Here is a 230,686-nt window from a genome sequence, read left to right as displayed (position 1 = left end):
CCGACGTGCACGACACCGGGAGGGATCTATGACCGACGCTGCGGTCAGTGTGCGGGACTTGCACTACAAGTTTGGCGAGACCAAGGCGGTCGACGGCGTCGACCTGGTCGTCGAGCGTGGCGAGATCTTCGGTCTGCTCGGGCCCAATGGCGCCGGGAAGACCACGACCATCCGGGCGATCACCGCGCTGCTGCCCGTACCCGATGGCGTCATCTCGGTTTTCGGTCTTGACGTCGCGAAGCGGCGGATGGCGGTGCGCCGGCTGATCGGTTATGTGCCGCAGCAGCTCTCCGCCGACGGCTCGTTGTCGGGCGTCGAGAACGTGTCGCTGTTCGCGCGGCTGTTCGACGTGCCGCGCCGGGAGCGCAAGGCCAAGGTGAGCGAGGCACTGGAGATGATGGGCCTCACCGACGCCGCCGGGCGGCTGGCCAAGACCTATTCCGGCGGCATGATCCGCCGGCTGGAGCTGGCGCAGGCGCTGGTCAGCTCGCCGCAGTTGCTGATCCTCGACGAGCCGACGATCGGCCTCGACCCGATCGCCCGCGGCAGCGTCTGGGACCGGATCGCCGCCGTGCGCGCGGAGACCGGCATGACGGTGCTGCTGACCACGCACTACATGGAAGAGGCCGAGCAGTCCTGCGACCGGGTCGGCCTGATGCACCGCGGCCGGCTCGGCAAGCTCGGCACACCACGCGAGCTGATCGACGAGCTCGGCCACGACGACGCCACGCTCGAAGACGTCTTCCGCGAATACTCGGGCGGGCCGCTCGAGGAAGATCAGAAGGGACTCCGCGATGTCCGTGCCACTCGCCGCACCGCTGGCCGGCTCGGTTGATGTCGACCGGCGGATGAGCCCGCGGCTGGTCCTGTCGCGGGTCGTCGCGCTCTGCGTCGTCGAGCTCCAGAAGCTCTCGCACGACCGCAGCGAGCTGCTCACCCGCGCCGTGCAGCCGGCACTCTGGCTGGTCATCTTCGGCGTCACGTTCACCAAGCTGCACGCGATCCCGACCGGCGGGGTGCCCTATCTCGACTTCCTCGCGCCCGGCGTGCTCGCCCAGTCGGCGCTGTTCGTGTCGATCTTCTACGGAATCCAGATCATCTGGGAACGCGACGCGGGCGTGCTGGCCAAGCTGATGGTCACCCCGACACCGCGGGCGGCGCTGGTCACCGGGAAGGCCTTCGCGGCCGGCGTACGCGGCCTCGCTCAAGCGGTTGTCGTCTATGCGATAGCGGAACTGCTCGGCGTGCGCTTCACCGTCAACCCGCTCAAGCTGCTCGGCGTGGTCGTCGTGGTGTTGCTCGGCGCCGCGTTCTTCTGCTGCCTCTCGGTGACCATCGCCGGGCTGGTGCTGTCGCGCGACCGGATGATGGGCATCGGCCAGGCGATCATGATGCCGCTGTTCTTCGCGTCGAACGCGCTCTATCCGGTGTCACTGATGCCCGGCTGGCTCCAGGTGGTCAACCACGTCAACCCGTTGAGCTATCAGGTGGAAGCGCTGCGTGGGCTGCTGATCGGCACCCCGGCGCGGCTGCCGCTGGACTTCGGCGTGTTGATCGTGGCGACCGCGGTGGGCATCGCGGCAGCCTCCGGACTTCTGGCGCGGCTGGCACGATAGCCGGCTCACACTCTGGACTGCCGGCCGCATCACACCCTCGAATCCAGGTATTCTCGACGGTCGCTCCAGTGATCGGGAAACTACCCGGTGAGGGGCGGTCAGGCGACCGGAGGAGATACGGCCTTGATCGATGTGCGGAGCCGCGAAGTTGCCCTTCGAGAAGCCCTCGACAGCCGGATCATGGTGCTCGACGGTGCGTGGGGCACCATGCTGCAGGCTGAGCAGCTGACCCCGGCCGACTACCGCGGTGACCTGTTCACCGACCACCCGCTCGACGTCACCGGCGACCCTGACGTGCTCAACCTGACCCGGCCCGACGTCATCCTCGACATCCACCGCCGCTACCTGGCCGCGGGCGCCGACATCACCACCACCAACACGTTCACCGCGACCAGCATCGGCCAGGCCGACTACGGCCTGGAGAGTCACGTCCGCGAGATGAACCTGGCCGGCGCCCGGCTGGCCCGGCAGGCCGCCGACGAGGCCGGTGGCAAGTTCGTCGCCGGCTCGGTCGGCCCGCTCAACGTGACGCTCTCGTTGTCGCCCAAGGTCGACGAGCCGGCCTACCGGGCCGTGCTCTTCGACCAGGTCAAGGCCGCCTACGCCGAGCAGTTCGCGGCGCTGGCCGAGGGCGGCGTCGACCTGTTCCTGATCGAGACGATCTTCGACACGCTCAACGCCAAGGCGGCCATCACCGCGGCCCGCGAGGTGGCGCCCGACGTTCCCTTGTGGATTTCGCTGTTCGTCGACCAGAGCTCGCGGAACCTGTCCGGCCAGACGGTCGAGGCGTTCTGGAACTCGGTCGCACACGCGAAGCCGTTGGCCATCGGCGTCAACTGCTCGCTCGGCGCGCACCAGCTGCGCCCCTACGTGGCCGAGCTGGCCCGGGTCGCCGGCACCTACGTGAGCATCCACCCCAACGCCGGGCTGCCCAACGCGTTCGGCGGCTACGACGAGACGCCCGACGTGACCGGGTCCCTGCTCGGTGAGATCGCCGGCGCCGGCCTGGTCAACATCGTCGGTGGCTGCTGCGGCACCACGCCGGCCCACATCGAGCAGATCGCCGCCGCCGTCCAGGGCACCGCGCGGCGCGTGGTCGCCGAGCCGGAAACCAGGAGCCGGTTCAGCGGCCTGGAGCCGTTCGAGATCGGCCCCGACACCGGCTTCGTGATCATCGGCGAGCGCACCAACGTCACCGGCTCGGCGAAGTTCCGCCGGCTGATCGAGAGCGACGACCACCAGGGCGCCGTCGCGGTGGCGCTCGACCAGGTGCGCGGCGGCGCCAACCTGCTCGACGTCAACATGGATGCCGACCTGCTCGACGGCGCCAAGGCGATGACCACGTTCCTCAACCTGATCGCGACCGAGCCCGAGGTGGCCCGCCTGCCGATCATGGTCGACAGCTCGCGCTGGGAGGTGCTCGAAGCCGGCCTCAAGTGCGTGCAGGGCAAGGGCGTGGTCAACTCGATCAGCCTCAAGGAGGGCGAGGAGGAGTTCCTCCGGCACGCCCGGCGGATCCGTGACTACGGCGCCGGCGCGGTCGTGATGGCCTTCGACGAGCAGGGCCAGGCCGACACCGCCGACCGCAAGGTCGAGATCTGCGGCCGGGCCTACGACCTGCTGACCCAGCAGGTGGGGTTCCCGCCCGAAGACATCATCTTCGACCCCAACGTGCTGGCCGTGGCCACCGGCATCGACGAGCACAACGACTACGCCAAGGCGTTCATCGAGGCGCTGCCCCGGATCAAGGAGCGCTGCCCCGGTGCGCACACCAGCGGCGGCATCTCCAACCTGTCGTTCTCGTTCCGCGGCAACGACGTGGTCCGCGAGGCGATGCACTCGGCGTTCCTGTTCCACGCGGTGCGGGCCGGGCTCGACATGGGCATCGTCAACGCCGGCCAGCTCGCGGTCTACCAGGACATCCCGGCCGAGCTGCTGGAGCTGGTCGAAGACGTCATCTTCAACCGCCGGTCCGACGCCACCGACCGGCTGGTCACCTTCGCGGCGACGGTCACCGGGTCGGGCACCAAACGGGTCGTCGACCTGTCCTGGCGCGAGGCCTCGGTGGAAGAGCGGCTGGCGCACGCGCTGGTGCACGGCATCGTCGACTTCATCGAGGTCGACACCGAAGAGGCGCGGCGCGAGGCGGCCCGTTCCCTCGACGTGATCGAGGGCCCGCTGATGAGCGGCATGAAGGTGGTCGGCGACCTGTTCGGTGCCGGCAAGATGTTCCTGCCGCAGGTGGTCAAGAGCGCGCGGGCGATGAAGCGCGCGGTCGCCTACCTGGAGCCCTACCTCCAGGCCGAGAAGCTGGCGGGCCTCGAAGACGGAGCTGAAGACGACGGGGCCGGCAAGGGCCGGGGCACCGTCGTGATGGCCACCGTCAAGGGCGACGTGCACGACATCGGCAAGAACATCGTCGGCGTGGTGCTCGGCTGCAACAACTACGACGTCATCGACCTCGGCGTGATGGTGCCGGCGACGACGATCCTCGACACCGCCGAGGCGGTCGGCGCCGACGTCATCGGGCTGTCCGGCCTGATCACCCCGTCGCTCGACGAGATGGTCAGCGTGGCCAAGGAGATGGAGCGGCGCGGCATCAAGCTGCCGCTGTTGGTCGGCGGCGCGACCACCTCGCGCCAGCACACCGCGGTCCGGATCGCGCCCGCCTACACCGGTTCGACCGTGCACGTGCAAGACGCGTCGCGGGTGGCGGCGGTGCTGACCGGGCTGCTCGACCCCGAGAAGGTCGAAGAGTACGACGCGGCCAACCGGGTCGAGCAGAAGCGGATGCGCGACCAGCACGCCGACCGGGAGAAGCGGCCGCTGGTGCCAATCGGCACGGCCCGCACCCACCGCGAGGTGGTGTCCTTCGACGAGCTGCCGGTGCCGGCGTTCACCGGGCTCCGCGAGGTCACGCCCGACCTGCGCGCGCTCCGCGAGATGATCGACTGGCGGTTCTTCTTCATCGCCTGGGAGCTCAAGGGCAACTACCCGGCGATCCTCGAGGAGCCGGTGGCCCGCGAGCTCTACGACGAGGCGCAGCTGCTGCTCGACCGGATCGAGGCCGAGAAGCTGCTCCAGGCCCGCGGCGTCTACGGGTTCTGGCCGGCACACAGCGAGGGCGACGACATCGTCTTCGATGAGGGGCCGCGCTTCCCGATGCTCCGCCAGCAGCGGCAGGACTCGCGGCCGGCGCGCTGCCTGGCCGACTACGTGGCGCCCGACGGCGACCACCTGGGCGCGTTCGCCGTCTCGATCCAGGGCGCCGAAGAGCTGGCCGCCGAATACGAGGCACAGCAAGACGACTACAAGGCGATCATGGTCAAGTCGCTCGCTGACCGGCTGGCCGAAGCGTTCGCCGAGTGGGTGCACCTCAAGGCCCGCCGCGAGTGGTATGAGCCCGACGCCGACCCCGACCTCGACGACCTGCACCACGAGCGGTTCCGTGGCATCCGGCCGGCGTTCGGCTACCCGGCCAGCCCCGACCACAGCCAGAAGGGCCCGCTCTTCGACCTGCTCCAGGCGGAGTCGATCGGCATGAAGCTGACCGAAAACTTCGCGATGACCCCGGCGGCCAGCGTCAGCGCGCTGTTCTTCGCCCACCCCGACGCCCGCTATTTCGCGGTCGGGAGGATCGGCGAAGACCAGGTCCGGGAATACGCGCAGCGCGCGGGCGTCCCGGTCGCCGACGCCGAACGCATCCTGCGTCCCAACCTGGGCTACGAGCCGAAGGAGCGCTGACCGGTGCCGGAGCGGATGGTCCCGGTCGGCGACGCCACGCTCTGCGTCGACACGTTCGGCGACCCGGGTGACCCGGCGGTCCTGCTGCTGGGCGGGGCTGCCAGCTCGATGGACTTCTGGGAGCCGGAGTTCTGCGCCGCGCTGGCCGACGCCGGCCGCCACGTCGTGCGCTACGACAACCGCGACACCGGCCGGTCGACGAACTATCCGGCCGGCAAACCCGGCTACACCGGCGTTGACCTGGTGACCGACGCGCTGGGCCTGCTCGACGCGCTCGGCATCGAGCGGGCCCACCTGGTCGGCGTCTCGATGGGCGGCGGCATCGCACAGCAGATCGCGATCGAGCATCCCGACCGGGTGGCGTCGCTGACGCTGATCGAAACCAGCCCGGCGCCACCCCGACCCGACGACGCCGAGCCGCTGCCACCGCCCGCAGAGCGGATCCAGGCGATGTTCGGCGATCCCGAGCCCGCGCCCGACTGGGCCGACCGGTCCGCGGCGATCGACCGGCTCGTGCGCGACCTCGCGACGTTCGGCGGCTCGGCGACCCTCGGCAAGGAGCACGCCCGCGAGATGGCCGCCCGCGTCTACGACCGCACCAACGACTTCGCGGCCAGCCAGACCAACCACTGGATCCTCGACGGCGGCCCGCCGGTCGACGGCAGCCTCGCCGACATCACCGCGCCGACGCTGGTGCTGCACGGCACCGAAGACCCGTTCTTCCCGCTCGGGCACGGCGAGGCGCTGGCCCGCGAGATCCCGGGCGCCCGGCTCGTGCCGCTGCCCGGCGTCGGCCACGAATATCCGCCACCGGCGGTGTGGCCGATCGTGCTGCCGGCCATCATCGCAGTGACGGCCACCGACGGCGTAACGTGATCATCGCTCGCCAGCCGTGCCTCTGTCGGCGTGTCGCGCGGCTGGCGGGCCCGCCGCATCGCGAGGTCCGATAGCCGCCAGCTTCGCCGCTCCGGGAGCCGAAGACTGGATGGCATGAGCTTCCGGATCCACGCCATTTCGATCGACACCCTGACCGGCGTACGCGACAGCGGGCGCGACGTTTCCGACCACCCGGTGGAGCCCGTCGTCGCCGGTGGTGGCGAGCCGTTGCGTTGCTGCCTGCGCGACGCCGTCGAGGGCGAAGAACTGATCCTTTTCGGGTACGAGCCCGTGCTGCCCGCCAGTCCGTACCGCGAAATCGGTCCGGTGTTCGCCCATGCCGGCGCCTGCCCCTCGGCTCCAGCAGACGGGTATCCCGCCGACTGGCGTGGCCGCAAGCAGATCCTGCGGGCCTACGACAAGCGCGGCTGGATCCACCCGTCGACCCGGGTGCACGACGGCAGCGACCCGGAGGCGGAGATCGCCGCGATCCTGGCCGATCCCGATGTCCAGCAGATCCACAGCCGCAACGTGGCCTACGGCTGCTTCATGTTCGCGATCACCCGCGACTGAGGCCCGGGTCACTGCGCCACCCCTTGAAGCCACCCAGCCACCCGGCGTTAACTGGAGAGTCGACCGTAACTCCGGGTGACGTGGGGAGGACCGTAGGTGTCGGACTCCACGTCGCTGGGCTCCTTCCTCCGGCGCGACCGCGCGATGCGGTGGGCCACCGGGGTTGGCGTCGGCTGGCTGGTGGTCTTCGTCGTCCTGCTGGTGATCGCCCAGGTCGCACACCCATCGACGGCTCTGGTCGATCTGCCCTATCTGGTGCCCATCGTGGTGGCCGTCGGCCTGTCGATCACCGCCGCGGTGGTCACCCGCGGCCGCACCAGGATCGCCTGGACCCTGCTCGCGACGTCCAACGCCCTGTGGCTGGTCGGCGAGGTGGTCTGGGTCTACTACACCTACGTGCTGGGGCGTGGGCCGCCCGCCGTATCCAGCGCCGACTTCTTCTACCTCTCCTCTTATGTCGTCGCGATCCCGGCGATCCTGGTCGGCATCGGCAGCACCGGGCACCTGCGGCACATCCGCGGGCTGCTCGACGCCGGCCTGCTCGCCCTCGGGCTCGGCACGATCGGCTGGCAGGTGGCCATCTCACCGTCGCTGCCGGAAGCGCCACGGCTGGCCGACTTCGTGGCCTTCGCCTACCCGCTGTTCGGTGTGGCCATCGTCACGACGCTCGCGGCCGTCGGGCTCGCCGGCCGGCACCGGCTGCCGGCCTGGGCCGCGCTGGTCGGTGCCGGGTTCGCGGTGGCCGGCATCACCGACGCGATGTACGCGTACTCGATCGCCGCCCAGAACACCGACAGCAACTGGACCAACATCGGCTGGCAGATCGAGGCCGTGCTGTTCGGCCTCGCCGCCGTCGCCGCGATCCGCCGGCCCGAACCGGAGGCCCGGGAACGTCCCCGCTCCCGCGACCTGACCGCGGTGCCGCTGGTGATCGCCGGGCTCGCGGCCACCGGGCTGATCCTCGCCGACCGCCTCGACGAGGGCCCGCTGACCGGCAGCACGCTCGCCATCCTGCTGGCCCTCTTCGCCGGCCTGCTGGCCCGCCAGTTGCTGATCATCCGGGACCGCACCCGGCTGGCCACCCAGTTGCGCGCCGCGCTGCGCGAGCAGGAACGGCTGGCCATCACCGACGGCCTGACCGGCGTCTACAACCGCCGCTTCTTCCAGGAGATGCTGCGGATCGAAGCCGAGCGGGCCGAGCGCGCCGAGACACCGCTGAGCCTCATCCTGATCGACCTCGACGAGTTCAAGAAGGTCAACGACGGCTACGGCCACCCGGCCGGTGACGTGGTGCTCGCCCAGATCGCAGCCCGCATCCGGGGCGGCCTGCGCAGCACCGACGTGGTCGCCCGCTATGGCGGCGAGGAGTTCGTCTGCCTGCTGCCGGGCGCCGGCGAGGAGGTCGCGGTCGAGATCGGCGAGCAGATCCGCCAGGCCATCGGCCGCGACGCGGTCGCCATCGGCGGCGGCCGAAGCGTCTGCCTCACCTCGTCGCTCGGCGTGGCCACCGCTGGCACCCGCGCCGCCCGGCCGCTGTCGGAGCCGGAGGGTCTGGTCAACGACGCCGACGCCGCGCTCTACCGGGCCAAGGCCAACGGCCGCAACCAGGTCATCGCGGCCGGCATGCTGGTCGACCCGATCGACACCGACCCCGACCTGCCGCCCGGCCTGGTGTGGCTGGCCGACCAGATAGACGCGAAGATCAGCGTGCACGAACACAGCACGGCGGTGTCCCGCTGGTCGCTGCTGGTGGGGGAGCGGCTCGGCGTCGACGTCGCCACGCTGCGCCGGATCGGCGCGGCCGGCCGCCTGCACGACGTGGGCAAGCTCAGCGTCGCCGACGCGGTGCTGCGCAAGGCGCTTCCGCTGACGGCGGCCGAATGGGCCCAGCTACGCCGGCACCCGGCCGAGAGCGCCCGGCTGCTGACCGAACTCGGCCAGCGCCCGGATCTGGCAGCCGTGGTCGCGGCGCACCACGAACGTTTCGACGGCAGCGGCTATCCGCTCGGCCTGGCCGGCGCGGAGATACCGATCGAGGCGCGGATCGTCGCGGTCGCCGACGCCTGGGCGGCGATGCTGGCCGACCGCCCGTACGCGGTCGCCCGGACCGTGGCGGCTGCCCGCGAGCAGATCGAGCTGGGCCGCGGTTCCCAGTTCGACCCGGCTGTCGCCGACGCCTTCCTCGCCCTGGTCGACGAGGGGCTGGTCGGTGACCTGGCCGCGTTGGCGGTGCCGAGTCCTATGTAAACCGATTGTCGCGCTCCCGGGCGGCGGTGGACGATGGCCGGCATGCTTCGACCTGAGGTGCTCGACTATTACCGTCGCGGCGGCGAGCGCACCCGGCTCGCCGGGGGCCCAGGCAGGTTGGAATTCCTGCGCACCTGGGACGTGCTCACCCGGGTGCTGCCGGCCGCTCCGGCGTCGGTGCTCGACGTCGGCGGTGCGACCGGTGTCTACGCGGGGCCGCTGGCCGCGGCCGGCTACGACGTGCGGGTGATCGACCCGGTCCCGGCGCACGTGGCCGACGCCGCCGCCCTGCCCGGGGTGACCGCCACGGTCGGCGACGCCCGCTCGTTGCCGGCCGCCGACCGCGACGCCGACGCCGTGCTGCTCTTCGGCCCGCTCTACCACCTGCTGGAGCGGGCTGACCGGGTGGCGGCGTGGCGGGAGGCGGCCCGGGTCGTGCGCCCCGGTGGCGTGGTCGTCGGCGCGACCATCAACCGGTTCGCGTCGTTCTTCGACGGCTTCGTCAAGGACTACTACCGCGACCCGCGGTTCCAGCCCGTGGTCGAGGGCGCGCTGTCCGAGGGCGTGCACCGCAGCGAGACCTGGTTCACCAGCGCCTATTTCCACCATCCGGACGAGCCGGCGGTCGAGGCCGCCGAGGCCGGCCTCGTGGTGCGCCGCCAGGTGGCCGTCGAGAGTCCGTTGTGGATGATCGGCGGGCGGCTCGACGAGATCCTCGCCAGCGCGGAGCGCACCGGGTTCATGCTGGAGATGCTGCGCCGGGTGGAAGAGGAGCCGAGCCTGCTCGGCGCCAGCAGCCACGTGCTCACGATCGGGTCGCCGCGAGCAGGTGCAGCCGGCGACGCATGAGCGCGCGGCGGTCCGGGTCGGCGTGCTGGAGAAACACCGGCCAGTCGAGCAGCAGCAGCCGGATCTCGGCCGTCACGGTGGCGCGCACAAGGGTGTCGTCGTGCGGGATGCCGCGCGCGGCCGCGTAGCCGGCGAGCATCGCCTCGCGCGGCGGGTCAGCGCCGTCAAACTCGGCCCGCTGCCAGAGCAGGGCGAGGTCTTCGGGGCCCTGGCCGAGACCGACCTCCTGCCAGTCGGTCCAGACCAGCTCGCCGTCGGGCGCCCGCAGCAGGTTGCCGGCGTGCAGGTCGCCGTGCACGAGGCAGGTCGGCAGCTTCGCGTTCTCGCCGGCCCGGTCGTGCAGCTCTAGCTCCGTCGGGGTCCAGAACGCCCGGGCGGTCTGGTCGGGTCGCCTCGAGGTTGGACGCCGGAGCCACGGTTGGTCTTCAGGTGGCGTGGCATGCAGCGTGCCCAGTTGGCGGGCGATCTCGTGCCACTGGGCGGGAGGCCAGTCCGCCGCGCGGGGCAGCGGTTCGAGGGCTTCCAACAGCAGGCAGGTGTCGTCGGCCGCGACCAGCCGCGGGATGCGGACCGGAAGGCGGGCAGCGGATCTGTAGAGGGCGACCTCGCGCGGGGTCGTCGTCTTGAGCACGAGCCGCTCGCCGTCGTCGAACCGCAGCAGGGCGACGTGTGACCCGGACGCGGAACCGGCCAGCGGCACCGATTCGCGCAACGATCCCGGATCGCGGCCCAGCCGGCGCAGGCACTCCTGGTGTCGCGCCATCTCCCCAGCTTAGCTTTGACGCCCGGCAGAACGAGATCAGCGTTACACGGATAGCGGTCGGACAGCGAAGTACCGTGAGAATGTGCCGACGAAAGAGACAATCACGAGTGCCGACCTTGCTGAACTCCGCCGCTCAGCACTCACGACGGCTGATCCGCTCGGCGTCGCCGCTGACCTGGCCGACGCGGTCGACCATGACCGGCTCGCCTCGCCGGAAGACGCCGGCGACGCGCTGAGCCTGGCCGCGGAGATCGCCGAGTTCCGCAACCGGCTGGACGCCGCGCTCCAATACGCCGACCGGGCCGTGGCCGCCTTCCCGTCGCCTTCCGACCCGGGAGCCGGTTTCGCCACGGCGCTGCGCGCCCGCATCCTGTTCCGGATCGGCGGCCGCGACGACGAGGCGCTGGAGGCGGTCACCGCGCTGCGCCCGCTGCTGACCGAGCAGCCCGACGCGCCCGCCTACGTGAGTGCCGCGCTCGACGCCGGCGGCCGCTCGGCGCTCGCCGAAGAGTGGCTGAGCGAGGCGGTCGACAACCTGCTCGGCGCCCGCACCACGGCCGACGTCGGCCCGGCGGAGGCGCCCGGCGTCGCGTTCTTCCTTCTACAGCAACGGCACCGGGTCCGCCGTGACCTCAACCTGCCACACGACCGGCAGGACGACCTGGCCGACCGGCTGGAGGCGCAACTCACCCGCGGCGTCGAGTCCGGCGAGCCCGACCTGCTGTTCTTCCCCAAGGCGGAGTTCGACCGCCTCGACACGCTGACCGACACCTTCGGTCCCGACTGGGACGCGCACCGGGCCACGCTCGAGAAGGAGTTGGTCCGCCTGGCCGAGGCCGGTGGCAGCGGGCTGCACGTGCTGCGGGCATCGGTGGCCGGCCTGACCGGCTACGCCAACCGCAACGACGGCGACCCCAGCGCGCCCAACATCCGGCGCCGCTACGCCGAGGAACTCGAGGCCCAGCCGGGCGCACACGTCTCGTGGCCGCCGGAGCGTAACGGGCCGTGCTGGTGCGGTTCGGGCCTCAAATACAAGAAGGACTGCCTGCCGCGCTCCCGGAGCTGACCGGGCTGGCCCGCCACGGGGCACCGTAGCCGGCGGTTCTCTGGTCTGATCGCGGCGTGAAACGCGCTCGCCTCGCCACACTTGTCGCCATCCTGCTGGTCGGTGGGTGCGGATCGCCGGCCCGGTTCGTTCCGCCGGCGTCGCCATCGGCCGGCGCGTCGACTGCGGCGCCGACCGCGGCGCCCACGACCGCGCCCACCACCGCGCCTCCGACGGCGCCGGTGGTGGTGCCGGGTGCCACGCGGCGCGGGCGGCGGCCACCGGTGGTCGACCACGGCCCGCGCACGGGCAACCTGGTGGCGTTGACCTTCGACGCCGATCTCACTGTCTCGATGCGGGCGGCGCTCGACTCGGGCAAGGTGAAGTCCTATGCCAACCTGCGCATCCTCGACCAACTCGAGCGCGGCGGCGTGCCCGCGACGTTCTTCCTCACCGGAATGTGGGTCGAGCAATATCCCGAGGTGACGCGCCGGATCGCCGAAAACGACCGCTTCGAGCTGGCGAACCACACCTACGACCACGGCGCGTTCGTCGACAACTGCTATGGACTGCCCCGGTTGCCGCCGGCGCGGATGAGGTCTGATGTGGACAAGACCTTCAACATCATCATGGCGTACGGCGGTCGGCAGACCCGCTATTTCCGCTTTCCCGGCCTCTGCCACGACCCGCGGGCGCTGGATTCCCTGGCGCCACTGGGCGTGACCGTCGTCGACGGCGACGTGGTGAGCGGCGACCCGTTCGCGACCAGGTGGCAGCCGATCGTCAACGCCGTGCTGACGAAGGTGCGCCCGGGCTCGGTGATCATCCTGCACGTCACCGAGGCGAACGCCCGGATGACCGACGACGCCCTGCCACACATCCTCGCCGGCCTGCGCGCCCGCCACCTCCAGCCGGCCCTGCTCTCCGAGGTGCTCGCGGGCGGCTAGCAGGTTGCATGTGAACCGGTTCAAATATAGCGTCTTGTCTATCCCCTCCCGGAAGGACAAGGCCTTGAGAAGTCTCCTCAAGTTGCGCGACCGGGCCTCACTCGCCGCCGTCCTGGTCGTCGCGAGCGTCTGCGTCGTCGTGGCCCCGACACCGGCGGCCGCGGCCACCAACATCCTGATCAAAGGCGTCGGCTCGGCCCGCTGCCTGACCCCCGCCACCACCAGCGGCGCGGCCGCCGTGATCCAGGACTGCGCCGCGCAGCGCTGGACCACCAACGACAACGGCACCATCACGATCAACGGCCAGTGCCTCGACGTCTTCGGCGAAGGCACCGCCAACGGCACCGCGGTCACCGTCTGGACCTGCACCGGCGGCGCCAACCAGCGGTGGACCGTCAACGCCGACGGCAGCATCCGCAGCGTGCCGTCCGGCCGCTGCCTCGACGTGCGCGCGCACGCCACCGCGGCCGGGTCGCCCGTGCAGATCTGGGACTGCACCGGCGAGAGCCACCAGAAATGGCAACTGGTCACCGACGGCGGCACCCCACCGCCCGGCAACGAGACCGTCGGCGGCGGCACGATCGGCAGCCCCGCCCAGGGCCCGGGCCCGTCGTCCAGCGCCTACGGAGCCAACTTCACGCTCGTGAAGAACTGGAACTTCGGCGCCGACGGGACCATCCGCACGATCGGCCAGCTGAGCAGCGAGTTCGTCTACCACGACCACTGGGGCACGATCGGCAACGGCACCAACTACGGCGCGGTCACCGCGGCGCCAGACGCGGCGACGGCCATCTCCGGCCAGCCGATCAACGCGTCGGTCCGGCAGTTCACCGGCACGTCGCTGCGGACCACGCTGGCCGCCCGCAACGGCGAGACGACCGTGTCGCCCACCCAGCACAACGCGGTCAACGGGTCGTTCACGGCCAAGTTCACGCTCCCGGCCGGCGGCTCGCGGCTCAACCAGGACATCCTCTGGGAGACCAGGGTCCGCTATGTGACGCCGCGCTACCACTGGTTCGCGCTGTGGAACGCGGGCCAACTCTGGGACGGTGGCGCGGAGTTCGACGTCATCGAGAGCTTCGGCTACGACAACGGTGGCGGCAACACCAACTACGACGGCCGCTACTGGCACGCCGACCCGGTCGGCGGCACCGCCAGCACCAATTACTCCTGCTGGTCGTGCGGCATGGAGTCGCGCGGCATCACCAGCTATGACCCGACGCAATACCACACGTGGGCGTTGCTCTACCGCAAGAACAACACCTACAGCTTCTATGTGGACGGTCGCGAGGTGCAGTCCGGCACGATGAACTGGACGCAGGGCGGCGGCGCCACCGGCACGCCCACCGACCTGGCTTTCCTGTTCGACGCCGGCTGGGGCCACACCCAGGTCGCCAGCGTCAACCACTCGATGCCCGCCAGCGAGTTCCAGGGCAAGTTCTACGAGTTCGACTGGTCCCGGGTCTACTTGCGCAACTGATCCGGGCTGAGCCGGGGGCGTCCGGCCGGACGCCCCCGGTCAAAATGGGTGCGCGGTCGTCCCCGGTGCGCTGGCACCATGGTTCGCGTGTTGTTGACCATCGGGACCACCCACCGGCCCGCCACCGACCTCGGCTATCTGCTCGTCAAGCATCCCGACCGGGTGCACGAGTTCGACCTGCCGACCGGCCGGGCGTTCGTGTGCTTCCCGGAGGCCGACGAGGCGCGCTGCACCGCCGCGCTGGTGCTCGAGGTCGCAGCGCCCGACCGCTCGGCCACGCCAGACGGGTTCACCCTCGGCCGGTTCGTCAACGACCGGCCCTACGCCGCGTCGAGCCTGCTCGCGGCCGCGCTCAACAAGACGTTCCGCACCGCGATGCTCGGCACCTCGAAGGACCGCCCCGAGTTGGCGGCGACCGCGATCCCGTTGGAGATCCGGATCCCGGTGCTGCGCTGCCGTGGCGGGGCCGACCTGGCCGACCGGCTGTTCGCGCCGCTGGGCTGGGTGGTCACCGCCACCGCGATCCCGCTCGACGTCGAGCACCCGGAGTGGGGCCGCAGTTCCTATGTAGACCTCGCGCTGAGTGGGACGCTCCGGCTCGCCGACGCGTTGCACCAGCTTTACGTGCTGTTGCCCGTCCTTGATGACGCCAAGCATTACTGGGTTTCGACCGACGAGGTCGACAAGCTCGTGCGAGCCGGCGAGGGCTGGCTGGCGGGCCACCCTGAGCGCGAGCTGATCGTGTCGCGATATCTGGCACACCGGCGGTCGTTGTCGGAGCCGGCGCTCGAGCGGCTGGCCGAGTCCGACGACCGGGTCGTGACCGACAGCGTCGACGCAGCCTCGCCCGAAGACGCCGACGAAGACGCGCCTTCGCTGGCCGTCGTCCGCCGTGAAGCGGTCCTGCGGGCACTTCGCGAATCGGGAGCACAGCGGGTGCTCGACCTGGGCTGCGGTCCGGGGGCGCTGCTGGTTTCGCTCCTGGAGGACCGGCGATACACCGAGCTTGTCGGGGTCGACGTCGCGTCGCGTGCGTTGGCGGTGGCTGCCCGCCGCTTGCGACTCGACCGACCGGGTGCGATTTCGGAGCGCGACCGGCAGCGGGTGCGGCTGATCCAGTCGGCACTGACCTACCGCGACGCCCGGCTGGCCGGCTACGACGCGGCGGTGCTGATGGAGGTGATCGAGCATGTCGACGAGGCCCGGCTGCCCGACCTGGTCCGCGCTGTCTTCGGTGCCGCACGGCCGGCGACCGTGATCGTCACGACGCCCAACGCGGAATACAACGCGCGCTACCCTTCGCTCGCCGCTGGGGCGATGCGGCACGCCGACCACCGGTTCGAGTGGACGCGCTCGCAGTTCGGCGACTGGGCGGATTCGGTGGCTCTGGCGCACGGCTATTCCGTGACGGTCGCGGCGGTCGGTGTCGTCGACGCGGCGGTGGGCGCACCGACCCAGATGGCTGTCTTCAACACCACGGGGGTGGGCGAATGACCGAGTTGACCGTGCCTGCGCTGAGCCTGGTGGTGCTGGTGGGCATTTCCGGTTCCGGAAAGTCGACCTTCGCGCAGCGCAACTTCGCGCCGAGTCAGGTGCTCTCGTCCGACGCGTTCCGAGCCATGGTGGCCGACGACGAAAACGACCAGTCCGCGTCGGCGGCGGCCTTCGACGCGCTGCACTACGTGGCTGGCAGGCGGTTGGCGGGCGGGCGGCTCACGGTCATCGACGCCACCAACGTCCAGGACCACGCCCGCGCCGGGCTGGTCGCGTTGGCGCGCGCCCACGACGTACTCCCGGTGGCAATTGTCCTTGACCTGCCGGAGGAGGAATGTTGGGCGCGCACCGAGCGCCGACCCGATCGGTCATTTGGTCGTGGCGTTCTCGGCCGTCAGTCCCGTGACCTGCGGCGTTCCATCAAGCGGCTGAGCCGGGAAGGTTTCCGGACGGTCCACGTGCTGCACGGTCTCGAAGAGATCGAGGCCGCCACGATCCGGCCGCAGCGCCTCTACACCGACCGCCGCGATCTGGCCGGCCCCTTCGACGTGATCGGCGACGTGCACGGTTGCCGAGCAGAGCTCGAGACGCTGCTGATCGACCTCGGTTGGAAGATCAGCCGCGACGACCTGGGCCGGCCGACCGGCGCTCGCCACCCGGAAGGGCGCGTCGCGGTCTTCGTCGGCGACCTGGTCGACCGCGGCCCCGACTCGCCCGGCGTGCTGCGCCTGGTGATGGGCATGGTGCGGGCCGGCACGGCGCTGTGTGTGGCCGGCAACCACGAGGCCAAGCTGTTGCGCAAGCTGCGCGGCAAGGAGGTCACCGTCTCGCACGGCCTGGCCGAGACGCTCTCGCAGCTCTCGTCATCCGAGCCTGCGTTCGTCGCGTCGACCGCGTCGTTTATCGACGGGCTCATCAGTCACTACGTGCTCGACGGCGGGCGCCTGGTGGTGGCGCACGCGGGCATCAAGGAGGAATACCAGGGTCGCGCCTCTGGTCGGGTGCGCGCCTTCTGCCTCTACGGCGACACGACCGGCGAGACCGACGAGTACGGGCTGCCGGTCCGCTATCCCTGGGCATCCGACTACCGTGGTTCGGCGACCGTCGTGTATGGACACACCCCGACCGTCGACCCGGAGTGGGTCAACAACACCATCTGCATCGACACCGGCTGTGTGTTCGGCGGCCGGCTGACCGCGCTGCGTTATCCGGAGCGCACGCTCGTGTCGGTGCCGGCTGAGCGGGAGCATTACGCGCCGGCCAAGCCGCTCGCGCCTTCGCCTTCTGCGCGTCCGGGTGATCTCCTCGACGTGGCCGACGTGCTGCCCGCGACGGGCCGCCGGCAGCTCGACACGGGATACGGGCACATCCCGATCGAGGCGCCGCAGGCGGCCGCCGCACTCGAGGTGCTGGGCCGGTTCGCTGTCGACCCGCGCTGGCTGGTCTACCTGCCGCCGACGATGGCGCCCGCGCCGACCGCGACGGCCTCGGGTTATCTGGAGCATCCGCGTTCGGCGTTCGAGGGCTATCGCGCGGCCGGGGTGTCGCGACTGGTCTGCGAAGAGAAGCACATGGGATCGCGCGCCCTCGTGCTGGTGTGCCGCGACTCCGCGGCGGCCGCACGGCGGTTCGGGGTCACCGAGGGCGAGGCGGGTGCTGTCTACACCCGCACCGGGCGGCCGTTCTTCGATCCTTCGCTCACTGCTTCCCTTCTCGCCCGGGTCCGCTCGGCGGTCTCTGCGGCCGGGTTGTGGGCCTCGTTGGAGACCGACTGGCTCCTGCTGGACGCGGAACTGCTGCCGTGGTCGGCGAAGGCCGGCGACCTGATCCGCAGCCAATACGCGACGGTTGGCGCCGCCGCGGGCGCCGCGTTGCCGGCGACCCTCGATGTCCTCGCCGCGGCCCAGGCTCGTGGGCTCGACGTCGCAGCGTTGCGCGAACGCACGTCGGCCCGGGCGGAGAACGCCGCGTTGTTCACGGCGGCATACCGGCGCTACGTCCGGCCGACGACCGGCCTCGACGGGGTGACGCTCGCTCCGTTCGCGGTGCTGGCGGCCGAGGGTGCGAATCTCGCGGTGCGCGACAACGGCTGGCATCTCGACCTGGTCGATCGGCTGGTGGCGGCCGACTCGACCCTGTTCACCCGCACGGCGCGGATGCTGGTCGACCTGGGTGACCCGGCGACCGTCGACGCCGCCGAGTCCTGGTGGTTGGAGCTCACCGCCGCGGGTGGCGAGGGTATGGTCGTGAAGCCGCTCGACGGCATGGTGCGCACCGCCCGTGGAGGGGTGGTGCAGCCCGGCATGAAATGCCGGGGCCGCGAATACCTGCGGATCATCTATGGTCCTGACTACACGGCGCCTGACACGCTGGCTGCCCTGCGCGGCCGCAACCTCGGCCGCAAACGAAGCCTGGCGCTGCGTGAGCATGCCCTGGGGCTCGGTGCCCTCGACCGGCTCGCGGCTAACGAACCACTGTGGAGGGTGCACGAGCTGGTCTTCGGCGTGCTCGCGCTGGAGTCCGAGCCGGTCGACCCGCGGCTGTGAGGCGGTTTACGGCGCTTTCTTGGACGCTTCGCGTACGGCCGGGGCAATCTCGGTGGCCCAGCGGCGCAGAGACTTGACGTCGGGCGTGCCGCCCTTGGGTGAGAAGAGCATGAAGCCCGACGCGGCGTGCTCCAGCACGGCCCCGGTCAACTCCTCGACCCACTGGGCGACGGAGCCGCCGACCCAGCGGTTGTCGCCGTCCCGCGTCGCGGCCAGCGGCCGGTCGGTGATGCGGCCGGGGAGGTTGAAAATCGAGCGGATCTCGCGCGGTAGGCGACCCTCGGCCATCGCTGCTTCGTCGATGAGCGGCCGCGACGTCCGGTATCGCTCGCTGAGCCAATCCGCCGCGTGGCCAGGGATCCAACCGTCGGCCACCCGCCCGGTCGCGGCGAGGGATTTCGGGCCCACCGAACCGGTCCACACCGCCGGACCGGCCACCGGAGCGGGCTCGATCGCCTCCAGCTGGTGGTAGCGGCCGCGGAAGGTGACGGGTGGGCCGCCACCGGAGAGCCGTTTGATCAGCACGATCGCCTCCTCGAAGGCGTCGACGGCGGCCCCGGGTGACAGCCGGGGCACGCCCAGGTCGGCGATCCGGTCCCACAGCCCGCCAGCGCCCATGCCCAGCACGATCCGGCCGCCCGAGAGGGCCGAGAGCGTGGTGACCGTGCGCGCGAGCATCGGGGCGGGCCGGGTCGGCAGGTTGGTGACGTTGGCGAAACCCGCGATGTGCCGCGTGCGGCCGAGGATGAACCCGATCGAGGCGTAGGCGTCGAGGCGTCCGCCGAGATAAGGGTGGTCCGACAGCGAGAAAAGGTCGAGCCCGTCGCGGTCGGCCTGTTGGGCCATCCGCAACAGCTCGGGTCCGTCGTCGATGCCGCTGTGCGCACCGAACCCGAAGAGGATCATCGTGCTGCCTTTCGTTTCGAGGCCGCGCCGACCGCTCAGGCCGCGGTGGGCCCGAACTGTGCGGTGAAGCGACCGGTGAACAGGTCGGCGCCCTTGTATTCGGCAACCGTCGTGGCCGGGACCATGACCGGGCCGTCAGGTGTGGGCAGTTGGCCGACACCGCCGCGCGGTCCGAGCGGGAGCAGGATCATGGGATGCGGCAGGGGACGGTAGGTGGCGGTGGGCCGCTCACCACGCAGTCGGGCGATGATGTTCGACGCGACGACCTCGGCGTGCTGCATCGCCCACCCCGCACGCTTGTCCTCCGCCACATCGGTGAGGTCGCCGATCGCGTAGACGTGGTCGTAGCCGGAGACATTGAGGGCCTCCGTGACCGGCACCTGTCCTCGCGGAGTGCGGGCGGTGAGGCGGCCGTCCGCGAGATAGTCGCTGTTGACGCTCACGCCGTACGCCCGGAACCAGATGTCGGCGGTGATCTCGGTGCCGCCGGCGACGGTGAAGGCGCCGGCTCGACCGGGCGCGACCGGCGGCGGTGCGGCCAGGCTGGTGTCCAGCCGAAGCTGGATGCCGAGCTCGTCGAGTTGACGGTGCAGGTCGGCACGCAGCTCCGGCAGATAGCCGGGCAGCAGCTGACCAGCCGGGTCCACGATGGACACCTGTTTGTGGGGCCAGACCTCCTTGATCTCGCCGGCCAACTCCAGACCGACCGGCCCTGCGCCGAGGATCAGCACCCGCTCGGCGGCGGCCAGCTCCTTGTGGGTCATCCGCAGGTCGTCCAGCGCCTCGCCGGTCGACTCGGCGTTGGGCTTGGCGGGGTAGGCGTAGCTGGAACCGGTGGCCAGCACCAGATAATCCGCTTCGACCCGCCTCCCCGAGGCCAGGGTGACGCCATCAGGGTCCACCGAGACCGCCCGGTCGCGAATCACCGTGCCCCGCGTGAGCAGCGCGTCATAGGGGAAGAAGACGTGGCCCGCCCAGTCGGGCTGGACCAGGGCCCGCAGCAACCCCGCCGCGTTGACGAGGGCGTCCCGCGGGTCGATCAGAACGACATCGGCCTCGGCTTCCAGCGCCTTGGCGACCGCCGCACCTCCATAGCCCCCACCGATGACCGCGACTGTCCGACTCATGATTTCAGCTCCAGGATCGAACTCGACCGGATGTCGAGCGCCTGCCTTGAGGTTCGTCAGCCGGCGAGCGGTCAGGAAGGCCGGTCCGATGCTGGTAGTGGTGGGGACACCATCGCGCTCACCGCCGCTGTTACGTTCGGATGGTGAGCGACAACGAGCTCGGGCTCTTCCTGCGCGTACGCCGTGAAGCCCTCACCCCGGCCGAGGTGGGCCTGCCCACCGGGCCGCGCCGGCGCGCCGCCGGGTTGCGCCGCTCCGAGGTGGCGGCGCTCGCCGATGTCAGCGTGGAATACGTCACCCGGCTCGAACAGGGCCGCGACCGCCACCCGTCGCCGCAGGTGCTCGCCGCTCTCGCCGGCGCGTTGCGACTGACCGCGAGCGAACGCGCCCACCTTTACCGCCTCGTCAAGGCCGCCGACCCGGGGTTCAACTGCCGTGGCAGCGTCACCCCCGCGCGCGCCGTGCGCCCGACCGTGCAGGCCCTGCTCGACCGTCTCGAGCCCACTGCCGCCGTGCTGCTCAACCGGCTCGGCGACATCGTCGCCCACACCGCCGGCTACGACCGCCTGGTCAGGCCGATCGGCCTGCTGGACGCGGCAGCGCCCAACCTCGCCCGGTTCACCTTCACCGACAGCCGGGCCCGCGACGCCTACCCGGACTGGGCCCACGTCGCCGACGAACAGGTCGCCGAGCTCAAGACCGGCCCGTTCCGGGCAGACCCGCACATGGCCGCCCTGGCCGACGAGCTGACCCTCACCGCCGGCGACGAGTTCACGCGCCGGGTCGACGCCGTCGCGGCGCTGGCGAAGTCGACCGGCATCCTTCGCCTGGCCCACCCCGAGGCGGGTCTGCTCCGGCTCGCCTACGAGACGCTCGACCTGTCCGCCGACGACGACCAGCGGCTGGTCGTGCACCTGCCCGCCGACGCGGCAACCTCCGCCGCCCTGGACCGGCTCAACAGCCCGCGGCCGCAACCGCTCCGCCTCGTGGCCGGATGACCTGAACCGCGTCGACCGTCAGGACATTGTCCCGATCCCGCTGGGACGCCGCGCCGTTATCGTCGGCCGCACGGCGAACTGCGTTCGGCGGAGGAGGCGGGACGTGGGTAAACGGGTGGCGTGGGGGGCCTGCCTGGCCACCGTGGCGGTGGTCGTCGGTGCGGTGGTGCTCGGCGCCGTCAACGGCACTGATCCGCGTACCCGTGCATATCTTGTCTTCGTTTTGACCTGTGCTGTCGCGGGCGCCTTGGTCGCCGGCGGTCGACGCAGCCTGCTCGGCTGGCTTCTGCTCGGCTCCGCGTCCGCGTTCGCGCTGGTCGAGCTCGCCGGCGAATACGCCGTTTACGGCGCGGTGCCCTATCCGCTGCTCGCGGCGTGGGTCACCACGTGGTTGTGGGTGCCAGCCAACCTGTGCGCCGCTCTCGTCCCGCTGTTCTTTCCCGACGGCCGGCTCCCGGACCGCCGCTGGTGGTGGCTGCTCGGCCCGTTGCTGGCGGTCGCGGCGACCGCGGCGGTGCTGAGCGCGCTGCGGCCGGGCACACCGGATCAGCTCGCCGGCCACCCCGGGATAACCAACCCGTTCGGGGTGCCCGGGCTGTCGGTGACCGCCGTCGACCGGGCGTTCACGCTCCTCGCCGGGCTCACCTTCGCCGCCGGCGCCGTCGCGGTGGTGTTGCGTGCGCGCGCCGCGGGCGAGGTTCGCCGCCGCCAGCTCGTCTGGGTGGCCTGGGCGGTCGCCGTGGCCGCGACCGTCGTTGCGGCCCGGCTCGTCGCCGGACTCACCGACGCCGACGCGGGCTCACCGTGGCCACGAGGAAGCCTTTTCTGGGAGTACGCCGGTGCGGCCGCGCTGAGCCTCGTGCCGGCCGCGGTGACGGTGGCGGTGCTGCGGCATCGGCTCTACGACGTCGACCTGCTGGTCAACCGCACGCTGCTCTACGCGGCCCTGTCGACGTTTCTGGTCGGCGGCTACGTGCTGATCGCCGGCTACCTCGGCGCGGTCGTCGGGCGCTCGGGAAGCCTGTCGGTCTCGGTGGTCGCGGCGGCGGCGGTCGCGGTCGGCTTCGCGCCGCTGCGGGCCCGCGTCCAGAGCGGAATAGATCGCCTGTCGTACGGGCGCCGCAAGGACCCGTACGCCGTGCTGGCCGGGCTCGGTCGCCGGTTGGAGGAAGCCGTCAGCCCCGCCGCGGTGCTGCCCGCGATCGCCCAGACCGTCGCGGACACGCTGCGGCTGCGCTACGTCGCGGTGGAGGTGGCCGGCGGCGCGACCGTGGCCAGCGGCGTCGCCGAGGGCCCGCCGACCCGGTTGCCGCTGACCTTCCAGGGCGAGGACGTCGGCGCGCTCGCCGTGTGGCCCGCTCCGACGACCCGCCGACGTGGAGGCGACCAGCGGTTGCTCGCCGACCTGGCGCGGCACGTCGGCGTGGCGGTGCACGCGGCGCGCGAGACCGAGCGCGCGGTGCGCCTCTCCGCCGACCTTCAGCGTTCGCGCGAGCGGCTGGTGATGGCCCGCGAGGAGGAACGCCGGCGGCTACGGCGCGACCTGCACGACGGGCTGGGGCCAACGCTGGCTGCCCTCACGATGCGGGCCGAGGCGGCCCAGGACGTGGCTGGCGACGAGGCGAAGCCGCTGCTCACGTTGATCGCCGACGACGCGCGGGCGGCGATCGGTGACGTGCGGCGGCTGGTCGACGGGCTGCGGCCGGCGGCCCTCGACACCCTCGGTCTGGTCGGGGCGTTGCGCTCGCACCTGGCCGCGCTGCCGCCCGGCGACACACTGGTCACATTGGACGCTCGTGCGTCGTTGCCCGCGCTGCCGGCCGCGACGGAGGTGGCCGCGTACCGGATCGCGGTCGAAGCGGTGACCAATGCCCGCCGGCACGCAGGCGCTGCGCGCGCGACCGTCAGCCTCGCCCTGGCCGGCAGCCGCCTGGTGCTGGAGATCCGCGACGACGGTACGGGCGCGATCACCGAGCGGCCCGGCGGCGTTGGCCTGCCCTCGATGCGCGAACGTGCGGCGGAGGTGGGCGGCACGTTGCGCGTCGAAGGCGGCGCCGGCGGCAGCCTGGTGCGTGCGGACCTGCCGGCGACCACGGAGGACTGATGGAAACCATCCGCACGCTGGTCGTCGACGACCACGCCGCGTTCCGGGCGGGCCTGCGCGCGCTGCTGGACGCGGTGCCCGACATCGAGGTGGTCGACGAGGCGGCGACGGGCGAGCAGGCGCTGGCCCTGGCACCGGCGGCTCGGCCGGACGTCGTGCTGCTGGACCTCGCGATGCCCGGGATGGGCGGGATCGCGGCGACGGAACGGCTGACCGCGGCGATGCCGCACGTGCGGGTGCTGATCCTGAGCATGGCCGACGACGACGACTCGGTGTTCGCGGCGATGCGCGCGGGTGCCCGCGGCTACGTGCTCAAGGGCGCCCGCCGGGCGGAGTTGGTCCGCTCGGTGCGCGCGGTCGCGGCCGGCGAGGCCATCTTCGGCGCGGCGCTGGCCGTACGCCTGATGGGATATTTCGCTGGTCTGGACCGCCGGTCGAGCGCGTTCCCGGAACTCAGCGACCGGGAGCGGCAGATCCTCGGCCTGGTCGCGCGGCACCTGACCAACCCGCAGATCGCGGAACGGCTGGGCCTGCGCGATAAAACGGTGCGCAACCACGTGTCGAGCATCTTCGCCAAGCTGCGGGTCGCCGACCGGGCGCAGGCCATCATCCGGGCCCGGGAAGCGGGCCTGTAGAGCCCGCTCCCCGGTGCGCCGGGCTAGGCGCGCTTGAGCATCCGAAGGCCGAGCGGTGCCAGCGCGGCGAGGATCAGCACCGGGCCGACCGACTGCACGACCGGCGCCTGGGCGGTGGTCAGGAACGGCACGGCCAGGCCGGCGAGGAGCAGGACGAACTGCCACCAGCGCAGGACGCCGGTGCGCACCAGGGCGCCGGCGAGCACGAGGAGCGCCGGGTGGACGAGGAAAGCGGGCAGCAGGAACCCGTAGAGGACTCCTGGGTAGCCGTTTGCCAGGTCGGTGATCGCTACCGCCTGCGGGTCGGGGACCGACTTCGCGAGTGCGAGGTCGTAGAAGTCCGTGAGCAGCAGGGCGGAGCCACTGATTGCCGCGAAGGCACCGATCAGGCCGGTGATGGCGGCGAGCCTGGGCATTCGCTGTTTTAGGAAGTGCGCCAGCGCCAGCACGACGGGGACGATGAGGATCGCGCTGTAGTGCAGGATTACGGCGCTCACCTGCACGAGGGTGGCGTGTTCGCGGTAGAGGTGGGGTGCGTGGGTCTCGCCCGGTGGCGAGGTGAGGAAGCCGGCCAGGTGGAACACCGGCCAGGCGATGAGGGCGAGACCGCCGCCTACGCGCCAGAGACCGTTGGTGGCGTCGCTCGCCGCCTGGGGGCGACTTTCAATGATCGTCATGCAGCCCAGGAAAGCGTTGCGCCGTCCCGCCTCGCGCCGCCGCCGGTCCCGGCGACTCAGGAAGAATGTCCCTTCGACAGGGTGCTGGTCAGGTCGGTCAGGGTCAGCGGTGGGGCGAGGTGGTAACCCTGGGCGTAGGACACCCCTATCCGGGCGAGTGCTGCCAACTGCTCGGCGGTCTCGACGCCTTCGGCCGCGACTCGCAGCCGCAGGCGACGGGCGAGATCAGTGAGCAAGGTGACGATCGCGTGGTCGCGCGGGCTGATCAACATGCCGGCCACGAATAGCTTGTCGATCTTTATGTCCCGCGGTGCCAGGTGAGAGAGGTAGCGCAGGTCCGTTGCTCCGGCTCCCATGTCGTCGAGGGCCACCTCGATTCCGCTGTGGGTCAGGGTTTCGAGGTGCGGTCCGGCTCTGGTGAGAGTGTCGAGGTCGGCGCCTTCGTTGAGTTCCAGGCGCAGTCGCCGTGCCGGCAGACCCGTACGTTTCAGCGTGGTGGTGACGAGCTCGGTGAGGTCGGTCGTCAGGGTCGGTACTGAGATGTTGACGTTGACCCTTATCGGGGCCGCGCCCTTGAGGGAACCGCGCAGCTCGATCATGTCTTCGCAGGCGTGCTGCAGGACCCACTGGTCGAGCAACGGCATGTGGCCGCTCTGGTGTGCGGCGTGGAAGAACCGGTCCGGGGTGAGCAGGCCTAGTGTCGGGTGCTGCCACCGCACCAGGGCCTCCACCGCCACGACCGCCCGGTCCTTGATCCTGACGATGGGCTGATACCTCAGCCGCAACTCGTCATTAGCGACGGCAGCGGCGACGCTGTGGGCGCCGTCGCGTGTGTGGACCGCGTGCTCGGGCGGCGCTGGCACCCGGTCGACGCCGCTTGAAATGGGGAGAGCTGCGGGGTGACTGGTCATCGCGTGGAGGCTCCTGGGAGATCGGGTCAGCGGGCGTCGTCCGTCCGGGGCTGGCCTTGCAACCGTGATCGCTGGTGGTTGGCTCTGCCCCCGTGGTCAGCCCGGGGTGTGCAAACCCCGGTGCACCAGGACGAGTCAGCGCGCGGCTGTGGTCGCCGCTACCGCGTCGAGCGGGGCGTCGCGCAGCTCTCGGCGCGAGCTGATGGCCAGCTTCGCGAAGACGTTGCGTAGGTGCCACTCGACCGTCCGAGGGCTGATGAACAGGGCGGTGCCGATCTCCTGGTTGGTCTGACCATCCCGCGCCAGTGATGCGATCAACGCCTCCTGAGGCGTGAGATCCAGCGTGTCCGGGGTCCGGTGTGGGACTGTCTCGCCGGTTGCCTCGAGTTCGTTGCGGGCGCGCTCGCCGAACGCGTCCGCCCCGATGTTGGTGAGTAGTTTGTGGGCGCGCCGCAGTTGGTCGCGGGCGTGGCTGCGGCGGTTGTTGCGGCGGAGCCATTCCCCGTACGCAAGGTGCGCGCGGGCGAGGTGCGCATTCATGCGGCAGCCTCGGAGCCGGTCGATGGCGGTGCGGTAGAGATCGTCGACGTCGGGGCCGCGGCTCAGCATTGCCCGCGCGAGTGCTTCGGTGCCCAGCGCCCACGGTGTTCCGCTCGCCTGGGTCCGCTCGGTGAGCTCCCGCAGAGCCACGTCGCCGACCTCCCATTCCTCGAGCCGCGCGGCCGCCTCCACCAGTTCGGCCAGCCCCCACGACCTGGTCACCATGTGATCACCGCGGGTGGTGCGTTGCGCAGCGGCCAGGGCCGTCCCGTAATGGCCGAGCCCGTTGTTGAGCACGGCCGCGGCGTAATCGGCCACCACCAGCGCGCCGCCCTCGCCGCGGTTGGATGCGTCTTTGATCGCGATCTCGGTTAGTTTGGCGGCGCCTGCCTGGTCACCTCGCCATGCCGCGAGAATGACCGGGGTGTATGGCGGCAGCATCGCCTGGGCGGTCGCGTTGAGATCGGCCGCCTCTTCGATCAGTGCGGCCGCGGTGACGAAGTTTCCCGCCTGGAGATGGAAGCCGGCAAGAAAGTCCGTCGCCATCGGCAGCAAGCTCAATGTTCCGGTCTCCCGGGCCGCTCGCACGTAACACTCCAGCAAGTCGCGCCACGCCGTCCCCTCCCACAGCTCCATCGCCACCAACGACGCCGTCAAGCAGATCAACGTGGCGTCACCACGGACCCGGGTGGCCTCCAGCGCCTGCCGCAATGTCGGTGCTGCCGACCCGTACCCCTGCGTGAACTGTGCCGTGAGGCCGTCGAGGAGAAGATCCACCGGATCCTGCGAGCCCGGCTTGGCAGGCGCGAATCGAGCTGCCTCGGCCACGGTCCGCAGGCTCTGGCCCGGCGGCAGATGCTCGTCGCCGGCGAAAATCGCCGCCAACAGCGCCTCCAGATAGGTCTCCCGCGCAACTGGAACGGCCATCGGGGTAAACCGGCGCGCCGCGTCTAGCAGCATTCCCGGAGCGTCGGGGCCCCGACTGCGTGCGAACACCGCCCGCGCGCGTAGGCGTTCCGCCCGAGCCCGCTGCAGGTCGTCGAGCTCGGTCATCTCCGCGGTCGAAAGCAACTGCTCGGCCGTGTCGGGGGCACCGGCCGCCAGTTCCGCCTGGGCGGCGGCCACGGCCCGGGCTCCACGCCGAGCCGACTCCGGTGTGAGCTCGGCAGAGCGTCGCAGAAACGCGGCTTCGGCAGCGGCGCCGCCCCGGGCCCGCGCTCGGGCCGCGGACCGCTCCAGCTCTTCTGCCAGCCACTCAGCCGGAGCCGACGCGGCAGCGGCACGATGCCACGCGCGCCGATCCGGGTCGGTCTGCTGATCGGCCAGCGCGCGATGCACCCGCCGAAGTTCGACGGGCCCGGCGGCGCCGTAGACGGCCGAACGAGCCAGCGGATGACAGAAGCCGACCCGCATTCCGAGCCTGATCAGCCCGGCGGCCTCCGCCGGCGCAGCGGCCGTTTCGTCGAGCCCGAGTGCGGACGCCGCCCGCCACAACACCGTGGGGTCACCGAGCGGTTCGACCGCGGCCAGAAACATGAACTGTTGAGCCCGGGCAGGCAGGGCACGCAGGCGCCGCACATAGGCTCGCTCGATCCGGCCGGTGTGGCTCTCCAGCGCTCGGGTCCTGGGCAGGTGAAGCCACCCGCCCAACTCGGTGGCCGTGATCTCATCCGGCAGCTCGAGCAGCGCCAGCGGATTGCCTCGGGCCTCGGCGATGATCCGGTCCTGCACACGTTCATCGAGCAGAGCGGGCACCGCCGAGGTCAACAACGATCGGGCGTCGCGATCGTTGAGTCCCGTCACCAGCATCTCCGGGAGCCCGAGAAACTCCTGGCCATCACTGGGCTCGACCTGGGTGAAGACCAGGGCGATCGGGTCGGCTACGAGCCGCCGCGCCACGAACGCCAGAGCCTGCACCGATGCATGGTCGAGCCACTGAACGTCGTCGATCAGGCAGATGACCGGCCGGCTGCCGGCAGACGCCGAGAGCAGGTTCAGCGCCGCCAGCCCGACCAGGAACCGATCCGGTGGCGCGCCTGCGGCGAGCCCGAACGCGACAGCCAGCGCATCACGTTGCGGAGCCGGAAGATTGTCCAGCTGGTCGAGCATCGACAGGCAGAGTTGGTGCAGCCCCGCGTAGGCCAGCTCCATTTCAGACTGAACGCCGGTAACCCGAATAATCCGCGCGCCAATGGCTGTGGCGCCCAGATAGTCGAGTAGCGCCGTCTTGCCTTCGCCGGACTCTCCACGCAACACCAGCACCACGTGCTGACCGGCAACTAACTCTTGCAAGAGCTGATCGAGCACCTCGCGCTCGGCTCGCCGGCCGTAAAGCACCTGCCGTGGATGCATCCGGAAATCTCCCTCGGAGCCGTTCCCAGGGCACCGCCGAAGAACCCGCACCCACGCGGTTCCGCGCTTCAACCGTACGCTTCACCTGGGTTGCGCGCGCCAAGAGCTTTTGAAGCGGGCGTTGCGCGACGTGGTCGCCCCTGTCGCTCTTGCACACGGCTATAAGGGGCAGCAGTCCGACGTGGCGGAGGTCGAACGCGGCCGGCGACTGGGAGCGCGAGCATCTCGGCACCGGAATGCCGAAGGCTGTATCAGAGTCTCTCGGCCTCTACCGCGAGAGGTTGCAGCCCACTGATAGGCCCGACGGGGAGGCGGCTGGTGGGAGGTGACCGACCCCGAGTCCGCCATCGCCGCGGCCAAGGACATGGTCGTCCAGTTTGGAGGCGGCTGGCTGGCCCCGTCCTTGACCAGATGTTGACCGCTCGCGGCATGTTGGATCAGGTGCAGCGTGGCGATCTTGGTTTCATGAAGCGAACGAGGAACTCCGACGTGTTCTTCGCGCGTGCGGAGGCCTTGCTACTCATGGACCAGGGCCACAGCGAGGTGCTGGAGACGACTCTTCGATACGCGCTCGATCAGTGCCCGGCCTACTCGAGAGATTACGCCGGGCGGTTCGACGAGTGGGCGCGAGAGCAGTTGGGGATCCGCGGTCATTTAGGTCTCCGAAGCAATAGCGGCTTGGTGTGCGCGGCAGCCTACGGCGAAGCCGTCGCAGACTGTGGACGACCGCGCCAACCTTATGTTGCCGCGAAAGCGCGCACATAAGCGGCATTATGGTGTGCTACCGCAGGTGTGGCTGCGCCTGGACAATCGCCCGCCTGATCCGCAATGTCGATCTCGATGGGCGGCCTCGAACTCGGATGGCGGCCGTCGCCACCGCCGTTCTCGACACGAACCCGGGAGAACGACCCGGCGTCCCGCTACCCGTGCTCGGTGCTCTCGCTCAAGGTCTGATGCCTACAAGGATCCCGCCGCCATGCACGACATCGCTCGCGAGGAGATCGCGGCCTACTTCCGCGATGCGGACGCCGCGCGCTGCCCGTGGTGAAAATGATCGCAGCACTCTCTTGAGCGACGCGCAGCGTGCCGAGCTGGCTCCGTTGCTAGTCGCCGCGCGGGCAGGGCGACCAGCCCGGCCACTACCTGACCTACGTCGACGCGCGGACCCGCCGGCTGACGGCCTTGAGCGTCCACGGTTTCGCCGAGCGGCGCGACGTTCACGTCAATCCCGAGGGCGACCTGGTCGCGGAGCACGCGTTCAGCGTCTTCGGGCTGCCGTTCCTGGTCCTCCACTCCCGCATGCACCGCAAGTAGGCCGCGAGTAGCGCCTCGATAGGCAGCGAAGAGCCGCGCTTGTCAACGTTGGCTCGGTCTGGAAACACCCGCCAACAAAAGGACGTCGCATGCGCAGACTACTGAAACACGCCTTCCTCGTGGTCGCTCTCATCGGCGCGGGACTGTTCGCTCTCCCGGCATCGCCGGCCTCGGCCGGCTACTGGCAGCAGGAGGTCGGCATCCGAAATCAGGATGGCCGCGCCGAGTACTTCTCGATCGACAGCACGCGGCACCTCATCCACCAGTGGGAGCAGACGCCGTACCAGGGCGACTTCGTGCCGTGGCGGCGGCTCAGCGGCATCCTGAGCAGCGGCATCGGCGTCATCCTGAACGACAACGGCACGATCGGTGTCTTCGGGCGGGCCGAGGGCGGGGATCTGGACTACGTCCAACAGCTTTCGCCTGGTGGCGACTGGTCAGGTTGGACGTCCTTCGCGGGAAGAATCGAACTGCACAGCGAGGTGACCGCCGGGGTCTGGGCATCCGATACGTGCACCGTCGGCGGATTCCACATCCCATGTCACGAACGCAACTACGTCAAGGTCATAGGCACCGATGGGGCGCCGCACTACAAATACCAGTACTGCGTGAACGGTTGCTGGTCACCCAACTGGGAGTAGCTGCCGGCCGTCCGGCCCGAATTCCACTCGCCAACACCCAAGGACGTCGAATGCGCAGGTTTTTGAAACACGCCCTTCTCGTGGTTGCTCTCGTCGGCGCGGGACTCTTCGCGCTGCCGGCGGGTCCGGCCTCAGCCGGCTACTGGCAGCAGCAGGTCAGCATGAGAAACCAGGACGGTCGCTTGGAGCAGTTCAAGCTCGACAGCACGCGGCATCTCCTGCATCGCTGGGAGCAGAACGCGTACAAGAGCGACTACGTCGCTTGGCGGCCGCTCAGCGGCATCATCAGCAGCGGCATCGGTGTCATCCTCAACGACAACGGCACGCTCGGCGTCTTCGGCCGGGCCGACGGCGGCGACCTGGACTATGTCCACCAGCTCTCTCCGGGCGGCGACTGGTCGGGGTGGACATCCTTCGCAGGCCGCCTCGAACCTTACGGGCCCATATACACCGGGGTGTACTCATCGCAGATGTGCACCATCGGCACCTCCCAGGTCCCTTGTCATTACCGCAACTATGTCGAGGTCCTTGGCGTCGACAACCTGCAACATCGCAAATACCAGTACTGCGACAACGGCTGCTGGTCGGAAAACTGGGAATAGCCCTCGGCCGCCGGCGTGTGTACCTATCGGACGCGCGCCGGCTCGCTGATCTTCGCCTGAGCGGCCTCGGTGTCCAGGCCGATCGCGATGAACGCGCCGATCGCTTCCGCCTGGGCGGCGTCGGCCTGACGGGGGTCGGTGGCGCGCAGTGCGGCCGCGATCCCAGCCTGGGCGCGGGCCCGTTCGTAGGGCCAGCGCCGGCGCTCGGCCAGGCGCAGGGCCGCTCGGTGATAGTCCAGGGCGTCGGCGTGGCGGCCGAGGACGGTGAGGGTCTCGCCGAGGTGGTTGGACAAAATGGGCTCGTAGTAGCCGTCGTCGAGCGCGCGGGCCTGCTCGTACGCCTGCTGCTGTTGCCGAAGGCCGATCTCGGGGTGGCCGTTGACGACGAAGAGCCGTCCGAGGTCAGCGAGTGCCTCGGCGGCGCCGCCGAGGTTGCCGTGCTGGCGCTTCAGGCTCACCGCCCAGGTCAGCGCGATCGCCGCGGCGGCCGGCTGACCAAGGTCGATATGGACACAGCCGAGCCAGCCCAGCACGATGCTCAACACGTGCGTGTCGCGGTCACGGACCGTGTGCGCCGCCTCGACCAGCATGGCTCGGGCCGCCTCGTGCCGGCCCAGCTGATGGAGCGCCGCCCCGCCCTCGAGCAGGGCACCCATCTCCGGGAGCCGATCGCCCGCGGCCCGCACCAGCCGGAGCACGTCCTCCGCGATCCGCACCGCCTCGCGGTGGCGCCCCTCGTGCCGCAGGAGCGTGACCTGGTTGACGCGCAAGCGGTGCAGCCGGTGCTCGTTGCCGACGTTTTCGTAGTGGCGGATGGCCCACTCGATGCTGGCCCGGCATTGCTCGTTGTGGCCGAGTCTCAGGTACAGCGCGGCGACCATCCCGTGTGTCGTCGCGGTGAGGTCGTCGTCGCCGAGCGCGTCCGCAGCCGCGAGCGCCTGCGCGGCCAGCTGGAGGCCGTCGGCGCTGCGGCCCGACACGTCGGCGGAGCGATATGCCATCCGGGCCAAGAGCGCGGTGTGCCGATGAGCGTCGGCCCGCTCGGCGATGTTCACCAGCGTGACGATCGTCGACCAGTTGGCGTCCGCCCACGCGGCGCCCTCGGCCGCCGTCCCGAACTGCGGCAGCCAGCCTCCGGCCGGGACAGTGTCGCTCGGTGGTCGGTGACGCTCCAGATGGTGGCCGGCGGCTTCGAGTGTGCGCAGGTAACCGTCGAGCATCCGTACCGTTGCCGGTCGGTGCTCCTGCGTGGAAACCAACGTCGCCGCGAAGGCCCGCAGCAGGTCGTGCATCCGGTATCGACCCGGGATATCGGCCTGCACGAGGTTGGCCTCGACCAGGTCGTCGAGCAGTTCCGTCGTGTCCGGCACGGGCAGGTCGATCAGGGCGGCCGCCGCCCAGACCTCGAACGTGCCGGCGGGATGCAGGCCGAGGCGGCGGAACATCAGCTGTTGACGCTCGGAGAGGTGGCGGTAAGACAGCTGGAAGGCAGCTGAGGCGGTGTAGCCCTCGACACTGATCGTGATCGGCGCCCGCTGGGCGTCGACCAGCCGCTCCCGCATCATCGACATGGTCCAGCGTGGACGTTGTCGGAGCCGGTGACCGACGAGTCGAATCGCCAGCGGGAGTCGGCCGCACAAGGCGACGATGGCCGCGGCGGCAGCCGCGTCGTCGTCGACCCGGTCGTCCGCGGTGTGCCGCAGCAGCTCGACGGCGTCCGCCGGGTCGAGCACGTCGAGCGACAGCGACAGGGCGCCGTCCACCGGAGCGAGTCGGGTCCGGCTGGTGACCAGGATGAGGCAGGCGGCGTCGACATTCAGCATCGGTTCGATCTGCGCCGTCGCCTCCGCGTTGTCCAGGACAACGATCGAGCGCCGGCCACGCAGCGCCCGCTGCCACGCCGCGAGCCGTTCAAACTCGTACGCGGGCATGCGGTCCCGGGCCGGTTCCACCTGGCGCAGCAGGGTCCCGAGTGCTTCGTGCGGGCTCACCGGTTGCTGCTCACTGTGGCCCTGCAGGTCGACGAACAGCTGCGCGTCCGGATAGCGGTCAACCATGCTCCGCGCGACCGTGAGCGCGAGGGCGGACTTGCCCACCCCGGCCATGCCGTCGATCATCACGACGCGAGGCTCAGCCCCGCCGGCGATCGCCGCGCGGATCTCGCCAAGCTCACGCTCGCGGCCGACGAGGCGCGGTGCTCGCGGAAGATACCGTGGCGCCAACACCTCCGCCGGCGGGTTAGGCGCGGGCCGAGGGCGGTCGGCGATGGCCGTCAGGTAGGCCGCGTTGAGCAACTCACCGGGGTCGATGCCCAGCTCGTCGCGAAGTCGCTTGGCCAGCTCGTGGTAGACCGCGATCGCCTCGGGCCGGCGCCCGTCGCGCACCAACGCGGTCATCAGCAGACTGCCGAACCGCTCCCGCTCCGGATGCTCGGCCGAGAGTTGCCGCAGCCGCGGGACGAGCGGCCGGTGCAGCCCCATCCCCAGCTCGACCTCGCACCACTCCTCGACCGCCGCCAGCCGCTGCTCCTCCAACTCGGTCGCGTAGCGCGCGACGACGGCGCCGGGAAGACCTGCCAGCGCCGGGCCACGCCACAGGGCCAGCGCTGCCTGATAGGCCTTCGCAGCGTCGGGCAACGCGTCCGCCGTGCGGTGTGCGCGTGCGTCGGCCAAGCCACTTGTGAACCGCTGCAGGTCCAGTCGGCCGGCCGGCACGTCGAGCTGATAGCCGATGTCGACGGTCCGCAGCGCCGCGGCGGCCGGCCCACGCCCGTGACCTCCGAGCGCACGACGCAGCGCGCTCACGGCCGTATGCAACTGCTGACGCGCCGTCGCGGGCGGATCGTCCCAGACCAGGTCGATGAGGGGCGCGACGCCCACCGGCCGCCCGCTGCGCAGCAGAAGCCCAGCCAGAACCAGGCGGTTGCGAATCCCCCCGATCGACAACGGCTGCTCATCGACGATGATCTCGACCGGCCCCAATACCGTGAATTCCACTTCGTCCCCCCGCGGGCGATGGTACCGATATCGAGGCCGAGGAATAGGACCCCGAGGTGCGCTTCATCCAATGACGGCCATCCCGGGAAACTCCCCTCCCGCTCGTCGCGGAATATCGGCGTTCACCGATCGACGGTGATGGCTATGCGCAGTGCAGCCACGATGTAGCTGTCGGCGACGGCGGTGTCGCCGCCGGCGCTCAGCACGGTTCCGGACGTTCGGCGGCCGCCGCGGGTGCGGCGAAGGCCGGGTGAAGCGATAGCCGGACCGCACTGCAATGATCCCGGCTCGATCCGCGGCTTCTGGAGGCGTCGTGAAGCTCTTGCTCACCTCAGGCGGCATCACGAACCCGAGCAACCACTCGGCGCTGGCGCAGCTCCCAAGCGTCGCGGCGGCCAGGTCGACCAAGTTGGCGGCGGCGAGCGTCTGTCCATTGTTCCTGCGGTCGAGCTGAACGCTCCGCTGGGCCAGGGCCGCGATGGAATCGGCGGCGAATAGTTCGTGGGCGGCGGTCAGTGCGGGCTCGTCGCCGTACCTTCAGGACTCAGGATGGTAGGTGTCGAGTGAGAGGTCGGCGGCAATGCCTAGCTGTCGAAGCCGGGCCGCCCACCGGCCGAGCCTGGGTACGGCTGCGCCGTAGTTATATGTGTGGAGGCGAAGGCGCAGGTGTGGGACCGGGTGTTGCATGGGGACGAACCACCACAGCGGCGGTGCGCTCGCCAGGCCGACACGTACACCTGGTGCGGACTACGCCTCACTTGCCACTGAGGTACTTGATCTGCGGGAAAACTTGGCACGCAACCTCAAGCGATCTTCGACCTGATCCACATGCGGGGGTCATGGCCCGACCGCGACGTGCCATTGCGATTGGGCCGCTTCGCCGACCAGACCCCGATGCTCGCACAGGCTGCAGTCGCGGGCACTGCACTGGTACGCCGAGGCGCTGGGCGACCGTGCGCTCGAGCTACGGCGCGAGCGCGACCACTGTGTAGGCATCGACGCAGGCTCAGCCCAGCTCTAACGCTGTGTCAAAGATGCACTTGGGCGGCCACCGAGGCGACCAGTCGGTGGCACCGATCGACTCGACCAGCCCCTCAACCCGCTCCCTCGCCGGCTGGGGCACCAGACTAATTCGGCCAACTCACCTGCCGGGGTGCATGCAGTTGGGTGTCTCCGAAGGACGCTCTGTGTCGTTCGCTAGTTGGACCTCGTCGGGTAGCAGGCGGGCCAGTGCTCTGACGGCCCGGTATTGCAGTGCCTTGATGGCGCCTTCGTTCTTGCCCATCGCCTGCGCCGTCTCGGCCACCGAGAAGCCCTGCAGGAACCGCAGCACGATGCATTCCTGCTGCTCAGGGTTGAGTTGCTTGACGGCGGTGAGCAGGGCGACGTTGGTGATGTGGTCGACCACCGCCGCTTCCGGGCTGCCCTCGGGACCGCGGTCTTCGCGGTCGGCGTCGAGCACGTCGCCGGTGGTCACCTCGAGCCGGTAGCGGCCCGACTTGAAGTGGTCGGCGACCAGGTTGCGGGCGATGGTGACCAGCCAGGCGCCCAGGTCGCGGCCCTGCCAGGTGAAGCTGCCGATGCGCTTGAGGGCGCGCAGGAACGTGTCGGAGGTCAGGTCTTCGGCGAGTTGCCGGTTGCCGACCCGGAAGTAGACGAACCGGAAGACGGTGTCGACGTAGCGGTCGTAGATCAGCCCGAACGCCTCGGCCTCGCCGGCCTGGGCCCGCTCGACCAGCGCCCACACCTCGGTGGCCGGGTCGGACGGGTCGGGGCGGGACGGGAACGGCGTAGGTGCGCCGCGGGTGACCTGCTTGGCGTTGCCGCCCGGCCCGACGGGCCGCCCGGGAACTTCGAGGTGCGGTCTCCTGGTTCGTGATGCTGTTGACTTGACACGCGGGATGCCAGCTCGATGGCGGATGGCGGCGACGACCTCGTCGGTGGCCTTGTCTTGTGGGGCTACCTCAGCCATTGCAACGCCGAGAGACGACGACTGGAGGAGCGCTTCGAACTCCGTGTCGAATTCGGCAGCATCACCGATGCTGGATGCGACGTGTTGAGGCGGTTCCGGTGCCACGCCGGAGCCGGGGAGTTGGCCGCTGCCGGTCTTCACCATGAGATTCCCTCCTTCCGCAGTTGTTGACGCGCCCTATATATCAATCCCTCAACCGCCTTAGCTGACGTGTGCAACGCATGCGCTATCTCTTGATGGCTTAACCCGTACGCATATCCGAAGAGGGCCTGTCGTTGAGGGAAGGTCAAGGCGCTGGTCTCGCGGATGTTGTTCAATACCGATCTGGCCAGCGCAACTCGCGCAGGGTCGTGTCCGTGAGCAACCTGGTCGGTGTCATCCATGGGCAAGCACACTCGATCCTTGCGGTGCTGCGTCAACCATTGTCGGAAGATGTTTGCGAATTCGTATCGGCACAATCCCATGAAATAGTCACTTAATGTTGTGCCGCGGTCCGGGTCCCAACGCTCCCCTTCGGAGCAACGCTCTACGAATACCTGGAGCGCTTTTGCTATCGCGGTCTGTGCCATATCTTCCTGATCCGCTCGGGACCAGCCTTCGGGCGCGTAGAGGAATCTTCCTCGTTCTGCGCACCATCGAAAGATCTGCTCCGTACGGAGTTCTCGGCGGAGTCGTCCAACGGCTACTCCAACGACAAGATCAAGCAGCCGGTCCCATGCTGGCCCGGTGAAGCCGCTTTCGGTGACGATGCTCCATAGCTTGCGATCGATTGCCAGTTGTGCCTGGCCGTCATCGTCGGCCATCTAACCCCCTCTCCATCGCCCCCGCGCCACCGTCCTCTGTAAGCAGCCAAGCAAGTCCCCACGCGGACAGCGGGGCTGTCACCCATACAGGTGAAGGTCGCAAAGCAGACGTGGGCTCGTTTCGGGCAGTGCACAGATCACCACGGCCGCAGCACTTGCGGTCCGCGAGCGCTCCGACGTGGAGTCCTCGCCTCCGAGATCGTCAGTCACGTTGGGACACGTTTCTTGCGCCTTCTGGGCGCAGCACGAAGGAGCATCCTTGTGAGCATTCCGTTACAGGAACCGCCAACAACGTCGATCCAGATAGCCACCGCAGCACCGCGCCCGATCCGGCGCGGGGTGTTCATGGCGTTCTTCCTGGTCGTGGCGACGATGGCCGCTGTGATCGCTGGCCTCACCACGGCGCTACTGAAGGGCCAGGGGATGGAGGTGCTAACCGCTAGCGGTGCCACGTTTTGCTCTGCCTTCGGCCTCTCCGTGACCTCATACTTGTTTCTGGAGAAGAATTCCTAGAGATCGCCCCCACTTGTGGTTGACCTCTTCGAGCGACGGCAGCCGACCTTCGCGAGCAGGCTGAAGGGACAACGACGCACGACGTCCGAACGCGAGTGGTCTGCTTGAGGCCATCAAGAGCCCAGGCCGACCGTTCGACGCGGTGGTCATCGGCGAGCCACGCGTGTTCCACGGCGAACAGTTCGGCATGACCTTTCCAGTTCTGGTCGACTACGAGGTCGAGTTGTGGGTGCCCGAGATCGGCAAACCGGTCGATCCTGGCAGCGCAGACCGCTCGCCCACCGTCGACGTGCGCCAGGACGCCCTACCGCCCCCCGGTCACTGCGTTCCGGTGCTAGGACCTACCACTGCCAGTCACACCAGATGGAGATCTTGCCGGCGACCGCCGTGGAAGCTGCGGTCGATGATCGGCTCGGGGGATATGTTCTCCACCACCGAAGACCTGATCAGGTACGTGCGCGCGGCGCAGGACGGCACGCTGGTCTCGGCGGATTTGCTGGCGCTGATGCGCACCCCGCACGTGACGTTCGACCAACCCGACCGCAGACCCGATGGTCGGCGCTATGGCCGCTGCCAGCGGATTAATGAAGACGCTGGCTTGGCGCCTTCCTTCTGTCGAGAATCGAGGCTAACGAGGGAAGGTGAGCCGTCTATGGATGGACCGTTTCAGCTCGTGGGCCGATCCGCGCAACTCGCCACGATGCACCGGCGTTTGCTCATAGATCTTCCTGGTCACGTCCTGATCGCCGGACCTGCAGGCATCGGGAAAACGGCGTTACTGGCGCAGATCGCAGAAGCGGCAACCGCTGGCGGGTTTCAAGTGCGGAGATGTCACCCGACCGCATCCGAACATGATCTCCCCTTCGCAGGGCTACACGACCTATTCGGACCCGATCTCGATCAGCTGTCCGCCCAGCTGTCCGGGCCACTACGCCGTGCCCTGCGCGTCGCACTCCTGCGCGAGGACCCTCCGCGAGGCGGGCAAGACGTACTCGCGGTGAATCTGGCGGTTCTCGAGTTGCTTGAGACTCTTACACGCCGCCATCGACTACTGGTGGCTGTAGACGATCTTCAGTGGCTTGATCAACCATCGCGTGCATCAATGGCGTTTGCCCTGCGCCGTCTGTCAACCCAACCCTTGTCCACTGCCGTCGTCGTGCGAGGCGCAGCTGACCAACCCCTGGAGCCGCTATCCGCCGCAGACGTGGTGGTCGAGCTCGGTCCTCTCTCGCCGCCCGAGATCTTCGAGGTGGTCAGGTCGCGGCTTGGCTATGCACCGCCGCCATTGCGGGCCGCCGCTCTCCATCGAATGTCGGGCGGCAACCCCTATCTGGCTTTAGAGATCGCGCGGGCCGCCCAAGGATTGCAACCAAACGTCCTCGATCTACCTGTACCAACACGACTGAGAATGGTCTTGGAGGATCGTTTGGCGCCGTTCTCGCCGTCGTGCCAACGCGTGCTATTAGCGGCGGCGCTACTTTCGCGACCGCAACTATCTGTACTGCGTGGATTGTCAGGCCCGCGGCCCGTGGCCGAGGCAGTGGACGGAGGTGTGCTCAACAGCTATGGCGATCTCGTGCACTTTGACCACCCGCTGTTGGCCGCCACCGTCCGCGACCGAGCGACCCTCCCGCAACGTCGTCGGCTGCACCGTGACCTAGTGAAATTGTTACATGATCCAGTCGAGAGAGCTCGGCATCTCGCGATGTCCATGTCAGGCGTCGACCGTCGCGTCGCCAACAAAGTGGAAGCGGCGGCAGAACACGCGCGCGCCGGCGCGGCGATCGCCACCGCTGCTGAACTAATTCGCCACGCACTGGCGATCACTCCGCACGACGCCGTCAACGACAAGGTTCGACGAGCGGTGTTAGCGGCCGACTGGCTCTCGACCATTGGAGAGGTGCAACAAGCGCGTCAGTGTCTCGATCCACTGACCCGGAATCTCCCGCCAGGCAACGAACGGGCGCGCTGCCTCCTAGCCCTGTCGTGGACGCAGGGCCAAGAGGTGCACGAGAGCCTGGCAATCATTGACGAGGCGCTCGCGCAGCCATCCCTTCGGCCGGAGCTAGAGGCTGAACTACACCTAGAGCGAGCAGGCGCGTTGGAGATCAACGGAGACCTGGTCGGCGCCTATGGTGAGGCGTCGGCGGCTGCCTCCGTCGCCTCAGGTATCCCAGACGACAACCTCGTCGCTCGGGCGGCAACTGCGAGTGTGCAGACCGAACTCTTTCTCGGGCGTACACATCCGGGATCGTTCGGCTGGCCGGTCGACACGCTCATGCCAATCCGTAGCGAATCGGTCTACCACCATCCTGGCCGCCTGCGAGCCTGGGTCGCCAGCTGGGCAGACGACAACGCCACAGCAGCTGAGATCTTCGCATCGCTAGTCGACCAGGCCCATCAGGCCGGGGACGTCTATTCCGAAGGCGGTCTGTCATTGCACGGCGCCGAGGTCGCGGTGCGGCAAGGCCGGCTTGGGCAAGCGGCTGGCCTCGCGGCGCTTGGCTACCGGCTCCAATCAGACGGTATCAATGACCAATTCCCGCTGTACGTCCAAGCCCACATCGCGGCCTGCGCCGGAAATACCGAAGCCGCTGTACGGCTCGCGAGCGAAGGGCTGCGAATGGCAAGGCGCGCGGGCGACGTCATCTTCGCGGTCCAGAACCTCCTAGTGCTCGCCTTCGCGTCCTTGTCGACAGGGGATCATGCTGCGGCCAGCCGTTACTCGTCCGAACTGGAGACCCTCGTCGAGGGAATGCGGTGGGGCCATCCTGGTACATACCGCTGGCACGCCGACGCCGTCGAGGCACACCTCGGAATAGGCCTGCTCGACGCCGCGACCTCAGTCACGTCAACGTTGTGGGAACAGGCCGACAGGCTACACCTCCGAGGTTCACAAGCCATTGCGGCCCGCTGCCAGGGACTCATCCACGCACACAACGGCGACACCAAGACTGCGCTGGAGTGCCTGGAACAATCCTTATCGCTCCTAGACAGCCTTGACGTTCCCTTCGAGCAGGGCCGTACGCTTCTTACCCTCGGCATGGTCCGCCGCCGCTCTCGCCAAAAGGCCACGGCACGAGCGGCATTGGAACAGGCAAGGGAGACCTTCGCCAACATCGAGTTCCGCCTCTGGACCCAACGTGCAGATCGAGAACTCGCTCGAGCAGGGGGTGCCGCCGGGGGAACACTAACCTCCAGCGAGCGCGCGATCGCCACCCTCGCCGCAACGGGCGCGACCAACCAGGAGATCGCCGACCGGCTGTTCCTTAGCCCGCGCACCGTCGAAACCGTTCTAACCAGGGTCTACCGCAAGATCGGAGTCAGGTCTCGCACCCAACTCGCCCGACACTTCGACTAGAACGGCCGCGGAGAGAGGTCGCGACGAGTCATGTTGAGGGCAGTCGCGTCACCGCGGTGGGCTCGATCTAAAGCTGACGGGGTCCGACACGGGGTTTCCCTGATTCGTCGGCCATTCACCGTCATTACTGTCCGGGGGACGCGGCACGCTCTCTGCACTGGAAGCACGTGCGGCTGCTACAACCTGCACTGTCACCTCGGGAATTTGACTCACCGTGCCCGAGGACTGGCCCGCGAGGAGAGAATCATGCTGAAGCGAAGGTCGTTTCGCGCCGGCCTGTCCACTACGTTGGCGTTCGCGCTGCTGTGGCCGATCACCGGCTGCGATGCTGCGATGAATGCGCCGGCTGCCCAACCACCACAAATTAGAGAAACCGCAAAGCTTGTTAGCTGGCCAAGCGATCCCAATTACTACAGCGATGGGCACAGTTTTGAGCTAGTGGTTGATCACGCTCTCCTGAACGAGTTGACCGTCTATGAGGATGGGCTTCCCGTAGCGCGTTTTGACGGAGAGAATCCGGATAACGGCAATCGAACCACCTATGTCCCAACGGATCTGAGCCATGACGAGCAAGCCTCAATCACGCGCACCCGGTACATCATCGCTCCCAAAGTTGACCCAGCCATCCAGGCACACCTGAGAAAGGTAACGTACAGACTCCAGGAACGCAGTATAAATCCTGCACATAAGGGCACGGCCGACGAGCAGCGATCCACAGATCTTACCGTAGTGAACATCCGACGGAAGCCCGACATTAGGATATTTACCGTCCCCCGCAGTGTCCAAGTTGGAAGCTCTGCAGACGTTGCTTGGCGGGTGCTCGACTGCAAGAAGGTCGAGCTCTACGAGTCTGGCGGCATCGTCCACGAGGAAACTGCACCCGGGCAGGCCGAGACCATAGAGGGTTCTAAGTCAATTGTCGTGACGCAGCACACCAAGTTCAGCCTCCGAGCTTACAACGCACTGCGCGACGTTAGCCAGATCGAGTCAGAACTCTTGGTAACGAGTCCGCCGCCATGCCCCGAAAACGCAGATGGCCAACCGCGCCTGTTTACATTCTGCGTGAAATGCCCTGGCGGCTCGCTCGGCGACTACGCCAGCGAGTGGACTCAGATGAGTTGTAGCCTGTCGTCGGCTCAGGATCTCGTGCAGCGTCTTAATAACAACTGCACGGTAACGCTAGGCCCGTGTCGCCGCTGACCTGCCTGCCGCGAGCGCGGCGAACGGGAATTCCGTCTTACGCGAAGACCACCTATCGTTTCAGAGGTGCATTATGCGAAAGCGCCGACTAGTGCCCGCTCTACTGTTGTTAACAACCGCTGCGGCATGTTCAACCACAAGTGACGGAAACTCGACTGGCCCACCTAGCGGCACCAACTCCAATCCTCCATCATCGAGTGCAGTTCAAATTCGAAACTTGGAAGAATACAAGGTAATCCTTGCTGACGTACTGAACCTTCCTGGCGTGGTGTTTATAGACGCTGACGAGAATTGCCAATGCGCGGTAGTCGGGGTAACGAACCAGTCCATTAAAGCTGCGGTACTGTCGTTTGCTTCGCTTCATGGCGTACCGTCTAGTGCGTTGCAGATCGAGGAGACCTCAACGATTGACTACTACGATGACTTGAGTAGCAAAGTTCGGCCGGCCAAGGGTGGCCTCCGCGTCGAGAACGAGGACGGCGCCTACTGCACCATGACCGCTGTGGTGTTCAGCAGCGCACTCCAAAAAAAGGGGCTCCTGACGAACTCGCATTGCACTCGGTCTCGCAACTCTGTGGACGGCATTGAATTCTTCCAAGCCGGTGGAGCTTTGTTCAGCTCGGACTTCATCGCGCGAGAGGCGATCGATCCTGCTGGATTTACGAGGCCCGAGGTTGTTCCAACGCCCATGCCGGCCAGCGGAACCGCACCCGCCGGCTGTCCGACCGGAAGGATATGCAGGTTAAGCGATGCCGCGTTCGCCTCCTTTGACAGCAGCACGGTCGGCGTCGTCGGTCAAATCGCAAAGCCGATCGCGACATGTACTCTAACACCATGCTCTTCGGTCCTTGGATCACCAAATGATTTCCTGCAAATTTCCGATGTGATGGACGGTGCCGCACAGGGGATCGCGGTGGAAAAAGTCGGCTTTCGTACCGGGCAAACAAGAGGCGAAGTAACCCGAACTTGCGTCAACGCGAATGCACCTGACTCCATCACCCTGCTCTGCCAATACTTTGTCGCGGCGGCGGCGGACCATGGAGACAGCGGATCCCCGGTCTTCGTCACCGAGTCGGACGGTTCGGTAAGACTTATCGGTGTCTTGTGGGGCGGCCCAGTCACTGCCGACGGGTCAACGCCGACTAGCTACGTCTTCAGCAGCATCATGAACCTGGATACTGAGCTAGGAGGCTTCGAGTACCACGAGTAGCCAGTCAAATCCGACTACTCCGCCACCTACACAGGCGTGGCTATGGAGCTCGCGACTTTGTGTGCGGGCGGTGCGACTCGGTGGATCGATTCCTGACCTGCCATTGGTCGGCCGTTGTCGGCCTCCGGATCGTCGGATTCTGTCCACCGAGTTCGACACCCCGACTCGCTTGGCTGGTAGAACCGGCAGTGTCCAACTGGCAGAACGTCCTGGGCCTTTGGGCGCCACGGCTAGGGTCGGCCCCCCGCAACCGCCGGTAGCGGACGAGTGCCAGACTTCCCAACTCAACTGGGCGCGGGTCGATGGACATCGCTGCGGAACCGAGGCGCTTCGTAGCCTGCGGGGGCAACGCTCGCCGGTCCGTCCATCCGGTCCGTTCGGCGCCATTGGTCACCTAGTTCTCCGGGCCAAACTGTCGTACCGCGGTGTCACGCTCTAGCCGTGACCCAGATCGAGTACGCGGCGTCCGAACAGGACGCGGGGCTGTGCTGGCGCCGGATCGAGAACAAGACCCAGGGGCGGATTCGTTCGTACCTGGACTCTAAGGACAGCTGGAACCTGTCTCGTAGCCTCAAAAACTTGATCGAGCAGGCGGTTCGGGACTATGAGCACCGGGCGCTGGTCGAGCTTGTGCAAAACGCTCACGACGCTCACGACCCGGGCGATCGGGCAGGCCGCATCCTCGTCCGCCTCGACTACGACGAGGGTGATCACGGAGTCGTTTACGTCGCGAACACTGGCTGCGGGTTTACCGACAGCAACTTCGACGCGATCAGCGACATCGCACAGTCCGACAAACGACTGGAAGAAGGGATCGGCAACAAGGGAATCGGCTTCAAGTCCGTCCTACAACTGTCACGGACGCCAGAGGTGTACTCGACTGCGGAGGACCCGCGACAGGCGTATTGCTTCCGGTTCGCAACAGTGAACGACGTCCGCGGTCAACTTGAGAAGATGGGCTTCACCGACGGGGTTGCCGACATCTCGGCGGAGGTGGAACGCGACGTCTTCCACCTCTGCTTGCCGATACCACAACCACACCGACCAGCCCCGGTAGACGCCCTGCTCTCCGAGGGATACGTCACGGTCGTTCGTCTTCCGCTCCGGAACGACGAAGGACGCGTCGACGCGGCGGCGCAGCTGAGCCTCCTTAACCAGACCCCGCCGACGCTGCTTTTCCTCCGCCGCATCGCCGAGCTCACAATTGAGACCACCCGGGAGCAGCAGACAGCCAGGTCGGTCCTGCACCGTCATGAAACGCACGTCGCGGACCTCGTGGCTGGTGTCACCGTCTCCACCGTGGACCTTGGCCGCGCCGGTACGTACCTCGTGGCGGACAAGGCGGTCGCAGCCGACACATTCAATGATGCCATTCGGCGCAGCATCGCCGGAGATCACATCAGCGAGGGCTGGGAGGGCTGGCGTGGCGATGCCCACATCTCGATAGCCGCCCGCCTCGACACCGACCTCGCCGGCGGCCGCCTCTACACCTACCTGCCGATGGGCCAGGACGCACACGCACCGCTGCACGCACACGTCAACGCACCGTTCTTCGCGAAGCTAGCCAGAGTTAGCCTCGAGCAGTCCATTCCGCTTAACGACACACTGCTAAACGAAATCGCCGCTCTATGCGCAGAAATACTGCTCGCCGCTTCGTCCGCCGAGCTGACCGTCGGCAGCGACACGGTCGTGGACCTGCTCAGTTGGACGGCTGCGGGAGCGGACCGGCTGAAGTCCGCATTTACTCAGCTCGGTCACGACGTGGCCACCGCTCTCGTCGTTCCCGTGCACGGCCATGGCCCAAACGATCCCCGGTCGTCCCTCTCGCAGGTGTACACCTGGGATGACGGAAACCGGACCGTCCTGACGACCGGCCAGCTCGCGGCCAGCGCGCACGCGCCGCTGCTTCCGACGACCGTCTCGAAACAGCGTGTGAAACGGCTCGAGGTAGCAGCACAACTCCTCGCGAACCGGCGCCTCACCCCGACCGGAGGCGAGATCGCGGACTGGGCAGAACAGGTCGCGCACGCGCTGGCTTCGGAACCGTTCGACCCGGATATGTGGGGCAACTTCTACGACGACCTCGCAAGCGTCCGCCCCGTCGTGGCTCTGCAGGGGCGGAAGATTCTGATCGATGATGACCGCAAGCTCCGTCCGTGCAACGGCGGCAAAGACAACAACGCAGCCATCGCGTTCTTTTCCCCGAAGTCCGACATCGACGCCGCGAGCTCGGCCGATGACGATCTAAAGCCGCCGCCCAGTTTGCGCCGCAGGCTGTTCTTCGTTTCCTCGGACATCCCATGGAACCGACGGACAGGCGCCGTCACCAGCAAGCGCACCGGCCGCCGCATGCTGGAAGATGGCCTCGTCAGGGAGTACCGGGCGACCGATCTGCTGCCCGTCATAGGCGGCGAGCTCGCACGCCGGCAAACCCTGGCCTCGGACGTACTGCTGTGGACATTCCGCTTCGCAATCAGCCGCGACGACCCGCCCTGGCAGGACATCTCAAGAATGGGCCTCCTCGTCCCTTGCCGGGACGGCCGCTGGCTACCCGCGGCGCAGGCGTACATGTCGAAGCTGTGGGGCGGCGACGACGTGACGCTCCTGGACGACCTCCTCAATCGCACACGAGACGAGTCCGCCGACATGGCCGACGTCGACCGACGGCTCATTGTTGGCCCCAACGAGAGCCCGTTCCGTGAATACGATCGCAAGCGCATGCGTGATTTCCTGGTCGCTATCGGTGTGCGAACGGGTTTGCGTCCGGAACCCGTACCCGACTCGACGTTGCGGGCGGAAGGCCGCGTGTTCGAACATGCCTGGCTCGAGCCACCGGCCACACTCACAGAGGCCACCGCTGGAGCGTGGCTGCGCAAACTGCGTCGTGATCTACCGAATGGTCTACGTCCCTACACGTTCTACCTCAGTCGAACGCCCCTCTACCGACTAGCCGGCCAAGATGATCATGACAGGTTTCCTCCGCTGGCGAAGTTCGCGTACGCGCGGCTCATTGCGCATGGTCTGGCGTCATGGCCGGACGAGACCCTCACCGTCGTACTCCGTCGGCACAGCAATCCTGCTGACAGCTTCAGCCTTCCTACGCCCGTCGCTGCGTTCCTCGTCGAAGAGAAATGGCTCCCGATCTCCGCGCCGGGCGAACGAACAAAGTACACCTACGACTGCGCGCGGAACGCGTGGTCACACTCGGACGACGCCCCACCGTTCGCCTCCGTCATCGCGTCCCAAGTTCGCCGCCTGCTGAACGCGTCGCCGCGCGCCGAAGCTCGCATCCGTGGCTTCGGGGTGCGTAGCTGGGACGATCGCGCAACAGCCGCCGACCGCGTCCTTCTGCTCGCGCACCTACTGGAAGCTGGGCAGGTGCCGCCGACCGTGCTGCCACAATTCCGTGCCGCCTACGAAGACGCATGGGTCACAGCCGTATCGGAGACTCCCCGCGGCAGTCCCCTCGACGGCGCCAGCGGGGCCCCGGTGGTGGTTACACGCGGGGCAACCTTGCAGGTGATCGACATAGCCGACCCCAGCTTCGGCGGCCCCCTGTTTGTACAGGACGTCGACGAACGTCAGCGACTTCAGCTTCTTGAATACACCGATCATCCCGTATTGCGGTTGCGTCATAGTGCGGCAGGAGTCATCGCTGGCCGTCTTATCGACTCTTTCGGCGCCCGTGTCCGGCGAGTATCTGACCTGAAGCCAACCGTCCGCGTCGACTCGGCCCCCTTCACGCCGAGCGCCGACTCGCCGCTGCTCGTCCAGCCAGAGCACGTGTGGCTTGTTGACCTCGTCGCTGCCGTCATCGAACTCCGGCTACAGCGTGTTCGAAGCGCTGGGCCAGACGCTCTGCGTCGCCTGATCACCAGACTGCGCCGGATCCGCCTCGTCACCGCCGCCAGCATCGAGGCGAGCATTGACGCAGACGTCGTTGCGGCCGCCATGGGTGGCACCCGCTATCTTGCCGTAAACGACGACGAGTACCCCACGGTCCTCGTCGTGCCGCCACAAGGTGGCAATTATCTGGGGCTCTTAGCACGAGCGACCCCGGCCATCGGCGAGCTGCTCGCCTACCCGGGCCTCGGTGACGCCCTACGCGTCGCGCTCTCCGAGCTGGATGAAGCCGGGTACGGACTGACGCAAACACCTTCCTCGTTTGCGATCGCTGCGGCGCTCGGCGAGCCAGTCAAGCGCGTTGAGGAGGTCCGGGCCGCGATCCGCCGGCCAGACGAGATCAGCCTCGAGGTACTGGTACCACTTGTGGCCGTGTTCGATCACACCCTCGCCCGTCAGCTCAATGCTGGCGACGAAACCTCGCTCGCACCCGTCGACATCGCGCTCTGGCTATGCACGCGAACTGGCAACGCTTCACCGCAAATGCTCCTCCAGTCCGCAGGTGAAGGGCTCGACACTGCCCGACGACTACTTGGCATCGAGCTGCAGGACCTCAACACCGCCATCGAACGACTAGGCGCCCCGTATCAACCGCTTAAGGACCCCGCCGGGATCGCGCAACAGTTCCGCCATTTCACCTCTACACGCGCATCGCGCATCCTCGACGCACTTCGGGTTGCGTACCTTCCCAACTTTCACGCCGGCCAGACGTTGGATCATTACGTCGAGCATCGAGCAATGACCACCCTGGTGCCGGATCCAAATTGGCCGAACGATCACTATCCGACGGTCCCTGACGAACTGATGCTTGCCCAGGTCAACAAATGGCTTACCGCCGCTGGGGCTACAGACCTCGAGGAGAAATACATCCTTGAGCCCGTCGAGAAACTCCTCACGGACAACCGCGCGCGCGTGATGGAGTGGACGGGTAGGGCCGCGGAGATTATCCGCGCGTACGAAGACTTTAGGCACCAGGCAGCGTCCAATCTGCCCGGAGACAGGACCAAAATCGCCGACGCGGCGGCCGCGACGGGAATGCTGGACTTCGAGCCTGTCGGCCAGGACCGCTTCTTGACGTGGCTCGCCAGTAGCGGACGCTGGCCCACCGACATGCCGGTGAGCGTCGAGACCCACGCCTTGGGCCTACCGCCCGAGGCGTTGGCCCGCGCGCAGAGTGAGCAGGAGCAGTTGCGTCGCCACCACGAGCAGGAACGTCGGACCATCACGATCGACGGCACGCCGGTCCTTGCAGACGAGTCGAACTATGCACAGATCGCCGCCGCCGTCCGCGCCAGTGCCACGTCAGAGTTCCGAAACTCCGACGGCAACGCATTCCTCGTCGAACGCGACCTGCCCAGGAACAGATTTCCCAGCCCGGGCCGTACTGGCACGACCGCCGCAAGGCGACTCCGGCCCTCAGACGCGCAGATGGGCGCAATTGGTCTTGCCGGAGAGATCGCGGCAATCGAGTGGCTCAAAATGAACTTCCCCGGCGTTACCGAACTGCAGAGCTGGCGATCCGGCTACCGCAACCAAATCCTCGGCGACAACGAGGGCGACGACACCCTCGGCTATGACCTTGTTGTCGATGACAAGAAGCTGCGGATCATGTTCGAGGTCAAGTCGACCACCGGCGACCACGCAGAGTTCCAACTTACTGACCTTGAGATCGCACGCGCGCAACACCTCAAGCGCCGCGAGAGGTACGAGATCTTGTTCGTGACGCATGTCCTCGACGGCGAACGGCGCCGCATCCACCGACTTCCCAACCCACTAGACCCAAAAACGAGTCGGTTGTACCGCACGGTCGGTGACGGCGTGCGCTACCAGTTCACCTTTGCGGACCACTACCAAGAGACGCCATCGTGAGCTGACGCTCTCATCCGTCGACTTACCTTCTCGCTGCCAGAGGGGCAGACATTTGATCGATTCGGTAGGGCTGGACCGCCGGAAAGCGGCGCAGCGATGACGCCAGCGCGCAGCCGGGCGGGACCGGGCCGGGGGAAGACCACCGCCCAAGATCCTTCCGCCGCAGGGCAGCGCGGGGACAAGGGGAGCCGTGCGGAGCCTTCCCTTCCACAGGCCGTGACCTCATGATCGTGGTTTATGAGGTTCGAGACGCTCATCATCGTGAACGTCGTCGGCCGACCAGCCAGCTACTCAACCTCGGCCGAGGCTGCCTGGAAAGACGCGGTCCGCGAGGCGGTAGCTCAGACCGGCGTTGGACCGTGGACCGCACGCTTGTCGATCTTGCTTGCGTACAGTACACCTGAAGCGCGGAACACGAACGAGGTGTGGGACCTCGACAACTTGATCAAACCAACGATCGACGCTCTAGAAGGAATCTTGGGGCTTCGACCTCAGCGCGGCCGGACACAAGTTGCAGACGATCAAGTCGACCACCTCGAGGCCAGCAAGCGCACAGTCCGAAGCGATGAGGTCCCCGGAGCCCGGATCGAAATCCGCCGGTTGATCACGTGAGGGCAAAACACAGCTGCCGCAAACGCTGCGCAGGGGAGGTCCGGCCGGCAGACGATGATCGGCCGGTATGGAGGGCGGGGTCTGCTTGCACGAGCGCGCCGACTAGCCAGGAGAGCCGGAACAGCAAGCTCGCGACTTCGAATGCCTTCCTTTACGCGGCTATCGCCCAATAAGGCCGGCACGACGCCCTGCCTACGTTATGACCTGGCACCACCTGCCACAGGTGGCGGCCGTGGTCAGGTTGGCGCCAAGCGCCCAGCCAGCCCGGCGCGCTGTCCACGGCTCTTACCCGGCTGTCCGGCCACCGGAGCGCGGCGATCCTATCGCCAATCGATACACGGGTACGTCTCCACTCCTCGCACGAGATATGGGTCATCAGGGCGAGTGAGTTCCTTGCCCCGAGAGAGGAGACGTTGCCGCTCGGTACTGACACCTGAATCTCTCCAACTGATCGTTGAACCATGAAGCGACTGGGCAGTAGGGAACTGCGATTCGCGTTCTATGGTCGGGTCTCCACCGAGGACCATCAGGAACCCGCGGCCTCGCGGTCATGGCAACTTGGTCGTGCCGAGGCACTCATCACGCCGGCGGCGGGGACCATCGTCTCCGAGTTCTTCGACACCGGGGTGTCCCGGTCCCTCCCGTGGAAGCGACGCCCAGCGGCCAGCGACCTTCTTCAGGCGGTCAAGAGTCCAGGCAGGTCGTTCCAGGCCGTGGTCATCGGAGAGCCCCAGCGGGCCTTCTACGGCGAGCAGTTCGGCTTGACCTTTCCAGTGCTGGCCCACTACGGCGTCCAGTTGTGGGTGCCCGAGATCGGCGGGCCAGTCGATCCGGGCAGCGACGCCCATGACCTGGTCATGGCCCTCTACGGCGGCATGAGCAAGGGCGAACGCAACCGCGTCCGCCTGCGGGTCCGCTCCGCGATGGCTGCCCAGACGCTCACCGAGGGGCGCTTCCTGGGCGGCCGACCGCCATACGGCTACCAGCTCGCGGACGCGGGACCGCATCCGAACCCGGCCCGGGCCGCCGACGGCCGGCGGCTGCACCGCCTCGTGGCCGACCCGGTCACCGCCACGGTCGTCGTGCGGATCTTCGCCGAGTACCTGGCCGGCCGTGGCATGACCGCGATCGCCCGCGGCCTAACCCTCGACGGCATCGCCTGCCCATCGGCCCACGACCGTGCCCGCAACCCACATCGCCGCGCCACCGAGTGGCAAACGACAGCAGTGCGCGCTCTCTTACTCAACCCGCGATACACCGGCCAGCAGGTCTGGAACCGGCAACGCAGCGATGACGTCCTCCTTGACGTCGACGACGTCGCCGCCGGATACACCACCCGCCACCGCTGGAACCATCCCGACGACTGGGTCCGGTCCACCGACCAAGCCCACGAACCGTTGATCGACGCGGACACCTTCACCCGCGTCCAGGACGCCATCCATGTCCGTGGCACGGCCGGCCAGACCGGCAAGGCCCCGCGCCGCAGCGACGTCCCATACCTGTTCCGCGGCCTCATCACGTGCGGGATGTGCGGAAGGCGGATGGGCGCCGGCGTCCACCACGGACGTGTCTACTACCGCTGCGTCGCCAGCCAACTGACGGAACCACCCGAAGGTCACCCGCCCACCGTCTATCTGCGGCAGGACGCGCTCCTCGCCCCAGTCACCGCGTTCCTGCGGGAGGGCGAGCCACCCGGCCCACCAGGCGTCCAGACTGGCACCGCCGCATCGGCGGATGCCGGAGCCGGGGCCGCTGCGGCGCGTCGGGAAGACGGCTTCGCGCGGCGAGGACTGCGCCTGACCTACCACTGGGATCGCGACGCCGTCACCCTCGCCGTCGCGGCCCCGACAGCGTCCGCTGCGCCGACCCGGAGCGCGCCAGACGCAGATCCGATCATGCGCCAGGCCGAGTTCGTGATCGGCTGACCCACGAAACCGCCGCCACTCGGCAACATGAGCAACGCCCATAATTCGGCCTTATGTTGTAGAGCACCACCCGGGCGTTACCGTCTCTTTCCACCTCCACCAGCGCGGCGACCGGAGCCGCCGGGGTCGGGATCGCAAGGACACGTCTCGGATGCTGAGCGCGTTGACCTTCGTTCCAGTGGCGGATGTGACGCCTACACGATCGCTTCTGGCCTAGCTATGCGGTCTTGCGGGACTATGTCGTGATTGAAACAGCTGAACGCTACGACGGAGAGTCCAGTGCGGCGAGGTCCTAAGGCTCAAGCGGCGCTCGTTGTTCTGCTCGGTTTGGCCGGCGGCGTGGTGACGAATATGGCCACGAGCGGATTCGATGTGGGCGCTTGGCGGTGGTGGCTGACTGGTAGCGTCGTGGCCATCGGGGGCGTGTTGGCAATCCTCGAGTACCGACGGGAGCAACCCACCGCGGCCGGGGGCGGCGAAGCTACGGTTCCGTCTCCGTTGGTGGACGCCAGGCAGGCCAACGTCGTCCAACTCGCCCCCCATATAAACTGAGCCGCGAGGACGGACCCATACGCAAGGTTGCTGAACCAACGACGGCCTCCATCACAAGCGGATTGCGCCCCATCTGCGGACTTTTAATCCATTGGGTGTCCGGCCCAGGTGACAGTTGTGGGCCGATAGTTTCCGCGGGTATCAACTGATGTGCCGCAACGACGCGTTGGTGGATGCGGCAGATCCCGTGATCTACGATGCAGTCGCCGACCGTGGCTCGTCGGGGTGCATTTCCATCTGCGGCTCAGAAGGGCCCGCCTCTTCCGGACCGGCGACGACCTGTTCCTGCTCCGGCCGCCGCTCACCGTTTTGCTCCGGCCGGCCATTCCCGTCCAGATCAGGGCGAACCGCGACCATTTTGAACTCGCCGGTCTGCTCGCTGATCGCCGCAGCCGCCATCACAGCGGCGGCAGCCCGATCGGCCATCCGCTTCGCCTCGCGCTGCATGCGAACCCGCATCTCCACGGTTTGCTGCTCGGTCGCCTCGGCCGCCCGCCGCGCGGCGTCCAGCCGCGACAACTCAGCACTGAGCTCCTGCCGAGTGGCGCCAAGCCGATGCGTGACCTGAGCCAGATCCTGCTCGACAGCAGCCCCGTCGTGACGGAGCTGACCCAACTGCTGCTGCGCCTGCTCCTGGGCGTTCCGAAGCTGAGCCAACGCCTGCTGGCGAGCCTCGATCTCCTTCTGCAGGAGATTCAACTGCTGATGATGAGCGGCCATCGACTGCTCGACCTCGGCCTGCCGGGCCTCTTCGGCCTCGGCGGCGGCAGTCCGATGATCATTGACCTCGCGCTCGACGTCAGAACGCCACTGCGTCAGTTCCTGCTTGGTGTGTTCATGGGCTGCCTCGATGCGCGCGCGGGCTTCGCCTTCGGCGTGCTGGATCGCCGCCTCGCTGGCCTCGTGCCGGCGCTGGGCCTCCTGCTCGGCCGCCTCCAGGGCCGCCGCGCCCTCGCCGCGTAGGCGTTCGGCCTCCTGGCGAGCCGCCTCGACGATCTTCTCCGCGGACGCCTTGAGGTCGGCGCCGTGCTGGCCGGCCGCGTCGACGATCGCCTGGCCTTGCTTTTCCGACAGGGCGAGGATCTCGTCGACCATCGAGCCCAGGTGCCGGAACGATGCCCGGTCGAGGCGTGGCGGGCGGTCGCGCAGCTCGCTGAGCTCCCCGTGCACCTGCTCCAGGTTGGAGTTCAGGCCCCGGATGTGGTGGTGCGCCTGCTCGCGCTCGGCGCTGAGCGCCGCGATGCGTTCGGCGGCCTCGGCCACGTGGCGGTCCACCTGGCTCTTCTCATAGCCGCGAAGCGCCGAGTTGAACGTTGGCGTGTCGTGTTGTTGCTGACCCTCGGACATCCGCCATCCTCCAGAGCACCCGCTCGACCGGCGGGACTATACCTCTCGGACATCACGATCCGACAGCAGCAAGTTGACGTCGCCGAACTCGTGCCAGCGGTAGCCGGCGGCGAGAGCGGCGCGATAGGAGGCCGAGACCAGACCAACGCCAGCCACCGCCGACAAAAGGTCCAGATGTGAGGCGCGCGGTTCGTGGAACCCCGTCAGCAATCCGTCCACGACCCGCACCCCCCGCTCCGGCGTCACCACCAGGTCGGTCCACCCCGAGCCGGCCGAGCCCCCCGTCGTCTCCAAGGCCCGCACCACCGTCGTGCCCACGGCGATCACCCGCCGCGCCGAAGAAACAGCCCGGGCAGTGGCGGCAGGAACCGAGAACCATTCCGGGTACGGGCGTTCGTGCCCCTCCGCCGATGCCACCCCCGTGTGCAGCACGATCGGCACCACCAGCACGCCGGCGCTGACCAGGCGGGTGACGACCCGGTCGGTGAACGGGCGCGCCGCGCTCGGCATCTCCGCGCTGCCGGGCTCGGTCGCGAACACCGTCTGATAGGCCGACAACGGCCACGACCGCGGCACGTAGGAATAGCGGATCGGGGCACCGTGCCGGCTCAGGTAACCGCGCACATCCTCAAAAGACAACGAAGCTACCCAAAGGCGACCTTGGGAGTACGGCGCCAGCAGCGTCACCGAACCCCCGCCGCGCAGCACGAACCGCTGGCCGGCAACAGCCGAGGTCAACGGGCCGAGGGTGGGCGCTCCAGCAGGCCCCGCGACACGAGGCTCGACCAGCCAGGTGCCGTCCGACCGGCAAGTGGAGAAATGCACGACATGCCCGTCGACGGTCGGCACCGCCGCGGCCAGGGTCGCCGACGTGTTGACCACGAGAACGTCACCGGCGGTCAACACCGACGGCAGGTCGCGGAACAAGAGATGTTTCTGCGCCGAAGGAGTCGAGACGAGCATCCGGACCCCGTCGCGGGGCACGCCGCGGGCCTCCGGTGGCTCGTGCGCCAGCAGCTTGTCCGGCAGGACGAAGTCGAGTGGGTCCGCCGTCGCCGTCACCACTGCGACATCCGGACCCGGCCGGATTCCGGCCGCGCGGCGAGCAGGCGGAGGAACGCCGGCACGACCGACTCCGGCTCCGGGCGGTCGCTGATGTCCTCGCCGGGGAACGCTTCCTGATGCATTTGGGTACGCAGGTCGCCCGGGTCGACCCACCACACCCGCACGTCCGGTTCCTCGGCCGCGAGTATCCGGCTCGCCTGCTCCACGGCTGCCTTCGCCGAGCCGTAGCCGCCCCAACCGGCGTACGCCTCGATCGCCGCGTCCGAGGTCACGTTGAGTAGCGCGCCGCCCCGCTTACGCAGCGCCGGGAGGGCGAGTTGGGTGAGTGCGAGCGGCGCGTGCACGTTGACCTCGTACACCTCGCGAAATGCTTCGATGGGGTAGTCGGCCAGGCGCGGCTGCGGTGACGGCCCCAGGATGCCCGCGTTGTTGACCAGCAGGTCGGCGCCGCCGTAGCGGTCCGCCACCTCGATCAGCGCGGCCCGGTGCGCCGGGTCGGTGACCGAGCCGACGACCGGCGTGACGCCCGGCCCGAAGCCGACGGCGGCCAACGCGCTGGCGTCGCGGCCGTCGACGATGACGTTCCAGCCGGCGCGGGCGAGTCCGCCGGTGAGCGCCCGGCCCAGGCCCCGGGACGCGCCGGTGATGATCGCTGTTGTCATGCCTTCGACGCTATGAGCGGCAGCGATCGATGCCATCGGCCCTCGGACACGCTAGGCCCGAGACCTTCGACCTAGGACCATCGGACTGGATCACAGCAGGTCCGGCCCGCGCTACGGTGCGAGGGTGGACGCGCGCGAAGAACTGCGGGCGCTGAGCGCCGCCGTGCTCGCCGTGACCGCGCGGCAGTCGGTGCGCGAGGTGCTTCAGACGATCGTGTCCGCGGCCCGCCGGCTGCTGGACGCCCGCTACGCCGCGCTCGGGGTGCCCGACGAAGACAGCGGCGCGTTCGCCGAGTTCGTGGTCGACGGGATCAGCGACGCGCAGTGGCGCGCGATCGGCCCCCTGCCGCGCCAGCACGGGCTGCTGGCCGTGCTGCTCCGCGACCCGGAGCCGCTCCGGCTGGCCGACATCCGCCGGCACCCGCGTTTCGAATACTGGCCGAAGCATCACCCCGAGCTGCGTGACTTCCTCGGCATGCCGATCATGCACGGCAGCGAGATCCTCGGCGCGATCTACCTGGCCAACAAGCGCGGCGGCGAGTTCGACCGCGACGACGAGGACCTGCTCCGGATCCTCGCCGGCCATGCCGCGATCGCCCTGGTCAACGCCCGCCTCTACGAACGCAGCCGGGAGCTGTCAGTGCTCGAGGAACGCGACCGGATCGCCCGCGAGCTGCACGACTCGGTGGCGCAGAAGCTGTTCAGCCTGCGGCTGACCGCCGACGCCGCGGCCGCGCTGGTGGCCCGCGACCCGGAGCGGGCGGTGGCGCAGCTCGGCACCGTCCGGGCGCTGGCCGCCGACGCGTCCGACGAGCTGCGCGCGATCGTGGTCGGGATGCGGCCGGCCGACCTCGAACACGAGGGACTCGACGCGGCGCTTGGCAAGCAGGTGCGGTTGCTCGACCGGGTGCACGCCGCCCGGGTCAAGCTGGTGGCCGGGTCGGTGCCCCGGCTGGCGCCGGACCGCGAGGACACCGCCTACCGGGTCGCCCAGGAGGCCCTGCACAACGCGTTGCGGCACGCGGACGCGCGTACCGTCGGAGTCAGCTTGTTTGTTGACGGATCCGCACTGGTCGTCGAGGTTCGCGACGACGGCCACGGGCTGCGCCCCACCGACCAGGGGCGCGAGTCGCTGGGGCTGACCTCGATGCGGGAGCGTGCGGAGGCCGCCGGCGGTCGGCTGGTGGTCGACTCCAAACCCGGCCTGGGTACGACGGTGAGGCTGGAGGTGCCGCTTGACTGACCGGATCCGGGTGCTGGTGGTCGACGACCATGCGATCGTGCGACAGGGGCTGCGCTCCTTCCTGGACGTACAAGATGATCTAGAAGTGGTCGGTGAGGCCGCCGACGGTGCCGAAGCGGTGGCCCGGGCCGCCGAGTTGCTGCCCGACGTCGTGCTGCTCGACCTGCGGATGCCGGGCACCGACGGGGTGGCCGCGCTGCGCGAGCTGGCCGCCCGGGGCATCCCGTCGCGGGTCCTGGTGATCACCAGCTTCACCGAGCCGGCCGCGGTCCTGCCGGCGGTGCGCGCGGGTGCGGCGGGCTATGTCTACAAAGACGTCGACCCGCCGGCGCTGGCGGCCGCGATCCGCTCGGTCCATCTTGGCCACACGCTGCTGCATCCAGACGTGGCGCGGGTGCTCAGCGAGGGCGAGGGTGCGGCCGACCCGGCCCGGCTGACGCCGCGGGAGCGTCAGGTGCTCGCCGAGATCGGTCGCGGGCGCTCCAACCGGGAGATCGCGCGGACGCTCGGCCTCGCCGAGAAGACGGTGAAAGCGCACGTCAGCGCGATCCTGAGCAAGCTCGGGGTGCAGGACCGGACCCAAGCCGCGTTGTACGCCGTGCGCGCCGGCCTGGCGTAGCTCCCTAGGGTTGACCCTCGCTTCATCCCTCAACTGTCCGGATGCCGGCAACCAGCCGGGACTCCCAGCGGGTTCTCAGGGTGCACAGACCCAACAACCCGCCCGCATGGGAGGACGTCTATGCACAGGAAGCACATCGCGGCCGTCGCGGCTGGCCTGCTGGTCGCGGCGTTGGCCGCACCATCGCCCGCGGCGGCCGGGCCTCGGTTCACGCCCGGGGCGCCCGGCGTCGGTGATCCCTACTATCCGACGTACGGCAACGGTGGTTACGACGTCGCGCACTATGACCTCGACGTGCGCTACGACCCGGCGACCGACCAGCTCACCGGCCGGGCGACGATCCGGGCCCGCGCCACGCAGAACCTCTCGTCACTCAATCTCGACCTGGTCGGCCTCACCGTCGACGCGGTGAAAGTGGACGGTCGCGCCGCCACCTGGTCGCGGTCGGCCGATCATGAGCTCACGATCCGCCCCCGCGCGGGCCTGCGCGACGGCCGGCTGTTCGCTGTCGAGGTGCGCTACCACGGCGTACCGGAGACGTTCACGCTCCCCGGCACGCCCTTCGAGGCCGGTTTCATGCACACCGACGACGGTGCGGTGATCGCCGGGCAGCCCGAGGTCGCCGCGGCCTGGTTCCCGGTCAACGACCACCCGCGCGACCGGGCCAGCTACTCGTTCGCGATCACCGTGCCCGCGGGCCTCCAGGTGATCTGCAACGGGCTCCCGCTCGGCAACACCACCCGCGGCGGCTGGACCACGTCGCGGTGGGTGCAGCTCACCCCGATGATCAGCTATCTCGCCACCGCCACGATCGGCGAGTTCGACGTCAAGACGACCTGGCACGACGGCCGGCCCACGATCATCGCGATCGACTCCGACCTGCCGCCGGGCTTCGCCGACGACGCGGTGGGCCGCACCGACGAGATCACCGACTTCCTGGAGACGAAGTTCGGGCCTTATCCCTTCGAGTCCAACGGCGCGATCGTCGACGACCATCCGCCGCTGGCGTTCGCGCTGGAGAACCAGACCCGGTCGATCTACGCCTCGGGCTGGTTCGCGCCGGGCGTCGACTCGTTCGAGACCGTGGTGGTCGCGCACGAGTTGGCCCACCAGTGGTTCGGCGACCTGGTCGCCGTCGACCGGTGGCAGGACATCTGGCTGAATGAGGGCTTCGCGACGTACGCCGAGTGGTTGTGGCTCGAAAAGCTCGGCGCGGCAACGCCGCAGGAGATCTTCGACGACTTCTATTCGGCCCCACTGACGGCGCCCTACTGGGACCCGCCGCCCGGCGACCCGGGCATCGACGAGCTGTTCGACGACTCGGTCTACACGCGGGGCGGAATGACCCTCCACGCGCTGCGAGTCACCGTCGGCGACGCCGCGTTCTGGCGGATCGTGCGGGCGTGGGTGGCGAAGAACCGCTTCGCGACCGGCAGCACACCGGAGTTCATCGCACTCGCCGAGAAGATCTCGGGAAAGCAGTTGGATGGGCTCTTCGACGCATGGCTGTTCCAGCCGGGCAAGCCGGCGCACCCGGGCGGCTCTTCGGTGGCGGCACGTAAGGCGGGCGGTGGCGCGGCGGCGTACGTCGAACGGGTGATGTCCGGCAAACGCGCACCTCACTCACCTGTCGGCTGAGCGGTAACGTCCGGGGGGTCGAGATCCGGCCCCCCGGACTTCGCGTGCCGATCAAGTCGGAGTGGCGGCAATGGACTTCGGACGGTCCTATGAATACTCGCGGCCGGAGGCGGTGGAGTTGCCCGAGCCTTCCGAGATCCCCGAGGTCTCGATTGTCGCGTCGGACCCCGAGACCGATGATCGTCCGCGGTGGCATGACTACCTGTCCGATGTCCCCAACGAGATCGGCTCGGACGCCGTCACCGCTGACAACGATTATCGCGACGCCGAGGACGACCTTCCGCACGAGCCGTTTGCTTCGGAAGAAGCAGCGGAGCGGCAGGGGGCCGGTCCAGCGGGGGAGGTGGCCGCAGTTGGGGTCGCGGACGCGCCCGATGAGTCGGTTCCCCCGGGAGTCCGAGAGTCGGAGACTCTCCGCGGCCCAGGCGAGGAGACGCCGGCGCCGTCGGGGCGCCGCGAAGAAGAAGGCGCCGTGGTCGCCGCGCGGGAAGCGGCGCTCGATGCGGAGCGGGAGCCCGTTCCCGATGGGGCCGAGCGGATTGTCGAGTGGCGGGAAGCAGCGCCTGATGCGGAGCCCGTCCCCGATGGGATCGAGCGGATCCTCGCGCAGCGGGAACCAGCCCTTGCTGCGGAGTGGGAGCCCGTTCCCGATGAGACCGAGCGGATTGTCGAGCGGTGGGAACCAGCGCTTGCTGCGCAGGGGGAGCCGGTTCCCGATGGGGCCGAGCGGAGTGTCGAGCGGTGGGAACCAGCGCTTGCTGCGGAGTGGGAGCCGGTTCCCGATGGGGCCGAGCGGATTGTCGAGCAGCGGGAAGCTGCGCTCGACGCGGAACGGGAGCCCGTTCCTTATGGGACCGCGCCGACCTTCGAGCGGCGGGAAGTCGCGCTTGACGCGGAGCGGGAGCCCGTTCCCGATGGGGCCGAGCGGATCGTCGGGCAGCGGGAAGCACCCGCGCCCGCGCCACCGGAAAGCCGGGAGACGCGGGACCAGCCGGAGCAAGCCCCGCGATACCTGGCGGATCGGGCGCTGGCGCAGGCCCGCGACCGGGCTAGTGAGGCCTTCGAGCTGGCCGACTACCTGCGCATGGCGATCGAGGATCGCATCCGGGAGGTCTCTCGGCTGATCGACCGGGTCGCCGGGGCCGTGGGCGACCGCCCGGACCTGATCGAGGAGCTGGACCATCTCGATCTGAATGATCCGAGCGGCTGCCTGGACGCGCTCGCCATCGTGCTCGCCGAGGCGCTCGGCCAACCCGTCGCGGTTCGCGTGGACAACTTCGCCGATTGGGTTCGTGCACTCTCGGAGTTGGCTGACGAGGCCGGGTCGCCGCGGGAGGTGACGATGGCGCCGGGCGTCGACGGGAAGGTCGATGGGCGGGCTGGCGGCAGTCCGGCGGAAAGCGTCGAGGTGCGCGACTCCGCCGGCGTCACCGTCGGAGCGCACAACCAGATTGACGTGACGCATGTCTGTGAGGTCGAGAGGCCGGTCATCGAGATCGCCGACCTCATCGCGATCGGGCCCGACGGGCCGGTGTTCGACTGGTCGGCGTGGGGAGCTCACCCCGCCCGCCGGCAGCGCCACGGTCTCGGCTTCGCTCGCAGAAGATCACTGGACCAACATCTGGAACTGCCGCGGGATCATGATTGGCGACCACAACAGCATGCACCTGACGTACACGTACACGGTGGCGTCTTGTCGGGTCAATCTTGGTGTGCTCTTGCAGGACGCCCGGGTTCGCGCGGACCTGATCGCCTGCGGCGATGACTCCGAGGCGGCGCGGCGGCGGCTCGCGGGGTCGGTTGCCCGCGCGGTGGACGCCATCGACCTGAGCCGTCTGGTGTCCGAGGAGGAGATCGCGGCCCAGGCGGCGGCGGCGCGGCGGCCGCGGGTGGACAGGCGTGGCGGCAGCATCGTGGTGACCCACGGCGCCGGGGTCGCGATCGGCGCGGACGCGAAGGTTTCCAGCGGGAGAGTGATCCGGAGAAGGTAGGTCCGGGGTGCCGGATGATCGGCACCCCGGACCGCTGGTTTAGCGGGTCAGAACCGTGGCGAGCCGGCCCTGGGTGTCTTCGGTGCCCGAGAAGCCCTCGCTTGGGTTGAACTCGTCTTCACCGAAGTCGACGTCCGGGTCGTCGGCGGTGCCGCCGATGCCGTCGGGGCCCACGCCGTAGAGCAGCGGGAAGTTGCCGCCCTGGTCCATCAGGTTGAGGGTGTCGTTGAACTGGTCGACGTGCCAGTTGCCGAAGAAGTGACCGGCCTCGTGGGAGGTCACGTTGCCGACCGCCTGTGAGATGAAGCCGATCTTGTTGCTGGCCGGCTTTAGGTAGAAGTTGAGCGACGCGTCGTCGGTTGCCGGGCCGCTCAGCACGTCGAGCAGGATGAGTGCGGTTTCCTGGGTGTCGAAGTTGCCCGGGTCGATCGACTGCGAGATGCCGATCGTGTCGACGCCCGACTCGGCGATCGTGCCGCCGACGATCAGCCGGCTGACGTTGACCTCGCCGAACGGGTCGGCGTCGTCGCGGCTGTTGAGGATCTTGAGTCGGAACTTGTCGTTGAGCCCGCTCTGGGCGAGATCCTTCTTCACGTTCTCGGTCACCTCGGCGACGATGCCGTCGATCAGCTTGTTCTCGTCGGCCGTGGTCAGACCCCAGCGCCCGAGGAAGGCGCGCAGCGGGCTGAGCGTCACGACGCCCGGGCCACCGAAGATCGCGGTGTTGAGGCGCTGGCCGTTGAAGTCGATGAAGATCGTCTGGGTGATCTTGTCGCCTTCGAGCTTGGGCCGGTAGGCCTCGACGGTGATGTCGTAGTCGCCACTGCCGTTGCTGACGGCCACGTAGTGCAGACCGTCTTCATCCGCGACGTGCTCGCTGACCGCGTTGCCGCCACCGGGCAACGGGCTGTTCGGCGGGTAGATGAAGGTGGCGTCCTGGTCGGAGCCGTGCACCTCGCGGCCCGCGGTGTCGTAGATGGTGATGCGGGCCGGCGAACCGGTCACCGAGGTGCCCAGCACGTCGCCCTTGCGCAACTGCACCGCGTAGTAGTCGACGTCAGCCCGGGCCACGTCGAGCAGCAGGTTGTAAGCACCCTCGCTGCCGGCACCGTCGCCGCTGGCCGGGTCGAACGGGTCGGCCGGCAGCACGTTGTAGCCGGTGACGGCGAGGTAGTAGTCGCCGGTCTCCGTGAAGGTGAAGGTGAGCAGGCTGTCGAGCCCACCCGAGTCGTCGTTGAAGGCGACCTCGTTGCCATCGGAGTCGTAGAGGGCGAGCATCGAGTCGAGCAGCCCGACCGGAGTGTCGATGTCGGCGGTCACCGTCTCGCCGACCCCGGTGACGGTCAGCTTGTAGAAGTCGAAGTCGCCGGTGTCGCCGGCGGCCGAGCCGTGTGGCCCGTCACCGATCGTGCTGGTCACGGTGATCCCGTTGCGGAGGGCCTGGATGCCGGTGTCGGCGGCCAGGGGGATCGCGCCGTCGTCTTCGGCCTTCGGTGTCACCGCGGTCCGGGAGACGACCTCGTTGTCGAGCGAGCCGAGGATCCGGGCCCGCGGGTTCTGCTTGCCCTTGGTGCCGAAGCCGGGCACGGGCTGGGCGAGGGCTGGCGAGTCGTTGCCGCCCTGGGTGCCGTCGATCTCGTCTTCGTCGACCAGGATCGGCGACGCGACGACCGCTTTGCGCGCCGCCCGTTTCTGCTCGCGCGCGGCGCCCTGCTTGTCGGCGATTTCCCGCCACGCGGCATAGTCGATCTTCGTCGGATCGGGTACGAGTGCCAGATACGGATTGACGCCGGCCGGTGTCTTGCCGGCTGGTGCCTTCGCGGCGACCTGCCCGCCCGCGGCGAGTGTCGCGCGGTCCGCGTTGCTCAGCCCCGGGTCGTTCTTCGGGTCGGCTGTCGCGACCGCCGCTGGCAGCATTGCTGCTACGAGCGCCGTTCCGGCCAACAGCGCGATTGTTCGACGCATGAGCCCTCCCCCTTGCGGCCGGGCCCCTGCGCCCAGCCCATCGATGGCTATCGAGACGCTATCCAGCCGTCCAAGGTCGTGAACAGGTCTAGATCGTTGTCAATGACATTGACGCATCGCGATAGCGCTCGAAAGCGGGACATTTACCCTGATCAGAAAACGACATTGTCCGGGATCTGTCGTGGGGGTTGCCAAACCATACGTTCGGCCACCCCTGCTGGACCGTACGGAGGGTCTGCCCATAGTGGATCTTGCGGCGAGGTCCGACCACAGTCGATGATCGGGACGGGGCTGCCTCACAAGGGATCCGGCCCATTTCGCGTCACCGGCCAGACCTGTCGGCGTTTACGCAGGTGGAGACCTACCGCCCGGACGGCACTGCCCGGGGCTATCGGCGGCCTTGACCCGTGGTCCATCATTGAGTGAAGCGGACGAATGAGGTGCTGACGAGCCATCTCGTCGGCGTCCACAGTGATCCTCGAGTTGCTAGCTAGCGTCAGTGGAGTCAGGCGGCGGATGGTGGTGCGCGACAGATGAGGATGCAGCCTCGTCAACAGCTGCTGGAGATCTGGAACGCGACAGTGCGTTCGTCCTGGTCAGAGCGGGAAAAACGGTGGAAGTTCGGTGGGCGTGACGCGCCCAACTCCATCGGCGACGCGGAGCAACTGCTCTGCATCCTGATGCCGGCCACCAAGATCGAGTCGTTCAAGCTGGACCGTCCGGATGAGACGTCCGAAGACATGATCCGGGCCCTACGCCCGCTCGGCAACGCGACCGAGATCCCGAAGACCCTGATCGGGATCCTGCGCGACTACTACGAGCGCTACAGCGAGCCCGACGGCACGCCGATCTTCTCCGGCTCCTCCTACTTCAGCTCGGGCGGCCCGGCGCAGCCCTCCAAGGAGCAGCTCCGGCTCGACATCGTCGACTCGTTCGCCATGTCGGTCACGCTGTCCCTGTCGACTCTCGGTTTCCTCAAGGTGCTCCGGTCGGTGGCGAGCCGCGAGGAAAACCGCAAGGAGATCGAGTCGCTGGAGAGCCTGGCCAGCAACCGGCTCAGTGCCGCCATGACCGGCCTGCTGCGCAGCTTCACGGTCAACGTCTTCGATGTCGACTCGGCCTACGGCCAGGCGCTCGTCACCATGATCAACCAGGAAAACCTGCCGCAACGCCAGGTCGTCAGCGCGATAAGGCGCGACCTCCGCGAGACCATCGCCAGCTTCCGCGAGGTCTTGATCGGTTCCGGCCAGGTCGGCGACATCGACAGCCCCGACCGTCTCTTCGAGGTCGGCTGGTCCTGGGGGATCGTCAACGGCGCGCCGCCGATCGAGACCAACGAGCCGGTCGGGCAGCAGCCCAAGGGCTTCGCGCAGGACGCGCCCTATCTCTACTTCACGGTCATCGCGGTCGACGCCATTGAAGACCTCTTCTCCGAGCGGACCCGAGTTCTCGGTCTGCTCAACGAGGAGCAGCAGCGACTCTCCCGTGCGCTCCAGCTCCGGTGGGAGCTGACCCGGTCCTACTGGTCGACAATGGCGACGTTCGGCGCCGGCCAACGCTGGCCGGTCGAAGACATCCCCTGGCGCACCACTGACGAGGACGCGTCCGACTACTACACCCTCCTGGTCACCTCGCTCGCCGTAAAAGGCCTGATCCAGGAACGCGGCACCGACATCGAGCTGGGCCGGATCGGCATCGTGCTGACCGAGCTGGCCAACCGCGCCCGGATCACCCGCCGGCCGTTCGACACCGACCCGGCGCTCTCGCTGCACGCGCCGGGCGTCCTCGTGCCGCTCGTCGGCAGCGAAGACGCCGGCGAGCCCCGACTGCTGTGGACGGTCTCCGAGTTCTCCGCCCTGCTCTTCCAGCGCACCACGGTGATCGGCGGCCTGATCAGCGATGCCGAGGGCCGCTCGCGGATGCTCGAGCTCGCCGACCGCACCTGGGACCACCTCAACCAGCGCCGGCTCGACAAGGGCAACGGCCGCAACCTGTGGGACCAGCCCACCGCCGCGTTCGGCCAGTTGACCACGCGCTATGACAAGCCGTCGTGGTACTACACCCAGCGGGTCGTGCAGGGCCTGGTGACCACGGCCAACATGCTCAACCGCGCCCCGTTGCGCAGCCCGCGGCTAGGCAACTACGCGTTCGACCTACTTACCGAGGCCGAGCACCTCTACGACATGGAGCTGCTCTCGGGAGCCGGCGACGCCGGTCCGCGGATGCGCGAGACGCTCAAGGTCGCCCAGATCCACCTGTCTCGGGCCCGCGAGATCCTGCCGGAGCGTCCCGGCACCGCGGCCATCCTGGCCTCCCAGGTGCTCCTGTCGCTCGACGAGCTGGCTGCCGCACGGCGCGACGTGACTGAGGCGGGCTGACCGATGTTGATCTTTGCCACCTCCGACAAGGGCGGCACCGGCCGCTCCGTCACGAGCAGCAACATCCTTTACCGGAGTGCGCTGCAAGGCAGTGACGTGTGCTACCTCGACTTCGACTTCGGCTCACCGACGTCGGGCGCGATCTTCAACGTGCCCAACGCGCTGCACGGCACCACCCAGGGCGGCCTGCATTCCTACCTGCACGGCATGGTCGCCGACCCGCAACGGGTCGAGATCTGGCAGGAGTCCGACCGGTCCAGCCTGCGCAGCCGTCCGCCCGGCGCCGGCCGGTTGGTGCTGTTCCCCGGCGACAGCGGCGGCGGCGAGTTCCCGATCACCAAGGAAAACACCGAACGCTGCGCGCGGCTGTTCCTGCACCTCGAAGAGGAGTTCGACCTCTGCCTGGTCGACCTCAGCGCCGGGCGTTCCTACGCGACCGAGATGGTGCTCGCCGCGACCGCGACCGAGGCGCTGCGCAGCATCCGCACCCGCTGGCTGGTCTTCCACCGTTGGACCCGGCAGCACGTGCTCGCGGCCGCCGGCCTCGTCTACGGCGAGCGGGGCATCCTCGACACCGGCACCCAGAAGGGCCACGACCGGGAGGAGCTGGCCAACGCGCTGCGGTTCATCCGCACCGCGGTGGTCAATCCCGACTCGCCCGAGCTCGAGGGTCTGCGGCCCGCGCAGATCGCCTGGCTGCGCGATGTGGACCGAGATCTGTCCGAACTGGCCAGCAGCCACAAGGTGGGCCGGACCCTGCTGCTCGGCACCATCCCGCTCGACCCGGTCCTGCAATGGCGTGAACAGCTTATTTCGGATAACGATGTGTGGTCGCGGCGCATCGCGAACCGTGAGACGCTGGAACAGTTCGACTCGTTGGCCAAGAAAATCGTCGACGATGCGGCCTGGGAGACGCTGTGACCGGAGTGGCATTCGAAGAGGCGGTCGCTCAACGGAGCGTGGAGCGCGTTCCGCTCTCGCACCTGTCCATCGAACTCGGCCACCTCTACATGGAAGAGTTCGCCGGCGGCATCGAGTCGATGCGCCGGCATTTTCGGCGGGTCGCACCCTGGGCACAGTCGGCCGCGCGCTCGGTGGCCACCCGCCCGGGCGGCAACCGACCCCGGATCAGCACCTGCTTCCTGGTCGACGACTACTTCTCGCGGTTCAGCACACCGCGTGAAGTGATCCCGATGCTGGTCGCGGCCGCCGAAGAGAGCGGCCTGGTGATCGACTACCTCGCACGCGAGTCGGGCTGCGTCGTCGCCGACGAGGTGCCACTGGCCCGCGTCGTCGAGCAGGCCCTGGTCACCGACCCGGTGCCGGGCAGCAACGGCATCCGGCCGCCGACCACCGAGACGGGTTGGCTCTGCAACGGCCAACGCTCACCCAACACGGTGGCGATACCCGCGATGGCCGAAAAGGGCTGGCTCCCCCCGGTGCAAAACGCCGCCAACCGCCACTCGATCTTCGTAGACGTCGAGCTGTGGGACCTGGAAAACGGCGCCCGGCGCTGGTCCTGCCCGTTCCTCGCGGCGGTCTGGCAGCTCATCCGGTTGGGCCTGCTGCGCCACAACGGCGAGGTCGTCACCACACCGTGGCAGGTCGAGGAAATCCCGGACGACTGGGACAAACTCCCGGCCGTGGTCCAGCTCAACCCGCGCGCGGCGGCGTTCAGCGCCTACCGCACGTTCTCGGTGCTGGGCTCCCGCTTCCTCGAGGTCGAGCTGGCCGTGCGCACGATCCTGGGCCAGGTCTCGATCGACCCGATCGTGCTCGACCAGGTCTTCACCCGCATGCGCGGCGAGCAGATGGAGCTACCCAAAGAGCTGGTCGACCGCATCGACTACGTCTTCATCGGCGAATAACCCAAACACCTTTGACTCGGGTCCGCGGTCGGCACGACCGTCGCTCCCGCCAGACTCGGCCTTCGTCGTTGGTCGGACTTGGGGACACGCCGTCCAGGGTATTGGTCCACATTGATGCTTGGGCACGTCGTTTTTTAGTTTTGGTCCAGAGCTCGGTGCGGCACCTGGTTGGCTCCGCGCTAGCGGGTGGCCGGCATACTGCCTGCTAGAGGCCGACTTCGGGTCTGTTGGTGGTGCCGTCGGATAACTTCACGGCACTAACGAGCTTGGAAAGCACGCCGCAGTATTGACGGCGAGTGCTGGAAGGCCCTAACGTTTTTGAAGTCGACGTCATGGCCATCCCGGTTAAGCCGGGGTGGCCTTTTTTCTTTGTGGTCACCCGGTTGGCAGGATCGCGAAGGAGTGGGTGGGTGGACGTCGTCGCATTGGTGCAGGCGCTCGCAGCGCTGGTTGCGGCCGTCGGTGGGATCATCGTTCCGATCTACATGATTCGTCGTGGTGTGCTGCCACCAGGCGGTGCTCAGCAGTCTGCACCGCAGCCACCGCCTGAGCCCGCCAAGACCGATGAGGGTGGCTCGTAGGTCACGGATTGACTATCGCCGGTTCCAAGGTCCCCTCTCGGGGAGGGTCATGCGCTTTCCCGAGCCTGACCCAGTCAGCGGCTGACCTTCGCGGTCGGACGCCCCAAGTGGCAGAGCCCGTTGGGCTTGCCCATGACATCGGTCCGACCAGGGACGATAGTTCGGCCCGCGAGCGCGATGTAGACCGCCCGGTGTGGACACGCTCGGAGTCGTGGACGGGGTGACCGCGTCTGCTGCTGAGCGTGTCGTGCGATCGACGGGTCGCTGGCTGACCGCGGGCGCGCCCTCGACGGTCTCTAGGTTGCCAGGGCTGCCGAGCAAGCGGCCAACACCTCGCGGCCACGTCGGTGATGTGGGCCGTGCGGCTAAGACCAACCACGGCCAACGCCGTGCGGGGTCTGCCGTCAATCCGCGATGTCGGGGAGGTGTTCGGGGTCGGCGCCGGGCAGCCAGCTCAAGGCCTGGCCGGCCAGGCGGCGGAAGTTGCGGTCTTCGTCGTTGCTGGCCAGGGTGACCAGCAGCCGGCGGATGTCGAGGTCGGCGCCGAAGCGCTCGCACAACGCCCGCACCGACGCTTCGCGGATCGACCAGTCGCTGTCGTGGACCATGTCGACCAGCGTCTGCCGCACCTCTTCGTGTGCGTAGAGCCGCTCACCCACGACCCGCAGCGCCTCGCGGCGGACGCGTAGGTCGCTGTCGCCGCGGACCGCCGCGATCAGCAGTTCGCGGATCGCCGGGTCGCCGCCGAACGACTCGCCGAGCGCGCGCAACGCCGACGCCCGGACCGTGCCGTCGTCGCCGGTGGCGCGCATCGCCAGCAGGTCGCGGTGTTCGTCGTCGATGCCGGCGGCGACCAGGGCGACCGCCGCCTCGGTGACGACCAGCGCATCCGGGTCGTTGCGGACCCGGTCGAGCAGGATCTCGCGCACCTCCGGATCATCGGCATAGGGCTGGAGGGCGTGCGCCGCCGCCTCGCGGACCCGGGGGTTGGCGTCGGTTTGCACGCGCGCGGCGATCAGCGCGCGGGTGCCGTCGTCGGCGACCTTCGCCGCCGCCGCGAAGACCAGGCCGTCGGGGTCGTCTCGGGTGCGCTCCAGGAGCAGTTCGAGCACCTCGGGGTGGGTGGCGGCGTGGCTGGCGAGCGCCCGGACGGCAGCGCCGCGGACATCCGCGTGTGCGTCTTGCCGGGCGCGGTCGAGCAGGAGGCGGCGGATCGGGGTGTCGCCGCCGCAGCGTTCGGCGAGCGCCTCGACCGCGGTGCGCCGGACCGCGGCGTCGGGGTCTTCGCCGACCAGCCGGGCCAGCACGGCGCAGACTGCCGCGTCGAGGCCGATCTTCTTGACCAGGGCCTCGGTGGCCGCGAGCCGGACCGCCGCGTCGGTGTCGGTGTGTGCGATCCGGGCCAGCGCGGTCGCCGCCGGCGCGAAGTTGGGCAGCGCCGCGGTCAACGCCCGGATGGCGACCAGCCGCACCTCGGCGGAGCGGTCGCGGCGGGCGCAGTCGACCAGCGCGGCGTGCACCTCGGGGTCGGACCGGAAGTGCTCGCGGAGGATCTGCACCGCGGCCCGCCGGGCGATCTCGTCGGGGTCGCGGCCGGTGCGCTCGATCAGCAGGCCCTTGACCGTTTCGGCCGCCTCGAAGCGCTCGACCAGCGTCTTCGCCGCGGCGCTGAGCACCCCGGCGTCGCGGTCGTCGTGGAGCAGCGCGGTCAGCAGGCTCTTCACCGGCTGGCCGGAGCCGAGCCGGTCGGCGAGCACCCGCACCGCCGAGCGGCGGACCACGCCGTCGGGCTCGGCCCGGATGCGTTCGATGAGCAGCTCGCGCAGGTGCTCGTAGCCCAGGCCCCAGTCGTTGAGCGCGCGCGCCGAGACCGCCGCCACCTCGGCGTCGCGGTCGGTGCGGACCCGGTCGACCAGCGCGCCGCGCACGGAGTCGTCGTAGGGCAGGCGTTCCATCATCTGCACGGCGGTGCGGCGCACACCCGCGTTGCCGTCGCGGCGGGTGCGGTCAAGTAGTAGGCGGCGGACGGCCGACTCGTCGCGGAACCGCTCGCCGAGGGCGCGGACGGCAGCCAGCCGGACAGCGGCGTAGCCGTCGACGGTGGCCCGCTCCAGCAGCACGTCGCGGACCCGTGGGTCGGTGCCGAACCGCTCACCGAGCGCCTCGACCGCGGCCAGCCGCACGCCGGCGTAGGCGTCGTCGCGGGCCCGGCGGATCAGCTCCTCGCCGGCCCGGGCCACGGCGAGCTGGAACGCGCCGCGGTTGGCGGCGGTGCCCGCCACCTGTGCCAGCTCGGCCAGGCCGGCGACGGCCGCGTAGGACGCCCAGCGGTCGTCGATCGCGCTGAGCACGGTGCTGAACAGGTCTTCGACGTGCTCCGAGGGCGGCGCGAGGATCGCGGCGAGCTGGGCCGCGTAGGCCGAGACGGAGCTCCAGATCAGGCGGACGCCGCGGCGCCTGTACCAGTTGAGGTAGATCTGGCCGCCGGGCCAGGTGGCGCCGATCGTGCGGGCCGCCGGCAGGATCTCGGTTTCGATCAGCGCCATCGTGTCGCGGTCGTCGATCGAGACGCAGTGCTCGATCAGCAGGATGATCCGGCGGAGCAGGTCCTGGGCCGGGCCGGCGACGGCGGTGTGCGGGTTGCGCACCTCGGCCAGGCACTGCACGGCCAACGCCAGGTTCCACGGTGGCTGGGCGAACGCGCCCGCCGGCCAGGGGTGGTTGACGTCGGTGGCCAGCAACGAGATCAACTGTGCCGTGTGTCGCTCGTGGAGGGAGCCGGCGACCAGCCGGAGCACCTCGCGCCAGGACGGGTCGGCCCAGTGCTCGACGAAGAGCTGGCGCAGCCGGTCGAACGGCCACTGCTGGTCGTGTTTGAACTTGCCGACCACGGCCTCGGCGCAGAAGAACTCGAGGAACGTGCGGTGCACGAAGCCGTAGAGGTGGGGGCCGTAGCGGCTCAGGATGAAGTTGCGCTCGCGGAACTGGTTGATCATGGCGCGGGCGATCGCGCGGGCCTCGGACGGATCCTTCTGGTAGCGCTCGGCCAGATAGTCTTCGAAGACCTCGCTCAGGTCTTCGGCGCTGACGTAGTTGGCGGCCAGGCCCCGCTCGCCGCTCTGCACCTTGTAGGCCAGCCGGCGCAGCAGCTCCTTCTTGTCCTCTGCGTCGATGAAGCCGGGGCTCTCGTATTGGTCTTGCAGGTGCCGGTTGATGTCCCAGTGCTCGACCAGCACGCTGGCCGCGTGGTCGAACAGCTTCCACCGCTCGCGGGGCAGCGCCTGGTGCTTGCCGATGATCGCCAGGATGGTCAGCAGCATCGGGTTGCCGGCCAGCTCGCGGATCGACGGCGAGTGGCGCATCGCCTCCAGCAGCCGGGCGCGGCGGGCCGCCGAGTCGCCCGGGCGGTCGTTCATCGCGAGGTCATACCAGCTCGCCAGGAACTCGGTGATCTGGTTGTCGTCGAGGTCCTGGAGGGTGAAGTGGGCGAAGCCGAGCTCGCTGAGCGCCCGGCGGGCGTACCCGATGATGCGTGATGTGACGATGACCCGCACATGCGGGAACTCGCCGGCGAACGCCGCGATCTGGTTGGCGACGGCCTCGCGGCGGCGCTTGTCGAAGATCTCGTCGAGGCCGTCGAAGATGACCACGGCCGGCCCGCCGCCGGTCAGGTAGCGCAGCAGCGCGGCCCGCTCCAGGCCCAGCCCGTCGAGACCGGCGCGCTGGTCGAGATAGTCGATGAAGTTGCTGCTCCGCAGCTCGGCGTAGAGCGCGACATAGGACCGCAGCTCGATGAACAGCGGCAGGTGGCCGTCGAGCGGGCCGAGGCGGTCGTCGACCGGCGGGCCGGTGTGTGCCAGCGCGAGGGTGATGTAGCGGGCCGCTGTCGACTTGCCGGAGCCCGGGTCGCCGAGCAGCACGATGGCCTGGTTGTCGGGCGCGGCGACGACGTCGAAGAGCCGCCGCAGCGGCTTGGCCCGGTAGGCCTTGTGCAGCAGGGCCAGCTCGTCGGGGTCGACCTCGTCGGGCACGTCTTCGGTTTCGAGATGGCCCTCGTATTGCATCCGCTGCCACCACTCGCGGGGCAGCTCGACCGGCGGCGGGTCTTCGCGGACCGACTGCTCGATGAAGACCGAGCTCAGTCGCATCTGGAGGTATTCGTCGCGCTGGGGCGGGGTGAGCGCGTCGAGGTCGAGGCCGCCGTATTGCTGGTGGAGTCGGTCGTAGTAGCGCTTGAGGGTCTCGGTGCTCAGCGACTGGAGCAGCCCGGTCGGCCGGCCGATGTCGGCCAGGCAGTTGGCGACCGCGGCGGTGACCAGCGCGGCCAGGTCGCCGGGGCCGGTGAAGGTGCTGCACATGTGGCGGACGACCAGCTCGCTGCGCAGCGTCTCGATGCGCTCGGCCTCGCCGCCGCGGTCGATGTGCACCCGCGGCCAGGGCGCTTCCTCGTCGAGCAGGAAGATCAGACAGGGCTTGCCCATCGCCTCGGCCTGGCGATATTCGAGCTCGGTGATCGACCGGTCGTAGCCCGGCGGGACGAAGCCGTAGCGCCAGGCGAAGATCCCCACGTAGAGGTCACAGTCAGCGACGTCTTCGAGGCAGCGCTCGACCGGGCGCCGATCCTCGGCCACATAGGACTCCATGGCCACGTCTTCCACCCGCAACCGGCGGAGCGCCAACTTCACCGCGGAACGGCACTCTTCCAGATCACGGAACGTTGCTGAGACGTAGACCTTTGTCAACGCGGCTCCTCGATTACGTGAGCGACACGCGCCGTTACCGTACCAACATCTGGCAACCTTGGGGTTCCCCGGTTCATCGGGTTTGATCAAAGTATCGTCTGGGTGGCATTCCGCGCGGCGGCCTTGCCCCACGGGCGGACCATGGGATGCAATTCAGCCAGTATGGTTCGGCGGCGCGGAGGCGGGCATGCTCACGTTTGGCGAGGTCCACACCGGACTTCTGCAGAACTCGACGTCGCTGCCTTGGGACGCCACGGCGGAAGTGCTCAACCTGCTGGTCGGTGAGCAGGTCCGGCGGTCCGAGCGGCCGATGGCCTACGCGGTCTCACCCAACCTGCTGACCAGTGTGGACTGCCGCCTGCCGGCCGCTTCCGGCAAGGTCATCCGCGGGGTGGGCACGGTCATCTCGCGCGCCTCGATCACCGGCGGCCACGTGGCGCAGGGCTCGGGCCACGCGGTCGTGGTCAAGAGCACCGCCAACCGGCGGCTCTCCTGGTCGCACTATCTGACCCGGCCGGGCGCGATCGAGACGATCGGCAAGGCCGACGGCGCCGACATCGCCCGCGGCTTCGCCGGCACCTCGCAGGCGCTGGGCACGCTCAACCTCGGCGCGATCAGCGGGCGCACGCTCGACGCGGTGCAGCGCTCGACCCGGCTCGACCGGCACCCGCCATTTCGCACCCAGCGCACCCACATGCGCTGGGTGGTGACACCGACCGACGAGGCCGGCGCGGAAGCGACCGGCACGTTCCGGGTCGCGACGCCGACGCTGCGGGTGCTCGAGTTGGTCGTGCCGCGCGAGCACACAGAGTCGATCGTCGACCTCTGTGAAGATCTCGCGCTGCACGACTGGCTGCTCACCACGCTGCTCTCGTTGATGGAGTCGAGCCTGACCGGCCCCGGCACCCGGGCGCAGCGGATCGCCCGGCTGCGCCCTGCCATCGACACGCTGTTGCACCTCTGGATGCCGGCCGCCCGGGTCGACGAGGCGGTTCTGCCGGTCTGGCGGTCATTGGAGCGCCGGCCCGGCTTCACCCGCCAATGGGAGGCCTCGGTCAGCCGGATCCGCGACCAGATGACGCTCGGCACCCTCGCCCTGCTGGAGTCGGCGACCGCCTGAAGCGGCGGCTACTGGGGTGGGCGGGAAAGCTCCCGCCACTCGAACGGACCGACGAGAAGGGCGCGCACGCGGTCGTACGCGTCCTCCTCGGTCTCGTATTCGTAGAAGTGGGACACGCCCTCGGCGCCGCCCGCCCGCTGCTCGACGTGCCAGGTGTCACCGTCGATCCGCAGGTAGACATCGCGCCGCGCGGCGCGCCCCCACTTACCGTTCCACCAGTGCTTTCGTTGCTCCATGGCGGAACAGTATCGAACATGCGTTCGATTAGCGCGAGGTCGGGGGGTTCTCCCGGCCGAGGGTCTGGTCAAGGGCGGAGGAACGGTACTGACCGGGCACCTGGCGGCCGGCGACCAGGGCGTCGCGGATCTCGGTGAGCAGTTTGATCTCCTCGCTGGGTGCGGCGGGCGGGGGCTCCTCACCGCGCCGGCGCCGCTCGGCGAGCCGGTTCATGGGGTAGACCACGAGAAAGTAGAGGGCGGCTGCGGTCAGCAGGAACGTGATCACGATGTTGATGAAGGCGGCCCAGTCGAATGGAACGCCCCTGATCGTGGGCGCCCCTGCGTGGATCCCGCTGCCGCCGCTGAGCAGCCTGATCAGCGGCTCCAGGAACGACTTGGTGAACTGGGTGACCACGCCGGTGAACGCCGCACCGATCACGATGCCGACCGCCAGGTCGACCACGTTTCCGCGCATGATGAAGTCTTTGAAGCCCTTAAGCATGGCTCACCCTATGCCCCGGCGGGAGCCTCCAGGAACCTGCCCGCCTCGCTCGCGGCGCGGTCGGGGTCACCGGCTCTGATCGCCTCGACCAATCGACCATGATCGATGCCTGCCGCGCCCGCCGCCAGCGAGGGCCCGACCGCCGCGGCCACCGAGGCGCGAATGGCCGCGCCCACCGACGCATAGAGCTCGGCGAGCATCGGGTTGTGCGCCGCCGCCACGACGGCCACGTGCAGGTCGGCGTCGGCCTCGACGAACGCGTCGGCCTCCGCGCGCTGCCAGGCCGCGTCGCGCGCCACCAGCGCGGCATCGAGCCGATCCAGATCTTCGGGGGTACGCCGCAGCGCCGCCAACCGGGCCGCCTCGACCTCGAGGGCCCGCCGCACCTCGACGGTGTGCCCGACCTCGGCGGTGCCGAACTTGCGGGCCACCACTCCCGTCAGCTCGTCGGTCGAGCGCACATAGGTGCCGGAGCCCTGCACACCCTCGAGCACGCCGGCGTGGGTGAGCGCGCGAACGGCCTCGCGCACGGTGTTGCGCCCGACCCCCAGAACCTCCACGAGCTGCGGCTCAGTGGGGATCTTGGCGCCGATCGGCCACTCGCCGGCCCGGATCTGCTCGCTGAGCTGCGAGATCACCTGCTGGACGAGCGTCGACCGCGCATTGAGTGTCATGCGTAACATCACCCCACCATAAATCGTCCCATGATTCTAGTGTAGAGGTCGTGACTGTTCCGACCACCGCACCGCGCCCTGCCGTCCAACCTCGCCGCATGCTGCTCGTCCTGGCCGGCATCGTGCTCGTCGCGGTCAACCTGCGCGCGGTGGTCACCTCCCTCGGCGCGCTGCTCGACGAGGTACGCGACGGCCTGCACCTCTCCGGCGCCGTGGCCGGGGTGGTCACGACGGTGCCCACGATCGCCTTCGCGGTCTTCGGCGCGACCACGCCGTGGCTGGTCCGCCGGGTGCCGCCGGCGCGGCTGCTGGTCGCCGCGATGAGCGTGCTGGCGGTCGGCCAGTTGTTGCGGGTGGTCACCGACTCGCCGGCCGCGTTCATCGGCTTCAGCGCGCTCGCGCTGGCCGGCATCGCGGTCACCAACGTGCTGCTGCCCATGATGGTCAAGCAGAGCTTCCCGGACCGACCGGGCCTGGTCACCGGCGCCTACACGCTGTCGATGTCGGTCGGCGCCGCCGCCGCGTCGGCCGCCGCCGTGCCGGTCGCGCACGCCTTCGGCTCCTGGCGGGCCGGCCTAGGGGTGTGGGCGTTGCTCGCCGCGGTGGCGGTGCTCCCGTGGTTGCCGTCAGCGCTGCGCCGCGGCCAGCGGATCGAGCGCCGCGAGATCCACCCGTCGGCCCGGATCCGCCCGGCACGCACCCGGATCGGCTGGTCCATGGCGGTGTTCTTCGGCATGCAGTCGATCGGCGGCTACGCCGTGATGGGCTGGCTGGCCCAACTCTTCCGAGACTCCGGCTTCACCCCGTCGACGGCCGGCCTGCTGCTCGCCGGAGTGACCTTGTTCGCGCTGCCGTTCGCGCTGCTGATGCCGGCGCTGGCCGGCCGGGTGCGCCGGCTGCGCCCGCTGATCCTCGGCCTGACCGCCGTCTGCGGCGTCTCTTATGTCGGCCTGGCCATCGCACCACACGCCGGCGCCGTGCTCTGGGTGACCCTGCTCGGCATCGGGCAGACGGTCTTCCCGGTGAGCCTGGTCGTGATCGGCCTGCGCGCCCGCACGGCCGAGGGCACGGTGGCGCTGTCCGCGTTCGCGCAGAGCGTCGGCTACCTGTTCGCGTCGCTGGGCCCCCTGCTGGTCGGCATCCTCTACGAGGCCACCGGCGGCTGGCTCGCACCACTCGGCGTGCTGGCCGTCGCGCTCGCCATCCAGGCGGGTGCCGGCGTGCTGATCAGCCGTCCGGGCTACGTGGAGGACCAGGCACACGTGTCGGGCGCCAACGGCCCGATCGAGGCCGTCGAAGCGACACCGGCGGCCGTGCTCGCCGAAACCGGCCCATTGGCCGCACCGCTCCGCGAAGCGGCTTAGCCGGCGGTCACGCCGCGGCCCGGCCGGCGCCCGCCGGCAGAGATCGGCGTAGCCCGGCGGCCAAGCCGCAGCGGTGCCCGGGAGCGGAGCGACCTAGCGCCGCGGCCAGGCCGCGGCGGTGCCGGCCCGGGAGCGGCGAAGAGTGGCCTAGCGCCGCGGCCAGGCCGCGGCGGTGCCGGCCAGGGCGGCGAAGAGTGGCCTAGCGCCGCGGCCAGGCCGCGGCGGTGCCGGCCCGGGAGCGGCGAAGAGTGGCCTAGCGCCGCGGCCAAGCCGCGGCGGTGCCGGCCCGGGAGCGGCGAAGAGTGGCCTAGCGCCGAGGCGAAGGCGCGGCAGTGCTGGCCCGCCAGCGGAGAAGAGCGGCCCGACCCGCGGCCAAGCTGCGGCGGTGCCGGCCCGGGAGCGGCGAAGAGTGGCCTAGCGCCGAGGCGAAGGCGCGGCAGTGCTGGCCCGCCAGCGGAGAAGAGCGGCCCGACCCGCGGCCAAGCTGCGGCAGTGCCGGCCCGGGACCGGTGAAGAGTGGCCTAGCCCCGCCGCGGTGCCCGCCCGCGAGCGGACGAGAACGGCCTAGCCCGCGGTCAAGGCGCGCGGCCTGACCCGCAGCGGTGCCGGCTTGCCGGCCGTAGACCGCGCTAGCCCGCGGCGGGCTCGGATGCGTCGGCGGCGACGGCCTCGTCGACCGTCGGGTAGGTGTGTAGGACCTCGACCAGGCCGCTGACCTCGAGAATGCGGCGCACCCCGCGCTGTGGTGCGGCCAGCCGCACCACGCCGCCGGCCTCGTCGGTGCTGTTCTTCGCGCGCACGAAGACCGACAGCCCCGTCGAGTCGCAGAACGAGAGCTCGGTCAGGTCGAAGACCAGCCGGGATAGGCCGCGGTCGAGTAGGTCGGTGATCTGGTCCTGGAGCTGGGGCGCGGTGGCCATGTCCAACTCGCCACCGACCGACACCACGACGATCTCGCCGCGCTGTGCTGTGCCCACTGTCAGGGACATGCTCGACCTCCTGTGTCCGGGGGAACGGTACTCCACGGTGCGGTAGGAGGGCACGGAAAGGCCCGAGGACCTGCCGTGGATGTGCTGTCCGGTGGCAGGACCTCGGGCCGGTCTGTGCGTGCCGCCGGTCAGGCGGTCGCGCGCAGGGGCGCGAGCGCCCGGCTCCACTCGACGACCTGGTCGAGGGTCGTGTGGAGGGCATCTTCCTGGTGCGCGCCGGGCTTGAACACGCTGAAGTTCTCGAAGTCGTGGTGCAGCGTCAGCATGACCTGGGAGCGCACGTCGGCCATCTTGAGCTCGGCGGAGATGAGCCGGAGGTGCTCGACGGCGCGGGCGCCGCCGACCGAGCCGTAGCTGACGAAGCCCACGGCCTTGTTGTTCCACTCGGCGAACAGGAAGTCGATCGCGTTCTTCAGGGCACCCGAGGTCGAGTGGTTGTATTCCGGCGTCACCATCACGAAGCCGTCGAACGACGCGATCTTCTGCGCCCACTCCAGCGTGTGCGGCTGGGTGTACTGGCCCATCGAGGGCGGGACGATCTCGTCGAGGTGCGGCAGCTTGTAGTCGAGCAGGTCGACCAGCTCGAACTCGGCGTCGGTGCGCTGCTTGGCCAGCTCGTACACCCACTTCGCGACGGCCTCGCCGTTGCGGCCCGGGCGGGTGCTGCCGAGGATGATTCCGATCTTGGTCACGAGATTGTCCTTGAGTTTCAGGGGGAGGACTCGCGGATCAAGTCCTTGCTTCGTCAAGCAAATGTACGAGCAGTTCCTTGCGCAAGCAAGTAATCTAGTCGTATGCCTCCGGTCACAGCGCTCGAGCCTCTCGACACCGACGAGGATGCGCTGGTGCGCGCCCTGGGGCGGGTGATGACGGTGGTGCCGAAGCTGATCGACGCCGACCTCAAGCGCGACGCCGGGATATCACTGACCGAATACAGCACCCTGATGCACCTGTCGGAGAGCCGCGACCGGCGGATGCGGATGAGCGAGCTCGCCGCGGCCTGCGATCTCTCGCTCAGCGGCATGACCCGGGCGGTGGCCAGGCTGGAGATCGAGGGCTTCGTCCGGCGGTTCCAGTGCGACGAAGACGGCCGCGGTTGGTTCGCCGCCCTGACCGCCGCCGGCCTCGCCCGGCTCGAAGCCGCCTACCCGACCCACCTGGAAGCGACCCGGCGGCGGATTCTCGACCACTTCGCCGGCTTCGACCTCGCCGAGGTCGCCCGCGTCTTCGACGAACTCTCGACCGCCGACTAAAACCGCCGACTAAGAACGCCGACTAACCGAGCACTCGCACCGGCTCGCCGGCGGCAAAGGCGACGATCGCCTCGACCGCGTCGCCGTACGCCAGGTGATAGCCCGCCCTGGTCACGTACCCCAGATGTGGGGTCAGGATCGTGTTCGGAGCACGCCGCAGCGGGTCGTCGGCCGGCAGCGGCTCGGTGTCGAAGACGTCGAGGGCGGCGCCCGCGAGCCGTCCCGACTCGAGCGCCGCGACCAGCGCCCCGGAGTCGACGACCGGCCCGCGGGAGGTGTTGACCAGGAACGCGTCCGGCTTCATCAGCGCGAGCTCGGCGGCGCCGACGATGCCGACGCTGCGCGGGCTGAGTTTGTAGTGGACGGTGACGATGTCGGCCTGCCGGAACAGCTCCGCCTTCTCGACCCGGTCGGGATGGGTCGGGTCGAGGTTGGCGCTCCACGCGACCACCCGCATCCCGAACGCGCGGCCGACCGTGGCGACCTGGCTGCCGATGTTGCCCAGGCCGACCACGCCGAGGCAGCGGCCGGACAGCTCGGTGCCCACTGTGGTCTGCCAGCGACCGGCCCGCAGCGCGGCGTCTTCGGCCGGCACGTGCCGCACCAGCGACAGGATCAGCGCCCAGGTGAGCTCGCTCGTCGACGGCGCGAACATCCGGGTGCCGCAGACCGTGACCCCGGCTGCCGCGGCCGCGTCGAGGTCGATCGCGGCGTTGGCCATGCCGGTGGTGATCAGCAGCCGAAGCGCCGGCAACCGGCCGATCAGCGCGGCCGGGAAGGCGGTGCGCTCGCGCATCGCGACCACGACCTCGAACGGCGCCAGCCGCGCCGCCAGCGCGTCGAGGTCGTCGAGATGGTCGGCGAAGAACGTGACGTCGAGCGCGCCCCAGTCGGCGCTGTCGTGGGCGGCGGTCTGGTAGTCGTCGAGCACGGCGATCCGCATCAGACCAGCGTGACACGATGCTGGCATGTGTTATGGAGATGACGCCCGTCCGCCGCAGCCGCCCAACCCGGGCCCTGTCGGCGAGCACGGCGATCTGGTTCTGCGCTCCTCCGACGGCACCGAGTTCGGCGCCTACTTCGCGCATCCCGAGCAGCCGACCGGCCGCGGGATCGTGATCTTCCCGGACGTCCGTGGCCTGCACGTCTTCTACAAGGAGTTGGCGCACAGCTTCGCGTCGGCCGGGCTGTCGGCGGTGGCGTTCGACTTCTTCGGCCGGACCGCCGGCGTCGGCGAGCGTGGCGAAGACTTCGCCTACCGCGAGCATGTCGACAAGCTCGAGTTCGCCTCCGTCAAGGAAGACGCCAAGGTGGCGGCCGCCTGGCTGCGCGAACACGGCACGGAGTCGCTGTTCACCGTCGGGTTCTGCTTCGGTGGCGCGATGTCGTTCCGGCAGGCGGCAGCGGGCGACGACCTGAGCGGCTCGATCGGCTTCTATGCCATCCCGTCGCGGGTGCAAGACGTCGCCGACGAGATCGCGTCGCCGCTGCTGATTCTGGCCGCCGGGCAAGACTTCACGCCGGTCGCCGAGGTCGAGCAGTTCGCCGACCGGGTGCGCGGCCACGGCGTGGACGTCCGGATGGCGGTCTACCCCGACGCCGGGCACAGCTTCTTCGACCGCAACTTCGGCCAGCACCAGGGCGACGTCGAAGACACCTGGCGGCAGATGCTCAGCTTCATCGACGACAAGGCGGCCTGAGCCGCAGCCGGCAGCCCCTCGCCCGGTCCGCGGCGAGGGGCCGCCAAGAAAGCCATGATTACCCCATAAAACGCGACTAGGGTACGAAGACATGGCACTACAGACGCGGATGGTGACGTTCGACTGTGCCGATCCCGCGAACCTGGCGAGTTTCTGGGCAGCCGCGACCGGCCTGCGTGAGTCGTGGCGCCATGCGAACGACTTCCTGATCCTTGGTGAGTCGCCCGGTTTGTGCCTCGGCTTCCAGCACGTCCCCGAAGCCAAGACGGTGAAGAACCGGGTGCATCTCGACTGGAGCAGCGACGGCGACGTCGCTGCCGAGATCGAGCGCCTGCTCGAGTTGGGCGCCCGGGTGGTCGACCGGCAGAAGATGCCGCAGGGCTTCGGCTGGACGGTGCTCGCCGACCCGGAAGGCAACGAGTTCTGCGTGGCGACGCCGGCCGCCTAACCGCGGGCGAGCACGGCGCGGGCCGCGAGATCGCGGGCGGCCAGGCCCAGTCGGGTCTTGGGCACCAGCATGCCGGCGGCCCGCCCGACGCGGCGCTGCTTCGGCCCGACCAACTGGCGGTGCGCGGCCTCGTAGCGGGCGAACCCCTCCACCGGGTCGGCGGCCAGGGCGGCGGCCAGCGTCTCGGCTCCCGCCATCGCCATCGAGGACCCGTCGCCGAACAGCGACACGCACGACGCCGCGTCGCCGAGCAGCCCGATCCGCCCGCGTGACCACGAGTCGAGGCGCACCTCGCTGACCGAGTCGAAGTAGAGGTCGTCGGCGGCCGCCACCCGGTCCAGCAACTCGGGCACCCGCCAGCCGACACCCGCGTACGCCTGCCGCACGATCTGTTTGTGTTGGCTCAGGTCCCGGTGGTCGAAGCCGCTCACCGGCGCGGACCGGAAGATGAACGCGGCCAGTGCCGCGCCGCGCGCAGGGTGGATCGAGAGCAGCCGGCCGGGTGTGTTGTGCAGGATGACGTCGGTGCCCTCGTCGGAGCCGAGCGCCAGGGTCGCGACGTAGAGGCCGAGGTAGCGCACGAAGTCGGCCTCCGGCCCGAACGCCAGCCGCCGCACCGTCGAGTGCAGACCGTCGGCGCCGACCACGAAGTCGAACCGGCGTGGTGCCGTCCGCTCGAAGGTGACGTCGACGCCGCTCGCGTCCGGTGCGAGCGCGGTGATGGTGTCGTCCCAGACGAACTCGGCGTCGCCGCGGGCGGCGTCGAAGAGCAGGGCGGCCAGGTCGCCGCGGGGTAGCTCGACCTCGCTGCCGCGGGTGGCGGGCATCGGGATGCGGGCGCGGGTCCGGCCGCCGGCGTCGACCAGCCGCATCGCGGTGGCCTGGGTCGCGGCGGCGCGCAGTTGAGGCACGATGCCCATCCGGTTGGCGACGGCCCAGCCGGGGCCGCGCACGTCGACGGGGTTGCCGCTGGACCGCGGCGCCGCGCCGCGCTCCACGACGGTGGCTTCGAAGCCGTGGCGGGCCAGCCAGTAGGCGAGCGTGGGGCCGGCGACACCGGCGCCGGAGATCAGTACGGAAGTCATGCGCCCACCATAACTGCACCCAGTGCAGAATTGCAATGAGTGCGGATACGCACTTGATGCGATACGCTGCTCGCCATGACCCTCCGCGACCGCAAGCGCGCCCGCACCCGCCAGGCCCTGGTCGAGGCGGCCGCCACCCTGTTCGAGCGCGACGGCTACGACGAGACGACGGTCGCCGACATCGCCGCCGCGGCGGAGATCGGCACCCGCACGTTCTTCAGCTACTTCGCGAGCAAAGAGGAGTTGCTGTTCCCGGAGAGCGACGGCCGGGTGCGCGCGGCGGTGGCGGCGATCGCCGACCGCGGCCCCGACGAGGGCCCGGCCGAGGTGCTGCTCCGCGCGCTGCACCGGGTCGGCGACGACAGCGACGACCTGTCCGGCCGGCTGGCCGCACTGCGGCTGCGCTATATCCGGGAGGTCCCGGTCGTCCGCGGCCGCGCGCTGCAGATCCAGATGGAAGCGCAGTCGGAGATCGCCCGCCACCTCGCGGCCGCTTTCCCCGACGACCTCGACGAGGTGACCGCGGCGGCGTTGACCGGGGCCTTCGTCGGCGGGATCACGGCGGCGCTCCAGGTGTTGCTGGCCGACCTCGACAGTCTCGACGACCCGGTGGCGGTGCAGGCCGCGGTGGAAAAGGCGACCGACGTCGCCCTCGGCCCGTGGCTGCGGGCCGCGCGGTGACCCGTCAGCGCCTGCCGCGCGGCGGTGCCAGCGAGGTCAGGATCGGCAGGGCCACCAGGGCGGCGACGATCCCGAGCACGATGAAGAACGCCGTGCGGGCGCCGAGCAGATAGGCCATCGACCCGACCAGGAACCCGATGCCGACGGCGACCAGGACGCGGGTGCCGGCGACCTGGAGCGCCACGGGCGGCAACCACCGATCGACGATGAGTTCCACCCGCGCCGCGTCAACCTCGAACCGCGCGGCGATCTTCTCCACCGGCTGCCCGGCGACGTAGGCCGCGACGATGTCGTCCTCGTGCTCGTGCAGCGTCCACGTCATCCCGCCACGATAGGCGCGGGCGTCTATGTCTGGTTGCCCCTTAGCGGCGGCCGACGCGGGAACGGCTGGAGAAGGTCGCGGCGTTGCCCGAACCACCGGCCGTGGCCGTCGCGCCGCGGGCACCGCCGCCGCGTGAACGCTCCGACGGCTGGGTCGCGTGACGGTCGGCCGAGCGGGTCGCGCTCTGGCCCGACTGCTGGCCACCGCGGCCGCGGCCACCGCCGCCGTGCGGGCGGCGCTGGCGGGGCACCGACGCGGTCTCGGGCTCCGGCGGCGGGCTGACGAACGTGCGCTCGCCCGGCGCCAGTTCCGCGAGGAACGGGTCGCTGGGGCCGCTCAGCCGGGTGGTCTTGGGCTTGATGCCGGCCTCGCGGGTCAGGTTCCGTACGTCGGCGACCTGGCTGTCGGTCATCAGCGTGACCACCATGCCGGAGGCGCCGGCGCGCGCGGTGCGACCCGAGCGGTGCAGGTAGGCCTTGTGCTCCACCGGCGGGTCGGCGTGGATGACCAGCGCCACGTCGTCGACGTGGATGCCGCGCGCCGCGATGTCGGTCGCCACCAGGGTGCGCGCGCTTCCGTCGGAGAACGCGGCGAGGTTGCGGGTGCGGGCGCCCTGCGCCAGGTCGCCGTGCAGTTCGACGGCCGGGACGCCACCGGCGACGAGCCGGCGGGTCAGCTGCTTGGCACCGCGCTTGGTGCGGGTGAAGACCAGCGTGCGGCCGGGCGCCGAGGTGAGGTCGGCCAGCACCGCCAGCCGCTCCTCGGACCGGACGTGCAGCACGTGGTGGGTCATCTTGACGACCGGCGACAGCGCCGAGTCGATGCTGTGCGTCACCGGGTTGGTCAGGTAGCGCCGGACCAGGCCGTCGACGGCGGCGTCGAGCGTCGCCGAGAACAGCATCCGCTGGCCGGTGCGCGGGGTCTGGTCGAGCAGCCGCTTGACGACCGGCAGGAAGCCCAGGTCGGCCATGTGGTCGGCCTCGTCGAGCACGGTGATCTCGATCGCGTCGAGCCGCGCGTGGCCGCTGCGGACGTGGTCGTCGAGCCGGCCGGGGCAGGCCACGACGATGTCGACGCCGCGGCGGAGGGCGGCGATCTGCGGGCCGGCGCCGACGCCGCCGAAGATCGTCACGGTGCGCAGGTTGAGCGTCTTGGCCAGCGGTGTGATGGCCGCCTCGATCTGGGTCGCCAGCTCGCGGGTCGGCGCCAGGATCAGCGCACGCGGGCGGCCGGGACGCCGGGCCTTGGTGTCGTTGGCCAGCCGCTGGAGCAGCGGGAGGACGAACGCGTAGGTCTTGCCGGAACCGGTGCGACCCCGGCCGAGCACATCGCGACCGGCGAGTGCGTCGGGCAGCGTGGCGGCCTGGATCGGGAACGGTGCGGTGACGCCACCGGCAGCCAGCGGCGCGGTCAGCGCGGCGGAGAGGCCGAGTTCGGCGAAGGTGGGTGTTTCGGTGGTCGGGTTGAGCGGGCGGCGTGCCGCCATGTGGATCTCCGAACGTCAGGGGGGCGTGCGGTGCGGCGCGGACTTTGAGCCTGCGCGTCGCTTACCGACGCATATCGCGGCCCCCGCGGCGGAGCTGTCAGGGCCGTCCTGACCTAATCTACCCGATCTTTGCCCGATCCGGCTCGGCCAAGCCCTGAAGATCAGTTGGGCCGCAGGTCTGCGGCCAGGCGTCCGACGACCGAGTAGGACGGGCGCGGGTCGGCTGGAGCGCCCCGCACGTTGAGCCAGCGCGGCACGGCCCGGGTCGCCGTGCGCGATCCGGTGGCGGTCAGATCGCCCGCGCGGACCGCCTCGCGCCAACTGGTCTCGCCCCGCCAGAGCAGGGTCAGGCAGCGCAGCGAGGTCTGCACCGTGACGGCCACCGGGAGGCCCGGGTCGAAGTCGCAGACGTCGGCGTCGTCTTCGGCCAGCACCAGCCACCAGCGCCGGCTCTTGGGTGTCACGTCTTCGAACTGGACGTGCACGACCGTGCGGCCGGGTGGCAGGTCGGTGCGGGAGACCTGGCGGCGCATGTCCCACAACAGCAGGTGCGGGTCGAGGTCTTCGTCGCCGAGTTCGGGCAGCCAGCGCATCGACCAGTCGCCGAGCGAGTCGACGATCGGTTGCAGGTCTTTGCCGGCAGGGGTCAGCCGGTAGATCACCTTGTTGCCGTCGGGGTAGCGCTCGACGACGCCGACGCGCTCCAGTCGCTGGAGGCGTTTGACCAACAGGGCGGGCGACATCCGGGGAACGCCGCGGCGCAGGTCGTTGAAGTGGCGGCTGCCCATCAGCAACTCGCGAACGACCAGCAGGGTCCAGCGCTCGTCCAGCACCTCGAGCGCTTTGGACACCGGACAGAACTGGTAGTAGGTACCCACGAACTCACGGTAGGGCCGGCGCCGGTACAGAAACAGAACTGGTTGGCTTCATTTCGTGAACTGACGCGTCGGGTGACCGACACCGCAGCATCGGAGCCATGACTGACATCAAAGAATCTGTGGGCAACATGCTGGGGCTGTTGGCCGGATACGTGGGCCACCGCACGGTCGCGACCGGGATCCGCGCCGGGCTCGTCGCCGCGCTGGCGAACGACGGACCGGCCACACCGGACGAACTGGCCGCGCGCACCAAGCTCGACGCCTTCTACACGTTCGCGTGGTGCCGGGCCGCTTTCGGCGCCGGCGTCTGCGATCGCGACGGCGACGTCTACCGGCTCGCCGCCAACCTCGACACCGTGCTGCTCGACGAGACCTCACCGGCGTACGTCGGCGGCGTTTTCAAGGTCCTCGAGCAGCCGGAGTTCTTCGACCGCTTCGAAGCCAGCCTCACCGGCGGGGAGCGGCTGTGGTGGGACGGCTGCTCGCCCGACTTCATCGCCGCGGTCGGCGGCACCGGGCGACCGTTCTACCGCCGCCTCGTGCCCGACGGGCTGGCCCGCGTTCCGGGCCTGAAGGAGCGGCTCGACAACGGTTGCCGGGTGCTCGACACCGCCTGCGGCTCGGGGCACGGGCTGGTCCTGCTGGCCAACGCCTACCCGAACTGCGCGGTGTCGGGTGTGGACGGTGACGCGCACTCGGTCGACATCGCGTGCGAGACGCTGGCCGGCGCCGGGCTCGATGGCCGGGTCAAGGTCTGGGACAGTCCACTGGAGAAGCTCACGGTCAGCGAGCCCTACGACGTGGTGATCAACAACATCTCCATGCACGAGTGCCGCGACATCGACGCGGTCGCCCGCAACGTCAAGGCGGCGCTGAAGCCGGGTGGCGTGTTCGTCATCTCCGATTTCCCGTTCGCCGACGACGATGCCGGGCTGCGCACCGCGCCCGGCCGGGTGATGTCCGGCATCCAGATCTTCGAGGCGCAGATCGACGATCAACTACTACCCCGCCGGGTGTACGACGATCTGCTGCGCAAGCACGGCTTCACCGAGCTGGGTTCCGCCTCGATCACCCCGATGCACGCCCTGACCTGGGGATATGCCTGATCCAGCCGAGGGGTGGACCGGGAGGGCATCGGCCTGCGACGATATGCGCACTCTCAATGCAAGAACTTCGCTTGCCTGGAGGTGCTGTGCTCATCCATCGCCGAGGTCTGCTCTCCCTGGCCACCGCGGTCGTGCTCGCCGTTACGGCAACACCCGCAAGCGCCGGCGCGACCGCCAAGCCGGCGGCCTACCGGCCGGTCATCTTCGTACACGGAAGCGCCGGATCTGCTTCGCAGTTCGAGTCGCAGACCCGGCGGCTGACCAGCAACGGCTACCCGATCGACGTGATCGAGGCACACGAATACGACTCGCCCAACATCGCGACGATCCTGCCCGCCGTGTTCGCCGGGCTCGACGAGCGGGTCTCCCGGCTGCTCGCCCGCACCGGCGCCGACCAGGTCGACATCGTCGCGCACTCGCTCGGCACCTTCGTGTTGCAGAGCTATCTGGCCAGCTCGCCGGCGCGGGCCGCGCGGGTGGCGCACTACGTCAACCTCGACGGCCGGGTCGCCACCGCTCCGCCCGGTGGTGTGTCGACGCTGGCCATCTGGGGTGAGGGCGACCCGACCCGGGCGATCACCGGGGCGACCAACGTCTACTTCCCGGACCAGTCGCACACCCAGACGGTCTCGTCCGAGCAGTCGTTCCGGGAGATGTTCCGGTTCTTCCGGGGACGGGCGCCGCACACGAGCCGGATCGTGCCCGCCCGCGGCGAGGCCCGGATCTCGGGTCGTGCGGTGCTCTTCCCGAGCAACGCCGGCGTGACCGACGCGACGCTCGAGGTCTTCCGGGTCAGCCCGTTGACCGGCAAGCGGCTGTCGAGCCGGCCGGTGCACCGGGCGGCGCTCACCGGCGACGGCTCGTTCGGCCCGATCGCGCTCGACGGAAGTGCCCGCTACGAGTTCGCGGTCGTCCGCCCCGGCGCGGCCACCCACCACTTCTACTTCCAGCCCTTCCTGCGCGACAGCGCGTTCGTCCGGCTGCTGACCAGCCGGCCCGGCGAGGGCCTGGGCGCGCTGGTGGAGACCGGCGACCGGCACACCGCGCTGACCATCCAACGGCAGAAGGAGTGGTGGGGCGATCAAGGCGATGCCGGTGACCACCTGTGGGTCAACGGGCGCGACATCCTCAACGCGGCGAACGCGCCGCGGGTCAAGCGGGTCATCGGCATCTTCGCGTTCGACGCGGGCAGCGACCGCATCACCGACCTGACCGCACCGCTGCCGGCGTTCTTCGCACAGACCTTCATCACCGGCATGGACGTCTTCGTCCCGGCGACCCCGGCCCACCTGGGTTTCGTCTCGATCGCGGTCGCCCCGCGCGGCGGCGGGTTCGAGCTGGTCAACGTGCCGAACTGGAAATCGTCCGAGCACCGGATCACGGTGAACGTCGACGACTTCTAGCCTGTTCGACATGAACGGGTTTCACGGCGCGGCGCTGGTCACCGCTCCCACCGGCGAGCCGATCAAAGAGCTCACCGGCGGGGGCGTCGACCCCGGCACCCCGATGCAGGTCGCGTCGGTCAGCAAGGTCTTCGCCGCGGCGGTGACGCTGACGCTGGTCGACCGGGGCGTGCTGAGCCTGCACGACCCGGTGCCGCCGTGGCCCGGCGTGACCGTGCACCACCTGCTCAGCCAGACGTCGGGGCTCGGGCAGTTCGACGACATGCGGTCGATCGACCTCAAGGCCGGCGTGGTGAGCCGCGACCTGATCCGGAAGGAGCCGCTGCTCGATCCGCCTGGCACCCGCTGGCGCTACAGCAGCCCGGGCTACATCATGCTGGGCGAGCTGATCGAGCGGGTTGCCAACCGGCCCTACCCGGAATTGGTCAAGGAGTTGCTGCTCGACCCGCTCGAGCTAGGTGACACGGCGGTCGGCACGCGGCCGCCGGGTGCCGCGAGCGGCCACCACGACGGCGTGCCCGCGAAGGAATGGAACCTGGCCGCGCTCACCGGCACCGGCGACATCTGGTCGACGGTCGGCGACCTCAACCGGCTCGCGCACGGGCTCGACCGCACCGTGCTGCACCGGATGCGGCAACCCCAGGTCGAGCTGCCGGAGCCCGACGACGGCCTCACCCACTACGGCTACGGCCTCTACCTGGGCGACGGGATCGCGCTGCACAGCGGCGACGTTCCCGGCTTCCGCTCGGTGCTGGCGTTCCTGCCCGACGGCCGCACGGCGGCGGTGCTGAGCAACGACGAGACCGCGGCCGCGCCCCGCGACGTGCTGCGCGAGGTGATTCAGGACAGCGCCGCGTAACCGGCCAGCAGGATGTCGACCGCCTCGGTGAAGCGGTGGTCGAAGTCGAGCCCGGCCCGGGTCGTGAGGATCTCGGTCAGGTTCGGAAACTCGGCCGGGTCGAGCTCGTCGGCGCGGTCGTCGAGATTGGGCTCCGTGCCCTCGTGACCCGGTGTCTGGCCGGCCTCGGCGAGGGTGTGGCCGATGGTGAACGTCGCGATGACGTTGATGATGTCCATCGCCCGCCCGAGTGGCACGCCGGCATCCCGCATCCCGGCCAGCCAGCGCTCCGACATGCGCAGCGCGTCGGGTGAGTTGACCGGGCGGGTGGCGGCCAGCGGCAGCACGCCGGGGTGGGCCAACAGCGCCGCGCGCAGGCTGTGCGCGAACTGCCGCACCCACGGCACCCACGGGCCGGCGCCCGGCTCGTCGAGGCCGGTGAACGCGAGCTCCATGACCCGGTCGACCAGGCCGTCGAGCAGCGCGTCCTTGTTGGGCACGTAGTGGTAGAGCGTCATCGCCTCGACCCCGAGCGCCGCACCCAGCTTGCGCATCGACAGCGCGGGCAAGCCGTGTCTGTCCAAATAGTCCAGTGCGGCGTCGAGCACCTGCTCCCGGCTCAGCCCGGCCTTGGTGCCAGCGCGGCGCTCCGCCACAAGCTCACCCCTTGACGATTCTTACGGTGTAAGTCAGGCTAGCAGAAACTTACGCCGTAAGAATGGAGTCCGGATGCTCGCGCTGGCCCTGATCCTGATCCTGTCCGCGGTCGCCTACTTCCTGCTGGTCACGCTCGTCGACCTCTATCCGCTCAACAACGTGCGCGACGCCAAGGCCAGCGAACAGCGCACCGAGGTCCTGGCCAACGCCCCCGTCATGGCCCTGCCCGCGGTCCTGCTCGGCCTCGGCGCCGCGATCAACATCCCCGCTCTGGGGTACGCCGCGGGCGTGCTCGAACTCCTGATCGCCCTGGGCGGCCTGGTGTTGTGGTGGCTGCCCTACCTGGTCGGCATCACGGCGCCCTGGGCGACGGCCGGCACGGGCATCACCTGGGCCGAGCTACACAGCCGCACCTACGCACACACGCTCATCGTGGTGCCCAGAATCGGCGATCGCCCACGGCCCAACCTGGAGCACATGATCCTGCACACGCTGGTGCTGGCCGCCGCGATCGCCACGTTCGCGGCGGTCTAGGCCGACCGGGGCTGCGGGACCGTCGCCGGCACAGTGGACTCGCGGATCACCAGGCGGCAGGGCTGCCGGACGACGCCCGCCGACGGGGTGCCGTCGAGGGCCGCGAAGAGATGCTCGACCGCGGTCGCGCCGAGGCGTTCCAGGTTGAGGTCCACAGTGGTCAGTGGTGGGCGGCAGTCGGTAGCGAAGTCTTCCCAGTTGTCGTAGCCGACGATCGCCACGTCGTCGGGGATGCGGCGGCCCAGGTCGAGCAGGGTCTGTGATACGCCGGTCGCGATCTGGTCGTTGCCGCAGAAGATCGCGTCGATCGACCGGTCGGCGCTCAGCAGCATCCGCGCCGCGTGCCGGCCCCAGCGTTGCGACCACTCGCCGTAGAGCGGCTCGGCGCCGGCCAGCGTCAGGTCGTGCTCGGAGAGCACCTCGCACATGCCCTTGACCCGGTCGCGGGCTGCGCGATAGCCGTGTGGGCCGGTCACGTGGGCGATCCGCCGGCGGCCGAGCGCGACCAGGTGCTCGACCGCGAGCCGGGCGCCGCCCTCGTCGTCGGCGAGCAGCGAGAAGTCGGCCGGGTCGCCGGACTCGCCGTAGACGTAGACGACCGGGACCGGGATGTCGCGGGTCAGCGACGGCCGGATGTCGTTGCTGTCGCCGAGCACGATGAAGCCGTCGACGCGGCGGGCCAGCAGGGTGCGGATGTAGTGCTGGCGGCGGATCGCGTCGCCGCGGGCGTCGCAGAGCAGCACCGACATCTGCTCGTTGCCCAGCGCGTTTTCGGCGCCGAGCAGGATCGGGATGGAGAACCGGCCGCCCAACTCGTCGGTGAGCAGGCCGATGGTGCGGGTGCGGCCGACGATCAGGCCGCGGGCCAGCGCGTTGGGCTGGAAGGACAGCTCGCTGGCCGCCTGGAGGACGCGCTGCCGGGTCGCCGCGGCCACCTGGGCCCGGTCGTTGAGCGCCTTCGACGCCGTGGCGATCGAGACGCCGGCCCGACGGGCCACGTCGGACAGCGTCACGGCCTGCGTGCGGTGGCGCCCCATGAGAAAAGCCTTTCGCCAACGTTTCGGATTGCTGGTGGGAACGTATCAGCTAGCTGCGGCTTTTTAGCATTGCCAATTTGCTGCCAACAGAACATCTTGCCGAAAAGGTTTTCGGCGTTCAGAGTGAGCGCCATCACGAAACCTGGAGGTAACAGGGGATGGCAGCTTCCGACCCCACCGGCGGCCGGCCGGTGGACCCGTCCAGTGGCGCGTTGCGCCCACTCGGCCTGGCCGAGGCGCGGATCACCGCGGGGTTCTGGGCCGACCGGCAGCGCGTCATCAGCGAAGGCAGCCTCGACCACGCCCGGGCCTGGATGGACAAGGTCGGCTGGACGGGCAACTTCGCGATCGGCGCCGCGACCGGGCCGGCCGAGCACCGGGGCCGCGAGTTCGCCGACTCCGAGGTCTACAAGCTGATCGAGGCGATGTCGTGGGAGACCGGCCGCCGGGCCGACCCGGCCCGGGTCCGCGAGATCGACGAGCTGGTCGCGCTGATCGGCGGCGCGCAGGAGGCCGATGGCTACCTCAACACCGCCTTCGGCCGGCCGGGCCAGCAGCCCCGCTGGAGCGACCTGGCCTGGGGCCACGAGCTCTACTGCGCCGGGCACCTGATCCAGGCCGCGGTCGCCAACACCCGGGTGCACGGCCCGGGGCCGCTGCTGGAGATCGCGCAGCGGGTCGCCGACCACGTCTGCGCCACGTTCGGCAAGGACGGCTCCACCGGGATCTGTGGCCACCCCGAGATCGAGCCCGCGCTGGTCGAGCTCTACCGGGTCACCGGCGAGCGGCGCTATCTCGACCAGGCCGCGCTGTTCGTCGAGCGGCGCGGCCACCAGAGCCTGCCGCCGCACCAGTTCGGTGCCGCTTATTCGAGCGACGACCAGCCTGTGCGGGAAGCGACCGTCCTGCGTGGACACGCGGTCCGCGCGCTCTACCTGGCGGCCGGCGTGGTCGACCTGGCGGTCGAGACCGGCGACGCCGAGTTGCTGCGGGCGGTCGCGGCCCAGTTCGACCGCACCTGGGCCCGGCGCACCTACCTGACCGGCGGGATGGGCTCGCGCCACATGGACGAGGCGTTCAGCGACGACTTCGTGCTCCCGTCCGACCGGGCCTACTCGGAGAGTTGCGCGGCGGTCGCCGCCGTCATGCTCGCCTGGCGGCTGCTGCTCGCCACCGGGGAGGCCCGCTACGCCGACGTGATCGAGCGCATCCTCTACAACGTGGTCGCCACCGCCATCGAAGACGACGGGCGCGCGTTCTTCTACGCGCACTCCCTGCACCAGCGAACCCCCACCCGGGCGCTGCCCGACGACGAGGAGCAACTCGGCTTCGGCGGCGGGCCGCGGGCGCCCTGGTTCGAGGTGTCCTGCTGCCTGCCCAACGTCTCCCGGCTGCTGGCCAGCCTGAGCACCTACCTGGCCGCCGGTGACGACGAAGGTCTGCGGATCATGCAGTACGCGACCGCGGCGTTCGACACCCGGCTGGCCGACGGGCGCCGGGTGGCCCTGGAGATGGTCACCGCCTATCCCGACGACGGCGACGTGACGATCCGGGTCACCGCGACCGACGGCGGCGCCTGGCCGATCACCCTGCGCATCCCGGGCTGGGCCGTGGGCGCGACGGTGACCGTCGCCGGCATCACCGAACCGGCGCGGGCCGGCGACACGTTCACGGTGCGCAAGGAGTTCGCCGTGGGTGACGAGATCCGGTTGCACCTGCCGCTGGCGCCCCGGTTCTCGACTCCCGACCCGCGGATCGACGCGGTCCGCGGCTCCGTGGCGGTCGAGCGCGGCCCGATCGTCTACTGTGCCGAGTCGCCGGTCGCCGAGCCGGTCGGGGATCTCGACCTGCTCCGGGTCGACCCGCGCCGGGCACCCGTCGACGAGGCCGGCGGCGTCGCGGTCTGGGCCCACATCGCGGCGGCCGACGACCGACGCTGGCCCTACGGCGACCGAGACGACGAGGCCGACCACCCTCCGCTCGCTCCGCTCCGCCTGTTGCCCTACCACCGCTGGGCCCGCCGCGGACCCGCCACCATGCGGGTCTGGCTGCCCACCGTGTAGATCCCTCGCCCCTCGCCGAAGGAGATAGGAATGGCTAGATATCGAGCACGACGCGTCGTCGCCGTCACCGCGGCGGCGCTCCTGATGACCGTGGCGGCCGCCTGTGGCAATGACGACGACGGCGCTTCCGGCACCGGCGGCACCGCTGCCGCCTCGGTCGACGACGGCGCCACACTGACCCTGTGGACCCGGGCCGCGACCGAGTCGGTTTCCAAGGCGTACGCCGAGAAATACAACGCCACCCACAAGAACCAGGTGCAGGTCACCGCCTATCCCAACGAGGAATACCCGGCCAAGCTGGCGTCTGCGGCCGGAGCCAAGTCGCTGCCCGACATGTTCGCCTCCGACGTGGTCTTCGCAGCGCAATACGCGTCGCAGGGCCTCTGGCTCGACATCACCGACCGGTTCGACGCCCTCGACGTGAAGGACAAGGTGGCACCGGCACACGTCAAGGCCGCCACCTGGGAGGGCAAGAACTACGCGGTGCCGCACACCATCGACATGTCGGTGCTGCTCTACAACAAGGACCTCTACGCGAAGGCCGGCCTCGACCCCAACAAGCCGCCGACCACGCTCAAGGAGTTCGCCGAGCAGGCCCGCGCGGTCGACAAGCTGGGCGGTGACGTCAACGGCACCTACTTCGGCGGCAACTGCGGCGGCTGTGTCGAGTTCACGTTCTGGCCCTCGGTGTGGGCCGCGGGCGGCGACGTATTGGATGCCGAAGGAAACAACGCGAAGATCGACTCCAAGGAGATGGCCGACGTCTTCGCGCTCTACCGCTCGCTCTACGACGAGGGCGTGGCCGCGCCGGCCTCCAAGGACGAGGCCGGTCCGACCTGGCTCGGCGCGCTCCAGAACGGCAAGGTCGGCATCGCGCCCGGCCCGTCGGTCTGGCTCGGCCTGATCGAGGAGAAGGGCGTGAAGATGGGCGTGGCACCGATTCCCGGTCCAGACGGGGGCGAGTCCACCTTCGTGGGCGGCGACGCGATCGGCATCGGCGCCAGCAGCACAAAGGCGGCGCAGGCCTGGGACTTCCTGTCCTGGACGATGTCCGACGAGGCGCAGATCGAGGTCATCGCGAAGAACAAGGGCGTGCCCACCCGCACCGACCTCGCGTCCAACAAATACTCCTCGGCCGACCCCCGGGTCGTGCTGATCAACTCGCTGATGGCCAAGGGCAAGACGCCCTACGCCCGCAACTTCAACGCGTCGTTCAACGACCCGCAGAGCCCCTGGCTGAAGACCGTTCGAGGGGCCCTCTTCGGTGACGCCGCCAGCGCGCTCAGCAGCGGCAACTCCGACATCACCAAGTCACTGCAACAGAGCTGACCCAGTCCGCGGGTGGGTGCCCGGCCGGCCGTCCGGGCACCCACCCTCGCAAAAGAGAGGCCATGATGACGACCGTGATCACCCCGCTCCGGGAAGAGCGCGTCGAGCCACCGGCGGCCCGCCGCCGCGGCCTGCGGCGCCAGACCCGGCGCGCCTGGCTCGGCGTCGCGTACGCCAGCCCGACCGCGGTCATGGTCGTTCTGTTCTTTCTCGTCCCGCTGGCACTGGTCGGCTGGATGTCGCTGCACCGCTGGCCACTGCTCGCACCGCCCACGCTCAACGCGCCCGACAACTTCACCGGCATCGGCGACAACGACCTGGTCCGCTCGGCGACCTGGTTCACGATCAAATACACGGTCATCATCACCGTCCTGCTCTTCACGGTGTCGCTGGGCCTGGCCTTGCTGGTGCAGCACCGCCGGCGCGGCGTCGGCTTCTTCCGCACCGCTTTCTTCCTGCCGATGGCGGTCGGCTTCGCCAGCGCCTCGCTGCTCTTCCTCGGCCTGCTCAGCGACGAGATCGGCCCGGTCAGCGACCTGCTCCGCAAGGTCGGGCTGATCGACGGCTACGTCTCGTGGACCAGCGGCAGCGCCAACTCCGCGCTCGGCTCGGCGGTCGTGCTGGTGCTCTGGCGGTTCGCCGGGTTCAACATGCTGATCCTGTTGACCGGCCTACAGGCCATCCCCCCGGAGATCTACGAAGCGGCCCGGGTCGACGGCGCCAGCCGCTGGCAGACCTTCCGCCGGATCACCCTGCCGTTGCTGCGCCCCACGATCGCGCTGGTGCTCACGCTGATGGTGACCGGGTCGCTGCTGGCGTTCGACCAGTTCTGGATCCTCACCCGCGGTGGCCCCGACAACAGCACCACCTCGCTGGTCATGGTGATCTACCGGGAGGCGTTCATCCGCCTCGACCTCGGTTCGGCCGCCGCCATCTCGGTGGTGCTGCTCGTGGTCCTGGTCGCCTTCAACGTCATCCAACTCGGCGTGCTCCGCCGCCGGTCCAACTAGGGGCTGTCTGATGCTGAACCGTTCCCGGTTGGGCTACTCGGTCACCGGCGCCGCGCTGGCGATCCTCTTCCTCTTCCCGTTGCTGTGGAGCGGCTGGGCCTCGGTGCGCACCGGCTCCGGCTTCGGGTTGGAAAACTACGACCGGCTGTTCACCTCCGACAACGGCGTGAGCCTGCGCAACGTGGTCAACAGCGTGGTGGTCAGCGGCCTGACCGTCGCCGGCACGCTGCTGGTCGCGACGTTCGGCGGCTATGCCTTCGGCCGGTTCCGCTTCCCCGGCCGCGACGTGCTCTTCCTGGTCACCCTGGCGATCCTGATGGTGCCCTACGCGACCATCCTGATCGCGCTCTACGTGCTGCTCGGCTGGATCGGCCTGGAAGACTCGCTGATCGGGCTGAGCCTCGTGCTCATCATGTTCCAGCTCCCGTTCTCCATCTTCATGATGCGCAACTCGTTCGAGGCCGTGCCACGCGAGCTCGAAGAGTCGGCGCAGATGGACGGCTGTGCCAGTTTCGGCACGCTGGTGCGGATCATGCTGCCGGCGGTGCGGCCGGGCCTGATCACGGTCGGGCTCTTCGCGTTCCTGACCTCGTGGAGCGAGTTCTTCGCACCGCTGATCCTGCTCAACTCGACCGACAAGTTCACCACCACGCTCGCGGTGGTCAACATGCGCACGGCGAGCCACGGCTCGATCGACTACGCCGCCCTCGAGGCCGGCGTCGTCTTCATGGCCGTACCGTGCCTGATTCTCTTCGCGTTCATGCAGCGCAGCTACGTCCGGGGCTTCACCTCGGGCGCCATCAAGGGGTAATACGCCGGGCTCTGCCGGCACCATGGGCGGACTCCGGTCTAAGAAATTGATCTTCATCTATGTATGGAGAGGAGCCCCCGTGCGCAGACCGTCCCTGTCCCGCCGAACCGTGCTCAAGGCCGGCGCCGCCACTGCGGTGGCGACGACCGTCGCACTCCCCGAAGCGGCCGCCGCGGCCCGCCCCGACACCGGCGTGTCGGCCTACCCCTTCCCGCTCACCGCGGTTCGCCTGCTGTCCGGACCGTTCCTGGCCAACTCCGGTCGGACCCAGTCCTACCTGACGTTCCTCGACCCCGAGCGGCTGCTGCACATGTTTCGGGTCAACGCCGGCCTGGCGTCGTCGGCGACACCGTGCGGCGGCTGGGAGTCGCCGACCACCGAGCTGCGCGGGCACTCGATGGGCCACGTGCTGAGCGCCCTGGCCCAGGCCTACGCCAGCACCGGCGACACCGCGTTCAAGACCAAGGGCGACTATCTGGTCACCCAGCTCGGGCTCTGCCAGGACCGGGCCACCGCCCGCGGCTTCAACACCGGCTATCTGTCGGCCTACCCGGAGAGCTTCTTCGACCGGCTGGAGACCGGGCAGTCGGTCTGGGCGCCCTACTACACGCTGCACAAGATCATGGCCGGCCTGCTCGACATGCACCTGCTCGCCGGCAATGCCCAGGCGCTGACCATCCTCACCCGCAAGGCCGCCTGGGTGCAGTTGCGCAACAGCCGGCTGACTCAGACCCAGCGCCAGAACCAGTTGCGCACCGAGTTCGGCGGGGTCGGCGAGACCCTGTTCAACCTCTACCAGCTCAGCGAGAACCCGGCGCACCTGACCACGGCGCAGTATTTCGACCACGCCCAGGTGCTGGATCCGTTGGCCAGCAACGTCGACGCGCTCAACGGCTTCCACGCCAACACCCAGATCCCCAAGGCGCTGGCGGCGATCCGCGGATTCCACGCCACCGGCACCACCCGGTATCGCGACATCGCGGCCAACTTCTGGAACTTCGTCGTCAACCAGCATTCGTACGCCATCGGTGGCGACTCCAACGGCGAGTATTTCCAGCTACCCAACCGGATCGCCAGCGAGCTGTCGGACTCGACCTGCGAGTGCTGCAACTCCTACAACATGCTCAAGCTGACCCGGCAGCTCTTCTTCACCTTCCCGTCGCGGGCCGCCGAGCTGATGGACTTCTACGAGAAGGCGCTCTACAACCACCTGCTCGGCGCGCAGAACCCGGCCTCGTCGCACGGCTTCCACTGCTACTACGTGCCGCTGCGGGCCGGCGGCATCAAGACCTACAGCAACGACTACAGCAATTTCACCTGTTGCCACGGCACGGGCATGGAGACCAACACGAAGTACGGCGACAGCATCTACTTCTACAACGGCAACACGCTCTGGGTGAACCTGTTCATCGCGTCGACCCTGACCTGGCCGGGCCGCGGCATCACGATCCGGCAGGACACCACCTATCCCGAGGCGCCGACCACCCGGCTGACCGTCACCGGTTCCGGGGCGATCGACCTGCGGGTGCGCATCCCGGGCTGGACCTCCGGTGCGCAGGTGCGGGTCAACGGCGTGCTGCAGGGCTCGCCGACGCCGGGCAGCTATCTGGCCATCAACCGCACCTGGGCCAGCGGCGACACGGTCGACATCAGCCTGCCGATGTCGCTGGTCCTCGAGCCGACTCCCGACAACTCGACCGTGCGCGCGGTCAAGCACGGCCCGATCGTGCTGGCCGGGCAGTATGGCAGCTCGAATTTGAGCGGGTTGCCGACGTTGACCGCGAGCTCCCTGCAGCCGTCGAGCACGCCGCTGCAATACACCGCGACGGCCAGCACCGGTGCGGTGACCCTGCTGCCCTTCTACAAGACGCACGGCGTGCGCTACACCGTCTATTGGAACGTCACCTCGACACCGACGCTGCCGGCCTTCGTCGCGCACTACCCGTTCGACGAGGCGTCGGGCACCACGGCGGCCGACGCGACCGGCAACGGTCGAACCGCCACCCTGGCCGGCAGTGCCGGGCGCACCACCGGCCGCACCGGCAACGCGGTCAGCCTCAACGGCACCACGGCGTACGTCAGCCTGCCGTCCGGGATCCTGGCCGGCGCGACCGCGTTCAGCATCGCGACCTGGGTCCGGGTCAACACCCTGGCCAACTGGGCCCGGCTGTTCGACTTCGGCAGCGGGTCCGGCACCAACATGTTCTTCGTTCCGCGCAACGGTGGCGGCGTGGCCCGATATGCCATCACGGCCGGCGGGGCCGGCGCGGAGCAGCGCATCGACGCGCCGTCCGCGCTGCCTGCCGGCGTGTGGACCCACGTCGCCGTCACGCACACCGGAAACCTCGGCGTTCTCTACGTCAACGGGGTGGAGGTCGCCCGCAACGCCGCGCTCACCACCCGGCCGGCGAACCTCGGCACCACCACGCAGAACTGGATCGGGCGGTCGCAATACAGCGGCGACCCCTATCTCAACGCCGCCGTCGACAGCTTCCGCGTCTACAGCCGCGCGCTGACGGCAGCCGAGATCGCATCCCTCAACTCCTCCGGTTCGTAAGTTCGTAAGGGAGCCCTCGATGCGTAAACCCCTCGCCCTGGTCTGTGGGGTGGTGACGCTGGCGGCCGCGGCCGTGTTCGGCGCCGCCGCGCAGGCCGCCAACCCCGTGGTCACCGCCATCTACACCGCCGACCCGGCACCGCTGGTGGTCGGCAACACGATGTATATCTACACCGGTCGCGACGAGGCCTCGGCCAGTGGCCAGAACTTCGTCATGCGCGAGTGGCACGTGCTCTCGTCGACCGACGCCGCCTCGTGGACCGACCGCGGCGTGCGGGCCAACATCGCCACCTTCCCGTGGGCCGGCGCCGACGCCTGGGCCAGCGAGGTCGAGCCGCGCAACGGTCGTTACTACTGGTATACGTCGGTCAACGGCAACGGTCCAGGATGGATGAACATCGGTGTCGCCGTCGGTGACAGCCCACTCGGGCCGTTCACCGACGCCAAGGGTGGCCCGCTGATCAGCGACAGCACGGCCAACTCGTCGGGGCTCAACATCGACCCGACGGTGTTCGTCGACGACGACGGCCAGGCCTACATGTATTGGGGCGGCTACTGGGCGCCGCGCGCCGTTCGGCTCGCGGCCAACATGATCGACACGGTCGGCTCGGTCGTCACGCCCGTGGGGCTCACCAACTATTGGGAAGCCCCGTTCATGTTCAAGCGCAACGGTCTCTACTACATGATCTACGCCGCCAACGACACCAACGGCTGCGTGACCAGCTCGAGCTATGCCTGCCAACGCTATGCCACCGCGACCAACCCGATGGGGCCGTGGACCCACCGCGGCATCGTGCTGGGCCAGGTCTCGTCGACTACCAACCACGCGGGCGCGGCCGAGTTCAACGGCCAGTGGTATCTGGTCTACCACAACGCCAACGCGCCCGGCGGCGGCAACTTCCGCCGTTCGGTAGCCGTCGACCGGATGTTCTTCAACGCCGACGGCACGATCCAGCGGGTCGTGCAGACCACCACCGGCCCGCCGGCCAACCCGGGCGGCGGTGGTCCGACGAACCCGCCCGCGGGCACCAACATCGCATCCAGCGCGACGGCGTCGACGTCATTCGTCTCCGCCTGGGAATCGCTCGCCGCGATCAACAACGGCGGCACACCGGCCAATTCACAGGACCATTCCAACCTGGCGTACGGCAACTGGCCGCAGCAAGGCACCCAGTGGATCGAATACCAGTGGCCCTCGGCCCGCTCGATCAACCGGGTCGCCACCTACTGGTTCGACGACAACCAGGGCATCGACCTGCCCGCGTCGTGCCAGGTGCAGTTCTGGAACGGCAGCGCCTATGCCGCCGTACCCGGTCAATCCGCCTGTGGTGTCGCCGGCAACACGTTCAACTCGACGACGTTCAACACGGTCAGCACCACCCGGCTCCGGCTGTCGATCACCTCGCGCACCGGCTTCTCCACCGGTGTCCTCGAATGGCAGGCCTTCTCAGCCTCTTAGGGAGGAGTTCAGATGTCCCTACGCACCAGACGTCCCAGACTGGCGGCCGGCGTCGTCGCCGTGCTCGCCGCCGGCATCCTCAGCGTCCAGGCGGCGCCCGCCCTCGCCGCACAGACCATCGGCTTCCCGACCTTCAGTGGTGGCACGATCCCGGCTCCGCCGGTCGGCTACAACGTCAACAGCACCATGCAGGCGATCTACGACGCGGAGAGCGGCGGCACCGACTTCTGGATGGACCGGCTGCTCGGCCGCTCCGGCAACGATCCGGCCGGCACGCTGCTGATGACCCGCGGCCGGGGCGCGTTCATGTATACCCACACGCCCTCGGTGATCGGCTTCGGCGGCAACGCCGCCTACTGGGACAACATCAGCAGCCAGGGCGCCTACACCATCACGCCGTCGCCGGGCACGTTCACCGAGCAGCCGGCGCAACGCTTCCAGGCGCCCAGCTATTGGCGCAGCGTGCACACCAGCGGCTCGCTGCGGATCACCGTCACCAAGTTCATCACGCACAACAACGTGCTGGTGACCAATATGGACATCGCCAACACCGGCACCGCGTCGGCGACCCTGTCGCTGCGGGCCACCTCGCCCTACGCGGCGACCGGCAGCGGCACCGAGCTGACCGGCACCCGGGCGGTGAAGAACAACCTCACCACGCTGTTCCCACGGTTCTCCGGTGACGGGTTCACCGTCAGCAGCGGCGGCCTCACCCGGTCGGTGACCGTCGCCGCCGGCGCGACCGTGACCACCAAGGTGCAGCTCGGCTTCGTCGCCAACGAGATCCCCGAGTCGCTGACCGACTACAACAGCTATCGCGCGTTCACCCCGGCGAGCGCGTTCGCCACCCACGTTCGCGCCTACAACCGCTGGTGGGTCGACAACCTGCCCTACATCGACGTGCCGGACCCGGCCATCAAGAAGAACATCTACTACCGCTGGTGGCTGATGCGCTTCAACTATCTCGACGTCGACATCCCGGGGCAGGACTTCCAATTCCCGCAGTCGGTCGAGGGCGCCACCGGCTACAACAACGCGATCGTGCTGACCCAACCAATGCACATCGACGACCTGAAGTATCTGCGCAACCCGGAGTATTCCTACGGGCCCTGGCTGTCGATCGGCCAGTATTCGGCCAACGCCCGGTTCGTCGACAACCCGGGCGACCCCGAGAACTGGTCCAACTCCTACACGCAATACGTCGCCGAGGCGGCCTGGAAGGCCTACCAGATCCATGGTGGACAGCCGTCCCTGCTCCAGAACTTCGCGAAGTATGCGGAGGGCGACGCCAAGGGGCAACTCGCGTTCTACGACCACAACAACAACGGCGTCATCGAGTATGACTGGGGCGCGCTGACCGGCAACGACGCCGACGCGGTGTCGTTCCACTGGCGGGCCGGCAACATGGACCGGGCCGAGACCGCCTACGTGTGGGCCGCCGCGGTCGCATCGCAGCAGGCCTACGCCATGCTGGGCAACACCGCCAAGGCCGCCGAGCTACAGACGCTGGCCGACCGGATCCGCAACGGCGTCATCAACACGCTGTGGAACCCGTCGCGGCAGCTCATCGAGCACAAGCACGTGAGCACCAACGCGTTCGTGCCGTGGAAGGAAATCAACAACTACTACCCGTTCTCGGTCGGGCTGATGCCCAACACCGCGACCTATCGCGAGGCGCTGCGGCTGTTCGCCGACCCGGCCGAATACCCGATCTTCCCGTTCTACACCGCCAACCAGCGCGACAAAGCGGCCGCGGCGGCGGCGGGATCGCCGGGCAGCAACAACTTCTCGACCATCAACTCGACCGTGCAGTTCCGGCTCTACTCGTCGGTACTGCGCAACTACCCGAACTCCTACATGACCAACGACGACTACAAGAAGCTGCTCTACTGGAACGCCTGGGCGCAATACATCAACGGCGACACCCGCTATCCCGACGCCAACGAGTTCTGGGCCGACTGGAACGGCAGCAGCATCACCTACCGTTCCTGGATCCACCACAACATCCTGGGCAGCAGCAACTGGACCGTCATCGAAGACGTCGCCGGGCTGCGGCCGCGCACCGACGCGCAGATCGAGCTGTCGCCGATCAACATCGGCTGGGGTCAGTTCGCGGTCAACAACCTGCGCTACCGCAACGCCAACCTGTCGGTCGTCTGGGACGACCCGGCCGACGGCGTGACCCGCTACGCCGGCGTGCCGCAGGGCTATTCCATCTTCCTCAACGGCACCCGGGTGGTCACCGTCGACCGGCTCACCCGGCTGGTCTACAACCCCGCGACCGGGTCGGTCACCTTCCCGTCCGGCGCCGGCGTGGTCACCTTCAGCACCTCGTTCGCGGGCCTGCAAGCGCCGCAGAACGTGACCCAGAACAGTGCCCGGATGGTCGACGTCGCCGCCAAGGCCGGCGTCGACCTGACCTCGACGCTGCCCAACCTGGCGTCCGGGGCGACCACCTCGGCGTCGTTCACGGCGTCCGGCACCACGACCGCCGCGGCCGTCGACGGCTTCCCGACCAACGCCCCGATCTGGGGCGCCTACGGGAGCCCGAACGCCACCGACTGGTACGAGGTCAACTTCGGCACCAGCCGGGCGGTCGACGAGGCGCGGATCTACTTCCGCAACGACCGGGCCACCAACCGGTATCGGCCGCCCTCGTCGTACACCGTGCAGTATTGGAATGGCAGTGCCTTTGTCGCGGCCGGCAACCAGGTGAAGACGCCGGGTGCGCCGCAGTCCAACTACAACAAGGTGAGCTTCACGCCGGTCAGCACCACCCGGCTGCGGGTGCAGTTCACGCACGCCTCGGGGACGCCCAAGACGGGGCTGACCGAGCTCAAGCTCTACAACCGGGGCGGCAGCAACCCTGATCCGGATCCCGATCCGGAGCCCGGTGGGAACCTGGCAACGGCGGCCTCGCCGTCGGCTTCCTTCACCTCGGCGTGGGAGAGCGTGGCGGCGATCAACGACGGCATCGACCCGCCGTCGTCGAACGACACCGTCAACCCGCGCTGGGGCACCTGGCCCAACACAGGCGCCCAGTGGGCGGAGCTGACCTGGTCGTCGGCGCAGACGCTGCGGTCGGCACAGGTCTACTTCTTCGACGACAACGGCGGCGTACGCGTCCCGGCGTCGTGGACCCTCCAGTATTGGAACGGCAGCGCGTATGTGAACGTGCCGTCGCCGAGCGGCTATCCGGTCGGGCTCAACCAATACAACAGCGTCTCGTTCGGGCAGGTGAGCACCACCCGACTGCGGGTCGCGCTGCAAAGTGGCGCGGGCTCGGTCGGTCTCCTTGAAGTGAAGGCGTTCAGCTAGCTGGTTTCGGGCGGCGGGCCCCCGATCGGGGCCCGCCGTTCACTTGAGCCGCGACGCCAGCCCGTCGAGCACGACGGCGAGGCCGTAGTCGAACTTCTCCTGGCGGATCCGCTCCGGTTCGAGCCCTTCGGCCGGGATGCCGGAGAGCCGCGCCACGAGCTCTGCCTCGGTCTCGCCCGAGCGCGCGACCGTGGTCAGCCACGCCCCCTCGGTCGTGCTGGTGCCGATGACGTAGGACAGCAGGGTGTCCATGGCGCCCCGGGGCTCCGGATAGCCGGCGGCCTCGAACACCGCGTCGAGGCGGTTGGCGAACGACGCGAGGTTGGGCCCGAGGTGGGCCATCCCGGCCTGGCCGAGCACCGAACCCAGCCAGAGATGGCGCAGCGTCGTCTCGCGGAAAGACCGGGCGGCCGCGGTGATGTCGGCGCGCCAGTCTTTGCCTGCGGGCGGCACCGCGACCTCGCCGAACACCTCGTCGACGGCCAGTTCGATCAGGTCGTCTCTGGTCGCCACGTGCCGGTAGAGCGAGGTGGCGCCGGAGCCTAGTTGGGCGCCGAGCTTGCGCATGCTGAGCGCGTCGGCGCCTTCCGCGTCGAGCATCACGATCGCCTCGCGGACGATCGACTCGCGGCTCAGTGCCGGCTGCTCAGGCGCTGCTTCCTGCCGCGCCCAGACGGACGTGGCCTTCTTCTTTGGCGCCACTGTCGCTCCCTTCGTGCTCGTGTTCGTGCTCGTGTTCGTGCTCCTGCGAACGCTGTGCGCCACGAGCGTACAGGAAATGCATCTTGCGCACGACGTTCGCGTCTGCGTACAGTGTGCGCAGCACGGGAACGGCGTGCGCAGATCGAATGGAGCCCCTCATGGAAAACCGCAACCCACACCGCTGGTGGATCCTGGTGGTGCTGTGTTTGAGCAGCCTGGTGCTGGTGGTCGACAGCATGGCGTTGACCGTCGCCGTGCCGCACATGACCGCCGACCTCGGCGCCAGTGCGCAGGACACCCAGTGGATCCTCGACTCCTACATCCTGGTCTTCGCCGGGCTCCTGCTGATCTCGGGCAGCCTCGGTGACCGCTTCGGCCGCCGAAAGATAATGATCATCGGGCTGGTGCTCTTCGGGCTGGCCTCGCTGGCCGCGACGTTCAGCGTGAGCCCGGGCCAGTTGGTCGCCGTCCGCATCGCGATGGGCGTCGGCGGTGCGCTGATCATGCCGTCGACCCTGTCGATCCTGATCACCGTGTTCGACGCCACCGAACGGCCGAAGGCGATGGCCGCGTGGGGCTCGGTGTCGATGCTCGGCCTGGTCGGCAGCCCGGTGCTCGGCGGCCTGCTGGTCGACCGCTACTCGTGGCAGTCGATCTTCTGGGTCAATGTGCCGATCGTGGCCCTGGCCATCGTCGCCGGCCTCATCCTCATGCCGGAGTCGAAGGGGCCATGGCAGAAGCCCGACCCGATCGGCGCGATCCTCTCGGCGGCCGGCATGGTCGCCCTGGTCTGGTGGATCATCGAGCTGCCGCACCACGGCGCGTTCGGCGGCTTTTCCGCAATCCTGCTGGCCGTCGCGGTCATCGGCCTGATCGGCTTCGTGATCTGGGAAAACATCACCCCGGCCCCGATGGTGCCGCTCGCGCTGTTCAAGCACCGCAAGTTCAGCGGCGGCTCGCTGTCGCTGTCGCTGGTGCAGATCGGCAACGCCGGACTGCTGCTGGTGCTGACGCAATACCTCCAGTTCGTCCTCGGCTACTCGCCCCTCAAGGCCGGCCTGGCCTTCGTGCCGCTCGCGGTCGCCGCTCTGGCCGGCAACGGCGCCGGCGTCAAACTGGTCGCCCGCTTCGGTGAGCGCTACGTGATCCTGGTCGGGATGATCGTGATGGCCGGCTCGTTCGGTCTGCTGACCACCGTCTCGGTCGACAGTGGATTCACGATCCCGGCCGTCGCCCTGGGCCTGCTCGGCCTCGGGGCTGGCCTGGCGATGCCCGCCGCGGTCACCGCACTGATGGGCACGATCCCGCCCGAGCAGGCGGGTGTCGGCTCGGCGCTGAACGACACGATCCAGCAGGCCGGCTCGGCGTTGGGCATCGCGATCCTGGGCTCGCTGCTGGCCAACGGCTTCACCAACCGGATGCCGGCGGGCGCGCCGGGGCACTCGATCGCCGAGGCGCTGGCCACGGCCGGCGGTGACGCGGGACTGGCACACGCGGCCCGCGAGGCGTTCGTCGGAGCCATGTCGACGACCCTGACGATCAGCGCGATCGGCGTACTGGCGGCCGCCCTGCTGGCGACGCTGATCATGCGTGGCCCGAAGCCGGTCGCCGACTCGGCCCCGGTCGAGGAGCCGGCGCTAGTCGCCTGACGTCACTCAACGGCCGGTGCCCACTTCGGTGGGCGCCGGCCTTTGGTAGGGCGCACCCCACCGCATACCGGGTGGCGTGCGGGATGTCGATCGCCACCGATATTTCGCGATGCTCGACACCATGCGAACCGATACCAGGGCACCGGCCGCCGTAGGGGCGGCCTTCGTGATGTGGCTCGTGGCGGTAGGGGCGGGCGTCTTCGAAACAATTCTGGTCGTTGCCTCCGGAGAGGCCGGCGGCGGCGCGGCCGTCGGGGTGACAGTGCGAGTGGCAGTCTTCCTAGCCGCCATCCTGGTGGCGCTGCGGATGCGAGCCGGGCGGCGGTGGGCCCGGCTGACGCTGGCAGTGGGGTTGGGCGTCCTCGGCACGCTCTCGCTGGTCGTGGATCCATTGTTGTGGCTGCTGGATGGCAACTCGCTGAGCGCCGTGCTCGCCGAGAGCGGCCCGGCCGACCTGGCCTTCGGCACGAGCCGGGTGCTCCACGTCGCGGCGGTGCTGACCGCGTGCGTGCTCATGTTCCTGCCGTCGTCGAACCGCTATTTCCGACGCCCGGTAGCGGCTCTGGCAACTTGACCGTGATCCGGGCCCCCTTGGCGCCCGCGTTTGCTCTGCACCCCTGTAGGAAGCACCCAGACGGCTGGCCGCTTCCTACAGGGGTGCAGAGCAAAGCCTCCGGACACGAGGTCCGCGCGACGGCGTTTGCTCTGCTCACACATACGCACCACCCCAACCGCCGAGGGGTGCGTATGTGTGAGCAGAGCAAACGCCCCTCGCCGTGCGGGTCGCCCTGCGGTTTCAGCCTCCGCCGATGCTTCTTCAAGATGAGCGCGTAGAGCTGGCCTGCGCCGCCAACGTGGGCAGCGGGTCCGTCAAGCGGCAAGTGGTGACGGCCGCGGTTGTCGGCCTAGCCACGGCGGGCATGCTTACCGCAACAGTCAGGCCGAAGACCAGGTGCGTGGTGTTGACGAGCCACCGGCTGTTGTTCTTCGACATGGCGCTGTCCGGCCGACCCAGCCTCCCGCTCGTCGCGGTTCTGCCTCGTCAGGCACTGGCCAGTTCTCGATTCAAGTCGGCCTTGAAAGCGACGTTCCTCATCTCGATCGACGGCGACCCAAGGCCACTGAAGATGGAGTTCCCCTTTCCCGGCCGGCGAGACGCGCGGAAGCTCGCTGACGCGCTCCTGCGCTAGCGCTTGGCGGGGCCGGTGCTTGCTCTGGTCACCAGGGCGGGAGCCACGCGCGGCGCGGCCGTCTGCGGGCCGTTGGTGGGGCTGTCGAGCAGGTCGAGCAGCATCGCCAGGCAGCGGCGGCCTACCTCGTCGAAGTCTTGGCGGATCGTGGTTAGTGGGGGTGACATGAACTCGGCCTCGGGGATGTCGTCGAAGCCGACGATGCTGACGTCGCCGGGCACCCGCACATTCCGCTCGTGAAAAGCTCGCAGCACGCCGAGTGCCTGCTGGTCGTTGGCGCAGAACACCGCAGTGACGCGCGGGTCGCCGGCCAGGCGCAGGCCGGCCTCATACCCGGAGCGGGCGCTCCAGTCGCCGTCGATGACCGGCGGCACCGGGGCGCCGGACTTCTCCAATGTGGACCGCCACGCGGTTTCCCGGTCGCGGGCCTCTAACCAGTTCTGCGGGCCGCGCACGTGCCACACCGTCGAGTGGCCCAGATCGAGTAGGTGTTGCACCGCCAGCTCGGCGCCGGCGACCTGGTCGACCGAGATGGCTGGCAGGGCGCCGCTCATGCCGGCTTCCACGACTACGGCGGGGATCCCGTCGGGCAGGCTGCGCAGCGCGGCGGCGGCGTTCGTGAACGGGGCGATGATGACCACGCCGGCGACCGACTGCTCGGCCAGGGCGCTCAAGGCGTCGCCGACGCCGTCGTGGTCCAGCTGTTCGAGGGTCACGATGCTGATGCCGTAGCCGGCCGCCCTTGCCGCCCGCTCGACGCCGAGCAATGTTGCCGCCGGTCCGTAGAGGATCGTGTCGAAGCTGACCACGCCGAGCACCCTGGAGCGGCGGCCGGCCAGGCCCCGCGCCAGCGCGTTGGGGCGGTAGTTGAGCTGGCGGACAGCGGTCAGCACGCGTTCGCGGGTCTCGGTGCGGACGCTCGGGTGTCCGTTGAGCACGCGCGAGACGGTCTGGTGTGAGACGCCGGCCAGTCGCGCGACGTCGATCATCACCGCCGGTCGTGGCGGAGACGGCTGATCCATGGCAACTCCTCGCCGACACTTTACCCGCCCTGTCGATCATAACTTGCCTGTGAACGCTAACAATCCCTTCGCAGGAGCTATTGACGTCGATTATGAGAACGCTAACATTCTCGCAACACGCGAGCCATCGACGTACGTGAGGGAGGAAGCCGTGCTCAGGAAAGTGTCCGCGGTGGTGCTCGGTGGCGTGCTCATCGCTGCCACGCTCGCCGCCTGCGGTGGCGAAGGCTCCGGTGGCGCTGCCTCCGGCAAAGACGACGGCAAGATCGTTATGGGCTTCTCTCAGGTCGGCGCCGAAAGTGGGTGGCGGACCGCCAACACCAAGTCGATCCAGGAGTCGGCCGCGGCGGCCGGGATCGAGCTCAAGTTCTCCGACGCGCAGCAGAAGCAGGAAAACCAGATCAAGGCCATCCGTAGCTTCATCGCGCAGAAGGTCGACATCATCGCCTTCTCGCCGGTGGTCGAGTCCGGTTGGGACACCGTCCTGAAAGAGGCCAAGGACGCCGGCATCCCGGTGATCCTGACCGACCGGGCCGTCGACTCACCCGATACGACGCTCTACAAGACGTTCATCGGCTCCGACTTCGTGCTCGAGGGCAAGAAGGCCGGCGAGTGGGTCAAGCAGGAGTTCGCCAGCGCGGCCGGCCCGGTCAACATGGTCGAACTCCAGGGCAACACCGGTGCGGCGCCGGCCATCGACCGCAAGGAAGGCTTCGAGTCGGTGATCGGCTCCGACCCCAAGTTCAAGATGCTCGCGTCGCAGCCGGGTGACTTCACCCGTGCCAAGGGCAAAGAGGTCATGGACGCCTTCCTGAAGGCCAACCCCGACATCGACCTGTTGTACGCGCACAACGACGACATGGGTCTCGGCGCGATCGAGGCGATCGAGGCGGCCGGCAAGAAGCCGGGCACCGACATCAAGATTGTGACTGTCGACGCCGTCAAGGACGGCATGCAGGCGCTCTCCGACGGCAAGATCAACTTCATCGTCGAGTGCAGCCCGCTCCTCGGCCCACAGCTCATGGACCTGACCAAGAAGGTCCTGGCCGGCGAGACGATCCCGACCCGGGTGCTGACCGAGGAAACCACGTTCACGCAGGACCAGGCCAAGGCCGCCCTGCCCGAGCGCAAGTACTGAGTCCGATCGGCGCGGCTCCCGGTGAAAACCGGGGGCCGCGCCGCCCGCCACACAGGAGGGGCCATGTCCGACAGGGAGCCCGTGCTCGTCATGCGCGGCATCGGCAAGCGGTTCCCGGGCGTCGTCGCGCTCGACGGCGTCGACCTGCGGTTGTTCCCGGGCGAAGTGCACGCCGTGATGGGTGAGAACGGCGCGGGCAAGTCGACCCTGATCAAGGTGCTCACCGGCGCCTACCACCACGACCAGGGCGACATCACGCTCGGCGGCGCGCCGGTCGCCTTCTCCGGGCCGCACCAGGCCCAGCAGGCCGGCATCAGCACCGTCTACCAGGAGATCAACCTCTGCCCCAACCTGTCCGTCGCGGAGAACGTGCTGATCGGCCGCGCGCCCACCCGGTTCGGCCGGATTCGTTGGTCGGCGATGCGGCGCCGAGCCGAAGAGCTGCTCGCCCGGCTCCAGCTCACCATCGACGTCTCCTCCGACCTCGGCGACCACTCGATCGCCGTACAACAGATGGTCGCCATCGCTCGTGCTCTTGACGTCGACGCCAAGGTGCTCGTGCTCGACGAGCCCACCTCCAGCCTCGACGCGTCCGAGGTCGACCAGCTCTTCCGGGTGATGCGGGCGCTCAAGGAGGAGGGCATCGCGATCCTGTTCGTGACCCACTTCCTCGACCAGGTCTACGAGATCGCCGACCGGATGACGGTGCTGCGCAACGGCCGCCTGGTCGGCGAATACCGCACCGCCGAGCTGAGCCAGCTCGACCTGGTCGCGGCGATGATCGGCAAAGAGCTCGAGGTGCTCGAGAACATCGAGGAGGCGCCCCGACGGGAGGTCGCCGTGCTGGAGCGTGGCACGCCGGTGCTGAGCGCCGACGACCTGGGCCGCACCGGCGCGATCGCACCGTTCACGCTGGCCATCCACAAGGGCGAGGTGGTCGGCCTGGCCGGCCTGCTGGGCTCCGGCCGCACCGAGGTTGCCCGGCTGCTGTTCGGCGCCGACCGTGCCGACCATGGCCAGGTGCTGGTCGACGGCGCGCCCGTCACGTTTCGCGGGCCGCAGACCGCGATGAAGCACGGCATCGCCTACTGCCCGGAAAACCGGCGCACCGACGGGCTGGTCGAAGAGCTGACGGTGCGGGAGAACATCATCCTCGCGCTACAGGCCGAACGTGGCTGGGCCCGCCCGGTGCCGCGCGGCAAGCAGGACGAGTTGGTGGCCCGCTACATAAAGGCGCTCGACATCCGGCCGGCCGACCCGGAGATCCCGGTGCGCAACCTCAGCGGCGGCAACCAGCAGAAGGTGCTGCTGGCCCGGTGGCTGATCACCGAGCCCAAGCTGATGATCCTCGACGAGCCGACCCGGGGCATCGACGTCGGCGCCAAGGCCGAGATTCAGCGGCTCGTCGTCGAGCTTTCCGACGGCGGCATGGCGGTGCTGTTCATCTCCGCCGAGCTGGAAGAGGTGCTGCGGTTGAGCCACAAGGTCGCCGTGCTCCGCGACCGCCGGCTGGTCAGCGAGCTCGACAACACCGACGGTCTCGACATCGACCGGGTGATGGAAGCCATCGCGAGTGGAGGCGCGGCATGACCAACCTGATGAAGCAACGGCTCTTCTGGCCGGTCGCGATGCTGGCCCTCCTGCTGATCGGCAACCTGATCTTCGAGCCGGGCTTCTTCTCCGTCGAGCTTCGCGACGGGCACCTCTTCGGCAGCCTGATCGACATCCTCCGGCAGGGTTCGCCGCTGATGCTGGTCGCGCTCGGCATGACGTTGGTGATCGCGACCGGCGGCATCGACCTGTCCGTCGGCGCCGTCGTGGCCATCTCCGGCGCGCTGGCCTGCCAGCAGATAGCCGGCCTCGACGACCAGGGCGCTGTCGGCGGCGTCCTGGTCGCCGTGGCGCTGGCGCTGCTGCTCTGCGCCGGGCTCGGGTTGTGGAACGGCTTCCTGGTCGGCGTCGTCGGCATCCAGCCGATCATCGCGACGCTGATCCTGATGGTCGCCGGCCGCGGCGTCGCGCAGCTCATCACCGACGGCCAGATCATCAACGTCAACTCGCCGCCCTACAAGACGATCGCCGCCGGCTTCCTGGCGTCGATCCCGGTGCCGGTGATCATCGCCGCCGCCCTGGTCGCGGCCGTCGCGCTGGTCATCCGGCGCAGCGCGTTCGGCATGCTGCTCGAGTCGGTCGGCGGCAACGCCGGTGCCAGCCGGCTCGCCGGCATCAGGTCCCGACGGCTGATCATCATCGCGTACGTGGCCTGCGCCGTCTGTGCCGGCGTCGCCGGGCTGATGGTCAGCTCGACGGTGTCCAGCGCCGACGGCAACAACGCCGGCCTGCTGATCGAGCTCGACGCGATCCTCGCGGTCGTGATCGGCGGCACCTCGCTGCTCGGCGGCCGGTTCTCCATCGCCGGCACGGTCGTCGGTGCCCTGCTGATCAAGACGCTCGACACGACGGTCTACACGATCGGCATCCCGCCCGAGGTCACCCTGCTCTTCAAGGCGGTCGTCGTGGTGGTCCTCTGCCTCGTGCAGTCGCCGGCGTTCCGCGCCCGGCTGTCCCGTCGCCAGCCCGCGGAGGTGTCGGCATGATCGACCTGAAGACCCGGATGCCGAGCCCGCCGGCCAACCTGGCCCGGATGCGCTCGCTGGCGATGCGCAACAAATACCTGCCGGTCAGCGCGACGGCGGTGCTGCTCGCCCTGATGTATGGCATCGGCGTCATCAACTACACCGGCTTCTCCGACACCCAGGTCGTGCTCAACGTCTTCGTCGACAACGCGTTCCTGCTCGTCGTCGCGGTGGGAATGACGTTCGTGATCCTGACCGGCGGCATCGACCTGTCCGTCGGCGCGGTGGTCGCATTGACCACGATGATCGCGGCCGGACTGCTCGAAAAGGGCTGGCCGCCCGCCGTCGCGCTGCCGGTGGTGTTGCTGGTCGGCGCGACCATCGGGCTCGGCATGGGCTGCATGATTCATTTCTTCGAGGTGCAGCCGTTCATCGCGACGCTCGCCGGGATGTTTCTCGCCCGCGGCCTTTGCTATGTGATCAGCACCGACTCGATCCCGATCAGCGACCCGTTCTGGGTGAGCGTGGCCAACAAGCAGATCTGGTTCGGCGGCTTCTTCATCACCATCAGCGTGCTGATCGCGCTCGCCGTCGTGCTGATCGCCGCCTACGTGCTGTCCTACACGAAGTTCGGCCGTGACGTCTACGCGGTCGGCGGCAACCCGCAGTCGGCCATGCTGATGGGCCTGCGCGTGGGCCGCACCCGGATCGCCGTCTACACGATCAGTGGCCTGTGCTCGGCGCTCGGCGGCGTGCTGCTCAGCTTCTACATGCTCTCCGGCTATGGCCTGCACGCCAGCGGCATGGAACTCGACGCGATCGCGGCCGTCGTGATCGGCGGCACCCTGCTCACCGGCGGCTCCGGCTATGTCATCGGCACCGTTCTCGGGGTGCTCGTGCTCGGCCTGATCCAGACGATCATCACGTTCCAGGGAGATCTCAGCTCCTGGTGGACGAAGATTTTCATCGGGATCCTGCTCTTCGTCTTCATCGTCCTGCAGCGCGCCGTCACCCGCCGGCGCCGATAGGGAGGTCGCTGTGCCAGCGCATGTGGTCGGCGTCGACTTCGGCACGCTGTCCGGCCGGGCCGTGGTCGTCCGGGTCGCCGACGGGGCCGAGGTCGGCTCCGCGGTGCACGAATACGCGCACGGCGCGGTCGAGCGGGCCCTGCCCGGCAGCGACCGGCAGCTGCCGGCGGCCTGGGCGCTCCAGGTGCCGCAGGACTGGCGCGACGTGTTGCGCGAGGCGGTCCCCAAGGCACTCGCGGCCGCCGACGTCGCACCGGCCGACGTCGTCGGCATCGGCACCGACTTCACCGCCTGCACCGTGCTGCCCACCCTCGCCGACGGCACACCCCTGTGCGAGGTCGACGGGCTCGAAGACCGGCCGCACGCCTACCCGAAACTCTGGAAGCACCACGCGGCGCAGGGCCAGGCCGACCGGATCAACGCCGTCGCCGCGGCGCGCGGCGAGCAGTGGCTGCCCCGCTACGGGGGTCGGATCTCGGCGGAGTGGCAGTTCGCGAAGGGCCTTCAGCTCCTCGACGAGGACCCGGAACTCTACGACCGCGCCGACCGCTGGATCGAGGCGGCCGACTGGATCGTCTGGGAGCTGTGCGGCGTGGAGACCCGCAACGTCTGCACCGCCGGCTACAAGGCATCCACCAGGAGGGCGAATACCCGTCCCGGGAATACCTGGCCGCGCTCGACCCGCGCTTCGCCGGCTTCGTCGACAAGCTGCGCCACCCACTGTCGGCACTGGGCGGTCGGGCCGGCGGCCTGACCGCGCGGGCCGCGGCGTTGACCGGGCTGCCCGAGGGCATCGCGGTCGCGGTCGGCAACGTCGACGCACACGTCACCGCGCCGGCGGCAAGGGCCGTCGAGCCGGGCCAGCTCGTCGCCATCATGGGCACCTCGACCTGCCACGTGCTCTCCAGCGACCGGCTCGCCGTGGTGCCCGGCATGTGCGGTGTGGTCGCCGACGGCATCGTCGAGGGACTGTGGGGCTACGAGGCGGGCCAGAGCGGCGTCGGCGACATCTTCGCCTGGTTCGCGGAGACGTCCGTGCCTGCCTCCTATGTGGATGCGGCCGGCGGAGACCTGCACGATTACCTGAGCCGGCTGGCGGCCGCCCAGCCGGTCGGCGCGCACGGCCTGGTCGCCCTCGACTGGCACAGCGGCAACCGCTCGGTGCTGGTCGACCACGCGCTCTCCGGCGCGATCCTCGGGCAGACCCTGGCCACCCGGCCGGAGGAGCAATACCGCGCGCTCGTCGAGGCGACCGCGTTCGGCACCCGGATGATCGTCGAGACCTTCGAAGCGTCCGGCGTGCCGGTCACCGAGGTCGTCGCGGCGGGCGGCCTGCTCAAGAACGCCTTCCTGATGCAGGTCTACGCCGACGTGCTGCGCCGCCCGATCGCCGTGATCGGCTCGGCGCAGGGCCCGGCGCTCGGCTCGGCGATCCACGCGGCGGTGGCCGCCGGGCACTTCACCGACGTCCGCGCCGCCGCGGCCGTCATGGGCAGCCGGGGCCCGGAGGTCTACCGGCCCGACCCGGAGCGCGCCGACGCCTACGACCCGATCTACGCCGACTATCGCGAGCTGCACGACCACTTCGGGCGCGGCGCCTCGAACGTGTTGCATCGACTGGCCCGCCGGCGCGTGCTGGCAGCGGAAAATGGGAGAGGACGCAGATGACCGCACCGCGTTTGTGGTTCCTGACCGGCAGCCAGGAGCTTTACGGCGCTGACACGCTAAGGCAGGTCGCCGAGCAGTCCCAGCGGATCGCCGCGGCACTCGACGCCGCCGCCGACATACCGGCCGAGGTGCAGTGGCAGCCGGTGCTGACCTCGGCCGAGGCGATCCTGCGGTGCTGCCGGGCCGCGGCCACCACCGAGGGCGTCGTCGGCGTGATCGCCTGGATGCACACGTTCTCCCCGGCCAAGATGTGGATCGCCGGTCTCGACGCGCTCGACGTGCCCTTGCTGCACCTGCACACGCAGTCCAATGTGGTGCTTCCCTGGGCCGACATCGACATGGACTTCATGAACCTCAACCAGGCCGCACACGGTGACCGCGAGTTCGGCTACGTGCAGACCCGCCTGGGTGTGGCCCGCAAGACCGTCGCCGGGCACGTCAGCGACCCGCGGGTGACGGAGCGGATCGGTGGCTGGGCGCGGGCCGCGATCGGGCGGGCCGAGATGCGCTCGCTGCGGCTGGCCCGGTTCGGCGACAACATGCGCGACGTGGCGGTGACCGAAGGCGACAAGGTCGAGGCCCAACTGCACTTCGGCGTCTCCGTCAACACCTACGGCGTGACCGACCTGGCCGACGCCGTCGACGCCACCACCGATTCCGATGTGGACAAACTCGTCGCCGAATACGACGGTCTCTACCAGCTCGACCCGGCCCTGCGCTCCGGCGGCGAGCGGCACGAGTCGCTGCGCTACGCCGGCCGCATCGAGCTGGGCCTGCGCGCCTTCCTGACCGCCGGCGGCTTCCGGGCGTTCACCACCAACTTCGAAGACCTGGGCCGGCTGCGCCAGCTTCCTGGCCTCGCGGTGCAGCGCCTGATGGCCGACGGCTTCGGCTTCGGCGGCGAGGGCGACTGGAAGACGGCCGTCCTGGTCCGCACTCTCAAGGCGATGTCGGCGGGCCGACCCGGCGGCACGTCGTTCATGGAGGACTACACCTACGACCTGACCCCCGGCCACGAGCGCACCCTGGGCGCGCACATGCTGGAGGTCTGCCCGTCGATCGCCGGCGAGACGCCGCGCGCCGAAATCCACCCGCTGTCGATCGGCGGTCGCGAAGACCCGGTCCGGCTGGTCTTCGACGCCGCGCCCGGCCCGGCGGTCGTGCTCGGCCTGGCCGACCTCGGCGAGCGCTTCCGCCTGGTCGCCAACGAGGTCGACGTGGTGCCGGCCGATCACCCGTTGCCGAACCTGCCGGTTGCCCGCGCTGTCTGGACGCCGCGACCCGATCTGCTGACGGCGGCCGAGGCGTGGCTGACCGCCGGCGGTCCACACCACACGGCGCTGACCCAGGCCCTCGGCGTGGCGGAACTGCACGATCTGGCCGAGATGACCGGCACCGAACTCGCTCTGATCGACGGCGAGACCACCGTGCGCCGCTTCGCGCAGGAGCTTCGCTGGACCGCGGCATACCACCGCTTGGCACGCACCCTTTAGAGGAAAAACGAGTAGCAGGATGCTGCTACCAAGAGGTCGTGACCCACCCTCACCAGACCGCGCCGGGCTTGCGCCGGCGGGTGGCGACCGCCCTGGTCGCGGCCGCATTGCTGCTGGTCGGCGCGTGCACCAGCACCGAAGAGCAGAGCAGCGGGGAGCCCCGCTACGTCGACGACGCGAAGTCGCTGTCGTTCGTCGCGGGCTCCGAACAGGAAAAGATCATTGACGCGATCGTGAAGCCTTGGTGTACGGAGCATGAACTCCACTGCACCTTCACCCTCAAGGGGTCCGTCGACCAGGCCCGACTGCTCGCGACCGGCAATCGCGACTACGACGCCTACTGGTTTGCCAGCAGCGTGTTTCTCCAGGTCGGCGACGCCGGCAACGTGCTGCAAGACGTCGAGCCGATGTTCCTCACCCCGATCGTGTTCGCCGGCTGGAAGTCGGAGATGCAGCGGCTCGGCTTCGCCGGCAAGCCAAGCGTGCCGATCGAGAAGATTCTCGACACCGTCGAGTCCGGAAAGACGAAGGTGTGGGTCACCAATCCGACTCAGTCCAACTCCGGCGCGACCGTGCTCTTCGGATTCCTCAACCACTTCGCCGGCAACCAGCCGGGCCAGGCACTGACCCAGGCGCAACTCGACTCGAAGCCGGTCGACCAGGGGATCACCCGGTTCATCCGGGCGATGGACGCGACGCCGCCGTCCAGCGGCACGCTGATGAACGACTGCGTCGCCCGACCGGATGACTGCCGCACCCTGTTCACCTACGAGGACCTGGTCATCGAGAAGAACCAGGAGTTGGTCGCGCAGGGCAAGGAGCCGCTGGTCGCCACCTACCCGGAGGGCGCGCTGGCGATCAGCGACGCGCCGCTCGGGTTCTTCCCGCACAACGCGGCCACCGACGCCGGCAAGCGGCAGGCGCTCAGCGACCTGCGCAAATATCTGCTCAGCGACAAGGACGCGCAGGCGAAACTGCTCGGGCTCGGTCGCCGGCCGGTGACCGGCGTGGGCCTGGCGCTGCCCAACCCTGACAAGGCCGTGTTCAACCCCGACTGGGGCATCCAGGGCACGCTCAACGAGCAGCCGATCCAATACCCGGCCGCGCCGGTCATCAAGTCGGCGCTGGACCGCTACCAGACCCACTACCGCCGGCCGGTCGACGTCTATTTCTGCCTCGACGGCAGCGGGTCGATGGCCGAGAACAACGGCTGGACCGGGGTCCAGGAAGCCGGCCGGCAGATCTTCGACCAGGACCAGGCCGCGCTCAACTTCCTACAGACCCACCCCGAAGACCGCACCACTGTGACGATCTTCAACGACCAGATCGCCGACGGGCCGTGGACGGTCGACGGCAACGACCCGGCCGCGATGCGCAAGCTGAGCGACGACGTGGTCGCCTACGGGCCCGGCGGCGGCACCAACATGTATGGCTGCCTCGCCCGCGCCGGCGCCGAGCTGTCCACCCGGCCGGCCGAAGGCCGCAAGCGGCTGGTGGTGCTGATGACCGACGGGCTCTCCGAGCAGGTCGGCAACACGGCGGCCATCGACGCCGTCCGCGCCGCGGGCGCGCCGGTGGTCGCGATCGCGTTCGGCCGCGACGCCGACCCGGGCCAGCTCCAGGAGGTCGCACAGGCCACCGGAGGCGCGTTCTTCCAGCAGGACGACCTGGTCACCGCGCTGCGGCAGGCGGCGGGTTACAAATGAGGCACCGGTTCGCCGCACCAGGCGGCCTGCTGACCGCGGTCGTCGTGTTCGTCGTCGCGTTCGCGCTCACCCGCAGCCTGCTCTGGCCGCCGCTGCTCGCCCTGGTCGCGGCCCTGGGCGTCTACCTGATGCTCGACGACCGGTCGGCCCGGCAGGTCGCCAACGACGACTACGCCGGCGAGGCGCGGGCCAAGGTCGACGAGGCCCTGGCCCGGGTCAAACGGATCCGGGCGCAAGCCAAGTCGGTGGCGAGCCCGGCGGCCCGCGCGGCGCTCGACCAGGCCGGCAACCACGTCACCGAGTTGTTCGCGCGGGTGCGGGCCAAGGCACCCAACAGCCTCTACTCGACGGCCAGCCAGCTCAACGGTCATCTGTCGAGTTTGGAGGGTGTGCTGGGGCAGTATCTCGACATCCAGAGCAAGCCCCAGCTCTACCGCGACCCGCAGGTGCTGACCCGCAGCGGCGAGCAGGCGTTCTACCGCTTCGCCGAGTTCACCCTGGAGAGCGTCCGCCTGGTCAACCAGGGTGACATGGCGCAATACCAGGCCAACCTGGAAACCGTCGCACCGCCGGAGCTTCCGGAGCTGAGTGGGGGACAACCGTGAGACTGCCGAGCGCCCGCTTCCTCGTCGGGCTGGTCGCGGTGTTGGCCGTGCTGCTGGGCGGCGCGTTCGTGGTGCGGAAGCTGACCGGCTCGCCGGCCGAGCCGGGCAGCACCGACGCGCTGACCATCAGTTGCATCGGCGGCAGCGAGAAGTCGGAGCTGATGGCCGACCCCGACGTGAAGGCGCTGCTGCACGACAAATACGGCCTGACCGTGCGCTTCACCCCGCTGGGCTCCTACGACCAGGTGCGGCTCTCCGCCGACGAGTTGCGCAACCGCAAGGTCGACTGCCTCTGGCCGTCAAGTGCCAGTGCGCAGAGCGTTTTCGAGAGTACGCACAGCGGCGCGTTCCCGGACTATCGCGCCGAGAACGTGCTCCAGTCGCCCGAGGTCATCTACGCCGGCCCGCGCGGCTCCGACGCGCTGATCAAGGCGAAGCTGGTCGAGAAGCGCGACGACCGCTACTACCTGGTCGACGTCAAGGCGCTGCTGCTCGACAACGTGCTGGCCAAGAAGACGTGGCAGGCGCTGGGCGCGGTCGACCTGCGCGGCCCGGTGGCGATCGCCAGCACCGACCCGGCCAAGTCCAACAGCGGGCTGACGATGGCTCAGCTCCAATTGTCGATCCTGTCCACTTCGGACGCGTTCGCGGCGCCGAGCCTGGCGCAGGCCCGCAAGGCGCTGCCGACCATGCGGGCGCTCTACGACGCGCAGGGCCTACAGGCCCGCACGTCTGACAACGGGTTCCGGGAGTGGCTGACCCAGGGTGGCGAGTTCAAGGCGCCGCTCTACGCCGGCTACGAGAACCAGCTCATCCAGCAGGCCGCGCTGGCCGGCGACAACCGGTCGGCGCTGTTGAAGAACATCCGGATCCTCTACCCGGAGCCGACCATCTACAGCGACCACCCGATCCTCGCGCTCAATGCCGGCGCCGCCCGGTTCATCGACGCGATGAAGGACCCGGAGATCCAGACCCTGGCGTGGCAGACCTACGGGTTCCGCTCGGCCATCGAGGTCGGCCTGGCCAACCCGGCCGACTTCCCCGACCTGGCGCTGGCCGAGCAGGTCCGCACCACGCCACCACCCAACGCCGAGGTCACCCTCGCCCTGCTCGCCTGCGTTCAAGACGCCACCAAGTGCGCCTGATCCCCGTACACCCGAAAGGTTCTGATCATGTCTGACGGACTGCAGATCGACTTCGGCAGCATCGTCGGCGGTCCGGCGGCACTGCCGGCCGGCCCCGCCGACGCGGCCATGTCGAGCGTGTTGGTGGGCACCCAGCAACGGCAGCTCATCTGCGTCGAGTTGCTCACGCCGGCGCAGCGCGAGCAGGCCACCGCCGCCGCCCGGCAGCTCTTCCCGGCCATGCTGGCCAACACCGACCAGCTCGCGACGTTTGGCAACACCGCGATCGACCAGGTCAACACCCAGGTCAACCGGATCTTCCGGGAGGTCGGGCGGGTCAACATCCCCGAGCTGACGTCGATCATGCACGAGCTCAACGACCGGATGCGCACCTTCCGCCGCAAATACGACCCGAGCGACCCGCGGGTGCGGGAGACGTTCGACAAGTTCGCCGACGCGATCAAAGGCCTGTTCCGCAAGGGCCGCGACCTGCTGGAGATGCTGTTCGAAGAGGCGCGCACCGTCGAGCAGCAGCTCGACCGGGTGGCCGGGCAGCTCAGCGACAAGCAGCTCCAGCTCAAGCGCAACGTGGTGCTCTGCGACGAGCTCTACAAGGCCAACGAAGGCGCGATCGCCCAGCTGATCGGTGCGATCGCGGTGATGGAACTGGTTCGCGACGAGGCGGTCGCGGCGGCCAACGCGATCGTCGTGGTGCCCGGCGCGCCCGACGCCCGGGAGAAGGAGGAGCAGCTCTCCCGGATCACCGAGTTCATCCAGGCGATCGAGGTGCGGATCAACGAGTTCCAGCAGCGCCTGTTCGTCGCCTGGTCGACCTCGCCGCAGGTACGCAACATCCGCACCCTCAACTACGGGCTCGGCCAGCGGCTGGCGCTGCTGATGAACCTGACCATCCCGACGATGAAGCTGACCATCGCGCAGTGGGCGCTGCTGCTCCAGGCCAACCAGGCCGCCGACATGCAGCAGGCGGTCGCTGACGGCGCCAACGACGTGCTCAGCGCCTATGCCCGGGCGTCGAAGACGGCGATTCCGCAGATCGCCCGCACGATCCAGACGCCGACGATCCGCCCCGAGACGATCCTCGAGGTCGCCGAGTCGATCGACGCGCAGGCGCGCGGCATCGAAGAGGCGGTCCGCTACGGCCAGGCCAAGCGGGCCGAGGTGGTCACCGCGATCGTGACGGCCAACGAGTCGATGTCGCAGTCGGCGCAGCAGCTCAGCCGCACGGTCGTCGAGCTGGTCACCCGGGCCAAGGAGCAGGTGGCCCTGCCGGCCGGCCCCGAACTGCCGGCTTCCGTGCTCCAGCAGGCGCCGGTCTCGACGCAGGTGCGCGCCTAAGAGATCGGGCCGTGTGCCGCGATCCAGCGGTCGCGGTGCTCGTCGGCCGCCGTCCGGGCTCGGGCGGCGGCCGCCGGCGGCACCTCTTCGGGCCAGCCGGCGACCTTCGACAGCACGCTGTGGATCAGGCGTTGGCCCAGGTCGGTGAGGCGGGCGTCGGCGGCGAGGCGGGTCGCGGTGGTGTGCACGGCGGCGCGCCAGCGGGCGTATTCGAACTCGGCGAGCGACCGGTCGTCGTCGGTGGCGGCAAGTTCGCGGCGCCAGAAGTCGGCGATCGCCAGGTGGGCGTAGACGCCGTGGACCAGGCCGATCAGTGGCCGCGGGTCGGGCCGCCAGGGTGCGTAGTGCCGGCCGCCCGGGTCGCCCGACACCAGCGGGAACAGGTCCATCAGCGCCGACAGCTTGGCGTGCTGCAACTCGTGGGCGAACGTCACGGCGACCGAGCGGGGTGTCGCGGGCGTCGACATCGCGATGGCGCCGAACGCGTGGCGGCCGGTCGCGCTGACGGTGCCGGCCGGTGGGTCCGCGAGCGGCGCCAGCACCGAGATCGCCTCGGCGAACTCGACCGCGACCGGCCGGTGCCGGTCGACCAGCACCCGCCACGCGGGAGCGACCCGGTGCTCCCAGACCGCGGCCGTGCGCCGGTCGGCGTCGCCGGGTGCCGGCGCGCCGTCGAGGTGATCGAAGCGCAGCTCGACGGCGAGCCCGTGATGTGCGGCCCGCACCGTCGGCAGCGGCGACCACTGTGGACCGCCGACCTGGATCCGGCGGGTGCCGCTGACCAACTCGGCGCCGTCGCTGCCGGAGACCAACTCGACCGGGGCCGACGGGTCCGGCGACGCGCACCCGCCGAGCGAGGGCAGCGCGAGGTGGCCGCGGCCCTGCAGTGGCACGGGCAGGCGTGCGGGTGCCAGCGCGCGGACGGCCGCGGCGGCGGCGATCGCCGCGAGCCACTCGGGCTGTGCGGCGGCCAGGTCGCGGCGGTGCAGGGCGTGTGCGGTGCGCAGCGCCCAGGCGCCGACCGATGGATAGTCCAGGACCTGGCCGACCGCCTCGGGATTCAGCGCGCGCAGAAACGCGTACGCGTCGGTAGTCGATGCCCGTCGAGGATGTTTCGTTTCCTTCGCCAGCGCGACGACGGCACCGATCGACAAGATCGTTTTACTGCGTTGCGCGGCCCGCAACATGCGGATCGTGGCCGGCCCGCCACCACCGCCGCAGATCGCGGCGAAGGTCGCTGCGCTGACGCGATGGGTCGGTGGATTCGCCACGTCGGAATCGCCTCTCCGCGGTGCGTCCTGGGTGCCGTTGCCACGCGATCACTGGACTATGCTGGCGCCGTTCATCCTGATCGAGCGCGATGAAGGCGGTGGTCGGTGTATGGGTGGTGAGGACGCCGATCTTATCTCGGATCTTCTAGACCTCCAGGGCAGGGGACTCGAAGGTCTTGATGATTTGCCGGAAACGGCGATGCTGTCGTCGCTACGTCGGCTAATTCAGGAGAACGACGGAGGGTCACCCGCTTTTTACGGGTTCCAGAACATGATGGTCGCCGGGAGAATGGAAGACCCCGAATCTCCCTGACCGAGGTGGACAGTCGATGACGGACCGAGGCTCAGCGGCGCCCACGATCGTCACCTTCGCGGCGTCGAGTCCCGAGGTCGGCATTACCCGGATAGTCGCCAACACCGCTGTCGCGTTGTGCCACGTCGACAAGCGGGTGCTCGTGATTGACACAGGTGCCGACGGCGAGTTGGTCCGCGCCTTTCTTGATCCATTTCTGATGAGCGTGAGCGACCCCAGCGACCTGCTCGACACCGAGGCCGCGCGGCTGGTCACCGAATTCATCGAGAAGCCGCTGTCACTGTGCAGATACATCCTTCCGGTCGGCCGCGGCAACCTCGATCTGCTCGGTTCAAGCCGGCCGTTCTCGGTGCTCCGCGGCAATGACCTGGAAAGCGTGCCGAGTGGTGAGATCCGCGCCGCGCTGCGCCGCACCAGATACGACGTGATCCTGGTCGGCCTGCCGGCCGCGACCGAGGCGCAGACCAACCTGATCGCCGGGCTCACCGACGCGGTGGTGATCTGTTTCCAGCCGCAATACGCGCCGATCCGCGACGCGGTGAAAGCGGCGTTGAGCATCCGCGACGCGGCGAGCCGGCCCCGCCGCACCGCGGCGGCCGCCGTGCCGTTCGACGCGCGGGTGCTGCCCCGCGCCAGCCAGACCATCGGCGAGGTCCGGCAGGCGTTCAGCCGGCTCGGCGCCGCATTCGCCGAGCGCGTCGTCAAGGTGCCGGAGTTGTCGCCCGCCGCCTCGGCGCTGAGCATCCTGCTCGACGATCCGCCGACGTCGCCCCGCACGGCCGGCCCGTTCGAAGCGTTCGCCGACCTGGTCTGGTTCATCACCAACGGCGAGGTGCGCAGCCTGCCGCGGATCCCCGATCCGGTCCGCCGGCGCTACCGGCGCAGCCTGACCGGCGACGCGCGCGACGTCGACACCCGCGCCGTGCTGGCCTACGCGCCGTCCGACCGGCCGTGGGCCGACTGGGTGGGCGAGCAGCTACGCCAACTCGGGTTCACCGTCGGCACCTGGAACACCGAGCAGCACTGGCTCGACGGTCCCGAGCGGTCGTTGCTGGTGCTGATCGGCTCGTCGGCGTTCGCCGCCGCGCCGGTCGCGGCCGAGGTCACCGACGTCCTCCGGATGGCGCCCGGAGCCGAGACGGTCCTGCTCAACGTCGAGCCCAGCCGCCACGACGCCTTCCCGACGGTGCGGGCGGTCGACCTGACCGGCCCGCTGGAGGCCGACGCCCTCAAGCGGCTGCTGGCCGCGTTCGGCATGGGCGACCGGGTCGCCGAGGTCGCCGGCCGCGAGTCGCGCCAACGGTTCCCCGGGGCCGAGGCGACGGCCGGCGAGAAGCTCTTCTCCGTGCCCCGGGCCAGCACCCGGATGGTCGGCCGAGACGCCTACCTCGAAGACATCCGGTCGGCGCTGGTCGAGTCGGAGACCGTCGGCGTGGTGATCCTGGCCGGCGAGCCGGGCGTCGGCAAGAGCGCGATCGCGCAGGCCTACGCCTACCGCTTCGCCTACGACTACGACGTGGTCTGGTGGATCCCGGCCGGCGACGAGCAGACGGTCCGGGCCAGCCTCACCCGCCTCGGCTACGTGATGGGCGTCGAGCCGTCGGCCGACATGGTCGCGGCCACCTTCGACGCCCTCCGCGCCGCCCGGCCGGGCCGCACCCTGCTCGTCTACGACGCCGCCGACGATGTCGACACGCTGGTCGAGCTGTTGCCCCGGGAGGGCTTCGGGCACATCGTCATCACCGCGCAGCCGCAGGCCGCCGACACCCTGCCCGACCTCTGGGCGACCCGCAACCGGCGGGTCCACGTCAAGCCGCTGACCGCCGCCGAGGCGGTCGCCATCCTGCGCGGCTACGCCCCGGCGCTGCCCGGCGTCGAGGGCGAGAAGCTGATCGAGACGACCGGCCGGGCACCGCTGAGCCTGCACCTCGCCGGCGCACTCGTCCGCCAACTCGCCGGGGAGACCGAGTTGCGCGCCGGCAGTTCGGCGTCGGAGGCCGCGTCCTGGGCGGCCGACGAGATCCGCGACCGGCTCGCCGACGCCGGCGGTGCCTCGTTCGCGGCGATCGTCGGCATGACCCTCGACCAGCTCGACAAGCACCCGCTCGGCCGGCTCACCCACCGCCTCGCCGAGCTGTGCTGCTTCCTCGACCCGGCCAGGGTGAGCCTGTCGCTGCTGCGCTGGCCGGCCATGGTCGAGCAGTTGGCCGACGCCGCCGGCATCGAGCCGCGGGCCCTCCTCGACGAGCCGTTCGACCTCGACCAGGTGATCTGGCTCGGCCAACGGTTGGAGATCTTCTCGGTCTTCTGGGGAGCCGACTCCGACCTACAGATGCACGGGCTGGTCCGCACGATGGTGCGTAAGGCGATCCCGGCCGAAGAGCACGACCGCCGCCGCGACCAGGTGCGCCGCGGCCTGGCCGGGTTCGCCGCCGGCCGGTTGCAAGACGGTCAGGTGCTCGCCGAGTTGCGGCACCACCTCGTGCCCTCCGGCGCGCTCGTCTCGCCCGAGTGGGCGGTGCGCCGCTGGGTCCTGGCCCAACTGCGCTGGACCTCCGACGACGACGACGCCGTCGTCCGCGCCCAGCGGCTGGCCCAGGTGGAGACCGCCCTCGACGCCTGGACGGCCGGCGACGCGCCGCGCGAGTCGCTCACCATCCAGCTCGCCACCTACCGAGCCGACCTGCAACGGCAGATGGGCCGGCCGCGCGAGTCGCTGGCCGCCGACGAGTTGCTGCTCAGCGTCGCGCTCAAAGACCTGGGCGCCCGCTCGGTGCGGGTGCTCACCGCCCGCCGCGGCATGAGTGGCGACCTGCGCGGGCTGGGCCAGTTCGCCGAGGCGCTGGTCCAGGACCGGGGCACCTGGCACCAGTTCCGCGACCTGTTCGGCGAGGACCACCCGCAGACCCTCCAGGCCAGCCACAACCTGGCCAACTCCTACTTCCTGGCCGGCTACCCCGAACGCGCCTACTTCCACGAGCAGGACACGTTGACCCGCCGGGAGGCGCTGTTCGGCCCCGACGACCCGCTGACCTGGTGGTCGATGGCCGCGGCGGCCGGCTTCCAGCGCGAGCTGGGCCGCTACGGCGAGGCCAGCCGCCGGCTCTACGCGGCGCTCGACCGGATCCGCAAGTTCCAGTCGGCCAGCCACCCCGACGTGCTGCGGATCAAGGGTCACCTGGCGGTGGCCGAGCGCCGGCTGGGCCGTTACGCGGTCGCCCGCCAGCTCAACACCGACGCGGTCAACGGCTATCGGCACACGTTCGGCTTCGACCACCCGCGCACCCAGGCTGGGATGCTCAGCCTGGCGATGGACCTGTTCCGGCTCGCCGAGTGGGAAGACGCCCTCGAGCTCGCGCGGCAGTGCCTCGAGCTCTACACCGCCGCGCTGGTCGAGGGTCACCCCTTCGTGGAGGCCAGCCGGGCCAACCTGGCCCTGGTGCTGTGGAGCGCGGGCCGCGCCGACGCGGCGCTGGCCCAGGCCGGCCGGGCGGCCGAAAGCCTGGCCGGCCGGCTCGGCGAGGTGCATCCCTGGGTGCTCGCGGCCCGGCTCAACCTGGCCGGCATGTCGGATCAGGGTCCGCAGCACGACACCCTCGGGCTGTGCGAAGAGTTCCTCGGCGCCGGGCACCCCTACACCCGGGTGGCGGCCGAATATCTCAGCGGCGGGCGGCGTCCGGTGCCCCACTCGCTGCTGATCGACATCGACGTTCCGGAGGTGTGACGGTGACCCGGTCGGCCTTCGACAGTGTCCACATCGACCCACCGCCCAGCGACGAACAACACGACCTGCTGTTCTCGGCGGCCGACCTGGCCCGGCGGATCCCCAACCTGACGCATCTGAGCCTGATCGTCGACGGCGACCGGACCTTCTCGATCGACCAGACCGACACCGACCAGCAGCAGCGCAAGCAGGCCCGGCTCGCCGCGCAGGGCGTCGTGGGGGTCTGCCTCGACCTACACGACAAGCTCCAGGTGGCGCGCACCGGCGCGCTGGTGCGGCTCGTCCTGGAGACGCCGGCCGGTGCCGCGCTGGCCTACACGATCCCGCGCCGCGGCCACCTCGTCGGTTTCTGCCTGCGCGACCCGCACCTGCCCGCCGAACCCAGCCTCGCGGTGGCACCCGAGGTGCAGGAGGCCGACCGGGCGCTGGCTGGGCTGGCCGCCGAGGCGCGCGAGCTGTTCGAGCTCAGCGACCAGAACCCGGGTGGCTTCCAGCCGATCGCGCCCAGCGCGGTGCTGCCACCACCGACCGGCAGCCCGGTCATCACCGGCAACGCCCACGCCCGGCTGCTGTCGATCTGCCGGGAGGCGATCGACGAGCGGCTGCAATACGTGCTCTATCTGAGCAACGACGGCACCGCGTTCGCGGTCGACTGCTTCGGCGGCCTCGACCTCCCGGAGACCCACGGCGACACCTCGCCCGCCCGGCTGCGCCGGGTCTACTGGGGTTTCCACACCGATCTCGACGGCGACCTGCGCGACCTGCGCCGGCTGGTCTACCCGGTGCTCGGCCGGGCGGCCCGGGCGGTGGTGCTCGACGTCGAAGACGGCGCCGTGATCACCCGCTGGCTCGGCGGCGGCCGCCAGGTGGTCGGCGTGACCCTGGTGCAGGCCTACGTGGCCAGCGTCGAGGACCGCTTCGCCGAACTCTGCGGCCGCCTGGACGAGGCCGGCTAGGTGGCCCGGCGGCGCATCGCGGTCGGCCCGGTCAGCTCGGTCTGCACCCGGCCGGCGAGGTTGCCGAACAGCTCCGACGCCCTGATCTCGGTGGTGCGCTCGGTCGGGAGGTCGTCGACGTCGGCGAACCGCGCGGTGACGTGGCGCAACTCGTCGAGTTGGAAGAGCGGGAGATATTCGCAGGCCACCGAGTAGGTCTGGCAGAGCGCGTCGAGCGTGCGGGTGTCGCGCCCGGCCGCTCCGGCCGGCGACTCCTCGGCATACCAGAGCCGCAGTTCTTCGCGGAACGCCGCGATCAGCCGTTGCAGCAGCGCCACGACGCCGGCCGCGGCCGCGGTGTTGCGCTGCCGTAGTCGGGCCCGCAGCGCCATCCGGGTGTCGCGGGCCCGGTCGGGCCCGGCGTGCAGCGCGTCGGTGAACAGCGTGTCGACCCGGCCGAGCAACTCGGCGAGCACGTGCTGCGCGTCGTCGAGCATCGCCTCGACCGCCGGCGGCAGGTGCGCGGGCGTCCCCTGGGCACCCTGCGGCTCCGGTGGCTGGAGCCGTCCGATGATCTCGGCGAGGTGCTTCTCGTTGGCGGTGCGCAACTCGTTCATCGACAGTGCGAGCTGTGCGACGTACCCGTGCATGGTTGCCTGGTGTTGACCCAAGCGGTCGAGCCGGTTGCCGACCCGCTCGACCGGGTCGTGTGCCTCGAAGGAGGCGAGGATCGCGCGCACGGTGCGGCCGAGGTCGCGCCCGATCCGGCCCGGCTGCGCGACCAGCGGCCGCCGCCCGGTCAGGTCGGTCAGCTCGCGTTCGGCGCCCTGGGCCAGGAATCCCTTGACCACCAGCAGGATCTCGCCGGTGGGCAGGCCCTCCTTGACCGTGAAGATCCGGTCGCGCTGCCGGTTGACGTCGGCCGCGCCGATGACGTTTTCGGCGACCAGGATGGCGCAGCCCTCGCCACCATCGGTGTCGGCGACCCAGAAGTCCACATGGGAGTCCTGGCTCAGCCCGACATAGCGGTTGGGCTCGACCTTCCAACCCTGCTCGGTGAGCGCGCGGCGGACCTCTTCCGCGAAATAGGCGCCGTGCCGTTCCTCCACGTAGGCCTGTGCCGCGGTCTCGATCGCGGCCTCGTCGATGGTCGTGGTGGCCGGCCGGGTCGCCCGCACCAGGCGATGAGACAGATCCACGATCAACCGGGGTACGCCTGCCGTCAGGTCGGCAAGGTGCTCGACCACCTTCGGGCTGAACGGCGGCGGCGCGGTGGCCTGGTCGCGCACGGCTTCGCGGCTCGTGTTGACCAGTTGCTGGATGTCTTCGGGCTGGAACGGCGAGGTCTGGATGGTCGGGCCGATCCGGTAACGGACGTCTTCGGGCACGTTTTCCAGGAACGACGTGAACCCGGAGAGCACCACGAACGCGCCGGCGTTGACCGCGCTGGCCAGGAACCGGCGCAGCGCGGTCGTGGTCTCCTCGGTCAGCGGCCGGTCGGCCCGGAACGTGCGCTCCAGCTCGTCGAAGGTGAGCAGGATCTTGCGGCCGGGCGCACAGATCACCGAGATCAGCGCGCCCATCGCCCGGAGCGCGTCGGCGTCGCTCTCCAACGCGGCGGCGATCCGCCGGTCGCGCAGCACGCCGGCCGGCTCGCCGCCGGCCAGCCAGGTCCAGACCGCGTGGTCGAAACCCGGCCGCAGCAACAGCGTGAGCGCGGTCGCGATCCCCGGGTGGTCGGTGAGCTGCTCCAGGCGGGTGGTCAGGGTCTCCAGGTAGGCGCCCCGGTCGAGGCGCATCCGCTGCACCAGGGTGACCGGGTCGAGCTTGCCGCCGCGCAGCTCCGGGCCGAGATGCCGGCCGAGGTCGGAGTCGCCAAGGGCGTCGGCGACCACCTGGGCGAAGAGGTGCCGCACCCCGGCACGCACGGTCGACTCGTCGCGTTTGACGGCCCGGACGAACGAACCGAGCACGCCCTGGAACGAGGTCGCGGAGACCTGCGCGTAGAACGAGCGCACCGGTGGTTGGGCCTGATCGGCCATCCCGCGCAGCACGCCCGACAGGTAGGTCTTGCCGGTGCCGGCACCGCCGATGACCGCGAGCACCTCGCCTTGCTGGCCGCCCCGGAGGAAGGCGTCGAACAGCGCGGCCGCGGTGGTCACGGCCGGCGTGTGGACGGCCAGATCGGGGTCGACGGGCTGGCCGGAGGCGTTGGCGGTGGACGGGAACGGGTTGGCGAACCCAGCCTGAGGTGTCGTCATCGGTCACCAGTCCCGGATGCGTAGAGCCGGACGTACGCCCGCCAGAAGTGCTCGTCGGAGATCATTTCCGGCTGCTCGGGCTCGGCGCACAGCAGTTCCCAGACCGCGTGCAGCACGAGCTGGAGCTCGCCGATCGACATCGGACGCTGGCTGACCAGGCTCTTCAGCTTCTCCGGAGCGACCTGGGGCGGTGCGTCGCCGTGTGGCCAGCTCCCGTATTCCAGGAAGCGCTCGAGCCGGAAGTCCCAGAAGGTGTCTCCGTCGCTTTCGGCGAGCGGCCCCAGCTCCAGGAACAGCGGCGGCGAGCCACCGGCCGAGTGGAACTCCGCCCGGCGTTCGCGCAGGCTGCTCCAATAGGCGGTCTCGGCGAAGAACAGCAGCTTGGCGCGGGCGAAGCGGGCGTATTTGATCAGCTCGCTGACCAGGTCGCCGGAGGGCGGCAGCAGGACCACCAGGAACGTGCTCGGGCCGAGCACCTGGCTGAGGATCGGGAACATCCGGTCGGGCTCTTCGAGCCGCTGCGCCAGGTCGCCGGCGGTCTCCAGGAGCCGGCGGGTGCGTAGCTCGTCGACCAACCGGCCCGCGATGAACTTGATCCGGTCGGCGACCTCGCCGCGGTCCAACCTGTCGCGCCGGAGATCGACCACGACCGGATGGCGTTCGCCTGACGCGCTGCTGAGCCATTTCACACAGCGGTTGACGAGCGCCGTCTTGCCGCTGCCATAAGGCCCGCTGACGACCACCAGCCGGCCGTCTTGTAGGACTCCGTCGCCACCCTGGAAGTCGGCCTGGAAAGCGCTGAACTGGCGCTCAGTGTGATCGACGTCGGCGTAATCCTCGTGGGTTCCGTGCACGCCGGGGTTGAGCGGAGTCCGCGCGTCGACGCAACCGGGAACGAGAAACGGGTTCATCCGATCTCCGGGGTGGCCGGCCGTTGCTCCGGCTGTTTGTTGTGCCGTGGATGGTCATGCCGATAAGCAATATGGTCGGCATCGCGGGTGAGATTGGCAAGAGATCCGAAGATGCGGGTCCCCCGTTCCACTCGTCTTTTTGGATCAAGCGCCGCCCACGCTTCGGTGTCGATCAGATATCTGCCCAACGGCTCCTTGTCGAGGCGCGCCAGCACCTCGGTCGGCTCCGGCCAGTCTGGCCGGGCCAGGTGGACCCGGCGGAGCTTGGTCTGCAGGTCGACGGTGCGCTCGATGACCTGCGGCGCGGAGGGCGCGTCGGTGGCCTCCTTGAGCCAGCCGTGCGCGTAGCGGTGCACCACTGACTCGAAGGCCTGCACCGCGCTGTGCAGCTCGTTGGCCTCCTGGCGGCGCTGCGCCACCTGGTCGCGCGACCTGGTCACCAGAAACGTGAGCAGGGCGCCGACGACCGTCGCGGTCAACGTGGTGACCGGCGCGAACCAGGGGTTGGGGCGGGTCGAGTCGGCCGGGGTCTGCACCTTGTCGGCTGGGCCGGCGGCGCGGAGGGCGGCGCAACTGCGATCGAAATCGGCGGGATAGGACCGGCGCCATTCGGCGACCCGCAGGTCTTGCGAACCGACCCGGATCTGGTCGGGTCGTTCGGCCGGGGTGCCCCGGTCGAGCGCTATCGCGGCGCGGATGAGATCGGTTTGGTGATCTAGACAGAAAACCAGGGAACCGTCATCGACCGGGGTCGGCAGTGGTGCGATGGGCGCTAGGAAGAAACCGAAAACCGCGACCGCGCTAAGGGCCCGACACCGGGATGAACCTGGGCGGGCCATGACCGGACTCTATCTGACGAACAGATGCCGAACGCATCGCCGAATCGGGTCGTTCGTGATTGGACTGTCGCATCAATGGGACACGGAGAAAGGCGCGCCGGGCGATGCCCGGCGCGCTCTCCCGTCAGGCCTTGACCGGCATGATGATGGAGAAACCGCGGTCGTCGGCCGGCCGCCGGATCGCGAGCGGGTGGATCGGGCCGTCGAGCTCGAGCACGAGTTGGCCGTCGCCGCCCGCGTTGAGGGCCTCGAGCAGGAACCCGCGGTTGACGGCCACGTGCTCGTCGTTCCAGTCGTCCTCGCCGACCAGGTCGACACCGCCGCCGGAGCCGATGGCCAGCACCGCGAGCTCGTGGTCGACGCCGTCGTGCTGGCGGACCACCCGCGGCGTGGTCGGTGCCGCTAGCGCCGCCCGCAGCGCGGCCGGGTCGACCGGGGTGCGGCGCGGGGTGTCGCCGGTGCGCGCTTCGAGGAGCCGGCGGTAGTCGGGATAGTCGTACGCCAGCGGGGTGTCCTTGATCGTCCAATCGCCGCCCGAGGCCTCGATCAGGGTGCCGTCCAGCCGCAGGGTGATCGGCTCGTCCCCGCCGAGGCGGTCGCGGACCCGATCGACCCACCCGGTCGGCGCGATGATCTTGTTGGCCGGCCCGTCGACGTCGGCGGGCTCGCGATGGATGGCCATCCGGAAGCGGTCGGTCGCGACGAAGGTGACCGCGCCGGGCTCGGCGTCGACCAGGACGCCCGCCAGCATCGGCAGCTCAGGGTCGGTGCCGGCGGCGAACCGGACGGAGTCGAAGGCGGCGCCCAGGACGGTGGCGGACATGGTCACGGTGGTCATCGGGTTCTCCTGCGTGTCGAGAAGGGCGTGAACACGGGAGAGCTCGCGGCGGGCATCGGCCAGACCGGTCTCGAGGCGGCCCAGGTGCCGGTCGACCAGCCGGTGCGCGGTGGCCGGTTCGGCGCCGAGCACGGCGCTGATCTCGGCGACCGGCATGCCGACCCGGCGCAGGCCGGCGACCAGGCGGGCCTGATCGACCTGCTGGTCGCTATACCAGCGGTAGCCGTTCTCCGGATCGACCAGCGCCGGCACCAGCGCGCCCACGCGGTCGTAGAACCGCAGCGCGCTCACGCTGAGCCCGCTGGCCCGCGCGGTCTCGCCGATGCTCCGCATGTCGCTCTCCACATCCCGGAACCCTGGTGCCTCGACCTTGTCGAGGGTCAAGTTCTGTCGGACCCCGCTGCTATCAATGTCCGCATGAGGTACGGGGTGATTCTGCCCGGCGGGCCCGCCGGCGCCCAGGTTGAGCAGGCCGTTCTCGCGGAGCGCGCGGGCTGGGACGCGGTGTTCGTGTGGGAGGCGGCCTACGGCGTCGACGCGTGGTCGCTGCTGTCGGCGATGGCGATGGTGACCAGCCGGGTCCAGCTCGGCACCATGCTGACCCCGCTGCCCTGGCGCCGCCCGTGGAAGGTGGCCAGCCAGGTCGCGACCCTCGACCAGCTCTCCGGCGGGCGCGCGATCCTGAGCGTCGGGCTCGGGGCGATCGAGACCGATCTGCCGTCGACGGGGGAGGTGGTCGATCGGCGCGAGCGGGCTGGTCTGCTCGACGAGGGCATCGACCTGATCCGGGCGCTGTGGAGTGGCTCGACGAGCTTTCACGGTGCGCACTACGACTACGAGTGCGCGCGCGACGACCTGACCGAGGTGGTGCGGCCGGTGCGGTCGCGCATCCCGATCTGGGTGGTGGCGCGCTGGCCGCGGCCGCGGTCGATGCGGCGGGCGTTGCGCTGCGACGGGGTGATTCCGGAGTTCTCCGGCGAAGGGGGGCCCGAGGGGGCGCGGTCGGTGCGGGAGTGGTTGGGCACGCGGGGGGTTGGTGCCGAGTTCGACCTGATCGCCGAGGGTGAGACGCGGGCTGACGACCCGGGCTCGGCGGCGGTTGTCGCGGAATGGGCGGCGGCGGGGGCGACGTGGTGGCTCGAGTCGCGGTGGGAGATGCCGCACCACAGCCCGGAGCGGATGACCCAGATCCGCGACCGGATCGCCGCCGGGCCGCCAGGTTGATCGCCGGGCCGCCAGGTTGGCCGTCGGGCGGCCAGGTTGATCGGCGGGCGGCCAGGTTGATCGGCGGGCGGCCAGGTTGATCGGCGAGCGGCCAGGTTGATCGGCAGGCCGCCAGGTTGACCGGCGGGCCGCCAGGTTGATCCGCGGCCAGCCGCGATCCGCGCTGGCCGCCTTTGGGCGCTACGATCCGCGGCGATGGCGGAGTTCGTGCATATCACCAGGGCGGGGTCGGCCCGGCGAATGCCGCGTTCGGGGATCGCCGCGGTTAGCCACGGCTGGGCCGGCAGGCGCGGCGTTTATTGCATGCCGGTGTTGCCATCGTTCACGCTCACCTATCAGTGGGTGCGTGAGCTGCGGCGCTGGCACCCGGGTGTGCTCGTGGCGGTGCACCTGCGGTTGCCCGACGACGAGCCGGTGACGATCGGACACTATGGCGCGCAACCCGACGAGGCCACCGCCGCGCGGGCGGTCGCGCGGGTGCGTGCGCTCGATGATCCGCGGGGCTATGAGGTGTTCGTGCCGCGGGCGGTCACGGCGGCCGAGGTGCGCCGGATCCGGGATGTCCCACAAGGGGTGGGGTGGCGCTACCTACCGGCGGCCCACGGCCGGCGACCGTGCGCGTGTCCCTACTGTCTGCGGCGCGGCGGTTTCAAGGCGGCGAGGCTGCGCCGCCGGTTCGCGTATGAGGAGCCGCCCAAGCCGAAGAACGAGCTGATGGCGGAGCTGCGGGCGGCCGAAACGGCAGACGAGATCATCGATGTGCTCGCTGAGCTCGGCCGTGGCCGGCGGGGTGGTGCCGAGGAACTGGCCTACCTTGCCGATCATCCTGACCCGCACGTGCGCCAAACGCTCGAAAGCGTTCTGCGGGTCTACCGCGGCAGCGAAGCGCGCCGGCTCCGAGATCGGATACGGCGTGCCGATTCAGCGGAGTCCGAGCCGAGCTGATCGAGCCGGCGGCCCGAGGTTCGGCGTCCTCAAGGACGAGGGATGCGGGCCTCATGGGGGCGGCGGTCCGGGCGCAGGCCGCGCCAGGCCGGATGGCGCAGGCGGCCATCGGGCGTGACCGACCGGAAGACCACCTCGCCGACCACCTTCGGTCGCACCCAGCGCACCCCGCGCCGGTCGGCCGTCGGGATCGGCTCGGCCAACGGCGACCGGTCGGTCTCCAGCGGAGTGAGGAGCGCCAGCAACTCGGCGAGCATGTCGTCGGTGAAGCCGGTGCCCACCCCGCCGCAATAGATCAACCTGTCCTGGTCGTCGTAGGCGCCCAGGGTGAGCGAGCCGATCGTGCCCGCCCGCCGGCCACCGCCGGGCTTCCAGCCGACCACCACCACCTCGGTGGTCTGGATGAAGGGCGTCTTGCGCCAGACCGGCGACCGCCGACCGGGGTGGTAGGTGCCATCCACCCGCTTGGACACGACGCCCTCCAGGCCGCGCTCGCGGGCCGTCGTCATCACCGCGTCCGGGTCGGTCTCGAAGTAGGGCGCCACCAGCACCGGCTGCTCGTCGATGCCGAGGCCGTCGAGCACGGCGCGGCGTTCGCTCCAGGGACGACCGATGAGGGGCTCGTCGAGATACAGCACGTCGAAGACGCCGAACACGACCGGTGTCGACGACACCAGCGTCGGGCTCGGGTCGACCACGTGCATTCGGCGTTGCAGCGACGAAAAGGACGAGACGCCGTGCCGGTCGAAGGTGACGATCTCGCCGTCGAGCACTACCCGGCGGTGGCCGATCAGATCGGCGACCACGTTCAACTCCGGGTAGCTGGGCGTGACGTCGAGGTCGTTGCGGGACATCAGCCGGATGCCGCCGCGCCCGTCGGTGTAGGCGACCGTGCGGACGCCGTCCCATTTGAACTCGTACGCCCAGCCGGGTGTCGTGGGTATCTCGCCCGGCGTCGCCAGCATCGGCTCGATCACGCGTGGCCAGCTCATCGGTGTGCCCCTTCGAGTTCGGGAGCCTCCGGCTGCTCGCCCTCGATGTCGAGGCGCGGCAGGATGTGGTCCAGCCAGCGGGGGATCCACCAGGCCCGGTCGCCGAGGATCGCGAGGATCGCCGGCACCAGGATCATCCGGACGATGCTGGCGTCGAGCAGCACCGAGACCGCCATGCCGACGGCGAGCATCTTGATCGTCGGGTCCGGGTCGGCGACGAAGCTGATGAACACAACGATCATGATCAGGGCCGCGGTCGTGATCACCCGGGCGGTGGCGCCGATGCCCAGGGCGACGCTGCGCCGGGTGTCTCGGGTGCGCAGGTAGGCCTCGCGGACCCGGGACATCAGGAAGACCTCGTAGTCCATCGACAAGCCGAACACGACGGCAAACATGATCATGGGTACGTACGCCGGGATGGACAGTGGCATGTCGACGCCGATCCACGACGAGCCCCAGCCCCACTGGAACACCGCGACGATCACGCCGTAAGCCGCGCCGACCGACAGCAGGTTCATCACCGCCGCCTGGATGCCGATCACCAGTGACCGGAAGGCCGTCGTGAGCAGCAGCAGCGACAGGATCACCACGGCGAAGATCAGCCAGGGCAGCCGCTGCACGGTGCGGGCGGTGAAGTCGTCATAGCTGGCGGTCTGCCCGGTCAGGTAGGTGGTGGCCGGCACGGTCGGCAGCACGTCGTCGCGGATCCGGTGCACCAGGTCGGTGGTCGCCGTGTCGCGCGGGCCCGTTGTCGGGATGACGTTGATGATCGCGGTGTTGCCCTGCGGGTTGACCACCGGCGGCGCCACCGATGCCACCCCGGGCTGCTGCTCGAGCGCCAGTTGGGTGCTGGTCACCAGCGTCGTCGGGTCGGTGCCGGGCGGGATCGAGATGACGACCGTCAGCGGCCCGTTGGCGCCCGGACCGAAACCTTCGGCGATCAGGTCGTACGCCCGGCGGTCGCTGTCGCTCGTCGGGTCGGTGCCGGGGTCGAGTTGGCCGAAGTCGATCCAGATCAGCGGGATCGTGATCACCAGCAGCACGGCCACCGCGCCGATCGCCCAGGGCCACGGCTGCCGGCTGACGTAGCGGCCCCACCGGGCGAAAGCGCCGTGCTCGTGCGCCGGGTGGGTCACCGGGTCGACCCCGGGGGGCGGCGGCGGTTCGCGGAAGCGGCGGATCGCGAGGACCGTCCGTCCGGTGAGGCCCAGGAAGGCCGGGATCAGCGTGAGTGCGGCCAGCATGGTCAGCGCGACCGCGAGCGCCGCCGAGATGCCGAGCGCGCCGATGAACGGCAGGCCCGAGATGTAGAGGCTGAGCATCGCGATGATCACGGTGGTGCCGGCGACCAGGATGGCCATCCCGGAATGCCCGTTGGCACTGCCGGCGGCCCGGACGTAGTCGCCGTCGGCGAGATCCTCCCGGTGGCGGGCGACCTGGAAAAGCCCGTAGTCGATGGCGACACCCAGGCCGAGCAGGGTGGCCAGCGTGGGTCCGGTGGTCGGGAAGGTGAACGCCGCGGCCAGCAGGCCGATGATCGACAGCGCTGCGAGCACCGAGAACACCGCCGAGACGAGCGGGATCAGCGCGGCGACCACCGAGAAGAAGATGAGGAACAGCAGCACGAAGGCCACCACGATGCCGACGATCTCGGACGCGGCGTCGTTGGTGCCCTTGCCGATCTGGCCGGTGGCGGCGCCGTACTCGACGGTAAGGCCGGCCGCCCGGGCCGGCGCCACGGCGTTGTCGAGTTGGTTCAGATACTCGTCGCCGAGGGCGTCGGTGGAGATGTCGTAGTCGACGTTGCCGTACGCGATCGTGCCGTCCGGCGACACGGTCGGCGGGTTGGTGGCGAACGGGCTGGTCGCGCTGACCACGTGCGGCAGCGTGGCGGTGTTGGCCACCGACTGGTCGACCGCGGCCTGCTGCGCCTTGACCGTCGAGCCGGCCGGCGCCTGGAAGACGAGTTGCCCGACGAATGTGGTCTGGCCGGGAAACTCGCTGGCGATGACGTTGGTGCCCTTTTCGGACTGGCTGCCCGGCACCGTGTAGTCGTTGACGTAGTCGCCGCCCCACCGGTTGTTGCCGACCACCAGGCCGACCAGCAGCACCACCCAGGCGGCGATGACGACCCAGTGCCGGCGCGCGCACCACCGGCCGAGGCGGGCCAGAAACGCGTGCATGCCTGCCTCCGGTGGTCCGGGAGATCGGGCATTCAGCTTAAAACGGTCAACTCGGCCGAGTGTCCTCCTCGCGGAACTCGGTGGCCGGGCGCCCGCCGTTGGCGTAGCGGTCGTGGTCGCCGGTCCGCAACTCGACCCGGCGGATCTTCCCGGACAGCGTCTTCGGCAGCTCGGCGAACTCGATCCGGCGGACCCGCTTGAACGGCGCCAGGTGTTCCCGGCAGTGAGCGAAGATCGAGGCCGCGGTGTCGGCGTCCGGCGCCCAACCGGCGGCGAGCACGACGAACGCCTTGGGCACCGCGAGCCGCAGCGGGTCGGGCGACGGCACCACGGCGGCCTCGGCGACCGCCGGGTGTTCGATCAGCACGCTCTCCAACTCGAACGGCGAGATCCGGTAGTCCGACGCCTTGAACACGTCGTCCATCCGGCCGACGTAGGTGATGTAGCCGTCGGAGTCGCGGGAGCCGACGTCGCCGGTGTGGTAGAAACCGCCGGCCATCGCCTCCGCGTTGCGCTCGGGATCGCCGTGGTAGCCGACCATCAGCCCGAGCGGCCGGTGCGCGAGGTCGAGGCAGATCTCACCGTCGTCACCCGGCTGGCCGGTGATCGGGTCGACCAGGGCCACGACATACCCGGGCAGCGGCCGGCCCATCGAGCCCGGCTTCACCGGCTGACCGGGCGTGTTGGCGATCTGCACGGTCGTCTCGGTCTGCCCGAAGCCGTCGCGGATGGTCAGGCCCCACGCGCGGCGTACCTGCTCAATGATCTCGGGGTTGAGGGGTTCACCGGCAGCGACCGCCACCCGCGGCGGCGTGGCCAGCTTGCGCAGGTCGGCCTGGGCCAGCATGCGCCAGACGGTCGGCGGCGCGCAGAAGGTGGTGATGCCGCAGCGGTCCATCTGGGCCATCAGCGCGGTCGCGTCGAACCGGCTGTAGTTGAAGAGGAACACGCAGGCCTGGGCGTTCCACGGCGCGAAGACGTTGCTCCAGGCGTGCTTGGCCCAACCCGGCGAAGAGATATTGAGGTGTACGTCGCCGGGCCGCAGGCCGATCCAATACATCGTCGAAAGGTGACCGGCCGGGTAGGACGCGTGGGTGTGCTCGACCAGCTTCGGCAACGCCGTGGTCCCGGAGGTGAAGTAGAGCAGCAGCGGGTCGCTCGCGCGGGTCACCCCGTCAGCGGTGAACACCTGCGCCGCACCGTCGGCGCCGCCGTAGTCGAGCCAACCGGGCGGGGCGCCACCGACCGCGATCCGGGTGTAGTCGCCGGCGACGTCGGCCAGCTTGTCGGTCGAGGCGGTCGTGGTGATCACGTGCCGGGCGCCGCCCCGATCCAGCCGGTCGCGCAGGTCGGCCGGCCCGAGCAGCGGCGTCGCCGGGATGATCACCGCACCGAGCTTGGCGCAGGCCAGGATCGTCTCCCACAGCTCGACCTGGTTGCCGAGCATGACGATGACCCGGTCACCCCGGCCGACACCGGCGGCGTCGCGCAGCCAGTTGGCGACCTGATTGGACCGCTCGCTCAGCTCGCGGAACGACCGCTTCGCCTCCGAGCCGTCTTCCTCGACGATCCACAAGGCCGGGTCGTCGTTGCCCTCGGCCATCGGGTCGAACCAGTCCAGGGCCCAGTTGAACTCGTCGAGCTGCGGCCAGCGGAACTCGGCGTAGGCCCGGTCGTAGTCGTCGGCGACGTCGAGGAGATAGTCCCGCGCCGCCCGAAACGCTTCTCGGCTCACGGCCCCAGTCTGCTACCGCGACCGCTGGAGCGCGCCACACTGAAGACCATGAAATATCTGATCATGGTGTACGGCAATCCGCGCTCGCGGGCGATCTGGGAGAGCTTCACCGACGAGCAACGGGCCGCCGGGATGATCGAGCACCTGGCCCTGGGCGAGGCGCTGACGGCATCCGGCGAGCTGATCCTCAGCCACCGCCTGGCCGACCCGTCGACGGGCACCCGCCTGCCCGGCCAGCCGGAAGCGCTGGCGGCGCTGGGCCTGCCGACCGACGGCCCGTTCGCCGAGTCGAAGGAGCAACTGGCCGGCTTCTATCTGGTCGACTGCGATTCCGAGGAGCGCGCGCTGGAGTGGGCCGCGAAGGTGCCGGAGGCCGCGCTCGGCCTGGTCGAGGTCCGGCCTATCTGGTCGGCTGACATGACCGACCGATAGCGTGATCTTCGGCGTGACATGATCATCTAGGCTGCGCCCGTGCACCTCAATCGCAAGCTCGCCGCGGTCGTCGCCGCGCTGCTCGGAACCGTCGGCGTTGGCGTCGTCGCCTCGCCCGCGAACGCCGCCATCAAACCGGTCATCGCGGGCACCGCAATCTGTGACGAAGACTCCAGCAGCTGGGTCGTGACCTGGACGGTCACGAACCCCACCGAGACGCCGGTCGCGATCCGGCAGGTCTTCGCCGTCCCGGTCGCGCCGGTCACGACGTTCACCGGCATCGCGGTCGGCGACGTCCTGCCGCCGGCGTCGGAGGGCTCGCTCACCGGGACCACCGTGGTGCACAGCTATCTGCCAAAGGTCGCGTCGTTCCTCGCCATCGGCCTGGCGGATTCGACGTTGAGCACCCGGGCGCAGGTGAATCTGCCCACCGTTTGCGGCACGCCGGTCAAGCCCACCGTCACCTTCGAGTCGCGGTGTGACGACCTGCTGGTCAGCGTCGCGATGCCGGCGAACGGCTACACCGTCCCGATCGAAGTGTGGGGCACTGACGCCATGGAGAGCAGCTTCGTGGCCGAACCAGGCGCCGCTGTGCGGTCGGTGCCGGTGCCGTCCGACAAGGCGGCGTCCGTGAAAGTCAACATTGGCGGCGTTGGCACGGTGGCGCAGAGCAAGTGGGCGTATCCGGCGTCCTGCCTGCCACCGTCGGCTGGCACCTTCCAGCTCTTCGCACAGGCCAACTACCGCTACGTGGAGGCCGACCAGCTTGACGTCGCCGCGAGCGCGTTGGCCACCAGCAGCTTCGGCACCCGTTTCGAGTTTCGCGACGTGGGATCCGGCGATGTCGCTATCCGTTCGGTCGACGACAGCCGCTTCCTGACCGTCGCCGCGGGCGATGGCTCGGTGAACCTGGGTCCGGTTCGGGTCCTCGGCGTCGCGGAGAAGTTCCGCGTCGTGGGCAACGCCGACGGCACAACGAGCTTGCGGTCCGAGCTCAACGGCAAGTTTGTGACCGCCGAGCGTGCCGGCCAGGAGCCGCTTGTTGCCAATCGGACCGCGATCGGCCCCTGGGAGAAGTTCAGCCGCTACGCCCCGAACGCGGGCCCTCGCCCGATCGATGCGTTGATCAACGATAACTACGTGACCGCCGAGTCGGCCGGCAAGAAACCGCTGATCGCCAACCGGGCCACAGCAGGGCTGTGGGAGTTCTTCTTCGTGCAGGACCTCGGCAACGGCGAGGTGTCGCTGAAGTCGCTGGTCAACGGCAAATACGTGTGTGCCGACCACGCTGGCAAGGACCCGCTGATCGCCAACCGCACCGCGGTCGGTCCGTGGGAGACCTTCAAGGTCGTCAAGAACGCCGACGGGTCGGTGAGCTTCCAGTCGAAGGTCAATGGTCGCTACGTGACGGCGGAGTCGGCCGGCAAGAAGCCGTTGATCGCCAACCGCACCGCTATCGGCCCGTGGGAGAAGTTCTACACGTTCGGCTGAGGTCACTAGCTGTCGCGATTCGGTGACGATGAATCCTCGTCTGCCGATGGGGGAGCCATGGGTTCGCGTCTCGTCGTTGTGGTTCCGTCGATCGCCAACGACCTGACGCAGTGGGCCGAGTTGGTCGACCGGCTCAAGACGCTCGACGGCTATGGCGAGCCCGACTGCCGTTGGGAGCTGATGTCACACGACGCGGCCTGGTTCCGGCGGGGTTCGCTCCGGCAGCAGGCGTCCACCATCGCCGCGCGGATACACCAGAGCTGGGTGGCCAACGGCGGCTATGACGAGATCGTCCTGGTCGGCCACAGCGTCGGTGGGCTGATCGTGCGGCAGGCCTACCTGCTCGCGCTGGCCGGCGAGCCGGGCGAGCGCAACCCCTGGGCCGGCAAGGTCAACCGGGTCGTGCTCTTCGCCAGCCTCAACCGCGGGCTGCCCGCGCGGTTCGAGCGGCGGTGGTGGCTGCCGGCCGCGGCCTGGTTCGCCCGGGTGCTGCCGTTCACCCGGCACTGGCTGATCCACGACGTGCTCCGCGGTTCGGCCTTCATCACCAACCTGCGGATCACCTGGGTCCGCGAGATCAACGGGCTCGCTCACCCACCCAATCTGGTGCAGTTTCTCGGCAGCGAAGACGGGCTGGTCACCGGGGATGACAGCAGCGACGTCCGTCAGTTCCCGACCGGCCGTCAGCAGATCATCCCGGACGCCACCCACGGCAACCTGATCCGGTTGAGCGTGGCCCCCGCGCCCGACGAGCGGTTCCGGCTGATCGCCACCGCGTTCACCGAGCCCTTGCGGGAAGACCCGGTGCCGGAGATCGGTGACGCCGGCAAGACGGTCGTGATCGCGCTGCATGGGATCCGGGCGGGCAACACCACGTGGGTACGCGACGTCGAAGACGAGATCGGCTCGCGGAACAGCGACGTCGAGGTGGTGGGTGCGAGCTACGGACGGTTCTCAGCGGGCAAGTTCGCGCTGCCGGTGACCCGCCGCCGCTTCCTGGGCTGGCTCGAGGACACCTACGCTGAGCGGTTGGCGCTCAACCCCAAGGCGACGTTCCATTTCATCGGCCACAGCAACGGCACCTATTTGCTCGGCCACAGCCTCCAGAAGATTCCCGGAATGCGGTTCGAACGGGTGTTGCTGGCCGGGAGCGTGCTTCCGGTCGGTTACGACTGGCGCGGGCGCCGGGAGGCCGGCCAGGTGCGGCGGATCCGGAATGACCGGGCCGCCCGGGACATCCCGGTCGGCGTGCTCTGCGCCGGGCTGCGCGGCCTCGGCATGCGCGACGTCGGCACGGCTGGGGTCGACGGCTTCCACGAGTGGGACGACGACGCCAAGAGCGAGGTCTACTACTACCCCGGTGGGCACAGCGACGCGCTCAACGCCGGCAACCTGCCGCGGCTGGTCACGTTCGTGCTCGACGGGACGGTGCTCAAGCAGGACGCGCTCCCGCGTACCCCATCAGCGGGTTTCGCGTTCTTGTCCCGGGCGGCACCGACGCTCGCGCGCCTACTGGTCATTCTGGGCGCCGCGGCCATCGCCGCCTTCGTGGCGCTCGGGCCCTGGTCGTGGCCGATCCACCTCGCGCTGGTCGCCGCGATCCTGCTCGCGGGGTTTCTGGTGCTCGATCTGATCTGAGGCATCACCAAACACGCTGTGAATTCGCTGTCACTTGAAACCTCTGAGGTGCTAGCAAATGCGGTGAGTTAACAGCCGCAAATCCTCGCGTTCGCCATCGGCGAGGGCGAAACCTCCGATTTCTCCATCAGAATAGGGGCACATCGCCTCTGGATTTCCGAGGAATCTGGGTTACGTTGAGGCTCCCATCCCCGATCCCCCCGGGCCTATGACTGTCTGTGAAGAAGCACCTCCCGCTGAAGCCCCGTTCGTCATCGAGGTCGGCGCCCTTCGGCCGGCACTGATCCGCGCCGCGCGGTTGTTCGCGGAGACGGCGCTCGTGCCGACCGGCCTGCTCTACCTGCTGCTGCACACCGCCGGCCTGGTGCCGGCGCTCGCGGCGGTGCTCGGCTGGTGCGTGTTGACCGTGAGCATCCGCTGGATCTCCGGCCGCCACCTCCCCGGCACGCTGCTGGTCTGCGCCGGCGCCCTCTGCGCCCGGGCGATCGTCGCCCTGGTCCTCTCCAGCGCCTTGGTCTACCTGGTCCAGCCGGTGATCGCCTCGCTCTTCATGGCGGCGTTGTTCCTGCTGAGCGCGCTGTTCGGCAGACCGATAACGATGCGGTTGGCCCGCGACTTCGTCTCGTTGCCCGTGCACCTGCTGCACCACAAGGGCATGCGCCGGGTGTTCACCCAGACGGCGGCGCTGTGGGGCATCGGCCGGCTGATCGACGCCGGGATGAGCCTCGGGTTCCTGCACGTCGGCCTCGACGCCGCGCTGCTCTCCCGTGGTGTGTTCAGCGGGGTGCTGACCGCCGTGATGGTGGCCGTGTGCGCCGGCTGGGGCATCTGGAGCCTACGGCGCATGCCCGACGTGAAGTTCCGGTTCGGCGAACCGAAGCCCACCGCGACACCCGCCCCGGCCCTCGCTGCGGCGTAGGCCGTCAGCGGAGCAGGGTCCGGACCTCCTTGGCGAGCTGGATCGAGGCGTCGATCTCCGCCTTGCGGATCGACACGCTCTCGACGTTGAAGCCGAACGGCATCCCCAGCCGGCGGCAGAAGGCGGCCAGTTCGCGGGCGTTGGCGACGCACTGCTCGTAGGACTCGGTCAACGGGTCCGCCGAGCGGCTCAGCGAGTTTTCCAGCCAGCGCGGGATGTCGACGCCCAGCCAGCGCAGGAACGCCAGCGTCTTGACCGATCCGCAGACCGACAGCGTGAAGAGCACCGGACGCGGCCGCACGCCGCGTTCGGCGCAAGCGTAGAAGTAGTCGGACAGCAGGCTCTTGGTCGCATCGACGTGGTAGACGACCTGCGAGATGAAAAACGAACTCCCGCGGTCTTGCTTGGCCAGCATCCGCAGGTGCTCGTCGCCCCGCCGGGTGTAGCGCTCAGTGATAGTGACGCCACCAAGGGTTAGCGCGGGCTGGAGCTGGTCGCGCAGCGCGTGCGCCTCGCCGAGCCGGGTCTGCACCGGCTTGCTCGACGACGACGGCCCGACGAACACCGTCAGCACCTGGTCGGTGTCGACCGCACCGAGCCAGCGCGAGAAGTCGGCGGCGGGGTATTTGCCGACGCACCGGTAGATCACCACCGGCAACCGCCAGGCCGCGAGCTGGCCGGCGTGATAGGCGGCGGGATCCATCGTCGGCAGGTAGGGGAACGGTCGCTGGTCGGGGTTGCGGTCGCCCTCGTCGTCGATGTCGTAGAGCACCAGGCCGTCGAGCTCGACCCCGGCCAGGCGGCTCAGCGTCACTTCGGCGATCCGGGCCGCCTCGGCCGCGGAGACGCTCTCCCGCGGCGGCGTCAGGCCGAGCAGCAGCACCTCGTCGCCGGCCGCCAACGCCGCGGCCAGCGGGTTGTCGCTAACTTGATCCACCCGGACATCTTCTCAGCCGGCACCGCCGAGCGACCGTGGCGAGGCTATCGACGCCGAGTTGGCCCGCCAGCTGGCGGCGTTTCGCCGCGCGGCCGCCAACCTGTAGCCAGGCGGCTCCTGGTCAGCAGCGCGGTGATGCCCAGCAGCAGACCCATCACGGCGCCGAGGAAGAGCAGGCCGATGTAGGGGTCGACCAGCTCGATGCGGCTCTCCGAGATCTGCATCGCGGGTGACAGCGTCGTCGGGACGACGATGGGGATCAGCTCGGCCGGGCCGGCGCTGGCGATGATGTCGACCAGGATGACGATGCCGAGCGAGCCGACGGTTGCCGCGAACAGGCCGGCGAGCGACGCCGCTCGGTCGTCGTGCGGTCGCTGGGCCAGTGCGGCCGCGCCGAGCGCGGCGAGCGCGACGAGCAGCACGGTCGAGCCGATGCTGCGCGGCACCGGTGGGATGGCGAACATCAGCACCGCCGCGGCACCGACCGAGGCCAGCCCGGCGCCGCCGCCGATCAACAGCACCCGCGCGGTCGCGGCGCACCGGCGCGACGTGATCGCCAGGAAGCCGAACAGGTAGCTCCCGATCAGGAGAGCGAGGATCCAACCGCCCTCGCGCAGCTTCTGGCCCGGGTTGGATGATGTCGCGATCGCGGTCGCGATGCCCCCGACCGTGACGGCGAGGACGGCGCAGCAGGCGAAACGCACCAGGCGCGGGGTCGACCAGGTGCCGGGCCGCAACACGACCACCCGCAGGCAGCCGAGCAGGAACAGCCAGCGTTCCGAGCGCGAGTCGACGGCGGCCATTTCGGCCCGCATCGCCTGGCCCCACTCGGCGCGCTCGCGCGGCAGCCCGTGCAGTGCCGCCGCCAGCAGGCGGTCGGACACGCCCGAGCGGGTCACCACGCACCCCGCGGTCGCGGCGCCTGGCGGGGCTGCGCGGCGGCCTCGGCAGCGGACTCGGCCTCGGCCTCGGCGATGAGCGCCAGCCCGGTGTCGGTCAAGCGGTAGAGGTGGCGGGCCGGGCGGCCCTGCTCCGGCTCGGTCTCCCAGCTCGACTCGAGCAGACCGCGGTCGCTGAGGCGGATGAGGATCGGGTAGAGCGAGCCGGCCTTGAGGCCGATCTCCTGCCCGAGGTCGTAGCCGTGTCGCCATCGGGACGGGTCGGCCGCGAGGGCCGTAAGCACCGCCACGGTCTGCGGTGAGGGGCGCCGGGATCTGGTCACGGCGTTAAATCTATCTAGGTAGAGTTAGTGGCGGATCGGCCGATCGGTTGTTCCGTGCTCGGCCGGCACAGCGTCGCGCACCGCGAACGGGTCGCGAAGCTGCAACATCGCCTCGGCTCCGTCGTCGGCGGCCGGGCCCGGCGTGCTGGCCGCGGCGTCGACCTCCGGCGCGTCGGCCGGTGCGACGAACAGCGTGGCGTGGTCGTGGTTTGGCGTCATCCAAAGTCCTCATTGGTGTGGTTGTGGAGTGCGGCAGCCCGCTCGCGCCGCGAAAGACGTTTGCGGCGGTGAGTTCTTCCGTCGCCGCTCAGATCAGCCATGCCAGGAGGGATGGCGCAACGTCGAGGGAATCAAAAACTCCAACGGCGCCAATATAGCACGATTACGCCGTACGCCCGGCTGCGTATGGATCAACCGGCCTAGGCTTCGGGGGTGGCGGATTCCCAGGTCGGGCGCGCCGGTTGGCCGATTCTCCAGGTGGCGGACTGGCAACCGACGCGCGACACGGTCCAACTCTGGACGCAGATCGTCGGCAAGACCCGGCTCGCCCTCGCCCCGCCGCTCAACCACTGGTGGGGTGTCGCGCTCTATGTGACCGGCCGCGGCCTGACCACCTCGCTGATGCCCTATCGCGGCATCGGGGTCGAGGTCAGCTTCGACTTCGTCGCGCACGCGCTCGACATCCGACTCACCACCGGCGCCCATCGCCGGATGACGCTCGCCCCGCGCAGCGTCGCCGACTTCTACCGCGAATACCGCGCGCACCTGGCCGCCCTGGGCGTCGACGTCGACATCGTGCCGCGGCCGGTGGAGATCCCCGACGTGGTGGCGTTCGACCGCGACACGGTCCACGACTCCTACGACGCCCAGGCGATGCACGCGTTCTGGTCGTCGCTGGTGTCGGCCGACCGTGTGTTCAACAGCTTCCGGGCCGAGTTCCGCGGCAAGGCCAGCCCGGTGCACTTCTTCTGGGGCGGCTTCGACCTGGCGGTGACCCGCTTCTCGGGCCGCCCGGCACCGCGGCATCCGGGTGGCATCCCCAACTGCCCGGACCGGGTGATGTGGGAGGCCTACAGCGACGAGGTGTCCAGCGCCGGCTACTGGCCGGGAGGAGCCGACGAGGGCGTCTTCTACTCGTACGCCTACCCCGAACCGCCCGGCTATCGCGAGCAGCCCGCCGGCCCGGGGGCCTATTTCGACGCGGACCTCGGCGAGTACGTGTTGCCCTACGCCGAAGTCCGCGCGGCCGCCGACCCCGACGCGATGTTGCTGGACTTCCTGCGCCACACCTACACGGCCGCCGCCACGACGGGCGATTGGCCCCATGGACGGAAGGAGCCGGGATGACGTCGGCGGAGCACCTCAACAACCATCACCGCAACACGTTGCGGCAGATCCTCCAGCACCCGACGAGCCACAACATCGAATGGCGGTCGGTGCTCTCGCTGCTGGAGACGGTGGGCACCGTCGACCGCCGCCATGACGGCAAGCTCGCCGTCACGGTCGGGTCGCAGACCCAGGTCTTCGACCACTTCGAGACGAAGGACCTCGACGCGCGTACGGTCTCCGAACTCCGCGGCATGCTGAGCAAGGCAGGGTTCGGCACCGGCACGGCAACGGGCCACGAAGTCTGAGCAACCGACGGGACAGCGCGGCCGCTGATGATCATCTAATCTCTGCCGGTGCGTCTGAACCGGAAGTTCGCCGCCCTGCTTGCCGCCCTCGTCGCGACCGGCGGTGCCGTCGCCATTGCCTCACCCGCGGCAGCGGCCGCCAAGCCGACGATCACCGGCACCGCCGTGTGCGACGAAGCGAACGCCAGCTTCACCGTCAACTGGACGGTCACCAACGACACCGAAACCGCCGTGGCCATCAAGGACGTGGTCCTCGCGCCGGTGGCGCCGGCCAACACGTTGACCGGCATCGCGGCCGGCGACATCCTGCCGCCGGCGTCGGAAGGGCCACTGACGGCGACCGCGACCGTGCACAGCTACGGCGCGGGCCGCACGGTGCTCGCGATCAGGCTCGTGGGCACGGTAACCACCCTCTACAGCGGCGTCGTTTTGTTGCCCACCTGCGGCGACCCGGTCATGCCGACCGTCAACTTCCAGTCGCGCTGCGACGACCTGCTGGTCAGCGTCGCGATGCCGGCCGGCGGCTATGCCGCACCGATCGACGTCACCGGCGGCGGCCCGCTCCAGACCGTGGTGGTCGAGCCCGGTGCCCCCGCGCGGTCCTTGGCGCTCAAGCCGACGTCCGTGTCGCTCGGCATCCTCGGCTTCACCTGGACCGCATCGGGTCGGTGGGAGTATCCGGCGTCCTGCCTGCCGCCGTCGACGGGCGTCTTCCAGCTCTTCGCACGCTCCAACTACCGCTATGTCCACCCCGACAACCGAGGTTGGGCAATCACGGAAGGCACCGACCCGCGGTCGCCGGAGGCTCGCTTCGAGTTCTACGACGCCGGTGGTGGCGACGTGGCGATCCGCTCGGTCTGGAAGAACCAGTTCCTCACCTACGCCGGCGACGGCATCGCCCTGGAGTTCCGAACGGTCAGCACCGTGGGCGACGCGCAGCGGTTCCGGCTCATCGCCAACACCGACGGGACGGTCAGCCTGCGCGCCAAGAACGGCAGGTACGTCGTCGCAGAGCCCGGCCAGGCGCTGTATCCCATCGGGACGGCGATTGGGTCGCAGGAGAAGTTCAGCCGCTATGCGGACGGCACCGGCCCCGGTGCGTTCAGCGCACTCGGTCGCTTCGTGACGGCCGAGTCCGCCGGCGCCAAGCCGCTGATCGCCAACCGTCAGGCGATCGGCCATTGGGAGTATTTCCAGGTGCAGGACCTCGGCAACGGCGACGTGGCCCTCAAGTCATTGGTCAACGGCAAGTACGTGTGCGCCGAGTCGGCCGGGAAGAAGGAGCTGATCGCCAACCGGACGGCCGTTGGGCCCTGGGAGACGTTCAAGCTCGTCAAGAACCCCAACGGTTCGGTCAGCTTCCGGGCGAAAATCAACGGTCGTTACGTCACCGCGGAGTCCGCCGGCAAGAAGCCGCTGATCGCGAACCGCACTGCGATCGGGCCGTGGGAGATGTTCTACCTGTGAGTGCCTAGAAACCCGTCGCCGAGAGTTCGCCGCGGAGCTTGGTCAGGGCGCGGACGAGCAACCGGGAGACGTGCATCTGGGAGACGCCGATCTGGTCGGCGATCTGCGACTGGGTCAGGTTGCCGTAGAACCGGAGCGTCAGGATCTTCTGCTCGCGCTCGTCGAGCGTCGCCAGCGCCGGACCCAGCGCCACCCGCAGCTCGGCCAGCTCGAAGGACGTGTCTTCCGACCCGAGCAGGTCGCCGAGTTCGGTGCCGCGCTCGCCGTCGCCGGTCGGGGTCGACAACGACACCGCGTTGTAGGCCCGCGCGCCTTCCAGCCCCTCCAGAACCTCTTCCTCGGAGATCTTCAGGTGGGCCGCGATGTCGGCCACCGTCGGGGAGCGGCCCAGCGTCTGCAACAGCGTGCTGTTGGCCTCCGAAATGGACAGTCGCAGTTCCTGCAAGCGGCGCGGCACCCGGATGTCCCAGGTGCGGTCGCGGAAGTGTCGCTTGAGCTCGCCGATGATGGTCGGGATGGCGTAGCCGGCGAAGTCGACGCCGCGCGTCGGGTCGAACTTGTCGACCGCCTTGATCAGGCCGACCGCCGCCGTCTGGAGCAGGTCGTCGGTGGGCTCGCCGCGGCCGCTGTAGCGGTGGGCCAGGTGTTGGGCCAGGGGGAGCCAGGCCTCGATCGTGCGGTCCCGGAGACGGGCCCGGGACGGGTGGCCGGCGGGCAGCGCGGCCATCGCGGTGAGCAGTTCGGTCGCGCTCTCGGACGCCACCGTGGTGTCGTGAGTGGACTCGGTAACTGTCTGCGTCGTCATGGTCGCCTCCCAGCGGTCGTACCCGATAGCGATCTTTGCTATGGAGCACGCTTCGACCGATCGACGCTTACTTTAGGCCGACCGGCGCCGGGAAGCTAGCCGAAAGTACGAGTGATTTTCCTGTCCAAAAGGGATAAAAACCAACAACAACGGCTCAGAACTTTTGGTACATCACGTGCAGACCGACCAAACCGCGCGCGCGATGGTCGAACGCTTCCGGGATCGTCGTCATGATGGTGAAGCCGAGTTGCTGCCACAGTCGCACCGCGACGACGTTGGTCTCCACCACCGCGTTGAACTGCATCCCGACATAGCCCCGCGCCCGCGCCCACTCGACCGCGTAGGTGCCCAACGCCTTACCGACGCCGCGCCCCTGCTGCACCGGGTCGACCATGAAGCTCGCTGTCGCGATGTGGGCACCGCGGCCGGGCCGGTTGGGCCCCATCTTCGCCGAGCCCAGGATCACCCCGTCGTGCTGCGCCACCACCGTCTGCCCGGGCGGCTCCTCCATCCACCACGACCGCGCCGTCTCCAGCGAGTGATCAGGCGGGTAGGCGTAGGTGTTGCCGGCATCGACGATGGCCGCGAAGAACGGGTAGATCCGGGGCCAGTCGGCCGCCGACGCGTCGCGTATGTCCACGCGCCGAGGCTATCGCCCGGGTCAAAGTCAAAAGTTTCAATGAGTCGTAGACTTCTTGCAGACATCAGCGTTAATCTATGACCTCCCCGCGGCCTCGGCGAGTCGCAGGGCCATCCCGTGCCCGGCATCTGCCCCGCAGAGGAGCGCGCCCATGCCACGCCGTACCCCCATCGCCTTAGCCCTTGCCCTTGTGCTGGCCGCGGCGACCGTCCTCGCCGCCACTCCCGCACAGGCCGCGTCCTTCGCGGTCCTGGTGTTCTCCAAGACGGCCGGCTTCCGCCACGACTCGATCCCCGCCGGCATCACCGCGATCCAGCAACTCGGTGCCGCCAACGACTTCTCGGTGACCGCGACCGAAGACGCCGGCGCGTTCACCGATGCCAACCTCGCGCAATATGACGCCGTGGTCTGGCTCTCCACCACCGGCGACGTGCTCGACGGCAACCAGCAGGCGGCCTTCGAGCGCTTCATCCGGGCCGGCGGCGGTTACGCCGGTGTGCACGCCGCGGCCGACACCGAATACGACTGGGCCTGGTATGGCAACCTCGTCGGCGCTTACTTCAACGCCCACCCGGCCAACCAGACGGCCACGGTGAAGGTCGAAGACCCGGCGCATCCGTCGACCGCAGGCCTGCCGGCCCGCTGGAGCCGGCTCGACGAGCTCTACAACTACCGCACCAACCCGCGGGCGACCGCGCACGTGCTGGCCAGCCTCGATGAGACGACCTACACACCGGGCACCGGCGCGATGGGCGCCGACCACCCGATCACCTGGTGCAAGGCCTTCGACGGCGGCCGGTCCTGGTATACCGGCCTCGGCCACACCATCGAGTCCTACAGCGACCCGCAGTTCCGCGCCCACCTGCTCGGTGGCATCCAGACCGTGACCGGCGCGAAGAGTGCCGACTGCGGTGCCAGCCTGACCGCCAACTTCGAGAAGGTCGCGCTCGACACCAACACGCAGAACCCGATGGAACTCGCGGTCGCGCCCGACGGCCGGGTCTTCTACATCGAGCGTGACGGCCGGGTCCAGATCATCAAGCCCGACACCCGCACCACCGTGACCGCGGGCACCATCCCGGTGTTCACCGGCAACGAAGACGGCCTGCTCGGCATCACCCTCGACCCGGGCTTCGCGACCAACCGCTGGCTCTACGTCTACTACGCGCCGACCACCGGCGCGACCCGCAACCAGGTCTCCCGGTTCACCGTCAACGGCGACAGCCTCGACCTGGCCAGCGAGCGGGTCGTGCTCCAGGTGCCGACCCAACGCAACACCTGCTGCCACATGGGCGGGTCGATGACCTTCGACGCGGCCGGCAACCTCTACCTGGCCACGGGCGACAACACCAACCCCTTCGAATCCAGCGGGTACGCCCCGATCGACGAGCGGGCGGGCCGGCAGGACTTCGACTCCCAGCGCACCTCGGCCAACACCAACGACCTGCGCGGCAAGGTGCTGCGGATCAAGCCGACCACCGACGGCGGCTACACCGTGCCGAGCGGCAACCTGTTCGCGCCGGGCACCGCGCAGACCCGGCCGGAGATCTTCGCGATGGGCTTCCGCAACCCGTTCCGGATCGGGATCGACAGCAAGACCAACACGTTGTACGTGGCCGACTACGGCCCCGACGCGGGCCAGGCCAACAGCGAGCGCGGCCCCGGCAACACCGTGGAGTGGAACATCGTCGGGCAACCCGGCAACTACGGCTGGCCCTACTGCGTCGGCAACAACTACGCCTACCGGGAGTTCACCTTCCCGGACGGGCCCGCCCAGGCGGCCTACAACTGCGCCGCTCCGGTCAACAACTCGCCCAACAACACCGGCCTGACCAACCTGCCGGCGGCGATCCCGGCGACCGTCGACTTCGACTACGACGGCAACCCGCGGTTCCCGGAGATCGGCGGTGGTGGCGCGCCGATGGGCGGCCCGGTCTACCGCTTCAACGCCGCGAGCGCCTCGACCCGCAAGTGGCCCGCCTACTACGACGGCAAGGCGCTCCTCGGCGAGTGGAACCAGTCGAAGATGTATGCGATGCAGGTGACCCCGGACGGCCGGTCGCTGGTCGACATCAACCAGTTGCTCACCGGCATGCCGCTGGTCCGCCCGATGGACATGGAGTTCGGCGCCGACGGCGCGCTCTACCTGATCGAGTGGGGCAGCGGCTTCGGCGGCAACAACGACAACTCCGGCGTCTACCGGATCGACTACCGCTCGACTGACGTCGACCTCGCCCCGATCGCGGTCGCGGCCGGGCAACCGACCAGCGGCGCCGCGCCGTTGACCGTGCAGTTCAGCAGCGCCGGCTCGCGTGACCCGGCCGGCCAGCCGATCACCTACGCCTGGGCGTTCGGCGACGGCGGCACCTCGACCGCGGCCAACCCGAGCCACACCTACACGGCCAACGGGAGTTTCACCGCGCAGTTGACCGTGCGCGACCCGGGCGGCAAGACGGCCGTCGCCAACGTGCCGGTCGTGGTCGGCAACACCACGCCGACCGTGCGGCTCACCTCGCCGCCCGAGGGTGGCTTCTTCGACTGGGGCGACCAGGTGCCGTTCACGGTCAGCGTCACCGACCCCGAAGACGGCACCATCGCCTGCAACCGGGTGACCGTGCGCTACTTGCTCGGCCACGACGAGCACGCCCACGAGTTGCAACAGGTCAACGGCTGCTCCGGTAGCGTGCAGACCACGCTGGCCACCGGGCACGGCACCGACGCCAACATCTTCGCCGTGCTGGAAGCCACCTATGTGGACAATGGCGGGCTGACCGGCCGGGCCATCATCCAGTTGCAGCCCAAGCGCAAGCAGGCCGAGTTCTTCACCGCGACCGGTCGGGTGGCCGGGTCGACCGGCGGCGGCGACCCCGGCGTGGTGCGCGAGGCGACCGGCGACAGCGCCGGCGGCTTCCAGAACATCGGCTTCATCGAAGACGGCGACTGGTGGTCGTTCGCGCCCACCAACCTCACCAACATCACCTCGATCCGGCTGCGCGGCGCGTCCGGCGGGCCGGGCGGCCGGGTGGAGATCCGCGCGGGCTCGGCGACCGGCACGCTGCTGGCCACCGCGGCCATCCCGGCGACCGGCAACTGGCAGGGCTACACCGACGTCACGGTCGGGGTGCCGGCCAACACCGCGACCCAGCCGCTGTTCTTCGTCGCCCGGCCGCCGACCGGCACCGCCAACGGCGGTGGGCTGTTCAACATCAACTGGGTCGACTTCGTCGGCTCCGGCGTCGGCGGCACACCGACCAACCGGCCGCCCGTCGTGCAGACCCCGATCGCCAACCCGACCAGCGGCCCGGCGCCGTTGCAGGTGACCTTCACCGGCAGCGCCACCGACCCCGACGGCGACGCGCTCACCTACCGGTGGGACTTCGGCGACGGCGGCACGGCCACCACCGCCAACGCCACACACACCTACGCCACGGCGGGCAGCTTCACCGCCCGGCTGACGGTGACCGACGCCCGTGGTGCCAGCGCGAGCGGCCAGGTCGTGATCACCGTGACCGGGTCGCAGGCCGCTCTGTCGACCAACGTCCACCTCTTCTACTACCCCTGGTATGGCAGCCCGACGGTCAACGGCAGCTACCGGCACTGGCAGCAGGGCAACCACAACCCGCCCAACGACATCGGCGCCGACTACTACCCGACGCTGGGTGCCTACGACTCCGGAGATGTCAACGGCGCGGTCAACCAACACATGCAGTGGGTACGCCGGTCCGGCGCCGGCGTGATCGTCTACAGCTGGTGGGGCCAGGGCTCCTACGAGGACAACCTGGTGACCACGGTCATGAATGCGGCGGCCGCCGCCGGCGTCAAGGTCGCCTGGCACCTCGAGCCCTACACCGGCCAGACCGCGGCCTCGACGGTCGCCGACATCAACTACATCAACAGCCGCTACGGCAGCCACCCGGCGTTCTACCGGGCGGCCGAGTTCGGCAACAAGCCCGCGTTCTACGTCTTCAGCAGCCTCAACATCACCGACTGGACGGCGCTGGACGCGGTGACCGGCAACAACATCGTGCTGGCACAGACCACCGACGTCTCGAAGATCGCGCACTTCAGCGGCCTCTACACCTACGACGTGATCGCCGGTGCGACGGCGCCGGGCTGGGAGAGCGCCGGTGAGTATGCCAAGGCCAACAACCTGATCTGGTCGCCGTCGGTCGGTCCCGGCTATCTCGACGACCGCGCGGTGCCCGGCAACACGACGCCGACCCTGGCCCGCAACAACGGCGCGACCTACGACCAGGAGTGGACCAACGCGCTCGACCCGACCAAGGGTGGCGTGCCGACCTGGGTGTCGATCACGTCGTTCAACGAGTGGCACGAGGGCTCGACGATCGAACCGGCGCGCAGCAGCCCGCCGGCCGGCCTCAACTACCAGAGCTACGTCGGCGCCTACGGCACCAGCGGCGCCGCCTCGGAGACCGCCTACCTCGACCGGACCGCCTTCTGGGCGCGCGAGTTCGAGAACCGGCGCAACCCGACGCCACCGACGGTCAACTTGGCCCTCAACAAGCCGGCGACCGCCGACAGCCAGTGCGCCGCCAACGAAGGTGCGGCCAAGGCGGTCAACGGCACCGTCAACGGCGGCAACAGCGACAAGTGGTGCTCGCTCGGCGGGTCGAAGTGGTGGCAGGTCGACCTCCAGTCGACGGCGTCGGTCGGGCGGATCGTGCTCCGGCACGCCGGTGCGGGTGGCGAGCAGGCCTCCTACAACACCCGTGATTTCGATGTGCAGGTGAGCACCGACGGCACCTCGTGGAACACGGTCGCGCAGGTGCGCGGCAACACGGGCAATGTCTCCACGCATTCGTTCGCCGCGCGCGGCGCCCGCTACGTGCGGGTCAACGTGATCACGCCGACCCAGGACGGCAACCAGGCGGCCCGAATCTACGAAGTGGAGGTCTACACCTCGTAGAGCTACGTTCGGTCACGCATCGACTACAGTAGGCAGGGACCCGCGTCGAACACGCGGGTCCTTTGCCTATCTGCCCGATCCGGTTGTGACCGAGGAGCGGCCCAGTGGAGCAGACCACCGTGCGACAACCCCCGCCCGCCGACGAAGACGACGTCCTACCCGAACTCGGATCACCGGCGTGGCTGCACCACGTCGACACGTTCGCGGCCACCAGCTTCTGGTCGGTCGCCCGGCGCCTGCCGGCCATCGTCCGGGAGGCGCTGTCGCTGGCCTGGCAGGCCAACAAGCGCGACACGAGCGCGGCGATCGGGCTCAACATCTTCGCCGGGGTCGCGACCACCTTCGGGCTGCTGGCCACCAGCACCGTGCTCACCGAACTGTTCGCGGCCGGCCCGACGCCGGATCGGATCAAGGCGGCTGTGCCGGCCCTCGTCGCGGCGGCGGTCGCGGTGTCGATGCGGGGCGGGCTGACCATCGCGGCCGGCTGGGCCCAGGCCCGGATCACTCCGCAGATCAACTATGCGGTGGAGCTGCGGCTGTTCGGCGCGACGACGGCCGTCGGGCTGGCCGCCTTCGACGACCCGGGCTTCGCCGAGGAGATGGACCGGGCCAAGGAACGCGGCATGACCGAGGCCGCGTCGATCGTCAACTCCAGTGTGGACCTGTTCACCGGCCTCGTTCGGGTCGCCGCGACAGCGGCCGCGATCGCCGTGATCGAGCCGATCCTGTTGCCCTGCCTCATCGTCGCGGCCATCCCGTCGGCGATCACGGCGGTGCGGATGGCCCGGCGCGAATACCTGGCGATGATCGCCTACATCAGCCGCCGGCGCCGGATGTGGCTGTTGGGCAGCATCATGGCCAACCGGCACACCGCCGCCGAGGTCCGCAGCTACCAGATGCGCGACTTCCTGCTCGGCGAATACTCGCGGGTGATGCAGATCCAGACCGGTGCGGAGATGCGGCTCATCCGGGCGCAGACGGGCACCCGCACGCTGGGTGCCGCGTTCGGCGGGTTCGCGAGCCTCGCGCTCTACGCCGTGCTCGGCTGGCTCCTGGTCGACGGGGCCATCCCACTGGCCGCGGCGGCGACCGCACTCCTGGCCTTGCAGGCCGCCCAGATGGGCCTCAACACGGCGGTCTACGCGACCAACCAGCTCTACGAAGACGCGCTCTACTACGGCGACTTCCGCGATTTCGTCGACCGGGCCCGGGAGCGGGCGCCCGAACCGGGCGGCCGGCCGGTGTCCGGCTTCGAGGAGATCCGGCTCGACCGGGTCAGCCTGCACTACCCCGACACCGACGCGCCCGCCGTTGACGAGGTGTCGCTGACCCTGCGCAAGGGTCAGGTGATCGCGCTGGTCGGCGAGAACGGCTCCGGCAAGTCCAGCCTGGCCAAGCTGCTCAGCGGCCTCTACCAGCCGACCGGCGGCCGGATCAGCTGGGACGGTGCCGACATCGGCGAGCTCGACCCGGACAGCCGGGCGGCGCAGGTCGCGGTGATCACGCAGGACTGGTGGAAGTTCCCGTTCACCGCGCACCAGAACATCGCGGTCGGTCGCCGGGAGCGCGGTGACGGACCGTCGGTGACCGACGCCGCCGGCGCGGCGCTCGCCCACGAGATGATCGAAAAACTTCCCAAGGGATACGCGACGCTGCTGAACCGCCAGTTCAAGGACGGGCACGACCTGTCCGGCGGCGAGTGGCAGCGGTTGGTGGCCGCCCGCGGCTTCTACCGCGACGCCCCGCTGCTCATCTGCGACGAGCCGTCGTCGGCGCTCGACGCCCGGGCCGAGCACGCGATGTTCCAGCAGCTCCGCCGCCGCCCCGACCGCACGGTGGTGCTGATCACACACCGGCTGGCCAACGTCCGGCACGCCGACCAGATCTACGTGCTGCACCACGGCCGGATCGTGCAACACGGCACACACGACGACCTGGTCGGCGCCGGCGGCCTCTACCAGGAGCTGTTCCACCTCCAGGCCAGCGGCTACCTCGCCTGACCTTCAGCGAACCCACAGCGAATCCCGATAACCTCGTCAGGTGGCTGAAGGTTGTAGTACCCAGCCGGTCTCGGACCGGCTGAACAGATCATGTTGATCCTCGCGGGCCTGGCGATCATCATCGTCCTGACCGTGGCGACCGGGTTCTTCGTCGCCCAGGAGTTCGCCTACGTCGCCGTCGACCGGGCCAAGTTGCGAGCCGCGGCCGAGGCCGGAGACGCCGCCGCCGAGCGCGCGCTGCACGTCACGTCTCGCCTGTCGTTCGTGTTGTCGGGCGCCCAACTCGGCATCACCGTCACCGCCCTCCTCGCTGGTTACGTCGCCGAACCCTTCCTGGGTGAGGGCGTCGCCGACCTGGTCGGCCTCACCGGCGCGTCGACCGCGGTGACCGCCACCATCTCGGTGCTGATCGCCCTGCTGGTCGCGACCGTGGTGCAGATGGTGGTCGGCGAACTCGCGCCGAAGAACCTCGCGATCGCCAAGCCCGACGCGCTGGCCCGCTCGCTGTCCCGGTCGACGCTGGCCTACCTGACGATGGCCGGCCCGGTGATCAAGCTCTTCGACGCGACCTCCAACCGGCTGCTGCGCGCCGTCGGCATCGAGCCGGTCGAAGAGCTGCCGCAGGGCGCCACCACCGAAGACCTCGACGCGATCATCGAAAGCTCGCGCGCCTCGGGCGTGCTCGACGCCGACACGTCCCGGCTGCTCGACCACGGCCTCGACTTCCGCACCCGCACCGCCGGCGACGCCATGGTGCCGCGGGTCGACGTGGTCACGGTCCACCCCGACGAGCCGGCCGTACGCGTGATCGAGCTGCTCGACACCGGCCACAGCCGGTTCCCGGTGCTCGGTCCCGCGGTCGATGACGTACGCGGAATCGTCTCCGTCACCGACGTGGTCGACGTCGAGCCGGCGCTGCGCGGCACGGTCACGGTCGGTTCGCTGGCGGTTCCGGCGGTGCTGGTGCCGGAGACCCTGCCGCTGCCGGCCGTGCTCGAACGGCTGCGCGCCGAACACCGCCAGCTCGCCTGCGTGATCGACGAATACGGTGGCTTCGCCGGCGTGATCAGCCTGGAAGACGTCGCGGAGGAGTTGGTCGGCGAGATCCACGACGAAGACGACCTGCCCCAGCCGTCGGCGCACCGCCGCGCGGACAGCGGCTGGTCGCTGCCCGGTCGCTGGCGCCTCGACGAGGTGGCCGAGGCGACCGGCGTGCTGCTGCCGACGTCGCCCCGCTACGACACCCTCTCCGGCCTGGTGCTCCAGCACCTCGGCCGGGTGCCCGCACCGGGCGACGAGGTGCTGGCCAGCCTGCCGCCGGTGCTGTCACCGGAGGCCGAACCGGTCTCGCCGGGCCGGGCCCGGCTGCGCGTCGAGACGGTCCGCCGGCACGTGCCGGACGAGGTCTCGCTGTGGGTGGTGCGCAAATGAACACCACCTGGTCGCTGATCGTGTCGCTGCTCCTGCTGGTGGCGAACGCGTTCTTCGTCGCGGCCGAGTTCGCCCTCGTCGCGTCCAAGCGGCACCGGCTCGAACAGGCCGCGGCCAACGGCAACAAATCGGCCCGGTCGGCGATCGCCGGCGTACGCGAGCTGTCGGTCATGCTGGCCGGCGCCCAGCTCGGCATCACCCTGTGCACCCTGGCGCTCGGCGCCCTGGCCAAGCCGACGGTGAGCCACCTGCTGCAACCGGTCTTCAGCGCGGTGGGCCTGCCATCGGGGCTCTCCTACGTCTTCGCCTTCCTGTTCGCCGTCGTGGTGGTCAGCTTCCTGCACGTGGTGGTCGGCGAGATGGCCCCGAAGTCGTGGGCGATCAGCCACCCGGAGCGGTCGGCGCTGCTGCTGGCCCGCCCGTTCCGCGCTTTCACCTGGCTCACCCGGCCGGCGCTGGTGGCCTTGAACGGGCTGGCCAACGCCTGCCTGCGGCTGGTCAAGGTGCGACCGCAGAACGAGCTGGCCCAGGTGCACGGCCCCGACGAGCTGCGGCTGTTGCTCCAGTCGTCGCGCGAGCACGGCACGATCCAGGCGGGCGAACACGAGTTGCTGACCGCGATGCTGGCGGTGCAGAACACCACGGTGGCGCAGGTGATGACACCGCTGCGGGAAGTCGTCTCGGTGCCGCCGGCCGACTCCGCGCGGTCGGTCGAGCTGACCAGCCGGCGCTCGGGCCGGTCCCGGCTCGCCGTGGTCGGCCCGGGCGGCCAGGTCCTCGGCTTCGTCCACGTCCGCGACGCGGTGCGCTCGACCACCTTCTCGGGCGTGCCACAGACGGCGGCTGACCTGATGTCGTCACCGCTGACGCTCGGCGGTTCGGTCCCGGTGGCCGGCGCGGTGCGGCTGATGCGCGAACACCGCGCCCAACTCGCGGTCGTCACCGACGGCGCCGAGGTGGTCGGTGTGGTGGCGCTGGAAGACCTGCTGGAAGAGCTGATCGGCGAGTTCGACGACGAGACCGACCGGATCGTCGGTGCGGCGGCGCGGGCGGGTCGCTAAAATCCGTTGCCGCGACCGGGGATCTTCAGGATCCTTGGTCCATGACGTTCTGACGGGCACCCACATGTTCAAGGCCGCCCCTTCTCCTTCCCAAGGACGTCATGTCTTCCGTCACCGTCTTCGCGTCTCCGCGCAGCTGGATCGAGTCCGACGCCGTCGACCAGTGCCACCAGGTGGCCGCCCTCGACGGCATGCTCCACGTCGCCGGCATGCCCGACCTGCACCCCGGCAAGGGTGCGCCGATCGGCGCCGCCATGGCGTCGACCGTGCTCTACCCCCACCTGGTCGGCTCCGACATCGGCTGCGGCATCGCCGTGTTCCCGGTCAGCCTCAAGCGCGCCGTCCCCGAGCAGTTGGCCCGCCGCTTCCCCGACCTCGACCGCCCGCTCGACCCCGACTCCCTTACGCCGCCGGGGGGTTACGTCGAGAGCCTGGGCACCGTGGGCCGCGGCAACCACTTCGTCGAGCTGGCCCGGGTCGGCACCGTGCTCGACGCCGACCACGCTCTTCGGCTGGAGCTCGGCGCGGGCGCGCTGGTCCTGATCGTCCACAGTGGCTCGCGTGGCTTCGGTGAGCGGATCCTGCGCGCGCACACCGAAGTGCACGGCGCCGGCCCGGCCGCCGATCCCGCGGCCTATCTGGCGGCGCACGACGATGCGGTCCGCTGGGGTTCGCTCAACCGCCGGCTGATCGCCGAGCGGGTGCTGGAAGCGCTGGGCGCCCGCTACGAAGAGCCGATCGTCGACCAGTGCCACAACCTGGTCGAGCTGCACGACGGGGTGTTCCTGCACCGCAAGGGTGCGGCACCGGGCGACGGCCGCGACGTGCTGATCGCCGGCACCCGGGGCACCAACTCCTACCTGGTGGCCGCGCACGCCGGCCCCGAGGCCAACCGGTCGGTGGCCCATGGCGCGGGCCGCAAGATGTCCCGGGCCGACGCGCTGCGCCGCGGCAAGGCCAAACACACGGTGGAAGAGCTACGGCGCACCCCATTGGGCTCGATCGTGGTGTGTGGCGACCGGCAACTGCTGTTCGAGGAGGCGCCGACGGCCTACAAGCGGATCGAGCAGGTCATCGCCGACCTCACCGACCACGGCCTGGCCACCCCGATCGCGACGACGGTCCCGCTCGTCACCTATAAGACCCGCGGCGCCGCCCGGGGCCGGTCATGACCGCGCTGCTGATGTCGGCCGGCCGCGGGCCGGAGGAGTGCGCCTGGGCCGTCGCGTCGTTGGCGCGCCGATTCGAGGCCGCGGGCGCTCGGCAGGGCCTGACGATCCGCCGGCTCGAGACCGTGCCCGGCCCTCGCCCGGCGACGTTCCTGTCGGTGCTGCTCGACATCTCCGGCCCGGGTGCGGAGGAGTTCGCCGCGTCGTGGACGGGAACGCTGTGCTGGCAGGCGCCGAGTCCCTACCGTTCGGTCGGCCGAAAGAACTGGTTCGTCGTCGCGCGGCCATGTGCGGTCGACGCGCCGGTGACGCCGTTCGCGGAAACCGACGTCGAGGTCGTCGCGATCCGGACCGGCGGCCCCGGTGGGCAACACCGCAACAAGGCCAGCACCGCGGTGCGGGCGACCCATCGCCCGTCGGGAATCGTGGTGGTGGTCGACACCGAGCGCCAGTTCAGCCTGAACCGGCGTCTCGCACTGGCCCGGTTGCGGCAACGCCTCGAGGGCGCCGACGAGGCCGCGGGCCGCGCCGTTGTCACGGCCCGCTGGCAGATCCACGACGATCTGGTCCGCGGCAACCCGACACGGGTCGAACGGCCGCACTAAGATCAACTATGCTCCGCGCGTGCGGATGAATCGTTGGTTGGCCGGCGCCGTATCTATTGTGGCCGCGGCGGTCGGTGCCGTGGTCGTGTCGTCGCCTGCCAGTGCCGGTGTCAAACCGGAGATCACCGGCGTAGCGGTGTGCGACGAAGCCAGCAGCAGTTGGCAGGTCACCTGGACGATCGCCAACACCACGGAGACGCCGGTCGCGATCAGTCTCGTCAAGCCCTTCCCCGCCGCGCCGATCAGCACCCTGACCGGCGTCAAGCGCGGCGACATCCTGCCGGCCGCGTCCGCGGGCACGCTGACCGCGACCTCGACCGTCTACAGCCTCGGGCCCGGCGAGGTCTACCTCAACGTCAACCTGGCCGACGACGCCGTCTACGGCTACCGGGGCGAGGTCAAGCTGCCACGGGTCTGCGGTGACCCGGTCATGCCCGTCGCCACCTTCCAGTCGCGCTGCGACGACCTGCTGGTCACCGTCGGGATGCCGGCCGGCGGCCTGCACGTCCCGGCCGAGATCTGGTCCGACGGCAGGTTTTTCCAGAGCCTCGACCTCGAGCCCGGTGCGCCGGCCCAGTCGGTGAGCGTTCCGGCGGCGAAGACCGGGGTCGTGAAGGTCATCATCGACAACTTCGACCCCATCGGATCCGGGGAATGGGAGTATCCGGCGGCCGACTGCATGCATTCGCTCGGCACGTCGCAGTTGTTCGCCCGCGTCAACAGCGCTATGTCGGCGCGCTCGTCCCGCGCGTGCTCTACGCCAGCGACCAGGGCAGCCACGAGGCACGTACCCTCTTCGAGTTTTTCGATCTCGGATCTGGCGACGTCGCCATCCGCTCGGTGCCGCACAAGCGGTTCCTGACCGTCTCACCGAGCGACGGATCGCTGGCCGCGTCGAGCATCCGGGTCGACGGTGACGCACAGAAGTTCCACCTCGTCGCCAACGCCGACGGTTCGATCAGCCTGCGTTCGAAGGTCAACGGCAAATACCTGACCGCCGACCAGGCCGGTGTGGCGCCGCTGATCGTCAACCGGACGGCGATCGGCCCATGGGAGAAGTTCAGCCGCTTTGCCGTCGGCGCCGGCCCGACGCCGATCAACGCGCTGGTCAACAACCGCTACGTGACCGCGGACTCGGCGGGCAAGAAGCCGCTGATCGCCAACCGCTACGAGTCCGGCCTCTGGGAGTTCTTCTTCGTCGAGGAGCTCGGCGACGGCTTCGTGGCATTCAAGTCGCTGGTCAACGGCAAATACGTGTGCGCCGACCACGCCGGCAAGGACCCGCTGATCGCCAACCGCACCGCGGTCGGTCCCTGGGAGACCTTCAAGGTCGTCAAGAACGCCGACGGGTCGGTCAGCTTCCAGTCGAAGGTCAACGGTCGCTACGTGACGGCGGAGTCGGCCGGCAAGAAGGCCCTGATCGCCAACCGCACCGCGATCGGCCCGTGGGAGAAGTTCAACTACGTGTTCTGACCGGGACTTTGCCGGTCATCAAGTTGACCTAATCTGGCGCCATGAATCGACGAACTCTGGATACGGTGCTGCCGATGCTCTACGTGGTCGCGATCCTGATCGCGGTGTTCTTCGGCACCGGCAAGGCGACCGGTGCCGTGGCCGCGATCGGCGGCGTGCTGCTCGGTGCCTACTGGGCCGGCATCCGGCAGAACCTCAAGAACTGAGCACGCCGATCCGGATGCCGAGCCACGGATAGCTGTGCGCGAAGAACGCGTTGTCCTGTGGCTGGAGCCCGACCGCCGACGGCCACATCTGAAACGCCGGCGCGTTGGAGATCCCGCCGTGCAGGCGCCGCCATACCCGCGCGCCGTCCTGCCCGGCCGGGGGTGTAGCAACCGTGTCGGTCCACTCGACGGCGTTGCCGCCCTGGTCGAGAGTGCCCCACGGCGACAGCGTGCGGGCCTGCCCGACGGTGCTCAGGCTGCCCTGATAGAGCGAGGCGTAGGTGGTCGGGTCGAGCCCCAGCGGGTTGACCGTGGTGCAGGCGTCCGATGACAACTGCCCGGGGCACCAGGCCGGCGCCGGCTGGCCGCTGGCGTGGTAGGAGGCCAAGGGTTGGGTCGTCCCGTTGGTCACGTCGCCGGTCGACGGGTTGAGCACGGTCGGCGCGGGAGCCGTGGCATCGCCGTCGCCGAAGACGCCGGCGTTCGTCGGGTATTTCCAGTAGGAGTAGGTGCCGCCGCCACTCGGGTCGTAGTAGGCCGCTTTGATCCACTCGTTCTGGCTGGGCAGTACGAATCCCGTGTTCTTCGATCGCGTCGGCACGCGCCGGGCCATGTCGTACATGCCGGTCTCGGTGTTGGGTGAGAGGCTCACCTTGTAGCTCGTGTAGCGGAACCGGCCGACGGTCCTGGTCTGCGCGCCGAGCATCCGGCCGTTGCCGAGCGAGTTGACGAAGCGCGCCGCCCGAAGGAAATTGGCGAAGGCGAACGGCTTGTCCGACCACTGTGGATAGGCGACCGAATAGTGACGGCCGAACGCGGCGCGTGGCGCAAAGTTGATCTGCCCGAACCGGGGCCACGCCCTGGAACTCTCGGTCACGTCGTAGAGATCGTGCGGGTCGCGGCCACTCGCGTCGGCGGTGTTCAGGAACGCCACCCACTGCTTGACCGTGATTTCGATCTGACCAATTTGGTACGGGTAGCCGACCCGGCCAACCTCAAGGCAGCCGCGCGAACTGGCCGGGGCCTCGGCGCAGGACCGGTAGACGGCATCGGTGAACGGCACGACCGCCACGGCCGGGTTGCCTGGTGCGCCAACGCTCGTGGTGGTGACCGTGATGACCGAGCCGGAGCCGGAATAGCCGTCTTCGGGGGCCACGGGTGCGGCGGCGCCCGGCGCGGCCAGGGTGGCGACGAGCAGCACGATCGCCAACGGCAGCAGGGTCAGGCGGACACGCCTCGATACGTTGCGCATAGTGGACACAGGCTAATCCGACGATCAGCCCGCAAGGGCTGAAATGCCGCAAATCACTTTCCACTTGCCGGACTGGAAAGTTATCGCCTATGGTTTCCGCTGTGGAAAGTTATGACGCCCGGGAGCAGTTGGATATCGTGCAGCGGGCCGAGGCGGCGCCCTACATCGACTATCCCGCGACCCCGTGGTGGTATTCACCGGTCATCGGCGCCTGGGTGGCTGCCATGATCGGCGTCTTCTCCTGGTGGCGGTCGCATCTCGCGCTCGCCATCGTGCTGCTGGTGGTGCTGGTCGCCTTGGAGGGCGCGTTCATCGCCTGGATGCGCCAGCGGCACGGCGCGCTGCCGATGCCGGGCCGCGGCACGCCGCCGCGCGAGATCGCCTCGGTCTGGCGCGGTTACGGCTTCACGGTTCCCGCGGTCGCGCTCGTGGTGGCCCTTACGTGGTGGCTGGCCGGCGCACCGGTCGCGGCCGGGGTCGCCTTCGTGCTGGTGACCGCCGGGCTCGCGATCTACGAGCGGCGCTACGCGGTGGCGGCGGCCAAGGTGCGGTCGCGCCTCGCATGATCGACGGCCTCGACCCGATCATCCACGTGCCCAAGCGCCTAGCGGCGATGGCGATCCTGGCCAACGCGCCGTCCGTCTCGTTCCGCTTCCTCCGCGACCACCTGGGCCTGAGCGAATCCGACCTGTCCAAGCAGATGTCGACGCTCGAGTCCGCCGGCTACGTGAAGTCCACAAAGGACGGACACGGTCGCGGCGGCAGCACCACCTACCGGATGACGGCCGAGGGCGAGCAGGCCTACAAGGCGCACTGCGCAGCCCTGCGGTCATTGCTCGACGGCGCCTAGGGGCCGCGTTCGGCGGCCCTCGGCCTACGGCCGCGGGTGTCGGTCCGGAGGTGGCTTGCGGCGGTGGCCGGGGGTGGCGGTCCGAGTCGGGCTGCGCGGGGGTGTCGGTCCAGAGGTGGCTTGCGGCTGTGGCCGGGGGTGGCGGTCCGAGTCGGGCTGCGGCGGGGGTGGCGGTCCGACTTGGGCTGCGGCCGTGGGTGGCGGTCCGCGGCGGCCTGCGGCCGTGGGTGGCGGTCCGCGGCGGCCTGCGGCCGTGGGTGGCGGTCCGCGGCGGCCTGCGGCCGTGGGTGGTGGCCGAGACGGCCTACGGGCGCGTGCCGAGTCGGCCTACGGGCGTGGGTGGCGGTCCGCGGCGGCGTAGGAGGCTGCGGCGGTCAGTGCCGAGACGGCCAACACCGCCGGCCACGAGCCGATCTTCTTTGCCAGCGGATGCGACAGCCCGAAGGCGGCGAGGTAGGTCGCGACAAGCGCCCCGGTCACCCCCGGGCTGGTCTGCCGGGCCCATTCGCGGCCGGCCGCCACCCCGCCCGCGGCGAGGACCACGCCGCCGAGGGGGCGGTTGCCGGTTTTGCGGGCCAGTTGCCAGCCGCCGATGAGGGATCCTGCGGTGATCGCCGCGGTAGGAACGCGCATCCCACGACCGTAGCTCGCTCGATGATCGCGACCTATGATCTGCATCCACCACACCCCGGGGATGACAATGCGACGCTCGATCGGGATCTCTCTCATGCTGGTCGCGCTCGCGACCGCGGTCTCCGCCTGCACCTCCGACGACACCCCGGCGGCAACCGCGACTCCGCCGGTGACCGTGCCGGTGGCCGACCCAGCCAGCCCGATCCCGGCCGAGGCGACGGAACTGCCCGACGTCAAAACGCTGATCTACCAGAAGCCGACCCAGGGCTCCGCGATCGTCGGCCGCGCAAAGATCCGCGGCGGCGTCCCGCTCTGGGAGTTGGTGACGTGCCACGGCACCGCCGGCACCGAGATCGAGGTCGAGCTCAAGCCGCTCGACCGCTTTACCGTGCCGTGCACGCCCGAGGGCTACGCCGCCCGCAACCAGGCCACCGTGGCAGCTGGCAACGAGCTGACCGTCCAGGTCAGCTCGCCCGGCGACGCCACCTGGAGCCTTCGTCTCCAGCAGTAGCACGCTGCTGGGTCAGCCAACGCATGACTTCCAGTGCATGCGACGCCGGCGACGGGATCGGGTGGAAGACATGCGAGACCACCCCGTCGGCGACGACCAGCGTCAGGCGCTCGTACAACGTCATGTCGCCCGCGGTGAAGGTGGGCAGACCGAACGCGGCGGCCAGCGTGAGCCGTGGATCGGGGATGAGCGGGTAGGGCAGCCGCAGCCGGTGCGCGAGTTCGCGCTGATAGCCGGTCGACTGCGCCGACAACCCGTAGACGCGCGCGGCGCCGGCGGTGCGGAGCTCGGCGTGGTGGTCGCGGAACCAGGTCGCCGGCTCCGCGTCGCCGAGCGCGCCGGGCACCTCCAGCAGGCTGTTGGGCAGGTCGACGCCGGGCCGCCCGGTCAGCGGGTAGACGAAGATGACGCTGCGACCAGGGCCGAGCGCGCCGAGGTCGACCGGGCGACCGTCGGTGGCGTAGAAGACCAGAGCCGGCAGGGCGCGGCCGATCAAGTTGCCCGGATCGGCGACCGCGGCGGGTCCGGCGGTCACCACCCGGCCGGCGACCGCGTCGAGGCGGGCGTCGAGGGCGTCGCGCTGCGCGGTCAGCTTGCCGATCCGTTCCTGCAACCCGGTGATCGTGCTCCGATAGGTCGCCAGCGCGGCCGCGCAGACGTCGGCGTCGTCGGCCCCGGCGGCGATCGACTCAACGAACGGCCGGGTCTCCTCGACGCTGAGCCCCAGCGCCATCAGCTCGCGGATCTGGTCGACCAGGCGCACCGCGATCGGGTCGTATTCGCGGTAGCCGTTGCCCAGCCGGCGCGGCACCACCAGGCCGACCGACTCGTAATAGCGCAGGGCCCGGATCGTCGTGCCGGTCTGCCGCGCCAGCTCACCCACTCGCACCCGGCGACCATAAACCCTTGACCTGTACCCCGAGGTGCGGGTTTAGCGTCGCGGCATGATCAAGGGCGACTTCGACTACGAGACCAATGGCCACGGGTACGCCGTGCAGCGGCGTCCCGATCCCCGGATCGCGGCACTGGTCCACACCGCGCTGGGCGACGCCCGGACCCTGCTCAACGTCGGCGCGGGCGCCGGCTCCTACGAGCCCACCGATCGCTACGTCGTCGCGGTCGAGCCGTCGGCGCGGATGCGCGCGCAACGGCCGGCGACGGCGGTGCCCGCGCTGGACGCCACCGCCGAGCATCTCCCGTTCGACGACCACTCCTTCGACGCGGTGCTGGCCAGCGTCACCGTGCACCAGTGGGCGGACACCGCCCGCGGCCTGGCCGAACTCCGGCGGGTCGCCCGCGGCCCCGTGCTCGTGCTGACCTTCGACGGCGCCGCCCTCGACCGGCTCTGGCTGGCCGCGTACGCACCGGAGTTGATCGCCGCGGAACGCCGCCGCTACCCGGCGATCGGCACCATCGCGGCCGCCATCGGGTCCAGCGCGGAGGTCATCGAGGTGCCGATACCGATCGACTGCGTCGACGGGTTCACCGAGGCCTACTACGCCCGCCCGGAGCGGTTCCTCGACCCGCGGGTCCGGGCGGCGCAATCGGCGTGGGGCTTCGTCGACGAGGCCGCCACCACCCGCGCCGTCGAAGCGCTCCGCGCCGACCTCGCGTCGGGGGAATGGGACGCCCGGTACGGGCACCTGCGTACCCAATCGATGTTCGTCGGATCGCTGCGCTTGATCGTCGGCCGGCCATGACCGACATCCGGAGCTACCTGCGCGCGCTGCCGGTCTTCGCCGGCCAGTTGCCCAGCTTCGACCCCGCGCAGGCGCCGGCGCGGCCGGACACGTTGTTCCTCGGCTGGCTCAGCAGCGCCGTCGAGGCGGGGGTCCGCGAGCCGCATGCCATGACGCTGTCCACCATCGGCCTCGACGGGGTGCCGTCTGCCCGGGTCCTGATCCTCAAGCAGGTCGACGACGAGGGGTGGCAGTTCGCCGCGCATGCGGCAGCGCCCAAGGGCCAGGAGTTGAGCCGGCACCCCGTTGCGGCGTTGACCTTCTACTGGCCGGCGCAGGCCCGCCAGATCCGGGTGCGCGGGCCGGTGCGTCCCGAGTCCGGCGCCGCCGATTTCCTCGCCCGGCCGGCGGGGTCGCGCGCCGAAGCCTCGCTCGGGCGGCAGAGCCAACCGCTGGCCGACCGGGCCACCCTCGACCTCGCGGTCACGCAGGCCACCCAGCGGATCGCGGCCGAACCCGACTTCGTCGACCCGGGGTGGACCCGCTACACCGTCGCCGCCACCGAGGTCGAGTTCTGGCAGGGCGACAAGGAGCGCAAGCACACCAGGCTCCGGTATTCGCGCACTGCGGCCGGCTGGACCCGCGAACTGCTCTGGCCCTAGTTTCGCCCGGCATGCAAGGTTCTTCCGTCGGCTGATGTCTATGTCAGCGGAGGGGAGGATCCATGGATGAAGCAGCCGAGCGGGAGTTCACCGCGTTCGTCACGGAACGCGGTCATGCCCTGCTCCGGGTCGCGTACGCGCTGACGGGGAATCGGCAGGCGGCGGAGGATCTGCTGCAGACCGCGTTGGCGAAGACGGCACTCCGCTGGAACAAGATCGAGCACGGCGCCGAGTTGTATGTGCGGAAGATCCTCTACCACGACCACATCTCGCGCTGGCAGAAGCTGCGGCGGCTGCGCGAGGTCTCGGTCGAGTCGGTGCCGGAGCGCAGCGCCCGTGGTGACCTGTCTCGACAAGTCGCCGATCGGCTCGCCGTGCACAGCGCGCTGCTGCGGCTGCCACCCCGGCAGCGGGCGGTGCTGGTGTTGCGCTATCTCGAAGACCTCAGCGAGAAACAGGTCGCGGAGGTGTTGGGCTGCTCACCGGGAACCGTTGCCAGTCAAGCATCCCGGGCATTGGCCCGGCTTCGCGAGCTGATTGCCAGCCAGGGCCTCCTGGCGCCCGACGACGCTGACCTGGAGGTCATCACATGAGCGAGGAGCGGGTGGAACAGGCCCTGCGGCACCTCGGTGAGGAGTTGCGCTTCACCAACCCGACCCAGGCGGTGCTGCGGCGGACCCGCCGGATGCGGTTGCGTCGCAACGTCTTCGGCGGTGTCGGCGGGGCGTTGGCGGTCGCGGCCGTGGTCGCGCCGTTCGTCTACCTGCCCGGCCAGGCGCCGGGGCCGCTCGGAGCCCCGGCCAGCACGCCACCGGCCACGAGCGCGCCCTCCACGAGCGCGCCCTCCACGAGCGCGCCGCCCACCATGGCTCCGCCCAAGCCGGCGCCACCCGGCGCGGTCGCGCTGCCCGGCGGCCTCTACGTTGCCAGCGCCAGCAATGACTCCGGCAGCCAAATCTATGACCCGAAGCTGCACAAATACCGCTCCTCCGGCTATCCGCAGGCGTGGGTGTCTCCGAACGGCAAGCTCGCGGCCGTCGCTGACGACAACGGTCGACTGGGCCTTCTCGATCTCGCCAGCAAACATGTCCGCTGGGTCACCGGACCGAAGCTGGAGGTCGGCGCGCCAGAGTGGTCAGCCGACAGCCGCCGGCTGGTTTTCTCCGGTCCGGGCCCGGAGCAGGACACGATCAGCATCGTCCTGGTGGACGCGGCCGGGGCACGGGCTCGCACGCTGCGACCATCGGTGCTCTGCTGGGAACTCTGCCGCCCGAGTTGGCTGCCCGGTGGCCAGGAGGTCAGCCTCCCCGAGGCGGGCCAGTCACAGGTCGCCTTCCAGGCGTATTCGGTCGCGGACGGCCGGAGTCGCCGGGTGCTCCTGCCCGGAACGGTGCAGACCGGCGATGCCTGGTCGCCCGACGGCCGCTACGTCGTCGCCTCGATCTCGGCTGGCAACTCCTCCGGGATCGGGATCATCGAAGCGGCCACCGGCAACCTGGTGGCGGCACTCGACCCTCGGCCGGAGGACGAGTTCCTGGCCAGGTCGGTCGTCTGGGCCACCACCGACCGGATCGTCGCCGTAGCGGCCCGGCAGCTCGTCGTCTTCTCGACCGAGGGCAAGGAGCTGCAACGGATTCCGTTGCCGTCGGCGCTCCGTGGCGTCGAGAACGACCTCGCCTTCGGCCGCCCCTGAGCGCTCACAGCGACGCGTGCTCCGGCTGGGTTGTCACCACGATGACCGTCGGCCGGTCGGAGTTGGAGCTCAAGGCCTTGGTGAACTCGGCCTTGAGCTCCGCCGTCGTGGTGACGTCGACGGCCGCGCAGCCGAAGCCGCGGGCCAGCGAGGCGATGTCGAGGCCGGGCAGGTCGAGGCCGGGCACACCGGGCGTGTGCTCGAGTTCGCCGAAGGACTTGAGGACGGCATACTCGCCGTTGCGCATCGCCACGTACACGTTGGGCAGTTTGTGTTGTGCCGCTGTCCACAGTGACTGGATGGAGTATTCCAGCGAGCCGTCGCCGATCAGCCCGATCACCGGCCGGTGGTCGCCGCGGTCGCGGTCGCCGAGGGCGATGCCGACCGAGGCCGGCAGCGCCCAGCCGATCCCGCCGCTGGGTGTGGCGTAGTTGGCGTCCGGCTCGACCGTGGGCAGCCACTCCTGGTGCTGCTCCATCGTGGACGTCGACTCGTTGACCAGCACGGCGTGCTCGGGCCGCACCTCGGCCAGCGCCGCGTAGACCTCGTCCGGCGTCAGCGGGCTGCTCTCCTTCTTCGGCAGCTTCGGGTGTTGGCGCGCGAGCGGCTTGGGCTTGTCGCGACCGTTGGCGCCGACCAGCTCGGTGAGCATCTCCGTCGACTGGCGCAGCTCGCCGAGAATGCTGTCGCCGACCCGGGCCGCGGCGGCCACGCGCGGGTCGTGGGTGATGTGCAGCAGGTCGGTGCCGGGTGCCAGCACCTCCCCGGCCTCGTAGGCGTAGTAACGGAACACCTGGGCGCCGATGACGACGACCACGTCATGGCCGGCCAGGGTGTCACTGATCGACTTGAGCGACTCGCCGATCGGGCCCTGGTAGAGCGGGTGGTCCTCGGGGAACGAGACCCGGTCGGGCAGCGGCGTGCCATACACGCCGGCGTTGAGCTTCTCCGCCAGCGCGACGGCCGCGTCCCAACCCCCGGCGCGGTCGACGTCAGGACCGAAAACCAGCGCTGGCCGGTCGCTGTCGGTGATGCGTTGCGCGAAGTGCCGCAACCGCTCCGCGTCCGGCGCGAAGCCGGTGCTGAACTGGCGCCGCACCGCGGGACCTTCGAGCGGCTGGTTCCAGTCGTCGAGCGGGACCGACAGGAACACCGGACCGGCGGGCGGCTGAAGAGCGGTGACATAAGCCCGCATGAACGCTTCGGGTACGTCCTCGGCGCGGTAGGGCTCGTAGGCCCACTTGACCCACGGGCGGGGCATCACCGGCGCGTCCGGGTTGCTGAGGTAGGGGTCGCCGATCATCATCTCGCGGTGCTGGTTGCCGGCCAGCACGATGAGCGGCGTGTGCCCCTGGCTGGCGTTGACGATGTTGCCCATGCCGTTGCCCAGGCCGGCGTGCGAATGCAGGTTGACCAGCGTGGGATGTCGGGTGGCCTGGGCATACCCGTCGGCCATGGCGACCGCCGAGGCCTCCTGGAGCGCCAGCACATAGGTGAAGTCGTCGGGGAAATCCGCCAGGAACGTCTCCTCGGTCGACCCCGGGTTGCCGAAGATGGTGGTCAACCCCAGCGACCGGAGCAGGTCGTAGGTAACGCTGTGCACGGTGGTCTTGATGTTCGTCTGCGCGGTCATGTGGGCCAGCTCCCTCAGCGCCCGTGGTGGCGGACTGCGCGCGCTCCGGACACCAGGGCCTGAACCTCTCGGCGGCGGCGCGCTCGAGGCGACGGCCGTCGCGGCGTCAAGCACCCACCGTAAGGCGGACCGTGCTCAGCTTTTGCGGTTTCCCGGAGAACGGCGGCGGCCAGCCAGCGAATAGGCGACCGCACCGGCGAGCAGCCCTGCCAGCGCACCGAGGAAGCCGGTGCCGACGGCCGAGTCGGCCGACTCGTAGTCGTTGCCGAACCAGCCCCAGAGCCCGCCGCCGAGGGCGCCGACGACCAGCCCGACCAGCGGCCAGGTGCCGCGTCGCATCGCTCACCTCCGCCAGGACGGTGCTGCCCCCACCCGATGATGGGCGGGGGCAGCGGGTGCTGTCGAGGCCGTCAGTGGATGTCGGCGGCCGCTGGCGGGTCTTCGTTTGACCAGCCGGCCGTCAGCAGCGCCGTGTAGCTGCTCCTCACCCCGTCGGTCCACCGCTCCTGAGCGAGCGCCGCACCGGTCGTCGGGTCGATGATCAGTCGGACCTGGCCCTGCGCGCCGCTGTCGCCCCGGTGGCTGATCGCCACGGCGATGCCGGTGCGCCCCGCCGCGTCGGTGACCCGGCCCAGAGCGGTGATGCCCGGCACGCCGGCCAGCATCCGGTAGGCGGCCGACCGCACCTGCGGCCGGGCCGGCAGGCTCAGCACGAGCGCGCTGGCGGAGTAGAACAGGAAATCGGCCTGGTCGCCGTCGCCGCCGGCGTACCAGGTGAGCAGTTTCGCCTTGAGCTTGTCGGGGTCGGCGGGGAGCGCGGCGATCGCCTGCGCGGACCTGCCCTGGCCGCCGAGCAGGAAGTTGTTCGCCGCGCTGTGGCCCTGCATGTCGCGCCGGCTCCACGCGCCACTGACCGGATCCCGGAAGTATGCGGCCGTCGGCGCCCGGTCCACCGTGGACAGCCACTGCTCGATGACGAGCGTGGGGTGGTCCTTGGCGGCCTCCTCACTGCGGTAGACCCAGTAGCGGCCGGCACGGGCCGGAGCTGTGGCGCTGGACGTCGCGGCGACCAATAGCCAATCCTGCGCCGTTTGAGGTGCGGGCGCCGGGCCGGCGGCCGTCGCCGTGTCCGCCGGCGGTTGCGTGGCCTTCGGCACCACGATCGCGGTGACCCCGACGGCCGCGGCGGCGACCAGGGCCCCGCCGGCGAGCACCAGGCGCCGGGTGGGCAGACCGCGGGTCTGCTGCGGGTGCGCGGTGAAGGCGATCGGGTCGGCCGGAGGTGCGTCCGGCGTGAGCCGGCCCGGGCGGGCCTCGGCGAGTTCGCGGAGGGCGTCGCGGTGGGTGGTCATCGGCTGAACTCCTTGCTGGTGAGGTTGATGGGGGTGCGACGCTCGGCCTTGGCCGGTGCGGAGAGGGCCTGTTGCAGCCGTTTGCGGGCGCGGTGCAACCGGACGGAGTAGGTGGCGGTCGAACACCCGACCACGCGGGCGGCTTCGCGGGGGCTCAGGCCGTGCCAGGCCACGAGGGTGAGCAGTTCGCGATCGTCATCGCCGAGCGCGGCGAGCGCGGCCAGCATCGCCGCCTTCTCGGTCACGCCGTCGGCCACATCGTGCTGCGCGTCGTCGACCCAGGCCCGCAACTCCACGGCGAGGGCGGCCTGCCGCACTTCGGCGTGGTAGCGCCGGCGCACCACGTTGCGGGCCACGCCGAGCAGCCACGGCAGCGGCGCGTCCGCCGGGACGGAGGCGAGCTTGCGCCACGCAATGAGGAAGGTCTCCCCGACGACGTCATCGGCGAGATCACGACCGGCCCGGCTGACGGCGTACGCGTACACCTGGGGGTGATGCTCGTAGTAAATCGAGGTGAACCGCCGCTGGGCGTCGGCATGCGTCACTGGCTCTCCTTCACTCGGAGGTTGTCATCACCGAGTAATCCGCGCCCAGCGCCGTTTCTTACAGGTCAGTTCAGTAGTCGTTGGGCCCAGTAGACCTGACCGTCCGGCCCGACGCTGATCAGCGCGATCAACACCTTCGGCGGCGCCGCCCAGGCGACGCGGCCGAGGAAGATCTGATCGCCGGCACCGGCCTGCTGCATCGCCTGCGGGTTGAACGCGGCGTCGGCGGTTGCCTGGTCGACCAGGCTGAGGCTCGCGGTGGCCATCAAGACTTCCGGCGGGTATGGCGGGCGGTTGTGCCACCAGCGCCAGCCGGTCACGCCGGCGACCGCGACGAGCAGCATGACGACGCCGATTATCAAGCTGGCCCGCCGCCTCATGCCTGGGAGTAGAGCACACCCATTCCCCGCAGGGAATTGTCGGGTTTCCGCGCCGCTCGCAGGATGGGGCCCATGACTGACATTGACCCGCAGGACTTGGCCGACCGCTACATCGCACAGTGGACGGAGCCGGACGCGGCAAGGCGCCGGGCGGCGATCGAGGCGCTGTGGGCGCGGGACGGCCGCCACATCCTTCAGCCGCCGGCGGAGATCCGGGAGATCGCGGCGACGCTCGGGTTCGACCACAGCACCCTGGAGGCACAGGGGTATGACGCCATCGAGGTGCGGGTGACCCGCAGTTACGAGGAGTGGGTGGCCAAGGGCGGGTTCACGTTCCGGCCGCGCGCTGGTGCCGTACGCCTGGATGGGGTGGTGAAGTTCGGTTGGGAGATGGTTTCCGTCGAGACCGAGGAGCCGGCGGGCGGCGGCCTGGAGGTGCTGGTGCTCGACGACGACGGGCGGATCAAGGCGGATTACATGTTTCCCGGGGCGTGAAGAATGGCGGCGGTCGCCGGATCGACGGGCAGGAACGCCTCCAGTTTCAGCTCGGCCAGCGTCACGTCGACCGCGGTGGCGAACGTCGTGATGGTCGTCATCAGGTGCAGCTCCCCGCGCGAGGACAGCAGGTCCAGGGGCACCGCGAAACCGAGTTGCCCGGCCGACGGCTCCAGGTCGGGGACATAGCCGGCCAGTTCGTCGCGCAGTTCCGGCAGGTGGCCGAGCCTCGCCAGGATGTGGCGCGCCCACTCGGCCAGGTTGCGGATCCGGGGTGCTACGCCGTCCGGGTGCAGTGCGAGCCGGTAGACGTTGCGGCCGGGCCCGACCAGCTCGGCGGCGGCGCCCTCGGCGATCAGGCCGAACGCGTCGTTCGCGGCGATCAGGTCGCCCTGCCGGTCGACGACCAGCGCCGGATAGGGCTGGTAGCCGCGCAGGATGTGGTCGATCGCCGTGCGCACCGGTGCCAGCGTCGGGTCGTCGAGCGGGCTTTCCGCGTACGCGGGTGCGTAGCCGGCCGAGACCAGCAGCTCGTTGCGGTCGCGCAGCGGCAGTTCGAGGGACTCGGCGAGCCGGATGACCATGTTGCGGCCGGCGACCGAGCGGCCCGACTCGATGAAGCTGAGGTGCCGCTGGGTCGTGCCGGCCCGCAGCGCCAGGTCGAGCTGGCTCAGATGCGATCGGGTGCGGCGTTCGCGCAGCGCACGGGGGAAGTCCACGACCCCGTTGTAACGCGGCCGAGGGCGTCCCGGCCATTCCCCGCAGGGAATTGTCGTTAGTCGGGCCGGCCGCGAGCATCGTCGGCATGGACATCGGTGTGTTGCTTCCGACCGGAACCGCCCAGTGGGACGCCCCGCGCGAGTTGGTCGCCTTCGGCCGGGCCGCCGAGGGGCTGGGCTTCTCGTCGCTGTTCGTCAACGACTCCTTGATCAACCCACGGATCGAGGCGCTGACGATGTTGGCCGCGCTCGCCCCGGCCACCGAGACCGTGACCCTGGGCACCGGCGCGCTGCTGCCGTTCCTGCGCCGGCCGGTGCAGGCCGCCCAGTCGCTGGCGTCGATCGACCTGCTGTCCGGTGGCCGGCTCACGGTCGCGGTGGGCGCGGGCTTTCCCGGCCGGTTCGGGCGGCCGTTCTACACGCTGTCGGAGGTGCCGTGGGCCCGGCGGTTCACCCGGTTGGACGAGACGGTCGCGCTGTGGCGGGCCCTCTGGGGCGGCGCCGGATCGTTCGAGGGCGAGCTCCTCCGGTTCACCGACCTGCCGCCGGCGCTCAAGCCCTACCGTGCCGGCGGGCCGCCGATCTGGCTCGGCGGTGCCACACCGGCGGCGCTGGCCCGGACGGGACGGCTGTACGACGGGTGGCTGCCCTACCCGCCCGATCCGGCCGACTATGCCGTTGGCCTCGCCGACGTCCAGCAGGCCGCCGTCGACGCCGGTCGCGCGGCTGAGGGCATCACACCGGCGCTGTTCGTCTCGGTGCTGATCGACGACGAGGGGGCCCGCGCGGGCCTGGATCGCTATGCCCGCGGCACCTACGGCATGCCGCTGGAGGAGTTGGCGAAGATCCAGGCGGTGGTCGGTGGCTCGGCCGGCGAGGTCCGGGCGGGACTGGCCCGATATGTCGCCGCCGGGGCGCGCCACCTCGTCATCCGCCTGGGTGCGCTGGGCGTGCACGACCAGCGGGAGCAGCTCGAGCGCGTTGCCGCGTTGATCCCCGACCTGGTTAGGCCAGGGTCAGCGTGAGGGTGGCGGCGTAGAGACCGGGCGCGGTGGTGTCCGGTATGTCGAGCCGGAGGTCGGCGCCGCAGTGGAAAGTTCCGGCGCTGCTCTGCGGCGGGCCCGAACAGAGCGTGACGCCTTCCGCCAGCCCGCCCGAGGTCGTGCCCGGCACGACCGCGCCTCCCGACAGCACGGCACCGGAGCCGCCGACCTTGCTGGCCGACGGGGTCCAGCCGAGCTGGGCGCCGGGAATGGTGACACCTTCGTTGTCGAAGTCGCCGACCTGAGCGGTGACGTACCAGCCGGCGTTGGTGCCACGCAGGTCGACCACGGTGACCTCGGGGAGCGCGCCGGTGGCCGATCCACCGACGCTGCCGCCGGCGAGCTCGGCCGTGGACGACGCGGTCGTGAGCGAGAAAGCGCCCGGCGCGATGTCCGCCGTGATCGCGACCGTGTTGCCCGCCGCGGGCGTATCGCCCACGGTGATCCGCACCGGGGCGGAGGTCGACATCGCGTAGCGGGTCGGATCGGCCGGCTCCAGGCGGGCGGTCAGATCGTATGAGCCCGGCGGCAGGGTGTACGTGGTGAGTTGCGCGGTGACTCCGCCGACGACCTCGACCGGGGAACCGATCGGGACGCCACCGGGGCCGCGGAGGAACTGGACGTAGCCCGCCACGCCGACCGGTCCCACCGTGGCGGTCAGGGTCACCCGGTCGCCCGGGTTGACCGCGGTGGAGCTGACGGTCAGCTCGGTCGACGTGGCGATCGCGTTGCTGGGGCCGGCGCACTGCTGCCCGCTGGCCCGGTTGTCACACTCCGGCGGTTGTGGCGCGTTCGCCAGCAACGTGTTCGTGCCGTCCGGCGCGAACGTGGGGTTGTCGCAGCCGGCGATCGGATCCGTCGGGACTTCCGCACCGGGGATACGGCGGATCTGTTCCATGGCCTCGCGGGCCAGGTTGATCGGGAGCGGGGCGTAGCCGAGCACGTCGGCCGTCTGTTGTCCGGCACACACCGCGTATTGGGCGAACTGGGCCAGCGTGTATCCCTTGTCGACGGTCAGCCCGCGCTCGAGCACCGTCGGGACGACCAGGAAGGAGTAGGTGGAGAACGGGTAGGCCCGGCGGTCGGCGTCAGGGTCTCCGGTGAGCCCGACCGCCACCGCGTCGGCCCGGGGCCCGACGTAGTAGCCGGCCTGGTTGAGCACCTTGGCGACCGGGAGCCGCGCCCCGATGGCGTATTGGTAGTCGACGTAACCGATCGTGCCGTCGGCCTGCGCGACGTAGCCGGCGACGCCGGTCGCACCCTGCATCGCGACGTGCCCCGCGGTCGGGAAGACGGCCGTGGCCGCGCATGGCGGCGTGCCGCCGCTGGCCTGGCAGAAAGCCTGCCACTGGTCCGGATAGTGCGTGCTCATCCAGCGGGTGAGTTGCAGGCTGTTGCCCGCCGAGTCCTGCCGGACGACGGAGACGATGTCCCGGGCCGGCAGCGTGATCCCCGGATTGTCCGCCGCGATCAGCGGGTCGTCCCAGCGCCTGATGCCGCCGGTGAAGATCTTGACGATGACGTCGCCCGACACGCGAAGGTTCGAGATCTGCTTCCCGTTCGCGCGCAGGTTGTAGGTGAAGGCGAGACCGCTGCCGACGGCGGGCACGTAGGTGAACTGCCGGCTCGGCAAGGGCTCGCCGCCCAGTCCATAAGGGACTTGGGAGGCGGCGAAGTCAACGGTGCCCTCGGCGAACTGGCGCCGGCCGTCGGTCGACCCCGTCGGCTGGTAGTTGACGAAAAGCTGGTTCGGGAGCACGTCGCGGCGCCACATGTCGATCAGGTTGCTGCTCGACGTCGACCCGGCACCGTTGATGGGCACCCGGCGCGGCGCGGCGTCGGCGGGCGACGGCCACGCGACCAGGCTGCCGAGCAGCACCACCAGGCCAACGGCTGCGCGTGACCGAACCGATCTGAGCATCCGCACAGATTGGCGACCAGGGGTGAGGACATCCCAAGGCCAACGTGTACGCCGGACACGCGCCAGGTAAACCCCCGTCCTCAATGGGGTGTTAGCACCAGTGACGGGCTCAGCGCGCGCCTTTACGGTGTAAAGGTGTCCGACGCGAAAGAGAGAATCGTCGCTGCGACCCGGCGGCTGCTGGAGGAAGAGGGCGCCGCGGCGGTGAGCATGCGGCGCATCGCCGCCGAGTGTCAGCTCAGCGCGATGGCGCCCTACTGGCATTTCGCCAACCGTGACGCGCTGCTCGAGGCGGTCTGCGCGAGCGCGTTCGACGAGGTCGCCGCCCAATGGCGGGATCGCGGCCGACGCGCCGACCCCCGCGACGACCTGCTGGCCGCCGCCGACCTACTGCTCGACTTCGCCCTGGCTCGACCGCGCCTCTACGACTACATGTTCACCGCGCCGCGGCCGGGCGCCCGCCAATACCCGGGCGACTTCGCCGACGGCCGGTCGCCGACCCTCAACCTGCTGATCGAGGCGCTGACCGACGGGATGGCCAAGGGCGCGTTGCGGCCCGACGATCCGGTCGGCGTGGCCCTGACCCTGGCCGCGCAGCTACACGGCCTCATCGCGTTGCACCACGGCGGCCGCATCGGGCTGCCCGACGACGACTTCCGGGTGCTCTGCCACGACAACGTCAGGAGGATCTTCGATGGAATCCGTGCCTGAGCGGCGCCCCGCCCTGGCCCTCGGCGCCGCGGCGCTGTCGGGTCTGTTCGCCTACCTGGGCACCGGCCTGCACCCGCTGCCCGCGCTCACCTGGCTGGCGATGCTGCCGGTGCTGCTGATCGCGCCCCGGGTCCGATGGGGCTGGGCGGCCGGCGCCGCCGCCGCGAGTTGGGTGATCGGGCAGAGCGGCCTCTGGGCCTACTTCGCCACCACCCTCGAGATGCCGCCGCCGATCGTGGTCGGCGTGCTGGCCTGCTACCCACTGCTGGCGGCGGGCGGCGCGGTGTTGTTCCGGGCCTTGATCAGGCAGGGTCGACCGGTGGCCGCGGCACTCGCCGTCCCCGCGCTCTGGACCGCCGGCGAATACCTGATCTCGTTGGCTCAGCCACACGGCGCCTGGCTCAGTCTCGGCTACACCCAGGCCGGCGTGCTGCCCGTGCTCCAGGTCGCCGCCGTCACCGGTGTGTGGGGCGTGACCTTCCTGGTCACCGGCGCGGCTTCGGCCATCGCGGCGATAGCGGCACCGGGCGACCGGCGGGGCCGGCTCCGGGTGGCCGCGTCGGCCCTGGTCATCCTCACGGTGGCGGGGGCCTACGCGACGGTGAGGCTGCTCGCCTCGCCGCAGGGTCCGAGCATCCGGGTCGCGGTGCTCGGCGGCCCACCCGACGCGGAACTGTCGCCCGACACCGGCGAGGGCCGCGCGCAACTCGACACCTATCTGCGGCAGATCGGTGAGCAGGCCGACCGCGGTGCCCGGGTCGTGGTGTTGCCCGAGAAGGCCTTCGACACCGATGAGCAGAGCTGGCCGCTGCTCGCCGACCCGCTGGCCCGGATCGCGACCACGCGACACGTCGACGTGGTCGTCGGCGCCACCGCGCGGCACGAGGGCGTGGCCAGCAACGTCGCGGTCGCGTTCCCGGCGGACGGCAGCGCGCCGGCGACGTACACGAAAAGGCATTTGATTCCTGGTCTTGAAGACCATTTGACCCCGGGTTCGGGCCCACCGGTGGGCGTTCCGGGTGCGCCCGCGCTCGCGCTGGTCATCTGCAAGGACCTGGACTTCCCAGCCCTCGTCCGGGCCAACCGCGCCGCCGGTGCCGCCGTGCTGCTCACACCGGCGTGGGACATGGGCGGCGACGGCTGGCTGCACGGGCGGATGGCGCTCGTCCGCGGTGTCGAAGCCGGCATGTCCGTGGCCCGCGCCGGTCGCAACGGTCGTCCGGTCATCAGTGACCCCGCCGGCCACGTGCGGGCCGAGGCCGACAACGTCCGCGATCCCGGCGCGGTCATCATCGCTGACGTGCCGACCGGCACCGGTGCTACCCCGTACGCCCGCATCGGCGATGTCTTCGCCTGGCTCTGCGTCGCTGCCGTCGGCGTGCTGATCGCGGTGGCCCGTCGGCAGGGTCACAGGGCGAACAGGAGCGCGGCACTGATCAGGACAACCACCGCGGTAGCGAAGTGGATGCCGAAGGCGACGGCTTTGGTGCCGCCGTTGCGCAACACGATCAGGGTGTCGCCGAGCGGGTTCAGTGCCACGACGAGCATGAACCAGGCGGCCGCTAGGGGCCCGGCGAAGGCGATCAGGGCCAGGCCGAGGATGCCGTAGCTCAGGTCGCGCAGCCCTTTGACGCTCAGATAGGCGTTGGGCCTGGCCGGCACGCCATAGCCGGTCGCGGCGGCCTCGGGCTGGAGCAGGAAGCGGGCGCCGATAAAGGCGACGAACAGATCAAGAACGATGGCCAGGGTGTACGCGATGGGGCTGAGCATGAGAGGTCTCCAATATCTAGCACCGCTAGGAACAAGGTCGACGCTAACATAGCGACGGCACTCGCGCTAGCGGTGCTAGAATTGCGGTCATGTCGATCCAGGCGCGCCGGGAGCGCGAACGAGCCGACCGCGAACGCTTGATCGTCACGGCGGCCCGGCAACTGGCCGAGGCCGAGGGCTGGGAAGCGGTGACCACCCGGCGGTTGGCCGAACGCGTCGAATACAGCCAGCCGGTGCTCTACAGCCACTTCAAGGGCAAAGACGCGATCGTGGCGGCAGTGGCGGTGGAGGGCTTCGCCGACCTCGCCGCGGAGATGCGGGCCGCCCGCACCTCGACCCGAAGCCCACAGCGGGCCCTGGCCAAGGTCGCGGCGGCCTATGTCGCGTTCGCCGAGCAGCGGCCGGCCCTCTACGACGCGATGTTCAACCAGACGGTCAACCTGCCGTTTGCCACACCCGAGGCGCCGGCGGCTCTGCTGGCCGGGTTCGACGAGTTGCGCCAGGTGGTCCGCCCCGTCGCCGGCGACGACAACGAGGACCTGCTCGCGGAGGTGCTGTGGAGCGGCCTGCACGGGCTGGTCTCCCTCACCCGCGGCGGGCGGCTTCCCCGCGACGCCCACGAGCGACGCCTGGCGCTACTGCTCAGCCGATTCTCTGGGTGAACTGTCGCCGGGCGCGACCAGTCCGTTCTCATACGCGAAAACCACCGCCTGCACCCGGTCGCGGAGGCCGAGTTTGGTCAGGACGCGGCTCACATGGGTCTTCACCGTCGCCTCGGCGATGTGCATGCGGGCCGCGATCTCGGCGTTGCTGCGCCCGGCGGCGACCTGGCGCAACACCTCGGTTTCGCGCTCGGTCAGCGATGCCGTCACCTGTTCCGCGACACGGCCCGGTGGTGGCACGCGCAGGAAGCGGCCGATCAGCCGGCGCGTCACCGCAGGCGCGAGCAGAGCGTCGCCGCGGGCGACGGTGCGGACGGCCTCGGCCAACTGCCCGGGCGGCGCGTCCTTGAGCAGGAACCCGCCCGCGCCTGCACGCAACGCCTCGTAGACGTATTCGTCGAGGTCGAACGTGGTGAGCACCAGCACGCGCGGGCCTTGTGGCGCGCGCCGGATCTCTCGGGTGGCCTCGATGCCGTTGAGTCGCGGCATGCGGATGTCCATCACGACGACCTCCGGGCGCAGTTCGCGGGCCGCCCGCACCGCTGCCCGGCCGTCTTCGACAGCGCCGAGCACCTCGATGTCCTGTTGTGCGCCGAGCATTCCGCTGAGGCCGGACCGGATGAGTGCGTGGTCGTCGGCCACCAACACGGTTATCACGTGGCACTGCGGGGGAGTCGGGCACGCACGGTGAACATGCCGCCATGCCGGCCGGCGTCGAGGCTTCCGCCATACAACCGTGCCCGCTCCCGCATGCCGATCAGACCGCGCTCGCCGCCGCGGCCACCGACCTCGGCGGTCATCGCGTTGGATACCTCGATGTCGATCCCCTCGTCGTCGTAGCGAAGCCGGACGGTGGTCGGTGTCTGGCCGGCATGGCGCCGGGCATTGGTCAACGCCTCCTGCACGATCCGGAACGCGGCGAGGTCGAGACCCGCTGGCACCGCCCCGCGTCGACCTTCGACGGACAGGGTCACCGCCAGCCCCGCCGCGCGCGAGTCATCGACCAGGTCGCCGATCCGCTCCAGCGTCGGCTGCGGCGCCAGGTCCGGCTGGGTCTCGTCGTCCCGCGTCACGTCGAGCACGTGCCGCATCTCCGTCAGCGCCTCACGTGCCGTGCGTCGTGCCGCCGCGATGTGCTCCCGCGCCCGGTCCGGGTCACCGTCCATCAAGGACTCCGCGGCGCCGGCCTGGACGACCACGATCGACAACGAATGAGCGACGACGTCATGGATCTCGCGTGCGATCCGGGCCCGTTCGGTGGCGACCGCCTCCTCGGCCGCGCGTTCGGCCTCCAACGCCGTGCGGGCGATCTCCTCGGCCAGCTGGTCGGCGTGCGAGGCCGCCCGCTCGGCGGCGACGTTGGCCACGGCCAGTTGTCGCAGGCGCAGCCGGACGAGCCAACCTCCGATCCACGCGCCGCTGACGAAGAAGGCGAGGAGCAGCAACTCGCCGAGGCTGGCCGGGCCGTCGTAGTAGCCGACCTGCGGCAACGACACCATCGCCGCCGCGATGGCGATGCCCGCCAGCACACCGGCCCACCGGCGTCGCTCGTAAAGCGCCACCGAGAAGGTGGCGACCAGCAGACTCGGGAACGGGAAAGTGCTCTCCTCGAGCCCTGGAAGCAGCAGGATCCGCGCCGCCAGCACACCGATCAACACCAGCACGACGGCCACGGGGGCCCGGCGCCGAAGCAGCAAGGGCGCGGTGACCGCGACCGCGAACACCAGCCGCTGGCCCAGCGATCCGGGCCCCTGCGCGGCGAGCGCCTCGATCGCCGCCCAACCCATCAGCGCGAGGGTCAGCAACGCGTCGGAGGTGCGGATCCGGGGCGGCACCCGCGGTGACGTCGACAGCGGATCCACGCCCGCAGACTAACCAGCCTCAGGTCACGCGACATCAGCCTTCAGATGTAGTGCCGATCATTCCGCCGGCGCGACCCCAGCGCCCGCCGGGCGACGCCGGCCCGGTCAGCCCGCACCTACCGTCGCCGCATGACAGATTCCATCGTGCTCACTACGCCGCTACCAGCCGGCCGGCGGCGGATCACCGCGTGGGCCGCCCTGGCCGGCGCTGCGGTGTCCGGCGTCGTTGGCGCCATCCAGGCAATGCGGCCGTTCAGCGACGATCCGCTCGTCGATCGCGGCGAGCACGTCATCCTCGCCCTGTGCGCGGTGATGCTGGTGCTGTGGATTCCCGGTTACCTCGCGCTCGGCGCCGAGGCATCCCCCGCCAAGCGCCGACTCGGCCGGATCGGGGCATGGTCGGTCGTGGTCGGCACCGGCACGCTGGCGGTCGCCATGACCGCGAGCAACCTGCACAACGAGGACTACCCGTGGTTCGCGGCGCTGGCGATCCCGGCCAACGGGCTCTGGGGAATCGGCTCGATCCTGCTCGCCGTTGCCACGTATCGCGCACGCACCCTACCCAGACCGATAGCGGCGGCCCTCCCGCTGATCTGGTTGACCTCGATCGTGCTCTCGCAGCAGGGCGGGAACCTCGTCGCCGGCGCGCTGTGGGCCGCCATCGGCTGGTTACTGCTCGGCCGGGCGAGGTGACCGCGGTCGGCTGGTTGCTGCTCGGCCGGGCGAGGTGACCGCGGTCGGCTGGTTGCTGCTCGGCCGGGCGAGGTGACCGCGGTCGGCTATCGCCGGCCGGACCCTCGCATGGCCCGCAACTGCTCGGCCAGCCGGTCGAGTTCGGCGGCCTCCGCCCCGGGAGAAGCGGTGTTGAGCCCGCTGTGTGCGGCTGTCTGACTGCGCAGAAAGCGCCGCAGCACGGTCACGAGCAGCCCTTCGGGCAGCGTTCGCAACGCGACGAACCCGCGCGGGACGGGCGCCGTCGGCATGGCGGCCAGGTTCTGCCGCATGAGGCGGACCATGTCGCGGACGGCGCCCGGATCGTCGGCCAGTGCGGTCGGGCCGCCGGCCGCGATCACCGCCTGCCCGAGCGGCACCTCGAACGCGGCGTGCGTCTTGAGCCAGGCATCCATCCGGGGTTCGGCCTTGGCGTTGATCCCGGCGGCCCGGAACGCCCGCACGATCCGTTGGACTCGCGGGGTGGTGCGGCCGTCGGGTTCGCCGACCGGCATCGACACCAGGCGGGTGAGCAGGCTGGTCGGGCGGTAGCGGACCACATCGCCGTCCATCGTGCCGCCGGTCGTGCCGAAGCCGAGCAACACCCGCTCGTGGCCGATCACCGCACCCAGCGGCTCCGCGCCGGCCGCCCAGTTGAGCAGGAACAGCACGTCGCCCTCGACCCCAGCGAGCGACTCCAACACCGCGTCCACCTGGTGGGTGCGGACGAAGACGGTGATCAGGTCGTAGCCGCCGGACGGGCGCTCGACCACCGGCACCGGTATCCGCCTGACCACCTGGCTGGTTCCCTCGGCGAGCCGCACACCGTCACGCCGCAGCGCGGCCAGGCGCTCGCCCCGGGCCAGGAGCGAGACATCGTGCCCGGCCTCGTGCAGCCGGGCGGCGTAGATGCTGCCGAGCACTCCGGCCCCGTACACGAGCAGCTTCACGGCAGCCCCTTCGCGGTTCATACGAACGTTTGATTCAAACGTCTGTATAGTACGCCGCGTGGCGTCCCCCGACACCCGCACCCAGATCCTCGACGCAGCCGAACGCCTCTTCGCCGAGCGCGGTTTCCGTGGCACCTCGATCCGCGCGGTCACCGACCTCGCGGGAGCGAACCTGGCCGCCGTCGGCTACTACTTCGGCTCGAAGGCGCAGCTGCTCGCCGCGGTCGCTCGCCGCGTGATCGAGCCCATCAACGCCGCGCAGTCCGCCGGGCTCGACCAACTTCTTGCCCGAACGCCGGATCCTTCGGTGGCCGCCCTGGTGGAGGCGTTCGCGGGGCCGCTGTTCGACGAGATGCCCGCCGGCGATGAGGGCGGTGCCCAGACGTCCCGGCTGATCGTGACGATCATCAGCGACCCGGCCCAGGAAATGCGCGACTGGACCGGCCCGGCCGAGGACCTGGTTCGCGATCGCTATCTGGCGGCCCTCGCCCGCGCACTGCCCGCCCTCTCCGAAGACGAACTGTGGTTCCGGATGCGGGGGATCCTCGCCGTGACCGCCGTGGACCGGGTCCAGATCTACAACCAGCGCGCCCCGGCCAGCCCGTCCTCCGTGGCAGCCCGACAATGGGCGATCACATTCCTGGCGGCAGCGATGAGCGCGCCTCCGACCGGCACCTGACGACTCGGCACTGATCGACAGAGACTTGACGACTAGTGCCAAAATTGTTTATGCCCTCGACCGGGAATGCCCACTTCAATCGCGCAGGCGTCGTCGCATCGTGGCGTGACGCGGGACGGCAGATTCAACGGATAATGCTCCTCCTTCTCGTGTGCGGGTCCGGCCTTTGGATCTTGGGGATTCTCGGGGATGACCAGGGTTGGTGGACTGACCGGCCATTCTTCATCAACTTCGTCTCGTCTTTGACGGCGGCGTGTTTCGGCATCCCCTTCGCCATGTTGGTCCTCCGCTACCTGCAATCCGTCCAGCGCATAAGGGCGGAATCGCTGAGCGACCTGCGGAACGCGCTCATCGCAATGTCGACGTCCCTCGACGAGGTCATTGGCAAGAGCTTGGCGGACAGGCTGGAATCCGGCTTGCGCGAGGCTCGCGAGCTATACGACACGGCCCACGGCGCGGAGGGTGCCGGCACGGCGCGGGAGTGGCAGAAAGTGCTGGGAGCCATCGTAAGGCTCTGGACCGTATGGCATCCGGATAGCGAATCCGACGCCAACGTTCGGCAGCTGACGGATCTCTGGAAGGGTGCACACGAAGGCGCCAAGGCGCGAATTATCCAAGCCGGGCTGCCTCCGCTGGAGAACGCCAACCTGGCGAAGGTCGACCAATGCCTGGATCGCCTTTGGTCGGCCTTGTCGTCGGCGAATCCGGCCGACCGCTACAGTGCTCTCGAGCGAGATTTCCCGACCGGGCGGACCAGTAGCTCGAACATCAGGTCATTTTTGACGCGTTACGAGAATCTGGTTGCGCGATTTGGTGACCTTCGGCGTGCAATAGACGCGGCACTGGTCGCTTCTCTTTGACGTGGCTCATTTCAAGCATCGCTTGAAATGAGCCAGGCGGCATCAGCATGCCGAATTGTGGGCCGCCAGGGACTCGAACCCTGAACCCATGGATTAAAAGTCCACTGCTCTGCCGGTTGAGCTAGCAGCCCGCGGGGCTTAGGGTACCTGACCTGCGAGAAAACGTGGAGGGGGTTCCCGGATTAGGCCGGGATGTCGCCTCCTGGCAACCGCCCGGGTTGCTCCAGAGCACCAACGGGCTCGGAACAGTGCAGGTCAGCGGCCTGTCGGGCGGAGCAGACGCCCGTGGCGGAGCTGCTCCCGGGCCGGTGTGGGCCGAGCCACATCCGAAGCACGATCTTGGGCAAGCTATCCGCCAGGTCGGCAAGCCGGGCCTAGCGTGGATAGCGAAAGGCAGGGCTCGCAGGCCTGTGGAAGGAGGCACCATGAGCGCACCGCAGCGAGTGGGCACCGCCGCCGACCTCTCACCGGGCAAGGTGGTGGGCGTGGGCCGCTATGCGGTCGGGAATGCCAATGGGCGCTACTTCGCGGTCACGCGCAAGTGTCGCCACCTCGGCGCTGACCTGGCGGGCGGCAACATCGACGAGAACGGTTGCCTGGTTTGCCCCTGGCACCACTCGGCCTACGACGTCGGCACCGGCCGGATGGTCCGGGGACCGCAGGGCAACTACGCCAAGGTGCCCGGTCTGGACTTCCTTTACCGCATGCTGACCCGGGTGCTGCCGCTCGGGCGGAAGCCGGTGACCGAGCGCGATGGTGAGCTCTACCTCGGTAGCTGAGCCGGCGCGACCGCGACCAGGCGGGTGACGCCTGGGAGGATTCGCGGGTGGCCGACAACACGAAGCACCGTCGCATTGCCGCGATGGCGGCGTGCGAGCAGATCCTGTCCGGCGACCGGCCGCGGACCATGCGCGACCGGCTGGCCGACCTCGAAGCCGGCGGCGACCTGGATGGTCAGCCAGACGCCTACGGCGACGGCCCGGTGACCGCCCTCGAAGAGCGGGTGGCCGGCCTGCTCGGCACCGAGGCCGCGGTCTTCTTTCCCACCGGCACGATGGCCCAGCAGGTGGCCCTGCGCTACGGCGCCGATCGCAGCGGGCGGCACACCGTCGCCATGCATCCGCTGACGCATCTCGAGGTGCACGAGCGGCACGCGTACGCCCAGCTCAGCGGTTTGTGCAGCACTTGGCCCACGACCGAGCCGCGCAATCCCACCGCCGAGGAGATCACCGCCCTCGCCGAGCCGGTCAGCGCCGTGGTCATCGAACTCCCGCTCCGGGATGCCGGGTTTGTCCTGCCGACCTGGGACGAGCTCGTCGCCGTCTCCGAAGCGGCCCGGGGCATCGGTGCGCGGGTGCATTTCGACGGCGCCCGGATCTGGGAGTCCGTGCCGCACCTCGGGCACGGCCTGGCCGAGATCGCCGGCCTCGCCGACAGCATCTATGTCTCGTTCTACAAGACGATCGGCGGCATCAGCGGTGCGGCGCTGGCGGGCACCGCGGAGTTCGTCGCCTACGCCCGCGTCTGGCGGCACCGCTACGGCGGCATGCTCTACCAGCAGTGGCCGGCCGCGCTGAGCGCGCTCGCGGGTATCGACCGCGAGTTGCCGCGGGTCCCCGACTACGTGCGGCACGCGCAGCCCGTCGCCGCGGCGCTGGCCGGGCTGCCCGGTGCGCGCGTCTACCCGGAACCGCCGCACACCCAACGCTTCCGGCTCTGGCTGCCGCACCCGGCCGAGGCGCTCGACGCCGCTGCGCTGGCCCTCGCCGAGCAGGAGAAGGTGTGGTTCGCCGCTGGTTGGCGGGAGACGGAGGTGCCGGGTGTGGCGATGACGGAGATCACCGTCTCGGGGCCCGCGCTGGACCTGACCGCAACCGACGTCACCGAGATTGGCGAACGGTTCCTCCGGCATGTCGAAGAGCGCGAGTCGGCTCCGACCTCAGGGTGAACGCAACACGAGCGAGCCCGAGGAGCCAGCCATGCGGAAGATCATTTACTGGGTGCACGCGTCGGTCGACGGTTTCATCGACGGACCCAACGGCGAGTTCGACTGGACGGTGATGGGTCCGGAGCTGTCGGCCTACTCCGAGAGCCTGGACAAGCGGGTCGACACCCTGCTGTTCGGGCGCGCGGTGTGGCAGATGATGGTGGGCTTCTGGCCGAACGCTGAGTCCATGTCGGACGATCCACACGTCGCGTCCTTCGCGCCCTTCTGGCGGGCGACGGAGAAGATCGTGATCTCGCACAGCCATCCGGGCGATGACTGGACCAGCAAGGTGGTCGGCGCCGACGAGGTTGCCGCGCTCAAGGACCGGCCCGGCGGCGATCTGCTGTTGACCGGCGGCGCCGCGGCCGCCGCGTCGTTGACCGCGTTGGGGCTCATCGACGAATACCACGTCGCCGTGCACCCGGTCGTGCTCGGCGGTGGCCGGCAGCTTTTCACCGACCCAGGGCAACGCCACAACCTGAAACTGATCGATTCGCGCGTGCTCGACGGCCGGGTCGTCGTGAGCCACTATCAGCCCTAACCTTTGGCCCATGCGCGGTTTCGACCTGGTGCCGGCGACGCTGCCGATGGTGCAGCAGCTCAGCCGGCTCCCCGACGGGCGGCGGTGGCTGGCCGAGCTGCCGTCGCTCGTCGAGCAGGTGCGCGCGGCCTTCGGGCTGCGGTTGGCGCCGCCGCTACACGCCGGTAGCTGTAGCTGGGTCGCGCCGGCCGAACTGCCCGACGGCACCAGGGCGATAGTCAAAATCGGCTGGCCACACCGCGGGATGTACGGCGAGCCCGTGGCACTGCGTTCGTGGAACGGGCGGGGCGCCGTACACCTGCTGGCTCATGATCCGTCTCGGCACGCGCTTCTGCTCGAGCGGTGCGAGCCCGGGCTGCCACTCGCCGACTCGACGGCCGAGCCCGAAGACCGGTTGCGCGCCGGCTGCGCGGTGTTGCGCCTCCTCTGGCAGGCGCGGCCGGCCGAGGAGCTCGAACGGCTCGGCTCGGTGACCGCCGAGTGGGCGGACGTCGCGGAGGAGCGGATGGCCCGGATCCGCCCGGGCTATGACCCCGGTCTGGTTGCCGAGGGCGTCGGGTTGTTGCGGCAACTCCCCGGGTCGGCCGATCGCGCGGTGTTGCTGCACGGCGACTTCAACCCCGGAAACATCCTCTCGGCGTACGACGGTGGCTGGGTCGCGATAGACCCCAAACCGATGATCGGCGACCCGGGGTACGACCCGTGGCCGTTGCTCGAACAGGTCGATGATCCGCTCGCCCATCCCGACCCGGCAGCGGTGCTGCGCCGCCGCGTCCAGGTGTTGGCCGACGAACTCTCGCTCGCCGCCGAACGAATCGTGCTGTGGTCGGTGGCCCGCCGGGTCGAGGCGGCGCTGTGGCTAGCGCACCACGACAACGTGCCCGGCGGCGCCGCGATCATGGGCGAGGCGCGGGTGTTGGCCGACGTCTGACGCGCCCGGCGCGGTTGGCTGGCCGGCCTCTGACGCGCCAGGCGCGGTTGGCTGGCCGACCTCTGACGCGCCCGGCGCGGTTGGCTGGCCGACCTTTGAGGCGCCAGGCGCGGTTGGCTGGCCGGCCTCTGACGCGCCAGGCGCGGTTGGCTGGCCGACCTTTGAGGCGCCCGGCGCGGTTGGCTGGCCGGCCTCTGACGCGCCAGGCGCGGTTGGCTGGCCGACCTCTGAAGCGCCCGGCGCGGTTGGCTGGCCGACCTTTGAGGCGCCAGGCGCGGTTGGCTGGCCGACCTCTGAAGCGCCCGGCGCGGTTGGCTGGCCGACCTTTGAGGCGCCCGGCGCGGTTGGCTGGCCGGCCTCTGACGCGCCAGGCGCGGTTGGCTGGCCGACCTCTGAGGCGCCCGGCGCGGTTGGCTGGCCGGCCTCTGAAGCCGCCCCGCGCGGGGCGGCCGGCCGACCTCTGAAGCGCCCGGCGCTGGTGTTGGCCGGCCTCTGAGGCGCCCGGCGCGGTCGGCTGGTCGGGCTTCGCGCGGGCGGTCAGCCGGCGACGGTCTTCAGCCGGTCGAGCGCGTCGCGCATGGTCTGGGCCAGGTCTGGCCCGTCGGGCTCGCTGATCCAGCGTTCGTAGGCGACCCGCAGCACGACGATGCCGGTCTCGGCGGCCAGGCTCGCGTCCGGCTCGTGGACGCCGCGCTGCCGCAGGCCCTCAGCCAGCGCGTTGGACAGCGTCGCCATCTTGATCAACTCGCGTTCGCGTAGCTCGGCATTGCTGTTGATGACGGATTGGCGCTGCACGGAGTGTTCGCGGTGCTGCCCCAACGCCGCGGCGGCGGCGTCCAGGGCGGCGCCGACGGCCTGCATGGGTGAGGCCGACGTCGGCGCTGTGGCCAACGCGTCGACGAGGTGCGCCTGCAGGTCGGCCGCACCGCCGAAGAGCACCTCCCGCTTGTCGGCGAAGTGCCGGAAGAACGTGCGGGCGGTGAGCCCGGCCCGGGCAGCGATCTCGGCGACGGTGGTCTGCTCGAAGCCGCGCTCGACATAGAGCTGGAGCGCCGCCTCGCGGAGCCGGCCGCTCGCGTCTGCCTCCCATCGCCCCACAGCGAGTGAGTCTAGTCATGTCACTTGGTGACATCACCTGCTACGGTAGTGATGTCATCAAGTGACATCACTGGAGGGTCTCATGCGCATCTTCGTCACCGGCGCCAGCGGGTGGATCGGCTCGGCCGTCATCCCCGAGTTGCTCGACGCCGGATACAAGGTCGTCGGCCTGGCCCGGTCGGACGCGGCGGCCGCGTCGGTCGCCGCGCTCGGGGCCGAGGTCCAGCGGGGCAACCTCGACGACCTCGACAGCCTGCGGTCGGCCACGGCCGCCAGCGACGGCGTGGTCCACCTGGGCTACAGCCACGATTTCTCCCGGATGGAGGCCGCGGCACAGACCGACCTGGCGGCGATCAACACGATCGGCGGCGAGTTGGCAGGCACCGACCGGCCGTTCGTCGTCGCCGCCGGCGTGCTCGGGCTGGCGTCCGGCCGGGCCGCGACCGAGTGGGACCAACCCGACCCGCGCGCCCACCCGCGGATCGCCGGCATCCAGGCGGCGATGGCGTTGGCCGAGCGCGGGGTACGCCCGTCGTCCGTGCGGTTCGCACCTACCGTCCACGGCCCCGGCGACCACGGCTTCCTGGCGACCCTGGTCGGCATCGCCCGCGACAAGGGTGTCTCCGCCTACATCGACGAGGGCGCCAACCACTGGTCGGCGGTGCACCGGCTGGACGCCGCCAAGCTCGTGCGGCTCGCCGTCGCGGGGGCGCCGGCCGGTGCGGCGCTGCACGCCGTCGCCGACGAGGGCGTGCCCACCCGCGTCATCGCCGAGGCGATCGGCCGAGGGCTCGACCTGCCGGTCGTTTCCATCCCGGCGGCCCAGGCCGTCGACCACTTCGGCTGGATGGGGCGCTTCTTCGCCCTTGACGCCTTGGCGGAGAACGCGGCCACCCGGGAACTGCTCGGCTGGGACCCGGTCCATCCTGGACTGATCGCCGACCTGGACGCCGGCCACTATTTTCGCTAGCTGACGCCGGGTGGGTCTGCTGGCCTGGCGCGGGGCCGGCTCTGCTGGCCTGACGCCGGGTCGGCCTGCGGGCCTGGCGCCTGCGGGTCTGGCGCCTGCGGGTCTGGCGCCTGCGGGTCTGGCGCCTGCGGGTCTGGCGCCTGCGGGTCTGGCGCCTGCGGGTCTGGCGCCTGCGGGGTCTGGCGCCGGGCGGTCTGCTAGCTGACGCCGATTGGGCGGAACTGGACGCTGACCCGGGGGCCGACCTTCTTGGCGGTCTTCGGGATGGCGTGTTCCCAGGTGCGCTGGCAGGAGCCGCCCATGACGACCAGGTCGCCGTGGCCCAGGGGGAACTTGAGGCTGTCGCCGCCACCGCCGCGTGGGCGGAGCATCAGCGGGCGGGGCGAGCCGAACGAGACGATCGCGACCAGCGTGTCCTGGCTCGACGAGCGGCCGGTGGTGTCGCCGTGCCAGGCCACACTGTCGCGGCCGTCGCGGTAAAGGCACATGCCGGTGGTGACGAAGGGCTCGCGCAACTCCTCGGCGTAGTAGGCGGTCAGCCGCTCCCGGGCCTCCGTCAGCAGCGGGTGCGGCAGTTCCTCATCGACGTCATACCAGCGGAGCAGCCGCGGGACGTCGACCTCGCGCTCATACATCTCGCGGCGCTCGGCCCGCCAGCCGATGTCGCCGAGCAGCGTTTCCAGGATCGACTCGGAGCCGCCGACCCAACCGGGCAGGTGGTCGACCCACGCGCCGCGGGTGAGCGTGGTGCGTTGGATGCGATCTTCCAGCCGACCGAGGGTCGGCTCGTCGACCAGGTCAAACATCGAGGGCTGGTGTGCGATCCCGTGCATTACCGCAGCGTAGCGCCACTTAGCACAAGAGTGCTAACGCCTTCCTTGATCCCTTAAGTTGAACAATGTGATCACGGAGACGAGGGTCGACGCGGAAACGGGTGAGTGGCGACTGAGCGCGCCGCGGCGGGCGGAGCGGCCGGACGACGCGCGGCCGACCTCGGTCGGTTGTCCGTTCTGTCCGGGTCATGAGGATCAGACGCCGCCCGAGCGCATGCGGCTGCCCGCTGGCGACGGTCCGTGGCAGGTGCGGGCGTTCGCCAACAAGTTCCCGATCGTGAGCCCAGCAGGAACAGACGGGAGTACGGCGACCGGCCTGTTCTCCCGGTTCCCGGCGACCGGCGACCACGAGGTGCTGGTCGAGTCGCCGGAGCACGACTGGGACCTGCGCTTCGCCAGCACCGAGAAGGCCCTCGAAGTGCTGCTCGGCCTCCGCGAGCGGGCCCGGGCGCTGGCGGCGGGTCGGCCGGCCGCGGTTGTGGTGTTCCGCAACTACGGCGCGGCCGCCGGAGCCTCGCTGCGGCATCCGCACAGCCAACTCGTCGCGCTCGACCAGGCGCCGCCCGGGCTGGCCGCGCGGTGGCGGCTGGCTCGCGGGCACTATGCCGACACCGGGCGCCGGTTGGTCGACGACCTGGCCGCCGCCGAGCGCGGCACCGGCGAGCGGATCGTCGCCGACAACGGGGTGCTGGTCTATCAGCCGTACGCGGCCTCCGTACCCCAGCAGACCGTGCTCTTTCCTGATGACGGGCGCGGCTCGCTGGCCGACGCGACCGACGACGGCCTCGCGGCCGTTGCCCGGACCCTGCCGGCGTTGCTGCGCGGGCTGGCCGAGGTGCTCGGCGACCCGGCCTACAACCTCGTGGTCCACGCCGGACCGTCTGATGTGGACGCCCGAGAACTGGCGCGCTGGTGCCAGTGGCACGTCGAGATCTTCCCGCGTACGACGACGTTCGCGGGCCTGGAACTGGCGACCGGCCTGCTGGTCAACCCCAGCCGGCCCGAGGAGACCGCGCCGGAGTTGGCCAAAGCGATGTCAGCCGCCGGACGGTAGCCGCTGGGCGCGGTAGCCGGTGCGGAAGAAGCCGCGCACGGGCCGCCCGCCGATGCCGAGGTTGTGGCTGAACGTGACCGGTGCGGCGCCAGACTTGAAGCTGATCGCGATGTCGTCACGGCGGCCGCGGTTGGGGTCGTACACCTTCACTTTGATCTCGTTGCCCGTGTTGGTGTAGCCGTAGGCCAGCACCTGATGGTTGAGCGCGAGGTCGCGGGGCTGCCGCGAGGCCACGGTGATCACGCCGAGGGGCACCGGCGCGCCACGGTCGAGCTCGCCGCGGATGGCCGGCCACTCGCCGCTGACGGTGCGGTAGGCGATGCCGCGCCGGGTCAGCAACGGGCGGCCGAAGAGCTGGAGGCCGGGCGAGTCGGTGTCGGGCATGCCCATCCACTCGTAGTATTTCGCGACGCCGCCGGGCAGCCGCCACGACTCCAGCAGGCGGCGGACGATGAACGCGTAGAGCGGGGTGCCCAGCGGCGGGCGGCTGGCGGGCGGTTGCCGGCCGGCGTTCCAATAGTCGAGGGCGGCGAACACCATGCCGCCGCAGAGACCACCGTTGGCTTTGCCGAACGGCACGTCGCCGAACGGGGTCGGCACGACGACGGCAGGTTGGGCGGGCCACACGTTGTCGAATGTGAACCCATGTCGCGACGGCAGGAAGCTCTCCGGCACCTTCCCTCCCTCGGCTGGTTGTCCACAGGGGTCGCCCGACGGCGGCGCTTTCTCTAGATTGAGCCGGGACGATTGGAGATGCAATGGCGCGGCCCCTGCTCGCTTTCAGCATCGACGATGTCGGCGCGCTCGCCGACACGATCAGCAAGGCGACGCTGGCCGCCGCCGCGGTCGTCGCGGTGGTGGTGATCCTGGTCGGGCTGTCCCGGGCGATCCGCGAGCGGTTGCGCCAGCAACTCGTCATCAACGACACCGCACCCCTGCCAGCGGCGATCGCCGGCAGCGAGGGCGAGGCGTTGACGCTGTCACCCTGGCTGCGGCAACGCGTCCAGGCAGCGCTGACCGACGAGGCCGCGGCGGCGCGGGGGATCGTCGACGACGTGTTCCGGCGCGACGTGCGGCTGCGCCGGCTGCCGGCCGAGGTCGCGATCACCAACGACACCGAGCCGATCACCTCGGCGGCCAAAGACACGATGGCGACCGTGGCCAACGGCCTGCGCGCGGTCGCGCCGGGGCAGGCCGACGGCATCCTGGGCGCGCTCAGCTCGGCGCTGCCCAACCCACGCGGCTGCCTGGTGCAGACGGCGCCGCTGCTCCGCGGCGAGAGCGGCAACCAGCGGCTCGGGCTCGCGATCGAGCTGCACGAGCTCGACGGATCACCGATCGCGGCGACGACGCTCTGGGAGCCGCCGGGCGTCCAACCGGCCGGCCAGTCGTGGCAGGAGCGCCTGGTCACCCTGATCGAGCCGGCCGCGCACTGGGTGGCGCTGCGGCTGGTCGCCCGCCGGCTGCGGGCGACCCCGGCGCGCTCGCTGGCGGTGCCGTGGCTGAGCCGGCGCAAGACCCTGACCACCCGCCTCGAGCTCCAGCGCATGCTGGCGGCTGCGCTGACCTTGGACGCGATGAAGGAGTTCGCCGACCACTCGCTGGCCTTCGGCGCCGAGGCACTCGACGACCTTTCCCAGGTCGGCACCGCACTGAGCGCCTACCACCGCCCGGCGTCGATCCGCGGCGCGGTGCAAGAGCGGCTGGGCTTCGCCTACCGCGTCGAAAACGTCGAGGCCAAGGCCCGTCGGGCGTTCCTCGACGCGAGCGAGAGCTGGGGCGAGGCGGAGCAGCGGCTGGCCACCAACCCAGGCGACAACGCCGGCTCGGCGACCGCGACGGAGCTGGCCGACGAACGCGAGCGCCAACGCGTCCGCCGCCTCAAGTGCGCTTTACTCTCCGGCGACCCGGCCGCGACCGCGGTAGCGGCCGAGGAGTTGCGCGACCAGCCGCCAAAGGCCGCCGCCGACTCGAGCACCCTCTACGCGATCGCTTGTCTCTATTCGTGCGCGGCCGAGCGGGTCGAGTCCGCCGCCTACCTGCCGCTGGCATGGGCAAACCTCGGACGTGCCCTACTGGCCGCGACCGAAGAGCTGATGTGGGACCAGGCCCGCGCCGACCCGGAGCTGGCGTTCCTGTCCGACCGGCAACGCTTCGTCGACGACCTCAACCACACGTGGGCGGTCCGCCGGCGCAAAAAGCTCCCGTTGCAGGGCACCGAAACCGAGGCGATCGTGGTGGCCGCGGTCGCCCGCCTGGCCCAAATCGCCGCCGGTCCGGCCCGCCCACCGGCGAAGCAGAGCTGAACCACGTTCGACTGGTTGGGTGCTAAATCCGCGCTGGCGGAGGAACAGAACCGGGGTGCGCCGACAGATATTCGATCAGCCGTCGGCCTCGTCTGCTGCGATGGCAGTTCCTCGTGCGCTCCCATGGTGGTCCCAGCCCGATTTCTTGGTAAACGCCTTTGCAGGTCCGCCTATTGACCTGGGTCGTCGGGCACGCCGATGCCGGCCAGGATCAGCAGTTCCGCAGCCTCGACCCGAGGCGCGCACGGAAACCGGCCCGTGCACCCGGAGACCGCGCATCGGCTCGGGTCCTGCGGGTCGCGGGTGTGCTCCAGGTAGGTGCGGTTCCACGCCTCCACCTGGGCGGGGTCTGGGCGTTTGAAGAACATCCGCCGAGCTCCTCGAGGGTCCGCGACAGACAGCGGCCCGGACCTTGCGTCACGGACCGCTGCCGCCGCAGGCCGTTGACCGGTTCCCGCGGGGGATCACGCTGGGGCGTGCGCGGGAGCGGGCATGGCCATCTGGAGTCGCCGGGGCGGGTCGGTGACGGGTCGCCGGGCCCGCCCCGGCTCGGAACGGGCGCGGTGCCCGAACCGGGGGTGAAGGAGCCCGTCTCGCAAGGGCCAACTCGGAAGCGAACGCCTTCAGATACACATGCTGTCAGGGCAACTCTGGCACGTCTACATTGCCTCGCAACTTTGGTTAGTCGTCTTGTAGTTGCAAGATTGCAAACAGGGTGATCTACTGGACAGGCCAACTCGGAAGTGAGCCGATGTCCCCTTACAAGCCGGACTACCGACGTGTCGCCGACGACCTCCGCGAGCAGATCAAGGATGGTCGACTAGCGCCGGGTGCCAAGCTGCCGACCAAGCGCGAGATGTGCGCGCAATACGGCGTGAGCAGCCAGACGATCGAGTCCGCCATGCTGGTCCTCAAGACCGAGGGCCTGCTCGACGGTCGCCAGGGCAAGGGTGTCTACGTTGCCCGTCCGGAGAGCGAGGGGTGACGGTCGACCTCATCTCGGTCGACGACGTCGAAGCCGCGGCCCGGGCGATCGCCGGCTCCGTGGTGCGCACCACCGTGCTGCCGGCCGCCTGGGCCCCCGGCCTGCACCTCAAGCCCGAGAGCCTGCAACCCGTCGGCTCGTTCAAGCTCCGCGGTGCCACCAATGCGGTCTCCCGGCTGACTCCCGAGCAGCGCGCCCGCGGCGTGGTCACGCACTCGTCCGGCAACCACGGCCAGGCCCTCGCCTATGCGGCCCGGGTCTACGCCGCACCCTGCGTGGTCGTCATCCCGGACACCGCACCAAAGATCAAGATTGCCGCCGTACGCGACATCGGTGCCGAAATCCTGATGGTCCCGCCGAGCCGGCGCGCGGCCGAAGCGCAACGGCTGGCCGACGAGCGCGGGCTGACGCTGATCCCGCCCTACGACCACCGCGACATCATCGCCGGGCAGGGCACGGTCGGCCTGGAGATCCTCGCCGACTGTCCCGACGTCGAGGTGGTGCTGGTCCCGGTCGGCGGCGGCGGGCTCGCCTCCGGCGTGGCGACCGCAATCAAGGCCAGCCGGCCCGACGTGCAGGTGTTCGGTGTGGAGCCGGAACTCGCCGGCGACGCGCACGAGTCGCTGGAGCGCGGCACGCTGGTCAACTGGGACGTCGCGGATCTGGTCCGCACCAGCGCCGACGGGCTGCGGGTGCCGCTGAGCGAGTTGACCTTCGCGCACCTGCGGGCGCGGCTCGACGGCATCATCACCGTCACCGAGGCGCAGATCGCCGCCGCGACGGCCAGGTTGGTGCAACGCTCCCGGCTCGTCGTCGAGCCGAGCGGGGCGGTGGCGACGGCGGCGTTCCTGTTCCGCCGCGACCTGCTGCGCCAAGGACGCACGGTCGCGGTGATCTCGGGCGGCAACGTCGACCCGGCAGTGTTGTCGGTGGCGGCAACCGCCTGAATATCTCGGGGGCCGGTTGGGTAATGACTTCGCCGTCCCGACAAACCGAGGAGTGACGGCATGTCCTACCCGACCAGCCCTGCACGGCCGCGTAGCTCGGCCGCCCGCATCTGCACCATCATCGCGTTCGTCTTCGCCGTGGGCGCGGTGCTCCTCTTTCCGCTGCCCTTCGGCCTGCTCGGCCTGATCCTGGGCATCGTCGCAGCCATGCTCGGCGACAAGCCGCTCGGCTGGTATGCCGCCGGCGCGAGCGTGGTGGGCGCGGTGCTCGGCATCATCATCGGCGCCGCGCTGGCCAACTGACAGCGCTGGTCGAGGGCCTATCCGGGCACACCGGATAGGCCCTTCGCGTTCATTCAGCCAGCGAGACCGACGCGGTCGAGGATCCAGGCCGCGATGAAGGCCTCGTCCTTCCACGCGTCGTAGCGGCCGCTCGGACCGCCGTGGCCCGCACCCATCTCGGTCTTCAACAGGTAATGGCCGCGCTCCGCGGTGGCCCGCAGCCGGGCCACCCACTTGGTCGGCTCGTGGTAGAGCACCCGGGTGTCGTTGAGGCTGCTGGCCGCCAGGATCGCCGGATAGTCCACATCGGAGACGTTCTCGTAGGGCGAGTAGGACTTCATGTATTCGTAGACCTCGGCGTCGGCGAGCGGGTTGCCCCACTCCTCCCACTCCATCACGGTCAGCGGCAACGACGGGTCCAGGATGGACGTCAGCGGGTCCACAAAGGGCACTTCGGCCACGATCGCCGTGAACGCCTGCGGCGCGAGGTTGGCCACCGCGCCCATCAGCAGGCCGCCGGCCGAGCCGCCGCGGGCGACCAGCCGGTCGGGCGAGGTCCAGCCGGCCTTGGCGAGGTGCTGCGCGCAGGCGACGAAGTCGCTGAACGTGTTCTTCTTGGCGAGCAGCTTGCCGTCCTCATACCAGTGCCGGCCCAGCTCGCCGCCGCCGCGCACGTGCGCGACCGCGAAGACCATGCCGCGGTCGAGCAACGACAGGCGGGGCACCGAGAACCACGGGTCCATCGAGGCCTCGTAGGAGCCGTAGCCGTAGAGGACACACGGCGCCGAGCCGTCGCGCGGGGTGCCCTTGCGGCGGATCAGCGAGATCGGCACCCGGGTGCCGTCGTCGGCCAGCGCCCACTCGCGCTGCTGCTCGTAGTCGGCCGGGTCGAACTCGCGCCCGTCAGGGCCGGGTCGCACCGGCTTGCGCTTGCGCAGGATCAGCTCACTGGTGGCCAGGTCGTAGTCGTACACCGATTCCGGTGTGGTCAGTGAGGTGTAGCGCAGCCGTACGCTGGCGGTCTGGTATTCCGGGTTTGAATCGATGTTGACGCTGTAGATCGGTTCGGGGAACCGCATGTCATAGCCGTCGGTTTCGCCGAGCGGAAGGATCCGCAGGCCACTGAGGCCGTCGCGGCGCAACGAGATGACCAGGTGCTCGGCGAACGCGTCGACCGACTCGAGCCGGGTGCCGGGCTGGTGCGGAACCATTGTGACCCAGCCGCTGGGGTCGTCGACCGACGTGTAGGCCAACTCGAAGTCTTCGGCGCCGTCGTTGTGCAAGATCAGGAAGCGGTGCCCGTGGTGCTCCACGGAGTATTCGACGCCCTGCCGCCGCGGCGCGATCAACGCCGGCTCGGAGGTCGGGTCGTCGGCCGGGATCACCCGGACCTCGCTGGTGATCTTGCTGCCGGCGTCGATCAGCACGTAGCGCTGCGAGCGGGTCAGGTCGACACCGACCCAGAACCGCTCGTCGAGCTCCTCGTAGACGATCGCGTCGTCGCCGGTCGGTGCGCCGACCGTGTGCCGCCACACGCGGTGCGGGCGCCACGCGTCGTCGACGGTCAGATAGAAGAGCGTGCCACCGTCGTACGACCAGGCAGTGCCATAGAAGGTGTCCGGCACCTCGTCGGGAAGCACCTCGCCGGTGCGCAGGTCTTTGATCTTCAGGGTGAAGCGCTCGTCGCCGGTGAAGTCGGTCGAGTAGGCGAGCCGGTTGCCGTCAGGGCTGACGTCGAACGCCCCCAGGGAGAAGAACTCGTGCCCCTCGGCGAGCGCGTTGCCGTCGAGCAGGATCTGCTCGCCCGGCAGCGGGGCGCCGTCGCCGGTGGCGGGCGGCGTCGTGTCGGTCGGGTCGTCGAGCGGCACCCGGCAGTGGATCGGATACTGCTGGCCCTCGACGGTGCGGGTGTAATACCAGAACTGCCCCATCCGGGTGGGCACCGAGAGATCGGTCTCCTGGGTGCGGGCCCGGATCTCGCCGAACAGCTTCTCCCGCAGCGGCGCGAGGTGGGCGGTCACCGCCTCGGTGTAGCGGTTTTCGGCCTTGAGGTAGTCGAGCGTGTCGGGATCGTCCTTTTCCGCGAGCCATGCGTACTCGTCGACGATGGTGTCGCCGTGATGGGTGCGTTCGCGGTGAACCCGCTTCGCGACAGGGGGCTTTGACTCGTCGGTCACGGAAGTCACGCTACCCGGCCGGCTGTGGACAGTCGTTGCAGGCCATTCGAACATGTGTACGATTGCGGCATGACTGTGGCGGGCGACTCCGACGTCGGGCGGCGTCTGGCAGCGATCTGTGGCCCGCAGTTCGCGCGGGAGGCCGGCCCGGCCGACGAGGTCGCCGGCGTGCCCGCCCGCTGGGTGGCCGCACCCGGCACGGTCGAGGCCGCTGCGGCCGTCCTGGCCCTGGCCGCGAGCCACAACCTGGCCGTCATCCCGCGTGGCGCCGCGACCAAGCTCGACTGGGGCTCCCCACCGGCCCGGCTCGACCTGCTCATCGACACCGGCCGGCTGGCGGGCATCTGGCACCGCGACGCGGGCGAACTCACCGTCGAGGTCGGCGCCGGGACACCTTTGCGGGCGGTGCAGGCCACGCTGGGCCAGCGCGGCCACCGGCTGGCCTGCGACCCGCGCTCGGCCGGCGCCACGATCGGCGGCATCCTGGCGGCCGACGAGGCGGGCCCGCTGCGGCATCGCTACGGCACGCCGTGCGAGCAGGTGACCGGGGTGAGCTACATCGATGCCGAGGGCCGGCTGCACCACGCCGACGGCTGGTCGATGCGCGCCGCCGACGGGCCGGGCCTCAACCAGGTGCTGTGCGGTTCCCAGGGCGCGCTGGCACTGCTGGTCTCGGCGACGCTGCGCACCCAGGCCGCTCCCGCGGCCCGGGTCTGGGTGACCCGCTCGGTCTGGACCCCGCTCGAGGTGCACGACCTGGTCCGCCAGGCGCTGGCCGCCTCCGTCGCCCCCTCGGCGATCGAGGTCGACCTGCCCGCCCACCGGGCGATCCTGATCCCGCGCCAACGCAGCCGCCAGGGCCCGGGCACGGTGGCCCTGCTCCTGGAGGGCGGCCGAGCCGAGGTCCTCGACCGCGCCGAACAACTGGTCACCGTCCTGAGCGGCGACGCCCGAGCGGTCGAGACCCCACCCCGCTGGTGGCACCGCTACCCGTTCGAGCCGGGCGAGGTGGCGCTCCGGCTACAGGTGCCGATCAGCGACCTGCACGCGGCGATCTACGCGCTTCGCGACGCGGTCGGCGGCCCGGTCCCGGTCCGCGGCGCCGCCGGCACCGGCGTCGTCCACGCCGCTCTCCCGGCAAGCCTGGGCGTCGAGCGGGTGTCGGCGATCCTGACGGCGGTGCGCGGGGTGCTGCTCTTCCGCGGCGGCACGTGCGTGGTCACGTCGGCGCCGCCATCGGTACGGCGGTCGATCGACCTCTGGGGGCCGGTGGCCGCCCTACCCACGCTGCGGGAGGTGAAGCAACGCTTCGACCCACATCGGCGCATGGCGCCGGGCCGCTACATCGGCGGCCTCTAGCCGAAGGCCTACGGCCGATCCTCTTGGTTCGGCCCGCGGTTGTCGCCACACGACGACGGCCGTGGCGGCCGGCTTTGTCAGGCCGCCATTCCTGGCGGGAGGGTGGCTCGCGTGCCTTGAGGCTGGTCGGGCTGGGTTGCCGTTCCTGCTGGTGGGAGGCTGCGGGCCTTGAGGCTGGTCGGGCTGGGTTGCCGTTCCTGCTGGTGGGAGGCTGCGGGCCTTGAGGCTGGTCGGGCCGGGTTGCCGTTCCTGGCGGGTGGGTGACCGTGGGCCTTGTGGCCGGTCAGGCTGGGTCGCCCTTCTTGCCTGGGGCGATGATCTCGTGGACGAGGCCATATTCGCGGGCCTCTTCCGCGGTGAGTTGGCGGCCGCGGGACATGTCGTCTTCGACGCGGCTGCGGGGTTGGCCGGTGGCTTCGGCGATGCGCACGATCAGGTCGTCGAGGGCGCGGAGGTGTTGGCCCGCGGCGTGTGCGACGTCTTCGGCGGTGCCGGCGACGCCGGCCGCTCGGGGTTCGCGGAGCCGGAAGCGGCTGTGCGGGAAGGCCTTGCGGTGTGGGGCGACCGCATACAGGCCGACGGCGGCGCCGCCGATCTCGGCTGAGGCCAAGGCGTGCACCGGGGCGTGCATGACGTCGACGGCGTCGATGACGGCGAAGACGGCGTCGAGGTCGCCGTCGGGGCTGCGCAGGTGGAGCTCGACCGGGTCGCCGCCCTGCACGTCGAGGGTCATCAGGGCCGCCACCGTCCGGGTGGCTGCCGCGCCGGTCACCGAGCCTTGCAGGATGACGATGCGCCGGTCGAAGAGCTTCTCCTCGAGCCAGGGTGATAGCGGGGGGCCGCTCTCAACCGGCGGCGGCTGCTCCGACCACTGCGGACTCCCGGGCGTGATGTTCCACCGGCGTGGCCGGTCGTCGAGCGGCATCGTCGTCAGTCCCTCCGTCGTCACCGAACCTGAACTGGAACCGGCCATCCACCGCCGACGCCATCCTCCACTGTCGACGACGCTGCGGCGACACATCTCGCCCGCGCGACCCGGACCAAGCCAGCCGCCTCGATCCCGAAAGCGCTGACGGGTGGGCAGCCGGCACAAGACCCCAACCGGCCGCAGCGCGCGTGGGGCACCCGCGAACGGGCAGCAGAGGCCCTACGCCGACCGTATACCCGCTGGGAGGACCGGGCCCGCTCGTTCGCGGCCGGCGAAACCCCGACCCCTACGCCGGCGCGACCGGCGGATCGACCGGCCCGGACTTCTCGACCGGCCCGGACTTCTCGACCGGCCCGGACTTCTCGACCGGCCCGGACTTCTCGACCGGGCCGGTCGGCTCGGACTTTCGGGCCGGCCCGGCCGGCTCGGAGTTCTCGACCGTCACTTTGCCGCCGGGGTGGAACAGCGCGAAACACAGCGCCACGAACAAGGCGATCGCCATCCCGTAGAAAACGACCCGGCTCGCTTCGGCGTAGTCCCGTTGGATCGCCGCGAACGCCGCCTCGCGGATCGACGGTGGCACGGCGTTGGCGGCCGTCGCGCCGCCGCCGGTCGACGACATCAGCGAGTTCGCGGCCGCCGAGGCATCAGCCGGCGGCACACCCAGACCGGTCAGCGAGTCCGTGAATTTCGAACGGCCGACCTGGAGCAGGACCGTGCCGAGGATGGCCAGGCTCAGGCTCGAGCCGTAGTTGCGCAGCGTCTGGGTGATGCCGGTGACCTCGCCGTACGACGCGTTGATCGCGCGGTTGACCGCGTCCGTGCTCGCCGGCCCGAGGAAGAAGCCGATGCCGGCGCCGGAGAGCACGATCCAATACCACTGGTTGTCTTCCTGGAGTGTGGTCAGGCTGCGGGCCCACAAGGCGAAGCCGATCGTGCCGATCGCACAGCCCAGGATCAGCGGGCTTCGGGCGCCGCCGCTGTCGAGCATCCGGCCGCCGATCTGCGCGGCCACCACGAATCCGCCGAAGAAGATCAACAGGTAGAGGCCCGCGCCGTTCGCGGACAGGCCCAGCGAGAGCTGCGAGTAGACGCTGGCGAAGAAGAACAGGGGTACGAAGGCCATCAGGCCGAAGAACAGGACCGCGTTGTCGATGGTGAACGCGCGGTCCTTGAAGATCCGGACCTTGATCAGCGGGACCTCGGTGCGCAGCTCGACCAGCACGAAGATCACCAGGATCACGATGCCCGCGACAATGGACAGCCAGGTGCGCCAACTGTCCCAACCCCACGTGCTGGCCTGTTGCAGGCCCAGCACGCTCAGCGCCATGCCCGCGACGATCAGGCACGCACCGCGCCAGTCGAGCTTTTCGCGACGGTGCGACGGGTTCACCCGGGCGAGCAAGGTCAGGACAACTGCGATGATCGCCACGGGTACGTTCACCCAGAAGATCGCCCGCCACGTGTACTGGGTGAGCCACCCGCCCAGGATCGGGCCGATCGCGGTCAGGCCGCCGCTGATGCCGAAGAAGATCGCCAGCGCCCGGCCGCGTTGCTGGAGCGGGAAGGCCGCCACCACGATGGCCAGTGCGGCGGGGAAGAGCAGCGCCGCGCCGAAGCCCTGGATGACCCGGAAGATGATCAGCCAGGCCTCGGCGCCGTCGCCTTTCGGGGTCGCGCCGCACAGGGCCGACGAGACCGCGAAGATCGTGACGCCGATCAGCACCATCCGGCGGTGGCCGAGGATGTCGGCCAGCCGGCCGCCGAAGGCGAAGAAGGCCGACAGTGACAGCAGGTACCCGTTGATCACCCACTGGATGGCCGAGGCCGAGATGCCCAGCTCGCCGGAGATGTCCGGCACGGCGATCGACACGATCGTCTGGTCGATGAACGTCATCGCGACGGCGAACACCATTGCTGCGAGCGCGGTGTATTTGTTGGACCCGGGCGCCGTGGTGGGGGTGGCCATTGAACCACGCTAAACGGACATAGCCCTCAGGGTGTCGGAATCGGTGTGGCGGCTACGCACTGCATTCCCTCGAAAGAGGTCACCTCGGTGCGGAAGCCGGCGCTCGTGAAGCGGGCCGCCGCCCGCGCGGCGATCTGGTCGGAGCGCCCGGCCGTCGGGCCCCGCCCCCAGCAGGCGAACATCGTGCCGCCCGGCACCAGCAGCCGGCGCAGCAGCGCGAGTTCCTCCTCGGCCGGGCTGGTCCAGAACAGGTTCACGTTGTTGGAGAACACCTTGTCGAACGAGTGGTCGGCCAACCGCGCCAGCCCTTCGAACGTGAACGCGGCCTGAAACACCGTGGCCCGCCCGGCGGCGACACACGAAGCGTTGCGGGCCAGCGTCTTCTTCACCGCCGTCAGCGACCGGTCGATCGCGGTCACGGATCCGGCGCTGCCGAGCCGGGCACAGACCAGCTCCACCGCCGTGCCGCCCCCGCAGCCGATCTCCAAAATGCGCTCACCGGGCGCCGGATCGACCCGATCAACGGACCACCGGATCCGATCCATCTAGGCCGTGTCCTGTCGATCATCGCGGCCTGCGCCGGGCCCAGCTGCCGCCTGGCGGCGTCCCGGGATCACCGAGATACAACACCGGTATCCCGGCAATCCCGGGCCACCACCAGACAACATCTGGACTCCGTCTCGGCTCACGACGATCGACAGGACACGGCCTGGATTACCCCGGCACGAAGTCGTTGCGCAGCACGAGGATCGCGATGTCGTCGCGCGGCGCGTCGGCGGAGAAGCCGAGCACCGTGGTCTTCAGCCGGCCCGCGACCACGTCGGCGGAATAGCCGGCCAGCGGCGCGGCGGCGTCGCGCAACCGCTCCGGGCCGAACAGGTCGCGCCCGCGCCGCCGCTCGGTGACGCCGTCGGTGTAGAACACCAGCGCGTCGCCGGGGCGCAGGGTCAGCTCGGCCACCGGCGTCGCGACCTCGTCGAGGAGGCCGAGCGCGGTGCCGCCCGTACCCACGAAAGTTGCTCGTCCGTCGGCGCGGACCGCGACCGGCCGGTCGTGCCCGGCCAGGTGCAGGGAGACCGCGAGGTCGCCTTCACCGGAGGCGGCCGGGCCGACCGCGGCCAGGGCCAGCGTGCAATAGCGGCCGGCGCCGCGCTCGACCAGCGTCTCGTTGAGCCGTTGCAGCGCCTCGGGCAGCGGCCGGCCGTCGTGCACCAGCACCCGGATCACGTCGCGGACCAGGCCGGTCACCGCGGCCGCAGGCACGCCCTTGCCGGACACGTCGCCGACGACCACCAGCCAGCGGTCGTCGGGCAGCGGCACCACGTCGTAGAAGTCGCCACCAACCTCGGCGGCGTCGCCCGTCGGCACGTATTCGGCCGCGAAGCCGATGCCCTTGACCACCGGCAGCACCGGCGGCAGCAGCGACTGTTGCAGCGTGTGGGCGACCTTGCGGCGCTCCTCGTGGATCCGCGCGTTCTCGATCGCGAGGCCGGCGCGGCGGGCCACGTCTTCGATCACCGCGACCTCGTCGGGGTCGTGCCGCTGTCGCTGGTGCCGGCCGACGGCGAGGGTGCCGAGCCGCTGCCCGCGCGCCACCAGCGGCACCGCGAAGCCCTCCATCGGCGGCCCGAGCATCACCTGCGACTCGGTCCGCGACGCCTCGCGCAGCCGCGCCAGCATCGAATCGGGGCCGGTCTCCGCGAGCACCGCGTGCAGACGCGGCAGCACCGACTCGTCGGCGTGGCTGGCCGCGGCCAGGTCGAGCCGGCCCCACTCGTCGGTCGTGTGCACCGCGCACCACTGACCGAGCCGCGGCACCACGAGCTGAGGGATGAGAGCCATCGTCAGGTGTACGTCGAGCGACTGCGCCAACAACTCGCTCGCCTCGGCGAGGAACGTCAGCCAGCTCTGCCGGCGCAGGTCGGCCCGGCGCAGGCGGTCGTTCTCGACGTAGAGGGAGAGCCGCTCGGCCACCAGCGCGGCGAGCGGCCGGGCGTAGGCCGACGGCGCGGCGTCCAACTCGAGCTCGCCGTTGTAGGGCCGGTTGACCGCCAGCGGCACCCGGACCAGCTCGTCGTCGGGGCGCGGCGGCCGGCCGTAGCGGGCCAGCGACCGCGGGCCGCTGCCGTCGCCGCGGTCGAGCCGGACCACGCCGCCGGCCGCGCCGACCATCTCGGCCACCCGGGCCAGCAGGTCGGCGGCGAAGTCGGGGAGCGGGTCGTCGGCGTAAGGGTCCGGCGCGGTCTGGCTGAGGGCGGCCATCTCGGTGGCGGTCGGCGTCGGGCCGGGCACAGCCGGCGCGCCGCCGAACACGGAGCCGCTGCCGAGCGCGGAGCCGCCGCCGAGCCCCGAGCCGCTGCCGAGCACGGCGCCGCTGCCGAGCGCGGAGCCGGTGGCGAGCTGCCGGGGCACCACGGCCTGGGCCGGCGGCGCAGCCGCGGCCGGCCGGTCGAGCCGGAACCAGACACCCTTGCGGGCGCCCTCGTGGATCGTTCCCCACCGGGCCGCGAAATGATCGACGAGGAGGAGCCCACGCCCTCTTTCCGAAATTTCAGAAATTTCGGAAAGGTCAGAAGTGTCTGGGCGGGGTCGGGCCAGCACCGTCTCGATGGGTCCGCCCGCGAAGTCCGTGACCGTCACGGTCAGGCCCACTCCGTCGGCGGCGACCTCGATGTCGAGCTCGGTGCCCGCGTGCACCACCGCGTTGGTGGACAGCTCCGTGGTCAGCAGAAGTGCCTCGTTGCTGAGATCGTCGAGGCCGGCCTCGGCCAGCACGGCCCGCACCAGCGCCCGCGCCGCTGCCGGCGTACGCCGGTCGGCGGGCAGCCGCACATGACGGATGTGCTCGACCTGGCCCGCGACGACCTCCCCTGACACGCTTAGCATCCTGCCCCGCCGGGGCGGAATGTTCCAAGCCGCCCGGTCTGGCCACGCCCGGGCATGTCTCGCGAATCATGTCGCCGCCCGATCGCACACCGTGATCGGTCGACTACGGAACCCCCGCAAAAGAGCGAGATCCCACCCGGATTCATGAGTCGGGCCTGTGGCCTCGCGTCCGGCTTGCGGCAAAGGCCATGATGGGAGGGCTGCCGGCGGCCTCCCCCCGTCGATACCTCACACGCAGACCGAGCGAGGAACCATGACCACGGCGAAAACGATCACCGCCGCGGACCAGTCCGCCGCTGACGAGTCCAATCAGCGTCGGGAGTTGGCCGATTCACAGCGACAGCTCGCGGAGCTCTCCGAGGCCCTGCGCCGGGTCGCCCGGGGCGACCTCAAGGTGCGCCTGCCCCGCCGGGCGGGCCAGGCCGGCGAGGTGGCCGACGCGTTCAACGACGTCGTCGCCATGCAGGAGCGGCAACATCTCGACGTGCGGCGGATCGCCCGGATCGTCGGCCGCGACGGCCGGCTGACCGAGCGGCTCGACGAAGAGGGCTACGACGGGTCGTGGGCGGAGAGCCAGCGGGCGATCAACTCGCTGATCGACGACCTGGGCCGGCCGACCACCGAGATCGCCCGGGTCATCGTCGCCGTCGCCGACGGCGACCTCTCGCAGCACATGGCCCTGGAGATGGACGGCCGCCCGCTGCGCGGTGAGTTCCTGCGCATCGGCCGCACCGTCAACACCATGGTTGACCAGCTCTCCAGCTTCTCCAACGAGGTCACCCGGGTGGCCCGTGAGGTGGGCACCGAGGGTGAGCTGGGCGGCCAGGCCGACGTGCGCGGCGTCGCCGGCACCTGGAAAGACCTCACCGACTCGGTCAACACGATGGCGTCCAACCTGACCCACCAGGTGCGGTCGATCTCCGCGGTGGCGACCGCCGTGGCCCGGGGCGACCTCAGCCAGAAGATCACCGTGAGCGCCCGGGGCGAGGTGGCCGCGCTCGCCGACACGATGAACGCCCTCACCGACACCCTGCGGCTGTTCGCCGAGCAGGTCACCCGGGTGGCCCGCGAGGTGGGCACCGAGGGCAAGCTGGGCGGCCAGGCGGCGGTGCCCAACGTGGCCGGCACCTGGAAAGACCTCACCGACTCGGTCAACTCCATGGCGAGCAACCTGACCGCCCAGGTCCGCAACATCGCCCAGGTGAGCACCGCCGTCGCCAACGGTGACCTCTCCCAGAAGATCACCGTGGCCGCGCAGGGCGAGATCCTCGAGCTGAAGGACACCGTCAACACGATGGTCGACCAGCTGTCGAGCTTCGCCGACGAGGTCACCCGTGTTGCCCGCGAGGTGGGCACCGAGGGCAAGCTCGGCGGTCAGGCCCAGGTCCGCGGCGTCTCCGGCACCTGGCGCGACCTGACCGAAAACGTCAACCAGCTCGCCGGCAACCTGACCAGCCAGGTCCGCAACATCTCGCAGGTGTCCACCGCCGTCGCCAAGGGCGACCTGAGCCAGAAGATCACGGTCGACGCCCGCGGCGAGATCCTGGAGCTGAAGAACACCGTCAACACGATGGTCGACCAGCTCAGCAGCTTCGCCGACGAGGTGACCCGGGTTGCCCGCGAGGTGGGCACCGAAGGCAAGCTCGGCGGTCAGGCCCAGGTGAAGGGCGTCTCCGGCACCTGGCGTGACCTGACCGACAACGTCAACTCGATGGCGTCCAACCTGACCAGCCAGGTCCGCAACATCGCCAGCGTCACCACCGCCGTCGCGAAGGGCGACCTCGGCCAGAAGATCACGGTCGACGCCCGCGGCGAGATCCTCGAGCTCAAGTCGACGGTCAACACGATGGTCGATCAGCTCAGCAGCTTCGCCGACGAGGTCACCCGCGTCGCCCGCGAGGTCGGCACCGAAGGAAAGCTCGGCGGCCAGGCCCAGGTCCGTGGCATCGCCGGCACCTGGCGTGACCTGACCGACAACGTCAACTTCATGGCGTCCAACCTGACCAGCCAGGTCCGCAACATCGCCCAGGTCTCCACGGCCGTGGCCCGGGGCGATCTGAGCCAGAAGATCACCGTCGACGCCCAGGGCGAGATCCTCGAGCTCAAGAGCACGGTCAACACGATGGTCGACCAGCTCAGCAGCTTCGCCGACGAGGTCACCCGAGTGGCCCGCGAGGTCGGCATCGAGGGTCAACTCGGCGGTCAGGCCCAGGTCAAGGGCGTGTCTGGCACCTGGCGTGACCTGACCGACAACGTCAACTCGATGGCGTCCAACCTGACCAGCCAGGTCCGCAACATCGCCTCCGTCACCACGGCGGTGGCGCGCGGTGACCTCGGTCAGAAGATCACGGTTGACGCGCAGGGCGAGATCCTGGAGCTGAAGAACACCGTCAACACGATGGTCGACCAGCTCAGCAGCTTCGCCGACGAGGTCACCCGGGTCGGCCGGGAGGTCGGCATCGAGGGCAAGCTCGGCGGCCAGGCCCAGGTCAAGGGGGTCAGCGGCACCTGGCGTGACCTGACCGACAACGTCAACCAACTCGCGTCGACGCTGACCACCCAGCTCCGGGCGATCGCGGAAGTGTCCACGTCGGTGACCCGGGGCGACCTGACCCAGCGGATCACGGTCGAGGCCCAAGGCGAGGTCGCCGACCTCAAGGACAACATCAACCAGATGATCGTCACCCTGCGCGAGACCACGAAGAAGAACGCCGAGCAGGGCTGGCTCGACTCCAACGTGGCCCGGATCGGCGGCCTGTTGCAGGGCCAGCGCGACCTCGGCGAGGTCTGCCGCATGATCATGACGGAGGTCACCCCGCTGGTCGACGCCCAGCTCGGTGCGTTCTTCCTGGCCGACACCGATGAGGGCGTGGTCCGGCTGCGGCTGACCGCCTCCTACGGCTACGTCGCCCGCGACCACCACGTGGTGTTCGGCCCCGGTGAGGGACTGGTCGGCCAGGCCGCCCTGTCGCGCCGGCCGATCAGGGTCGGCGCCGAGCCCACCGGCACGCTCACGTTGCGCTCCGGGATGCTCGACGCCAAGCCGCGCGACCTGGTCGTGCTGCCGGTGCTGTTCGAGGGCGAGGTGCTCGGCGTCATCGAGTTCGCCTGCATCGACGCGTTCTCCGACCTGCACCTGACGTTCCTGGAGCGGCTGGTGGCCACCATCGGCATCGCGCTGAACACCATCCAGGCCAACCGGCGTACGGAAGAGCTGCTGGCCCAGTCGCAGCGGCTGGCGCACGAGTTGCAGGAGCAGTCGGCCGAGTTGCAGCGCACCAACAACGAGCTGGAGGAGAAGGCCAAGCTGCTCTCCGACCAGAACATCAACATCGAGACGAAGAACCGCGAGATCGAGCTGGCCCGGATCGGTCTGGAAGAGAAGGCCCGGCAGCTCTCCGCGGCCAGCGCCTACAAGACCGAGTTCCTCGCCAACATGAGCCACGAGCTGCGTACCCCGCTCAACTCGCTCTTGCTACTAGCCCGGCTGCTGGCCGACAACCCGGAGGAGAACCTGACCGCGAAGCAGATCGAGTTCGCCCGCACCATCCACAGTGCGGGCTCCGACCTGCTCTCGCTGATCGACGACATCCTCGACCTGTCGAAGATCGAGGTCGGCCGGATGGACGTCGCGCCGACCGAGTTGGCCTTCGACGAGATCCGCGGCTACGTCGAGCAGGCGTTCGCGCCCCAGGCCGAAGACAAGGGCCTGCGGTTCGAGGTGATGGTGGCGCCCGACCTGCCGGAGATGCTGATCACCGACGCCCAGCGGCTCCAGCAGATCCTGCGCAACCTGCTCTCCAACGCGGTCAAGTTCACCGACAGCGGCGAGGTGACGTTGCGCATCCAGACCGCGGAGCCGAGCCCCGACCTCGACTCGCCGGCGTTGCAGGCGGCACACCGGGTGTTCGCGTTCTCGGTCATCGACACCGGCATCGGGGTGCCCGACGACAAGCTCTCGCTGATCTTCGAGGCGTTCCAGCAGGCCGACGGCACGACCAGCCGCCGTTACGGCGGCACCGGGCTCGGCCTGTCGATCAGCCGCGACCTGGCCCGGCTGCTCGGCGGCACCATCACGGTGGTCTCCGAGCCCGAGGTCGGCTCGACGTTCACCCTGCTCGTGCCCGACGTGCTGGCACCTGACGCGGTCGTCGCGCCGATGCCCGCACCGGTCCCGCCGCGGGCCATCACCCAGCCGCTGCTGCGCCCGTCGACCGACCAGGTGCGGCAGCCGAGCGCGGCCAGCCGGGCCCTCGACGGCGCCACCGTGCTGATCATCGACGACGACGTGCGCAACGTGTTCGCCCTGACCAGCGCGCTGGAGCTGCACGGCATGTCGGTGCTCTACGCCGACAACGGCGGCGACGGCGTGCGGGCCCTGGCCGAGCACCCCGAGGTCGACATCGTGCTGATGGACGCGATGATGCCCGACCAGGACGGCTACGAGACGACCCGGGTGATCCGCCGCAACCACCACAACGTCGGCCTGCCGGTGGTCTTCCTCACCGCGAAGGCGATGCCGGGCGACCGGGAGTCGGCGATCGCCGCCGGAGCGACCGACTACATCACCAAACCGGTCGACCTCGATGAGCTGATCAACCTGATGGCGAGCTGGGTGCACGGCACCGCCGGCCAGCCGACCCAGGAAGGCGGAGCGGTTTGACCGTTAGGGTGGGACGGTGAGTGGGACGGCGAAGGCACTGCTGGTCGACGACCGTAAGGAAAACCTCCTCGCGCTGGAGGCGATCCTCCAAGGGCTGCCGGTTAAATCCGTCGCGGTCGAAAGCGGGGAGGCGGCACTCAAACAGCTCCTGGTCGACGACTTCGCGGTCATCCTGTTGGACGCCCAGATGCCCGACATGGACGGGTTCGAGACGGCCAACCACATCAAACGCCGCGAGCGGACCCGGCACGTGCCGATCATCTTCCTGACCGCGGCCGACCGTGACGCCCAACTCGCGCTGCGTGGTTACGCGGCGGGAGCGGTCGACTACCTGACGAAGCCGTTCGACCCGTGGGTGCTGCGCGCCAAGGTCTCGGTCTTCGTCGACCTGTGGACGAAGAGTCGCCAGTTGGCCGCACACAGTGAAGACGTCCGCGAGCGCGACGCGCGCTGGCGCACCCTGAGCGAAGCGGTTGACGCGGCCACCACGCTGCTGCGCTCAGACGAGGAAGGCGCCCGGGAACGGGCGGTGCAACTGCTCGAACAGGCCCGCTGGGGTTAAGCGAGCTAAGACGAGGGCTCGCTGTTCTTGACCATCAGGGCCGAGCGGAGGCCGGTGATGTCGAGCACTCGCATCAGGAAGTCGCCGACGTTGGTCAGCACCAACACGCTCTGCGCGTGGCTCACCTTGCGACTGAGCACGACGAGCGTGCCGAGGCCCGTAGAGTCACAGAACGTGACGCCGGCGAGATCGAGGGTGACCCGCGGCGGCGGCTCGGCCAGCACCTCGGTCACCGCGTTGGCGAGCCGGGTGCCGGTGAGCATGTCAATCTCGCCGGCGAGACTCAGCACGACCTCTTCAGGCGTGCGCCGCACGGTGATCGACAGTTCCGGACGTTCCACGCGAGCAGCCTATCGCGATCTCCCAGGACCGGCCCGTCGAGCGTCGCCCGCTGGCGGGCCAGGGGTGCCTGCCCGCCATCTCCTACACGCTGTCAGAATGGCTGCACCGTGACCGAAACAAATTCGGCCGGCCCCGGTCGGTACCCATCCGACGCGCCGGCATCCGAGGCCTTGTTCAGCCGCGCCCGTGAGCTCACGCCGGGCGGGGTCAACTCGCCGGTGCGCGCGTTCCGTGCGGTCGGCGGCACCCCGCGCTTCATGGTCCGGGGCCAGGGCCCCTGGCTCTTCGACGCCGACGACCGGCGCTATCTCGACCTGGTCTGCTCGTGGGGTCCGCTGATCCACGGGCACGCGCACCCGGTCATCGTCGAGGCCGTCACCGCGGCCGCCACCCGTGGCACCAGTTTCGGCACGCCGACACCGGGCGAGGTCGACCTGGCCGCCGAGATGGTCGCGCGCACCCCGATCGAGCAGGTGCGCCTGGTCAACTCGGGCACCGAGGCGACGATGTCGGCGATCCGGCTGGCCCGCGGCTACACCGGCCGGTCGAAGATCGTGAAGTTCGCCGGCTGCTACCACGGCCACGTCGACTCACTGCTCGCGTCGGCCGGTTCCGGAGTCGTCACGTTCGGCCTGCCCGACTCGCCCGGCGTCACCGGCGCGGCGGCGGCCGACACGATCGTGCTGCCCTACAACGACCTCGCCGCGGTCGAGGCGGCCTTCGCGGCCGACGGCGCCGAGATCGCCGCCGTGATCACCGAGGCCGCGCCCGGCAATATGGGCGTGATCGCGCCGCGCGAGGGCTTCAACGCGGGCGTCGCCCGGATCGCACACGCACACGGCGCGCTGTTCATCGTCGACGAGGTGATGACCGGCTTCCGGGTGTCGCGCTCCGGTTGGGCCGGCATCGAGGAGACCGGCGCCGACCTTTACACCTACGGCAAGGTGATGGGCGGCGGGCTGCCGGCGGCGGCGTTCGGCGGCTCCGCCGAGATCATGGGCAAGCTCGCCCCGGCCGGGCCGGTCTACCAGGCCGGCACCCTCTCCGGAAACCCGCTGGCCTGCGCGGCCGGCCTCGCGTCGCTGCGGCTCGCCGACGACGCGGTCTACCGCCGGCTCGACGAGACCTCGACCACGGTCAGCAAGATGGCCAGCGAGGCGCTCGCCGGCGCGGGTGTTCCGCACCGGCTCTCGTACGCCGGCAACATGTTCTCGATCTTCTTCACCGACGCGGACGTGGTCGACTTCGACGGCGCGCGCGCCCAGAACGTGGCCGCGTTCAAGGCGTTCTTCCACGCGATGCTCGACGCCGGTGTCTACCTGCCGCCGAGTGCGTTCGAGGCCTGGTTCGTGTCGGCGGCGATCGACGACGCCGCCCTCGAGGTGTTGGCCGCGGCCCTGCCGGGCGCGGCGCGAGCGGCGGCTGCTGCGGGGGGCGCGAGTTGACGACGACGGTGGTGCACGTGCTTCGGCACGGCGAGGTGCACAACCCCGGCAAGGTGTTGTACGGGCGGCTGCCCGGCTTCAAACTCAGCGAACTCGGCACCCAGATGGCCAAGGCGGCCGCGCAGGCGCTCGCCGACCGTGACGTCACGCACGTCGTGGCCAGCCCGCTGGAGCGCGCCCAGGAGACCGCCGAACCGATCGCGGCCCAGTTCGGTCTCCCGGTCGGGGTCGACGAGCGGCTGATCGAGAGCGCCAACTGGTTCGAGGGCAAGCGGGTCTCGCCGGGCGACGGCTCGTTCCGCGACCCGCGCAACTGGTGGGTGCTGCGCGACCCGCTGACGCCGTCGTGGGGCGAGGCCTACCGGGCGATCGCCGAGCGGATGTTCGCCGCCGTGCACGCCGCGCGGGTGGCCGCCGAAGGCCACGAGGCGGTCTGCATCTCACACCAACTCCCGATCTGGACGCTGCGCCGCTACGTCGAGCACAAGCGCCTCTGGCACGACCCGCGCAAGCGCCAATGTGGACTGTGCAGCCTGACCTCGTTCCACTTCGACGGCGCCAAAGTGGTCGGCATCGGCTATTCCGAGCCGGCAGCCCATCTCGTCGCGCTCTCACCCAACGCCCGGAACGCCAAGGGCGCCTGACATGCGCCGTCGTGGTCTGCTTGTCGGCCTGGTGGTCGCCGCGGTCGCGGTGGCCGCGCTCGTCTACGTGGTGGCCGGCCGCGGCGGCGACAGCTGGAAAGACCTGTGCCAGACGTCGAGCGAGGGCTTCATCGAGTGCGCCGCGGGTAAGCGGCCGGCCGCGCCGGACGTCGCCGGTGACCTGCTCGAGGGCGGCCGCTACGACACGGCCGCCGACGCCGGCAAGGTCCTGGTGGTCAACTTCTGGGGTTCCTGGTGCGCGCCCTGCCGGGCCGAGATCGACGACCTGGAGCACACCTACGAGGCCACGAAGGCCAAGGGCGTCGACTTCCTCGGCATCAACATCCGCGACGGCCGCGACGCCGCGCTGGCCTTCCACAACCAGCAGGTGACCTACCCGAGCATCTTCGACCCGTCGAGCAAGTTGGCGCTCGGCTTCGAGATCCCGCCCAACTCGATCCCGGCGACCATCATCGTCGACCGGGCCGGCGACATCGCCTACGTGATCCGCCGCGGGGTCACCCAGGAGCAGTTGCAGCCGATCGTCGAGCGGGTCGCGGCCGAGGCGTCCTGATGGGGAGCACGTTCGGCGACCTGGCGACCAGCGGCCCGCTGGCGTTCGCGATCGGCGGCGCCGCGCTGGCCGGCCTGGTCAGCTTCCTGTCGCCATGCGTGCTGCCGCTGGTGCCCGGCTACCTGTCCTACGTCACGGGCCTGGCCGGCTCGGAACTCGAGCGCAAGGTCCGCGAGCGCAGCCGGGTGCTGGCCGGCACGATGCTCTTCGTCGTCGGCTTCACCACGGTCTTCGTGCTGGTCGCCGTGCTCGTTTCGCGGGTCGGCTGGGTGATGGTCGAGCACCGCCGGCTGCTGGAGATCGTGGTCGGCTCGCTGATCATCGTGCTCGCGCTGGCGTTCCTCGGCGTGATCCCGGGCCTACAGCGCGAGGTGCGAATCCAGGCGCTGCCCAGGGCCGGCCTGCTCGCCGCGCCGGTCTTCGGTGCCGTGTTCGCGCTGTCCTGGGTGCCCTGCGTCGGCCCGACCATGGGGTCGGTGCTGCTGCTGGCCAGCACGGCCGGCAAGGCTGACCGGGCGGTGGTGCTCGCCGTGGCGTACTGCCTCGGGTTGGGCATTCCGTTCGTGATCTTCGGGGTGTTCTTCACCCGGCTGCTCGGGCTGTTCAAGGCGATCCGGCGCAACAGCCAGTGGGTCACCCGGATCGGCGCCGGCCTGCTCATGCTGATGGGGCTCGCGCTGGTCACCGGCGGCTGGAACAGCTTCCTGATCTGGCTGCAGAGCAGCATCGGCCCCGGAAGCATCGGCATCTGATGACCGCGACCGACACCCGACCCGCGCCGCCGGCCGCGCCGCCGCCCCGCCCGCCCGGCTGGGGCAACTGGCTCGTCGCCGTCGGCCGCAACGCCTGGCGACAACTCACCAGCATGCGTACGGCGTTGGTGTTGCTCTTCCTGCTCGCCGTCGCGTCGATTCCGGGCTCGATCCTGCCGCAGACCAACGTCGGCATCGAGAAGGTCCAGGCCTACTACCGCGCCCACCCGACGCTGGCGCCGTGGATCGAGAAGGTCGACGGGTTCAACGTCTTCGGCTCGCCCTGGTTCGCCGCGATCTACCTGCTGCTGTTCACCTCGCTGATCGGCTGTGTGGTGCCGCGGCTGCGCGACCATTACCGCGCGATCCGGTCGGTGCCACCCAACGCGCCGGCCCGGCTCGACCGGTTGCCGCAACACGCGACGGTCGACGACCACGACGGTGACCTGAAGGCGGTCGCGGCCACGCTGCGCAAGCGGCGCTGGCGGGTGGTCGTGCGCGGCGACACGGTGTCGGCGGAGAAGGGCTATCTCAAGGAGACCGGCAACCTGGTCTTCCACCTCTCGCTGATGGCGGTGCTGGTCGCGGTCGCGCTCGGCTCCTGGTATGGCTGGCACGGCAACCGGATCCTGGTCACCGGCCCGGACTCGGGGTTCTGCAACAGCCTCCAGCAATACGACGAGTCCAAGCTCGGCCCGCGGGTCGACGAGAGCAAGCTGCCGCCGTTCTGCGTGACCCTCGACCAGTTCGAGGCGACGTTCCAGACCAGCGGGCAGCCCAAGCAGTTCAAGGCGACGGTGACCGTCGAGGGCGACGGGCCGACCCGCACCGCCGACTTCTCCGTCAACGACCCGCTGCGGCTCGGCGGGGCTTCGATCTACCTGCTCGGCCACGGCTACGCGCCGATCCTGCGCTACACCGACCGGTTCGGGAAGACGCAGACCAAGGAGGGTCCGTTCCTGTCGGAAGACGGGATGCAGACCAGTTCCGGCGCGATCTCTTTCCCCGACGCCAACATCGACCCGAAGACCGGCAAGCGTGACTCGTCGTTGCAGATGGGCTTCGACGGCCTCTACATGCCGACCGCGCCGAAGCAGCCGCCCTATCTGCGCTCCGAGTTCCCCGCGGAGAACAACCCTGGCCTGCTGCTCACGGCCTATCGCGGCAACCTCGGCCTCGATGCGGGCATCCCGAGTTCGGTCTACCACCTCGACCAGAACCAGATCGACGCCGGCCGGCTCAAGCAGGTCGGCGAGGGCAAGCTGCTCAAGCCCGGCGAGACCTGGACGCTCGACGACGGTTCGTCCGTCCAGTTCGTCGGGACGAAGAAATACGTGACGCTGTCCGTGCGACACGACCCCGGCCAGGACATCGCTCTGGTCGCGGCGGTGTGCGCGCTGGTCGGTCTGATGGGCTCGCTGTTCGGCAAGCGCCGGCGGATCTTCTTCCGGTTGGCTTCCCCGTCTCCGACATCCAGTAGTAGATTGCTCGAGGCCGGTGGCCTACCGCGCACCGACTACCCCGGCTTCGCCGAGGAGTTCGCTTCGACCGTCGCCGCCGTGAGAGAGAAGACCTGATGGCCGCCTTGTCGGACGCCCTACTGGTGGTGGCCATGCTCGGCTACCTGGCCGCGATGATCGGTTACGCGGCCGTCTACGCCTTCGGCGACAAGGGCGTGGTCGCCCGGGTCGCTGAACGTGAACTCGTCGGCGCGGGCGGGCCGCCGGTCGCGGTGGTTTCGCCGATCGAAGAGGTTTCGCCGCCGCCCGCTCCCCGACGCACCTCCTGGGCCGGCCGCATCGCCGCCGGTTTTCTGGTGCTCGCGGCCGTCGCCCAGATCAGCTCCCTGATCAGCCGCGGCGTCGCCGGGCACCGGCTGCCCTGGGGCAACATGTACGAGTACGTCCTCGCGGCCACCTCGGTCGCCGCCGTGGCCTGGATCATCGTGATGGTCCGCCGCCCGGCGCTGCGCCACCTCGGCCTCTACGTCGCGCTGACCCAGGTGGTCCTGCTCGGCGTCGCCGGCCTGATCCTCTACGTGCCGGTCGGGCCGCTGGTGCCGGCGCTCGACTCCTACTGGCTGGCGATCCACGTGACCGCCATCGCCATCTCGTCGGGCGTCTTCCTGATCGGCTTCGTGCCGGCCAGCCTCTTCCTGATCAAATCCGGCTACGACAAGGGCCGCAACGGCTTCCCGTTCAGCCTCGGCGACCGCCTTCCCGCCGCCGACGTCCTCGAGCGCCTGTCGTTCCGCCTGCACGCGTTCGCGTTCCCGATCTGGACCTTCGGCGCGCTGATCGCCGGCCCGATCTGGGCGGAGTCGGCGTGGGGCCGCTACTGGGGCTGGGACCCCAAAGAGGTGTGGGCGTTCATCTCCTGGATCGTCTACGCCGGCTACCTGCACGCCCGGGCCACGCCCAGCGTCAAGAAGACGACGGCCACCTGGATCGCCGTGCTGGGCTTCCTGACGATGCTGATGAACCTGTTCGGCGTGAACATCTTCTTCACGGGCCTGCACTCGTACGGCGGCCTCTGACCGATCGGCCATAGCCCAAGATCGACCGACTCGCTAGTCTCCAGATGATCATGTTCTGACGGGGGTTGTGCGATGCGGGTTGGCCGCGGCCTGGCGCTGCTGTGTGTCGGTGTGTTGGTGACGGCTGGCCTGTCGGCCGTCGGCGGAAGCGCCGCGGCGGCGGATGATCCGCTGCCGCCGATCCGCGTGTCGCAGCCGTGCAACGGGACGCCAGACGGCTCCTCCGGAAGCTACTGCTCGATCACCAAGGCGGTGCAGGCAGCGCAGCCGGGCCAGACCGTCGAGGTGTGGCCGGACACCTACGACGAGTCCGTGGTGGTGACGAGGTCCGGCCAGCCGGGCAAGCCGATCACGATCACGGCGATGCCGGCGACGGGCCAGCGGACCACCGTGCGAGGCGCCGAGGCGGGGCCGGCATTTCTTCTCTCCGGCGTGCACGACGTCGTCATCGACGGACTCGACATCGGCATGACTGTGCTCAAGCCCGCCGTGGTGGTCGAAGACTCGAGCGACGTCACGATCGCAGACGGGTGGGTCAGCGCCTCACGGGCCGCGGCCCTCGAGATCAAAGGTGACTCGCACGGCGTCACCGTGCGCGACATGGTCGCCCGGAGCGGCAACGGGCCGGTGTTCGCTGTGCACTCCGGCGCCACCGACACCCTGCTCACGGGCAACAGCGTTTACGCACAGACGCAGCCGAGCACTACGCCCTCGGCGGTCACCGTCGAAGACGCACCACGGACCACCCTCACCAACAACACGATCGTGACCGACTGTCTGGTCGGCGTCGCGGTGAAGGGCGCCTCGGCGGGATTCAGCCTCTTCAACTCGATCCTGCGGACCAACCGGCCCACGCTGCCCGGTGGTTGCACGGCCGGGTCCGGGCAGTCGTCGGCGGCCGCGACGCCGTTGACCGTCGACGGAGCGGCGACGACCGACAGCCACGTCGACTACAACCTGGTCGACCCGGTGCACGGCGGATCGCTCTACGCGTGGGGCGGCACCACCTATCCGAACCCGGCCGCACTCGCGGCCGCGACCGGGCAGGCAACGCACGACATCGCGGCCGACCCATTGCTGACCAACACCGACGGCGACCGGGCCGGATGGAGCGTGCGGGCCGACTCGCCGGCGATCGACTCGGCGCTACCGGACGCGCCGGGAGTGCGGAGCCAGGACCTGCGCGGCAACCCGCACGCCGACAACCCGGACGCACCCAACGTGGGTGGTGGCTACGTCGATCGTGGCGCGACCGAACTGCTTCCCGCTCCGACGGTCACCTCGGCGATCGCGCGGGCGCCCGGCGGCGGCAGCCTCGAGGCGATCGCCACCGCGACCGCCACCTATCCGTGGCGGACGGACGGGCCGGCGGGCGCGTTCAGCTTCGCGATTCCGGGCCAGTGGCCGGTCGTCGGCCACACCGGCAGCGCGCGGTTCACGTTCCCGAAGGCCGGGCCCGCATGCGTCGACATCAAGGTCAGCAACGACGGGTTCCGCGGCGCCGTCCTGGCACACCAGGCGTCGCCGTGTGTCGTGCTGGGCGCCTCGTTCACCCCGGTGCCGCCGCAGCGGGTGCTCGACACCCGCTCCGGCCTCGGCGCGCCGAGCGGCGCACCGCTGGAACCGGGCGCTGATCTGCACCTTTCGGTGCCTGCGTCGATGCGGACGGCGGCGGCCGTCGTCCTCAACGTGACCGTGACCCAGCCCACCGCCAACGGCTACCTGAAGGTCTACCCAGACGACGACAGCCAGCCGACCACGTCGAGCATCAACTTCCTGGCCAAGCAGACGGTCGCCAACCTGGTGACCGTGCGCAACGGGCCCAACGGGTTGTACCTGTCCAATGCCAGTGCGGGCACCACCCACGTGGTTGCCGACATCGCCGGCTACTACGCCAACACCGGGTCCGGGCTGACCTCTGCGAGCCCGGTGCGGGTCCTCGACACCCGCGCGGCGATCGGCGTGCCGGGCACGACGCCAATCGGTCCTAACGGGAAGGTGACCGTCGACCTGTCGGCAAAGGTGCCGGCGGGCACGACCGCGGCCGTGCTCAACCTGACCGTCACGAAGCCGACCACGAGCGGCCACATCACCGTGTTTCCGCCCGGGGCGGCGGTGCCGACGACGTCGAACGTCAACTTCCTCGCCGACCAGACCGTGAACAACATGGTGATCGCGCCGGTCGTCGACGGCAAGGTGGCGTTCGCGTTCGGTGGCGCGGGGACCGTACACCTCCTCGCCGATCTGTCCAGTTGGTTTGCGCCCGGTGCCACTGACACCTACCTGCCGACCTCCCCGACGCGGATCCTCGACACCCGCACCACGGCCACCCCGGTCGGCCCCGGCAAGACGGTGCGCGTCACGGTCAACGCCAGCGTGTGCGGCTCGGCACCGTGCCCCCGCACGGCCATCGTGGCGAACCTGACCGTGACCAACGCGAAGTCCGACGGGTATCTGTCGGTCTACCCGTTCGGCCAACCTCGCCCCGTCGTGTCGGCGCTCAACTTCACCAAGGGGCAGACCGTGGCCAACCTGGTCACCGTCGGCCTCGGCCAGGACTCGTTCCTGGTCTACAACAACGGTGGAAGCACCGTCGACGTGATCGTGGATCAGGCCGGGTTCTACCTGTCGCCGGCCTGACGCCCATCACTATCCTGTCCCGATGCGACAGACGTGGCGGGTATCGACGGCCGGTCGGGTGGCCGGGCTCGTAGGCACGGCCTTCGGGCTGGTGGTCGTCGTTCGCGCGCTGCTGGCCATCGCGCGTGACGGGATGGAGTTGGGCCTCGCCTACGGCCTGCTGCTCGGGGTGGCGCTGGTCGTCGCGCCGCTGGTCCTGACGCTGCGGCCGGCCGTGACGCTGACCGAGACCGATGTGGACGTACGCAACCCGCTGCGTACCCTGCGTGTGCCGATCGCCGAGATCACCGACGCCAAGACCGGCTACGGCGGCGTGCGGATCGAGACCCGCGCCGGGCGGGCGGTCACCGCGTGGGCCGTGCAGAAGTCCAACCTGGCCAACTGGCGCGGCCAGCACACCCGGGCCGACGACGTCGCCGAGGCAATCCGTCAGGCCGCCCGGCCGAGGGCCCGTCGTTAGATTTCCCGCTCCCACAGGCAGCAGCCGGCCCGGTGGCCGGCGTTGTCAGGGGTATGAGGGACAAGCATGGATGCTGATCTCGAGTCGGAGTTCAGCGAGTTCGTCGCGGCCCGGTCGCATGCGCTGTTCCGCACCGCGCTGGCGCTGACCGGGCATCGCCAGCAGGCCGAGGACCTGCTCCAGACGGTGCTCATCAAGGGCGCCCGGCACTGGCCGCGGATCCGCTCCGGCGCGCCCGAGGCCTACCTGCGCACCGCGCTCTACCGCCAGCAGACGAGCTGGTGGCGCAGCCTGCGGCGGCATCGTGAGCTGAGCACCGACGTGCTGCCCGAAGCCGCCGCTGCCGACGATCCGACGCACACCGTCGACCTGCACCTCGCCCTGCGGCAGGCGCTGGGCCGGCTGGCGCCCAAACACCGGGCGGTGCTGGTGCTGCGCTATTTCGAGGACCGGCCCGACGAGGAGATCGCCCTGATCCTCGGGTGCGCCGAGTCGACCGTCCGCAGCCAGGCGGCGCGGGCGCTGGCCCGGCTGCGCCAGCTCGCACCGGAACTCCACGCCAAGGAGGAAGCACAGCGATGAACGACGAGCTTTCCGGCGCGCTGCGCCAGACGTTCGAGCAGATCGCCGACGACGGCGGGCCACCGCCTGCGCTGGCGCGGGCAGCGCTGGCCGGGGCCCGGCGCCGGCGCCGCGTCCAAGTCGGAGCGGGTGCCGGGCTGGTGCTGTGCGCCGTGCTCGCGGCGGCCGGCGTGGCTGTCGGTGGCGGCCAGGGAAGCCAGGTCGCGAGCGGACCCGGTGAGTCGGTCATCGAGGCCTACAGCGGCGTCCGCGACCTCGGAGTTGAAGACGGCAGCCCCGCGTTCAACTACTCGTTGCTGCTGGATCGCAAGACCGGCACCTACCGCCGGGTTCCTTATCGGACCGCGATCCCGTCGCCCGACGGTGACCGGGTGCTGGTCGCCACCGGCGACAACAGCACCGCCAACCCGAGCGGGCTGGGCATCATGGATCGGGCGACCGGCGTCGTCCGGTGGATCGACGGAAGCAAGATTGACGGGTTCCCCGGCAACGCCAACGACGGCGTGTGGTCACCTGATGGGCAGCGCATCCTCTTCCGATTCGTGCCTCGCAACGGCCCGCCCGGTGCGGTCCTGGTCGACACGGAGACATTGCGAGGTGAGCTGCTGGAACTGCCCGATCTGTCCGTCGCCGACATCGGCATGGCCTGGACCCCCCACAGCGACGGCTTCGCGGTGACGCTCGCGGATTCTCCCAGCGAGGGAAGTGCGTACACGGCGCGCGGGGTCCAGTTTTTCGATCTGAAGGGGCGGCCACAGCGCACTCTCGCGGTGCCGGGACCCGACCTGTGTGCCCGACCGGTCTTCTCACCGGACGGTCAGCTCGCCCTGAGCGGGCCGCTCGTCGGCAGCGGTGGATTGTCGATCGCCGTCGTCGATCCGGACACCGGGGGAGTTCGCGAGCGGATCGCGCTCGACGACAACGGCCGGATCATCGGTTGGGCTGACGAGGGGCACCTGCTGGTGAGCACCTACGACAGCCGCGACGCCGAGCACCTCGAGGTGATCGATCTGACCGGGGCGGTGACCAGGCGGGTGGTTCGGCCGGAGGGCGCCGACGACAGCGAGGTCTTCATCGGTTCCGCCGCCGGCCTGCCGAACTCGGCCGATGGCCTGACCTTCTGAGGCGCCGGCCTGGGGGCCGACGAGGTGGGGCACGCGCCATAGGCGAGACTGCTACCTATGGCGCGTGCCTTCCCGTACCCGGATCTCAAGGACTTCATCTCCGCTCTCGAGAGCGCCGGTGAGCTGCGCCGGGTCGGTGTGCCGGTCGACCCGACGCTGGAGATCAGCGAGGTGGTCACCCGCACGGTCCGGGCCGGCGGTCCGGCGCTGCTGTTCGAGCGCCCGACCCGCGGCGAGATGCCGGTGACGGTCAACCTGTTCGGCACCGAGCGGCGGATGGCGATGGCGCTGGGCGTCGACTCGCTCGACGAGATCGGCGACCGGATCGGCGCGCTGGTCAAGCCCGATCTCCCGGTCGGCTGGTCGGGGATCCGCGACGGGCTCGGCAAGGTCATGCAGCTCAAGTCCGTACCCCCGAAAAAGGTCAAGACAGCGCCCTGCCAGCAGGTGGTCTTCAAGGGCGCCGACGTCGACCTCAACCGGCTGCCCGGCCTACAGGTCTGGCCCGGCGACGGCGGGATCTTCCACAACTTCGGGCTGACCCACACCAAGCACCCGGAGACGGGAAAGCGCAACCTCGGCCTCTACCGCCTCCAGCAGCACTCGCACAACACGCTCGGCATGCACTGGCAGATCCACAAGGACTCGACCGCGCACCACGCGGTGGCCGAGCGGCGCGGCGAGCGGCTGCCGGTGGCCATCGCGATCGGCGCCGACCCGGTGGTCAGCTACGCGGCCAGCGCCCCGCTGCCCGGTGACATCGACGAATACCTGTTCGCCGGCTTCCTGCGTGGCGAGCGGGTGGAGATGGTCGACTGCCTGACCGTGCCGTTGCAGGTGCCGGCACAGGCGCAGATCGTGCTGGAGGGCTACATCGAGCCGGGCGAGCGGCTGCCCGAGGGCCCGTTCGGCGACCACACGGGCTTCTACACGCCCGTCGAGCCGTTCCCGGTGCTCCACGTCGAGTGCATGACCATGCAGCGCGATCCGGTCTACCACTCGATCATCACGTCGAAGCCACCGCAGGAAGACCACGGCCTCGGCAAGGCCACCGAGCGCATCTTCCTGCCGCTGCTCAAGCTGCTGATCCCCGACATCATCGACTACGACCTCCCGTCCGCCGGGGTGTTCCACAACTGCGTGATCGTCTCGATCAACAAGCGCTACCCGAAGCACGCGCAGAAGGTGATGAACGCCATCTGGGGCGCCCACCTGCTCTCGCTCAGCAAACTGATCGTGGTCGTCGACGACGACTGCGACGTGCACGATTACGCCGAGGTCGCGTTCCGGGCGTTCGGCAACGTCGACTACGCGCACGACCTGCTGCTCACGCAGGGTCCGGTCGATCACCTGGACCACGCGTCCTACCAGCAGTTCTGGGGTGGCAAGGCGGGCGTCGACGCCACCCGCAAGCTGCCGACCGAGGGCTACACCCGCGGTTGGCCAGACGAGATGGCCATGTCGCCGGAGATCACGGCCCTGGTCGACAAGCGGTGGAAGGAGTACGGCCTCTGATGGTCGCGATGGCGGCACCGGCACCAAACCGGGTCCAGGCCTTCATGCGGCTGGTGGTGATCGAACACTCGATCTTCGCCCTGCCGTTCGCCTACGTAGCCGCGCTGGCCGCGATGCGCCTGGACGGCGGCCGCGTCCAGTGGGGCACCCTGCTGTTGATCACCGTGGCGATGGTGGCGGCCCGCACGGTCGCGATGGCCGCCAACCGGATCATCGACCGCCGGATCGACGGGGAAAACCCGCGCACGGCGTCCCGCGAACTCGTCACCGGGGCGGTGTCCCTGCGTACGGCGTGGGTCGGCCTGCTGCTCTCGCTGGTCGTCTTCGAGGTGGCCGCGGCCGCACTCAACCCGCTGTGCCTGGTGCTGTCGCCGGTCGCGCTGTTCCTGCTGGTCATTTACTCCTACGCGAAGCGCTTCACGAACTATCCGCAGCTCTTCCTGGCCGCGGCGCAGGCAGTGGCCCCGGTCGGCGCGTGGGTCGGCGTCACGGGTTCGTGGTCCTGGCCGGCGTTCGTGCTCGGCGTCGCGGTGGGCACCTGGATCGGTGGGTTCGACTGCATTTATGCGGTCCAGGACCTGGAGGCCGACCGCCGGATCGGCATCGGTTCGGTCCCGGTGAAGCATGGGGTCCGCGGCGCCTTGATCATCTCCGCGGTGACGCACGTGGTGACGGTCGCGTTCTACCTGTGGTTCGGGGCGCTGGCGGATCTGGGGTGGCTCTGGACGGCCGGGGTCGCGGTCACCGCGGCGGTGCTGGTCTACGAGCACGCCATCGTCAAGCCTTCGGACATGTCCCGGGTCAACCGGGCGTTCTTCACGGCAAACGGCGTGATCGGCATAGTGCTCTTCGTCTTCGCGCTCCTCGACCTGGTCGCCCTCCAGGGGTTGCGCGCCTAGAGCGGGTCGCTTCTGCTGCTCGGTCGCGGTCGCGGTCGCGGTCGCGGTCGCGGTCGCGGTCGCGGTCGCGGTCGCGGTCGCGGTCGCGGTCGCCTCGGCCGGTGCCGGTGATGGGCACGGGTCGGCTCGTGGACGTGTGACCGGTGATCGTTTGCACGTGGTCAGCACCCGGCGGACGTCTCCGCAAGATCATGTGCACCTCATCAACAATCCGCACGGCGTGTCGTGCCGACCTGACACACATGATCATGGCGGAAGCCGTAGGTGATGCAGATCGGGTGCAAACGATCAAGCCCAACGTCCCGACCCAGTAGATCTAGGAAAATTCTGGTAGCCAGGGCTACCAGAATTTTCCTAGATCTCATCACAGTCGGCGCGGCGCAGCGCGACACACCGACGAAGCGAATGGCCGGCGTTGAAGCGGCGGCTGGCGCCGCCTATTGGTCACCGACCGCGACGTGGCAGCGGCGTTGGCAGCCTCCGAAGCGAGTGGCCGGCGCTCAAGCGGCGGCGGGGGCTGCCCATTGGTCACCGACCACGACGCCGCGGCGTCGTTGGCCCGTGTGGTGGGAGCTGGGGTGGCGGTTGGCCCGCCACCCGGGCCAACGACGCCAGCCGCGTGCCGGTGGGTGACCAACGGGCGACGGCGCCGAAGTGCCGGGGGCGCCTATTGGTGAACCGCCGCGACGTGGCGGCTGCGTTGGTCAGCGTGGCGGGGCGCTGAAGTGGCGGCTGGCGCCGCCTATTGGTCACCGACCGCCACACGGCCGGCGGCGTTAGCCCGGGTGGGGGCGTTGAAGTGGCAGGCGCGGCGCCTATTAGTGACCCGCCGCGACGTGGCGGCTGCGTTGGCTCGTGTGGTGGGCGCTGAAGTCGCGGCTGGTGCCGCCCATGGGTCACCCACCGGCACGCGGCGGCCGCGTTGGCTCGTGTGGTGGGCGTTGAAATCGCGGCTGGTGCCGACCATTGGTCACGGACCGCGACGCGGCGGCGGCGTTCGCCAGGGTGGTGGGCGCCGATGTGCTGGGTAGCGCTAATTGTGACCCGCCGAGACGTGGCGGCTGCGTTGATCAGCGCGGCGGGGCGCTGAAGTGGCGGCTGGCGCCGCCTATCTGGTCACCGACCGCGACGCAGCGGCGGCGTTAGCCCGCGTGGGGGCGTTGAAGTGGCAGGCGACGCCTATTGGTGACCCGCCGCGACGCGGCGGCGGCGTTGACCCGCGTGGGGCCTTGAAGTGGCGGCTGGCGTCGCCCATTCGTCACCCGCCGCCAGGCGCCGATGGCGTTGACTCGCGGGGTGCGTGGCCAAGTGGCGGCTGGCGCCGGCCGTTGGTGATCCGCCGCGACGCGGCGGTGGCGATAGCGCGGAATGAGTGGCGCCGGGCGCCACTCATTGGTGAGCTGCCGCAAGGCGGCGGCGGTGTTTATCCGCGTGGTGGGCGCTGAAGTGGGGGCGGGCGCCGCCCATTGGTCCTTGACCGCCACGCCGGCGGCGGCGTTAACCCCGGGTGCTGGGCGCTGAAGCGGCGCGCCGGGCGCCCATTCGTCATCCACTGCGACGCGGTGGCGGCGTTAGCCCGTGTGGTGAGCGCTGAAGCGGCGGCCGCCGCCGCCCAGCGCAGACAGACCGCCAGGCGGCGGCGGCTTCGACCAGAACCCACACCCAACCCGCAGGGTAGGGGTGGATCTCCTCGTCGGGCGTAGCCCACAAACCAGGATCTCCGGATGGGGACAAGGTGGAGCGCCCTACTGGACGAACGACCTTGTCCCCATCCGGAGATCCTGGTGCCCTAAGCGAAGCCCGACGAGGAGATCCGCCCCCACGGGCTGGCATCTCTTTAGAGCGGCCGGGGTCCGGGGCAGCGCCCCGGTGGGGGCGAGGGGCAAAGCCCCAACAACAACAACAACTACGAAGCCCGATCCCCAACCCAATCAGCGACAAGCGAAGGCATCGGATACCGGGGCGACTCCAGCGACCAGTCGATGGTCCCCCGCACCGAATCAGCGACCCCTTCCACATACCGCCGAACCGCCGCGTCAATGCGGGCGCCGAACGCCGGCACGGCCGCGCGCAACTCCACGAACCGGGTCATCCGCTCCTGCCACCGAGCGATCACCTCATGGATCGCGCCGTCCCGGGACAACCCCCGCTCCCGAGCGGTAGCCAGCACCAGATTGTGCCCGGCAGCGGTGCTCTCATCCCGCTCCAGCGAAAGCAGATCATTGAACCAGGACAAAAGATCATTCCCAGCCGCGCTGATCTCCCGCAACACCGGATGGTGATAGACCGCCTCGGGAATCCGCATCCGCGAACCACCGGCGAACTCGATCAAGGCGTAGGACACGTAAGCGGCCGACGTAGCTCGTCGAAGCTGGATGTATTCCACGACCCCCGGCTTACGCCCGACCCACTTGTTGCTCGCCTCGACCAGGATCCCGTCGAGGTGGTGGCGCAACGCGTCGTTGATGCGATCGACCGACATCTCCGAGAGCCCCCCGGTGATGGCCCGCCAGGAATCGAGCAGCATCGCGCGCATCGGCGAGCTCAGCCCCGGCGCCGGCTGTCGCCCGTCGCTGTCGAGCGTCGCGTAAACCCCGTCGATGGTGGCCCGGACGACCGACAGCGGCGGGGTAGCGCTGCCGTCGACGGTGTCGTCGAGCAGAAAGAAGAAGGTGAACAGCGCGGTCAGCAGCCGCAGGTCGGCGGCGCTGGCGTCGGGGTAGAGGCGGCCGGCGTAACGCCCGAAGCCGCTGACCCGCAGCCGCGCGGCGGCCTCCGAAGACACCCCGCGCTTGATGAGCCACTCGGCCAGCCAGTCCTGCGTGTCATCGGCGTGCGGGGAGATCCGCGGCGGGATGGGGCAGAACAGACCGGGCGTCACCATGCAGCGGCCTCCCGCGTGCGCTGGCTGGGAGGGCAGGCCCGGCTCATAGGCTTGACCGTATGCGAACGCCGTGGGTGGTTGGGGTCTCGGGAGCATCTGGTACGCCATATGCGGCTTCGGTGCTGCGAGGCTTGCTCGACGCCGGGGAGTCTGTCGATCTCGTGGTGTCCCGGGCGGCGCGACTGACGATCCTCGACGAAACCGGGTCACCGCTGCGCGACGGGCACTGGAAAGACGACCTGGCGCGCTGGCTCGACCGGGATCTGACCGAGGCCGATCTGGTCTTCTGGCCGGCCGGTGATCTCGCCGCCGGGCCGAGCAGCGGCTCCTACCCGGCCCGCGGCATGGTGGTCGTGCCGGCGAGCACGGCGGCCTGTGCCGGGATCGCTCTCGGCCTCTCGAAAGACCTGTTGCAGCGAGCCGCCGAGGTCAACCTCAAGGAGCGGCGGCCGACCGTGCTTGTGCCCCGGGAGACCCCGGTGACCCGCAGTCACCTCCAGCACCTGCTGGAACTCGACGCGGCCGGCGCGGTGGTGCTGCCGGCCAGTCCGGGCTTCTACGGCGCCGGCGCAGCGGCGACCGCGGCTCAGTTGGTCGACTTCGTGGCCGGCAAGATCCTCGACGCGATCGGTGTCGCGCACGACCTCTCGCCGCGCTGGACCGGCGGCATCAGCGGCGGCAGCCCCGCCGCGGGCCCGCCCAGCGGGCCCGCCACGGAAAACTGAGCCCTCAGTGCAGGCCGGCGTTCGTCGGCCCGTGGCTGCCGTTCTGAGGCGGCCCGGCGTTGCGTGGACGGTTGGCATCGCCGTCGAGGTCGTCGAGCACGCCTTCACCTTCGAGCAGGGCTCGGACTTCAGACTCGCGGAAGCGCCGATGTCCACCTGGTGTCCGGATGCTACCGATCCGACCCGCTGCGGCCCATCGCGTCACGGTCTTGGGGTCCACCCGGAAGAGCGCAGCCACCTCGCCCGGCGTCAGCAGACGGTCTCCAGTGTCCACGGTCCCCTCCTCGCGTCAGCGAAAGCCTCTCGAACTGGTCTCAGATGTGCGCCCCGGCAGTGCGCGAGAGGCTTTCATAGGGACGTACGGCCATTAGAGCACCGTGCGAGTGCACTGTCCTGGAATCGGGGAAAACGCACTGTGTGGGCAGATCCCCGGTAAAATTGCGAGCCGTACTCTCCTTTGACCATGTTTCACGCGGACCGGCGAATCGTCCACTCCCGGCCCCGGTTAGGGTCTACAGGCCGTGGATGCCATCGACCTGCGCCTCGTGGAGTTGTTGCGTACCAACGCACGGCTGTCCTTCGCCGAACTCGCCCGGCAGGTCGGTCTGTCCGCGCCGGCGGTGCACGAGCGGGTGGGAAAGCTCGAATCGTCCGGTGTGGTCCGTGGCTATCGGGCGGAGGTCGACCCGGAGGCGATCGGGCTCGGCGTGACCGCGTTGATCGGCGTCGTCGAGGAGTCGACCACCGACGCCGACGACCTGCTCGAACAGTTGCGCGCGTTACCGGAAATCGAAACCTGTTACTTCATGGCCGGCGTCGAGTCGTTCCTGCTAACCGTGCGGGTCGGCACGATCGCCGAGTTGGAACGGCTGATCGTGCGGCTCAACCGGACGCCCGGAGTGGCCTCGACCCGCACCGCGATCGCCCTCTCGGCCAAATGGGAGAACCGTCCGCGTCCGGTCGCGCCACCCACGGCATAGCCTGCATTCCATGGAACAGCTCGACCGATGTAGCGACGCTGACCGGGCGTGGGTGACCGAAGCGGTCGCCGCGGTCGAAGCCGACCTGAACCGCTCCGCCGACACCCACCTGCTGCCGTTCCCGCTGCCTCGGGAATGGGGGGTCGATCTCTACCTCAAGGACGAGTCGGTGCATCCCACCGGCTCGCTCAAGCACCGCCTGGC

Annotated in this window: 197 protein-coding genes, 1 tRNA gene and 3 pseudogenes (2 of these 201 cut by a window edge); 131 read left to right on the top strand and 70 right to left on the bottom strand. The window is 69.8% G+C overall.

Annotation, left to right across the window (positions count from 1 at the left end; all coding sequences use genetic code 11):
- From DFJ67_RS09740 to DFJ67_RS09705, 8 genes are all read left to right on the top strand, one after another.
- A protein-coding gene (locus DFJ67_RS09740; protein WP_116075960.1) for a MarR family winged helix-turn-helix transcriptional regulator crosses the window boundary here: on the top strand, positions 1–32 show its 3' portion. Its footprint begins 448 nt before the window's first position; only the last 32 of its 480 coding nucleotides appear in the window; its start codon lies beyond the left edge, outside the window; it ends in the stop codon at positions 30–32.
- Positions 29–835, top strand: a complete 807-nt coding sequence (locus DFJ67_RS09735) for an ABC transporter ATP-binding protein (protein WP_116067587.1) — start codon at positions 29–31, stop codon at positions 833–835. The genes DFJ67_RS09740 and DFJ67_RS09735 overlap by 4 nt, the downstream gene beginning before the upstream one ends.
- On the top strand, positions 795–1,616 hold the full coding sequence (locus DFJ67_RS09730; protein WP_116067586.1) for an ABC transporter permease: 822 nt from the start codon (positions 795–797) through the stop codon (positions 1,614–1,616). The genes DFJ67_RS09735 and DFJ67_RS09730 overlap by 41 nt, the downstream gene beginning before the upstream one ends.
- A gap of 132 nt (positions 1,617–1,748) precedes the next feature.
- On the top strand, positions 1,749–5,360 hold the full coding sequence (gene metH / locus DFJ67_RS09725; protein ID WP_275407652.1) for a methionine synthase: 3,612 nt from the start codon (positions 1,749–1,751) through the stop codon (positions 5,358–5,360).
- A gap of 3 nt (positions 5,361–5,363) precedes the next feature.
- The gene (locus tag DFJ67_RS09720; protein WP_239097153.1) at positions 5,364–6,236 is read left to right on the top strand and encodes an alpha/beta fold hydrolase; all 873 of its coding nucleotides are present in this window, start codon (positions 5,364–5,366) and stop codon (positions 6,234–6,236) included.
- Positions 6,237–6,350: 114 nt separating this feature from the next.
- Positions 6,351–6,809 (top strand): DUF1203 domain-containing protein, encoded by a 459-nt coding sequence (locus DFJ67_RS09715; protein WP_116067583.1) that lies wholly within the window; start codon positions 6,351–6,353, stop codon positions 6,807–6,809.
- A gap of 96 nt (positions 6,810–6,905) precedes the next feature.
- Positions 6,906–9,056 (top strand): bifunctional diguanylate cyclase/phosphohydrolase, encoded by a 2,151-nt coding sequence (locus tag DFJ67_RS09710; RefSeq protein WP_116067582.1) that lies wholly within the window; start codon positions 6,906–6,908, stop codon positions 9,054–9,056.
- A 42-nt stretch (positions 9,057–9,098) separates the two neighbouring features.
- Positions 9,099–9,905, top strand: a complete 807-nt coding sequence (locus DFJ67_RS09705; protein ID WP_116075957.1) for a class I SAM-dependent methyltransferase — start codon at positions 9,099–9,101, stop codon at positions 9,903–9,905.
- Here DFJ67_RS09705 and DFJ67_RS09700 read toward each other — a convergent pair.
- Positions 9,862–10,668: a phosphotransferase family protein gene (locus tag DFJ67_RS09700; protein WP_116067581.1), complete on the bottom strand. Its 807-nt coding sequence runs from the start codon at positions 10,666–10,668 to the stop codon at positions 9,862–9,864. The genes DFJ67_RS09705 and DFJ67_RS09700 overlap by 44 nt on opposite strands.
- 82 nt (positions 10,669–10,750) lie before the next feature.
- Here DFJ67_RS09700 and DFJ67_RS09695 point away from each other — a divergent pair, with 82 nt between their 5' ends.
- The 5 genes from DFJ67_RS09695 to DFJ67_RS09670 all read left to right on the top strand — a co-directional run bounded on the left by DFJ67_RS09695 (position 10,751) and on the right by DFJ67_RS09670 (position 18,180).
- Positions 10,751–11,734, top strand: a complete 984-nt coding sequence (locus DFJ67_RS09695; protein WP_116067580.1) for an SEC-C domain-containing protein — start codon at positions 10,751–10,753, stop codon at positions 11,732–11,734.
- 56 nt (positions 11,735–11,790) lie between these two features.
- Positions 11,791–12,660, top strand: a complete 870-nt coding sequence (locus DFJ67_RS09685) for a polysaccharide deacetylase family protein (RefSeq protein ID WP_239097154.1) — start codon at positions 11,791–11,793, stop codon at positions 12,658–12,660.
- A gap of 64 nt (positions 12,661–12,724) precedes the next feature.
- Positions 12,725–14,140, top strand: coding sequence for an RICIN domain-containing protein (locus tag DFJ67_RS09680; protein ID WP_170215775.1), 1,416 nt, complete (start codon positions 12,725–12,727; stop codon positions 14,138–14,140).
- Positions 14,141–14,227: 87 nt separating this feature from the next.
- A complete protein-coding gene (locus DFJ67_RS09675) occupies positions 14,228–15,634 on the top strand; it encodes a 3' terminal RNA ribose 2'-O-methyltransferase Hen1 (RefSeq protein ID WP_116075952.1) in 1,407 nt (468 codons plus the stop codon).
- The gene (locus DFJ67_RS09670) at positions 15,631–18,180 is read left to right on the top strand and encodes a polynucleotide kinase-phosphatase (RefSeq protein WP_116067578.1); all 2,550 of its coding nucleotides are present in this window, start codon (positions 15,631–15,633) and stop codon (positions 18,178–18,180) included. The genes DFJ67_RS09675 and DFJ67_RS09670 overlap by 4 nt, the downstream gene beginning before the upstream one ends.
- 6 nt (positions 18,181–18,186) lie before the next feature.
- Here DFJ67_RS09670 and DFJ67_RS09665 read toward each other — a convergent pair whose 3' ends face one another.
- Together DFJ67_RS09665 and DFJ67_RS09660 are read right to left on the bottom strand one after the other, a co-directional pair.
- Entirely contained in the window at positions 18,187–19,086 is a 900-nt protein-coding gene (locus DFJ67_RS09665) for an LLM class flavin-dependent oxidoreductase (RefSeq protein WP_116067577.1), read from the bottom strand.
- Between the two features lie 35 nt (positions 19,087–19,121).
- On the bottom strand, positions 19,122–20,213 hold the full coding sequence (locus DFJ67_RS09660; RefSeq protein WP_116067576.1) for an NAD(P)/FAD-dependent oxidoreductase: 1,092 nt from the start codon (positions 20,211–20,213) through the stop codon (positions 19,122–19,124).
- 140 nt (positions 20,214–20,353) lie between these two features.
- Here DFJ67_RS09660 and DFJ67_RS09655 point away from each other — a divergent pair, with 140 nt between their 5' ends.
- The 3 genes from DFJ67_RS09655 (at position 20,354) to DFJ67_RS09645 (ending at position 23,950) form a co-directional block, all read left to right on the top strand.
- A complete protein-coding gene (locus tag DFJ67_RS09655; RefSeq protein WP_203783557.1) occupies positions 20,354–21,211 on the top strand; it encodes a helix-turn-helix domain-containing protein in 858 nt (285 codons plus the stop codon).
- Between the two features lie 103 nt (positions 21,212–21,314).
- Positions 21,315–23,315 (top strand): sensor histidine kinase, encoded by a 2,001-nt coding sequence (locus DFJ67_RS09650; RefSeq protein ID WP_147315470.1) that lies wholly within the window; start codon positions 21,315–21,317, stop codon positions 23,313–23,315.
- Entirely contained in the window at positions 23,315–23,950 is a 636-nt protein-coding gene (locus DFJ67_RS09645; protein ID WP_203783558.1) for a response regulator transcription factor, read from the top strand. Before DFJ67_RS09650 ends, DFJ67_RS09645 begins: the two co-directional genes overlap by 1 nt.
- 23 nt (positions 23,951–23,973) lie before the next feature.
- Here DFJ67_RS09645 and DFJ67_RS09640 read toward each other — a convergent pair whose 3' ends face one another.
- The 3 genes from DFJ67_RS09640 to DFJ67_RS09630 form a co-directional block, all read right to left on the bottom strand.
- A complete protein-coding gene (locus tag DFJ67_RS09640) occupies positions 23,974–24,627 on the bottom strand; it encodes a hypothetical protein (protein WP_116067574.1) in 654 nt (217 codons plus the stop codon).
- 56 nt (positions 24,628–24,683) lie between these two features.
- Entirely contained in the window at positions 24,684–25,538 is an 855-nt protein-coding gene (locus DFJ67_RS09635; RefSeq protein WP_116067573.1) for an EAL domain-containing protein, read from the bottom strand.
- 135 nt (positions 25,539–25,673) lie between these two features.
- The gene (locus DFJ67_RS09630; RefSeq protein WP_116067572.1) at positions 25,674–28,430 is read right to left on the bottom strand and encodes a helix-turn-helix transcriptional regulator; all 2,757 of its coding nucleotides are present in this window, start codon (positions 28,428–28,430) and stop codon (positions 25,674–25,676) included.
- Between the two features lie 1,182 nt (positions 28,431–29,612).
- Between DFJ67_RS09630 and DFJ67_RS44335 the strand changes: the two genes are divergently transcribed.
- The 3 genes from DFJ67_RS44335 (at position 29,613) to DFJ67_RS09610 (ending at position 30,987) form a co-directional block, all read left to right on the top strand.
- Positions 29,613–29,744 carry a hypothetical protein gene (locus tag DFJ67_RS44335; protein ID WP_275407650.1) on the top strand — a complete coding sequence of 44 codons (132 nt, stop codon included), beginning with the start codon at positions 29,613–29,615 and terminating at the stop codon, positions 29,742–29,744.
- A gap of 89 nt (positions 29,745–29,833) precedes the next feature.
- Positions 29,834–30,385 carry a DUF8189 domain-containing protein gene (locus tag DFJ67_RS09615; RefSeq protein ID WP_147315469.1) on the top strand — a complete coding sequence of 184 codons (552 nt, stop codon included), beginning with the start codon at positions 29,834–29,836 and terminating at the stop codon, positions 30,383–30,385.
- A 50-nt stretch (positions 30,386–30,435) separates the two neighbouring features.
- On the top strand, positions 30,436–30,987 hold the full coding sequence (locus DFJ67_RS09610) for a DUF8189 domain-containing protein (RefSeq protein WP_147315468.1): 552 nt from the start codon (positions 30,436–30,438) through the stop codon (positions 30,985–30,987).
- Positions 30,988–31,010: 23 nt separating this feature from the next.
- On the opposite strand, the gene DFJ67_RS09605 is transcribed toward DFJ67_RS09610, so the two are convergent.
- Positions 31,011–33,983, bottom strand: coding sequence for an AfsR/SARP family transcriptional regulator (locus tag DFJ67_RS09605; protein WP_116067568.1), 2,973 nt, complete (start codon positions 33,981–33,983; stop codon positions 31,011–31,013).
- 313 nt (positions 33,984–34,296) lie between these two features.
- On the opposite strand from DFJ67_RS09605, the gene DFJ67_RS43740 reads away from it, so the two are divergent.
- Positions 34,297–34,437, top strand: coding sequence for a hypothetical protein (locus DFJ67_RS43740; RefSeq protein WP_239097155.1), 141 nt, complete (start codon positions 34,297–34,299; stop codon positions 34,435–34,437).
- Positions 34,438–34,520: 83 nt separating this feature from the next.
- On the opposite strand, the gene DFJ67_RS43735 is transcribed toward DFJ67_RS43740, so the two are convergent.
- From DFJ67_RS43735 to DFJ67_RS09590, 3 genes and pseudogenes are all read right to left on the bottom strand, one after another.
- Positions 34,521–34,688, bottom strand: a complete 168-nt coding sequence (locus tag DFJ67_RS43735; protein ID WP_275407653.1) for a thiopeptide-type bacteriocin biosynthesis protein — start codon at positions 34,686–34,688, stop codon at positions 34,521–34,523.
- A gap of 436 nt (positions 34,689–35,124) precedes the next feature.
- Positions 35,125–35,775 (bottom strand): annotated as a pseudogene (locus tag DFJ67_RS09595) (ECF subfamily RNA polymerase sigma factor, BldN family); the annotation flags it as partial.
- 317 nt (positions 35,776–36,092) lie between these two features.
- The gene (locus DFJ67_RS09590; RefSeq protein WP_116067567.1) at positions 36,093–36,758 is read right to left on the bottom strand and encodes an RNA polymerase sigma factor; all 666 of its coding nucleotides are present in this window, start codon (positions 36,756–36,758) and stop codon (positions 36,093–36,095) included.
- Between the two features lie 261 nt (positions 36,759–37,019).
- Here DFJ67_RS09590 and DFJ67_RS42255 point away from each other — a divergent pair, with 261 nt between their 5' ends.
- The 7 genes from DFJ67_RS42255 to DFJ67_RS09570 all read left to right on the top strand — a co-directional run bounded on the left by DFJ67_RS42255 (position 37,020) and on the right by DFJ67_RS09570 (position 51,351).
- Positions 37,020–37,271 (top strand): hypothetical protein, encoded by a 252-nt coding sequence (locus tag DFJ67_RS42255; RefSeq protein ID WP_147315467.1) that lies wholly within the window; start codon positions 37,020–37,022, stop codon positions 37,269–37,271.
- A gap of 142 nt (positions 37,272–37,413) precedes the next feature.
- The gene (locus DFJ67_RS09585) at positions 37,414–40,632 is read left to right on the top strand and encodes an ATP-binding protein (RefSeq protein ID WP_116067566.1); all 3,219 of its coding nucleotides are present in this window, start codon (positions 37,414–37,416) and stop codon (positions 40,630–40,632) included.
- Positions 40,633–40,878: 246 nt separating this feature from the next.
- The gene (locus tag DFJ67_RS42250) at positions 40,879–41,832 is read left to right on the top strand and encodes a hypothetical protein (RefSeq protein ID WP_147315466.1); all 954 of its coding nucleotides are present in this window, start codon (positions 40,879–40,881) and stop codon (positions 41,830–41,832) included.
- Positions 41,833–42,049: 217 nt separating this feature from the next.
- Positions 42,050–43,042: a chymotrypsin family serine protease gene (locus tag DFJ67_RS42245; RefSeq protein WP_147315465.1), complete on the top strand. Its 993-nt coding sequence runs from the start codon at positions 42,050–42,052 to the stop codon at positions 43,040–43,042.
- A 441-nt stretch (positions 43,043–43,483) separates the two neighbouring features.
- Positions 43,484–48,814 (top strand): sacsin N-terminal ATP-binding-like domain-containing protein, encoded by a 5,331-nt coding sequence (locus DFJ67_RS09580; RefSeq protein ID WP_116067565.1) that lies wholly within the window; start codon positions 43,484–43,486, stop codon positions 48,812–48,814.
- 237 nt (positions 48,815–49,051) lie between these two features.
- Entirely contained in the window at positions 49,052–49,426 is a 375-nt protein-coding gene (locus DFJ67_RS09575) for a RusA family crossover junction endodeoxyribonuclease (protein ID WP_116067564.1), read from the top strand.
- 461 nt (positions 49,427–49,887) lie between these two features.
- Positions 49,888–51,351: a recombinase family protein gene (locus DFJ67_RS09570; RefSeq protein WP_116067563.1), complete on the top strand. Its 1,464-nt coding sequence runs from the start codon at positions 49,888–49,890 to the stop codon at positions 51,349–51,351.
- Positions 51,352–52,095: 744 nt separating this feature from the next.
- Here DFJ67_RS09570 and DFJ67_RS09560 read toward each other — a convergent pair.
- Genes DFJ67_RS09560 through DFJ67_RS09550 form a run of 3 tightly spaced genes read right to left on the bottom strand, consistent with a single transcriptional unit; the run spans position 52,096 to position 54,977 of the window.
- Positions 52,096–53,250: a coiled-coil domain-containing protein gene (locus tag DFJ67_RS09560; protein ID WP_116067561.1), complete on the bottom strand. Its 1,155-nt coding sequence runs from the start codon at positions 53,248–53,250 to the stop codon at positions 52,096–52,098.
- A gap of 36 nt (positions 53,251–53,286) precedes the next feature.
- Positions 53,287–54,312: an S-adenosylmethionine:tRNA ribosyltransferase-isomerase gene (locus DFJ67_RS09555; RefSeq protein ID WP_116075946.1), complete on the bottom strand. Its 1,026-nt coding sequence runs from the start codon at positions 54,310–54,312 to the stop codon at positions 53,287–53,289.
- Positions 54,309–54,977 (bottom strand): SDR family NAD(P)-dependent oxidoreductase, encoded by a 669-nt coding sequence (locus DFJ67_RS09550; protein ID WP_116067560.1) that lies wholly within the window; start codon positions 54,975–54,977, stop codon positions 54,309–54,311. Before DFJ67_RS09550 ends, DFJ67_RS09555 begins: the two co-directional genes overlap by 4 nt.
- A 124-nt stretch (positions 54,978–55,101) precedes the next feature.
- Here DFJ67_RS09550 and DFJ67_RS09545 point away from each other — a divergent pair, with 124 nt between their 5' ends.
- The 5 genes from DFJ67_RS09545 to DFJ67_RS09525 all read left to right on the top strand — a co-directional run bounded on the left by DFJ67_RS09545 (position 55,102) and on the right by DFJ67_RS09525 (position 60,468).
- Entirely contained in the window at positions 55,102–56,220 is a 1,119-nt protein-coding gene (locus DFJ67_RS09545) for a GAF domain-containing sensor histidine kinase (protein ID WP_116067559.1), read from the top strand.
- The gene (locus DFJ67_RS09540; RefSeq protein ID WP_116067558.1) at positions 56,213–56,839 is read left to right on the top strand and encodes a response regulator; all 627 of its coding nucleotides are present in this window, start codon (positions 56,213–56,215) and stop codon (positions 56,837–56,839) included. Before DFJ67_RS09545 ends, DFJ67_RS09540 begins: the two co-directional genes overlap by 8 nt.
- A 120-nt stretch (positions 56,840–56,959) precedes the next feature.
- Positions 56,960–58,477 (top strand): M1 family metallopeptidase, encoded by a 1,518-nt coding sequence (locus tag DFJ67_RS09535; protein ID WP_116067557.1) that lies wholly within the window; start codon positions 56,960–56,962, stop codon positions 58,475–58,477.
- A gap of 70 nt (positions 58,478–58,547) precedes the next feature.
- On the top strand, positions 58,548–60,242 hold the full coding sequence (locus DFJ67_RS09530) for a hypothetical protein (protein WP_116067556.1): 1,695 nt from the start codon (positions 58,548–58,550) through the stop codon (positions 60,240–60,242).
- Positions 60,196–60,468 carry a hypothetical protein gene (locus DFJ67_RS09525; protein WP_147315464.1) on the top strand — a complete coding sequence of 91 codons (273 nt, stop codon included), beginning with the start codon at positions 60,196–60,198 and terminating at the stop codon, positions 60,466–60,468. Before DFJ67_RS09530 ends, DFJ67_RS09525 begins: the two co-directional genes overlap by 47 nt.
- A gap of 39 nt (positions 60,469–60,507) precedes the next feature.
- Here DFJ67_RS09525 and DFJ67_RS09520 read toward each other — a convergent pair whose 3' ends face one another.
- A complete protein-coding gene (locus tag DFJ67_RS09520) occupies positions 60,508–62,433 on the bottom strand; it encodes a PPC domain-containing protein (protein WP_116067554.1) in 1,926 nt (641 codons plus the stop codon).
- A 533-nt stretch (positions 62,434–62,966) separates the two neighbouring features.
- On the opposite strand from DFJ67_RS09520, the gene DFJ67_RS09515 reads away from it, so the two are divergent.
- The 4 genes from DFJ67_RS09515 (at position 62,967) to DFJ67_RS42600 (ending at position 67,260) form a co-directional block, all read left to right on the top strand.
- Positions 62,967–64,811, top strand: coding sequence for an SCO2524 family protein (locus tag DFJ67_RS09515; protein ID WP_116067553.1), 1,845 nt, complete (start codon positions 62,967–62,969; stop codon positions 64,809–64,811).
- Between the two features lie 3 nt (positions 64,812–64,814).
- Positions 64,815–65,732, top strand: coding sequence for an SCO2523 family variant P-loop protein (locus DFJ67_RS09510; protein ID WP_116067552.1), 918 nt, complete (start codon positions 64,815–64,817; stop codon positions 65,730–65,732).
- Positions 65,729–66,679, top strand: coding sequence for an SCO2522 family protein (locus DFJ67_RS09505; protein WP_116067551.1), 951 nt, complete (start codon positions 65,729–65,731; stop codon positions 66,677–66,679). The genes DFJ67_RS09510 and DFJ67_RS09505 overlap by 4 nt, the downstream gene beginning before the upstream one ends.
- Before the next feature lie 410 nt (positions 66,680–67,089).
- Positions 67,090–67,260 carry a hypothetical protein gene (locus DFJ67_RS42600; RefSeq protein ID WP_170215774.1) on the top strand — a complete coding sequence of 57 codons (171 nt, stop codon included), beginning with the start codon at positions 67,090–67,092 and terminating at the stop codon, positions 67,258–67,260.
- Positions 67,261–67,664: 404 nt separating this feature from the next.
- Here the strand turns inward: DFJ67_RS42600 and DFJ67_RS09500 are convergent, their stop codons facing one another.
- Entirely contained in the window at positions 67,665–72,134 is a 4,470-nt protein-coding gene (locus DFJ67_RS09500) for a HEAT repeat domain-containing protein (RefSeq protein WP_116067550.1), read from the bottom strand.
- A gap of 55 nt (positions 72,135–72,189) precedes the next feature.
- Between DFJ67_RS09500 and DFJ67_RS09495 the strand changes: the two genes are divergently transcribed.
- On the top strand, positions 72,190–73,122 hold the full coding sequence (locus DFJ67_RS09495) for an SCO2521 family protein (protein WP_116067549.1): 933 nt from the start codon (positions 72,190–72,192) through the stop codon (positions 73,120–73,122).
- An 8-nt stretch (positions 73,123–73,130) separates the two neighbouring features.
- On the opposite strand, the gene DFJ67_RS09490 is transcribed toward DFJ67_RS09495, so the two are convergent.
- Genes DFJ67_RS09490 through DFJ67_RS09480 form a run of 3 tightly spaced genes read right to left on the bottom strand, consistent with a single transcriptional unit; the run spans position 73,131 to position 74,516 of the window.
- On the bottom strand, positions 73,131–73,358 hold the full coding sequence (locus DFJ67_RS09490) for a hypothetical protein (protein ID WP_116067548.1): 228 nt from the start codon (positions 73,356–73,358) through the stop codon (positions 73,131–73,133).
- A gap of 28 nt (positions 73,359–73,386) precedes the next feature.
- Positions 73,387–73,842 (bottom strand): large conductance mechanosensitive channel protein MscL, encoded by a 456-nt coding sequence (mscL, locus tag DFJ67_RS09485; protein ID WP_116067547.1) that lies wholly within the window; start codon positions 73,840–73,842, stop codon positions 73,387–73,389.
- A gap of 8 nt (positions 73,843–73,850) precedes the next feature.
- Positions 73,851–74,516 (bottom strand): FadR/GntR family transcriptional regulator, encoded by a 666-nt coding sequence (locus DFJ67_RS09480; protein ID WP_239097553.1) that lies wholly within the window; start codon positions 74,514–74,516, stop codon positions 73,851–73,853.
- Between the two features lie 98 nt (positions 74,517–74,614).
- Here DFJ67_RS09480 and DFJ67_RS09475 point away from each other — a divergent pair.
- Positions 74,615–75,772 (top strand): annotated as a pseudogene (locus DFJ67_RS09475) (MFS transporter); the annotation flags it as partial.
- Between the two features lie 737 nt (positions 75,773–76,509).
- Here DFJ67_RS09475 and DFJ67_RS09470 read toward each other — a convergent pair.
- Positions 76,510–76,869: an STAS domain-containing protein gene (locus tag DFJ67_RS09470; protein ID WP_116067544.1), complete on the bottom strand. Its 360-nt coding sequence runs from the start codon at positions 76,867–76,869 to the stop codon at positions 76,510–76,512.
- A 128-nt stretch (positions 76,870–76,997) separates the two neighbouring features.
- On the bottom strand, positions 76,998–77,561 hold the full coding sequence (locus DFJ67_RS09465) for an NADPH-dependent FMN reductase (RefSeq protein WP_116067543.1): 564 nt from the start codon (positions 77,559–77,561) through the stop codon (positions 76,998–77,000).
- Between the two features lie 102 nt (positions 77,562–77,663).
- Here DFJ67_RS09465 and DFJ67_RS09460 point away from each other — a divergent pair, with 102 nt between their 5' ends.
- On the top strand, positions 77,664–78,122 hold the full coding sequence (locus DFJ67_RS09460; RefSeq protein ID WP_116067542.1) for a MarR family winged helix-turn-helix transcriptional regulator: 459 nt from the start codon (positions 77,664–77,666) through the stop codon (positions 78,120–78,122).
- Positions 78,123–78,144: 22 nt separating this feature from the next.
- Here the strand turns inward: DFJ67_RS09460 and DFJ67_RS09455 are convergent, their stop codons facing one another.
- On the bottom strand, positions 78,145–79,065 hold the full coding sequence (locus DFJ67_RS09455) for a D-2-hydroxyacid dehydrogenase family protein (protein WP_116067541.1): 921 nt from the start codon (positions 79,063–79,065) through the stop codon (positions 78,145–78,147).
- A 25-nt stretch (positions 79,066–79,090) separates the two neighbouring features.
- On the opposite strand from DFJ67_RS09455, the gene DFJ67_RS09450 reads away from it, so the two are divergent.
- On the top strand, positions 79,091–79,822 hold the full coding sequence (locus tag DFJ67_RS09450; RefSeq protein WP_116067540.1) for a dienelactone hydrolase family protein: 732 nt from the start codon (positions 79,091–79,093) through the stop codon (positions 79,820–79,822).
- 91 nt (positions 79,823–79,913) lie between these two features.
- Positions 79,914–80,270 carry a VOC family protein gene (locus DFJ67_RS09445; RefSeq protein WP_116067539.1) on the top strand — a complete coding sequence of 119 codons (357 nt, stop codon included), beginning with the start codon at positions 79,914–79,916 and terminating at the stop codon, positions 80,268–80,270.
- Here DFJ67_RS09445 and DFJ67_RS09440 read toward each other — a convergent pair.
- Positions 80,267–81,355: an FAD-dependent monooxygenase gene (locus DFJ67_RS09440; RefSeq protein ID WP_116067538.1), complete on the bottom strand. Its 1,089-nt coding sequence runs from the start codon at positions 81,353–81,355 to the stop codon at positions 80,267–80,269. The two genes, DFJ67_RS09445 and DFJ67_RS09440, sit on opposite strands and share 4 nt — an antisense overlap.
- A gap of 75 nt (positions 81,356–81,430) precedes the next feature.
- On the opposite strand from DFJ67_RS09440, the gene DFJ67_RS09435 reads away from it, so the two are divergent.
- Positions 81,431–82,036: a TetR/AcrR family transcriptional regulator gene (locus tag DFJ67_RS09435; protein WP_116067537.1), complete on the top strand. Its 606-nt coding sequence runs from the start codon at positions 81,431–81,433 to the stop codon at positions 82,034–82,036.
- Positions 82,037–82,040: 4 nt separating this feature from the next.
- Here the strand turns inward: DFJ67_RS09435 and DFJ67_RS09430 are convergent, their stop codons facing one another.
- The 3 genes from DFJ67_RS09430 to DFJ67_RS09420 form a co-directional block, all read right to left on the bottom strand.
- Positions 82,041–82,358: a hypothetical protein gene (locus DFJ67_RS09430; RefSeq protein ID WP_116067536.1), complete on the bottom strand. Its 318-nt coding sequence runs from the start codon at positions 82,356–82,358 to the stop codon at positions 82,041–82,043.
- Positions 82,359–82,398: 40 nt separating this feature from the next.
- Positions 82,399–83,844 carry a DEAD/DEAH box helicase gene (locus DFJ67_RS09425; RefSeq protein ID WP_116067535.1) on the bottom strand — a complete coding sequence of 482 codons (1,446 nt, stop codon included), beginning with the start codon at positions 83,842–83,844 and terminating at the stop codon, positions 82,399–82,401.
- A gap of 161 nt (positions 83,845–84,005) precedes the next feature.
- Positions 84,006–84,722, bottom strand: a complete 717-nt coding sequence (locus tag DFJ67_RS09420) for a winged helix-turn-helix transcriptional regulator (RefSeq protein ID WP_116067534.1) — start codon at positions 84,720–84,722, stop codon at positions 84,006–84,008.
- Between the two features lie 98 nt (positions 84,723–84,820).
- On the opposite strand from DFJ67_RS09420, the gene DFJ67_RS09415 reads away from it, so the two are divergent.
- The 3 genes from DFJ67_RS09415 to DFJ67_RS09405 all read left to right on the top strand — a co-directional run bounded on the left by DFJ67_RS09415 (position 84,821) and on the right by DFJ67_RS09405 (position 88,090).
- Positions 84,821–85,828, top strand: coding sequence for a class I SAM-dependent methyltransferase (locus DFJ67_RS09415; RefSeq protein WP_116067533.1), 1,008 nt, complete (start codon positions 84,821–84,823; stop codon positions 85,826–85,828).
- 86 nt (positions 85,829–85,914) lie between these two features.
- Complete coding sequence (locus DFJ67_RS09410; protein ID WP_116067532.1) at positions 85,915–87,231, top strand: alpha/beta hydrolase; 1,317 nt, start codon at positions 85,915–85,917, stop codon at positions 87,229–87,231.
- 10 nt (positions 87,232–87,241) lie between these two features.
- Complete coding sequence (locus tag DFJ67_RS09405; protein ID WP_116067531.1) at positions 87,242–88,090, top strand: serine hydrolase domain-containing protein; 849 nt, start codon at positions 87,242–87,244, stop codon at positions 88,088–88,090.
- On the opposite strand, the gene DFJ67_RS09400 is transcribed toward DFJ67_RS09405, so the two are convergent.
- The gene (locus DFJ67_RS09400; protein ID WP_116067530.1) at positions 88,072–88,725 is read right to left on the bottom strand and encodes a TetR/AcrR family transcriptional regulator C-terminal domain-containing protein; all 654 of its coding nucleotides are present in this window, start codon (positions 88,723–88,725) and stop codon (positions 88,072–88,074) included. The two genes, DFJ67_RS09405 and DFJ67_RS09400, sit on opposite strands and share 19 nt — an antisense overlap.
- A 73-nt stretch (positions 88,726–88,798) precedes the next feature.
- On the opposite strand from DFJ67_RS09400, the gene DFJ67_RS09395 reads away from it, so the two are divergent.
- Positions 88,799–89,260 (top strand): hypothetical protein, encoded by a 462-nt coding sequence (locus DFJ67_RS09395; protein ID WP_116067529.1) that lies wholly within the window; start codon positions 88,799–88,801, stop codon positions 89,258–89,260.
- On the opposite strand, the gene DFJ67_RS09390 is transcribed toward DFJ67_RS09395, so the two are convergent.
- Positions 89,257–90,297, bottom strand: a complete 1,041-nt coding sequence (locus DFJ67_RS09390) for a LacI family DNA-binding transcriptional regulator (protein WP_116067528.1) — start codon at positions 90,295–90,297, stop codon at positions 89,257–89,259. The genes DFJ67_RS09395 and DFJ67_RS09390 overlap by 4 nt on opposite strands.
- A 158-nt stretch (positions 90,298–90,455) precedes the next feature.
- On the opposite strand from DFJ67_RS09390, the gene DFJ67_RS09385 reads away from it, so the two are divergent.
- The 7 genes from DFJ67_RS09385 (at position 90,456) to DFJ67_RS09355 (ending at position 102,844) form a co-directional block, all read left to right on the top strand.
- Positions 90,456–92,360 carry a glycoside hydrolase family 127 protein gene (locus tag DFJ67_RS09385; RefSeq protein ID WP_116067527.1) on the top strand — a complete coding sequence of 635 codons (1,905 nt, stop codon included), beginning with the start codon at positions 90,456–90,458 and terminating at the stop codon, positions 92,358–92,360.
- 30 nt (positions 92,361–92,390) lie between these two features.
- A complete protein-coding gene (locus tag DFJ67_RS09380; protein ID WP_116067526.1) occupies positions 92,391–93,689 on the top strand; it encodes an ABC transporter substrate-binding protein in 1,299 nt (432 codons plus the stop codon).
- A 62-nt stretch (positions 93,690–93,751) separates the two neighbouring features.
- Positions 93,752–94,699, top strand: a complete 948-nt coding sequence (locus tag DFJ67_RS09375) for a carbohydrate ABC transporter permease (protein WP_239097384.1) — start codon at positions 93,752–93,754, stop codon at positions 94,697–94,699.
- Between the two features lie 10 nt (positions 94,700–94,709).
- Positions 94,710–95,510 carry a carbohydrate ABC transporter permease gene (locus tag DFJ67_RS09370; protein ID WP_116067525.1) on the top strand — a complete coding sequence of 267 codons (801 nt, stop codon included), beginning with the start codon at positions 94,710–94,712 and terminating at the stop codon, positions 95,508–95,510.
- 79 nt (positions 95,511–95,589) lie between these two features.
- A complete protein-coding gene (locus tag DFJ67_RS09365) occupies positions 95,590–98,067 on the top strand; it encodes a glycoside hydrolase family 127 protein (protein ID WP_239097385.1) in 2,478 nt (825 codons plus the stop codon).
- Between the two features lie 19 nt (positions 98,068–98,086).
- Positions 98,087–99,526, top strand: a complete 1,440-nt coding sequence (locus DFJ67_RS09360) for a glycoside hydrolase family 43 protein (protein ID WP_116067523.1) — start codon at positions 98,087–98,089, stop codon at positions 99,524–99,526.
- Between the two features lie 12 nt (positions 99,527–99,538).
- Positions 99,539–102,844, top strand: coding sequence for an MGH1-like glycoside hydrolase domain-containing protein (locus DFJ67_RS09355; protein ID WP_116067522.1), 3,306 nt, complete (start codon positions 99,539–99,541; stop codon positions 102,842–102,844).
- A 39-nt stretch (positions 102,845–102,883) separates the two neighbouring features.
- Here DFJ67_RS09355 and DFJ67_RS09350 read toward each other — a convergent pair whose 3' ends face one another.
- Entirely contained in the window at positions 102,884–103,546 is a 663-nt protein-coding gene (locus DFJ67_RS09350; protein WP_203783940.1) for a TetR/AcrR family transcriptional regulator, read from the bottom strand.
- Positions 103,547–103,704: 158 nt separating this feature from the next.
- Between DFJ67_RS09350 and DFJ67_RS09345 the strand changes: the two genes are divergently transcribed.
- The 3 genes from DFJ67_RS09345 (at position 103,705) to DFJ67_RS09335 (ending at position 106,385) form a co-directional block, all read left to right on the top strand.
- Positions 103,705–105,195 carry an MFS transporter gene (locus DFJ67_RS09345; protein WP_116067521.1) on the top strand — a complete coding sequence of 497 codons (1,491 nt, stop codon included), beginning with the start codon at positions 103,705–103,707 and terminating at the stop codon, positions 105,193–105,195.
- Between the two features lie 268 nt (positions 105,196–105,463).
- Positions 105,464–105,769, top strand: a complete 306-nt coding sequence (locus DFJ67_RS09340) for a hypothetical protein (RefSeq protein ID WP_147315462.1) — start codon at positions 105,464–105,466, stop codon at positions 105,767–105,769.
- 235 nt (positions 105,770–106,004) lie between these two features.
- Complete coding sequence (locus DFJ67_RS09335) at positions 106,005–106,385, top strand: hypothetical protein (protein WP_116067519.1); 381 nt, start codon at positions 106,005–106,007, stop codon at positions 106,383–106,385.
- On the opposite strand, the gene DFJ67_RS09330 is transcribed toward DFJ67_RS09335, so the two are convergent.
- Positions 106,382–107,407 (bottom strand): LacI family DNA-binding transcriptional regulator, encoded by a 1,026-nt coding sequence (locus DFJ67_RS09330; protein ID WP_116067518.1) that lies wholly within the window; start codon positions 107,405–107,407, stop codon positions 106,382–106,384. The genes DFJ67_RS09335 and DFJ67_RS09330 overlap by 4 nt on opposite strands.
- Positions 107,408–107,558: 151 nt before the next feature.
- On the opposite strand from DFJ67_RS09330, the gene DFJ67_RS09325 reads away from it, so the two are divergent.
- From DFJ67_RS09325 to DFJ67_RS09280, 11 genes are all read left to right on the top strand, one after another.
- A complete protein-coding gene (locus DFJ67_RS09325; protein WP_239097386.1) occupies positions 107,559–108,545 on the top strand; it encodes an ABC transporter substrate-binding protein in 987 nt (328 codons plus the stop codon).
- A 63-nt stretch (positions 108,546–108,608) separates the two neighbouring features.
- The gene (locus DFJ67_RS09320; protein WP_116067516.1) at positions 108,609–110,135 is read left to right on the top strand and encodes a sugar ABC transporter ATP-binding protein; all 1,527 of its coding nucleotides are present in this window, start codon (positions 108,609–108,611) and stop codon (positions 110,133–110,135) included.
- The gene (locus DFJ67_RS09315; protein WP_116067515.1) at positions 110,132–111,142 is read left to right on the top strand and encodes an ABC transporter permease; all 1,011 of its coding nucleotides are present in this window, start codon (positions 110,132–110,134) and stop codon (positions 111,140–111,142) included. The genes DFJ67_RS09320 and DFJ67_RS09315 overlap by 4 nt, the downstream gene beginning before the upstream one ends.
- A gap of 47 nt (positions 111,143–111,189) precedes the next feature.
- Positions 111,190–112,149: a galactofuranose ABC transporter, permease protein YjfF gene (yjfF, locus tag DFJ67_RS09310; RefSeq protein ID WP_409362954.1), complete on the top strand. Its 960-nt coding sequence runs from the start codon at positions 111,190–111,192 to the stop codon at positions 112,147–112,149.
- Positions 112,150–112,159: 10 nt separating this feature from the next.
- Positions 112,160–112,903 (top strand): hypothetical protein, encoded by a 744-nt coding sequence (locus tag DFJ67_RS44550; RefSeq protein WP_308442566.1) that lies wholly within the window; start codon positions 112,160–112,162, stop codon positions 112,901–112,903.
- Positions 112,816–113,817 carry an FGGY-family carbohydrate kinase gene (locus DFJ67_RS44545; protein ID WP_308442568.1) on the top strand — a complete coding sequence of 334 codons (1,002 nt, stop codon included), beginning with the start codon at positions 112,816–112,818 and terminating at the stop codon, positions 113,815–113,817. The genes DFJ67_RS44550 and DFJ67_RS44545 overlap by 88 nt, the downstream gene beginning before the upstream one ends.
- Complete coding sequence (araA, locus tag DFJ67_RS09300) at positions 113,814–115,310, top strand: L-arabinose isomerase (protein WP_116067514.1); 1,497 nt, start codon at positions 113,814–113,816, stop codon at positions 115,308–115,310. The genes DFJ67_RS44545 and araA overlap by 4 nt, the downstream gene beginning before the upstream one ends.
- Positions 115,311–115,348: 38 nt before the next feature.
- Positions 115,349–117,016, top strand: a complete 1,668-nt coding sequence (locus tag DFJ67_RS09295; RefSeq protein ID WP_239097387.1) for a vWA domain-containing protein — start codon at positions 115,349–115,351, stop codon at positions 117,014–117,016.
- Positions 117,013–117,621, top strand: a complete 609-nt coding sequence (locus tag DFJ67_RS09290; RefSeq protein ID WP_116067513.1) for a 5-bromo-4-chloroindolyl phosphate hydrolysis family protein — start codon at positions 117,013–117,015, stop codon at positions 117,619–117,621. Before DFJ67_RS09295 ends, DFJ67_RS09290 begins: the two co-directional genes overlap by 4 nt.
- Positions 117,618–118,766, top strand: coding sequence for a hypothetical protein (locus DFJ67_RS09285; RefSeq protein WP_203783945.1), 1,149 nt, complete (start codon positions 117,618–117,620; stop codon positions 118,764–118,766). Before DFJ67_RS09290 ends, DFJ67_RS09285 begins: the two co-directional genes overlap by 4 nt.
- 27 nt (positions 118,767–118,793) lie before the next feature.
- A complete protein-coding gene (locus tag DFJ67_RS09280; protein WP_116067512.1) occupies positions 118,794–120,101 on the top strand; it encodes a toxic anion resistance protein in 1,308 nt (435 codons plus the stop codon).
- Here the strand turns inward: DFJ67_RS09280 and DFJ67_RS09275 are convergent.
- A complete protein-coding gene (locus DFJ67_RS09275; RefSeq protein ID WP_116067511.1) occupies positions 120,098–121,372 on the bottom strand; it encodes an HEXXH motif domain-containing protein in 1,275 nt (424 codons plus the stop codon). The two genes, DFJ67_RS09280 and DFJ67_RS09275, sit on opposite strands and share 4 nt — an antisense overlap.
- Positions 121,373–121,430: 58 nt before the next feature.
- On the opposite strand from DFJ67_RS09275, the gene DFJ67_RS09270 reads away from it, so the two are divergent.
- Genes DFJ67_RS09270 through DFJ67_RS09260 form a run of 3 tightly spaced genes read left to right on the top strand, consistent with a single transcriptional unit; the run spans position 121,431 to position 126,365 of the window.
- Positions 121,431–121,685 carry a hypothetical protein gene (locus DFJ67_RS09270; protein WP_116067510.1) on the top strand — a complete coding sequence of 85 codons (255 nt, stop codon included), beginning with the start codon at positions 121,431–121,433 and terminating at the stop codon, positions 121,683–121,685.
- Positions 121,686–121,701: 16 nt separating this feature from the next.
- Complete coding sequence (gene fxsT, locus DFJ67_RS09265; RefSeq protein WP_116067509.1) at positions 121,702–125,409, top strand: FxSxx-COOH system tetratricopeptide repeat protein; 3,708 nt, start codon at positions 121,702–121,704, stop codon at positions 125,407–125,409.
- Between the two features lie 2 nt (positions 125,410–125,411).
- Positions 125,412–126,365: a hypothetical protein gene (locus DFJ67_RS09260; protein WP_147315461.1), complete on the top strand. Its 954-nt coding sequence runs from the start codon at positions 125,412–125,414 to the stop codon at positions 126,363–126,365.
- Here the strand turns inward: DFJ67_RS09260 and DFJ67_RS09255 are convergent.
- The 4 genes from DFJ67_RS09255 to DFJ67_RS09240 form a co-directional block, all read right to left on the bottom strand.
- Positions 126,362–128,605, bottom strand: coding sequence for a hypothetical protein (locus tag DFJ67_RS09255; protein ID WP_116067507.1), 2,244 nt, complete (start codon positions 128,603–128,605; stop codon positions 126,362–126,364). The two genes, DFJ67_RS09260 and DFJ67_RS09255, sit on opposite strands and share 4 nt — an antisense overlap.
- Complete coding sequence (locus tag DFJ67_RS09250) at positions 128,602–129,516, bottom strand: P-loop NTPase family protein (RefSeq protein WP_116067506.1); 915 nt, start codon at positions 129,514–129,516, stop codon at positions 128,602–128,604. The genes DFJ67_RS09255 and DFJ67_RS09250 overlap by 4 nt, the downstream gene beginning before the upstream one ends.
- On the bottom strand, positions 129,513–130,355 hold the full coding sequence (locus tag DFJ67_RS09245; protein WP_116067505.1) for a hypothetical protein: 843 nt from the start codon (positions 130,353–130,355) through the stop codon (positions 129,513–129,515). Before DFJ67_RS09245 ends, DFJ67_RS09250 begins: the two co-directional genes overlap by 4 nt.
- 124 nt (positions 130,356–130,479) lie before the next feature.
- On the bottom strand, positions 130,480–131,526 hold the full coding sequence (locus tag DFJ67_RS09240) for a DNA polymerase III subunit beta family protein (RefSeq protein WP_116075933.1): 1,047 nt from the start codon (positions 131,524–131,526) through the stop codon (positions 130,480–130,482).
- An 84-nt stretch (positions 131,527–131,610) separates the two neighbouring features.
- On the opposite strand from DFJ67_RS09240, the gene DFJ67_RS09235 reads away from it, so the two are divergent.
- Together DFJ67_RS09235 and DFJ67_RS09230 are read left to right on the top strand one after the other, a co-directional pair.
- Positions 131,611–132,417 (top strand): LLM class flavin-dependent oxidoreductase, encoded by an 807-nt coding sequence (locus DFJ67_RS09235; RefSeq protein ID WP_116067504.1) that lies wholly within the window; start codon positions 131,611–131,613, stop codon positions 132,415–132,417.
- Between the two features lie 195 nt (positions 132,418–132,612).
- Positions 132,613–133,362: a HEAT repeat domain-containing protein gene (locus tag DFJ67_RS09230; protein ID WP_147315460.1), complete on the top strand. Its 750-nt coding sequence runs from the start codon at positions 132,613–132,615 to the stop codon at positions 133,360–133,362.
- A 29-nt stretch (positions 133,363–133,391) separates the two neighbouring features.
- Here the strand turns inward: DFJ67_RS09230 and ligD are convergent, their stop codons facing one another.
- Genes ligD through DFJ67_RS09215 form a run of 3 tightly spaced genes read right to left on the bottom strand, consistent with a single transcriptional unit; the run spans position 133,392 to position 138,272 of the window.
- Entirely contained in the window at positions 133,392–134,354 is a 963-nt protein-coding gene (gene ligD / locus DFJ67_RS09225; RefSeq protein WP_116067502.1) for a non-homologous end-joining DNA ligase, read from the bottom strand.
- Positions 134,351–136,537, bottom strand: a complete 2,187-nt coding sequence (locus tag DFJ67_RS09220) for an MMPL family transporter (protein ID WP_116067501.1) — start codon at positions 136,535–136,537, stop codon at positions 134,351–134,353. The genes ligD and DFJ67_RS09220 overlap by 4 nt, the downstream gene beginning before the upstream one ends.
- Before the next feature lie 46 nt (positions 136,538–136,583).
- Entirely contained in the window at positions 136,584–138,272 is a 1,689-nt protein-coding gene (locus DFJ67_RS09215; RefSeq protein WP_116067500.1) for an AMP-binding protein, read from the bottom strand.
- A 48-nt stretch (positions 138,273–138,320) separates the two neighbouring features.
- On the opposite strand from DFJ67_RS09215, the gene DFJ67_RS09210 reads away from it, so the two are divergent.
- The 4 genes from DFJ67_RS09210 to DFJ67_RS09195 all read left to right on the top strand — a co-directional run bounded on the left by DFJ67_RS09210 (position 138,321) and on the right by DFJ67_RS09195 (position 142,752).
- On the top strand, positions 138,321–138,704 hold the full coding sequence (locus DFJ67_RS09210; protein ID WP_116067499.1) for a YciI family protein: 384 nt from the start codon (positions 138,321–138,323) through the stop codon (positions 138,702–138,704).
- A gap of 39 nt (positions 138,705–138,743) precedes the next feature.
- Positions 138,744–140,195 carry a fascin domain-containing protein gene (locus DFJ67_RS09205; protein ID WP_116067498.1) on the top strand — a complete coding sequence of 484 codons (1,452 nt, stop codon included), beginning with the start codon at positions 138,744–138,746 and terminating at the stop codon, positions 140,193–140,195.
- 57 nt (positions 140,196–140,252) lie between these two features.
- On the top strand, positions 140,253–141,833 hold the full coding sequence (locus DFJ67_RS09200; RefSeq protein ID WP_116067497.1) for an esterase/lipase family protein: 1,581 nt from the start codon (positions 140,253–140,255) through the stop codon (positions 141,831–141,833).
- Positions 141,834–142,041: 208 nt separating this feature from the next.
- Positions 142,042–142,752, top strand: a complete 711-nt coding sequence (locus tag DFJ67_RS09195) for a DUF3159 domain-containing protein (RefSeq protein WP_116067496.1) — start codon at positions 142,042–142,044, stop codon at positions 142,750–142,752.
- 4 nt (positions 142,753–142,756) lie between these two features.
- Here DFJ67_RS09195 and DFJ67_RS09190 read toward each other — a convergent pair whose 3' ends face one another.
- From DFJ67_RS09190 to DFJ67_RS09175, 4 genes are read right to left on the bottom strand one after another with little or no spacing between them, the layout of a single operon-like run.
- Positions 142,757–143,689 (bottom strand): 5,10-methylenetetrahydrofolate reductase, encoded by a 933-nt coding sequence (locus tag DFJ67_RS09190; RefSeq protein ID WP_170215772.1) that lies wholly within the window; start codon positions 143,687–143,689, stop codon positions 142,757–142,759.
- A gap of 44 nt (positions 143,690–143,733) precedes the next feature.
- Positions 143,734–144,588 (bottom strand): hypothetical protein, encoded by an 855-nt coding sequence (locus DFJ67_RS09185; protein WP_147315459.1) that lies wholly within the window; start codon positions 144,586–144,588, stop codon positions 143,734–143,736.
- On the bottom strand, positions 144,585–144,911 hold the full coding sequence (locus DFJ67_RS09180) for a PadR family transcriptional regulator (protein ID WP_239097388.1): 327 nt from the start codon (positions 144,909–144,911) through the stop codon (positions 144,585–144,587). Before DFJ67_RS09180 ends, DFJ67_RS09185 begins: the two co-directional genes overlap by 4 nt.
- 24 nt (positions 144,912–144,935) lie before the next feature.
- Positions 144,936–145,130, bottom strand: a complete 195-nt coding sequence (locus DFJ67_RS09175) for a hypothetical protein (protein WP_116067493.1) — start codon at positions 145,128–145,130, stop codon at positions 144,936–144,938.
- A 213-nt stretch (positions 145,131–145,343) separates the two neighbouring features.
- On the opposite strand from DFJ67_RS09175, the gene DFJ67_RS09170 reads away from it, so the two are divergent.
- Genes DFJ67_RS09170 through DFJ67_RS09160 form a run of 3 tightly spaced genes read left to right on the top strand, consistent with a single transcriptional unit; the run spans position 145,344 to position 148,012 of the window.
- Positions 145,344–146,258, top strand: a complete 915-nt coding sequence (locus tag DFJ67_RS09170; RefSeq protein ID WP_203783946.1) for a DUF5996 family protein — start codon at positions 145,344–145,346, stop codon at positions 146,256–146,258.
- Positions 146,255–146,545, top strand: coding sequence for a hypothetical protein (locus tag DFJ67_RS09165; protein ID WP_116067492.1), 291 nt, complete (start codon positions 146,255–146,257; stop codon positions 146,543–146,545). Before DFJ67_RS09170 ends, DFJ67_RS09165 begins: the two co-directional genes overlap by 4 nt.
- Positions 146,546–146,593: 48 nt before the next feature.
- A complete protein-coding gene (locus DFJ67_RS09160) occupies positions 146,594–148,012 on the top strand; it encodes a fascin domain-containing protein (RefSeq protein WP_116067491.1) in 1,419 nt (472 codons plus the stop codon).
- Between the two features lie 4 nt (positions 148,013–148,016).
- On the opposite strand, the gene DFJ67_RS09155 is transcribed toward DFJ67_RS09160, so the two are convergent.
- Complete coding sequence (locus DFJ67_RS09155) at positions 148,017–148,817, bottom strand: SigB/SigF/SigG family RNA polymerase sigma factor (protein ID WP_116067490.1); 801 nt, start codon at positions 148,815–148,817, stop codon at positions 148,017–148,019.
- A 154-nt stretch (positions 148,818–148,971) separates the two neighbouring features.
- A complete protein-coding gene (locus DFJ67_RS09150) occupies positions 148,972–149,457 on the bottom strand; it encodes a GNAT family N-acetyltransferase (RefSeq protein ID WP_116067489.1) in 486 nt (161 codons plus the stop codon).
- A 151-nt stretch (positions 149,458–149,608) separates the two neighbouring features.
- Between DFJ67_RS09150 and DFJ67_RS43210 the strand changes: the two genes are divergently transcribed.
- From DFJ67_RS43210 to DFJ67_RS42575, 9 genes are all read left to right on the top strand, one after another.
- Positions 149,609–154,384, top strand: coding sequence for a ThuA domain-containing protein (locus DFJ67_RS43210; RefSeq protein WP_116067488.1), 4,776 nt, complete (start codon positions 149,609–149,611; stop codon positions 154,382–154,384).
- Between the two features lie 104 nt (positions 154,385–154,488).
- Positions 154,489–156,384, top strand: coding sequence for an ABC transporter ATP-binding protein (locus tag DFJ67_RS09140; RefSeq protein ID WP_116067487.1), 1,896 nt, complete (start codon positions 154,489–154,491; stop codon positions 156,382–156,384).
- Positions 156,385–156,474: 90 nt separating this feature from the next.
- The gene (locus DFJ67_RS09135) at positions 156,475–157,815 is read left to right on the top strand and encodes a hemolysin family protein (RefSeq protein ID WP_116067486.1); all 1,341 of its coding nucleotides are present in this window, start codon (positions 156,475–156,477) and stop codon (positions 157,813–157,815) included.
- Positions 157,812–158,876: a hemolysin family protein gene (locus tag DFJ67_RS09130; RefSeq protein ID WP_116067485.1), complete on the top strand. Its 1,065-nt coding sequence runs from the start codon at positions 157,812–157,814 to the stop codon at positions 158,874–158,876. The genes DFJ67_RS09135 and DFJ67_RS09130 overlap by 4 nt, the downstream gene beginning before the upstream one ends.
- 101 nt (positions 158,877–158,977) lie before the next feature.
- Positions 158,978–160,048: an RNA ligase RtcB family protein gene (locus DFJ67_RS09125; RefSeq protein ID WP_116067484.1), complete on the top strand. Its 1,071-nt coding sequence runs from the start codon at positions 158,978–158,980 to the stop codon at positions 160,046–160,048.
- On the top strand, positions 160,045–160,650 hold the full coding sequence (prfH, locus tag DFJ67_RS09120; protein ID WP_116067483.1) for a peptide chain release factor H: 606 nt from the start codon (positions 160,045–160,047) through the stop codon (positions 160,648–160,650). Before DFJ67_RS09125 ends, prfH begins: the two co-directional genes overlap by 4 nt.
- A gap of 19 nt (positions 160,651–160,669) precedes the next feature.
- Positions 160,670–161,512: a hypothetical protein gene (locus tag DFJ67_RS09115; RefSeq protein ID WP_147315458.1), complete on the top strand. Its 843-nt coding sequence runs from the start codon at positions 160,670–160,672 to the stop codon at positions 161,510–161,512.
- The gene (locus DFJ67_RS09110) at positions 161,491–162,123 is read left to right on the top strand and encodes a fascin domain-containing protein (protein WP_116067481.1); all 633 of its coding nucleotides are present in this window, start codon (positions 161,491–161,493) and stop codon (positions 162,121–162,123) included. The genes DFJ67_RS09115 and DFJ67_RS09110 overlap by 22 nt, the downstream gene beginning before the upstream one ends.
- 41 nt (positions 162,124–162,164) lie before the next feature.
- Entirely contained in the window at positions 162,165–162,329 is a 165-nt protein-coding gene (locus tag DFJ67_RS42575) for a hypothetical protein (protein WP_170215771.1), read from the top strand.
- On the opposite strand, the gene DFJ67_RS09105 is transcribed toward DFJ67_RS42575, so the two are convergent.
- Positions 162,319–163,581 carry an SUMF1/EgtB/PvdO family nonheme iron enzyme gene (locus DFJ67_RS09105; protein WP_203784477.1) on the bottom strand — a complete coding sequence of 421 codons (1,263 nt, stop codon included), beginning with the start codon at positions 163,579–163,581 and terminating at the stop codon, positions 162,319–162,321. The genes DFJ67_RS42575 and DFJ67_RS09105 overlap by 11 nt on opposite strands.
- 101 nt (positions 163,582–163,682) lie before the next feature.
- On the opposite strand from DFJ67_RS09105, the gene DFJ67_RS09100 reads away from it, so the two are divergent.
- Both DFJ67_RS09100 and DFJ67_RS09095 read left to right on the top strand, forming a co-directional pair.
- Positions 163,683–164,147 (top strand): hypothetical protein, encoded by a 465-nt coding sequence (locus DFJ67_RS09100; RefSeq protein WP_116067480.1) that lies wholly within the window; start codon positions 163,683–163,685, stop codon positions 164,145–164,147.
- On the top strand, positions 164,144–164,431 hold the full coding sequence (locus DFJ67_RS09095) for a winged helix-turn-helix domain-containing protein (RefSeq protein ID WP_116067479.1): 288 nt from the start codon (positions 164,144–164,146) through the stop codon (positions 164,429–164,431). Before DFJ67_RS09100 ends, DFJ67_RS09095 begins: the two co-directional genes overlap by 4 nt.
- 327 nt (positions 164,432–164,758) lie before the next feature.
- On the opposite strand, the gene DFJ67_RS09090 is transcribed toward DFJ67_RS09095, so the two are convergent.
- Positions 164,759–165,064, bottom strand: a complete 306-nt coding sequence (locus tag DFJ67_RS09090) for a hypothetical protein (protein ID WP_116067478.1) — start codon at positions 165,062–165,064, stop codon at positions 164,759–164,761.
- A gap of 61 nt (positions 165,065–165,125) precedes the next feature.
- Between DFJ67_RS09090 and DFJ67_RS09085 the strand changes: the two genes are divergently transcribed.
- Complete coding sequence (locus DFJ67_RS09085) at positions 165,126–165,575, top strand: hypothetical protein (protein ID WP_147315456.1); 450 nt, start codon at positions 165,126–165,128, stop codon at positions 165,573–165,575.
- Here the strand turns inward: DFJ67_RS09085 and DFJ67_RS09080 are convergent.
- The gene (locus tag DFJ67_RS09080) at positions 165,529–166,464 is read right to left on the bottom strand and encodes a MerR family transcriptional regulator (protein ID WP_170215770.1); all 936 of its coding nucleotides are present in this window, start codon (positions 166,462–166,464) and stop codon (positions 165,529–165,531) included. The genes DFJ67_RS09085 and DFJ67_RS09080 overlap by 47 nt on opposite strands.
- A 55-nt stretch (positions 166,465–166,519) precedes the next feature.
- On the opposite strand from DFJ67_RS09080, the gene DFJ67_RS09075 reads away from it, so the two are divergent.
- The 4 genes from DFJ67_RS09075 (at position 166,520) to DFJ67_RS09060 (ending at position 169,609) form a co-directional block, all read left to right on the top strand.
- The gene (locus DFJ67_RS09075) at positions 166,520–167,275 is read left to right on the top strand and encodes a class I SAM-dependent methyltransferase (RefSeq protein ID WP_116067475.1); all 756 of its coding nucleotides are present in this window, start codon (positions 166,520–166,522) and stop codon (positions 167,273–167,275) included.
- Positions 167,272–167,916: a pyridoxine/pyridoxamine 5'-phosphate oxidase gene (locus DFJ67_RS09070; protein ID WP_116067474.1), complete on the top strand. Its 645-nt coding sequence runs from the start codon at positions 167,272–167,274 to the stop codon at positions 167,914–167,916. Before DFJ67_RS09075 ends, DFJ67_RS09070 begins: the two co-directional genes overlap by 4 nt.
- A 62-nt stretch (positions 167,917–167,978) precedes the next feature.
- Positions 167,979–168,509: a SigE family RNA polymerase sigma factor gene (locus DFJ67_RS09065; protein WP_116067473.1), complete on the top strand. Its 531-nt coding sequence runs from the start codon at positions 167,979–167,981 to the stop codon at positions 168,507–168,509.
- Positions 168,506–169,609: a TolB family protein gene (locus tag DFJ67_RS09060; RefSeq protein ID WP_116067472.1), complete on the top strand. Its 1,104-nt coding sequence runs from the start codon at positions 168,506–168,508 to the stop codon at positions 169,607–169,609. Before DFJ67_RS09065 ends, DFJ67_RS09060 begins: the two co-directional genes overlap by 4 nt.
- Positions 169,610–169,613: 4 nt before the next feature.
- On the opposite strand, the gene mdlC is transcribed toward DFJ67_RS09060, so the two are convergent.
- From mdlC to DFJ67_RS09035, 5 genes are all read right to left on the bottom strand, one after another.
- Positions 169,614–171,242, bottom strand: a complete 1,629-nt coding sequence (mdlC, locus tag DFJ67_RS09055) for a benzoylformate decarboxylase (RefSeq protein ID WP_116067471.1) — start codon at positions 171,240–171,242, stop codon at positions 169,614–169,616.
- 135 nt (positions 171,243–171,377) lie between these two features.
- The gene (locus DFJ67_RS09050; protein WP_116067470.1) at positions 171,378–171,581 is read right to left on the bottom strand and encodes a hypothetical protein; all 204 of its coding nucleotides are present in this window, start codon (positions 171,579–171,581) and stop codon (positions 171,378–171,380) included.
- Positions 171,582–171,652: 71 nt separating this feature from the next.
- A complete protein-coding gene (locus DFJ67_RS09045) occupies positions 171,653–172,594 on the bottom strand; it encodes a CU044_5270 family protein (RefSeq protein ID WP_116067469.1) in 942 nt (313 codons plus the stop codon).
- The gene (locus tag DFJ67_RS09040; RefSeq protein ID WP_116067468.1) at positions 172,591–173,139 is read right to left on the bottom strand and encodes an RNA polymerase sigma factor; all 549 of its coding nucleotides are present in this window, start codon (positions 173,137–173,139) and stop codon (positions 172,591–172,593) included. Before DFJ67_RS09040 ends, DFJ67_RS09045 begins: the two co-directional genes overlap by 4 nt.
- 65 nt (positions 173,140–173,204) lie before the next feature.
- The gene (locus DFJ67_RS09035) at positions 173,205–173,519 is read right to left on the bottom strand and encodes a hypothetical protein (protein WP_147315455.1); all 315 of its coding nucleotides are present in this window, start codon (positions 173,517–173,519) and stop codon (positions 173,205–173,207) included.
- A gap of 72 nt (positions 173,520–173,591) precedes the next feature.
- On the opposite strand from DFJ67_RS09035, the gene DFJ67_RS09030 reads away from it, so the two are divergent.
- On the top strand, positions 173,592–174,014 hold the full coding sequence (locus DFJ67_RS09030) for a hypothetical protein (RefSeq protein WP_116075925.1): 423 nt from the start codon (positions 173,592–173,594) through the stop codon (positions 174,012–174,014).
- On the opposite strand, the gene DFJ67_RS09025 is transcribed toward DFJ67_RS09030, so the two are convergent.
- Entirely contained in the window at positions 173,993–174,733 is a 741-nt protein-coding gene (locus tag DFJ67_RS09025; protein ID WP_116067466.1) for a helix-turn-helix domain-containing protein, read from the bottom strand. The two genes, DFJ67_RS09030 and DFJ67_RS09025, sit on opposite strands and share 22 nt — an antisense overlap.
- 86 nt (positions 174,734–174,819) lie before the next feature.
- On the opposite strand from DFJ67_RS09025, the gene DFJ67_RS09020 reads away from it, so the two are divergent.
- Positions 174,820–175,758, top strand: a complete 939-nt coding sequence (locus tag DFJ67_RS09020) for an LLM class flavin-dependent oxidoreductase (protein ID WP_116067465.1) — start codon at positions 174,820–174,822, stop codon at positions 175,756–175,758.
- Here DFJ67_RS09020 and DFJ67_RS09015 read toward each other — a convergent pair.
- Positions 175,739–177,697, bottom strand: coding sequence for a substrate-binding domain-containing protein (locus DFJ67_RS09015; RefSeq protein WP_170215769.1), 1,959 nt, complete (start codon positions 177,695–177,697; stop codon positions 175,739–175,741). The two genes, DFJ67_RS09020 and DFJ67_RS09015, sit on opposite strands and share 20 nt — an antisense overlap.
- A 135-nt stretch (positions 177,698–177,832) precedes the next feature.
- On the opposite strand from DFJ67_RS09015, the gene DFJ67_RS09010 reads away from it, so the two are divergent.
- Together DFJ67_RS09010 and DFJ67_RS43730 are read left to right on the top strand one after the other, a co-directional pair.
- On the top strand, positions 177,833–178,408 hold the full coding sequence (locus DFJ67_RS09010; protein WP_170215768.1) for a TetR/AcrR family transcriptional regulator: 576 nt from the start codon (positions 177,833–177,835) through the stop codon (positions 178,406–178,408).
- Positions 178,392–179,702 (top strand): annotated as a pseudogene (locus DFJ67_RS43730) (nitrilase-related carbon-nitrogen hydrolase); the annotation flags it as partial. The gene DFJ67_RS09010 and the pseudogene DFJ67_RS43730, both read left to right, overlap by 17 nt.
- Before the next feature lie 113 nt (positions 179,703–179,815).
- Here the strand turns inward: DFJ67_RS43730 and DFJ67_RS09000 are convergent.
- On the bottom strand, positions 179,816–180,178 hold the full coding sequence (locus tag DFJ67_RS09000; RefSeq protein ID WP_116067461.1) for a DUF4267 domain-containing protein: 363 nt from the start codon (positions 180,176–180,178) through the stop codon (positions 179,816–179,818).
- An 89-nt stretch (positions 180,179–180,267) separates the two neighbouring features.
- On the opposite strand from DFJ67_RS09000, the gene DFJ67_RS08995 reads away from it, so the two are divergent.
- A complete protein-coding gene (locus DFJ67_RS08995; protein ID WP_116067460.1) occupies positions 180,268–180,840 on the top strand; it encodes a TetR/AcrR family transcriptional regulator in 573 nt (190 codons plus the stop codon).
- On the opposite strand, the gene DFJ67_RS08990 is transcribed toward DFJ67_RS08995, so the two are convergent.
- Complete coding sequence (locus DFJ67_RS08990; protein WP_116067459.1) at positions 180,814–181,497, bottom strand: response regulator; 684 nt, start codon at positions 181,495–181,497, stop codon at positions 180,814–180,816. The two genes, DFJ67_RS08995 and DFJ67_RS08990, sit on opposite strands and share 27 nt — an antisense overlap.
- The gene (locus tag DFJ67_RS08985) at positions 181,494–182,702 is read right to left on the bottom strand and encodes a sensor histidine kinase (protein WP_116067458.1); all 1,209 of its coding nucleotides are present in this window, start codon (positions 182,700–182,702) and stop codon (positions 181,494–181,496) included. The genes DFJ67_RS08990 and DFJ67_RS08985 overlap by 4 nt, the downstream gene beginning before the upstream one ends.
- 129 nt (positions 182,703–182,831) lie before the next feature.
- Between DFJ67_RS08985 and DFJ67_RS08980 the strand changes: the two genes are divergently transcribed.
- Positions 182,832–183,395 carry a hypothetical protein gene (locus tag DFJ67_RS08980; protein ID WP_116067457.1) on the top strand — a complete coding sequence of 188 codons (564 nt, stop codon included), beginning with the start codon at positions 182,832–182,834 and terminating at the stop codon, positions 183,393–183,395.
- 86 nt (positions 183,396–183,481) lie between these two features.
- Here the strand turns inward: DFJ67_RS08980 and DFJ67_RS08975 are convergent, their stop codons facing one another.
- On the bottom strand, positions 183,482–184,363 hold the full coding sequence (locus DFJ67_RS08975) for a ketopantoate reductase family protein (protein ID WP_116067456.1): 882 nt from the start codon (positions 184,361–184,363) through the stop codon (positions 183,482–183,484).
- Between the two features lie 58 nt (positions 184,364–184,421).
- Here DFJ67_RS08975 and DFJ67_RS08970 point away from each other — a divergent pair, with 58 nt between their 5' ends.
- Positions 184,422–185,042: a TetR/AcrR family transcriptional regulator gene (locus DFJ67_RS08970; RefSeq protein ID WP_116067455.1), complete on the top strand. Its 621-nt coding sequence runs from the start codon at positions 184,422–184,424 to the stop codon at positions 185,040–185,042.
- Between the two features lie 134 nt (positions 185,043–185,176).
- Positions 185,177–185,902: a hypothetical protein gene (locus DFJ67_RS08965; protein WP_116067454.1), complete on the top strand. Its 726-nt coding sequence runs from the start codon at positions 185,177–185,179 to the stop codon at positions 185,900–185,902.
- Between the two features lie 58 nt (positions 185,903–185,960).
- Here the strand turns inward: DFJ67_RS08965 and DFJ67_RS08960 are convergent.
- Positions 185,961–186,033 (bottom strand) — tRNA-Lys (locus DFJ67_RS08960).
- Positions 186,034–186,327: 294 nt separating this feature from the next.
- On the opposite strand from DFJ67_RS08960, the gene DFJ67_RS08955 reads away from it, so the two are divergent.
- Genes DFJ67_RS08955 through DFJ67_RS08940 form a run of 4 tightly spaced genes read left to right on the top strand, consistent with a single transcriptional unit; the run spans position 186,328 to position 189,361 of the window.
- The gene (locus DFJ67_RS08955; RefSeq protein ID WP_116067453.1) at positions 186,328–186,681 is read left to right on the top strand and encodes a Rieske (2Fe-2S) protein; all 354 of its coding nucleotides are present in this window, start codon (positions 186,328–186,330) and stop codon (positions 186,679–186,681) included.
- A 47-nt stretch (positions 186,682–186,728) separates the two neighbouring features.
- Positions 186,729–187,850: a threonine aldolase family protein gene (locus DFJ67_RS08950; protein ID WP_239097671.1), complete on the top strand. Its 1,122-nt coding sequence runs from the start codon at positions 186,729–186,731 to the stop codon at positions 187,848–187,850.
- A gap of 31 nt (positions 187,851–187,881) precedes the next feature.
- Positions 187,882–188,430: a dihydrofolate reductase family protein gene (locus DFJ67_RS08945; protein ID WP_116067452.1), complete on the top strand. Its 549-nt coding sequence runs from the start codon at positions 187,882–187,884 to the stop codon at positions 188,428–188,430.
- A gap of 10 nt (positions 188,431–188,440) precedes the next feature.
- Positions 188,441–189,361: an aminoglycoside phosphotransferase family protein gene (locus tag DFJ67_RS08940; protein WP_116067451.1), complete on the top strand. Its 921-nt coding sequence runs from the start codon at positions 188,441–188,443 to the stop codon at positions 189,359–189,361.
- 537 nt (positions 189,362–189,898) lie between these two features.
- Here DFJ67_RS08940 and DFJ67_RS08935 read toward each other — a convergent pair.
- Positions 189,899–190,459 carry a TetR family transcriptional regulator gene (locus DFJ67_RS08935; protein ID WP_116067450.1) on the bottom strand — a complete coding sequence of 187 codons (561 nt, stop codon included), beginning with the start codon at positions 190,457–190,459 and terminating at the stop codon, positions 189,899–189,901.
- A gap of 82 nt (positions 190,460–190,541) precedes the next feature.
- On the opposite strand from DFJ67_RS08935, the gene DFJ67_RS08930 reads away from it, so the two are divergent.
- The gene (locus tag DFJ67_RS08930; RefSeq protein WP_116067449.1) at positions 190,542–191,429 is read left to right on the top strand and encodes an SDR family oxidoreductase; all 888 of its coding nucleotides are present in this window, start codon (positions 190,542–190,544) and stop codon (positions 191,427–191,429) included.
- A gap of 197 nt (positions 191,430–191,626) precedes the next feature.
- Here DFJ67_RS08930 and DFJ67_RS08920 read toward each other — a convergent pair whose 3' ends face one another.
- A complete protein-coding gene (locus tag DFJ67_RS08920; protein WP_116067447.1) occupies positions 191,627–192,262 on the bottom strand; it encodes an alpha-ketoglutarate-dependent dioxygenase AlkB in 636 nt (211 codons plus the stop codon).
- Between the two features lie 67 nt (positions 192,263–192,329).
- Here DFJ67_RS08920 and DFJ67_RS08915 point away from each other — a divergent pair, with 67 nt between their 5' ends.
- Positions 192,330–193,316 (top strand): galactose-1-phosphate uridylyltransferase, encoded by a 987-nt coding sequence (locus DFJ67_RS08915; RefSeq protein ID WP_170215767.1) that lies wholly within the window; start codon positions 192,330–192,332, stop codon positions 193,314–193,316.
- On the opposite strand, the gene DFJ67_RS08910 is transcribed toward DFJ67_RS08915, so the two are convergent.
- The gene (locus DFJ67_RS08910) at positions 193,299–193,991 is read right to left on the bottom strand and encodes a hypothetical protein (protein WP_116067445.1); all 693 of its coding nucleotides are present in this window, start codon (positions 193,989–193,991) and stop codon (positions 193,299–193,301) included. The two genes, DFJ67_RS08915 and DFJ67_RS08910, sit on opposite strands and share 18 nt — an antisense overlap.
- Positions 193,992–194,074: 83 nt before the next feature.
- On the opposite strand from DFJ67_RS08910, the gene DFJ67_RS08905 reads away from it, so the two are divergent.
- A complete protein-coding gene (locus tag DFJ67_RS08905; RefSeq protein ID WP_116067444.1) occupies positions 194,075–195,622 on the top strand; it encodes a hypothetical protein in 1,548 nt (515 codons plus the stop codon).
- Positions 195,623–195,792: 170 nt separating this feature from the next.
- Here the strand turns inward: DFJ67_RS08905 and DFJ67_RS08900 are convergent, their stop codons facing one another.
- Complete coding sequence (locus DFJ67_RS08900; RefSeq protein ID WP_116067443.1) at positions 195,793–195,990, bottom strand: hypothetical protein; 198 nt, start codon at positions 195,988–195,990, stop codon at positions 195,793–195,795.
- A 383-nt stretch (positions 195,991–196,373) separates the two neighbouring features.
- Here DFJ67_RS08900 and DFJ67_RS08895 point away from each other — a divergent pair, with 383 nt between their 5' ends.
- From DFJ67_RS08895 to DFJ67_RS08885, 3 genes are read left to right on the top strand one after another with little or no spacing between them, the layout of a single operon-like run.
- Positions 196,374–196,607: a winged helix-turn-helix domain-containing protein gene (locus tag DFJ67_RS08895; RefSeq protein WP_089252336.1), complete on the top strand. Its 234-nt coding sequence runs from the start codon at positions 196,374–196,376 to the stop codon at positions 196,605–196,607.
- Positions 196,604–197,554, top strand: a complete 951-nt coding sequence (locus tag DFJ67_RS08890; protein WP_239097661.1) for a threonine ammonia-lyase — start codon at positions 196,604–196,606, stop codon at positions 197,552–197,554. Before DFJ67_RS08895 ends, DFJ67_RS08890 begins: the two co-directional genes overlap by 4 nt.
- 60 nt (positions 197,555–197,614) lie before the next feature.
- Positions 197,615–197,857 (top strand): hypothetical protein, encoded by a 243-nt coding sequence (locus tag DFJ67_RS08885; protein ID WP_116067442.1) that lies wholly within the window; start codon positions 197,615–197,617, stop codon positions 197,855–197,857.
- Between the two features lie 53 nt (positions 197,858–197,910).
- Here the strand turns inward: DFJ67_RS08885 and DFJ67_RS08880 are convergent, their stop codons facing one another.
- Positions 197,911–200,022, bottom strand: a complete 2,112-nt coding sequence (locus DFJ67_RS08880) for a S9 family peptidase (protein ID WP_409363007.1) — start codon at positions 200,020–200,022, stop codon at positions 197,911–197,913.
- Positions 200,023–200,082: 60 nt separating this feature from the next.
- Here DFJ67_RS08880 and DFJ67_RS08875 point away from each other — a divergent pair, with 60 nt between their 5' ends.
- Positions 200,083–201,372 carry an FAD-binding oxidoreductase gene (locus DFJ67_RS08875; protein ID WP_116067440.1) on the top strand — a complete coding sequence of 430 codons (1,290 nt, stop codon included), beginning with the start codon at positions 200,083–200,085 and terminating at the stop codon, positions 201,370–201,372.
- Positions 201,373–201,655: 283 nt separating this feature from the next.
- Here the strand turns inward: DFJ67_RS08875 and DFJ67_RS08870 are convergent, their stop codons facing one another.
- From DFJ67_RS08870 to DFJ67_RS08855, 4 genes are all read right to left on the bottom strand, one after another.
- A complete protein-coding gene (locus tag DFJ67_RS08870) occupies positions 201,656–202,321 on the bottom strand; it encodes an ATP-dependent Clp protease proteolytic subunit (RefSeq protein ID WP_239097676.1) in 666 nt (221 codons plus the stop codon).
- 265 nt (positions 202,322–202,586) lie between these two features.
- A complete protein-coding gene (locus tag DFJ67_RS08865) occupies positions 202,587–204,269 on the bottom strand; it encodes an MFS transporter (RefSeq protein ID WP_203784553.1) in 1,683 nt (560 codons plus the stop codon).
- A gap of 26 nt (positions 204,270–204,295) precedes the next feature.
- The gene (locus DFJ67_RS08860; protein WP_116067438.1) at positions 204,296–204,814 is read right to left on the bottom strand and encodes an SAM-dependent methyltransferase; all 519 of its coding nucleotides are present in this window, start codon (positions 204,812–204,814) and stop codon (positions 204,296–204,298) included.
- A 169-nt stretch (positions 204,815–204,983) separates the two neighbouring features.
- Positions 204,984–207,155, bottom strand: coding sequence for a SpoIIE family protein phosphatase (locus DFJ67_RS08855; RefSeq protein WP_116067437.1), 2,172 nt, complete (start codon positions 207,153–207,155; stop codon positions 204,984–204,986).
- 253 nt (positions 207,156–207,408) lie between these two features.
- On the opposite strand from DFJ67_RS08855, the gene DFJ67_RS08850 reads away from it, so the two are divergent.
- Together DFJ67_RS08850 and DFJ67_RS08845 are read left to right on the top strand one after the other, a co-directional pair.
- The gene (locus DFJ67_RS08850; RefSeq protein ID WP_116067436.1) at positions 207,409–211,818 is read left to right on the top strand and encodes a HAMP domain-containing protein; all 4,410 of its coding nucleotides are present in this window, start codon (positions 207,409–207,411) and stop codon (positions 211,816–211,818) included.
- Between the two features lie 16 nt (positions 211,819–211,834).
- Positions 211,835–212,380 carry a response regulator gene (locus tag DFJ67_RS08845; protein ID WP_116067435.1) on the top strand — a complete coding sequence of 182 codons (546 nt, stop codon included), beginning with the start codon at positions 211,835–211,837 and terminating at the stop codon, positions 212,378–212,380.
- Between the two features lie 5 nt (positions 212,381–212,385).
- Here DFJ67_RS08845 and DFJ67_RS08840 read toward each other — a convergent pair whose 3' ends face one another.
- Positions 212,386–212,721, bottom strand: a complete 336-nt coding sequence (locus DFJ67_RS08840; protein WP_116067434.1) for an STAS domain-containing protein — start codon at positions 212,719–212,721, stop codon at positions 212,386–212,388.
- 108 nt (positions 212,722–212,829) lie between these two features.
- Between DFJ67_RS08840 and hemL the strand changes: the two genes are divergently transcribed.
- The 12 genes from hemL (at position 212,830) to mqnP (ending at position 225,893) form a co-directional block, all read left to right on the top strand.
- Positions 212,830–214,167, top strand: coding sequence for a glutamate-1-semialdehyde 2,1-aminomutase (gene hemL / locus DFJ67_RS08835; RefSeq protein WP_116067433.1), 1,338 nt, complete (start codon positions 212,830–212,832; stop codon positions 214,165–214,167).
- On the top strand, positions 214,164–214,811 hold the full coding sequence (locus tag DFJ67_RS08830) for a histidine phosphatase family protein (RefSeq protein ID WP_116067432.1): 648 nt from the start codon (positions 214,164–214,166) through the stop codon (positions 214,809–214,811). The genes hemL and DFJ67_RS08830 overlap by 4 nt, the downstream gene beginning before the upstream one ends.
- 1 nt (position 214,812) lies before the next feature.
- Positions 214,813–215,385 carry a TlpA family protein disulfide reductase gene (locus tag DFJ67_RS08825; RefSeq protein WP_116067431.1) on the top strand — a complete coding sequence of 191 codons (573 nt, stop codon included), beginning with the start codon at positions 214,813–214,815 and terminating at the stop codon, positions 215,383–215,385.
- Positions 215,385–216,137, top strand: coding sequence for a cytochrome c biogenesis CcdA family protein (locus DFJ67_RS08820; protein WP_116067430.1), 753 nt, complete (start codon positions 215,385–215,387; stop codon positions 216,135–216,137). Before DFJ67_RS08825 ends, DFJ67_RS08820 begins: the two co-directional genes overlap by 1 nt.
- Entirely contained in the window at positions 216,137–217,714 is a 1,578-nt protein-coding gene (gene resB / locus DFJ67_RS08815; protein WP_116067429.1) for a cytochrome c biogenesis protein ResB, read from the top strand. The genes DFJ67_RS08820 and resB overlap by 1 nt, the downstream gene beginning before the upstream one ends.
- Entirely contained in the window at positions 217,714–218,673 is a 960-nt protein-coding gene (gene ccsB, locus DFJ67_RS08810; RefSeq protein WP_116067428.1) for a c-type cytochrome biogenesis protein CcsB, read from the top strand. The genes resB and ccsB overlap by 1 nt, the downstream gene beginning before the upstream one ends.
- Before the next feature lie 72 nt (positions 218,674–218,745).
- Complete coding sequence (locus tag DFJ67_RS08805) at positions 218,746–221,313, top strand: right-handed parallel beta-helix repeat-containing protein (protein ID WP_116067427.1); 2,568 nt, start codon at positions 218,746–218,748, stop codon at positions 221,311–221,313.
- Positions 221,314–221,335: 22 nt separating this feature from the next.
- Positions 221,336–221,773 (top strand): PH domain-containing protein, encoded by a 438-nt coding sequence (locus DFJ67_RS08800; RefSeq protein ID WP_116067426.1) that lies wholly within the window; start codon positions 221,336–221,338, stop codon positions 221,771–221,773.
- 66 nt (positions 221,774–221,839) lie between these two features.
- Entirely contained in the window at positions 221,840–222,355 is a 516-nt protein-coding gene (locus DFJ67_RS08795; RefSeq protein ID WP_116067425.1) for a SigE family RNA polymerase sigma factor, read from the top strand.
- Positions 222,352–223,479 (top strand): TolB-like translocation protein, encoded by a 1,128-nt coding sequence (locus DFJ67_RS08790; protein ID WP_116067424.1) that lies wholly within the window; start codon positions 222,352–222,354, stop codon positions 223,477–223,479. The genes DFJ67_RS08795 and DFJ67_RS08790 overlap by 4 nt, the downstream gene beginning before the upstream one ends.
- Before the next feature lie 57 nt (positions 223,480–223,536).
- Positions 223,537–224,994, top strand: a complete 1,458-nt coding sequence (locus DFJ67_RS08785) for a menaquinone biosynthesis decarboxylase (RefSeq protein ID WP_116067423.1) — start codon at positions 223,537–223,539, stop codon at positions 224,992–224,994.
- Positions 224,994–225,893, top strand: coding sequence for a menaquinone biosynthesis prenyltransferase MqnP (mqnP, locus tag DFJ67_RS08780; protein ID WP_116067422.1), 900 nt, complete (start codon positions 224,994–224,996; stop codon positions 225,891–225,893). Before DFJ67_RS08785 ends, mqnP begins: the two co-directional genes overlap by 1 nt.
- A 1,906-nt stretch (positions 225,894–227,799) precedes the next feature.
- Here mqnP and DFJ67_RS08770 read toward each other — a convergent pair.
- The gene (locus DFJ67_RS08770) at positions 227,800–228,777 is read right to left on the bottom strand and encodes a terpene synthase family protein (RefSeq protein ID WP_116067420.1); all 978 of its coding nucleotides are present in this window, start codon (positions 228,775–228,777) and stop codon (positions 227,800–227,802) included.
- A gap of 59 nt (positions 228,778–228,836) precedes the next feature.
- Between DFJ67_RS08770 and DFJ67_RS08765 the strand changes: the two genes are divergently transcribed.
- A complete protein-coding gene (locus tag DFJ67_RS08765; protein ID WP_116067419.1) occupies positions 228,837–229,502 on the top strand; it encodes a UbiX family flavin prenyltransferase in 666 nt (221 codons plus the stop codon).
- Positions 229,503–229,506: 4 nt separating this feature from the next.
- Here the strand turns inward: DFJ67_RS08765 and DFJ67_RS08760 are convergent, their stop codons facing one another.
- A complete protein-coding gene (locus DFJ67_RS08760) occupies positions 229,507–229,776 on the bottom strand; it encodes a BldC family transcriptional regulator (RefSeq protein WP_116067418.1) in 270 nt (89 codons plus the stop codon).
- Between the two features lie 247 nt (positions 229,777–230,023).
- On the opposite strand from DFJ67_RS08760, the gene DFJ67_RS08755 reads away from it, so the two are divergent.
- Both DFJ67_RS08755 and cds1 read left to right on the top strand, forming a co-directional pair.
- Positions 230,024–230,482 (top strand): Lrp/AsnC family transcriptional regulator, encoded by a 459-nt coding sequence (locus DFJ67_RS08755; protein ID WP_116067417.1) that lies wholly within the window; start codon positions 230,024–230,026, stop codon positions 230,480–230,482.
- 10 nt (positions 230,483–230,492) lie between these two features.
- Positions 230,493–230,686 carry the beginning of an L-cysteine desulfhydrase Cds1 gene (gene cds1 / locus DFJ67_RS08750; RefSeq protein ID WP_116067416.1) on the top strand. 898 nt of this gene lie beyond the right edge of the window, so the window shows 194 of its 1,092 coding nt (coding positions 1–194); the start codon lies at positions 230,493–230,495; its stop codon lies off the right edge, out of view.

This window comes from Asanoa ferruginea (assembly GCF_003387075.1).
GTDB lineage: Bacteria > Actinomycetota > Actinomycetes > Mycobacteriales > Micromonosporaceae > Asanoa > Asanoa ferruginea.
The sequence above is the reverse complement of the archived record's forward strand: the minus strand, read 5'-3'. Positions and strand labels throughout refer to the sequence as shown.

Excerpts from the sequence above, each read along its gene's own strand:
- DFJ67_RS09735 (WP_116067587.1), top strand. The coding sequence starts at position 29 with ATGACCGACGCTGCGGTCAGTGTGCGGGACTTGCACTACAAGTTTGGC.
- DFJ67_RS09730 (WP_116067586.1), top strand. The coding sequence starts at position 795 with ATGTCCGTGCCACTCGCCGCACCGCTGGCCGGCTCGGTTGATGTCGAC.
- DFJ67_RS09715 (WP_116067583.1), top strand. The coding sequence starts at position 6,351 with ATGAGCTTCCGGATCCACGCCATTTCGATCGACACCCTGACCGGCGTA.
- DFJ67_RS09705 (WP_116075957.1), top strand. The coding sequence starts at position 9,099 with ATGCTTCGACCTGAGGTGCTCGACTATTACCGTCGCGGCGGCGAGCGC.
- DFJ67_RS09700 (WP_116067581.1), bottom strand. The coding sequence starts at position 10,668 with ATGGCGCGACACCAGGAGTGCCTGCGCCGGCTGGGCCGCGATCCGGGA.
- DFJ67_RS09670 (WP_116067578.1), top strand. The coding sequence starts at position 15,631 with ATGACCGAGTTGACCGTGCCTGCGCTGAGCCTGGTGGTGCTGGTGGGC.
- DFJ67_RS09665 (WP_116067577.1), bottom strand. The coding sequence starts at position 19,086 with ATGATCCTCTTCGGGTTCGGTGCGCACAGCGGCATCGACGACGGACCC.
- DFJ67_RS09660 (WP_116067576.1), bottom strand. The coding sequence starts at position 20,213 with ATGAGTCGGACAGTCGCGGTCATCGGTGGGGGCTATGGAGGTGCGGCG.
- DFJ67_RS09655 (WP_203783557.1), top strand. The coding sequence starts at position 20,354 with ATGGTGAGCGACAACGAGCTCGGGCTCTTCCTGCGCGTACGCCGTGAA.
- DFJ67_RS09645 (WP_203783558.1), top strand. The coding sequence starts at position 23,315 with ATGGAAACCATCCGCACGCTGGTCGTCGACGACCACGCCGCGTTCCGG.
- DFJ67_RS09640 (WP_116067574.1), bottom strand. The coding sequence starts at position 24,627 with ATGACGATCATTGAAAGTCGCCCCCAGGCGGCGAGCGACGCCACCAAC.
- DFJ67_RS09635 (WP_116067573.1), bottom strand. The coding sequence starts at position 25,538 with ATGACCAGTCACCCCGCAGCTCTCCCCATTTCAAGCGGCGTCGACCGG.
- DFJ67_RS09630 (WP_116067572.1), bottom strand. The coding sequence starts at position 28,430 with ATGCATCCACGGCAGGTGCTTTACGGCCGGCGAGCCGAGCGCGAGGTG.
- DFJ67_RS09615 (WP_147315469.1), top strand. The coding sequence starts at position 29,834 with ATGCGCAGACTACTGAAACACGCCTTCCTCGTGGTCGCTCTCATCGGC.
- DFJ67_RS09610 (WP_147315468.1), top strand. The coding sequence starts at position 30,436 with ATGCGCAGGTTTTTGAAACACGCCCTTCTCGTGGTTGCTCTCGTCGGC.
- DFJ67_RS09590 (WP_116067567.1), bottom strand. The coding sequence starts at position 36,758 with ATGGCCGACGATGACGGCCAGGCACAACTGGCAATCGATCGCAAGCTA.
- DFJ67_RS42250 (WP_147315466.1), top strand. The coding sequence starts at position 40,879 with ATGCTGAAGCGAAGGTCGTTTCGCGCCGGCCTGTCCACTACGTTGGCG.
- DFJ67_RS09575 (WP_116067564.1), top strand. The coding sequence starts at position 49,052 with ATGAGGTTCGAGACGCTCATCATCGTGAACGTCGTCGGCCGACCAGCC.
- DFJ67_RS09570 (WP_116067563.1), top strand. The coding sequence starts at position 49,888 with ATGAAGCGACTGGGCAGTAGGGAACTGCGATTCGCGTTCTATGGTCGG.
- DFJ67_RS09560 (WP_116067561.1), bottom strand. The coding sequence starts at position 53,250 with ATGTCCGAGGGTCAGCAACAACACGACACGCCAACGTTCAACTCGGCG.
- DFJ67_RS09550 (WP_116067560.1), bottom strand. The coding sequence starts at position 54,977 with ATGACAACAGCGATCATCACCGGCGCGTCCCGGGGCCTGGGCCGGGCG.
- DFJ67_RS09535 (WP_116067557.1), top strand. The coding sequence starts at position 56,960 with ATGCACAGGAAGCACATCGCGGCCGTCGCGGCTGGCCTGCTGGTCGCG.
- DFJ67_RS09530 (WP_116067556.1), top strand. The coding sequence starts at position 58,548 with ATGGACTTCGGACGGTCCTATGAATACTCGCGGCCGGAGGCGGTGGAG.
- DFJ67_RS09520 (WP_116067554.1), bottom strand. The coding sequence starts at position 62,433 with ATGCGTCGAACAATCGCGCTGTTGGCCGGAACGGCGCTCGTAGCAGCA.
- DFJ67_RS09515 (WP_116067553.1), top strand. The coding sequence starts at position 62,967 with ATGAGGATGCAGCCTCGTCAACAGCTGCTGGAGATCTGGAACGCGACA.
- DFJ67_RS09510 (WP_116067552.1), top strand. The coding sequence starts at position 64,815 with ATGTTGATCTTTGCCACCTCCGACAAGGGCGGCACCGGCCGCTCCGTC.
- DFJ67_RS09495 (WP_116067549.1), top strand. The coding sequence starts at position 72,190 with ATGCTCACGTTTGGCGAGGTCCACACCGGACTTCTGCAGAACTCGACG.
- DFJ67_RS09490 (WP_116067548.1), bottom strand. The coding sequence starts at position 73,358 with ATGGAGCAACGAAAGCACTGGTGGAACGGTAAGTGGGGGCGCGCCGCG.
- mscL (WP_116067547.1), bottom strand. The coding sequence starts at position 73,842 with ATGCTTAAGGGCTTCAAAGACTTCATCATGCGCGGAAACGTGGTCGAC.
- DFJ67_RS09480 (WP_239097553.1), bottom strand. The coding sequence starts at position 74,516 with ATGACACTCAATGCGCGGTCGACGCTCGTCCAGCAGGTGATCTCGCAG.
- DFJ67_RS09470 (WP_116067544.1), bottom strand. The coding sequence starts at position 76,869 with ATGTCCCTGACAGTGGGCACAGCACAGCGCGGCGAGATCGTCGTGGTG.
- DFJ67_RS09460 (WP_116067542.1), top strand. The coding sequence starts at position 77,664 with ATGCCTCCGGTCACAGCGCTCGAGCCTCTCGACACCGACGAGGATGCG.
- DFJ67_RS09455 (WP_116067541.1), bottom strand. The coding sequence starts at position 79,065 with ATGCGGATCGCCGTGCTCGACGACTACCAGACCGCCGCCCACGACAGC.
- DFJ67_RS09450 (WP_116067540.1), top strand. The coding sequence starts at position 79,091 with ATGTGTTATGGAGATGACGCCCGTCCGCCGCAGCCGCCCAACCCGGGC.
- DFJ67_RS09445 (WP_116067539.1), top strand. The coding sequence starts at position 79,914 with ATGGCACTACAGACGCGGATGGTGACGTTCGACTGTGCCGATCCCGCG.
- DFJ67_RS09440 (WP_116067538.1), bottom strand. The coding sequence starts at position 81,355 with ATGACTTCCGTACTGATCTCCGGCGCCGGTGTCGCCGGCCCCACGCTC.
- DFJ67_RS09435 (WP_116067537.1), top strand. The coding sequence starts at position 81,431 with ATGACCCTCCGCGACCGCAAGCGCGCCCGCACCCGCCAGGCCCTGGTC.
- DFJ67_RS09430 (WP_116067536.1), bottom strand. The coding sequence starts at position 82,358 with ATGACGTGGACGCTGCACGAGCACGAGGACGACATCGTCGCGGCCTAC.
- DFJ67_RS09425 (WP_116067535.1), bottom strand. The coding sequence starts at position 83,844 with ATGGCGGCACGCCGCCCGCTCAACCCGACCACCGAAACACCCACCTTC.
- DFJ67_RS09415 (WP_116067533.1), top strand. The coding sequence starts at position 84,821 with ATGACTGACATCAAAGAATCTGTGGGCAACATGCTGGGGCTGTTGGCC.
- DFJ67_RS09405 (WP_116067531.1), top strand. The coding sequence starts at position 87,242 with ATGAACGGGTTTCACGGCGCGGCGCTGGTCACCGCTCCCACCGGCGAG.
- DFJ67_RS09395 (WP_116067529.1), top strand. The coding sequence starts at position 88,799 with ATGCTCGCGCTGGCCCTGATCCTGATCCTGTCCGCGGTCGCCTACTTC.
- DFJ67_RS09390 (WP_116067528.1), bottom strand. The coding sequence starts at position 90,297 with ATGGGGCGCCACCGCACGCAGGCCGTGACGCTGTCCGACGTGGCCCGT.
- DFJ67_RS09385 (WP_116067527.1), top strand. The coding sequence starts at position 90,456 with ATGGCAGCTTCCGACCCCACCGGCGGCCGGCCGGTGGACCCGTCCAGT.
- DFJ67_RS09380 (WP_116067526.1), top strand. The coding sequence starts at position 92,391 with ATGGCTAGATATCGAGCACGACGCGTCGTCGCCGTCACCGCGGCGGCG.
- DFJ67_RS09375 (WP_239097384.1), top strand. The coding sequence starts at position 93,752 with ATGATGACGACCGTGATCACCCCGCTCCGGGAAGAGCGCGTCGAGCCA.
- DFJ67_RS09370 (WP_116067525.1), top strand. The coding sequence starts at position 94,710 with ATGCTGAACCGTTCCCGGTTGGGCTACTCGGTCACCGGCGCCGCGCTG.
- DFJ67_RS09360 (WP_116067523.1), top strand. The coding sequence starts at position 98,087 with ATGCGTAAACCCCTCGCCCTGGTCTGTGGGGTGGTGACGCTGGCGGCC.
- DFJ67_RS09355 (WP_116067522.1), top strand. The coding sequence starts at position 99,539 with ATGTCCCTACGCACCAGACGTCCCAGACTGGCGGCCGGCGTCGTCGCC.
- DFJ67_RS09345 (WP_116067521.1), top strand. The coding sequence starts at position 103,705 with ATGGAAAACCGCAACCCACACCGCTGGTGGATCCTGGTGGTGCTGTGT.
- DFJ67_RS09335 (WP_116067519.1), top strand. The coding sequence starts at position 106,005 with ATGCTTCTTCAAGATGAGCGCGTAGAGCTGGCCTGCGCCGCCAACGTG.
- DFJ67_RS09330 (WP_116067518.1), bottom strand. The coding sequence starts at position 107,407 with ATGGATCAGCCGTCTCCGCCACGACCGGCGGTGATGATCGACGTCGCG.
- DFJ67_RS09320 (WP_116067516.1), top strand. The coding sequence starts at position 108,609 with ATGTCCGACAGGGAGCCCGTGCTCGTCATGCGCGGCATCGGCAAGCGG.
- DFJ67_RS09315 (WP_116067515.1), top strand. The coding sequence starts at position 110,132 with ATGACCAACCTGATGAAGCAACGGCTCTTCTGGCCGGTCGCGATGCTG.
- yjfF (WP_409362954.1), top strand. The coding sequence starts at position 111,190 with ATGCGCTCGCTGGCGATGCGCAACAAATACCTGCCGGTCAGCGCGACG.
- araA (WP_116067514.1), top strand. The coding sequence starts at position 113,814 with ATGACCGCACCGCGTTTGTGGTTCCTGACCGGCAGCCAGGAGCTTTAC.
- DFJ67_RS09290 (WP_116067513.1), top strand. The coding sequence starts at position 117,013 with ATGAGGCACCGGTTCGCCGCACCAGGCGGCCTGCTGACCGCGGTCGTC.
- DFJ67_RS09280 (WP_116067512.1), top strand. The coding sequence starts at position 118,794 with ATGTCTGACGGACTGCAGATCGACTTCGGCAGCATCGTCGGCGGTCCG.
- DFJ67_RS09270 (WP_116067510.1), top strand. The coding sequence starts at position 121,431 with ATGCTGGCGCCGTTCATCCTGATCGAGCGCGATGAAGGCGGTGGTCGG.
- fxsT (WP_116067509.1), top strand. The coding sequence starts at position 121,702 with ATGACGGACCGAGGCTCAGCGGCGCCCACGATCGTCACCTTCGCGGCG.
- DFJ67_RS09255 (WP_116067507.1), bottom strand. The coding sequence starts at position 128,605 with ATGACGACACCTCAGGCTGGGTTCGCCAACCCGTTCCCGTCCACCGCC.
- DFJ67_RS09250 (WP_116067506.1), bottom strand. The coding sequence starts at position 129,516 with ATGAACCCGTTTCTCGTTCCCGGTTGCGTCGACGCGCGGACTCCGCTC.
- DFJ67_RS09245 (WP_116067505.1), bottom strand. The coding sequence starts at position 130,355 with ATGGCCCGCCCAGGTTCATCCCGGTGTCGGGCCCTTAGCGCGGTCGCG.
- DFJ67_RS09240 (WP_116075933.1), bottom strand. The coding sequence starts at position 131,526 with ATGCGGAGCATCGGCGAGACCGCGCGGGCCAGCGGGCTCAGCGTGAGC.
- DFJ67_RS09235 (WP_116067504.1), top strand. The coding sequence starts at position 131,611 with ATGAGGTACGGGGTGATTCTGCCCGGCGGGCCCGCCGGCGCCCAGGTT.
- DFJ67_RS09230 (WP_147315460.1), top strand. The coding sequence starts at position 132,613 with ATGGCGGAGTTCGTGCATATCACCAGGGCGGGGTCGGCCCGGCGAATG.
- ligD (WP_116067502.1), bottom strand. The coding sequence starts at position 134,354 with ATGAGCTGGCCACGCGTGATCGAGCCGATGCTGGCGACGCCGGGCGAG.
- DFJ67_RS09220 (WP_116067501.1), bottom strand. The coding sequence starts at position 136,537 with ATGCACGCGTTTCTGGCCCGCCTCGGCCGGTGGTGCGCGCGCCGGCAC.
- DFJ67_RS09210 (WP_116067499.1), top strand. The coding sequence starts at position 138,321 with ATGAAATATCTGATCATGGTGTACGGCAATCCGCGCTCGCGGGCGATC.
- DFJ67_RS09200 (WP_116067497.1), top strand. The coding sequence starts at position 140,253 with ATGGGTTCGCGTCTCGTCGTTGTGGTTCCGTCGATCGCCAACGACCTG.
- DFJ67_RS09195 (WP_116067496.1), top strand. The coding sequence starts at position 142,042 with ATGACTGTCTGTGAAGAAGCACCTCCCGCTGAAGCCCCGTTCGTCATC.
- DFJ67_RS09175 (WP_116067493.1), bottom strand. The coding sequence starts at position 145,130 with ATGACGCCAAACCACGACCACGCCACGCTGTTCGTCGCACCGGCCGAC.
- DFJ67_RS09165 (WP_116067492.1), top strand. The coding sequence starts at position 146,255 with ATGACGTCGGCGGAGCACCTCAACAACCATCACCGCAACACGTTGCGG.
- DFJ67_RS09155 (WP_116067490.1), bottom strand. The coding sequence starts at position 148,817 with ATGACGACGCAGACAGTTACCGAGTCCACTCACGACACCACGGTGGCG.
- DFJ67_RS43210 (WP_116067488.1), top strand. The coding sequence starts at position 149,609 with ATGCCACGCCGTACCCCCATCGCCTTAGCCCTTGCCCTTGTGCTGGCC.
- DFJ67_RS09135 (WP_116067486.1), top strand. The coding sequence starts at position 156,475 with ATGTTGATCCTCGCGGGCCTGGCGATCATCATCGTCCTGACCGTGGCG.
- DFJ67_RS09130 (WP_116067485.1), top strand. The coding sequence starts at position 157,812 with ATGAACACCACCTGGTCGCTGATCGTGTCGCTGCTCCTGCTGGTGGCG.
- DFJ67_RS09125 (WP_116067484.1), top strand. The coding sequence starts at position 158,978 with ATGTCTTCCGTCACCGTCTTCGCGTCTCCGCGCAGCTGGATCGAGTCC.
- prfH (WP_116067483.1), top strand. The coding sequence starts at position 160,045 with ATGACCGCGCTGCTGATGTCGGCCGGCCGCGGGCCGGAGGAGTGCGCC.
- DFJ67_RS42575 (WP_170215771.1), top strand. The coding sequence starts at position 162,165 with ATGAATCGACGAACTCTGGATACGGTGCTGCCGATGCTCTACGTGGTC.
- DFJ67_RS09105 (WP_203784477.1), bottom strand. The coding sequence starts at position 163,581 with ATGCGCAACGTATCGAGGCGTGTCCGCCTGACCCTGCTGCCGTTGGCG.
- DFJ67_RS09095 (WP_116067479.1), top strand. The coding sequence starts at position 164,144 with ATGATCGACGGCCTCGACCCGATCATCCACGTGCCCAAGCGCCTAGCG.
- DFJ67_RS09090 (WP_116067478.1), bottom strand. The coding sequence starts at position 165,064 with ATGCGCGTTCCTACCGCGGCGATCACCGCAGGATCCCTCATCGGCGGC.
- DFJ67_RS09085 (WP_147315456.1), top strand. The coding sequence starts at position 165,126 with ATGACAATGCGACGCTCGATCGGGATCTCTCTCATGCTGGTCGCGCTC.
- DFJ67_RS09075 (WP_116067475.1), top strand. The coding sequence starts at position 166,520 with ATGATCAAGGGCGACTTCGACTACGAGACCAATGGCCACGGGTACGCC.
- DFJ67_RS09070 (WP_116067474.1), top strand. The coding sequence starts at position 167,272 with ATGACCGACATCCGGAGCTACCTGCGCGCGCTGCCGGTCTTCGCCGGC.
- DFJ67_RS09065 (WP_116067473.1), top strand. The coding sequence starts at position 167,979 with ATGGATGAAGCAGCCGAGCGGGAGTTCACCGCGTTCGTCACGGAACGC.
- DFJ67_RS09060 (WP_116067472.1), top strand. The coding sequence starts at position 168,506 with ATGAGCGAGGAGCGGGTGGAACAGGCCCTGCGGCACCTCGGTGAGGAG.
- mdlC (WP_116067471.1), bottom strand. The coding sequence starts at position 171,242 with ATGACCGCGCAGACGAACATCAAGACCACCGTGCACAGCGTTACCTAC.
- DFJ67_RS09050 (WP_116067470.1), bottom strand. The coding sequence starts at position 171,581 with ATGCGACGCGGCACCTGGCCGCTGGTCGGGCTGGTCGTCGGCGCCCTC.
- DFJ67_RS09045 (WP_116067469.1), bottom strand. The coding sequence starts at position 172,594 with ATGACCACCCACCGCGACGCCCTCCGCGAACTCGCCGAGGCCCGCCCG.
- DFJ67_RS09035 (WP_147315455.1), bottom strand. The coding sequence starts at position 173,519 with ATGAGGCGGCGGGCCAGCTTGATAATCGGCGTCGTCATGCTGCTCGTC.
- DFJ67_RS09030 (WP_116075925.1), top strand. The coding sequence starts at position 173,592 with ATGACTGACATTGACCCGCAGGACTTGGCCGACCGCTACATCGCACAG.
- DFJ67_RS09020 (WP_116067465.1), top strand. The coding sequence starts at position 174,820 with ATGGACATCGGTGTGTTGCTTCCGACCGGAACCGCCCAGTGGGACGCC.
- DFJ67_RS09015 (WP_170215769.1), bottom strand. The coding sequence starts at position 177,697 with ATGCTCAGATCGGTTCGGTCACGCGCAGCCGTTGGCCTGGTGGTGCTG.
- DFJ67_RS09000 (WP_116067461.1), bottom strand. The coding sequence starts at position 180,178 with ATGCTCAGCCCCATCGCGTACACCCTGGCCATCGTTCTTGATCTGTTC.
- DFJ67_RS08995 (WP_116067460.1), top strand. The coding sequence starts at position 180,268 with ATGTCGATCCAGGCGCGCCGGGAGCGCGAACGAGCCGACCGCGAACGC.
- DFJ67_RS08980 (WP_116067457.1), top strand. The coding sequence starts at position 182,832 with ATGACAGATTCCATCGTGCTCACTACGCCGCTACCAGCCGGCCGGCGG.
- DFJ67_RS08965 (WP_116067454.1), top strand. The coding sequence starts at position 185,177 with ATGCTCCTCCTTCTCGTGTGCGGGTCCGGCCTTTGGATCTTGGGGATT.
- DFJ67_RS08955 (WP_116067453.1), top strand. The coding sequence starts at position 186,328 with ATGAGCGCACCGCAGCGAGTGGGCACCGCCGCCGACCTCTCACCGGGC.
- DFJ67_RS08945 (WP_116067452.1), top strand. The coding sequence starts at position 187,882 with ATGCGGAAGATCATTTACTGGGTGCACGCGTCGGTCGACGGTTTCATC.
- DFJ67_RS08940 (WP_116067451.1), top strand. The coding sequence starts at position 188,441 with ATGCGCGGTTTCGACCTGGTGCCGGCGACGCTGCCGATGGTGCAGCAG.
- DFJ67_RS08930 (WP_116067449.1), top strand. The coding sequence starts at position 190,542 with ATGCGCATCTTCGTCACCGGCGCCAGCGGGTGGATCGGCTCGGCCGTC.
- DFJ67_RS08920 (WP_116067447.1), bottom strand. The coding sequence starts at position 192,262 with ATGCACGGGATCGCACACCAGCCCTCGATGTTTGACCTGGTCGACGAG.
- DFJ67_RS08905 (WP_116067444.1), top strand. The coding sequence starts at position 194,075 with ATGGCGCGGCCCCTGCTCGCTTTCAGCATCGACGATGTCGGCGCGCTC.
- DFJ67_RS08900 (WP_116067443.1), bottom strand. The coding sequence starts at position 195,990 with ATGTTCTTCAAACGCCCAGACCCCGCCCAGGTGGAGGCGTGGAACCGC.
- DFJ67_RS08895 (WP_089252336.1), top strand. The coding sequence starts at position 196,374 with ATGTCCCCTTACAAGCCGGACTACCGACGTGTCGCCGACGACCTCCGC.
- DFJ67_RS08885 (WP_116067442.1), top strand. The coding sequence starts at position 197,615 with ATGTCCTACCCGACCAGCCCTGCACGGCCGCGTAGCTCGGCCGCCCGC.
- DFJ67_RS08875 (WP_116067440.1), top strand. The coding sequence starts at position 200,083 with ATGACTGTGGCGGGCGACTCCGACGTCGGGCGGCGTCTGGCAGCGATC.
- DFJ67_RS08865 (WP_203784553.1), bottom strand. The coding sequence starts at position 204,269 with ATGGCCACCCCCACCACGGCGCCCGGGTCCAACAAATACACCGCGCTC.
- DFJ67_RS08860 (WP_116067438.1), bottom strand. The coding sequence starts at position 204,814 with ATGGATCGGATCCGGTGGTCCGTTGATCGGGTCGATCCGGCGCCCGGT.
- DFJ67_RS08855 (WP_116067437.1), bottom strand. The coding sequence starts at position 207,155 with ATGCTAAGCGTGTCAGGGGAGGTCGTCGCGGGCCAGGTCGAGCACATC.
- DFJ67_RS08850 (WP_116067436.1), top strand. The coding sequence starts at position 207,409 with ATGACCACGGCGAAAACGATCACCGCCGCGGACCAGTCCGCCGCTGAC.
- DFJ67_RS08825 (WP_116067431.1), top strand. The coding sequence starts at position 214,813 with ATGCGCCGTCGTGGTCTGCTTGTCGGCCTGGTGGTCGCCGCGGTCGCG.
- DFJ67_RS08820 (WP_116067430.1), top strand. The coding sequence starts at position 215,385 with ATGGGGAGCACGTTCGGCGACCTGGCGACCAGCGGCCCGCTGGCGTTC.
- resB (WP_116067429.1), top strand. The coding sequence starts at position 216,137 with ATGACCGCGACCGACACCCGACCCGCGCCGCCGGCCGCGCCGCCGCCC.
- ccsB (WP_116067428.1), top strand. The coding sequence starts at position 217,714 with ATGGCCGCCTTGTCGGACGCCCTACTGGTGGTGGCCATGCTCGGCTAC.
- DFJ67_RS08805 (WP_116067427.1), top strand. The coding sequence starts at position 218,746 with ATGCGGGTTGGCCGCGGCCTGGCGCTGCTGTGTGTCGGTGTGTTGGTG.
- DFJ67_RS08800 (WP_116067426.1), top strand. The coding sequence starts at position 221,336 with ATGCGACAGACGTGGCGGGTATCGACGGCCGGTCGGGTGGCCGGGCTC.
- DFJ67_RS08795 (WP_116067425.1), top strand. The coding sequence starts at position 221,840 with ATGGATGCTGATCTCGAGTCGGAGTTCAGCGAGTTCGTCGCGGCCCGG.
- DFJ67_RS08790 (WP_116067424.1), top strand. The coding sequence starts at position 222,352 with ATGAACGACGAGCTTTCCGGCGCGCTGCGCCAGACGTTCGAGCAGATC.
- DFJ67_RS08785 (WP_116067423.1), top strand. The coding sequence starts at position 223,537 with ATGGCGCGTGCCTTCCCGTACCCGGATCTCAAGGACTTCATCTCCGCT.
- mqnP (WP_116067422.1), top strand. The coding sequence starts at position 224,994 with ATGGTCGCGATGGCGGCACCGGCACCAAACCGGGTCCAGGCCTTCATG.
- DFJ67_RS08770 (WP_116067420.1), bottom strand. The coding sequence starts at position 228,777 with ATGGTGACGCCCGGTCTGTTCTGCCCCATCCCGCCGCGGATCTCCCCG.
- DFJ67_RS08765 (WP_116067419.1), top strand. The coding sequence starts at position 228,837 with ATGCGAACGCCGTGGGTGGTTGGGGTCTCGGGAGCATCTGGTACGCCA.